The 190,875-nt window shown below is 59.0% G+C and carries 151 protein-coding genes; 122 read left to right on the forward strand and 29 right to left on the reverse strand.

The annotated features are described in order from the left end of the window. Positions 1 to 209: 209 nt before the first annotated feature. The 6 genes from L6R21_18415 to L6R21_18440 form a co-directional block, all read right to left on the reverse strand. Positions 210 to 617, reverse strand: coding sequence for an ImmA/IrrE family metallo-endopeptidase (locus tag L6R21_18415; GenBank protein MCK6561172.1), 408 nt, complete (start codon positions 615 to 617; stop codon positions 210 to 212). Then, positions 614 to 2,527, reverse strand: coding sequence for a hypothetical protein (locus L6R21_18420; protein MCK6561173.1), 1,914 nt, complete (start codon positions 2,525 to 2,527; stop codon positions 614 to 616). The genes L6R21_18415 and L6R21_18420 overlap by 4 nt, the downstream gene beginning before the upstream one ends. A gap of 237 nt (positions 2,528 to 2,764) precedes the next feature. Then, positions 2,765 to 3,820, reverse strand: coding sequence for a threonine/serine dehydratase (locus L6R21_18425; protein ID MCK6561174.1), 1,056 nt, complete (start codon positions 3,818 to 3,820; stop codon positions 2,765 to 2,767). A 156-nt stretch (positions 3,821 to 3,976) separates the two neighbouring features. Beyond that, the gene (locus tag L6R21_18430) at positions 3,977 to 5,713 is read right to left on the reverse strand and encodes a S8 family serine peptidase (protein ID MCK6561175.1); all 1,737 of its coding nucleotides are present in this window, start codon (positions 5,711 to 5,713) and stop codon (positions 3,977 to 3,979) included. A 189-nt stretch (positions 5,714 to 5,902) separates the two neighbouring features. Further along, positions 5,903 to 6,820, reverse strand: a complete 918-nt coding sequence (locus L6R21_18435; GenBank protein MCK6561176.1) for a fumarylacetoacetate hydrolase family protein — start codon at positions 6,818 to 6,820, stop codon at positions 5,903 to 5,905. 508 nt (positions 6,821 to 7,328) lie between these two features. Continuing rightward, entirely contained in the window at positions 7,329 to 7,763 is a 435-nt protein-coding gene (locus L6R21_18440; protein ID MCK6561177.1) for a hypothetical protein, read from the reverse strand. A gap of 121 nt (positions 7,764 to 7,884) precedes the next feature. On the opposite strand from L6R21_18440, the gene L6R21_18445 reads away from it, so the two are divergent. The 24 genes from L6R21_18445 (at position 7,885) to L6R21_18560 (ending at position 35,922) form a co-directional block, all read left to right on the forward strand. Then, positions 7,885 to 8,433 (forward strand): hypothetical protein, encoded by a 549-nt coding sequence (locus L6R21_18445; GenBank protein ID MCK6561178.1) that lies wholly within the window; start codon positions 7,885 to 7,887, stop codon positions 8,431 to 8,433. Between the two features lie 233 nt (positions 8,434 to 8,666). Next, positions 8,667 to 11,063, forward strand: coding sequence for a polysaccharide biosynthesis tyrosine autokinase (locus L6R21_18450; protein MCK6561179.1), 2,397 nt, complete (start codon positions 8,667 to 8,669; stop codon positions 11,061 to 11,063). 139 nt (positions 11,064 to 11,202) lie between these two features. Continuing rightward, positions 11,203 to 11,796, forward strand: coding sequence for a UpxY family transcription antiterminator (locus tag L6R21_18455; protein MCK6561180.1), 594 nt, complete (start codon positions 11,203 to 11,205; stop codon positions 11,794 to 11,796). After that, entirely contained in the window at positions 11,781 to 12,080 is a 300-nt protein-coding gene (locus tag L6R21_18460) for a lasso peptide biosynthesis PqqD family chaperone (GenBank protein ID MCK6561181.1), read from the forward strand. Before L6R21_18455 ends, L6R21_18460 begins: the two co-directional genes overlap by 16 nt. Beyond that, a complete protein-coding gene (locus tag L6R21_18465) occupies positions 12,064 to 12,495 on the forward strand; it encodes a lasso peptide biosynthesis B2 protein (GenBank protein MCK6561182.1) in 432 nt (143 codons plus the stop codon). Before L6R21_18460 ends, L6R21_18465 begins: the two co-directional genes overlap by 17 nt. Beyond that, positions 12,492 to 14,318, forward strand: a complete 1,827-nt coding sequence (locus L6R21_18470; protein MCK6561183.1) for an asparagine synthase-related protein — start codon at positions 12,492 to 12,494, stop codon at positions 14,316 to 14,318. The genes L6R21_18465 and L6R21_18470 overlap by 4 nt, the downstream gene beginning before the upstream one ends. A 58-nt stretch (positions 14,319 to 14,376) precedes the next feature. Beyond that, the gene (locus tag L6R21_18475) at positions 14,377 to 14,544 is read left to right on the forward strand and encodes a hypothetical protein (GenBank protein MCK6561184.1); all 168 of its coding nucleotides are present in this window, start codon (positions 14,377 to 14,379) and stop codon (positions 14,542 to 14,544) included. A 123-nt stretch (positions 14,545 to 14,667) separates the two neighbouring features. Further along, complete coding sequence (locus tag L6R21_18480) at positions 14,668 to 15,681, forward strand: hypothetical protein (GenBank protein MCK6561185.1); 1,014 nt, start codon at positions 14,668 to 14,670, stop codon at positions 15,679 to 15,681. Further along, complete coding sequence (locus L6R21_18485) at positions 15,674 to 16,822, forward strand: 50S ribosomal protein L11 methyltransferase (protein MCK6561186.1); 1,149 nt, start codon at positions 15,674 to 15,676, stop codon at positions 16,820 to 16,822. The genes L6R21_18480 and L6R21_18485 overlap by 8 nt, the downstream gene beginning before the upstream one ends. Before the next feature lie 127 nt (positions 16,823 to 16,949). After that, entirely contained in the window at positions 16,950 to 18,782 is a 1,833-nt protein-coding gene (locus L6R21_18490) for an ABC transporter ATP-binding protein/permease (protein MCK6561187.1), read from the forward strand. Beyond that, the gene (locus L6R21_18495) at positions 18,779 to 19,981 is read left to right on the forward strand and encodes a nucleotidyltransferase family protein (protein ID MCK6561188.1); all 1,203 of its coding nucleotides are present in this window, start codon (positions 18,779 to 18,781) and stop codon (positions 19,979 to 19,981) included. The genes L6R21_18490 and L6R21_18495 overlap by 4 nt, the downstream gene beginning before the upstream one ends. Positions 19,982 to 20,064: 83 nt before the next feature. After that, entirely contained in the window at positions 20,065 to 21,009 is a 945-nt protein-coding gene (locus L6R21_18500) for a glycosyltransferase family 2 protein (protein ID MCK6561189.1), read from the forward strand. 16 nt (positions 21,010 to 21,025) lie between these two features. Beyond that, positions 21,026 to 21,958 carry a methionyl-tRNA formyltransferase-like protein gene (locus L6R21_18505; protein MCK6561190.1) on the forward strand — a complete coding sequence of 311 codons (933 nt, stop codon included), beginning with the start codon at positions 21,026 to 21,028 and terminating at the stop codon, positions 21,956 to 21,958. A 57-nt stretch (positions 21,959 to 22,015) separates the two neighbouring features. Beyond that, positions 22,016 to 23,230 (forward strand): dTDP-4-amino-4,6-dideoxygalactose transaminase, encoded by a 1,215-nt coding sequence (gene rffA, locus L6R21_18510; GenBank protein MCK6561191.1) that lies wholly within the window; start codon positions 22,016 to 22,018, stop codon positions 23,228 to 23,230. 36 nt (positions 23,231 to 23,266) lie between these two features. Then, positions 23,267 to 24,466 carry a hypothetical protein gene (locus L6R21_18515; GenBank protein MCK6561192.1) on the forward strand — a complete coding sequence of 400 codons (1,200 nt, stop codon included), beginning with the start codon at positions 23,267 to 23,269 and terminating at the stop codon, positions 24,464 to 24,466. Between the two features lie 901 nt (positions 24,467 to 25,367). Next, complete coding sequence (locus tag L6R21_18520) at positions 25,368 to 26,813, forward strand: glycosyltransferase family 39 protein (GenBank protein ID MCK6561193.1); 1,446 nt, start codon at positions 25,368 to 25,370, stop codon at positions 26,811 to 26,813. A 133-nt stretch (positions 26,814 to 26,946) separates the two neighbouring features. Then, positions 26,947 to 27,651 carry a class I SAM-dependent methyltransferase gene (locus tag L6R21_18525; protein MCK6561194.1) on the forward strand — a complete coding sequence of 235 codons (705 nt, stop codon included), beginning with the start codon at positions 26,947 to 26,949 and terminating at the stop codon, positions 27,649 to 27,651. Positions 27,652 to 27,701: 50 nt separating this feature from the next. Then, positions 27,702 to 29,219, forward strand: coding sequence for a flippase (locus tag L6R21_18530; protein ID MCK6561195.1), 1,518 nt, complete (start codon positions 27,702 to 27,704; stop codon positions 29,217 to 29,219). Next, complete coding sequence (locus L6R21_18535) at positions 29,216 to 30,334, forward strand: GNAT family N-acetyltransferase (protein MCK6561196.1); 1,119 nt, start codon at positions 29,216 to 29,218, stop codon at positions 30,332 to 30,334. The genes L6R21_18530 and L6R21_18535 overlap by 4 nt, the downstream gene beginning before the upstream one ends. A gap of 83 nt (positions 30,335 to 30,417) precedes the next feature. Further along, positions 30,418 to 31,338 (forward strand): hypothetical protein, encoded by a 921-nt coding sequence (locus L6R21_18540; GenBank protein MCK6561197.1) that lies wholly within the window; start codon positions 30,418 to 30,420, stop codon positions 31,336 to 31,338. A gap of 10 nt (positions 31,339 to 31,348) precedes the next feature. Next, complete coding sequence (locus tag L6R21_18545; GenBank protein MCK6561198.1) at positions 31,349 to 32,698, forward strand: glycosyltransferase family 4 protein; 1,350 nt, start codon at positions 31,349 to 31,351, stop codon at positions 32,696 to 32,698. A gap of 62 nt (positions 32,699 to 32,760) precedes the next feature. After that, on the forward strand, positions 32,761 to 33,984 hold the full coding sequence (locus L6R21_18550; protein MCK6561199.1) for a glycosyltransferase family 4 protein: 1,224 nt from the start codon (positions 32,761 to 32,763) through the stop codon (positions 33,982 to 33,984). Next, on the forward strand, positions 33,981 to 35,186 hold the full coding sequence (locus L6R21_18555; GenBank protein ID MCK6561200.1) for a glycosyltransferase family 4 protein: 1,206 nt from the start codon (positions 33,981 to 33,983) through the stop codon (positions 35,184 to 35,186). The genes L6R21_18550 and L6R21_18555 overlap by 4 nt, the downstream gene beginning before the upstream one ends. After that, complete coding sequence (locus L6R21_18560; protein MCK6561201.1) at positions 35,176 to 35,922, forward strand: class I SAM-dependent methyltransferase; 747 nt, start codon at positions 35,176 to 35,178, stop codon at positions 35,920 to 35,922. The genes L6R21_18555 and L6R21_18560 overlap by 11 nt, the downstream gene beginning before the upstream one ends. A 412-nt stretch (positions 35,923 to 36,334) precedes the next feature. Here the strand turns inward: L6R21_18560 and L6R21_18565 are convergent, their stop codons facing one another. Both L6R21_18565 and L6R21_18570 read right to left on the reverse strand, forming a co-directional pair. Next, on the reverse strand, positions 36,335 to 36,550 hold the full coding sequence (locus tag L6R21_18565; GenBank protein MCK6561202.1) for a hypothetical protein: 216 nt from the start codon (positions 36,548 to 36,550) through the stop codon (positions 36,335 to 36,337). A 12-nt stretch (positions 36,551 to 36,562) separates the two neighbouring features. Continuing rightward, a complete protein-coding gene (locus L6R21_18570) occupies positions 36,563 to 36,994 on the reverse strand; it encodes a hypothetical protein (GenBank protein ID MCK6561203.1) in 432 nt (143 codons plus the stop codon). Positions 36,995 to 37,140: 146 nt separating this feature from the next. Between L6R21_18570 and asnB (L6R21_18575) the strand changes: the two genes are divergently transcribed. The 6 genes from asnB (L6R21_18575) (at position 37,141) to asnB (L6R21_18600) (ending at position 46,531) form a co-directional block, all read left to right on the forward strand. Further along, positions 37,141 to 38,979 (forward strand): asparagine synthase (glutamine-hydrolyzing), encoded by a 1,839-nt coding sequence (gene asnB, locus L6R21_18575; protein ID MCK6561204.1) that lies wholly within the window; start codon positions 37,141 to 37,143, stop codon positions 38,977 to 38,979. A 3-nt stretch (positions 38,980 to 38,982) separates the two neighbouring features. Then, the gene (locus L6R21_18580; protein MCK6561205.1) at positions 38,983 to 39,819 is read left to right on the forward strand and encodes a class I SAM-dependent methyltransferase; all 837 of its coding nucleotides are present in this window, start codon (positions 38,983 to 38,985) and stop codon (positions 39,817 to 39,819) included. After that, positions 39,767 to 40,897 (forward strand): glycosyltransferase family 4 protein, encoded by a 1,131-nt coding sequence (locus L6R21_18585; GenBank protein ID MCK6561206.1) that lies wholly within the window; start codon positions 39,767 to 39,769, stop codon positions 40,895 to 40,897. Before L6R21_18580 ends, L6R21_18585 begins: the two co-directional genes overlap by 53 nt. A gap of 195 nt (positions 40,898 to 41,092) precedes the next feature. Then, a complete protein-coding gene (locus tag L6R21_18590; protein ID MCK6561207.1) occupies positions 41,093 to 42,268 on the forward strand; it encodes a glycosyltransferase family 4 protein in 1,176 nt (391 codons plus the stop codon). Positions 42,269 to 42,456: 188 nt separating this feature from the next. Continuing rightward, positions 42,457 to 43,905, forward strand: a complete 1,449-nt coding sequence (locus tag L6R21_18595) for a hypothetical protein (GenBank protein MCK6561208.1) — start codon at positions 42,457 to 42,459, stop codon at positions 43,903 to 43,905. Positions 43,906 to 44,614: 709 nt separating this feature from the next. After that, the gene (gene asnB / locus L6R21_18600; GenBank protein ID MCK6561209.1) at positions 44,615 to 46,531 is read left to right on the forward strand and encodes an asparagine synthase (glutamine-hydrolyzing); all 1,917 of its coding nucleotides are present in this window, start codon (positions 44,615 to 44,617) and stop codon (positions 46,529 to 46,531) included. A 67-nt stretch (positions 46,532 to 46,598) separates the two neighbouring features. On the opposite strand, the gene L6R21_18605 is transcribed toward asnB (L6R21_18600), so the two are convergent. Next, positions 46,599 to 47,015 (reverse strand): PIN domain-containing protein, encoded by a 417-nt coding sequence (locus L6R21_18605; GenBank protein ID MCK6561210.1) that lies wholly within the window; start codon positions 47,013 to 47,015, stop codon positions 46,599 to 46,601. Beyond that, positions 46,999 to 47,262, reverse strand: a complete 264-nt coding sequence (locus L6R21_18610; GenBank protein ID MCK6561211.1) for a hypothetical protein — start codon at positions 47,260 to 47,262, stop codon at positions 46,999 to 47,001. Before L6R21_18610 ends, L6R21_18605 begins: the two co-directional genes overlap by 17 nt. A 276-nt stretch (positions 47,263 to 47,538) precedes the next feature. Here L6R21_18610 and L6R21_18615 point away from each other — a divergent pair, with 276 nt between their 5' ends. The 7 genes from L6R21_18615 (at position 47,539) to L6R21_18645 (ending at position 57,123) form a co-directional block, all read left to right on the forward strand. After that, entirely contained in the window at positions 47,539 to 49,713 is a 2,175-nt protein-coding gene (locus L6R21_18615) for a bi-domain-containing oxidoreductase (protein ID MCK6561212.1), read from the forward strand. After that, positions 49,695 to 50,900 (forward strand): hypothetical protein, encoded by a 1,206-nt coding sequence (locus tag L6R21_18620; protein MCK6561213.1) that lies wholly within the window; start codon positions 49,695 to 49,697, stop codon positions 50,898 to 50,900. The genes L6R21_18615 and L6R21_18620 overlap by 19 nt, the downstream gene beginning before the upstream one ends. A 532-nt stretch (positions 50,901 to 51,432) precedes the next feature. Continuing rightward, positions 51,433 to 52,470 carry a DUF354 domain-containing protein gene (locus L6R21_18625; GenBank protein MCK6561214.1) on the forward strand — a complete coding sequence of 346 codons (1,038 nt, stop codon included), beginning with the start codon at positions 51,433 to 51,435 and terminating at the stop codon, positions 52,468 to 52,470. A gap of 10 nt (positions 52,471 to 52,480) precedes the next feature. Beyond that, on the forward strand, positions 52,481 to 53,941 hold the full coding sequence (locus L6R21_18630) for a sugar transferase (protein MCK6561215.1): 1,461 nt from the start codon (positions 52,481 to 52,483) through the stop codon (positions 53,939 to 53,941). A gap of 19 nt (positions 53,942 to 53,960) precedes the next feature. Continuing rightward, the gene (locus tag L6R21_18635) at positions 53,961 to 55,052 is read left to right on the forward strand and encodes a Gfo/Idh/MocA family oxidoreductase (GenBank protein MCK6561216.1); all 1,092 of its coding nucleotides are present in this window, start codon (positions 53,961 to 53,963) and stop codon (positions 55,050 to 55,052) included. Continuing rightward, the gene (locus L6R21_18640; GenBank protein ID MCK6561217.1) at positions 54,983 to 55,456 is read left to right on the forward strand and encodes an N-acetyltransferase; all 474 of its coding nucleotides are present in this window, start codon (positions 54,983 to 54,985) and stop codon (positions 55,454 to 55,456) included. Before L6R21_18635 ends, L6R21_18640 begins: the two co-directional genes overlap by 70 nt. Positions 55,457 to 55,545: 89 nt before the next feature. Continuing rightward, positions 55,546 to 57,123 carry a capsule assembly Wzi family protein gene (locus L6R21_18645; protein MCK6561218.1) on the forward strand — a complete coding sequence of 526 codons (1,578 nt, stop codon included), beginning with the start codon at positions 55,546 to 55,548 and terminating at the stop codon, positions 57,121 to 57,123. On the opposite strand, the gene L6R21_18650 is transcribed toward L6R21_18645, so the two are convergent. The 7 genes from L6R21_18650 to selB form a co-directional block, all read right to left on the reverse strand. Then, positions 57,101 to 57,544: a hypothetical protein gene (locus L6R21_18650; GenBank protein ID MCK6561219.1), complete on the reverse strand. Its 444-nt coding sequence runs from the start codon at positions 57,542 to 57,544 to the stop codon at positions 57,101 to 57,103. The two genes, L6R21_18645 and L6R21_18650, sit on opposite strands and share 23 nt — an antisense overlap. Positions 57,545 to 57,650: 106 nt before the next feature. Beyond that, positions 57,651 to 58,394, reverse strand: a complete 744-nt coding sequence (locus L6R21_18655) for an NYN domain-containing protein (protein MCK6561220.1) — start codon at positions 58,392 to 58,394, stop codon at positions 57,651 to 57,653. A gap of 58 nt (positions 58,395 to 58,452) precedes the next feature. Beyond that, on the reverse strand, positions 58,453 to 58,710 hold the full coding sequence (locus L6R21_18660; GenBank protein ID MCK6561221.1) for a hypothetical protein: 258 nt from the start codon (positions 58,708 to 58,710) through the stop codon (positions 58,453 to 58,455). A 172-nt stretch (positions 58,711 to 58,882) separates the two neighbouring features. Beyond that, the gene (locus L6R21_18665; protein ID MCK6561222.1) at positions 58,883 to 59,293 is read right to left on the reverse strand and encodes a nucleotidyltransferase domain-containing protein; all 411 of its coding nucleotides are present in this window, start codon (positions 59,291 to 59,293) and stop codon (positions 58,883 to 58,885) included. 57 nt (positions 59,294 to 59,350) lie between these two features. Continuing rightward, a complete protein-coding gene (locus L6R21_18670; protein ID MCK6561223.1) occupies positions 59,351 to 60,700 on the reverse strand; it encodes an MFS transporter in 1,350 nt (449 codons plus the stop codon). Between the two features lie 237 nt (positions 60,701 to 60,937). Further along, the gene (locus L6R21_18675; GenBank protein ID MCK6561224.1) at positions 60,938 to 62,686 is read right to left on the reverse strand and encodes an aldehyde dehydrogenase family protein; all 1,749 of its coding nucleotides are present in this window, start codon (positions 62,684 to 62,686) and stop codon (positions 60,938 to 60,940) included. Between the two features lie 601 nt (positions 62,687 to 63,287). Continuing rightward, positions 63,288 to 65,210 carry a selenocysteine-specific translation elongation factor gene (gene selB / locus L6R21_18680; protein MCK6561225.1) on the reverse strand — a complete coding sequence of 641 codons (1,923 nt, stop codon included), beginning with the start codon at positions 65,208 to 65,210 and terminating at the stop codon, positions 63,288 to 63,290. A 292-nt stretch (positions 65,211 to 65,502) separates the two neighbouring features. On the opposite strand from selB, the gene L6R21_18685 reads away from it, so the two are divergent. The 4 genes from L6R21_18685 to L6R21_18700 all read left to right on the forward strand — a co-directional run bounded on the left by L6R21_18685 (position 65,503) and on the right by L6R21_18700 (position 68,124). Continuing rightward, positions 65,503 to 66,477 carry a TonB family protein gene (locus L6R21_18685; protein MCK6561226.1) on the forward strand — a complete coding sequence of 325 codons (975 nt, stop codon included), beginning with the start codon at positions 65,503 to 65,505 and terminating at the stop codon, positions 66,475 to 66,477. Between the two features lie 21 nt (positions 66,478 to 66,498). Further along, positions 66,499 to 67,215, forward strand: coding sequence for a MotA/TolQ/ExbB proton channel family protein (locus tag L6R21_18690; protein MCK6561227.1), 717 nt, complete (start codon positions 66,499 to 66,501; stop codon positions 67,213 to 67,215). Between the two features lie 92 nt (positions 67,216 to 67,307). Beyond that, on the forward strand, positions 67,308 to 67,715 hold the full coding sequence (locus L6R21_18695) for a biopolymer transporter ExbD (protein MCK6561228.1): 408 nt from the start codon (positions 67,308 to 67,310) through the stop codon (positions 67,713 to 67,715). 1 nt (position 67,716) lies between these two features. Beyond that, positions 67,717 to 68,124 carry a biopolymer transporter ExbD gene (locus tag L6R21_18700; GenBank protein MCK6561229.1) on the forward strand — a complete coding sequence of 136 codons (408 nt, stop codon included), beginning with the start codon at positions 67,717 to 67,719 and terminating at the stop codon, positions 68,122 to 68,124. 602 nt (positions 68,125 to 68,726) lie between these two features. Here the strand turns inward: L6R21_18700 and L6R21_18705 are convergent. Together L6R21_18705 and L6R21_18710 are read right to left on the reverse strand one after the other, a co-directional pair. After that, the gene (locus L6R21_18705; protein MCK6561230.1) at positions 68,727 to 69,422 is read right to left on the reverse strand and encodes an NAD(P)H-binding protein; all 696 of its coding nucleotides are present in this window, start codon (positions 69,420 to 69,422) and stop codon (positions 68,727 to 68,729) included. Between the two features lie 27 nt (positions 69,423 to 69,449). Then, positions 69,450 to 71,732 carry a GWxTD domain-containing protein gene (locus tag L6R21_18710; GenBank protein ID MCK6561231.1) on the reverse strand — a complete coding sequence of 761 codons (2,283 nt, stop codon included), beginning with the start codon at positions 71,730 to 71,732 and terminating at the stop codon, positions 69,450 to 69,452. A 246-nt stretch (positions 71,733 to 71,978) separates the two neighbouring features. Between L6R21_18710 and rsgA the strand changes: the two genes are divergently transcribed. The 15 genes from rsgA to L6R21_18785 all read left to right on the forward strand — a co-directional run bounded on the left by rsgA (position 71,979) and on the right by L6R21_18785 (position 101,252). Then, positions 71,979 to 73,124, forward strand: a complete 1,146-nt coding sequence (rsgA, locus tag L6R21_18715; protein ID MCK6561232.1) for a ribosome small subunit-dependent GTPase A — start codon at positions 71,979 to 71,981, stop codon at positions 73,122 to 73,124. A 79-nt stretch (positions 73,125 to 73,203) separates the two neighbouring features. Further along, a complete protein-coding gene (locus L6R21_18720) occupies positions 73,204 to 74,433 on the forward strand; it encodes a SpoIIE family protein phosphatase (GenBank protein ID MCK6561233.1) in 1,230 nt (409 codons plus the stop codon). Positions 74,434 to 74,616: 183 nt separating this feature from the next. Then, positions 74,617 to 75,396 (forward strand): SDR family oxidoreductase, encoded by a 780-nt coding sequence (locus L6R21_18725; GenBank protein ID MCK6561234.1) that lies wholly within the window; start codon positions 74,617 to 74,619, stop codon positions 75,394 to 75,396. A gap of 285 nt (positions 75,397 to 75,681) precedes the next feature. Continuing rightward, on the forward strand, positions 75,682 to 76,260 hold the full coding sequence (locus L6R21_18730) for an HD domain-containing protein (GenBank protein MCK6561235.1): 579 nt from the start codon (positions 75,682 to 75,684) through the stop codon (positions 76,258 to 76,260). Positions 76,261 to 76,694: 434 nt separating this feature from the next. Next, on the forward strand, positions 76,695 to 78,107 hold the full coding sequence (locus tag L6R21_18735; GenBank protein MCK6561236.1) for a Glu/Leu/Phe/Val dehydrogenase: 1,413 nt from the start codon (positions 76,695 to 76,697) through the stop codon (positions 78,105 to 78,107). A 293-nt stretch (positions 78,108 to 78,400) separates the two neighbouring features. After that, positions 78,401 to 81,979 (forward strand): CHAT domain-containing protein, encoded by a 3,579-nt coding sequence (locus L6R21_18740; protein ID MCK6561237.1) that lies wholly within the window; start codon positions 78,401 to 78,403, stop codon positions 81,977 to 81,979. Between the two features lie 233 nt (positions 81,980 to 82,212). Beyond that, positions 82,213 to 83,517 carry an alpha-glucosidase/alpha-galactosidase gene (locus tag L6R21_18745; GenBank protein ID MCK6561238.1) on the forward strand — a complete coding sequence of 435 codons (1,305 nt, stop codon included), beginning with the start codon at positions 82,213 to 82,215 and terminating at the stop codon, positions 83,515 to 83,517. A gap of 1,158 nt (positions 83,518 to 84,675) precedes the next feature. After that, positions 84,676 to 85,755: a LacI family transcriptional regulator gene (locus L6R21_18750; protein MCK6561239.1), complete on the forward strand. Its 1,080-nt coding sequence runs from the start codon at positions 84,676 to 84,678 to the stop codon at positions 85,753 to 85,755. A gap of 46 nt (positions 85,756 to 85,801) precedes the next feature. Then, complete coding sequence (locus L6R21_18755; protein MCK6561240.1) at positions 85,802 to 89,200, forward strand: T9SS type A sorting domain-containing protein; 3,399 nt, start codon at positions 85,802 to 85,804, stop codon at positions 89,198 to 89,200. A gap of 1,106 nt (positions 89,201 to 90,306) precedes the next feature. After that, positions 90,307 to 92,925 (forward strand): TonB-dependent receptor, encoded by a 2,619-nt coding sequence (locus L6R21_18760; GenBank protein MCK6561241.1) that lies wholly within the window; start codon positions 90,307 to 90,309, stop codon positions 92,923 to 92,925. Positions 92,926 to 92,987: 62 nt separating this feature from the next. Beyond that, complete coding sequence (locus tag L6R21_18765) at positions 92,988 to 96,242, forward strand: hypothetical protein (protein ID MCK6561242.1); 3,255 nt, start codon at positions 92,988 to 92,990, stop codon at positions 96,240 to 96,242. A gap of 174 nt (positions 96,243 to 96,416) precedes the next feature. Further along, entirely contained in the window at positions 96,417 to 97,211 is a 795-nt protein-coding gene (locus L6R21_18770) for a GxxExxY protein (GenBank protein ID MCK6561243.1), read from the forward strand. A 147-nt stretch (positions 97,212 to 97,358) separates the two neighbouring features. Then, positions 97,359 to 98,363 (forward strand): PorV/PorQ family protein, encoded by a 1,005-nt coding sequence (locus tag L6R21_18775; protein ID MCK6561244.1) that lies wholly within the window; start codon positions 97,359 to 97,361, stop codon positions 98,361 to 98,363. Positions 98,364 to 98,549: 186 nt separating this feature from the next. Next, the gene (locus L6R21_18780) at positions 98,550 to 99,020 is read left to right on the forward strand and encodes a CopD family protein (protein MCK6561245.1); all 471 of its coding nucleotides are present in this window, start codon (positions 98,550 to 98,552) and stop codon (positions 99,018 to 99,020) included. Positions 99,021 to 99,041: 21 nt separating this feature from the next. After that, positions 99,042 to 101,252, forward strand: a complete 2,211-nt coding sequence (locus L6R21_18785; protein MCK6561246.1) for a hypothetical protein — start codon at positions 99,042 to 99,044, stop codon at positions 101,250 to 101,252. A gap of 246 nt (positions 101,253 to 101,498) precedes the next feature. Here L6R21_18785 and L6R21_18790 read toward each other — a convergent pair whose 3' ends face one another. Together L6R21_18790 and L6R21_18795 are read right to left on the reverse strand one after the other, a co-directional pair. Continuing rightward, positions 101,499 to 101,654, reverse strand: coding sequence for a hypothetical protein (locus L6R21_18790; GenBank protein MCK6561247.1), 156 nt, complete (start codon positions 101,652 to 101,654; stop codon positions 101,499 to 101,501). 5 nt (positions 101,655 to 101,659) lie between these two features. After that, complete coding sequence (locus L6R21_18795) at positions 101,660 to 101,929, reverse strand: hypothetical protein (protein ID MCK6561248.1); 270 nt, start codon at positions 101,927 to 101,929, stop codon at positions 101,660 to 101,662. A gap of 235 nt (positions 101,930 to 102,164) precedes the next feature. Between L6R21_18795 and L6R21_18800 the strand changes: the two genes are divergently transcribed. From L6R21_18800 to L6R21_19045, 50 genes are all read left to right on the forward strand, one after another. Continuing rightward, positions 102,165 to 103,358, forward strand: a complete 1,194-nt coding sequence (locus L6R21_18800) for a hypothetical protein (protein ID MCK6561249.1) — start codon at positions 102,165 to 102,167, stop codon at positions 103,356 to 103,358. Between the two features lie 142 nt (positions 103,359 to 103,500). Beyond that, the gene (locus L6R21_18805) at positions 103,501 to 103,971 is read left to right on the forward strand and encodes a hypothetical protein (protein ID MCK6561250.1); all 471 of its coding nucleotides are present in this window, start codon (positions 103,501 to 103,503) and stop codon (positions 103,969 to 103,971) included. Between the two features lie 157 nt (positions 103,972 to 104,128). Then, entirely contained in the window at positions 104,129 to 105,865 is a 1,737-nt protein-coding gene (sulP, locus tag L6R21_18810; GenBank protein MCK6561251.1) for a sulfate permease, read from the forward strand. Between the two features lie 140 nt (positions 105,866 to 106,005). Beyond that, positions 106,006 to 108,429 carry a glycosyl transferase family 36 gene (locus tag L6R21_18815; protein ID MCK6561252.1) on the forward strand — a complete coding sequence of 808 codons (2,424 nt, stop codon included), beginning with the start codon at positions 106,006 to 106,008 and terminating at the stop codon, positions 108,427 to 108,429. A gap of 155 nt (positions 108,430 to 108,584) precedes the next feature. Continuing rightward, positions 108,585 to 110,777: a GDSL-type esterase/lipase family protein gene (locus L6R21_18820; protein MCK6561253.1), complete on the forward strand. Its 2,193-nt coding sequence runs from the start codon at positions 108,585 to 108,587 to the stop codon at positions 110,775 to 110,777. A gap of 60 nt (positions 110,778 to 110,837) precedes the next feature. Further along, on the forward strand, positions 110,838 to 112,247 hold the full coding sequence (locus L6R21_18825; GenBank protein ID MCK6561254.1) for a Tat pathway signal protein: 1,410 nt from the start codon (positions 110,838 to 110,840) through the stop codon (positions 112,245 to 112,247). 76 nt (positions 112,248 to 112,323) lie between these two features. Further along, on the forward strand, positions 112,324 to 112,893 hold the full coding sequence (locus L6R21_18830) for a hypothetical protein (GenBank protein ID MCK6561255.1): 570 nt from the start codon (positions 112,324 to 112,326) through the stop codon (positions 112,891 to 112,893). A gap of 114 nt (positions 112,894 to 113,007) precedes the next feature. Further along, on the forward strand, positions 113,008 to 113,514 hold the full coding sequence (locus tag L6R21_18835; GenBank protein ID MCK6561256.1) for an RDD family protein: 507 nt from the start codon (positions 113,008 to 113,010) through the stop codon (positions 113,512 to 113,514). Between the two features lie 9 nt (positions 113,515 to 113,523). Continuing rightward, positions 113,524 to 116,694 (forward strand): discoidin domain-containing protein, encoded by a 3,171-nt coding sequence (locus L6R21_18840; GenBank protein MCK6561257.1) that lies wholly within the window; start codon positions 113,524 to 113,526, stop codon positions 116,692 to 116,694. A 36-nt stretch (positions 116,695 to 116,730) separates the two neighbouring features. Beyond that, positions 116,731 to 118,959 carry a glycoside hydrolase family 3 C-terminal domain-containing protein gene (locus L6R21_18845; protein MCK6561258.1) on the forward strand — a complete coding sequence of 743 codons (2,229 nt, stop codon included), beginning with the start codon at positions 116,731 to 116,733 and terminating at the stop codon, positions 118,957 to 118,959. Positions 118,960 to 119,116: 157 nt separating this feature from the next. Then, positions 119,117 to 120,370 carry a sugar ABC transporter substrate-binding protein gene (locus L6R21_18850; protein MCK6561259.1) on the forward strand — a complete coding sequence of 418 codons (1,254 nt, stop codon included), beginning with the start codon at positions 119,117 to 119,119 and terminating at the stop codon, positions 120,368 to 120,370. Positions 120,371 to 120,401: 31 nt separating this feature from the next. After that, positions 120,402 to 121,280, forward strand: a complete 879-nt coding sequence (locus L6R21_18855; protein MCK6561260.1) for a sugar ABC transporter permease — start codon at positions 120,402 to 120,404, stop codon at positions 121,278 to 121,280. Further along, positions 121,280 to 122,098: a carbohydrate ABC transporter permease gene (locus tag L6R21_18860; protein ID MCK6561261.1), complete on the forward strand. Its 819-nt coding sequence runs from the start codon at positions 121,280 to 121,282 to the stop codon at positions 122,096 to 122,098. Before L6R21_18855 ends, L6R21_18860 begins: the two co-directional genes overlap by 1 nt. Positions 122,099 to 122,198: 100 nt before the next feature. Then, positions 122,199 to 123,677, forward strand: coding sequence for a PAS domain S-box protein (locus L6R21_18865; GenBank protein MCK6561262.1), 1,479 nt, complete (start codon positions 122,199 to 122,201; stop codon positions 123,675 to 123,677). 10 nt (positions 123,678 to 123,687) lie between these two features. After that, a complete protein-coding gene (locus tag L6R21_18870) occupies positions 123,688 to 125,046 on the forward strand; it encodes a sigma-54 dependent transcriptional regulator (protein ID MCK6561263.1) in 1,359 nt (452 codons plus the stop codon). Between the two features lie 279 nt (positions 125,047 to 125,325). Beyond that, positions 125,326 to 126,660 (forward strand): universal stress protein, encoded by a 1,335-nt coding sequence (locus L6R21_18875; GenBank protein MCK6561264.1) that lies wholly within the window; start codon positions 125,326 to 125,328, stop codon positions 126,658 to 126,660. 35 nt (positions 126,661 to 126,695) lie between these two features. Continuing rightward, on the forward strand, positions 126,696 to 127,244 hold the full coding sequence (locus tag L6R21_18880; GenBank protein MCK6561265.1) for a hypothetical protein: 549 nt from the start codon (positions 126,696 to 126,698) through the stop codon (positions 127,242 to 127,244). A gap of 96 nt (positions 127,245 to 127,340) precedes the next feature. Further along, positions 127,341 to 128,450, forward strand: a complete 1,110-nt coding sequence (locus L6R21_18885; GenBank protein ID MCK6561266.1) for a 4Fe-4S dicluster domain-containing protein — start codon at positions 127,341 to 127,343, stop codon at positions 128,448 to 128,450. Positions 128,451 to 128,560: 110 nt separating this feature from the next. Further along, positions 128,561 to 129,016 carry a cyclic nucleotide-binding domain-containing protein gene (locus L6R21_18890; protein MCK6561267.1) on the forward strand — a complete coding sequence of 152 codons (456 nt, stop codon included), beginning with the start codon at positions 128,561 to 128,563 and terminating at the stop codon, positions 129,014 to 129,016. 119 nt (positions 129,017 to 129,135) lie between these two features. Continuing rightward, positions 129,136 to 129,975, forward strand: coding sequence for an FAD/NAD(P)-binding protein (locus L6R21_18895; GenBank protein ID MCK6561268.1), 840 nt, complete (start codon positions 129,136 to 129,138; stop codon positions 129,973 to 129,975). A 1-nt stretch (position 129,976) separates the two neighbouring features. Beyond that, the gene (locus tag L6R21_18900) at positions 129,977 to 130,801 is read left to right on the forward strand and encodes an oxidoreductase (GenBank protein MCK6561269.1); all 825 of its coding nucleotides are present in this window, start codon (positions 129,977 to 129,979) and stop codon (positions 130,799 to 130,801) included. 75 nt (positions 130,802 to 130,876) lie between these two features. Beyond that, complete coding sequence (locus L6R21_18905; GenBank protein ID MCK6561270.1) at positions 130,877 to 132,166, forward strand: Ni/Fe hydrogenase subunit alpha; 1,290 nt, start codon at positions 130,877 to 130,879, stop codon at positions 132,164 to 132,166. A gap of 403 nt (positions 132,167 to 132,569) precedes the next feature. Then, on the forward strand, positions 132,570 to 133,076 hold the full coding sequence (gene hoxE / locus L6R21_18910; GenBank protein MCK6561271.1) for a bidirectional hydrogenase complex protein HoxE: 507 nt from the start codon (positions 132,570 to 132,572) through the stop codon (positions 133,074 to 133,076). Continuing rightward, positions 133,066 to 134,697, forward strand: a complete 1,632-nt coding sequence (locus L6R21_18915) for an SLBB domain-containing protein (GenBank protein MCK6561272.1) — start codon at positions 133,066 to 133,068, stop codon at positions 134,695 to 134,697. The genes hoxE and L6R21_18915 overlap by 11 nt, the downstream gene beginning before the upstream one ends. An 11-nt stretch (positions 134,698 to 134,708) precedes the next feature. Then, on the forward strand, positions 134,709 to 135,428 hold the full coding sequence (gene hoxU, locus L6R21_18920; GenBank protein ID MCK6561273.1) for a bidirectional hydrogenase complex protein HoxU: 720 nt from the start codon (positions 134,709 to 134,711) through the stop codon (positions 135,426 to 135,428). Then, a complete protein-coding gene (locus L6R21_18925; protein ID MCK6561274.1) occupies positions 135,425 to 135,958 on the forward strand; it encodes an NADP oxidoreductase in 534 nt (177 codons plus the stop codon). Before hoxU ends, L6R21_18925 begins: the two co-directional genes overlap by 4 nt. 103 nt (positions 135,959 to 136,061) lie before the next feature. Continuing rightward, positions 136,062 to 137,486, forward strand: a complete 1,425-nt coding sequence (locus L6R21_18930; protein MCK6561275.1) for a Ni/Fe hydrogenase subunit alpha — start codon at positions 136,062 to 136,064, stop codon at positions 137,484 to 137,486. A gap of 162 nt (positions 137,487 to 137,648) precedes the next feature. Then, the gene (locus L6R21_18935) at positions 137,649 to 138,092 is read left to right on the forward strand and encodes a hydrogenase maturation protease (GenBank protein MCK6561276.1); all 444 of its coding nucleotides are present in this window, start codon (positions 137,649 to 137,651) and stop codon (positions 138,090 to 138,092) included. A gap of 245 nt (positions 138,093 to 138,337) precedes the next feature. Next, complete coding sequence (locus L6R21_18940) at positions 138,338 to 138,826, forward strand: hydrogenase maturation protease (protein MCK6561277.1); 489 nt, start codon at positions 138,338 to 138,340, stop codon at positions 138,824 to 138,826. Between the two features lie 97 nt (positions 138,827 to 138,923). Continuing rightward, positions 138,924 to 141,671, forward strand: a complete 2,748-nt coding sequence (locus tag L6R21_18945) for a bifunctional acetate--CoA ligase family protein/GNAT family N-acetyltransferase (protein MCK6561278.1) — start codon at positions 138,924 to 138,926, stop codon at positions 141,669 to 141,671. A 671-nt stretch (positions 141,672 to 142,342) separates the two neighbouring features. Next, complete coding sequence (locus L6R21_18950) at positions 142,343 to 142,609, forward strand: 4Fe-4S dicluster domain-containing protein (protein MCK6561279.1); 267 nt, start codon at positions 142,343 to 142,345, stop codon at positions 142,607 to 142,609. A gap of 78 nt (positions 142,610 to 142,687) precedes the next feature. Beyond that, positions 142,688 to 143,749 (forward strand): 3-methyl-2-oxobutanoate dehydrogenase subunit VorB, encoded by a 1,062-nt coding sequence (locus tag L6R21_18955; protein ID MCK6561280.1) that lies wholly within the window; start codon positions 142,688 to 142,690, stop codon positions 143,747 to 143,749. 178 nt (positions 143,750 to 143,927) lie between these two features. After that, positions 143,928 to 144,116 (forward strand): hypothetical protein, encoded by a 189-nt coding sequence (locus L6R21_18960; GenBank protein ID MCK6561281.1) that lies wholly within the window; start codon positions 143,928 to 143,930, stop codon positions 144,114 to 144,116. Between the two features lie 75 nt (positions 144,117 to 144,191). Next, a complete protein-coding gene (locus tag L6R21_18965) occupies positions 144,192 to 145,643 on the forward strand; it encodes a 2-oxoacid:acceptor oxidoreductase family protein (protein MCK6561282.1) in 1,452 nt (483 codons plus the stop codon). Between the two features lie 62 nt (positions 145,644 to 145,705). Next, positions 145,706 to 145,900, forward strand: coding sequence for a hypothetical protein (locus L6R21_18970; GenBank protein MCK6561283.1), 195 nt, complete (start codon positions 145,706 to 145,708; stop codon positions 145,898 to 145,900). Between the two features lie 151 nt (positions 145,901 to 146,051). After that, the gene (locus tag L6R21_18975; GenBank protein MCK6561284.1) at positions 146,052 to 147,182 is read left to right on the forward strand and encodes an alanine dehydrogenase; all 1,131 of its coding nucleotides are present in this window, start codon (positions 146,052 to 146,054) and stop codon (positions 147,180 to 147,182) included. Positions 147,183 to 147,263: 81 nt separating this feature from the next. Continuing rightward, positions 147,264 to 148,559, forward strand: coding sequence for a 4-hydroxybutyrate CoA-transferase (locus L6R21_18980; GenBank protein ID MCK6561285.1), 1,296 nt, complete (start codon positions 147,264 to 147,266; stop codon positions 148,557 to 148,559). 104 nt (positions 148,560 to 148,663) lie between these two features. Further along, entirely contained in the window at positions 148,664 to 150,928 is a 2,265-nt protein-coding gene (locus L6R21_18985) for an NADP-dependent malic enzyme (GenBank protein MCK6561286.1), read from the forward strand. Positions 150,929 to 151,233: 305 nt separating this feature from the next. Beyond that, positions 151,234 to 152,265: a radical SAM protein gene (locus L6R21_18990; protein ID MCK6561287.1), complete on the forward strand. Its 1,032-nt coding sequence runs from the start codon at positions 151,234 to 151,236 to the stop codon at positions 152,263 to 152,265. A gap of 21 nt (positions 152,266 to 152,286) precedes the next feature. Further along, positions 152,287 to 153,660: a tryptophanase gene (locus L6R21_18995; GenBank protein MCK6561288.1), complete on the forward strand. Its 1,374-nt coding sequence runs from the start codon at positions 152,287 to 152,289 to the stop codon at positions 153,658 to 153,660. 346 nt (positions 153,661 to 154,006) lie between these two features. Beyond that, the gene (locus L6R21_19000) at positions 154,007 to 154,768 is read left to right on the forward strand and encodes a 4Fe-4S dicluster domain-containing protein (GenBank protein MCK6561289.1); all 762 of its coding nucleotides are present in this window, start codon (positions 154,007 to 154,009) and stop codon (positions 154,766 to 154,768) included. A 194-nt stretch (positions 154,769 to 154,962) separates the two neighbouring features. Continuing rightward, positions 154,963 to 156,126, forward strand: coding sequence for a Ni/Fe-hydrogenase cytochrome b subunit (gene hybB / locus L6R21_19005; GenBank protein MCK6561290.1), 1,164 nt, complete (start codon positions 154,963 to 154,965; stop codon positions 156,124 to 156,126). 28 nt (positions 156,127 to 156,154) lie between these two features. Then, a complete protein-coding gene (locus L6R21_19010; GenBank protein MCK6561291.1) occupies positions 156,155 to 156,502 on the forward strand; it encodes a 4Fe-4S dicluster domain-containing protein in 348 nt (115 codons plus the stop codon). A gap of 210 nt (positions 156,503 to 156,712) precedes the next feature. After that, a complete protein-coding gene (locus L6R21_19015; GenBank protein MCK6561292.1) occupies positions 156,713 to 157,084 on the forward strand; it encodes a hypothetical protein in 372 nt (123 codons plus the stop codon). A gap of 12 nt (positions 157,085 to 157,096) precedes the next feature. Next, positions 157,097 to 158,662: an ATP-binding protein gene (locus tag L6R21_19020; GenBank protein MCK6561293.1), complete on the forward strand. Its 1,566-nt coding sequence runs from the start codon at positions 157,097 to 157,099 to the stop codon at positions 158,660 to 158,662. A gap of 46 nt (positions 158,663 to 158,708) precedes the next feature. Beyond that, the gene (locus tag L6R21_19025; GenBank protein MCK6561294.1) at positions 158,709 to 159,860 is read left to right on the forward strand and encodes a response regulator; all 1,152 of its coding nucleotides are present in this window, start codon (positions 158,709 to 158,711) and stop codon (positions 159,858 to 159,860) included. A 59-nt stretch (positions 159,861 to 159,919) separates the two neighbouring features. Beyond that, positions 159,920 to 160,390 (forward strand): hypothetical protein, encoded by a 471-nt coding sequence (locus L6R21_19030; GenBank protein MCK6561295.1) that lies wholly within the window; start codon positions 159,920 to 159,922, stop codon positions 160,388 to 160,390. A gap of 8 nt (positions 160,391 to 160,398) precedes the next feature. Next, a complete protein-coding gene (locus tag L6R21_19035) occupies positions 160,399 to 160,725 on the forward strand; it encodes a cupin domain-containing protein (protein MCK6561296.1) in 327 nt (108 codons plus the stop codon). 122 nt (positions 160,726 to 160,847) lie between these two features. Next, the gene (locus L6R21_19040; protein MCK6561297.1) at positions 160,848 to 163,280 is read left to right on the forward strand and encodes an AAA family ATPase; all 2,433 of its coding nucleotides are present in this window, start codon (positions 160,848 to 160,850) and stop codon (positions 163,278 to 163,280) included. A gap of 22 nt (positions 163,281 to 163,302) precedes the next feature. Beyond that, complete coding sequence (locus L6R21_19045; GenBank protein MCK6561298.1) at positions 163,303 to 163,755, forward strand: CoA-binding protein; 453 nt, start codon at positions 163,303 to 163,305, stop codon at positions 163,753 to 163,755. A gap of 307 nt (positions 163,756 to 164,062) precedes the next feature. Here the strand turns inward: L6R21_19045 and L6R21_19050 are convergent, their stop codons facing one another. Together L6R21_19050 and rnk are read right to left on the reverse strand one after the other, a co-directional pair. Continuing rightward, entirely contained in the window at positions 164,063 to 164,434 is a 372-nt protein-coding gene (locus tag L6R21_19050; protein MCK6561299.1) for a response regulator, read from the reverse strand. A gap of 55 nt (positions 164,435 to 164,489) precedes the next feature. Continuing rightward, on the reverse strand, positions 164,490 to 164,900 hold the full coding sequence (rnk, locus tag L6R21_19055) for a nucleoside diphosphate kinase regulator (GenBank protein MCK6561300.1): 411 nt from the start codon (positions 164,898 to 164,900) through the stop codon (positions 164,490 to 164,492). A gap of 336 nt (positions 164,901 to 165,236) precedes the next feature. Here rnk and L6R21_19060 point away from each other — a divergent pair, with 336 nt between their 5' ends. Continuing rightward, complete coding sequence (locus L6R21_19060) at positions 165,237 to 165,413, forward strand: hypothetical protein (protein MCK6561301.1); 177 nt, start codon at positions 165,237 to 165,239, stop codon at positions 165,411 to 165,413. 32 nt (positions 165,414 to 165,445) lie between these two features. On the opposite strand, the gene L6R21_19065 is transcribed toward L6R21_19060, so the two are convergent. The 6 genes from L6R21_19065 to L6R21_19090 form a co-directional block, all read right to left on the reverse strand. After that, a complete protein-coding gene (locus tag L6R21_19065) occupies positions 165,446 to 165,949 on the reverse strand; it encodes a lamin tail domain-containing protein (protein ID MCK6561302.1) in 504 nt (167 codons plus the stop codon). Between the two features lie 49 nt (positions 165,950 to 165,998). Then, on the reverse strand, positions 165,999 to 166,139 hold the full coding sequence (locus L6R21_19070) for a hypothetical protein (protein ID MCK6561303.1): 141 nt from the start codon (positions 166,137 to 166,139) through the stop codon (positions 165,999 to 166,001). A 100-nt stretch (positions 166,140 to 166,239) separates the two neighbouring features. Then, positions 166,240 to 167,553 carry a Glu/Leu/Phe/Val dehydrogenase gene (locus tag L6R21_19075; GenBank protein ID MCK6561304.1) on the reverse strand — a complete coding sequence of 438 codons (1,314 nt, stop codon included), beginning with the start codon at positions 167,551 to 167,553 and terminating at the stop codon, positions 166,240 to 166,242. An 11-nt stretch (positions 167,554 to 167,564) separates the two neighbouring features. Continuing rightward, complete coding sequence (locus L6R21_19080) at positions 167,565 to 167,801, reverse strand: hypothetical protein (GenBank protein MCK6561305.1); 237 nt, start codon at positions 167,799 to 167,801, stop codon at positions 167,565 to 167,567. Between the two features lie 536 nt (positions 167,802 to 168,337). Then, positions 168,338 to 169,669, reverse strand: coding sequence for a sigma-54 dependent transcriptional regulator (locus L6R21_19085; protein MCK6561306.1), 1,332 nt, complete (start codon positions 169,667 to 169,669; stop codon positions 168,338 to 168,340). A gap of 27 nt (positions 169,670 to 169,696) precedes the next feature. Continuing rightward, entirely contained in the window at positions 169,697 to 171,400 is a 1,704-nt protein-coding gene (locus L6R21_19090; protein ID MCK6561307.1) for an ATP-binding protein, read from the reverse strand. 594 nt (positions 171,401 to 171,994) lie between these two features. On the opposite strand from L6R21_19090, the gene L6R21_19095 reads away from it, so the two are divergent. The 15 genes from L6R21_19095 (at position 171,995) to L6R21_19165 (ending at position 190,816) form a co-directional block, all read left to right on the forward strand. Continuing rightward, on the forward strand, positions 171,995 to 172,735 hold the full coding sequence (locus tag L6R21_19095) for a hypothetical protein (protein MCK6561308.1): 741 nt from the start codon (positions 171,995 to 171,997) through the stop codon (positions 172,733 to 172,735). Positions 172,736 to 172,873: 138 nt separating this feature from the next. Further along, positions 172,874 to 174,292 carry a type I glutamate--ammonia ligase gene (gene glnA / locus L6R21_19100; protein ID MCK6561309.1) on the forward strand — a complete coding sequence of 473 codons (1,419 nt, stop codon included), beginning with the start codon at positions 172,874 to 172,876 and terminating at the stop codon, positions 174,290 to 174,292. Between the two features lie 283 nt (positions 174,293 to 174,575). Then, positions 174,576 to 175,589, forward strand: a complete 1,014-nt coding sequence (locus tag L6R21_19105) for an efflux RND transporter periplasmic adaptor subunit (protein MCK6561310.1) — start codon at positions 174,576 to 174,578, stop codon at positions 175,587 to 175,589. Positions 175,590 to 175,616: 27 nt separating this feature from the next. Beyond that, positions 175,617 to 175,880, forward strand: a complete 264-nt coding sequence (locus L6R21_19110; GenBank protein MCK6561311.1) for a hypothetical protein — start codon at positions 175,617 to 175,619, stop codon at positions 175,878 to 175,880. A 400-nt stretch (positions 175,881 to 176,280) separates the two neighbouring features. Beyond that, positions 176,281 to 179,385 (forward strand): efflux RND transporter permease subunit, encoded by a 3,105-nt coding sequence (locus tag L6R21_19115; GenBank protein MCK6561312.1) that lies wholly within the window; start codon positions 176,281 to 176,283, stop codon positions 179,383 to 179,385. A 118-nt stretch (positions 179,386 to 179,503) separates the two neighbouring features. After that, positions 179,504 to 180,553 carry an efflux RND transporter periplasmic adaptor subunit gene (locus tag L6R21_19120; GenBank protein MCK6561313.1) on the forward strand — a complete coding sequence of 350 codons (1,050 nt, stop codon included), beginning with the start codon at positions 179,504 to 179,506 and terminating at the stop codon, positions 180,551 to 180,553. A 150-nt stretch (positions 180,554 to 180,703) separates the two neighbouring features. Continuing rightward, positions 180,704 to 183,943 (forward strand): efflux RND transporter permease subunit, encoded by a 3,240-nt coding sequence (locus tag L6R21_19125; protein ID MCK6561314.1) that lies wholly within the window; start codon positions 180,704 to 180,706, stop codon positions 183,941 to 183,943. A gap of 48 nt (positions 183,944 to 183,991) precedes the next feature. Further along, positions 183,992 to 185,113, forward strand: a complete 1,122-nt coding sequence (locus L6R21_19130; GenBank protein MCK6561315.1) for a serine/threonine-protein phosphatase — start codon at positions 183,992 to 183,994, stop codon at positions 185,111 to 185,113. 159 nt (positions 185,114 to 185,272) lie between these two features. Next, positions 185,273 to 186,055 (forward strand): flavodoxin family protein, encoded by a 783-nt coding sequence (locus L6R21_19135; GenBank protein ID MCK6561316.1) that lies wholly within the window; start codon positions 185,273 to 185,275, stop codon positions 186,053 to 186,055. Further along, positions 186,052 to 186,738, forward strand: a complete 687-nt coding sequence (locus L6R21_19140; protein MCK6561317.1) for a DUF1295 domain-containing protein — start codon at positions 186,052 to 186,054, stop codon at positions 186,736 to 186,738. Before L6R21_19135 ends, L6R21_19140 begins: the two co-directional genes overlap by 4 nt. A 132-nt stretch (positions 186,739 to 186,870) precedes the next feature. After that, positions 186,871 to 187,599, forward strand: coding sequence for an isoprenylcysteine carboxylmethyltransferase family protein (locus tag L6R21_19145; protein MCK6561318.1), 729 nt, complete (start codon positions 186,871 to 186,873; stop codon positions 187,597 to 187,599). A gap of 46 nt (positions 187,600 to 187,645) precedes the next feature. Then, positions 187,646 to 188,194 carry an isoprenylcysteine carboxylmethyltransferase family protein gene (locus tag L6R21_19150; GenBank protein MCK6561319.1) on the forward strand — a complete coding sequence of 183 codons (549 nt, stop codon included), beginning with the start codon at positions 187,646 to 187,648 and terminating at the stop codon, positions 188,192 to 188,194. Between the two features lie 2 nt (positions 188,195 to 188,196). Further along, positions 188,197 to 189,330 (forward strand): saccharopine dehydrogenase NADP-binding domain-containing protein, encoded by a 1,134-nt coding sequence (locus tag L6R21_19155; protein MCK6561320.1) that lies wholly within the window; start codon positions 188,197 to 188,199, stop codon positions 189,328 to 189,330. 114 nt (positions 189,331 to 189,444) lie between these two features. Then, on the forward strand, positions 189,445 to 190,230 hold the full coding sequence (locus L6R21_19160) for a GNAT family N-acetyltransferase (GenBank protein ID MCK6561321.1): 786 nt from the start codon (positions 189,445 to 189,447) through the stop codon (positions 190,228 to 190,230). 226 nt (positions 190,231 to 190,456) lie between these two features. Beyond that, positions 190,457 to 190,816: a hypothetical protein gene (locus tag L6R21_19165; GenBank protein MCK6561322.1), complete on the forward strand. Its 360-nt coding sequence runs from the start codon at positions 190,457 to 190,459 to the stop codon at positions 190,814 to 190,816. Positions 190,817 to 190,875: the final 59 nt, after the last annotated feature.

The following is a 190,875-nucleotide window of genomic DNA, read 5'->3' on the forward strand; positions in this document are numbered from 1 at the left end:
TTCTGTTGCATCACCTGGGCCTTCATCTGCCCGCGCGCCTGACCCAAAACGCAGAGTTGTAGTGAAGACTTTTTGACACCTTCTATTGAAAATACTAAATTTAGATCCAGCAACTGCGGAAGTTGGGCTAGTCAAGTTGATCCCGTCAATCCTCTCAAAGAAATCTCGCCGGAACATCGGCGTCGGTTCCTGGGCGCGGCGATAGCAAGTCAGGCAAACATCAAGGCGCGGGCAAACGCCTCGGCCGCTTGTTCCTGCTCGCGCAGATTCAACGCGGGCGCGGGCGGCGTGTCCAAGCCTCCGGCGCAGGCATACAAACCGTGAAAGATTTCATGGCAGCAGGTGAACCGCACGCCAAAATCCTCCTGCAAGAATTGCCGGCGCACCGGTTGCATAAACAGGCGAATCGTCCGCGTGTCCCCTTCCCAAACCGCCAGCCGCGCCGTGGGAAAGTGCGGCGCATCTTCCGCCTCGCAGACCACACGCCACCCCATATCCGCCGCCAGGCGAAACGGGTTGTTGCCGAATCGTCTGATTGCCCACGCGGCCAACCGCCGTCCGCAGCTTACCGCTTCTGCCCGGCCCTCCCCTTGCTGTGGTCGTCGTGTCGGTATCATCCCGTCGTGCGCTCCAGATGGACGTCGGAGGAAGTCGAATCCGGGCCCCGGCCTTTGGCCGTGCCGGCGGCGGAGGCATTGATGGATTTGAGGTGTTTGCGTACGGTGCTGAATAACCAGGCCGTGAACAGCAGCCAGATCACCATGGCGGTGCTGTACAACAGCGTCCGCTGCAGCCCGCCCCAGGGCGTCAGATGAGTCAGGATGGTCGCGAGCATCAGCCAGGGCAGCGCGAGCATCAAGCCCTGTAGAATCGGCGTGCTGCGCAAAAGCGTTCCCGGCCCGACGTTTTGCGCCGCAATGTCGGAGCTGCCGCCCGTAGTCTGCACCGGCGCCGTCTGGTAGGAAAAGCCGCGGTTGAAAATGGCCGCGAAAATGATGCGCAGAACTTCGACGTGCTCGAAATAGGCCGAGTGGCTCTTCATCGGATCCGGAAATTGATAACTGGCGACCTGGCAGTTGTCCACGCGCAAATGCGGCAGCAGCTTGTTGCAGGGCGTTTCGAGTGAGCTGCTCACCAGATCGGCGCGATCCCAGAAGTTGATCCAATGAATGTGAGGCTTGTGCTCCACGGCAAACGGCACTTCGCCGAGATCACCGCGCAGTTCTTCGACCACGCGATTGTAGCGGTGCAGCTCGCTCTTTTGACTTTCAAAGAAGTAGTGCACTTTGTCAACCGGGCTGCCGAGCGTGATGAAATGCTCGATCTTGCCCAGCGGCAACGGTGCATTCAGCGCCGCGCGCGGGTCCCGGTGATGGGCGCGATTGTTGCGCCCCAACTCGAGCAGTGCGTCATGCGCGATGGTGGTGCCGAGGCTGTGACTGAGGATGGCAACGCGCCTGCAATCCTTGTCGCTCAACACGTGCTGCAACATCTCCACCGCCACCCGCAGCACCTCCTTCCGCTTGCGGTATTTCTGATTCGTTTCTTCATACGTCGTCCAGAGCTGTACATCACCGACATAATCGCGCAGAAAGCCGCGAATACGGTATAAGCCGTAGAGAGTGACCAGCGTCAGCACGGCGGCCACGAACAAATGCAAGCCGCTGAACTGCTCGATTTGCTGCCAGCGCAGAGCGTTCTGCAGCAGCAGCACCATCTCGTTGATGCCGGCGGTTTTGAACAAGATTGCCACGCCGATCAGCGCCACCGCCGCGAGCGCGGCGAATGCCAAAAATCCGATGAGCAGGACGACCAGAAAAGTCGCCAGCATCGCCAGAGTAAAGCCTTCCGCGCGGTTGTGGCTGCCGCGCCATTGCTTTGCCAGCGCCACGACCGCCGCCAGCCGGTCGGCCGCAATGTGTGGCGAACGGCGCAAATGGTCGAGGAATTCTTTGAACGTGCCCTTGCGGTACGTGTCGCGCGCCTCCGCACCTTCGAATTGGTCGTAGGCTTGCAGCAGGGCTTTGAGATCGGATTCCGGCACCGGCTGGCCGCGCCGCATTTCCAAATCCGCCCACAGGCGGTACAAGGCAGCGCGTTTCACCCGCGGCCGCAGCCGCCAGGGCGTTCTGCCCATGCGGGCCGGCGTGGCCAAACGGCCGAGCAGCCAGGTCGTCACCTCGCGCGTCGAGACTGCCCCCGCCATCAGCGGCGCCCAGTAGACTTCATAGAAACGAAATTCCGAATTGTGGCTGCCGTTTTGATGAGTGACGTGCAAATAGGCAACCGGCTCTTTGCGTTCGCCGCGCCCCGGTTCGAGCCTCGCCTTGATCTTCCCCAACAATCCCACCTTCTCGGTCTTCTCGACATTCCGTGCAAAGCGGTCCAGGCTGTCAACCACCCGGCTGACTTCCTCGTACCGGCGCTGGCTGCCCATGCCGTGAAAATAGACTACCGCGGTATATTCCGAGGAAGCTGTTTCCGGCTGGCCGGGCGCGGCGGCCGGCGTTTCTGAAATGGATGACATGTTCGTGGCCTTTGGCTGACAGAGGAGGAACAGATCCGCGAGAGTATTAACATCGCCCTCACGGAAGGAAAAGCATCAGGACTCCCTTCCTGACGCTGCTGAATCAGGATGGCACAAGTCCTGCGCAGCACGAGGGGCGCGCAGGTGAACCACCTCAAAACAAATGGGCGCAGCCGGCGCACGCGCGGTGTTTGCTAGCGGCCGGCGAGAGCGCCGCGCGTCGATCTCCGGGTGCTTTCAAGCAGCATACTGCCCGCTGGCGGCTTCACCGCGGCGGAGATATTCTGCAAAAGCAGAAGCCGCGAGATTGGCGCCGCAAACGATCAAGCCAACCTGCTTGCCGGCCAGCCGCGCGCGCAGCGGCCCGAGCAGCGCCGCGGTGGCAGCAGCGCCGGCCGGCTCCACCGCCAGCTTCATTTCGTGAAACAGCACATACAGCGCCGCGCACAACGCCTCATCGTCGACGCGGACGAGTTCATCCACGAACCGGCGGCAGAGGGCAAAACTGTAGGGCGCGGCATGCGGCGCGCCCAAGCTGTCGGCAATGGTGTTCACTTTCGCGATCGATTCCGGCTGGCCTGAGGCAAAGCTGCGAAACATCGTATCAGCGCCAAAAGGCTCGACGCCAATGATGCGGCACTGCGGATGGCGTTGCTTCATGGCCGCGGCCACCCCGCCGCACAAGCCGCCGCCCCCGATCGGCACAATGACCGCGTCGAGCGCCGGGCATTGCTCGTCAAGCTCGAGGCCGAGCGTGGCCGTGCCCAATGCAATCTCCGGACCTTCAAACGGGTGAATGAAGGTGCGTTTCTCTTCCGCTTCGATTTTGACCGCGGCAGCAAAGGCGGCGTGCACATTCTCAACGAGAACGACTTCGGCGCCAAAAGACCGGCACAGCGCCACGCGGGCCGGATCCGAAGTCTGCGGCATCACGACTTTCGCGGTGGTGTTGAACACTGCTGCGGCATAACCGACGGCCGCCGCGTGATTGCCGGCGCTGACCGCGGTCACGCCCCGCGCCAATTGTTCCGGCGTAAGAGCGAACATGCGCGTGAGCGCGCCGCGTGGCTTGAAGCTGCCGGTGTATTGCAGCAATTCGAGCTTCAGATAGACTTCAGTCCCTTCACTGAAGCGGCGGCTGCGCCACTGCCAAACCGGCGTGACGCGGATGAGATCGCCCAACGTCTGCCGGGCGGAACGAATGGCAGCAAGGGTGGGAGCAGGATCACTCAACACGGGATCGATCGGCGGATAGGAGAGGCCAGCACGAAACTCACGGACAATGCCGGGCAAGCGGGGTTGGCGATTGCCCGGGAGCATTCGTGCAAGAATGACAAAGCAAACCAGCCGGACACGCGATGCAATTATGCTGCAGGACAGGATTGGCAGGATTGAAAGAGAGCAAGCGTAATGATCTCTCCAGCAATCCTGCCAATCCTGATGATCCTGTCAACGCTTGCGGCGGCGTAACAGCCACAACGGAATCAAAAAGAAGGCGAGATTCAGCGGCGTGCCCAGCGCGAATTTCGTGGTGGCACTGGCGCCGTTGAGCGCCACGGCCTGCTGGCCGCAACAGCCGCCGCCATCACCCGGATCCGGCTCGCTCGAAATCTTGAAGCTGTAAGTCGGGCCAAGCGTGCGATTGCCCTGATTATCCGTGGCGAGCACCATGTAGTTGATCTCGGTGTTCAGCGGTTGGCCGGGAATGCTGGCCGAATACATGTCGGCGGTGCCGGTGGGCGGCATATTGAGCGTGTCCGCCGCGCCGCCGTTGAGCATATAGATCAGGCGCACTTGCGCCACACTGCCGTCATCCACCACGCCGGTTTGCACGGGATAAGGCCCGGCGGTATTGGTGGTATTGCGCCAGTCCGTGGTCAGGGCGATTAGCGGATTGGTGGAAAGGGCATTGGCCGCGTTCAAACGGCCGCCGGAGGCCATGCGGTCGATAAAGGCGGATTTGCGATCAACGCTGCCCAGCACCCGAATGATCGCCTGCTGCACCGTGAGCTGCGGATACTTTGCCCACACCAGCGCGAACACGCCGGAAACATGCGGGGTCGCCATGCTGGTGCCGCTCAGCAGTTGATAGCGGCTCAGCGGCCGGCAGCTCAGAATGCTGGAGCCGGGCGCCGCCAGGTCAACGGTGGACCGGCCATAGTTCGAGAAGCTGGAGAGATTGTCGTTGCGATCGGAACTGGCCACCGCGACCACGTTGGCCACGCCATAATTGGAGGGGTAGTTCGCGGTATTGTCGTTGTTGAGGCCGTCATTGCCCGCGGCCGCCACGAAAACCACGCCGCGTTGATTGGCATACTTGATGGCGTCTTCGAGCGTCTGCGAGGCCTCGCCTCCCCCCCAACTGTTGCTCAGCACTTTGGCGCCGTTGTTCACCGCATAAATGATGGCCTCGGCCGCCGCCGCCGTGGTGCCGGAACCATCCTGCCCCAAAAACTTCAGCGGCATGAGCTTCACCTGCCAGTTGACGCCAACCACGCCCTTGCTGTTGTTGCCGATCGCGCCCACGGTGCCGGCGCAGTGCGTGCCGTGATCGTTGTCGTCGTAGGGATCGTTGTTGTTGGAGACGAAATTCCAGCCGCGGAAATCATCGACGTAGCCGTTGCCGTCATCGTCGATGCGGTTGTTGGCCTTGGCCCCGCTTTCTCCCGGATTGTTCCAGAGGTTGGCCTTCAAATCCTCGTGGTCATAGTCGATGCCGGTGTCGATGATGCCGACGATGAGATTGGGATCGCCGGTGGTGAGGCCCCAGGCTTCCGGCGCATCGATGTCGTTGTCGTTGGATTGGTGCATGCCGTAGAGATCGTTGAAGCGCTCATCGTTCGGAAAAACCGGTGGCGTTGCCGGCGCGCCATAGATGTAAAGCTTGTAGTTGGGCTCGGCATACTCCACTTCCGGCCGGGCGCGGAACGTTTGCAGCACGGCTTCGAGATTCCGCCCTGCCATCACGCGGCCCAGCATGAACTGCTGATTGCCGAACGCTTTGACCTGCGCCAGGCCGGCGCTGGCCATGGCGCTGGCATCGACCGGCCCCGTGGTTTTGTATTTCACGATGATTTCGCCGGGAACGATTTGTGGCTTGTTACGAAACGAGGGCTGGGCAAAAGCCGGTGCAGCCAGGCCGCACACCGCCGCGATCGTCAGCAAACGTCTACCGATTTCCTTCATGAGGTTGTCTCCTTGCTCTTGTGAATGTAACGCTGATCCAACTCCTGCCCGCCTTTGCCGTTGGCAAACGCGGTCAAGCAAGACCTGAAATCACTCCTTGAGACACTAAAGCGCCGATGCGATTCCTACAATTTCTTCAGGGAGAAAGATGGGATGTTTTTGAACTCAATTTGACGATGCGGGGCCGGTCTAGACAATCGGATTGATCAACTCGCCCAGTCCCGCAATGCTGGTCACCATCACTTCGCCGGGATGCAACGGGCCCACGCCCTCGGGCGTGCCGGTGGCGATGAGGTCGCCGGGCTGCAACGTGCAAAAGCGTGAAACGTAGCTCACCAGCTCGGCCACCGGAAACACCATGTCTGCCGTGCTGCCGCTTTGCCGGGTTTCGCCGTTGATCGTGAGCGTGATGGTGAGCGCCTGCGGGTCGGAGACGCAGCCGCGCGGAATGAGATAGGGCCCCACCGGGCAGAACGTGTCGAAGCTCTTGGCGCGAAACCAGGGCAGCCCCGCGGCCGTGTCTTTCTTTTGCAGCTCGCGCGCGGTGACGTCGTTCAGGATCGTGTAGCCCGCCACATAGTCCAGCGCCGCGCGGCTGGCGAGGTTCGCTCCGGTCTTGCCGATCACCACGGCCAACTCGGCTTCGTGGTGAATGGCGCCGACATTGGCGGGCAGGCGCACGGCTTCTTGATGGGCAAGCAAAGCCGAGGGCGACTTGCAGAAAAAGATCGGTTCGGTGGGCAGCGGATTTTTCAGCTCGCGGGCGTGCTCGCGATAGTTGCGGCCGATGCCGATGATCTTTTGCGGCCGCGCCACCGGCACCTGGAAGGCATGCGGTTCGCTGAGAATCAAATCCCTCAACGGCCGGAACTCCTGCAACGTCAGAAAAACCTCATCGAAGGTCTCGCTGTGAAAGACGTCGATTTCCAGCATCACTTGCAGGAAGTTGAGCTGCGGCGCCTTGTTTTTGAGCTTGATCTGCTTGAACAAATCCCAGGCGCGGGAGAAGTTGTAAGCGGTGGCGCGTTTGCCCGAGCCGGGCTCGCTCCACTCCACGCCGATCATGGGAAGATTGTTCTTGTCCAGGTAGGCAAATGCGCGGGTCACGTGCGGTCCTTTTCGCTGGGATGCCTGCCGCCGTCCTGCCAGCCTCGCGGTCTCGCGGCACAACAGCGGCGCAACGAGGGGTGAATCAAACCAGCGGCGTTCGCGAGAATCGTTTCTCCGCCGCAAAATCGACGGCTATGGTAGCAACAAATGCCTCCAAAGGCAAGCCCAAATTTGGCCGGAGGGCAACGTCGTTCTGCCGGAAATCTTCCCAGGCTTCACGGCAGCGCTCGTGCTGGGGAAGGTGATTGCAACATGACATCGGAAGACGGAGAGAAATCATGGCAGAAAGTGAATGCCGGCCGCCGGCAGGCGCAATTGCGCGCGGGCAATTTTTGCCGGGAAAAAGCCCGAGGCCAGCCTACTTTTCCGGCCGGCAGTCCGAGGTCACCGTGCTGTGGGAACAACCAGTGCGCGGTTGTCTCAAAAAGCATTTCCGTCACCACTGTCATCCCGTAAGGATCCTGTGAAGATTGCGGCACACTGCCGTGTCATTCGCCTCAAAGGCTCACAGCCGCGACGCAGAGCCGCAAAGGTTCCGCGAAGAAATGCGTGAGGCTTCCTTGCGGCGGGCGTGAGTTTTCTTGCGGTTCCGGCTCATCCGGATCGAGAGGATGGAATTCGTATCCGGTGGATTCCGCAATTCCTGTCCGCAAAACTGTTGCAATCGCTTGACCCGGCGACCGGCTGCAACGCGCAGCAACCCCGGCACGCCTTCAAACGCCCGACTCTTGGTCACGGTACTGTCAAACCTGTGACCAAGTTGTAACCCTTCGTGTTGTGCCCCTGCAACTTTTCTCCCCGTTTTCAGCATTTTCAGTTCTGCGGCGGTATATATCCTGCAAAGTTTCATTCTGGCAGCACGCCCAGTTCTTTTCATTCCTGATAAATGCCGGTTGTGCCCGTGGCCGTGTTCACCCGTTGCGCGGCCGGGCGGTGCCATGCCAGGTTCACGCTTTTCGAGACTTTCAGCCCTGAGGCGATAAGACAGCGGCTCGCAATGGTGCGGCAAGGGATTGCCCGCGCGATTGCAAGACCACCGAGGTTATGCAGGGAGCAGACGATTGAATTCAGCTCAGCAAGGATTGCTCAGCGTTATGCGCGTACCGATGGGCACGGCCGCCGGCCAGCCGTTGCCTTTGTCTTGCGCCGGCCGGCCGATTTGCCAGGCGCCGGTACACTTTCCTCGGCAAATGTGGCATTGTCACCGCGGTCAGGAAGAGTCCGGGGAATGCCTCACGCCCACTCAACTCATTCAATCCTTTTTTGTCTCCCTGCCCTCCGATCCAATTCAGGCATGCTTCCATTTCTGCGCGATGCGGGTTGCGGCATTGTCCGCTGCCGCCGCTTCCTTTTGCCGGAGCATCGTTCATGCTGGTCAGGCAAGCTGCGGTTCTGCCGGTGTGTTTGCCGCCGGGAAAATGCCCAAGGCAATGACCCTGGCAGCAAGAGTCCGGCATGCCGGTTTTGCATTTACGCCGCGCCGAGGTGACTGCTTGCCGGGCATTGCCGTTTCTTTGAGAAAATATTTAACAGAAACTGTGCAATTCCTTCTCAGAAAATCGATATGCGGATCGGCGCCAGTCCGGGTGTTTCGCGGCGAGACATCATGATGTCGAAATTTTGGGCGGAGCGATGGGGCGGAGGGCAAGGCGGCTGACCCTGGCACTGGCTTTGCGTTGCGGCGGAGGAAGAGCTGTGAGGCGCAGTAGCCGGATGGAAATTGGGGCGGTGGTTGTGAGGTCCATTACACGGAATGTGACTGACATGGCGGAGCTGTGTCTGGACGTGCCGGTCCGCGGTGCTTGCACTTCCGTTTGGCCGTTCCCCTCGCATGAGCGCTGCAATGAAAGAAAAAATCATACGCCAGACCACACCGGTCACCGACTACCTGCGCATCCTGTATCGCAGCCGGTGGGTCATCGCCGCCTGCTTTCTGCTGGTGCTGGCGGTCACGTTCTATTTGAATTTCACCGCCGTGCCGCTCTATCAGGCGAACGCCAAAGTCATGGTCAAAGTGGAGTCCAACCTCGGGCTGCCCATGTTCGACGCCAGTGCCTATTGGCAGATGGAAACCATGATCAGCAACCAGATCGAGATCATCCGCGGCCGCGCGATCGCCAAATCCGTCGCACAAAAACTCCTGGAATCGCCCCAGGCCGCCGAGCTGCCGATGCTGCAATCGCACAGCGATGCCAAGAGCCGGTGGCAGCGGCTGGCGGAGGCGGTGGGCGCCATGCTGGGCCGCAGCGCGGAGGACGATGCCAGCCGGCGGCAGCAGGAAAACATGCGGCGCGACGTCGAAGAGCTGGCGCGCACCCTGCCGGGTTATCTCACGATCGCGCCCATCCGCAACACCGACATGATCATGATCAGCGCCACCTCCGAAGATCCGCGCGAGGCCATGCTGGTGGCCAATGCCTATGTCGAGGCGTTCAGCGATCTGAACCGCGCCATGAGCCAGGCGGAGGTGCGCCAGGTGAAGAACTTTCTGGAAAACCAACTGAGCGTGATTCAGCAGCAGTTGGCGGAATCCGAGATTGCCCTGAAGGAGTTCACCGAAGCGCAGGGAACCATGACGCTGCCGGATGAAGCCAACAGCCTGGTGGAAAAACTGGTGGAATTCGAATCGCTCTACAAGGAATCCCTGGCCGAACTGGAATCCTCGCGCCAGCGCCTGCGCTTCATCGACCAGCAACTTGGCCGCAAGCTCGAAATCGAAGTGACGGCCGCCACTTCCTATCTGGAGGAATTGCAGCGCGAGATGGCGGCGCTGCAGCAGGAGCGCGCCTCGCAAGTGGCTTATCTCGTCAACAACGGCAATTACGAGGAAAAGAATCCGCGCCTGCAGCAACTCGACGGGCAGATTCACGCCTTGACGCAGAAATTCAAAGAAGAGTTTGCCCAGCACGCCGCGGAAGATCTCGTCGGCCCGCAGGCCCTGCACGACGAGTTGTACCTGCGCAAATTCGAAGTCGAAGCCTCGCTGCAGGCGCTGCAGCCCAAGGTGGCCTCGCTGCAGGAAATCGTCGCGGACTACACCCGCAAGCTCGAAAGCCTGCCGGAGAAGAGGCTGGTGCTGGCGCGGCTGCAGCGTTCGGCGCAGGTGGAGGAAAAGATTTACCTGATGATGAAGCAGAAATACGAAGAGCTGCGCATCACCGAGGTGGGCCAGCTCGGCGACGTGCGCATCATCGAGCCCGCGGAGATTCCGGAGGAGCCGCTCGGCCCCAACAAGCGGCTCAATCTCATCCTGGGCATGCTGTTCGGATTGAGTCTGGGCGTGGGCCTGGCCTTCCTGATCGACATGCTCGACAACTCGGTGCGCACCGTCGAAGATCTGGAACGCATGGGCCAGCCCGTGCTCGGCTCGATTCCCTTCATCAAAGAGGCCGAGGCGCTGCAACGCCTGAAAACTTCGCTCAACGGCTCGACCAACGGCGTGCACAACGGCGCGACCAACGGCAGCGCGCACGCGCCGGCCAACGGCGAAGGCTGGCGCATGGCGGCGCGTTTGATCAGCCATTTTGCGCCCAAATCACCGATTGCCGAAGCCTATCGCACGCTGCGCACCAACATTCAATACACTCATGTCGACAAGCCGTTGCGCACTTTGCTGGTCACCAGTCCCGGACCCGGCGACGGCAAGTCGACCTCCGTGGCCAATCTCGCCATCGTGATGGCGCAAATGGGCACTCGCGTGTTGCTCATTGATGCGGATCTGCGGCGGCCGGTGCTGCATTCGGTGTTCAAGCTCGACCGCCGCATTGGCTTGTCGAATGTGCTGGCGGGCCGCGCCGAATTTGGCGAGGCCATCGCGCCGACGGACATCGACAATCTTCATGTCATGACCTGCGGCACGCTGCCGCCCAATCCCTCCGAGCTGCTCGGCAGCAGCACGATGCAGCGCACCATCGAGGCGCTCAAGTCCGAGTATGAAGTCGTGCTGTTCGACAGCCCGCCTGCCATCGCGGTCACCGACGCCGCGGTGCTGGCGCGCCTGGTGGATGGTGTCTTTCTGGTGGTGAAGGCCGGGCACACGAGCAAGGAAGCCACTTTTCGGGCGCATACCCTGCTGCAGCAAGTCAAGGCGCGTGTCCTGGGCACGCTGCTCAATTCCGTCAAGATGGAAAGCATGTACGGCAGCTATTACTACTATTACCACTACCACTACTACACCCACAACACCAACGGCAAGCTGCCGAAGCAACAGCGCAAGCTGCTGGCGTGGCCGTGGGCCTAGGCTGGTCATAGGTCGAAGATCGTAGGTCGTAGGTAGCGGATCGTAGGTCGAAAGTTGGAGACCAGCTCAAATCATTGACAAGCAGGCAATCGCGACCCATCACCAACCACCTACAGACTGCAGACTATTTCCGATAACCATGCAAACATCGACTCTACAAAACCTGACACGACACTGGTACGCGCTCTATACCCGGCCGAATTTTGAGAAGCGCGTGGACCGTGAACTGCGGCGCATGGGCTTGCACGCGTATCTGCCGCTGCGGCCGGTGTTGCGGCAGTGGAGTGACCGCAAGAAGTGGATCGAGTCGCCGCTGTTCTCCTGCTACGTCTTCGTGCAAGCCGATGCCAAAGAACGGCTGCTCTCGCTCACGCCGGAAGGGGTGGTGCGCATGCTCGGCCAGCACGGCCAGCCCTCGATCATTCCCGAATATGAAATTGCCACGGTGCGCAAGATGCTGGCAAATGATCTCGATCCCGAGCCGATTCCGCATCTCGTGCCAGGCGATGTGCTGGAAATCACCACCGGCCCGCTCGCCGGTTTGCGCGGGGTTTTGCGCTCGCTGCAGGGTCAGCAGCGCTTCATCATCGCCTTCGAGTCCATAGGCCAGTCGCTGGCCATCAACATCGATCCGCGCCAACTGCGCAAGCTCACGGCCGGCCAGGCACAGTGGGCGGGGCAGGGCCGGGCAGGGCAATCCGCCGGACACGTGCGCGAATGGAACGCACGCTGACCGCATCCACGCGCGTGGTCGCCGCCCCCGAGCAGATCTTCTCCGATCTCGGTGGCGAGATCGTGATCCTGAACGTGGCCTCCGGCGTCTATCATGGCTTGGATGAGGTCGGCGCCCGCATTTGGCACCTGCTGCAGCAGCCCATCACCGTCGCTGAACTGCACGCCACCATTCTGGCGGAATTTGAGGTCGAAGCTGAGCAGTGCCGCCAGGATATTCTGCAATTGTTGCATGAGTTGCTCGATGCCGGTCTGATCAATCTCGTCGATGCTCCCTCTGCCTAAATTCCTGCGCGGGCCGCGGGCAAAACGAATTCTCTGGCTGCAGACTTTCGCGCTGCTCTGCGCGGTGCGCGTGGGATTGTGGCTGCTGCCCTTTGCAACGTTGCGGCGGTTGCTGACCCAACTCAGCCGGCGCCGCAGAACCGCCAACCTGCCTCTGCCCGCGCTGCTCCACGCGCTCACCGTGCTCAGCCGGTTCGTGCCGGCCGCCACTTGTCTGGTGCAGGCGCTGACCGCGCACACGCTGCTTGTGCGCCATGGCCACGCTGTCGAATTGCACATTGGCGTGGCCAAGGCCGGCGCAGCCAGGTTGCATGCGCATGCCTGGGTGGAATTGCACGGCCGGGTTTTGATCGGCGCCGTCGCGGATTTGGCGCGCTACACGCCCTTACCTCTCTCGGTGGCGCTGCGTTCATGAGCGGTATCGTTGGCATTCTCCAACTCGACGGCGCGCCGGTGGAAGGCCGGCTCTTGCAGAACTTGACTGAGGCCATGGCCTTCCGCGGACCGCAGGCGCAAGCGATTTGGGTCCAGGGGAGAGTGGGATTGGGCCATGCGCTGCTGCCCACGACGTTGGAATCACAGCGGGAACAGCAGCCCTGCAGCCTGGACGGCGAGGTGTGGATCACCGCCGACGCCCGTCTCGATGATCGCGCCGGCCTGCAGCAGCGCCTGGCCCCGCGGGGCGGTCATCTCGCTGCTGCCACCGACGCGGAGCTGATCCTGCATGCCTATCGAGCCTGGGGCGAAGCGTGCGTGCAGCATCTGCTCGGCGATTTTTGCTTCGCCCTTTGGGATGGCCGCCAGCAGCGCCTGTTTTGCGCCCGCGATCATTTCGGCGTGAAGCTGTTCTACTTCGCCCAAGCCGGCAACACCCTGGTGTTCAGCAACACGCTCAATGTGATTCGCCAGCACCCGGCCGTCTCCCGCCGGCTGCACGAACCTGCCATCGGCGACTTTCTGTTGTTCGGATACAACGTCGACGCTGCCACCACGACTTTTGCAGATATTCGCCGCTTGATGCCGGCGCAGATCTTGACTGCCAGCGGGACACAGGTTCACGCACGCCGCTATTGGCAGTTGCCCATCACCGAGCCGTTGCGTTTCACCCGGCCGGCGGACTGCGTTGATCGCTTCAAAGAACTGCTGCAACAGGCGGTGACTGACCGGCTGCGCACCGATGGCCTCACGGTGTGGATGAGCGGCGGCCTCGATTCCACCAGCGTGGCGGCATTGGCAGCCGCCCGCCAGGTCGAATCCGGCCGGCCTGCCACGCTGACCGCCATGTCGGTCTACTACGACGACTTGATTCCCGATGACGAACGCGAGTATGCCGAGTTGGCCGGCCGCGCGCTGAATCTGCCGATTCACTTCTTGCCGGGCGACCGCTACCCGCTGTTCGAGGGCGGCAGCGCAACTGCCCCACATTACCCCGAGCCGGTGGAAGAACCCATGACCGCGCTGCTCACCGACCAATTGCAGACCAGTCTCGCCAACGGCAACGTGGTGTTGACCGGCGACGGCGGCGATGAGCTGCTGTTTCCCTCCGGTCTGGCGCAGATGGCGCGCAGCCTGCCGCTGCCGCAGGTGTGGCACGACGCGTGTGCTTATGTCCGCAGCCACAAGGAGCTGCCGCCGTTGGGATTGGGTCTGCGCGCCAAGCTGCGCGCGTGGCGGCAACGAGCGCCGGTGGCGGACGACTATCCCAACTGGCTCAATCAAAGCTTCGCGCAGCGCTGCGGCTTGCCGGAACGTTGGCGTGCGGTGACACGGCCCAAAGCCGAGGTCAGGCATCCGCTGCGGCCCGGCGCGTACTACCGCCTCACCATGCCCTATTGGCAGAGCGTGCTTGAATTCAATGACCCGGGCGTGACCGGCGCGCCGCTGGAGTTTCGCCTGCCCTATCTCGATCTGCGATTGGTGAATTTCACGCTGGCGCTGCCGCCGCTGCCGTGGTTCGTGGATAAGGAATTGTTGCGCCGTGCCACCGCCGGCCTGCTGCCGGAGAAAGTGCGGCGCCGTCCCAAAACCGCGCTGCGGGAAGACTCGGTGGTGAATCTGCTGCAGCGGGAAGAAATGCCATGGCTGGATGATTTCACGCCCGTGCCAGCGCTGGCGGAATTCGTGACGCGCGCCGCCGTGCCCAAAGTCACGGGCCGCCCGCTGAACGACGGTTCGGATCCCTACGTGCATCTGCGGCCGTTTGTGCTGAATCGCTGGCTGCAGCACATGCAAGCCTGAGGGAACAGCTCATTTGGAGTGACATTGTGTTGATCAAACTCTTGGAATGGTGATGACGATGAGCAGCAATGACAAAAACACCCCGAAGAAAGCCTATCAGCGGCCACGGTTGGTGACCTATGGCGCGATTCGCGAAATCACCCAGGCGGTGGGCATTTATATGCGCCGTGACGGCGGCACCGCCAACATGATGAAACGCAGCCAGGCCACGAATCCCTTCGGTTAAACCAATGATGCCCACCGCCTCTTTTCACCCGTGCGGCGTGTGGTGAGCGTGCCCGCCGCAATCGCATTCAGGGACGGCGCGAGCCACCCGCCACTTTCAGATCTTGACTCGACTCCGGTCACCATGTGGCAATATCTGCTGTACGGCTTGGCGCTGCAATCCAATCAACCCATTCCCGGATTGGTGAATGAAGCAACGGCAACACCGGCAGCGATCGGGGTGCGCATTTGGTTTGCCGAAATGCCGCCGGCGCTGACCGCGGCTGCTGCGCAAACCGGGCGAGTCTGGCAGGAAAACGCCGGCTGGAATGATCACGGCCATCCTGCCGCCCGCCACCGCGACGAAGCGCAGCAGAGGTATTTCCGCATGGTCTTCAGCGACGGCGTGGAGTTTATCATCAACCGCAACGGCCGCGAGCTGGGCGTGACCTGGCCAGCGCAGTCTTCCGTGGAAGATGCCGCCACCTATCTCGTCGGCCCGATCATGGCCGTGATCCTGGCCCTGCAGCAGATCACTTGTTTGCATGCCAGTGCCGTGGCCATCGGCGAAGGCGCCGTGGCCCTGCTCGGCCCGTCCGGATCCGGCAAGTCCACCACCGCCGCTGTGTTTGCCCGTCTCGGCTATCCCGTGCTTGCTGATGATCTCGTGCCGTTGCGCCAGCGCCAGCACCGCTTTTGGGCGCAATCCGGTTATCCGGGTTTGCGCCTCTGGTCCGATACGGTTTCCGCATTGTTCGGCTCTGCCGAGGCCCTGCCGTTGCTGACGCCGACGTGGGACAAACGCTATCTTGCTCTCACCGCGCCGGCCTACAAGTTTCACCGGGAAGAATTGCCGCTCACGGCCATCTACTTTCTCGATGAACGCAATCCCGGCGCCACTGCCGCCGTTCAGCCGCTCGCGCCGCGTGCCGGACTGCTGGCCCTGCTCGCCAACAGCTACGTCACCCAGGATCTTGATCCGCAGCAGCGGCCGCGGGAATTCGAGCTGCTCAGTCGCGTGGCCTGGCACGTGCCGCTGCGCCGGGTGCAACCGCCGGATGATCCCGCCCACTTGCCGGAACTGTGCGCGGCCATCGTGCGCGACGCCGGCGCTTGCCGCGCGCACGCCACACCAGCACCTCTGCCTTCGCATGTATAACCTGTTCGACTACGGCGACATGATCGCCGATCGCGTGCGCTTCGAGGCTTATGGCAAGGCCCTGCGCCAGGCCCTGCGGCCCGGCGCGGTCGTGCTCGATCTCGGCACCGGCGCCGGCATCTTTGCGCTGCTCGCCTGCAAGCTGGGCGCGGCCCGCGTCTATGCCCTCGAAACCAATGATGCCATTGCCGTGGCGGCCGAGTTGGCCCTGGCCAACGGCTGCGCCGATCGCATCACTTTCATTCAGGAACTCTCCACCGCGGTGCATCTGCCCGAGCGCGTGGACGTCATCATCTCGGATTTGCGCGGGGTGCTGCCGCTGCTCGAACAGCATCTGCCTTCCCTGGTGGATGCGCGCGACCGGCTGCTGGCGGAGGGCGGCACACTCCTGCCGCGCCGCGATACGCTGTGGGCCGGCTTGCTGGCCGCGCCCGAGTTGCACCAACGCCACTTCCGGCCCTGGCAGGAAGATCTTTTCGGATTGGATACGCGGCCGTGCCAGCGCCTGCTCAGCAACCTCTGGCTGCGCGTGCAAGTCGAAGCCGGCAAGCTGCTCACCGAGCCGCAATGCTGGGGCACTCTGGATTACCGCACCCTCCTCGATCCCAACGTCAGCGCAGAACTGCATTGGCGCATGACGCAGCCGGGCACGGCGCACGGCCTTTGCCTGTGGTTCGATGCCGAGTTGGCGGAAAACGTTCGTTTCTCCAACGCGCCGGGCCAGCCCAAAACCATCTACGGCCAGGCCTTTTTTCCCTGGCCGCAACCGGTGGCACTGGCCGCCGGCGATGAAGTCGAAGTGACGCTGCAAGCCACGCTGGTCAACGATGATTATGTGTGGCAATGGCAAACCCGGGTGTTCGATTCCAGCCAAAGCGGCGCCGCCCAAGTGGAATTCAAACAGTCCTCGTTCTGGGGCGCGCCGCTTTCGCCGCAGCAACTGCGCAAACGCGCTGAGACTTTCGTGCCGAGCCTGAATGAAGACGGCCGGATCGCGCAGATGCTCTTGAACCGCATGAACGAGAATCTCGCTTTGGGAGAAATCGCCCGCCAACTCAGCCGGCAATTTCCGCAACGCTTTCCAAGTTGGCAGGCGGCGCTTACCCGCGTGGGAGAGGCGGCGAGGGTTTACAGCGAGTAGGTGAGGCGAGGGGGAAAGGGGCAAGGGGATGGGGGATAGGGGCAAGGGGCGAGGGGCGAGGGGCGAGGTTTGGCCCTTTGGGGCATATTTGGTCGTTGATTGTTGCTATCCTTTTGCCCTCTGTATTTTGCCTCTTGTTTCGCATCATACGCTGCGCCATGCCGTGCGGATCGATCGCGGGTTGCGGTTGGTTTGGCAATGCAGCCGCGGCTGGACGGTCGCCAGTCTCGCTCTGGTGTTGGCGCAAAGCGGCTTGCCGCTGCTCGGCCTGTATTTCACCAAACAGATCATCGATGCCGTGACGCTGGCGCTCAACGCCGGCGCAGGCGGGGCAGCGCTGCAGCCGATTCTCTTCTGGGTTGGTTTGGCGGCCGGCGCCGCGCTGCTCACCGAGATCTTGCGCTCAGTCGGCAATTTCGTCGGTCAAGTCCAGGCGCAGGTGGTTGCCGATCACGTGCATCATCGCCTGCACCTCAAATCCATCGGCCTCGAGCTCGCCTACTATGACAATGCCCGCTATTTCGATGCCTTGCATCGCGCCCAGGAAGACGCGCCCTTCCGGCCGCTCAGTCTGGTCAACGGTCTGCTGCAGGCCGGACAAAGCGGGTTGTCGCTGCTTGCCATTGCCGGTCTCTTGTTCGCCTTCAGCCCGCTGCTCGTCATGATCTTGTTTGCCGCCACGCTGCCCGGCTTGTTCGTGCGCCTGAAATATGCCGGTGCCGTCTATCGCTGGCAGCGCCGCTGGACCGGCAACGAGCGCCGCGCGCACTACTATCACTGGCTGCTCACCGGCGGTGAATTCGCCAGGGAGATCCGGCTGTTCGATCTCGGCCCGCTGTTCATCCAGCGCTTCCGCGCGCTGCGTGAACGCATTCGGCGCGAGCGTTTCCGCATCGCGCTCAAGAGCACCGCGGCGGAGTTGGCCCCGCAGGCCCTGGCCACGCTGGCGATTTTCGGCGTCGCCGCATTGTTGGCACAGCAAACCCTCGCCGGCGCTCTCACGCTCGGCGCGATGGTGATGTATTGGCAGGCTTTCCAACGCGGCCAGGGCAACTTCCGCGATTTGCTGCAGGCCGCCGCCAATCTCTATCAGGACAATCTCTTTCTGGCGAATCTCTACGAGTTTCTCGATCTCAAGCCCAGGCTTGCCGCGCCGTCGCGCCCGCGGCCACTGCCCCGGCCGGTGACTGCCGGTTTGGAGCTGCATCACGTCAGCTTTCGGTATCCCGGCGCGGCCCAGGAGGCGCTGCACGACCTCAACCTGTGCCTGCGCCCCGGTGAAACCATTGCGCTGGTGGGCGAGAATGGCTCGGGCAAATCCACTCTGCTCAAGCTGCTCTGCCGTTTGTATGATCCCACTGCCGGCCGGCTCACGCTCGATGGCGTCGATTTGCGGGAATATGATCCGGCGGAATGGCGGCGCGAAATCGGCATCATTTTTCAAGATCACGTGCACTACAATTTGACCGCGCAGGAAAACATCTGGCTGGGCGAGATCACGCTTGCCGCCGATCACCCTCGCATCGTGACCGCGGCGCAGCAAACCGGCGCCGACCGCGTGATTGCAAAACTGCCGGACGGCTATGCCTCGCTGTTGGGAAAATGGTTCGAAGACGGGGAGGAGCTCAGCATCGGCGAGTGGCAGAAGATCGGTCTCAGCCGCGCCTGCCTGCGCCAAAAGCAGTTTCTCTTTCTGGATGAACCCACCAGCAGCCTCGACGCGGGCGCGGAAGCCGAGTTCTTCGCGCGCTTGCGCACCTTCGCCGCCGGCCGCACCACGGTGTTGATCAGTCACCGGCTCTCGACCGCGCGGCTCGCCGATCGCATCTACGTGCTCGCTGCCGGCCGCATTGTGGCGAGCGGCACGCATGCGCAGTTACTGGCGCAAGCCGGCCGCTATGCGGAACTCTTCGAAACCCAGGCGCGGCCCTATCGCGCCGGCGCCGCGGTGACCGCATGACGGCTTGGCCTGATCCGCGCCGCCACGAAAACGCGCTGCTGCTGTGCTGCAGCCGCGTGCACCTGGATGCCGTGCACGCCGGGCGCCTGGCCTTTCTGCTCACGCAAAAACTGGATTGGGAATATGTGCTATGGCAGGCCTCCTGGCATCGCGTGACCGCGTTGTTGTCGCGCCAGCTTCAATTGCATGCCGCCGTTGTGCCGCCGGCCGTGTTGGCGCGTTTGCGCCGGGAGGCGCAGGCGCTCGCGCAGCAAAGCCTGCTGCAAATCGCGGAGCTGCTACAATTGCTGCAGGCGCTGGCGGAACGCGGTGTGACGGCAGTGCCCTTCAAGGGACCCGCGCTCGCGGCCGCGGTCTACGGTGATCCCGCCCTGCGCCAATCCGAAGACTTGGACGTGCTGGTGGCGCCGCCGGATTTTGCCGCGGCCAGAGCAGTGTTGGCCGCGCTCGGCTATCGGCCGTGGCAAACCCTCAGCCCGCCGCAGGAAGCCGGCTATCTGCGCTATGAGTGCGGCAGCACGCTGGTGCAGCAATCCACCGGCCTGATCGTGGATTTGCATTGGGCTTTCAATCGCAAATATTTGGCAGTGCCCTTGACCTTCGCCGATATTCTGCCACGCCTGCGGCCGCAGGTTTTGGCCGGAAAAACCCTCCACCAACTCGCGCCGGAAGATTTGCTGCTCGTGTTGTGTGTGCACGGCGGCAAGCATCAATGGCTGAGTTTGAATTGGATCATCGATGTCGCGGAGCTGCTGCGCACGCAACCCGGCCTCGCCTGGCAATACCTCCTGCGTCGCGCCCGCGCCACCGGCTGCCGGCGCCTGCTTGCTCTGGGACTCAGCCTGGCGCAACGCCTGCTCGCGGCGCCGCTGCCCGCAGAAATCCGGCAGCAGATTGCCGCTGACCGGATCTTGCCGCGGTTGGCCGATCATGCGCGGCGCCGCTTGTTTCCCGTGGCCGAGTGGGACCCGGGCGTGGCCGAGAGGATTTTCTTCCTGCTGCGCGCGCGCGAGCGCCGGCGCGATCAAGTGCGCTTTTTGATGCGGCGCCTCACCATGCCGACGCTGAGTGATCTGTCTTACCTGCGCCTGCCGGCCCTGCTGGCGCCGTGTTATGTCCTGCTGCGGCCCGTGCGCCTGTTGCACGCTGCCGCGCGCCGTTGTTTGAAATCGCTCCGACCTTCTCCGGTGGGAACATGAATCCGATCATCCCAAGCAGTCTCTCGCAAGCACCCGCGCTGCGCAACGGCAAAGCGGTTGCGCAAGCAGCAGCAAGTGGGGCAGTGCCCGACTCCGCGGCAGCACGGCCCAGCCTGTCGGTGGTGATTCCGGTTTACAACAGCGCTGAGATTCTGCCGGCTCTGCTGCCGCGGCTGCAGGCGGCGCTTGCCGCGCTCACGGCACGCTATGAAATCATTTTGGTGAATGACGGCAGCCGCGATCACAGTTGGGAGGTGGCTGCGACCTGGGCGCAACAGTACCGGGAGATCGTGGCGATCGACCTCATGCGCAACTATGGCCAGCACAATGCGCTGCTCTGCGGCATTCGTGCGGCGCAGTACGAGGTGATCATCACCATGGATGATGACCTACAACACCCGCCGGAGGAAATTCCCAAACTGCTCGCCAAGCTCGCGGAAGGGTATGATGTGGTTTATGGCACGCCGCAGCAGGAACAGCACGGCCTGTGGCGTGATCTGGCGTCGGTGGCCGTGAAGATGGTCTTGCAGGGCACGATGGGCGCCGAAATCGCGCGCAAAGTCAGTGCCTTTCGGGCTTTTCATGCGACAGTGCGAGATGCCTTTACTCAATATCACGGCAATTTTGTCTCTATTGACGTTCTGCTTACTTGGGCAACTATGCGCTTTGCCGCTGTTGGGGTGAGTCACCAACCACGGTATCTCGGCAAGTCAAACTACGATTTTCTTAAACTGGTCAGACATGCCTTCAACATGATGACGGGCTTTAGCACGATGCCCCTGCAGCTTGCAAGCTGGATAGGTTTTGGCTTTACGCTCTTTGGCTTCGGTGTTCTAATCTACGTCCTCGGCAGATACCTGTTGATGGGGACCAGCGTGCAAGGATTTCCTTTTCTCGCCTCAATTATAGCCATCTTTTCGGGCGCTCAACTGTTCGCGTTGGGTATTTTCGGTGAATACCTGGCGCGAATGTATTCCATGACTATGCGACGGCCAAGCTACGCAGTCCGCGATACCATTAACGCTTAGGTTGAAAACTGTTTCCATGCCCGGACAAATTGCACTCTTTGCGGCCACGAAACGCGGTTGTCTCTTCCTGAAGAAATTGAAACGGCTGGTGCCTGATTACCACATCACTGTCTTCTCCTTTCGTGAGGAGCCGTGGGAACCACCTTTCTTTGAGGAGATACGTGAACTCACCGCTGAAGCAGGTGGGAGTTTCTTCGAAGCCAAGCACGTCGGAGATCAGCAATTCCAGGAATTCTGGCAGAACCAGAAAGTCGAACTCATCTTCTGCGTAAGTTGGCGGTACATGGTCCCTTCACTGGTTTATCAAAAGGCGACAAAAGGAACATATGTCTTTCATGATTCAATGTTACCCCGCTATCGCGGATTTTCACCCACTGTTTGGGCCGTGATTAACGGCGAGCAACAAACAGGCGTGACGCTGTTTGAAATGGCGGACGAAGTTGATGCTGGTGACATTATCGATCAAGAAGAAGTAAGCATCGGTACTGATGAGACAATTCAGCCCGTCATCGACAGAGTTACGCAGACCTATCTTGCGTTACTCGAGAGAAATCTCTTCCCGTTATTGGGAGGTACGGCCAGGAAAACGCCACAGGACCATGCCCATGCTACCTTTGTATGCAAACGGCTTCCGGAAGACAACCGTATCGATTGGACGGCGCCGGCTAGATCAAGCTATAACCTGATTCGTGCAGTAACAGCACCATATCCAGGTGCATACACGACGCTAAATGATAGGACCTTGCGAGTTTGGTCAGCGAAGCTGCTCGACAGCGTGTCACGTTATGAAGGTGTCATTCCTGGGCGAGTTGTCAGATTTCAGCAGGGTGAGGGTGCAACAGTATTGACCGGAAAAGGAGCTTTGCTGTTGCAAGAAGTTCAGTTTGACGGCGAAGAACGAGTCTGCGCTTCACGAATCTTGAATCGCCTTTCCTGCACTTTAAGATAGCCGCCTTCGACACGAAGGCCAATTGGGGACTCATCGCTGATAAGGAGATCTGGGGCTGTGTACGAAAACGTAAGCATACCGTTCAATCGCCCCTGCTTCGAGGGCAACGAGCAGGCCTACATCGCGCAGGCGATTGCCAACGGCCATATTTCGGGCGATGGCGCTTTCAGCAAGAAGTGCCATGCCTTTCTCGAACATGAACTGGGTGTGGCCAGAGCCTTGCTGACGACTTCCTGCACCCATGCGCTGGAAATGGCGGCGCATTTGCTCGACATTCAACCCGGGGACGAGGTGATCGTGCCCTCGTTCACCTTTGTTTCGACCGTGAATGCGTTTGTGCTGCGTGGCGCCCGGCCCGTTTTCATCGACATTCGCCCCGATACCCTCAATCTGGATGAGGCGCAGCTTGAACAACTTATTTCCCCGCGCACGCGCGCGATCGTGCCTGTGCACTACGCCGGCGTCGGCTGTGAAATGGACGCCCTCATGGCAATTGCCCGGCGCCACAATATTCCGGTGGTCGAAGACAATGCCCATGGTTTGTTCGGCAAGTATCGTGGCAAATACCTGGGCACCTTTGGCGCGCTGGCCACGCAGAGTTTTCATGAGACCAAAAACTTCACCTGCGGCGAGGGCGGCGCGCTGTTGATCAATGATCCGCGCTATGTCGAACGCGCTGAAATCCTGCGCGAAAAGGGCACCAACCGCAGCCGTTTCTTCCGCGGCCAGGTGGACAAATACACCTGGGTCGATATCGGCTCGAGCTATTTGCCTTCGGACTTGCTCGCGGCGTTTCTGCTCGCGCAATTTGAACAGCGCGCGAACATTCAGAGCAAGCGCCAGGCCTTGTGGCAGCTCTATCGCTCGTTGCTGGCGGAGTGGGCGGAGAAAAACCATGTGCGCCTGCCGGTCGTGCCGCCGCATTGTGAGCAGGCCTATCACATGTTCTATCTGCTCATGCCCGACCTGGCGACGCGCACGCGTTTGCTTGCGCATCTGAAGGAACGCGGCATTTTGGCGGTTTTTCATTATCTGCCGCTGCACCAGTCGCCCATGGCAGAGCAGTGGCAAGACCGGCGCTGCGCCTGCCCGGTGACCGAAGAGATCAGTGATCGGCTGGTGCGCCTGCCTTTCTTCAACAGCATCACGCCGGAAGAAATTCTTCGGGTGGTGATGGCAATTCGGGAATTTGTGGTGAAGCAGCAGAACCCTGCCAGAAACCCGAATCGCAACCGGAGCGCGCGATCTGAGATTGTGGCGCTCTTGACTTAAGATATGTTGATCAACTTGATAACCTGAATATCACTCATGAAGATTGATTGTAGTAATCTCTCAGCTTTGGATGTGGGACGGCTGCTTGATATTGTGGCGTTGGTCTTCAGTGGATCTGTTTTTTTGCTCATAGTATCTTTCTCTATAACGACCGATCTACAAGCGCATGCTGGTATAGCCACCATTATGATTGCAGAGGGAATTCCACCAGGCAATTTCCTCTATTATCTCCTCATTTCACTGCTCTCTGGTTTTTCCACTGATCTTCAAATACTCTACTATAGCTCATGCGTTGTGTTAGCTCTTTCCGTTCTACTTAAGTGTCTTATAACTAGAAAGATTGTTCTCGTTGAACTTTTCAAGAGCGGGATAGATGGACAGCAGGGTTGCCAAAAAAGGAATATGATTTTTCTGCTTGTCGCGCTACTTTGCATGTCTCTATTAGCTCACAACTACCCTATCTGCTCTATCAAATTGTACCTTGGCCAATTTCCTCCAAATTTGTGGCACAACTCTACAACGATTTTCCTAATGCCATTTGCACTCATGCTTTTTTACAAGTCATATGTCTATCTCAGGGACGGTGAGCTCAAGATACTGTCACAGGTTTTGATATTGTCCCTCGCAAATATTCTCATTAAACCGAGTTATTGCTTTGTCTTTGTAGTCATCTTTCCAATTTTTGCTGCTTTTCGCTTTGGTATTTCAAACAAGTCATTGGCAGCTATTTCAATTGCCATACTCGTTGCTGCGCTCATCGGGCTACAATACTTCTACATATACAAATACGCAACTATCTTTGATCTTTCAGCATCGACAGGCAGGAGTGACATAAAAATTGCTTTTCTAAGAGTCTGGAGGCATTTCTCCGATAATATGGTACACTCTTTGTTGTCTTCTTTGGTCTTTCCGCTTGTTTCTCTTGCCTTCTATTTCAGGAAATTGATCTCAAGTCTATTCTATAGATACGCGGTTGCTTCCTTTTCAATGGGGCTCTTGATTTTCATGTTCGTTGCTGAGTCTGGCGGCAGGGAATTTCATGGGAACTTCGTCTGGCAGGTGATCATCTGTAACTACCTATTGTTTATGGCTACCTTGACTCAAGTTGCCGAACCTATACTTGTATCCAACACCTTCAGCACGCGTGCAAAACTAGTTGTCCTTTCATTGGCGGGGCACTGCGGCTTCGGGTTGGCATATCTCGCAAAAATCATGATTCTAAGAAACTACTATTGATTTCCGAATGTATGCCAATAAGCAACCCAGCGTTTCGTATCATTATTGCGTTTCCTCAATTCATCCATGTGTTGATCTACTCTACGCTTGGGACTTTAGATTTCTGGCCTAGTTATTTGTTACTGGAGCTCTGCTCAAGGCCGCTATGCGCCTATCCCCAAACCTATCAGGTACTCATTGTAATATCAACGCAAAAGAGATGGGAAATGACCCCATGTTTTTTATCTTTGCCCATCTGGCGGATAAGAATACAACGAAGGCGATTTCATTAGTCATGTTCTGTTCCGCCATCTAGCAGTGAAAGCGATAACTTGGGTTTCTTTGATACTCAGAAGACCTATTATCTTGATCATCCAAGATTCACCACGGAGACGCAGAGTCTGTTGAGAATTCAGGCTATCTTGCCTGCGAACTCCGCAACCCTACGGCAATTCTTGAAATGTGACATTGTGAAGTTATGTCCCGTTCTGGTTTAAGCTGTGTAGCACGTTGCTGCGACGATCCGAGCTTCGGCGATGTAGGTTTAGCCCTTGTCCAAACACAAATGCCGTTACTATCTTTGTAAGTACAATTACCAAGCGAAAATAATCTGTTCGCGAACACACGATGTTTCATCGAAATCACTGAGATATTTGCTCGCAAGTACTGCTGTCAGCGGATGACGTGCCTTTCGGTTATTAGACCTTGGCCAGTAGCCTCATCGCCACGGTTCGTGGAAATCGGCTTAGAGTATCTGCAGCTCAACGGCACTTTGATGATCGCGCTAATGATGAATTGCTACTTCCAGCCCTGGCCGATTATGTGATTACGGTTGCGTAGAATCAAACATTGCAGACGTTTAATTCTGAGAATACGGTTCGGTTCTGGGAGTTTTTCCAATCTGCAAAGGAACACTGCATTGATGGAAAACCATTTCAAACATGAGTGCCTTGACTCTCTATTTGTTCTTACTATGGCGGTCGTCATACGCCTAGCTCTGAACGGTTTTTACTTCCAAGACTATACCCAAAGTGATGGTGTTGATTATCACAATATCGCCGTAAACATCGTGCAAGGGCACGGCTATTCGAAGGATACGAGGGAGCCGTATCGGCCTTTCTTCTTTCGAGAGCCGGCCTATCCGCTCTTTCTCGCTGGAGTCTATGCACTAGTTGACTTCGCAGGATTTACGCCTGCGTATTTGTTGACAGCCGAGTATGACCTTACTGCACACCCCGAGATCTATTGGGCCAGGATCGCCCAGTGTATGCTTGGCGCCTTAACTTGCTTGATTCTTTATTTGACTTTGCGCTTGGTCCTGCAGCCACGTGTTGCCTTTGTGATCGCACTGCTGTTTAGCGCCTATCTACCGCTGGCTGTCTATACCACAATGCTCATGCGCGAGACTTTGCAGACATTTGCCGTCGTGTGCATGAACTACTTTTTCGCAAAATTTCTACTGACTCGCAAAATGATTAATTTAGTTTTCTTTGCCCTGGCGTGGGCATTGTCGAACATGACATTGCAGGTCACCGTTTTGATTGGCATTCTGTCTTTCGTCTTCCTACTCTATCGGACACGCAGTCTGCGTTCCAGCGTCGCATACATAGCGCTGGCTGCCGCCCTCATGTTTGTTGTCATTTCGCCGTGGCTCGTGCGCAGCTATTCCTTCTATCCTGATGTCAGAATAGTGCAAAGCTTGGGTGTGAGCATTACACCACAGGCAGCCCAATATTCGGGATACCTGGGAAAATTGCACGAGCGAGGAGTGCTGCCTGCGGACTCAGTGACAGCACTGCGGCGCAAATGGTATGCTTTGTCAGAATGGGAGAAGTTTGAGTGGTCTTTTGCTGGCCGATTTGATTCATTGCGCGCGGAATTGCCAAAAGTCTCTTTTGATTTGTATGACGAGTGTGCGCACTATCTGGACTATTTTCGCAGGGGCTGGATCGAAAGCTTATGGTTCATCGATGTGCAGGGGGGAGGCTCGCGCATGAACTTGCGGCCCCATTCGAAATACTTGCGCGCCGGTGAGTACGCCCTCTTCGGTCTGAGCCTGGCCGGGTTTATGTTTGGTTATTTGGCTATCCCTGGAGTGTTTCTCTATGCCCGACGCCTCTGGCCGATTCTACTCATGTTCTTCTATTTTGTGCCACTTTCCATTTTCATCGCAGATGAAACCAGGCGCATGCTGCCGGTTCATGGCTACGTCTTCATGTTCTCGTGTCTTGCCTGTTGGGAAATCTATCAAAGGCGCAAAAAGAGAAAGATGGATGTTAGCGTTGACGTTGGTTTGATCTCAGGAGAAGCCGGAAAGAACTCTGACCCGCTTCGCCATTCTTATTCGGCCTTTTGGGTACGTAAATGAATTCTATTGCATTTCGGCTTTTAAGACTTCGTAAGAGAATGGGTGCGCAAGTATGCAAAAGGATGTAGACTTTGAGCGCTATGCCATAACACATCGCATGTATGGTTGTATACCATCGTCTCGCAAGTATGTTATGGACACTTATGTCAGACCTGGAATGAAGGTGCTTGATGTCGGCTGTGGTGATGGGCAACACTTAGAATACTTGGCTACATCCCTTCCTAAATGTGACCTGTTTGGAACGGAGATCAGCCAAATTCGTGTCGACCGAGTGAACAAGAAAGGGTTCGCCTGCGCAAAGGTTGATGGCCCACGGCTGCCTTTTCATGATCGGTCATTTGATGCGATTGTTTTTTTTGAGGTAATCGAACACATACCGGAAGCGGACGTTGACTTGCTGCTGCGTGAAATTACACGCGTACTCAAGCGCAATGGCGTTGTTGTTGGTTCAACTCCGAACTATCCCATCAAGCGGTACTATGATTTCTCCCACCGCATTCTGAGTCTGCTCCGACGGATACCGGCATTTGGGGGAAGCGACGCAAAGCCACCTCAAAGTGCTTCGGAGACCTACCCAAACGAGTCAACGACCTCTTTGCCGAAAGAAGCAAGAAGGCGTCAACCTTGGTTAATTCATAAGATTGACCGGCTGTTCGCAGACGATCCGACGCATCAATTTTTTTGCAGTTTCAATCGCATTTATCGCCTTGGCAAGAGTCACTTTCAGGACGTAGAATTGTTCACAACTTTTGAAGCAACTGCCAAGACTGTCGCTATTTCGAGTCCGACAAAGTTCTTTTCACATAAAATCGTGTTTGTCTTTAAGAGTTGCAATTGAATTCTGATTCAGCAAGCGTAAGTATAATGGCAACTGCGGCGACCGAGACCTTGGTTAGCACCGGTACTGCTGGTTACCTGAAAAAAATTGCCAAAAACGCGGGCATCACTGCCGGCGGGCAATTGCTCAGCCAGGTTCTTGGGCCAATAACCGGCATCATTACCACGCGCGCTCTTGGAGCCGAGCTGTACGGCATCTACACGCTCACCACGTATTGGACCAGCATGCTGGCGGACTTTTCCACGCTGGGTTTTGCCGGCATGCTCACGCGTTTTTCCGCCAGCTACAAGGGCGAAGGCAGGCTTGACAAGGCCAAGGGCGCGATTCTGCTATCACTCAAGATTGCGCTCCTCGTGGGCGGTCTTTTAGCGCTGAGTCTGGCGCTGTTCGCAGAACCATTCTGCCGCTACATTATAAAACAGCCCGGCTATGCCCACGCCTTTCGTTTCGTCAGCGTCGCCGTTCTGCTCACCGCCGCCTATAGTATTTTCCTGGCAGCGTTGAATGGCCTGCAGCAGCAGGGCTATGCTGTCCTGGCCAATTCCGTCGCCTCAAACTTGATGAAGCTGGTCAGCCTGGTGGTCTTGCTCGCCTGTGGTCTGCAGCTCTATGCGGCGCTAGCGTCGAGTCTGCTGCAGGATCTCATCATTCTCGTTTTGGCGGGGTTTTTTCTCGTCAAGGTTTTCCCCGGGCTGCGCGATCACAACCTGCCGGCAACGATTGAAAAGAAAAAATTGTGGAAATTCTCCGGCACCCTGTTCGCCACCAGCCTGTTCAACAAGCACACGTTTCAACTGGACGTCCTATTCTTGGGTTTGTTTTGCCAGCCGGTGGAAGTGGGCCTGTATGCCGTGGCGTTGCGGCTGCAGCCGTTGATCTACATGCCGCATGTCGCCATCATGCAAATCTTTGGACCCATTGTTGCGGAATTGCACGCCCGCCGGCAACACAATGAAATGGCAAAACTCTACAAAACCGTAACGAAATGGACAACAGCTTTTAGTCTCCCCATTTTCTTGACAATCGTGCTGTTCTATGAGCCGATCTTGAGCATTTTTGGCAAAGAATTTCACGGCGCGGTGGTGGCTCTGCTTATCCTCGGTGTTGGGAATTTTTTCGCTGATATGTTCGGTATGAGTGGTCAGATCCTGACCATGATCGGCAAGCCCGGCGTCAATCTCGCCAACGCCGTTGTGATCACGGTGTTTAGTGTAACACTCTATCTTCTTTTGATCCCTCACAAAGGTATCGTTGGCGCTGCGGTAGCATATGCTGTCACGCATGGCGTCATCAACGTGGTGCGCTTGTTTGAGGTCCGTCATTTTCTCAACATTCACCCCTTCAAAGCGAGCTTGTGGAAAGTGCCTTTTGCCGCCGGACTTGCTTTGCTAGGTGTGCTCGGATTGCGGAGCGATTGGTTTTTCATGGCGCCGCCGCTTTGGTTTCTGCAGCTTGTCGCTTTCTGGTGCGTTTATGCTGCAACGGTGTATATGCTTCGCCTTGACGCCGATGATTTGGTGGTTGTGCGTGCCCTCCACCGAAAGTTCTTTCGCGGCAGGATCCGATGATGCATATCGAACGCATTGACACGCTTGCCGAGTTTGCGAGCCTGCGCGAGGAATGGAATGACCTGCTCTCCGCTTCCGGTTCTGAAAACATTCACATGCAGCACGAGTGGCTCTGGACTTGGATAAGTTCTCTTGGGAAAGGATGTGATTTTCTTGTTTTACGCATCCGATCTGGAGGTGAAACGATTGGTTTTGCACCACTGAAGTTTCGCACAGTAAAATTGCACGGCTTCTTACCCTATCGGCAAATAGTTTTTCTCGGGCATCCGGAGATTGATTTTGGCGATTTTATCATAACAAGGAACCGTGCAGAAGTGTTCGAAGGCATTTTCTCTTATCTTCGGCAGAAATGCTTTTGGGGCGAAATTCTGCTGCACAATATTCCTTCCATATCGCCCAACCTTCCGGCACTTCAAAGCGTCCTGCCGTCTACCTTCCCGGCTTATGAGCTGGCGCCCCAGAAGCCCTGCTATTTCATTGCCTTGGAGAACCGATTGTGGAGCGAGTTTTATCGCCAAACAAGCAAGAAGTTTGTGCAACGTGACTTGAATCGGTTGAATAATCATTATGCTCGTCTCTCGTGGCGCGTTGAGGATTGGAGCTCAGAACATGTAACAAAGGTGTTGCCAATTTTGGGAAAGTTGCACCAAGCGAGCCAGATGAGAAAGGGACGATCTTCGCGGTATAACGAACAAAATTATCTTGAATTCATGAATCGTGTGTTGACAGAATTATCTCAGAAAAAGTGGATGCGGATATATGTGCTTACAATTGCTGAGCAGCCAGCGGCATTTATGCTGGGTTTCGATTATAGAAAAATTTTTTATTGGTGGAACACGGGCTTTGACCCATCATTTGATAAGCTTTCCCCGACAAAGTTTTTGCTTTTTCAAGTCCTGCAAGAAGGTTTTAGCAGCCAACGATGGCGTGAATTCAACTTTATGCAAGGTGGCACAGCTTATAAGCAGCGCTGGACTTCAACTTTCTATCCGCTTCTTCAGTTACGCCTGTTGAATTCTCGCGGGCCATATGGCGTCCTCAACAATTTTCGTCGACGAAAGAAGAACCTCCTTCTCGGGCAAGCTGATCCAATAGCTGGTGATGATAGAATCTAGTGAATGCGCCTGCCCGAATTGTTCTTACAATCACCATCGACACCGAATGCGACAAAGGGTTGCGCTGGCGCGTGCAAAAGCCGATGCGATTCGAGGCCGTCAACCGTGGCATTCCTGAACGGCTGCAGCCTTTGTTCGAGCGTTACGGCATCAAGGCCACCTACCTGCTCAGCCCCGAAGTAATTGCCGACGCCGATTCGGTGGCCACGCTTCAGCGCCTGGGTGGAAAAGTGGAATTGGGGACGCACCTTCATGGCGAATACATCGAGCCCCAGGCTGATTGGGAGGCGGAGGCGACGGCCGCCTTTCAATCACAGTATTCCCCGGAGATTGAGCGGCAAAAACTGGAAAATCTCACGCTGGCCTTCACGCGCGCGTTTGGTTACGCACCCACCTCTTTTCGCGCCGGTCGCTTTGGCATCGGCCGGCAATCCCTACCAACGCTGCAGGAGTTGGGTTATCGCGTCGATTCCAGTGTAACGCCGTTTATGGCCTGGCATGCAGACGCCTCGCATGGGGTCAATTTTCTCGGTGCGCCACAACAACCTTACTATCCGTCTGATATTGACTTTCGCAAAGCCGGTTCACTTCGGATTCTCGAAGTGCCTGTGACGGTGCACAACTACTTTTGGCACCGCATTCCCGGCTTTGTGCTGCGTTGTTTGAATCCACTCAACCGCTATCAGAGCTTCTTGATGGGCAAGATTCTGAAAGTGCAGAAGAAAACCACATGGTTTCGGCCGACCTATGCCAGCGGTGAGCAGATGATTGATCTGGTGCGCAACCTGATCGGCCTAAAGCATGCAGGCCAACCCTGCGTACTGAATATGATGTTCCACAATGTCGAGTTTTGGCCCGGCGCGAGTCCCTATGCCGCCACGGAAAAGGAAGTCAACGAATTGCTTTCCCGCATTGAGCGAGTTCTGGCCTGTCTGCGGACAGAGTATGAGGTCAAGAGCCTTGGCTTGAGTGAGTTGTATGGTGCATATTCGTCGCGGAACTGAGGAGAGAAGAATGCCCAAGCGTATCCGGCCTTTGCCGATGCCGATCAAGGTTCTCAACATAACTCCCAACGGCAGCATTGGCGGCCGCGAACGCCAGTTGTTTTTACTCTCGAAGGAATTCCAGCGATATGGCGACGTGGTTTTTGACACGCTTTTTCTTCAGCCGGAAGGCCCGTTTTATGAGAAAACAGTGCAGCATCAGATCAAGGCCCACATCTTGCGGTTTCATCGTTCGGATCCACGTCGTGTTTTGAGATTGTGGCAGATATTCCGGCAGTATGACATCTTGAACTTCTGGGGTGTGAACAACTTGTGTTTTGCGGTTGCACTTCTGACCAGAAAAAACATCGTTTTCTGCCTGCAAGGAACACGGGCAATTCTGGGCAAGAGTATTCGAAGCCTGGTGGGGCATTTCTTCAATGAGTACTTTGGCCGTCTCGGTAAATCAGTGACGGATGATGCTCCATCCAAAATAGCCGCAAACGAAACCGCACCACGTAACGACGCGATTTCTGGAATCTTTCCTACTGCACTAAAATGGTCAGGCGCAAAGAGACTGATCAATCGAGAGATTCTTCGTGCTTTCCTGCACCGTTGCAGTAGAGTCATCGTTCCTTCCAGATACCTTTTGGAGTTCTGCCAAAACTACTTTGGCCTAGCAACTCAGAATATCGCCATCATTCACAACGCCTTTGACCCGAATGAAATTGTATTGAACAAATCCAGGTCAGTGGTTCGCGCTGAACTTGGGTTGCGCCAAGAATGTTTTGTGGTTGGGACGGCAGCCAGATTTGACCCTAGAAAAAGGCTGGACCGCCTGGTGAAAACCATGAGCCTGCTGCCCGCGGAAATAGACGTGAAAGCGGTGATTTTTGGTGACGGCGAACCGGCCATGGCGCAGAGCCTGGTACGTCAAATGGAAGAGCTGGGGGTGCGTTCACGCATTCTGCTGCCGGGATTTAGGACTGATATTTTTGGCTATCTGAATGCCATTGATTTCTTTGTGCTACCCTCGGATAGCGAGGGAATGGGGCTGGCGATCGTGGAATCCCTTTTCCTAAAGCTGCCAACAGCGGTTTTTGCTGATGGCGGCGGCGTCCACGAAGTGATCAAGGACGGCGAAACTGGTTTTGTGGTGAAAGATGAAAAAGCGCTTGCGAGCCTCATTCAAAATCTCTATTCGGACAGGCTCGCCAGCCAGACGATAGTTGCCCGCGGCTTACGCCATGTCCTTGATCATTTCACAGTAGCCAAAACTGCCCTCGAGTATCGGCGCACCTTCACGGCATTGATGGAGGCTCAGCACCCATCATTGGTCCATGGCAAGGTAGCCCGAGTTGCCTCAGCGCCTGTTGCCTAACCTCATGAAGTTCATGCCCAGTTTGCGCCCGCTTCCCCAAAGCATCGCCTGCACGATTTCCAATGATTGCCGAATCGCGTCAAAATTCCATAGCAGCCGGGACTGATTCCCACATTTGCTTCCTGCAAGACAGTCTCTACTCGCCGGCTTTGAAAGGCTGGACCGGCACGCATTTGCAAAATTTCCTCCTCGCCAAGCATTTCAAAGCTGCTGGTATGAGAGTGTGCTTTGTTGTTGCTTCTGCCAGCCCTGAGATCAAGCCATCGAATCCTTATGAAGGCATGCCGGTCCATTTTCTGAAGGTTCCGGAGATTGCGCCTTTTGCGGCCGCTTGGAGGAAAACGATGAGATTGCTTCAGAGTGTTTCGCCGGATTTTGTTTATGTTAAAGGCCGCTCATGGCTCGCGGGCGTGGCGCGAGCCTATGCCGGCGCAACTGGGGCAAAGTTCATGTGGGCTTCAAACAATGAAGATGGATGTGGGCCGTGGAAATATTCCCGGAAGACCTTAACATCTTCAAAAAGCCTGTTTCGCAAGGCAGCCAAGCTTTTCGCGAGTGCGACAGAAGACTTGATCTATGCCCGCGCTATTGCAGGAGCAGATTTCTGCATCAATCAGACGCATCGCCAACAACTCCAGCTTGCAAAGGCCTTTCAAAAAAAGGGGATCGTCATTCCTTCGGTTCAAGACGTTCCGGTAGGCCCATTTCAAAAAGACACTGAGCCGTTTTTGCTTTGGGTCGGCTACTTTGCTCGTGAAAAGGGGCCGGAGTGCTTTTTGAAACTGGCTCATGCGTTTCGGGATGCTTCATTCAGATTCTGCATGGTTGGCGCGCCCTCGCCCAACCTGCCATTGACCGAAGCGCTATTACTTGCACAACAGAATGGCAAATTTGAATATTTGGGGCAATTGCCCCATGCTGAAGTTCTCAAGCTCATGGAGCGTGCGTGGCTATTGGTGAGTACGAGTGGCTCGAATGGCGATGGCATTCCGAACGTAATGGTTGAAGCCTGGCTGCGCGAAGTGCCAACCTTGTCACTGCAACTTGACCCAGAAGGTATCATTCAAAAACATGGCCTGGGTGTCGTGGCACAGAACTTTGAAGAGTTGCGCGTGGCTTTGCCCAGGCTTTTGACTAGGTCTGATCAGTTACACGAGATGGGAAAGCAAGCACGGCGCAAGGCCGAGGAACTGTTCAGCGCCAAAACTAATGTTGCTCGCTATCTTGAGATAATGTTTCCGGAAAAGCTGACGTCAGTCAATTCGCTGGATTTGAGCGTACGATGAGAATCTGCTTCGCCATGGACTTTCACTACAGCGAGCGCATCGGCGGAGCCGAGGTGCAGGCCTGGCTGCTGGCCAGAGAACTGGCACGGCGCGGGCATGAAGTCCACTATCTCGCGCAATCGCTGCAGGGCAAGGCGAATGAAATGGAAGTCCGTGAGGGCGTTCAGCTGCACTGGCTCAAGTATCGCGGTTATTTCCTCTGGCGCAATGGCCTGGAGTATTATCGCACGCTGCGACGCCTCGCTCCCGACATGATCATCCAGCGCATGACTTCTTTCAATACCGGCGTCACCGGACTTTATGCTCGCCGGCATCACAAGCCGTTTGCCTGGATTTGCACCGACAATGGCATTCCTGAGCGCTGGCTGTTCACGCGCAAGGAGTGGCATGCTGCGCGGCAAAAAGGGTTGAGCGGCAAGCTGAAAAGCCCAATTCTATTGCTCAATGCCGTTATCAACGATCTCGCCCGCGACTGGGGCATGAGGCAGGCTACCCACGTTTTTACCCAGAATGAAGAACAATTCGACAAGCTGCTCAGCAACTATGGGCTAACCTCGCTGCACATGCCCTCTGGACACGAACTGCCGCGGGCCGGGATTGCGCCACCCGCGCGTTTTCACCACAAGATCATTCTATGGGTGGGAAATCTGGGCGCGAACAAGCGGCCGGAGAAGTTCATCCAACTCGCGAAACTCGTACAAAAGCGGGAATGGAAATTCGTGATAGTTGGAGGTAAAGAGGGCGTGAGCAGTTTTGAAGAATCTTTTGGTGAGACCCGCCTTGACAATTTGCACTGGCTCGGAAAACTTACTTTTAATGAGACGTTGTTGTGGTTTGATCAAGCAACGATATTTGTGAATACTTCAAAGATTGAAGGAGAAGGTTTTCCCAATACCTTTATCCAATCCTGGCTGCGCGGTGTGCCGGTGGTGACCTTGGGCGTCGATCCGAATCAGTTCATCACAAAGAATGATTTGGGCCGGGTCGGCAAGGATGTGCAAACCATGGTAGATGCCCTGCATGAATTGCTCGGCGATGAAGCCGATTACTGCCGAATGTCCGAACGCATTGCGGCATTTGCGGCGCGCCAGTTTACCATCGCGACTGTTGCCGATCAATTTCTACAGGCCATTCACGCCAGCAAAACTGCCGTGCAATCCCGTTTGGCTGATACGCATTCGCAACTGGCATGTGCTTCATAAAGTGGCTCGCAGTATTCGAAATCTAGGGGCCATTATTGTAGACGAGTTGCGTTTTGAGTTTTTGCAGCATGCTTTGCAACAAATCGGTAAGCGCCCATCCCTGCTCGATCTCGGCTGCGGTCAAAAGCCTTACCGTGAACTCTATGCGGCATACACGCAAAAATCCTTCGGTCTCGACGTGCCGACCACGCAACACGGCATGCAAGCCATCGATGTGCAGGGCCGGGGCACAGAATTACCCTTCATTGATCAGACATTCGATCTGGTTTTTTGCACTGAAGTGATGGAGCATGTGGCAGAGCCCAAACGCATGCTGCAGGAGATACATCGCGTGCTCAAACCTGGTGGCTACTTGATTCTGACGACGCCTTTCTTGGTGCCAGTGCATGAAGCGCCATATGACTTTTATCGCTATACGCCTTATGGCCTGCAACACCTGCTGGAGCAGGCTTCTTTTTGCATTGTCTCACACGAGACGTTTGCCGAGGCTTTTGGCGTGCTGATCTCGCTGGTGGTGCAACTGCAGCTCAAATTTTGGAGTGCGCTGGCCCAGCTTCTGCATTTCCCCCGGCTTTATAGTCTGCTCAATCCCATCATTTTTTTTCTGGTCTATTTGCCACAACGCACTTACGTGGCCTTGCTCAGAGCTGTCCGTCGAGTCAAAGGGGGCGAGCGCGTTATCCGGCAATTGAGTTACACCGCAAAGGGCTACGGCATGCTTGCGGTGAAATCATAGATTCATGATGAACGTTTTGGAGCAACACGAAAAAGTTTCGCAAAGCTCGAAGCCGCGCAATGCACGCGTTGTCACTCGCTGCCGCGTTTTGCATGTGGTGCCACACAGCACGCGCGGCGGTATTTTTCGTGTTGCCGTTGATTTGTTCCGTTCGTTTGCTCAAGACGATGCCTTTGCCCTGGCAGCGGCTGTGCCTGCGAGCCGTGGAAAGGAGGAGAGCTTCCCTTTTGCCGGCAAGTATGTGATACTCGAAGGCCCACGTGTTCAGCAATTTTTGGCGCTGAAGCGCATTGCGCAGCAATGTGAGGTGATTCATTTGCACGGCTTCACGCCCTGGCAAGCATTTGCTTGCTGGCTGGCGCGCAAGAGAATTGTGTATACGAATCATGGCCTGTTGGGAACCGGGCGAAAATTACGGCCGCATGAACGCCTCAAACTGGTGTTGCTGAAGTTGTTCTTGCGCCATGCTGTGCATCGCATCGCCCACGTTTCGCGTTTCATGCAAGCGCGCATGATCTCGGAGTACGCTGTGCCGGCGCAAAAATGCCGCGTCGTACACAATTCCACGCCCTGGCAAGCGCAGCCGCCTCATTTCAATCCCACCGCTAAGTTGCGCATTGGTTTTCATGGCCGGTTTGTTTCATTCAAGCGCATTGATCGTTTGCTGAGAGTTGCTGCGCTTGTGGCGCAGCATCGTGCCGTTGACGTGGTGTTGGTGGGTGAAGGGCCGCTGCAGAATGAGATCACAGCGCAAGCAGCTTCTCTGCATGTGCCGCTTCGTTTGGAAAGTTACACCTTGCAGGTCGATGCGCTTGTTTCCGCATTTGATGTCGAGATTATCGCCTCTCAGGATGAGCCGTTTGGCTTGTCCGTGCTCGAATCCATTCAAACCGGCCATCCCACTTTCGTCTTTGCCGATGGCGGCGGGTGCACTGAAATTTTTGCGGCTGAGACAAGTTGGTTCGTGTGCCGCAGCGAGACAGAAATGGCGGAAAAGATATTGTCTTTGCAGGATCAAGGCCAGCGTCAACATGTTCTGAGTTTGCTGGAGAAGTTGCAGCAGCGCCTCCACAGAGAGTTTTCCAGAGTGAAATTTCGTGACGGGTATAGAGCCGTTTATCAAGAGTTGCTGGCGCAGAAATAACGCAATACGATTGTCTGAATATTTCCATGTGCGGTATCATTGGAGTTTATAACAGCCGGAATGCAACAATCGGCATGCAAGCGCAGCTTGAAAGCGCCCGCGATTTGTTACAACATCGCGGACCGGATGATCGCGGGCTTTGGGTCGATCCACAAGGCGCGTGTATGCTCGGCCATCGCCGGTTGAGTATTATTGATCTCTCTGCTGCCGGACATCAACCGATGTGCAACGAAGATGAAACCATCTGGTTGGTGTACAACGGTGAAGTCTACAACTTTCCCGAATTGTGCGCCGAATTGCAGGCGCTGGGACATCACTTCCGCTCGCAGACGGATACCGAAGTCATCGTGCACGGCTATGAAGAGTATGGCGTCGATATTATTTCCCGTTTGCGCGGCATGTTTGCGTTCGCCCTCTATGATTGCCGGCGGCAGCAGCTTTTGCTCGCGCGCGATCGTGTCGGTATCAAGCCGCTATATTACACGGCCGGCGGCGATGCCTTTTTGTTTGCTTCGGAAATCAAATCGCTCTTGGCGATGCCGGGGGTTGAAAAACAGCTTGATGAACAGGCTTTGCATGAGTATTTAGCTTTTGGCAAGGTCTACGCGCCCAGAACCATGTTTCGCGGCATCATTAAATTACCGGCTGCGCATTATATGTTGATCAAGCGCTCCGGGGAAACCGCGATGCAGCGTTATTGGTCGCCTTATCAGCGGCGTTTCCCGCTGGCGCCGGCGTCAAATGAGAATGAATATCGCGAGGCTCTGTTTGGCCTGCTGCAGGAATCGGTGCGGCTGCGCATGCGCAGCGATGTTCCGGTGGGCGTGTTTTTGAGCGGCGGAGTTGATTCCACGGCCAATGTTGCATTAATGTCGCGTGTGCACGGAAGCAAGGTGCACACGTTTACTGCCGGGTTTCAAGGGCAGGAAGCCTATGACGAACGCAGCCATGCCCGGGCGGCAGCGCAGCATTTCAAAACCGAGCATCATGAAGTCGAGATTACCCCGCGCCATCTTTTGGAGGTGCTGCCGGAGCTGGCATTTTATCTCGATGAGCCGGTCGCAGATGCCACCACCATTCCGATTTACTTTGTTTCGCAACTGGCGCGGCGCAACGGCGCGATTGTGATTCTCAATGGCGACGGCAGCGATGAGCTGTTTTGTGGTTACGACAAATACATGCAATACCTGCGGCTGCAACCCTATTGGCGCGGATTCAACAGTCTGCCGCGTTTCATCAAAACAGCGGTAGCGCAGGCGAGTCAACGAATGGGAGTGAATGGCGCTGCCGGCGAGATACTGGCACGCGCCTCCCATGAGATCGAGCTTTACGTCGGCGCGACCGGCGCGCTCAAAGGCACGCCGGCATTCCAAGAATTCGTGAACGGCAAAGCAGAGGTTTATCGCGCCGTAGCAGAAGGCCGCCAACAGTTTGAGGCCGAACGCCGCAGCACGGATTATTGCGAATGGCTGTCGTATTGGGGCCTGCGCTCGGAAGTCGAACACGTTTTTTTGTATCGCGCCGACCGCATGGGCATGGCGAATTCCATCGAGATTCGCGTGCCGTTTCTCGATCACCATCTGGTGGAATTCGCCTTGCAAATGCCGCAGCCGCTCAAATACAAAAACGGCGAAAAAAAGTACATTCTCAAACAAGCACTCAGCGGGCTGGTGCCGGATGAATTTCTCTATCGCAAGAAGCAGGGTTTTTGCGTGCCGCTGCGGGAATGGGCCGGTAGCATGATGCACGACAAAATTTTTGAGGTATTGCCGCGCCTGCAATCCGATTGGGGCGGACTGAGTACTGAGTTTCTGGAGGCAGTCCACGCGCGCCTGCGTGCGACCGAAGAAGAGGGGTTTTTGAGTTGGAATTTGTATACGCTGGCAACGTGGTATGAACGCTGGTTTGATTGAGGCATGACATACGTTTTGATATTGGCGCTCAAATATTTGCGCCGAGCGGCTTCACAGTTGCTGAAAGCAGAAATCCGAGAGGCCGGGCGCGCTCTGTTGAATTTCTTTCTTGTGCTGCCTCATCTGGTTTTGTTGCTGCGTCCGGCGCGCAAGCGTTGTCCGCTCTGCGGCTGGCGCGGCGCGCATTTTCTTCCCAAGCTGGGAACGGATTGGAGGATCACCTTGGGCCACACGTGTCCGAAATGTTCGAGCGACAAGCGCTACCGCACTTATGCTGCAGCCTTGCGACGCTGGCTGCCGGCCTCCGACAAGCCCCTGCGCATCCTGGAAGTGGCCGGTACCGAGTATTCCGAACGACTTTTCGCGCACCTGCCCAATCGTTTCTATGTAGCAGCAGATCTTGCGTATCGCACGGCCAAAGTCAAAACCGATGTGACACGGCTGGCCTTTGCCGATCAGTCTTTTGATTTTGTCCTGTGCTCGCACGTGCTGGAACACGTCAAGGAAGACGTGCAGGCCATGCGCGAGTTGCATCGCGTGTTATGCAGCAATGGCCAGGCATTGCTGCAGGTTCCCATGGACAACGAGTTAGGGCAAACGATTGAGTACGAGGCTCCTAATCCCGCCGAAAGCGATCATGTCCGCTGCTACGGCAGGGATTACCGTGAGCGTCTGCAAGCGGCGGGTTTCACAGTGAAGTCAGCAAATCTGTGGAAGAACGCAGAGGAGCTGAACCGTTGCGGTGGTAACGACGAAGAGCTCTATTTTTGCATTAAATCTACCTCCAATGGTCGCCATTCTCACGAATATTCCGACGCCGTATCGCATCCCTCTGTTTAACTGCATCGCGGATCAGCTTGCTCAGCGCCATTTCCCTCTGCAAGTCTTGTTCGCCATGCCGACCTACCATCGCCGGCAGTGGCAGAGCGTGCTGGCTGAAGCACGATTTGAGTATCAGCTTCTGGATTTGCCACGCGTGCCATGGGGCGAGGAGTATGTGTTGGCCATTCCCCACCGTCTCTCCCAAGCTTTACGCGCTCTGCACGCCTCTTGTCTGGTTTTGGGTGGTTTCAATCTGCTGGCGCTCTCTGGCGCCAGCTTCGCACAGCGTCATCGGATTCCGTACATTATTTGGTCCGGAGAGACGATCGCCGAGGCGCAACAGCGGCGCGGCAAGTCCGTACGCCGCTTTCTACGCCACCGGTTGACCCGGCGGGCTACAGCCTGCATCGCCTATGGCACGCGGGCACAAGAGTATTTGCAGGCCTTGGGGGTGACGAACGAAAGGATCAGGGTCGCGGTCAATTGCGTCGATACAGATTTTTTTCGTGATCAAGTGTCTGCCCGGCGCTCGTTAGTGACTGCGCCCTCTCATACCGTCGGAGCGCGCCTGCTGTTCGTCGGTCATTTGCAGCGCCGCAAGGGCCTGGATTCCGTCCTGCATGCGCTGAAACTGTGTGAGCACCTGCCGGTGAAATTGGATGTCGTCGGTGACGGTCCGGCTCGCGCCCATTACGAGCACCTGGCGGCAGAGTTGAGTTTGCATAACGTCATCTTTCACGGCTTTCGGCAGAAAGCAGAGCTTCCCGACTTCTATGCGGCAGCGGATTTTTTCGTTTTTCCCTCACTGCAGGAAATCTTCGGCTTGGTGCTGGTTGAGGCCGCGGCCGCGGGTTTGCCCATCATTGCCTCGAAATTCGCCGGCGGCACGGTGGACGTGGTGCAGGAGGGAAGGAACGGCTTTGTGGTGGATCCCACCGATATTTCGGCATTGGCTCAGCGTATCAAAGAGCTTTGTCTGAATCCGGCGATGCGCGCGGCAATGGGCCGGCAATCGCTGCAGATTGTTGCCGAATCGGTCAATATCCAACGCAGTGCCGAGGGGTTCGTGCAAGCCGTGTTGAGTTGTGTGCCGTGAGCGCAGTCAGCGCGGGTGTCTCTCAAAACGAAGAGACTGCTCGGGCGATGGCCACTTGTGGCATGCCGTGAACATTGGTGAAATGCTCGACGGTGTGTCTGCGTCTTGACAAGATCCATTCTGGACGACAAGCCGGTGCGGAGTCGAGCGTAATTCCTCAAACAATCTAACTCCATCCCTCTTCAGACTAGCCCTTTGAAGCCACTCCCTAAACCGCACATCTTGATCTACGCGCCCACGCCGCCGCCCTATGCCGGGCCGGAGGTGGCCACCGGCCTGCTGCTCGAGGCCGTAAAGGGTGAGAAGATCAAACTCACCCATGTGCGCAGCAACGTGCGTCAGGAAAACGGCAAAAAGGGCGTGTTCGATATTGAAGGTATTTTCAGTTTCATCAGGGTCTACCGCGATTTCTGGCGGGCATTGCTGCAGACCCGGCCGGATAAGGTCTACTTTCTGCTGTCCTCCGGGCCGGTCGGCCTGCTGCGCGATATTGTCATCATCTTCACGGCCAAGTTGACGGGCCGGGCCGCGATTGCACATTACCGCGGCGGCAGTTTCCGCAGCTTGTATGAAGAGTATCATCCGCTGCTGCGCTGGCTCATCCGCCGCGCCCTCCAACGCATCGATTGCCTGATCGTGCAGGCGGAAGTACTCAAGCCACTATTCGCGGGACTGGTGGCCGAGGAGAAGCTGCGGGTATTGTATAACGGCATGAAGCTGAACGGCTATCATCCCGAGCCGCAGCGGCTGCAGGCCAAGCCATTTACCATCTTGTTCATGGGGCACGTGGCGTTTTCCAAAGGATTCTATGAATTGGTGCAAGCCTATCTGCAGTTGCGGCAGAAGCACGCGGTGCGGCTGCTGTTTGCCGGCGAACAGCGTTTTGCCGGCGACCGGCGCAAATCAATATCCGCCTTCCTTTCCGGACCGGCGCGGGACTTCTTCAATCGCGCAGCCGATCATATCGAACAAGTGATTACCGGGTTCGTGAGCGAGGCCGAACGCCATGAGGCGCATTATCTCGGCGTGATTGCCGGTGAGGCCAAGGTCCGGGCCTTCATTGCCGCGGACGTGTTCGTGCTGCCCTCTTACACCGAGGGCTTTTCCATGTCCGTGCTGGAGGCCATGGCGCATGGCCTGCCGGTGGTGGTGACGCCGGTGGGCGCCCTGCCGGAGGTGGTGCGCGAGGGCGTCAATGGTGTTTTTACGGAAGTGGGCAACAGCCGGGATTTGGCTGACAAGTTGGAAAGTTTGATTTGCCGGCGCGCGCGCGCCCGCGCCATGGGCGAATACAATGCCCGCTATGTGGCGGAGCGCTTTGGCATCGAGCAGGTGGCCGCTGAGTTCGAGGAAATCCTCGCCAACGCCTAGCAGCAACCCAGCGAACACCAGGAAGCCGCAAAGTCAACACCGCAACCGCAGAGTCGCGGAGAACGCAGAGAAAGGCTTTCTTGCTGTTATAACTCAGCGCTCTCCGCGTCTCCGTGGTTCAGATGTTTGCCTTGCGACGGAAAGCCTGCTAGAGTTTTATTCTGAGCAAAGCGCCGAAAACCCAGAATATGTCACAACGCCTCATAATCGGCTTCTTCGCTTTCTTTCTGGTAAGCCGTTTCTTTTCGGAAGTGGCCGGCATTCTGCCCAAGTGGGTTGACATTCTCGATTTGCCGTTCATCGCGCTCCTGGGCGTGGCCGCCTCGCTGCGCTATGTGCATCCTGAAGTCGATCTCACCACCCACCGCTTTCTGGTGCGCAGCATGTTTGTCTTTGTCCTGATCGCGATCGGCTCCGCTTTTGTCAATGCTGATGATTTGCTGGCGCCGGCAGCGCTGCTGTTTGTCATCGGCTTCCTGCAGGGTCCGTTGCTCTTCGTGGCACTCAACAAGATTGTCGAGAATGCCGACAGCCTGGCGCAGCAACTGCGGCGCCTCTTTCTGGCGCTGTTGATGGTCAATATTCTCGTCGTCGTCTTCATCAACTTGCCCATGTTTTTCGCTTCGCAGAATCCGGATGTGATTTCCGGTACCTATGGCTTGAACGCCTATCAGTTTTCAGTGCTGTTGGTAATTTGCGGCGGGCTATTGCTGGGAGATGATGAATTTCAGCAACGCCAGAGATGGCGCTTGATTGGCGGCCAGGCCGCGGTGCTGGTCGTCTTCTATTTGCTGCAGTATCGCGCGGCCATACCCTTTTTCATCCTGGCCTGGATGATCATGATCATCGCCCTTTATGGCCGGCGCACTCCCAAGGCTCTCATTGCCGGCTCCTTTGTTCTGTTGCTGGCTTCGAACATGGTTTCTTATGTGATGGATCAGGTCCAAGGTGAAGCCAATTTGAAGTACTCGGACTGGTCGAAGATCTTGTCGGATCCGCTCTCCTACACTCAGTATGGCAAGTTTCAAGCCTACCTTCAAACCGCACGGCTATTCGAAGAGCAGCCGCTTGCGGCACTGGCCGGTGTCGGTCCGGGCAATTTCGTGAGCCGGGCTTATTACACGTTCAGCTATGAAATGGCGAGCAGCGGCAGCAAAGGCGTGGGTGAGCTGGTCGAAAACTTGTTCGGAATTACGGGCGCACGCTTCACCAAAGTGAGCGACCACTACCTGGGGCAATATCGCGGTCAGGCCGTATTGGGCAGTTACCAGCTTTCCAACCCCCACTCCAGTTTCCTTGCGCCGATTGCGGAGATCGGGCTGCTCGGCGGCGCCATTATCATTGGCATGTATGTGTTTCTGGTGATCAAGTCGTTCAGGCTGCTGCAGCAGGCCAAGGAGTCTGCCCGGGAGTATTTACCGCTGGCGACGGCGCTGGTTGCCGGTTCAGTGTATTTGTTCGGCCTGGCGTTTCTCGACAATTACTGGGAGACTTCGCGCGCGACCTTGCCGGTTTGGCTGCTGTTTTGGGCCACCAGTGCCGGCGTGCAGGTGAAGCGCCATGAACAGGAAGCTGGCGAGCTGGCAGCAGTCACGGCTCCGTCTACATTAACCCATATCCAAGAAGCTGCGAGTTGAGCGCAACGCTGCAAAGCACACAAAGCTGGCGGCATCCTCAGCTTCGCGCACTTGGGGTCTTGGCGGTGCGCTAGCGCGTGTCTGTCCGAAAATGTTTCACCCTCGGCTGGGCCGAGGTTTCCAAAGCCTCGAATGTCGTGGAACTCTGAGAATTCCAGTGCAACGGCCAAGCCATTGCAAGAACATTTTCTCAAACGCTAGCAATTTCGGACGGAGATGAACAGTAGGCAACGCCCTGGAAGAGCGGCAATCATAAGAGAGCGCCAAGCCGCGGTGAGGCGCAACAAAAATGCGTGAGGGATTCCGCCCCTCCAGGGCTATAGGCGATGGATCTTGCCGGTTCCCAGGGCGCTGCCCGTGGGCTATTCCATGCGACTCCGTTGGAGTCGAACTCTCCAGGGCTATAAGCGATGAATCTTGCCGATTCCCAGGGCGCTGCCCGTGGGCTATTCCATGTGACTCCGTTGGAGTCCAATCGGCCTGCCGAGCAGAACGAAAAAGCGGCAATCATAAGAGAGCGCCAAGCCCCAGCGAGGCGCAACAAAACCGCGTGAGGGATTCCGCCCCTGCAGGGCTATAGGCGATGAATCCTGCCGATTCCCAGGGCGCTGCCCGTGGGCTATTCCATTCGACTCCGTTGGAGTCCAATCGGCCTGCGGAGCAGAACAGTCTGTACTTCACGTTATAACTCTATCTCCCATATCAAACCATGTGCGGCATTGCCGGAATAGTCGGCCGGGCTGATCAGGCGCTCATCAACGCGATGACGGAAGCGCTCGCCCATCGCGGGCCGGATGACAGCGGTACGCTCATGCTCGAGCACGACCAGGTCGCGTTGGGCCACCGCCGCTTGAGCATCATCGATCGCAGCCCTGCCGGCCACCAGCCCATGACCAGTGCCAGCGGCCGCTTCACTCTGGTTTACAACGGCGAGTTGTACAATTATCGTGAGCTGCGGCAGGAGCTGGAGCAGAGCGGCCATGCCTTTCGCTCGCGCTCCGACACCGAAGTGCTGCTCACCGCTTATGAAGCCTGGGGCAGCGCTTGTTTGCAGCGCTTCACCGGCATGTTCGCCTTTGCGATTTGGGATCACCGCGAGAAAAAGCTGTTTGCCGCACGCGACCAACTCGGCGTCAAGCCGTTTTATTATACTCTCACCGGCCAGCGCCTGGCTTTTGCCTCGGAGCTGAAGGCGCTGCTGCCTCTGCCGGGACTGCAGCGCGAAGTCGATCTCGACGCGCTGCACAGCATTCTGCTCTTCCTGTGGATCCCGGATCCCAAAACCATCTTTCGCAATATTTTCAAACTGGCGGCCGGTCATTTTCTCGAGTACTGCGATGGCAGGCTGAAAATCGACCGCTACTGGGAGATTCCCACCGCGCATCCTGATTCCCGCCCGGAAAGCTACTATGTCGAAGGTCTGCGCGAACGACTGCAGCAGGCGGTGCAGCGACAAATGGTGAGCGAGGTGCCGGTGGGGGCGTTTCTCAGCGGCGGACTGGATTCCAGTGCGATCGTGGCCCTGGCGCGCAGCCGGAGCAACGCGGATTTTTCCACCTACACCATCAAGTTCAGCGCGCAGGACAGCCGCATGGAGGCCATGCCGGATGACGCCCGTTATGCCCGGATCATCGCGCGGCAGTTCGAGACCGACCACCATGAGATCGAGATCGCGCCCAATTTGGTGGAGCTGCTGCCGAAAATTCTGTGGCATCTCGACGAGCCGATCGCGGATCCGGCCGCCATCAACACCTATCTCATCGCGCAAGCGGCGAAGGCCTCCGGCACCACGGTTTTGCTCAACGGCATGGGCGGGGATGAGATTTTCGCGGGCTATCGCAAACATTTGGCGGCCATGCTGGCGATGAACTATCGCCGCATCCCCCAGTGGCTGCGGTCGGCCACGGTGGAGGGGTTGGTGCGCTACGCGCCGGTGGCCTTTGCGCAGCGTGGTTGGCGCCTGGCACGCTGGGCCAAGCGTTTTGTCAAGAGCGCGAGCTTCGATCCCATCAACAGTTTCATCGGCATTTATTCGTACTATGATGACGAGGAATTCCGCGAGTTGCTGGCGCCGGCGTTTCATGTGCCGCGCGAGGACACCTACGCCTTGCGCCGCCACTTCGACTATTTCGCGCAGGTGCCCGAGCTGGAATACCTCAATCAAATGTGTTTCGTGGACAGCAAGTTGTTCCTGCCGGGCTTGAATTTGATGTATTCCGACAAGGCCACCATGGCCGCGGGAGTGGAAGGCCGGCCGCCGCTGGTCGATCACCAGGTGGTGGAATTCGCCTTCAGTATTCCGGCGAAATACAAGATTCACGGCTGGCAGGCGAAATACATTTTGAAAAAGGCGATGGCGCCGCTGCTGCCGCCCGAGGTGATCTATCGCCCCAAAGCGGCATTCGGCGCGCCGTTGCGCGCCTGGGTGAAACATGGCCTGGGCCGGTTAATCGATGACTTGTTGAGCGAGGAACGGATTAGGCGGCGTGGTTATCTCAATCCCGCGTATGTGCGCCAAATTATCGCGGAGGATCGCGCCGGCCGGCAGGACAACGCCCATCGCATTTGGGCGCTGTTGACGCTGGAGCTGTGGTTTGAGATTTTTGTGGATGGGGTCAGGGGATGAGAGTCAGAGCGTTTGAGGCCAGCCCATTCCGAAGCAAAGGGGGGGTGCCAATTTTCCGGCGGCCACTTCATGGGACCCGCTCAAAAAAGCCTGTCTTTGCAGGACGATAGATGGTGAAGTGAGAGTCGAAAGCAAACGCCCTCGTGATTTCGAGGCGTTCCATGATCGCAAAACTGGCGCAATCGACCAAGCTGAAATCTTGGTCGCCATACTGCTCACTGATAGTCCAAGCCAGCTCCAAATCTTGCGCCGAGATTTCAAGCACGGCCACAACATTACTTCTGATACTTTTCCAGAATTCTCGTGAGGCGGTCGCTCCAAGTCTATGATGGATCAGCAACCAGCTTTCGACGAAGACGAGATTGGAAGTGACAAAATCGCTGGATCCGAAGTTCGACAAAAAATACGCCTTGGCTGTGGTGTGATATCTATCACGGCGATTCGCCATGGCATAAAACGCCCCCGTGTCAACGAAGGTGCTCATTAGCTATGATCTCCCCCAGGTAGGCATCATGCTTCTCGGAGACTTCCTCCACCTCATCTTCACCGAGTCCGATGAGAGACATGGGATCGGCTTGCCGTTTCTTTTGCCGCAATAGATAGTCATCGAGCGAACGACTGAGAATTCTGGATAATATCTCGTCGATCGAAACCTTTCGGCGCTGAGATTCCTCGGTCAGAGCCTGCAGTTGATCTGGATCCAGAGCTATTTGAGCGGTAATCAGCTCCATATTGCACCTCCCGTTGAGCAACCTCTGGAAAATCTTGCAGAGGATCATAACGATTTTTGGGAAAAATGGCAACGAAAAAGTGCCCGGTCCAGGGCCGTTGCGGCATTCCTGACTTGGTTCTGTGTCGCCCTGTTGGGGCTTGGTGATATCTCATGATTACCGATTTTCCAGGGCGTTGCTCTTGGCTTCTACATTTCGCCATGGGGCTGTTTGTCTGTGCAATAGAATTCGACTTGACCTTGTAATATTAGTCCTCCTCGTATTCCACTCATCTTCATGAAACAAATCCTCCAAAACTTCCAAACCGGTGAATTGCGAGTTGCCGACCTGCCCGCGCCGCTGGTGCGGCCGGGCATGGTGCTGGTGCGCAACCGTTTCTCCTTGATCAGCGCCGGCACGGAGCGCGCCACGGTGGAAGTGGCACAGAGCAGTCTTTTGGGCAAGGCGCAAAAACGGCCGGATTTGGTGCGGCAGGCGCTGGACAACGTGCGGCGCGAAGGCATGCTCGCCACCTATGCCAAGGTCAGGAGCCGGCTGCGCACGCTGAAGACGCTGGGTTATTCCAGCGCCGGTGAAGTGGTGGAGAGCGGCTGTCCGGAGCTGTTTCAGGCCGGTGACCGCGTCGCGTGCGCCGGCGGAGAATACGCGCACCATGCCGAATATGTGCTGGTGCCGAAGCATCTGTGCACGCGGCTGCCCGACAATGTCAGCGCAGAAGAGGGCGCTTACACCACACTGGGCGCGATTGCGCTGCAGGGCGTGCGCCAGGCAGAACCGCGGTTGGGCGAATGGGTGGCGGTGATCGGCCTGGGGTTACTCGGCCAGCTCACGATTCAAATGCTCGAGGCCAATGGCTGCAACGTGGTGGGCCTCGATCTCAGCGCGGAGAATGTGGCGCGCGCGCAGCAAGCGGGCGTGGCGGCTTATCTGCGGCAGACGCCGCACTTGGAGGAAACCCTGCGCGACCTCACCGGCGGCCACGGCTTTGATGCGTGTTTGATTACCGCCGCGACCAAAAGCAACGACCCGCTCGAGCTGAGCGGCAAGCTGGCGCGCCAGAAGGGCCGGATCGTGATCGTCGGTTTGGTGCGCGCCGATCTGCCGCGCAGCCCGTTCTACGAGAAAGAACTCGACGTGCGGATGTCGTGCAGCTATGGCCCGGGCCGCTATGACCAGCGTTATGAAGCGGAAGGACAAGACTATCCCTTTGCCTATGTGCGCTGGACCGAGCAGCGCAATCTCGCCGCGTTCGTGCAATTGCTCGCCAAGGGCCGAGTGAAGGTGAAGGACTTGACCACCCACCGCATTCCGCTCGAGCGCGCGGTGGAAGCTTATCAGCTCATTCTCGGCAAGACCCAGGAAAAGTATCTCGGCGTGCTGCTGGAATATCCCGAAGGCAACGGCCAGCTCGTGCGCAAGCTCATGAACGGGCAAGCGCCAGCGGTGCGCGTGCGGCCGGCTGGCCGGCGCATTGGTTTCATCGGCGCGGGCAATTTTGCGCAGGGCTACTTGCTGCCGGCGTTGCAGCGGCAGCCGGGTGTGCAGCTCACCGGCGTGGCCAACTCGCATGGCCCGAGCGCGAAAAGCGTGTGCGAGAAGTTCGGTTTTTCCTATTGCACCACGGACTATCGCGACCTTCTCGCGGATAACAGCATTGACAGCGTGTTCATCGCCACGCGCCACGAAGCCCATGCCGCCCTGGCGATTGCCGCCTTGCAGGCCGGCAAGAGCGTCTATGTGGAAAAACCGCCCGCACTCAATCTCACTGAGTTGCGTGATTTGCACCGCGCTTATGCCGCAGCACAGGCGCAGCGTGCCGCGGCGGCGCCGCTGCTGGCGGTGGGTTACAATCGCCGGCATGCGCCGCTGGCACAGCAGCTCAAACGGAGATTTGCCGGCGTGGCTGCGCCACTGGTGGTCAATTACCGCGTGCATGCCGGCTTTCTGGAAAGCGGGCATTGGTTGCATCATCCGCAATTCGGCGGCGGCCGCATCATCGGCGAGGCGTGCCATTTTGTGGATTTGGCGCAGTATTTCATCGGCGCGGCGCCGGAGTCGGTTTACGCCGAAGGTTTCGCGGCGCCCGGCAGCGGGGCGGTGCCGGCCGACAATGTCGTGGCCACGATTCGTTTCCAAAACGGCGGACTGGCAACCGTGTCTTATCTCGCCAACGGCAGCACGCGCATGCCGAAAGAGAATCTCGAGATTTTCGGCGGCGGCCTGTGCGCCAGTCTCGACAACTTCACCAGCGCGATCTTCTATGCCGCTGCCGGCCGGGAAAAGCTCAAGCTGCCGGGCAAGGGCTATGCGGAAGAGGTCGCGGCCTTTCTGCGTGGCGAGTCCGTCTCTGAGACCCAGGAATTGTTCTATCCCTCGCTGGTCACTTTTGCCATCAGTGAATCATTGCGCACCCGCCAGCCGCAAGCCATCGCATGGCCGGATCTCACCTGACCGCCGATCCGCTGCCAATGCAGCCGCGTGCGTTGCCGGCCCGCTCATTTTCTCTGCAACAGATCTTGTTCCGCCACGAGCGCTGGCTGCGGGCGCGGGATTATTGCGGCTATGATCCCCACGACGGCCTCAACAGTCCGTTGCTGGCGGCGCTCACCGGCCGCTCGCGCGTGTTGGGCATGGCCGCGCTGCAAGTGGTCAAACGCGCGCCGGTGAATCTGCGGCCGTTGCTGGGCATTCGGCCGGAACACAATGCCAAGGGCATGGGACTTTTCTTGTCCGCTTATTCGCGGCTTTCTCTCGCCACCGGCAAGCCGCAGTATCGCGAGCGCGCGACTTGGTTCGCGCACTGGCTGGAGAAGAATGCGATTGCGGGTTATGCCGGCGCCGCGTGGGGCTATGAATTTCCCTGGGCCAACCGGCATTTCTACGCGCCGCGCTTCACGCCCAATGTGGTCACCACTGCCTTCGTGGGACAAGCGCTGCTGGAGTTTCACGCGCTGACCGGCGAGCGCAGGTGGCTGCAGCTCGCGCAATCGGCGTGTGAGTTCATCGCCGGCAGCCTCAATCGCATTGCCGCGGGCAGCAGCTTTGCCTTCAGCTATACGCCGCTCGACCGGTTTTGCATTCACAACGCCAACATGCTGGCGGCGGCGCTGCTGGCGCGGGTCGGCGCGCTGACGGAGGATGCCGCTTATGCAGACTTGGCCGAGCGCAGCATGCGCTATTCGCTGGCGCGGCAGCAAGCGGACGGTTCCTGGCTCTATGGTGAGGAATGGTACAACCGCTGGATCGACAGCTTTCACACTGGCTACAGTTTGCTGGCGCTGCAGCAATTCCTGAGAGCGAGACCAGACAACCCCGGTCGCGCGGCCCTGCAGCGCGGTTGTGCCTTCTACCGGCGCCAGTTTTTCACCGGTGACGGCCGCGTGCGATACTATCCCAACAAAGACTATCCGCTGGACAGCCATGCCTTCGCGCACGCATTGATTGCACTACAAGAGCTGGGCGACGAGATTCCCGATGCGGCAGAGCTGGTGGAGAAAGTTGTGCCGCATGCGCTGGCGTTGTTTTGGTCGCCGGAGGGGTACTTCTACTATCGCCGCAACCGTTTTCTGGTGGACAAGCGGCCGTTCATGCGCTGGGTGCAGGCGTGGATGTTTCTCGCGCTCGCGCGGCTGTGCTGAGGCAAGGGGCAAGGAGCAAGGGGCAAGGAGCAAGGAGCAAGGAGCAAGGGGCAAGGGGCAAGGGGCAAGGGGCAAGGAGCAAGGAGCAAGGAGCAAGGAGCAAGGGGCAAGGAGCAAGGAGCAAGGAGCAAGGAGCAAGGGGCAAGGGGCAAGGGGCAAGGAGCAAGGAGCAAGGAGCAAGGGGCAAGGAGCAAGGAGCAAGGGGCAAGGAGCAAGGGGCAAGGAGCAAGGGGCAAGGAGCAAGGGGCAAGGGGCAAGGAGCAAGGGGGATGTGTGAGGTTTCAGCAAAAATTGGAGACCATCCAGCATCCAGTATCCAGCATCAAGCATCAAGTATCAAGCATCAAGTATCAAGCATCCAGCATCAAGCATCAAGTATCAAGTAGCAAGCATCAAGCATCAAGCATCGAGCATCCAGCATCGAGCATCGAGCATCGAGCATCGAGCATCAAGCATCGAGCATCAAGCATCCAGCATCAAGTATCCAGCATCCAGCATCCAGCATCCAGCATCAAGCATCAAGCATCCAGGCATGATCTGGTTTGATCTCGACAACTCTCCACATGTGCCCTTGTTTCGGCCGATTTTTGCGGAGTTGAGCCGGCGGCGGCAGGAGCATTTCATCACGGCGCGCGATTTTGCGCAGACGAAAGATCTGTTAACGCTTTGGCACATTCCGCACACGCTGCTGGGCCGGCATGGCGGCAAAGGCAGGCTCGGCAAGCTCGTGAATCTGCTGCAGCGGGGCCGCGAATTGGCGCGTTTGGTGCGCGGCCGGGCAGTCACATTGGCGGTGAGCCACGGCTCGCGCACCCAGCTTGTTGCCGCCGCGCGTCTCGGCATTCCGGCCCTTTTGATGCTAGATTATGAATACACTGAAGCGAGAATCTTCAATACGCTCGCCACGCATTTGCTCATGCCGGCGGCCATTCCCGACCAGCGCCTGGCGCAGGCGGGATTCAAGCTCAGCAAGGTTATTCGCTACGCCGGTTTCAAGGAGGAAATTTACTTGCGCGATTTCACGCCGGATCCGGCCTTTCGCCCGGCCCTGGGACTCGCGCCGCAGGAAATTCTCGTCACCCTGCGGCCGCCGAGCATGGTGGGGAACTATCACGACGACAAGAGCGAAGCCCTGTTTCGCGCCTGCCTGGAATTCTTTTCCGCTCAGCAGAATGTGCAGTGTTTGATCGTCAATCGCACCGCGGCGGAGCGCCGGCTGTTGACCGCGGCGTTGCGCCGGCGTTCGAACCTGCGCGTGCTCGAACGCGCGGTGGACGGCCTGCAACTGTTGTGGGCCTCGGATGTGGTGGTGAGCGGCGGCGGCACGATGAATCGTGAGGCCGCGCTGCTGGGCGTGCCGACCTACAGCATCTTCACCGGCCGGCGGCCTTATCTCGACGAGCATTTGCAGGAGGCGGGCCGCATGACCTTCATCGAGCAGGCCCGGCAAATCGATAACATTCCGCTGCAACGCCGCAACGGCAGCGCTGCCTTCACGCCGGGCAATCCCGACCTGCCCGCCCAAATCACCGAAGTGATCCTGAGCTTGCGCCGAAGCGGAGTGGCCTGAGGCGACTGCCATGGTACGCGCCATCAAAAGAGCACCGCACAAATATCTGCTCGGCCTGTTGGATTGGGTCAGCATCAACACCGCCTTCATGCTGGCACTGGCGTATGGCGCGGAGCCGCAGTTGTCTTCCCTGGCCGCCGTGCTGGAGGCGCATCAGCCCGAGATTCTGTTCGGCGCGATCTACGGCGCCATTGTGGTGTTGATCTTCCAGCATTACCAGATGTACCAGATCAACGTGTTTCTCTCGCTCGCCGATCACGTCGTGCGCATCGGCAACGGCATCTTTGCGGCGGTGCTGGGCCTCACGCTGTTCTCCTTCATCAAAAACGCGCAGGTCATCATTGCCAGCCGCTTCGCGCCCTTCAGCTTCATTCTCATCAGTTTTGCGCTGCTGGTGTTCACGCGCATCGTGCTGTTTCGCAGCCTGTTTCTCTTTCTCGCGAAGCACGACTTGTATCGGCGTGCGGTGCTGATTTTGGGCGGCCGCGCCACCGGCCGCATGATGGCAGCCACCGTGCGCCTGAAGAATCCTTACGGCCTGCGCGTCGCCGGCTTCCTGGATGACGAGCTGCCGGTGGGCACGCGCGTGTTCGAGCAGCTCCGCGTGCTGGGGCGCATGGACGAGGTGCAGCGCATGGTGCACCGCCACGGCATCGAGGAGATCCTGGTTTGTCTCGATGACGTCTCGCCGCAGCGTCTGCTCGACGTTTTGGAGTTGTGCGGCCAGACCGGCGCGGCGGTGAAGATCGCCTCGCCGCTGTATGAAGTCGTGCCGGAGCGCATGTCCACCGAGCGCTACGGCAACATTCCGGTGGTGGGCTTCAGCGCGGCCCGGCCCTCCTGGCTGCAGAAACTGCTCAAGCGCGCGCTGGATGTGACCCTGGCGGCTGCCGGCTTGATTTTGCTGGCGCCGGTGCTGGCGGTGATCGCGGTTGCCATCAAGCTCGACTCGCCCGGGCCGGTGTTCTTCCGGCAAATCCGCATGGGCAAACACGGCCGGCCGTTTCACTTCTACAAGTTTCGTTCGATGGTCGCCGGCAGCGATGACGATGACGCCCGCAAGCGCAGCATGCTGCGCTTCATGCGCGGCGAAGCGCACGCGGCCGGCCGCAACGGCACGACCAAGATCGTCAACGAGGCGCGCATCACGCGCGTCGGCCGCTTCATCCGCAAAACCAGTTTGGATGAGTTGCCTCAGCTTTTCAACGTGATCAAGGGCGACATGAGCCTGGTGGGGCCGCGGCCCTGCCTGCCCTATGAATGGGAAAACTATGAAGACTGGCACAAAAAAAGATTGAGTGTGACCCCGGGCTGTACGGGAGTGTGGCAAGTGAGCGGGCGCAGTCTGGTCGGTTTTGACGACATGGTCATTCTCGACCTCTACTACATTCAAAATGCTTCATTCCTGTTGGATCTGCCGCTCATTCTGAAAACCATCCCGGTGATGCTTCTCGGAAAAGGCGCAAAATAACGTTGTCGAGGACATGCTTATGAAAATCGGCGTCGTTGGCCTGGGCTATTGGGGTCCGAACCTGGTACGCAATTTCTTTGCGACCGAGGGGGTGGAGGGCGTAATCTGTTGTGACGTGGAAGAACAGCGTCTCCACAAGGTCAAGAAGATGTTCACCAATGCCGAAGTGACGACCTCTTTTGACAGCCTGCTGCAGCGGCCGGAAGTGGCCGCCGTGGCGATCGCCACGCCGGTCTCGACCCATCATCCGCTGGCGCTGCGGGCATTGCGCGCCGGCAAACACGTGCTGCTGGAAAAGCCGATGACCACCAAAGTCGAGCATGCCCGCGAGCTGATTGCCTTTGCCCGCGAGCAGGGACTGATCTTGATGGTCGATCACACCTTCGTCTACACCGGCGCGGTGCGCAAAGTGAAAGACATGATCCACAGCGGTGAAATCGGCGATATTCTCTATTTCGATTCCGTGCGCGTCAACCTCGGTTTGTTTCAGCACGACACCAATGTGATTTGGGATCTGGCCCCGCACGACGTGTCGATCATGGATCATCTCATCGACCGCGAGCCGGTGTCGGTCTCCGCAGTCGGGGTGAGCCATTACAACTGTCTGGAAGACGTGGCGTATCTCACCGTGCACTTTGCCGACAAGCTGATCGCGCATTTTCATGTGAACTGGCTGTCGCCGGTGAAGGTGCGGCGCATCCTGCTGGGCGGCAGCAAGCACATGGTGGTCTACGACGACATGGAGCCCAGCGAAAAGGTGAAGGTTTACAACCGCGGCGTCGAGATCACCGAGAAGGAATCGGTGTACCAGACGCTGGTGCAGTATCGCATGGGCGACATGTACGCCCCCAAGATCGATCAGACCGAGGCGCTCAGCCTGCTGGCCGCGGAGTTCGTGGAGTGCATCCGTAGCGGCCGCCGGCCGCTCACCGACGGCACGGCCGGTTACAACGTCGTGCGCATCCTGGAAGCGGCGGATCAATCGCTGCGCGCCGGCGGACGCGCCGTGCCGCTCGCCACCCATTCGCGCAAGGAGTTTTCGTGGAAAACTATCAAAGAATATCAGCAGATGTCAAGCTCGGCCAGAACGTTCGAATCTTCGCTTTCGTAAATCTCTATGGCTGTGAGATCGGCGATGATGCCAAAATCGGCGCGTTCGTCGAGATTCAGAAGAATGCCCGGCTCGGCCGCGCGGTCAAAGTTTCCAGTCACACCTTCATTTGCGAGGGCGTGACCATCGAGGACGAGGTGTTCATCGGCCACAACGTTTCGTTCATCAATGACCGCTATCCCCGCGCCACCAACGGCGACGGCCGCCTGCAAACCGAAAGCGATTGGCAAGTGGTGCCGACGGTGGTGAAAAAAGGCGCGAGCATCGGCAGCGGCGCGACGATTCTCTGCGGCGTCACCATTGGTGAATACGCACTGGTCGGCGCCGGCAGCGTGGTCACCAAAGATGTGCCGGCGAATGCGGTGGTTGCGGGCGTACCGGCCCGCGTGATTCGAGTTCGGTAATGTTCAGCCACAGCTTGGCCGTGGCTTGTGATTGTAAACGTTACGATGAGCCTTGGCCTGGCCAAGGCTTTTATGTTGAATAGGCCCACATGGTTCGTCATCACCTCCTCAAAATAATCCTGACAATTTTGCTGGCCAGCCCCGTGTTCGTCAGAGCGCAAGTCCCCAGGTGGACACAACCAACCTGGCATTGGCAGAACGACTATCTCGATCAACTCAGTTTGCGCTACCCCGAGCTGGCATTGTCGCAAATGTCTTCACCATTACGCGGTAATCTTAAGTTGGATGGGCCTTTCTCACCGACCAAAGATCAACCGGCAAACAGCTTTTGGCTTAACCAGCTCTCACCACCAGCGGTTTTTCAGGATTCCTCTCGCTCGTCATTTGTGCTGGCGCAACTTGGCTTTTCCGGACGTTCACAAACGTTGCCGCCGGAGCTCGGCCATGAGCGCAACTTCATCGCGGCGCATTCGCAAGTTGGCGTGCGCAGCTTTCTCGGCATCTTTCCCTCAGCCGCTTTTTCGTTCGTTAACGTGATGCGCGTGGATCGCGGTGTTTCTGATGAACCGGAATACCTCGGCAAGCGCTGGCGCGACATTACCGGGTTGACGGAGCAAGCCTATGCTCGTTTTGACAAGGGCAAATATAGTGTGAAGCTGGGGCGGGATTATGTGAAGTGGGGGAGAGGGTTTGACGCTTCGTTAGTGCTCTCCGACTACAGCCGCGCGCTCGATCATTTGCATTTTCAATTCGATTTGCCGCGGCTGCGTTTCGTGTATCTGGCTGCCCAGCTCGATCCCTGGCACCTGCCGGACTCGCTGGCGCAGAGTCTGCGCACCGAGTTTGCTTCCCGCTCTCTCGCCGCCGGCCGTCTGGAAGCGGAAATTCTGCCGCAGCGGTTGCGCCTGGCATTCTCGCAAATGGCGTTGTATGGCGGTCCGCACCGCCGTTTCGAATGGCTCATGCTCAATCCGCTGTTGCTGTATCACGGCGAGCAGCTCAACGGCGATCTCAACGCCAATACCGCCATCGCCGTTGATGCGCTGTTCATGCCCAAGGCCGGCGTCGAGATTTACGGCCAATGGCTGATCGATGATTTTCAAATCGAAAACGTCGACAGCACGGATCTGGAGCCGAATGAATGGGGGATGTTAATCGGCGGGCGAGTTGCTGAACCGTTCGGTCTCAGTGGAACAACCATCGGTTTGGAATACACCCGTGTCGCCAATCGAACTTACAAAACCAAGCGCGATTGGGAGAAGTTTTTGCATCGCGGGCAGCCGCTCGCGCATTTTCTCGGCAATGATTTTGATCGCTGGCTGGCGCATGCCAGCGCCTATGCCGGCCGGCAAGTTTGGACGCAATTCGTTTTTGAGTACCGCCGTCGCGGCGAAGGCCGCATTGCCACGGCTTTCGATCAGCCCTGGCTAGCTGTTCCCGCTGGACAATCCTACCACGAGAATTTTCCCACCGGAACCGTCGCGCGCAGCTTGCATTTACGCTGGCAGGCGCGCTGGCATCCCACCGCAAATCTCGCTGTTTCCTTCCTCACCATGTTTTCACATTATAACAACCATCAAAACCAGTCGTCCGTCGAGCAAAATGACAAATACTTTGTCATGAGTTTGTTTTGGGAGAATGCTTTCAGTCGCGTATTTGAATTTTGATTGAATCGGGCAGGCGTTCTTCAAGCTGCGGATAGGCTTCCACCAATCGGAGAATATCGGCCAGGTCTTTTTGGCGTTTGCTCTTTCGTCTTTCGCTATCCGCATATGCCCAAATCTTGCCTAGCAAGATATCCTCCAAAGCTGCAACCTTCATCAGATATCCCATGACATTTTTTAGGGACGCGTTTTTGATGAATGCCTGATAACGCGCATCGGTTTGAAGTTGAATGCGCAGCTCGGATTGGGCGCTTTTCAAGTTCAGGCTGGGCGGAAATTTTTTGATCGTAAAGTGCTTGCCGGCGGCCTTGACGAGACGATCAATGGCCTCAACGGTAACGGCCAGGTCCAAATCCAGGCTCACCACCGGCTCGACATAAGCGTTCACCGCCAAGCCGCCAATGACGCAATAATCAATCTTCAAGTCATTCAAGAGATCGAGAAATTGCTGCACGACGTCGGCCTGCCCGTTGGCAAGCCTGGTCATGAAGATTTTTGCTGTCATGATGCTAACCCTTGCCCGGGATATTTCACTTCGAGCCGTACCCGGTCACAATATAGGTGCCGCTCTTGGAATGGCGGTCGAGCTTGAGGATGCCGTTGGCCTGCGCATCTTCCAACAGCTCGGAGAAGGAATCGTAGCCGAATTCTCCTTCATCGAAGAAAGGCCGCTTGCGCTTGATGGTCTGCTTGATGGTGGAGGCCAGCAGCACTTCTTTGTTCTCGCGCATCAAGGCTTGGATGGCGTCGATCAGCCAATACATCACCTGCGCCTTCTTGCGCGGCAGGCCTTTGATCTTGGGCGGCTCGCCGACGGGGCGGAGCAAATCTTCATAAAAAATGAACTCGTCGCAGTTGCTGATCAGCAATTCCGAGGAAGCCTGCTTGCGGCCCACGCCGATCACGGTTTTGCCGTTCTCCTTGAGCTTTGAAACCAGCGGGCTGAAATCCGAGTCGCCGGAGACGATGACGAAGATGGTGATATGCTCCTTCGAGAAACACATGTCGAGCGCATCGACCACCAGGCGAATGTCCGCCGAGTTTTTGCCGGTCATGCCGCGGTGCGGAATTTCGATGAGATCGATGGCCGCGCCATGCAGCGCCAGCTTTTCTTTGGGATATTTCTCCCAATCGCAATATGCCCGTTTGGCGACGATTTTGCCTTTTTCCAGCAAGCGCCCGAGAATTTTTTGAATGTTGAATCCGATGATCGGCTGCTTGTCGCCCAACACCAGATTCTCGAGATCGATAAAGACGGCGATTTTGTCTTCCATTTATTCCTTTTTCAAAGTTATGTTCGTGAGAGGCTTCCGTGTTGCCACAATGCAAAGATCAATTTTCGCTTGTTTGATCATCGGTTTCCAATTCCTGCGCGAGCACTGTCATGGTGGAGAGAAATTGGGCCAATTCGTGCTGGAATTGGCTAAAAACTGCCTGGAGCCCCTCGAACATCGCGCGCATCCGTTCGCGATCCAATTCAAGTCCATAGGAGCCGCGAAACACACGGCGAAAGCGTAAATATTGCTCAAGCGTTTGCCGCAAGTCGTCTGTGATGACGGCCGGCCGTACTTGCTGAATATCGAGCGCCATATCATCGAGCAGATCTTTGCGCCAGATACGGCTTTGCGGAATATCGCCTTCGAGTTCGGTTGCAATTTTGTAGAAAATTCTCTCAACGCCAGTCTAGAAATCATGCAGGATGGAGCCGATAATGCGCGGATGGGCTGTGTCGAATGACAATGACGCGTGCTCTGCAACCAACTCACTCAACTTCTCCAGCTCTTTTTTTAGGGCAGCATTGAGCCGGTGCAACGCTTTGCTCTCGATTGCATTCATATAGGATCTGGCCTTTTTCAAGGATCTCCGCTTGATATTTGTATGTTTCGAACGGAATCAGGTCAACGTCGAAGTCCCGGGCAAATCGGGCGATGGCCGCGGATGCCTTGAAGAATTTTTCCGGCGCCAGCCCCTCCACAGCGAGGTCAATGTCCGAAGTCAGGCGAAAACGGCCTTCCGCCAATGAACCGCACAAGTAAACCCGTGTTGCACCGAATTCGTCCGCAAGCTTCTGAGCGCAGCCCAGGGCCAGTTCGCGCGCCAGTTCCGCACGTTGCCGCCTGGACACGCGCGCTCCCCGAATACGGCGGCGATAGGCTTCAATGTAGGGACGCATTTCTAACATGGCCGAAATATAGCTTGTGCCGCTGCGAGATGCAAGACAGGTTTCGGTTCAGCGGCGCGCGGCGTCCTGTTCTGGCAAATTCGCCAGGCTCCGCCGGTACGGCTTCAATCCCAACCAGAACAGCAGCGCGGCCAGCAACAGGGCAATAGTACCGACAACGATCAGCGAATAGCGAACGCTGTTTTCATCGCCGAAAACAAAATCCGTGGTCAACGCCACGGCCGTGGGGCCAAAGCCCAACCCAATGAGATTGAGGACGAACAGATAGAGCGCCGAAACTTGCGCGCGCATTTGATTGGGCGCCACCTCTTGAATCGCGGCGGTGGCGGCGCCGAAGGCAAAACTCGCCAGGATATTCACCGGAATCAAAGCCAGCAGTGCCGCCTCACCGTTCGGCATGAGCGGATAGAGAATGATGGTGGGCGTGAGGCCGAGTGCCGCAAGCAAGCCCGTGCGCAGCTTGGCATCGGCATGGCCGCGCCGCGCCAACCAATCCGTGAGATAGCCTCCCAGCAAAATGCCAATCGTGCCGAAGACGACGATGATCGGACCGTAGACCATGCCGACTTTGGCAGCCTCCCAGCCGTAGGTGCGCATGAAGAATGGCGGAATCCAGGCGTTCGCCGCATAGTTGTGCAACGCAAACAGTGCAAACCCGAGATTGTGACAGAAGAACGTCATTTTGTTAGCGCGCATGTAGGCGAAGACTGCGCGCATGGGATATTGCGCCGGCCCTGCGCCCGCTGAGGCGGCCAGGCCGCCGCGCCGCGCCGGCTCTTTCACGGTAAACATCAAGGCAGCGATGAGCAAGCCCGGCAAACCAATCACAAAGAAAATTTTTTGCCAGGGGAAGACGGCGCCAATGAACGGCAATTCCAGCATCGTCTGTTGTGAGGTCATTCCCACGACAAGGCCGTTGATGAACATGGCCAAACCTGAGCCGATGAAAATGCCCATGCCGAACACGCTCATGGCCATGGCCAGGCGCTGTTTGGGAAAATAGTCGGCAATCATCGAATAGGCCGCCGGAAAGAGGGCGGCCTCGCCCACTCCCACGCCCACGCGCGCCAGGAAAAGATGCCCGTAGTTTTTGGCAATGCCACTGAGCGCGGTCATTAAACTCCACAGCGTGATGCCGATGATGATGATTCTCTTGCGGCTGTGGGAATCGGCCCAGCGGCCGAGGGGCAACCCGAGCACGGTGTAAAACAAAGCAAAGCTGAAACCCATGAGCAGGCTCAGCTCGGTGTCGCTGAGAATGAAATCGCGTTTGATGGGCGTGACCAGCAGGCTGAGGATCAGGCGATCGATATAAGCCGAAATCGCCGCGAGCGTGAGCACGGCAACAACGTACCAGGCATAGGCCGGACGGGGGAAAGAGGCGTGGTCTGAAGGCATTGCGCACCGAATATTGTTGCTCGGGAAAACAGATCGTGTCCGCCGAAATCGCCAATTTTTGAAAAATGATCCTGCAACGGCTTGGCCGTTGCATCAAATCCCCGGGAGTTTCCAAGACATTCGAGGTTTCAGAAACCGCGGCTCAGCCGAGGTTGAACATTTTCGGACGGACACGAAAGAGGGGCTGGCCGGCTTTGCCTGTTGGCGATCAAGCTGCGATGGCCGCGGCGGCCGCGCTCATCCTCGCAGCGCGGTCGCGGCGAGTCCTGGAATTTTCCACCAGGCAGGCACCGCTTCGAAGCGCGCGGCCTGGGGCGCCAGCCGATCCAGCACTTGGTTGGTGGCAAACCACAACGGCGTTGGCCATGCGCGAAACGAGCCCGCCACCACGGATTTCTGCGGCTGGGAGAACATGAAGGCATTGTGCACCACGCCGGTGCCGGATTGTATGTCGTAAATGTCGTGGCCGGGAAAGGCGCCCCAGGTCGTGGAAATCAAGCCATAGCCCACGCCGGACCAGTGGTTGACGATGACCGTGCCATAGCGCAAGTCAGCGATGGCGGTCTCCACCGCGGCATTGATTTCGGGATCGCGCAGCGAGGCGGGATGCACCAGAATCGTCGCGCTCAACGTGCCCCACAATCTGTCGTTGGCAAAAGCCACGGCGCGCTCGAGATACTCAGTAATGCTGGCGGCCGCGATGCTGGTTTCCGCTGCCGTGCTGCAGAAGGACTCGGTGGTGAAGCAGATTTCGGAGGAAGCGTTGGGATCGAGATCGCTGATGAGCAGCCACGGCAGTTTGCCCTCGCCAATCGTGCCGATCGGCTGGGCTTGGCGGTGAGCGGCCTGGAATTTTTCGTAGCGCTCGGCCGCACCGGGATAGTAGGCCAGCCGCGGTGGAATGCGACCGAGCGTCGCGCGCAGCGCCGCCAGCAGTTGCGGCCGCTGCGGCCAGCCGTCGTGCTGCACGATGACGCGCATGGCCACACAGTTGAAGCCGGCGTTGTTGGTCAGCATGGTCGCCAGATTGGCGGCTTGAAACTCAATCTCGGCGTCACTCCAGGGGCCGGGCACGATGATCACCGGACTGACGTTGCCGAGCTCGCTGGTAAACGGTTTGGTGAGCAGCGGCCGGCGCTCGGCTTTGCGCTGCGCGGCCTCCGGGCCGCGGCCGAAGACGATTGCCTCGAAGGTCTTGTCGGAACCGGTCATGTGAATCGCTTCCACGCCGGGATGGTGGCAGAGATACGCCCCTTCCTCACTGCCGCCATAAACCACTTGCAGAAAATTCCCTTCGATCAGCGCCCGAAATGCCTGTTCGAGGAACGGCCCCAGGTAGGCATTCACGGGATTCATTTTCAACAAAACGACGTGATTCTCGACAAAGAGCTGGTAGAGCGCGTCCATCGGGCCGATGGAGGCGACATTGCCGGCGCCCAGCACCAGGACTACCTTGCCGCCGCGCGCCAGCGTGTGATAGGAAACCGCCTGCGTCGCCGCCAGGTCCGGCAGACGTACGCCGGGCTGCATCCACACTTCTGCGGAGATGCCGCTGTACAACACGCGCTCATAGGGATCCTGCGGCATCACCGGCGCCACCACTTGTCCGTTGGGCCGCATTCTCGCCGTGCCGGGGAACAGCGGACGGCCGTGCTTCTGAATATCGCGCAGAGCCTGGCGCAAGAGGCGTAAATTGCGGTGAATGCACAGTGGGCCGCCGAGCCATTCTTCGCCGGCCGTGCGGCTGCGCGGGTCGATGCCCTTCGCGGCATTGGCCGCCGCCACCCACGGCTCGGCGAGCGCCAGGCAATCGAACAACAGCCGGTCAAGGAGCGCGAGGCGGGCGCGAACGTCGAGGGTCGCCCATTTCTGCTTGTGGGCCTGTAAACGGTCAACCGCCTGGTCGAGCGCGGCCGGTGAAGAGGGAGGGACCGCCGGCAGGCCTTCGGGAATGGTGGCGGTGCCGTGCGGGGAGGTGATGATCATGAGGTGCTCCGACGAGTTCTACTCAATCCCGTATCGTCAAGTCTATGACTCCGATGTTGTCCTTCTGCCAGAATCTGCCCCTGCTCCCGGCCCACGAGCCGTTGTCTGATGCGTGCCCAGTTTGGGGGAAGACCCGCACAGCGTGACATGATTGGCAGGTGTTGAATCCAACTTGACGTTGTAGCATTAGTCGCATTTGAAATCGTACCCGCAAAACCCACGAAGAACGCGAAAGGCTTTTGTTGTGTTTCGCGTGTTCGGCGGGCCGCGCCCGGCAATCTGACTGATGGAACCAGTGTCTTGTTGCCTTGATTTGTACAAGTGATTCCGAGAGTCATTCAGAAGGAATCCTGTGAGGTACTTGGCGCCGTGCTCGAATCTTCACAGAATCCTTGCAGGAAGACATTAGTGGTGGCCATACTTTTTAGGTTAACAGACCACCAGAGCGGCTGCAGTGGGGTCAGGTTGTGGAGCAGGCTTTGTTCCCTCTGCAACTGTTCGCCCACCGTCCAGCGCATGAGAGGCAAATTGCCTCTCCTGTGGCAGTGTGGTCTCCTTTTCGCCAGCCAGCGGTTGGCATTTGGCTTCCAGTAGGAGGGCCTCAAGGCGTTTTGCTTGCGCTTCCCGCAACGCCCAACACCCGAACTTCGCCCTGGCGCTGGGTCACGCCGCCGGCGTCGAAGTATTGCAGCAGCGGCATGGCGAATTTGCGGCTGGTGTTGTCCACCAGCTCTTTGAATTGGCTGACGGTAATTTCGCCATGGCGGCGCAGATAGTCAATCACTCTTTTGCGCGCTTCCTCCAGATGGCTGCGGTGCAGCCAGATGCCCTCCTCCAGGCGCACGACTTCCTGTCGCAGAACGAGCACTTCCAGCACTTCAGCGATTTGCGCCGGCGTGGCGTTGAGCGTTGCCGCCAGCTCCGCCGGACTTGCGGGCGTGTATCCTCCGGCATGCAGGCGCGCGAGAATTTGCTGCCGCAGCATTTCCTGCTCTGCATTCAGGCGAATCTCATGCTCCGCCAGCGCCAGATGCGCCTCGATTTCCTTCAATTTGTTCTCGGCCTTGCTGATCTTGACGAGAAAATTCAACAGACCGGCCTCGGCCAGCGCGGGGATGCGGCTGCTGACTTCGGCTTTGCGCAATCCCAATTTGGTGGGATGCTGTTGATGATACTCAGCCAGCGCCGCGGCCAGGCGATGCCACAAGGCCTCCAGCCGCAGGCGATGAATGAAGGCGCGTTTACTGATTGCCACGACGCTGCCCTGTTGCACCAGCCGTTCGAGACGGGCGCCGACTTCCTCTTTGGAATGGCTGGTCTCGCTGGCAATTTGATCGAGCGTGACGGCATAACGCTCGGGCAGAAGCAATTGCGCAATCAACTGATCCTCCGGCTCGTGTTGTTCGAGCGCCTGCAATCGCACCAACAGTGCCGGATTGCGGCGGCGCAGCGGAGCGGCTTCGGCTTCGAGCACAACGCCGCCGCCGATGGTGTGCGGCGGAGAATATTGGCGAATCACCAGGGGATCGCGCGGCCGCGCCGCCACCGGTTTTTCACAGCGCAATTGCACGAAGCTGCTGTCGCCGGGTTGCAGTTGGTTGGCAGCCAGCGGAATCACCCGCGCCATGATCTCCGCGGTGCCGAGATGCACGCGCACGCGGCTGCGCAACGGCAGCGGCGCGGGAGCCTGCGCCAGCAAGCGCAGGCGGCAGTTGAGGCGTGTGGCCGGGCCGAAGTAGCCGGGCGCCGCCAGCACCTGGCCGCGCGCCACCTGGCTGGTGGTGATTCCGTGCAGATTGATGGCGGCACGATCGCCGGTTTGCACCAGCGTCGTGCTTTGGCCGTGGCGTTGCAAGCCGCGCACGCGCACGCGCAGCCGCTCGGGCAGGATCTCCACCTCGTCGCCCACGGCAAGCTGACCGGACAGCACCGAGCCGGTGACCACGGTGCCGAATCCTTTCATTACAAACGTGCGATCCACCGGCAGCCAAAACACGCCGCGATCCTGCCGCGGCGGCAAATCCGCAATGCGCTTCGCCAGTTCGCGTTTCAACTCGGGAATGCCGGCGCCGGTGAGGGTGGAAACCGGCAGGATCGGCGCCGGGGCCAGAAAAGTGCCGTGCACCAGCCGGCGAATGTCTTCCTGCACGAGCGCCAGCCAGTCGGCCTCGACCAAATCGATTTTGGTGAGGACAATGAGGCCGCGCGGGATTTGCAGCAACGAGCAGATGTCCAAATGCTCGCGCGTCTGCGGCATCACGCCGTCATCGGCCGCAATGACGAACAAGACCAGGTCGATGGTGCTCACGCCCGCCACCATGTTCTTGACGAATTTTTCATGGCCGGGAACGTCGATGAGGGTGGCGAACTCATCGAGATGGGCAAAGCCGAGATCGATGGTCATGCCGCGCGCTTTTTCCTCCGGCAGGCGATCGGTATCCACGCCGGTGAGCGCTTTGACTAACGAAGTTTTGCCGTGGTCGATGTGGCCGGCAGTGCCGAGAATGACGTGACGTGCGGGCATGGAATCTGCTGATGAAAAGAATCGTGGGAACGGCGCAGGCGATGGGTGTGTCAGCCTGCTCTAACGAATCGGGCGCAATATAGGCAATCACCGCAAAATGATCAAGGCGGCCGGCTGCCTGCGTCCGCGCCCACCGCCGGCGGCTGGTATATTATGCCGCATAGATTCACCTCTCGACTCGAATACTCGTCTCTCTCTTTCTCATTAGGATGATCCTGCTTGCATGAGGATAGCGCAGGCTAAAATTTCCAGAGATGGTGCTTCTGCTCGCCCGCGTCCAAGCTCCTCCACCTTGGATGCCATTGCCGCCCACCCGCCTCAACGCTTCAGCATCGCCATCAGCGGCTCTCTGTTCGTGCATGCCTTGATCTTTGCGGCGTGGCTGTCCTCTTCGTTGATGAGCAAGCCCGAGATTCTCGAGATCCGCGAGATCAGTTACATTGACGAAACCGAGCAGCCGCCGGAGGAAAATGCGCCGGAGCAGGAAGTGGAGCCCGGCGAGACGGATGCGTTCAACAACGGTGAAGTCGTTGCGGGCCGCGACACCGGCCGGCGCAGCACCGCCAACGCCAGCGATTTCGGCAGCCCGTTCGCCAACGGCATTCCCGCCGGCGGCGGCGAGCCCGGGCCGCCGGCGCCCAACGTGGAAGACTTTGGCGTGCTCAAGGTGATGGACGGCGTTGCGGACGTCGCCGGCGTATCGAGCGAACCGGTGTTGCACATTGCGGGCGCAGGCAAATTTCTCACCAACGGCCACGGCAGCAAGAACGGCGCGGACCTCAGCGCCAGTGTGATGGAAGGCTTTGCCACCGGCAATGGCGACGGCAGAGGATACGGCAACGGCGTGGACGGTGTCTTCGAAGGTTTGAAAGGCGAGATTGGCGGCACCGGCGTCAAGCTCGGCAAGGTCGGCCGCGTCACCATCGAGCGCATCGGCCGCATCACCGGCAGCAAGGAGGCCACCAGCGGCGGCGGCGGCCGTTCCGAGGAGTCCCTGCGCCAGGTCATGATGGAGAACATGGGGCGGCTGCAGTACATTTACACCAAGTATTTGAAGAGCGGCCTGGAAGCGCGCGGCAAAGTTGAGGTGGAAGTGACAATCGGCGCGGACGGCAAAGTCACCGAGGTGCAGATTCTCTCCTCGCAAATTCCGATTGCGGCCTTGCAAGAGGAATTGCGCGACGCCATCCGGCGCTGGAAGTATCAACCCATCGCGCGCGGTTACATGAAAGTCGTCTATCCGATGATCTTCATCAAGATGAACTAATGGACTTGTTCGGAGCCTGAAATGGAAGTTAATTTCTGGGAAACGGTGCGGGAAAGCCCGACCTTCATCGTTCTCTTCGGCTGTTCCCTGCTGGTGGTGACGTTCATCATCGAGCGCTGGCTGTATTTCCGCCGCACGACTCTCGATGCCAACGCCTTCGTCAGCGCCATCTACAAAAACATGCAGAGCGGCGGACCGCGCGCCTGCCTGCATTATTGCCAAACCCTGCACAAGCCGCTGGCGCTGGTGGTGCGCGCGGGGTTGGAGAATCTGGCGCTGGGCGAGAAGCGGGTGAAGGAGATGATGGAAGCGACCGCGCTCGAAGAGAAGATCAAGCTGGAACGCTTTCTCAGCATTCTGGGAACGATGGGCAACATTGCACCCTTCATCGGTTTGTTGGGAACAGTCATCGGCATCATTCGTGCCTTTCATGATCTCGCCGTCTCCGGCTCGGGCGGGCCGTCGGTGGTGGCAGCGGGCATTTCCGAAGCGTTGATTGCGACGGCTGCCGGGTTGTTTGTGGCGATTCCCTCCGCGATTGCCTACAACTTTTTCCTGCGCCGCGTGGGAACGATCATGGCGGAAATCGAGGCGGCCACGCGCAAAGTGCGGGTGATCATCGGCATTGGGCAGATGCACGAGCAGGCGCCGGCGGAAGAGGCGCACGAGGAAGCGGCCGGCACGCGCCATAAGCGCACCTCGCGTATCTCGTCCGTCCGCAAAGCCACGAGTGTTTGAAGCCGGCACAGCGAGGAAGGCACGCACGGCTCCAGCCGGCGTTGTTTACAACGGATCTGGCAATTTCCGGTGCCATTCAGGAAATCACATCTATGCAAATTGATCAGCAGGAAAGCGGCCTGACGGAAATCAATCTGACTTCTTTGATCGACGTGGCGCTGGTGTTGGTAGTGATCTTCATGGTGATGACGCCGATGATCATGCAGTCGCAGATCATGGTGTCGGCGCCGAAAGTGGGCTCGGCCAGCAGCGGGGAGAAGCAGATCAACGTCCGTACGGAAATCCATCTCACCAAGGCCGGTGCGATCTTGTTGAACGATGAGCCGGTGGCGCCGCAGGCATTTCACGAAAGCCTGCGCCGGCAATTGAGCCAGAGCAAGAACAAGCTGGTGGTGGTGAGCGCCGACGAGCAGGTGGTGCATGATCGCGTCGTGGCCCTGCTCGATGCCGCGCGGCAGGCGGGCGCCAAAGAACTTTCCATTGTCAAACGCAAACTCTGATATGGATTCCGGCAAGCCCTCGGGCGACATTATCAGCAATTTGAATCTCGCGCCGCTGGTGGATATTGCGCTGGTGCTGGTGATCATTTTCATGGTCACCGCGCCGCTGCTGGATGTGCCCTCCAATCTCGAAGTCGAATTGCCCAAAGCCGCCACCATCGAGGCGAAATCGCAGGATAACATCACCATTTCGCTGGCCGCCACCGGTGAGACTGCGCTCAACGACAAGATGCTGGCGCCGCCCCAGCTCGCGCCGGCATTAAAGAAGATGGTGACGGATCATCCCGGCCGGTTGGTGGTGATTCGCGCCGATAAGAACGTGAGCCACCGGCAGATTCTCGATTTGCTCGGCCTGGCCAAGAAGAACGGCGCGCAACGGATTGCGATTGCGACAGTGCAGAGGCGGTGAGATGCAAGCTGCGATTCAAATCGCAGCCTGTTAGCGGAAGTCGGCTGAAGCCGACTGGAGGGCTTCGATGCGCGGAGGATTTTTTCTCAAATCCTGGCCCGTTAACTCAAGCGATTCAAATCGCAGCCTGTTGGCGGAAGTCGGCTGAAGCCGACTGCGGCTGGGCAGCGAGTTTCAGCCCATGAAAGTGTTTTCAACTCCTGCCGAAATCAGATACCCCCGAGAATTCCTTACCAGCCGTTTTCCCCCAAACTTGTGATCCGGTAGTCCCCCGCGTGATTACCGCGCCCCGCCATTTGCCCATCGCCCTTTCCCCGCCGCGATTCAACGCGATTCAAATCGCAGCCTGTTGGCGGAAGTCGGCTGAAGCCGACTGGAGGGCTTCGATGCGCGGAGGATTTTTTCTCAAATCCTGGCCCGTTAACTCAAGCTGCGATTCAAATCGCAGCCTGTTAGCGGAAGTCGGCTGAAGCCGACTGCGGCTGGGCAGCGAGTTTCAGCCCATGAAAGTGTTTTCAACTCCTGCCGAAATCAGATACTCCCGAGAATTCCTTACCAGCCGTTTTCCCCCCAAACTTGTGATCCGGTAGTCCCCCGCGTGATTACCACGCCCCGCCATTTGCCCATCGCCCTTTCCCCGCCGCGATTGCCTGCAGTTGTTCTGATTCATAAACGTTGACGCCAGTGCGCCCGCTTTGTGCGATTGCAATCATGGCGGCGGCCACGTCGGCTGCCGCAATGCCGCGATAGCGGCGCAGCGGGCCAATGAATGCGAAAGACAGCAGGCCAAACACCGCGCTGCCGAGGCGTTCGCCCAGCCGGAATTCCGCACGTTGGCCGAGCAACAACGAGGGCCGCAGAATCTGCAGGCTGGGCAAGCCCAATTGCTGCAGCGCCTGCTCGACCTCGCCCTTGATGCGGCTGTAGAAAATGGTTGAGCGCGGATTCGCCCCCATCGAGGTCACGATCAAGAATTGTGGCACGCCCTGTTGCACCGCCAGCCGGGCAATTTCGACGGGATAGGTGAAATCCACCCGGCGAAAAGCGGCCTGCGAGCCGGCTTGCTTGATGGTGGTTCCCAAACAACAGAAAATCTCATCCACCTCGCGCAGCGCGGCGGCACCGGCCGGCAACTCGTCGAAAGCAATGATCTGCTGCTGCAGCTTGGGATGCTGGCGCGGCAGCGGCCGGCGCAGCCAGGTGATCACGCGCTGGTAGTTGTCATTCGCCAGCAGGAGTTGCAGGCAGTGGCTGCCCACCAACCCGCTGGCACCCAACAACAACGCAGTTTTCGCCATGCCTACTCTTTTCTGTGTTTGCGCCCTTCAATCCAGCCGCATCATGCTCTTCGCTTCGGCGCTCGCGCCGCTGGTCCGATCGGTGACTTTCACGGTCAGCTCGTATTCGCCGGGCTTGGCTGCGCTCAAATCCAGGCCGGTTTGCTCGAAGGTGTCGCGGCTATTCGCTTCCCGCTCGAAGGTGAGCGAGATTTTCGTCTTGTCGCCGCCGCCGAACAAGCCGGCAAAGCCGCCGGATTTTCCCTTGAGCGCCTGCACGGTGTATTCCAACAGAAACTGCGCCCGGCCCTCCGGATTCAAGGTCAAATTGTAAATCTCAAAATAGAGCTGCACCGCCTGGCTGAGGCTGAATTGCTTGTAAGGATTGGGCAGCAGCGCCAAGCCGTTGCGAACGAACGGACCTGCGCTGGTGGCGGGCGCGACCGCGAACGCCAGCAGCAAATCGCTCAACACCAGCCCGCCGCTGTTGTAATCCGGCAGCGCCAATTCAAAAGAAAAACCGCCGACGCGAACGGGCGTGGCCTTTGCCAGGCGCGCATGAAAGGCGATGCGATAGGAATCCGGCGCGGCCGAGAAGTGATGGGCATCGATAAACAAGCCGCGCGCAAACTGGCGTGGGGATTCCGGATGCAGCGCGATTTGCTTGTCCACGCGCTCGAGCTCATGCCAGCCCATGTCATGCAGCACCGCGCCTTTTTCCAGCAGAATCGGGCCGGCTTCCGCGGCGTGCTCCTTGGTGATTTGATTCGCGGGAATGGCGTAGTAGAGCGCCAACTCATCGCGACCGGCGGTGCCCTTGAAAGCCGCCGTGTAAAACGCCATGGCCAGTGGTTCGATCTTCTCATGCCAGGTGTGACGGTCCGTATCCAATCCGGCGCGCACGGATTTCACGCTTTGATCCGCCATCTCGTTTTCGTAGGTCAGGCGTTCGCTCTCGGTGGCGTTGAGCAGCCGCAGGTAGACCGGTCCCCAGTGCAACCGTTCTGAGAGCATGTCGGGATCCGTGATGATCGGCGTGAGGCGCCAGTTGTTGCCCACAGCATTGTCGGCGATGACGAAATGAAAAGTCAATTCGCCGCGCTCCGGCGTTTTGTAGTAGCGCCAGGATTCATTGGGATTCGCCCGCTGGCTGACGGAAAGGGCGGTGTCATCCGGCGGTCCCTGGCGGAGATAGACCAGACCCTTGTCGTTGAATTCGTGATTGAGAAAATAGACCTTGGTGTATTTCAGATATTGTGAGCGGTCGGGACTGTTGAACCAGGTGCGGAAGCCGTCAAAGGCGTAGTTCTTTTCGGCGAAACGCAGCCGGCGGTAATGTTCGGCCAGGCGCAGATTGACCTGCGCGGCGGGCAGCGGATCGCGGCTCACCCACATCTTTTGAAAAAAGACGCGGAATTCCTCCGGCGTTTGCAGTGTGAGGTAGGTGTCATACTCGGCATCACTGACGATGTATTTCATGTCTTCGAAAATGAAACCGGCATCGAGTTGCGATCGGATTGAATCCACCGCCTGCCAGAAGAAACTCTGCGCGATGAGGGACTGCTCGGTGCGGTAGAACACGCGCGCCCGCGACAAGCGCACGGGCTGCAGATTGAGGGCCGCGGGCCGCTCGAGCAACTCGCGGAAAATCGAATCGGCCTCCGTCTCCTGATCGTGCAGGCGGTAGCATTCGCCGGTGGCATAGCGGGCATAGTCATTCTGCCATTGTGCCAGCCAGCGCAACGCCTCGTCTGCGCCGCGATGATCGAGAAGAAAGCGGTACAGCCGAAACAAGCCCATTTGCGGACCGGCCAGATCCGGCCGCAGCCGCACGGCCAGATGGCCGAGGCGGATCGCCTCTTCATAATCCTCGCGATAGCGTTTGACCAGCGCGAGCTGATAGACCGTGTCCTGAAAGAGGGAATCCTGCGCCAGCACTGTGCGGAAATGTTTTTCGGCCTTGTCGAAATCGATCTTCTTGAGCAGGAGCGCCTTGGTGGTGGCCATTTCGCGATGGCAGAGGCCGCGGTAGTAGTGGGCGGTGAGATCGTTGGGATTGCGCTTGAGAATTTCATCGAAGCGATCGTCGGCCTTGCCCCATTTGCCCCAGGCCACTTCGATTTCACCGAGATGAGTGAGAGCGTCGCGGTTTTTGGGCGCCAGGCGCAGCGCGCGCTCGAACGCCTTGTGTGCCTGCTCGAGCTGATTTTGCGCCAGCAACTCGCGGCCCCGGGCCAGCCAGGTGCCGGCCTCGTCCGGTGCGCCGGCGCTGAGTTGCAGCGGCACGAGCAGCAGGAGCACAGCGAGAAAGGGGGGAATGAAGTTTTTCATGTGAGGTAAGGGAAGAGTCAGATCGGCGGCGCATGGGCGGCACAGTGGATTTTGACGGGTGATTTGCCACGCCGGCAGCAAGCTATTGAAACGGCGCTGCAATCGCAAGCACAAAAACGCGACCTGTGCGCCGCTGGCATTCGGCATCGTCCATAATCCAATTGACTATGTTGGCGGGAGTTGATATTTTGCGGCACCCAACTCGGCGAGCGTGAGTTGGGATTTGGCCCGCGCCGCGGGTGGAAGATGCGCAAAGCTCAGCCGCGTAGCGCGTTGGCGCAGGTGATCGCGACGGTGATTGGTTTCGCAGAGAAAGGCTCACAAGTGCTCGCCACATTCGGCTGGAATGATTTTTTCGAGGCGCAGTTCGCGCCCTATCGCGAGAAGGGCTTTGCCGCCGGACGCGTTGCGGTCGAGCATCGCCGCGCCTACCGCCTCTACACCGCGCAGGGTGAAATGCCGGCCGAGGCCGCCGGCAAGCTGTTCTATGAAGCGCAGGGCAGCGGGGATTTACCGGCGGTCGGCGATTGGGTGGTCGTGCGGCAGTTGCCGGGCGAACACAAGGCTGTCATCCATGCCGTGTTGCCGCGGCGCAGCAAGTTCTCGCGCAAAGCCGCCGGCCTGCACACCGAAGAGCAGATTGTCGCCGCCAATGTCGATACCGTGTTCCTGGTCAGCTCGCTGAATCAGGATTTCAATCTGCGCCGCATCGAACGCTACCTGACGCTGGCGTGGGAAAGCGGCGCGGTGCCGGTGGTGGTGCTCAACAAGGCCGATCTCTGTGCTCAGGTGGAAGAACGGCTTGCCGAGGTTGCGGCTGTTGCACTCGGCGTGGACCTGCGCGTGGTGAGTGCGGTTACCGGCCAGGGTCTCGCCGAGTTGACAGAATACTTGCGCGATCACAAGACCGTCGCGTTTCTGGGCTCCTCCGGCGTCGGCAAGTCATCCTTGATCAACAAACTCCTGGGCGAGGAGCGCCTCAAAACCCGCGAGATTCGGGAGGCGGACGATCACGGCCGCCACGCGACGTCGCAGCGCGAGCTGATTCTGGTGCCGGGCGGGGGACTGGTGATCGACACGCCCGGCATGCGCGAGCTGCAGCTTTGGGAGGCCGGCGCAGGCCTGGAGGAAGTCTTCGAAGAAATCGAAGCCTGCGCCGCCGGCTGCCGGTTCAACGATTGCCAGCACGAAAACGAGCCTGACTGCGCCGTGCAAGCGGCGCTGGCGCGCGGGGAGATCGATCCCGGCCGCTTTGCCAATTTCAAGAAGATGCAAAAAGAGTTGAAGTTCCTGCAGCGCAAGCAGGATTACCGCGCCCAGGCCGAGGAAAAGCGGCGTTGGAAGATCTTGCACAAGGGCTTCCGCACGCATATGAAACAGAAGTATCGCTAGCGCATCCCGGCCTTTGAGCGCGATGCAGCGATCAGAAGTGGAATAACACTCATCCTTTCAACCCAGCCGGGTATTCCCCGTGGCACAGCAATCGCAGATCGATGATTTCCTGCTGCTCCAGCGTGTGGCGCAACGCATCAGTTCCATTCTCGACCTGGACGCGCTGCTCGAGCAAATCGTCGATGACGTGGCACAGACGTTCGGCTATACGCGCTCGGCGATTCTGCTGCTGGCGCCGGGCGGCCGCGAGGTCGTGATCGCGGCGGTGCGCGGGTGGACCTCGCACTATCACGTCAAAGGCGAACGCTTCCCGGCCAGCGCGGGCATGATCGGCCACGTCGTGCAAACCGGCAAAACCTGCTATGCGCCGGATGTCTCCCGCAATCCCTACTACATGGTGAGCGAAGCTTCGACGCGCTCGGAGGTGGATATTCCCATCACCGCGCGCGGCCAGCTCATCGGCGTGTTCAACGCGCAGCACCCCAATCTGGATGCCTTCCCGCCCCCTCGCTTGCAACTGCTCGAAGCCCTGGCCGGACACCTGGGCGTGGCCATCGCCAACGCGCGCTTGTTCGAGCGCGAACGCAAGGAGAAGGAACGCATGCTGCAGGAACTGGCGGAAGCGCGTGCGATTCAATCCCGTCTCTTTCCCAAACAGCCGCCGCAGGTGCCGCGCTTCCGGATTTCCGGCCTCTCGCAACCGTGCCTCGCGGTGGGCGGCGATTGGTATGATTACATTCAATTGCCGGGCGGCCGCGTGGCAGTGGTGGTGGGCGATGTTGCCGGCAAGGGCACCGGTGCGGCGCTGTTGATGGCCTCGACCCGCAGCATTCTGCGCCTGCACGCGGAACACGGCGGATCACCCAGCGCCGTGCTCACCGCAGTCAATCGCGTCTTGCTCGCTGATCTGCCCACGGCCAAATTCATCACGATGATCTATGCGGTGCTCGATCCGGAGCGCGGCACCCTCACTTTTGCCAATGCCGGTCATCTTCCTCCCATTTTGGTGGATGCCAGCGGCAGCCGGCCGCTTATCGCCAAGCCGGAGTTGCCGCTGGGCGTGCGCGCGGGCACCTATTCCGACCAGGAGCTGACGCTGATGCCGGCCAGCCGTCTGTTCCTGTATTCCGACGGCGTGATCGAAGCCAGAAACGCTGCACTTGAAGAATATGGCGAGCTTCGCCTGCTGCAGCACCTGGCGACGCCGCTGGCTTCAGTGGAGAGCCTGCTGCAAGACGTGCTGGCACACGCGCAGGGCGAGCCGGTGCGGGATGACATTACCATTGTCGCCGTGGAGGCGCTGGTGTGACGTGAGTTGGCCGGACAAGGGCAGTGGGGGTGACGGTATGAGGCATTTCATGATTTGACTTTTCCGAATTCAGCGCAGAAACGCAGAGTCGCTGAGAATCCAGGCCGTATCTCACTTCGCGCCCTTCGCGACGCGGCAGTGAATTCTGGAACGCGACCTCGTCAAGCCAAGAAAGGAGAACAGGTGACAGCTCTTATTGTCGGCGCGAGCGGCGCCACTGGCCGGCTGTTGGTGCAGCAGCTTCTTGCTCGCGGCGTCGATGTCAAGGTCGTTGTGCGATCACCCGACCGGCTCCCCGCCGAAATTCGGCATCAGGCCGGCTTGACCGTGATCCAGGCCAGTGTGCTGGAACTCAGCGACGCTGAGATGGCGCGGCAGGTCAAGGGTTGTGCGGCGGTGGCTTCCTGTCTGGGACACAACTTGACTTTCAAAGGCATATTCGGCCACCCGCGCCTGCTGGTCACCGAGGCCACGCGCCGCTTGTGTGAGGCCATCAAGGTCAACCAGGCGGAACAGCCCGTGCGCTTCGTGCTGATGAACACCACGGGCAACCGCAATCGCGATCTCGCCGAGCCAATCTCTTTCGCACAAAAGTGCGTGCTGGGACTGCTGCGCGCGTTGCTGCCGCCGCACTTGGACAACGAGCGGGCTGCCGATTATCTGCGCACGCAGATCGGCCAGCATGACAGCGCTATCGAGTGGGTGGCGGTTCGTCCGGACGGCCTGCTGGATGAAAACCAAGTCACCGCATATGAGGTGTACCCTTCCCCGATTCGCAGCGCCCTCTTTGACCCGGGCGTGACCAGCCGGATCAATGTCGGCCATTTCATGGCGGAGCTGATGACCGGCGGCGATCTCTGGGCGCGATGGAAGGGACAAATGCCGGTGATCTACAACAAGATTTCGCCGCCAACCAAACCGGCGGCAAAATCGAGAGCGAAATCCGGCCGCGCCGAGGCGTGACGATCGCCTCCACGCGCAGGCGCAGCCCAAGCCTCGGGTGACAGGATTCGCAGGATTGACAGGATTACTGCGATTTTGCCTGCGTGACGCAGCCTCATTTTTTCTGGCAATGTCGCGGTTGGCATTGGCTTGCCGGCGTGCCGACCGACGGGCGGACTGAACGGACAACGACGCTTTGCCGCAAAAAACACTGGAAACTCGAATCCCGTCAAACCTGTTTCATCCTGTCCAAACGATGAATCGCAATTCCGGCGTCAGGCCAGCAGCGCCGCGAGGACTTTCTCCATGACCAGCAACTCTTTCAATCCGCTGACGATCATTCAAAAATACTTTGATCCGGCCGGCCCGGCGTATCGCGTGCTGGTGGTGCACAGCGTGCTGGTGGCGGCCAAGGCCCTGGCGCTGGCGCGCGCTTATCAGCGCCGCCATCCGGAAGCCGCGCTCGATTTGACGTTCATCGAGCAGGCCGCCTGGCTGCATGACATCGGCATCTTGCGCTGCCATGCGCCCAAGATTCACTGCCACGGCAGCGAGCCTTACATTCGCCACACCATCATCGGCCGGGAGATTCTGGAGCAGGAGGGACTGCCGGCGCATGCCCTGGTGTGCGAGCGCCACACCGGCGCGGGTTTGACGGCCGCGGAAGTGATGCAGCAGAAGCTGCCGCTGCCGGTACGTGACTATCTTCCCCTGAGTCTCGAGGAAAAAATCATCTGTCTGGCCGACCGCTTTTACGTCAAGCCGGAGGCAATGCTGTATCAAGAATTGACGCCGGCGGAGATCAAGGAAAAACTCGCGAAGCACGGGCCGGCGGTGCTCGCGCGCTGGCAGGAGTTGTGCGATTTGTTTTTGCCGGAGGCGTGAGCAGGCTTGTTTCTGCGACGGCTTGGCCGTTGCATCAAGCGCCTCGGAGTTGCCACGAAGCTCGCAGTTTTGGAAACCCCCGGCTCAGCCGGGGGTGGAGGGTTTTCGGACGGGCACGAACCACAACGTTGAGTCGAATTCTACTGCACAGACAAATAGCCACAAAAAGGCGAAAGGTGGAGGCGAAGGGCAACGCCCTGGGAAAGCTGTGACCAAGAGAAATCACCAAGCCCCAGCAGGGCGCCATAGAACCGTTAGGAATACCGTCCCTTCAGGGCTAAATGCGACAAATCCTATCAGTTCCCAGGGCGCTGCCCGTGGGCTATCACATGCGACCCCATTGGCGTCAACCCGGCCTTCTGAACGAGGAGAGTGTATGCTTAACGTTTTAGCACCAACCGGCTTTTCACCCAGCGGAGAGGAAAGGACTTACCATGTCAACCATCAAATTCTTTGACCAGGTCAATCGCAATTTTGACAAGGCCGCGGCGTTTCTGAAATATCCCCAGGGTCTGCTCGATCAGATCAAAATCTGCAACAGCGTCTATCACATCACCTTTCCCTTGAAGAAGGATGATGGCGCGATCGCGACGATTCACGCCTGGCGCGCGGAGCACAGCCATCACAAGTTGCCGGCAAAGGGCGGCATCCGCTACAGTCCGATGGCCAATGAAGATGAAGTCATGGCGCTGGCCGCATTGATGACCTACAAATGCGCGATTGTTGACGTGCCGTTTGGCGGGGCCAAGGGCGCGATCAGAATCGACAAGCGCAACTATTCGCAGGCCGAGCTGGAGCGCCTGACGCGGCGCTACACCTATGAGCTGGTCAAGAAAAACTTCATCGGGCCGGGCGTCGATGTCCCCGCGCCGGATTACGGCACCGGCCCGGCCGAGATGTCGTGGATCGCGGACACCTACAACGCCCTGACGCCCGCGGGCCTGGATACCATGGCCTGCGTCACCGGCAAACCCGTGACCCAGGGCGGCGTGCGCGGCCGCACCGAAGCCACCGGCCGCGGCGTGTATTTCGGCATTCGCGAAGCCTGCAATGACGCCGCGGACATGCGCAAGCTCGGCCTGACTCCCGGCTTGTCCGGCAAAACCGCGATGGTGCAGGGCTTGGGCAACGTCGGCTATCACGCGGCAAAATTTCTGCAAGAGGGCGGCGCCACCCTTGTTGGCTTGATCGAATACGAAGGCGCGATCTACAACGCCAAAGGGCTGGATCTGGAGAAAGTGATGCAGCATCGCCGCGAAACGAAGTCGCTGCTCGGTTTTCCCGGCGCCACCAGCACGCCCAAGAACGCCGAGGGGCTGGAGTGGGAATGCGACATTCTGGTGCCGGCCGCGCTGGAGAATCAAATCACCGCGGAAAACGTCGGCCGCCTCAAGACCAAGATCGTGGCCGAAGGCGCCAACGGCCCGGTGACCGCGGATGCCAACGAAGCTTTGCTGCAAAAGGGCGTGCACATCATTCCCGACATGTATCTCAACGCCGGCGGGGTGACGGTTTCCTATTTCGAGTGGCTGAAGAATCTCTCGCACGTGCGCTTCGGCCGCATGGGCAAGCGTTTCGAAGAGAGCATGAACAAGCGGATGCTGCAAGCGGTCGAGGAGCTGACCGGCAGCAAATTTCCTCAAAACATCTTTGACCAAATCGCGCACGGCGCCGACGAGGAGGATTTGGTGAACTCCGGCCTGGAGGAGACCATGATCTCGGCCTATAACCAGATCAACGAAATTCGCAAGCAACACGGCGGCAAGATCGACCTGCGCACCGCCGCGTTCATCAGTGCCATCGACAAAGTCGCGCGCTCGTACATGGAGTTGGGCATTTTCCCGTGAGAGGATTCTCAATGCAGTGAAGTTTATCCTCGCATGATCAAGGATTAGGATTGTTGCCGGCAGGGAGCCTGTCCACAGCGGCCACAAGCCCAGCGCAGGAGAGGATGCTCACAGCATGACAGCCAGGGGGGATGGTCAAACGCGCCGGCGTTGTTGCGCGCGGCGTCATCCTGCAAAGGAACTTCACCGCCAGGATGCCGGGAATGCCAAGGCAAATCTGACCTTCAACTTTGCGAGCCTGGCATCTGCGCGGTGAATAAAGGTGATTCCGGCTTGCCCGGTTGGGAGAACGCATGGATTTCGTCGTTCCGATTTTTCTGAAGACCCTCTTCGAGTCCGCCAAAAAAGCGGGCTTGCTCGATCTCGCGCAGAAAACCGGCGAGGCGCTTTACGATCAGCTCGTGCAGGAAAAACTCGGCCCGCTTTTCAAAACCAAGTTGGGCCGGTTGATCGAATCCGCAGTGGCGGCCGTGGCCGAGCAGTATGCCGTGCGCCAATCGCAGTTCATGCTGGCTGTGTTGACCGACCCGACGATCGCGGCGGCCATGGATAATCTCGGCACGGGCGAGCTGCCCACGCGCAGCCTGTTGGTGCCGGTGTTTCAGGGCCTGCTCCCCGGCGCCGATGCCGCCGTAGCCGCTGACCGCTTTGTGCAAAAACTCTACGACGGCCTCAGCCGCGATCAGGAGCTGGTCAACCACGCGCTGCTGCTGCTTTCGGAAAGAGAGGCCGAACGCCACCAAACCTTGGTGCGCATGCTGCAGGCTCTCTCGCAGCAATTGCAGCAACCGCAAACCGCGCCACCTCCGCCGCTGCCGGCCATTCCCACCACTCGCCTTGCCCTGGTTCTCGCGCGCGCGGCCGACGGCCAATTCTCCGTCGCCCTGCAGCGCGGCGAGGAAATTCTGGTTCCGCCGCAACCCGCGGTTTTGCCGCGCGATTTTCCATTGACCTACGAAGATCATCTCAAAGCGCTCGCCAGTGGCGTCACCCGCGGCTGGGCCACGCCCGTGGCCTCGCGCGATCAGTTGCTCGACCGCCTCGGCCGGCAGCTCGCCGCGTTTTTTCTCCCCGGCGAAATCGGCAACAAAGTGCATGAGGCCATTGCAGAAGCACAGCAACGCAACGAGCGGGTTGAAATCACCTTCCGCGCCGGCGACCCACAACTGCTCTCTTTGCCCATCGAAGCCACGCACGATCCGGCGATCAACCTGCCGCTCGTGCTTTATCCGCATGTGGCCGTGAGCCGCGCGCTCGCGGGCACCGCCAGCCGGCCGGCCACCGGCATCCCCGGCCCGCTGCGTTTGCTCGTGCTCATCGGCAGCCCGGAGGAAGGGAAAACCAAGGAACCGCTGCTCGATCTCGAAGCTGAGCTGCGCACGATCTTGGACGCGGTTGACCACGCCCGCCACGGCAGCAACTGCATCGTCGAAATTCTCGAAGAAGGCAGTCTCGAGAATCTCAGCGCCAAATTGGAGGCTGAGCCGTTTCACGTGCTTCATATTTCCTGCCACGGCAAGCCCGGCGCGTTGATTTTGGAAGATCGCGACGGCAATCCGGTGGAAGTGTCGCCGCAAAAATTGGCCGACACCATTGCCGCCACCGGCCATCCGCACGTGCCGCTGATCGTGCTGGCTTCGTGTTTGTCCGGCGTGGCCGCAGCGCCAGGGGACGGGTCTGACCTCGGCAGTTTTGCCACGCAATTGGTGCAGCGCGGTTTTCCCGCGGTGGTGGCAATGCAGCATCCGGTGAGCGACGCTTACGCCACCAGCCTCGCCGGTTATCTCTACAAGCATCTCGCTGACGACGAAGTGCCCTCACCGCTGTGGGCCTTCTCCAAAGCCCGGCGACAGGTTGAATTGGATCGCAGGCAAGGGGCAAATGGCAAGGGGCAAGGAGGCAAGGAGCCAAGTGGGCAAGGAGGCAATGAGACAAGGGGAGAAGAGCCGGAATATGCGACGCCGGCGCTTTATCTGGGCGGGGAGGAGGTGCCGTTGTTCGATCGGCGCCAGCCGTTCGAGCGCGTGCGGCCGCAGCCCCAGCCTGCTGCCGTGCACGGGCTGTGTCTGCGCCGGGTCGGCGATTTCATCGGCCGCCGCCGGCAGCAGCGCCAGATTCGGCGCGCCTTGGCCGAGCAGGGAAAAAGCGGTGCCCTCATCACCGGCATGGGCGGAGTCGGCAAAAGCGCGCTCGCCGGCCATGTCATTGAAAACCTCGTTAAGGAAGACTGGCTGCCGGTCACGCTCGTGGGCCGGGTGAATGAGACCGATATCTGCCGTGCGGTGGGCGATCAACTTTGGAGCTTCGCCGAGCAAATGCAATTGCCGAATGACCACGCCCTGCGCCGCCTCGCCACGCCGCTGCGCGCGGTTTATGGGATCACCGACGAGCAGCGCCGGCTGGCGCTGGTGACGGTCTTGCAGAATTTGCCCGTGCTCTTGCTGCTCGACAATTTTGAAGACAATCTCGCCGAGGATCGCCAAACTTTCCGTGATCCGGAATTAGCAGGCTTTCTGCAAAGCCTGACCGATATGCGCCTGGCCGCCAGATTGCTCCTCACCTGCCGCCACCCGGTGCCCAGTCTGCGCCATGGCCTCAGTGAGATTCCGCTCGGCCCGCTGTCGGTGCAGGAAATGCGCAAGCTGCTGCTGCGGCTGCCCAACCTGAAAGACTTGGCCCCGGCGCAGCGGCTGGCGGTTTACCAAAAAGTGGGCGGCCACCCGCGCCTGCTGGAGTTTCTCGATGCCATTCTCGGCGGCGGCAAAGCGCGTTTTGCCGATGTGAGCCGGAAATTGGAGGACAAGCTGCATGAGCTGAACCTCTCGTCCGAGGCCCTGCCGGAAAATTTGGAGGAGGCGCTGCAAACCGCGGTGGCTGCCGGCTGCCGCGACATTCTGCTCGAGGAGCTGATCGCGCTGGCGCAGCAACACCCTGGTGATTGGGACCTGCTGCTCGGCGCCGCGGTTTACGAGCTGCCGGTGGATTTGACCGGCCTGGCGTTTCAGCGCTTTGGCCGGCCGGCGGTGCCAGGCGAGGCAAAGCCTTTGGCCCTGAGCGCCCGGCGCCTGGCCAGTCTCTCTCTGCTGTCAGCGGGGGAGGCGGAGCACTATTTCGTGCACCGCTGGACTGCCGGGCCATTGCTGCAAAAGGCAGAGCCGGCGCAACAGCGCCATTGGCACCAGGCTGCCGCGGACTATTGGCAGTGGCGGGTGAGAAACCAAAGCCACGATATGCAGGAGGCGGCTTTGGCGGTGCGCCATTTATTGCAGGCCGAAAACCTCGACGAGGCCGATAATTTGGGCTGGGGCATACTCGAGCAATTGATGAACTGGGGACACTTCAGCCAAGCCGCGAGTCTCAATCGGGAGATGCTGGCGTATTTTCCGGTGACTCATTCAGCTTATCCTCGCTTGTCGGTCAACCTGGGGGATTTGTTGATCAGCCTGGGCGAGGGCGAGGCGGCGCGGCAGTATTATGAGAAATCTTTGGAGATTCGGGCGAAACTGGCGCAAGCGGAGCCCAATCGGGCGGACTACGCCCGCGACCTGTCGGTGAGTTATGAACGGATGGGGGATTTGTTGCGAAGCCTGGGCGAGGGCGAGGCGGCGCGGCAGTATTATGAGAAATCTTTGGAGATTCGGGCGAAACTGGCGCAAGCGGAGCCTGACCTGCTCGAACGCCGGCTCGATCTCGTCGTCAGTTTCTACAAAATTTCCTCCCTGCACCAGGGTAAAGTAAAACGTGAATACCTCCAGCGCGCCCTTCAAATTCTACTTGAACTGCAGCGCGCCGGCAAGCTCCCTCCGGCCAACGCCGGCTGGATCGCCGCCATTCAACAAGAACTGGCAAAGGGAGTTATCAGTGATCAGTGAGCAGTGATCAGTGAGCAGTGAGCAGTGAGCCTTCGTGGGGCACTGTTGCGATGGCGAATTCGCCGGCGTTGACACCAGCTCAAAAAAGTCCGGGACTACAAGAATCCTGATCACGGTGCACGAACACTTGATCTGATCCTCAACCTTCCACCCATGCCCCACAGCCCACAACCAATAACCTATAACCTACGCCCTACGCCCTACAACCTACAACCCACAACCTACAACCCACAATCCACATGCCCCCCAAAATCACCTTCCTCGGCGCGGGCAGCACGGTTTTCACCTACGCGCTGTTGTGCGATATACTCAGTCACCCGGGGCTGCAACAAGCTACCTTGGCCTTGATGGACATCGATGCCGAGCGGCTGGCCACCTCCGAGCTGGTAGCGCGCAAAGTCAGCCACACGCTGGGCGCGCGGCCGCGCATTATCGCAACGCTCGACCGCCGCGCCGCGCTGGCCGAGGCCGATTACGTCATCACCATGCTGCAAGTCGGCGGTTACCGTCCCAGCACGGTGATCGACTTCGAGATTCCCAAAAAATACGGCCTGCGCCAAACCATCGGCGACACGCTCGGCCTCGGCGGCATCATGCGGGCACTGCGCACGATTCCGGTGCTGCTCGAAATCGCGCGCGACATGGAACAGCTTTGTCCGCACGCGCTGCTGTTGCAATACGTCAACCCCATGGCCATGAACTGCTGGGCACTGAGTGCGGCCACCCGCATTCGCACGGTCGGACTGTGCCACAGCGTGCAGGGCACCGCCAAACAGTTGGCGCACGATTTGGGCATTTCCTACGAGGAAATCAACTATCTCTGCGCCGGCATCAATCACATGGCGTTTTATCTGCGCTTCGAGCGCCGGGGCGAAGACTTGTATCCGCGGCTGCGCCAAATCGCGGCCGAGGGCCGCATGCCGGAGTGGAACCGCGTGCGCTACGAGATGCTGCGGCGGCTGGGCTACTTCGTCACCGAATCCAGCGAGCATTTCGCGGAATATGTGCCCTATTTCATCCGCCGCGACCGGCCGGATTTGATCACGCGCTTCAACATTCCGCTGGATGAATATCCGCGGCGCTGCGAAGAGCAAATCAGCGACTGGGAAAAGCGCCGCCGCGAATTCGAGCAGGCGGAGACCGTGCCGGTGCAGCGCAGTCACGAGTATGCCGCTGACATTTTGCACAGCCTGGAAACCGGCGCGCCGAGTGTGATCTACGGCAATGTGCCCAACCGCGGATTGATCGACAACCTGCCCGCGGACTGCTGCGTGGAAGTGCCGTGCCTGGTGGACGGCGCGGGCGTGCAGCCGACCGCCATCGGCAGCCTGCCGCCGCAGCTCGCCGGACTGATGCGCACGAATATCAATGTGCAGGAACTGGCGGTGCGTGCCGCGCTGGGACAGCGGCGCGAGTATGTTTATCATGCCGCCATGCTCGATCCGCACACTGCCGCGGAATTGACGCTGGATGAAATCTGGGCGCTGGTGGATGATCTGCTTGCCGCGCACGGGGATTGGATTCCGCCGCTGCATTGAGGTGAAGAAGGCGGACAGGATCTTCAGGATTTACAGGATTGATTCTGATCGTTGGCCCCGGCGCCTGCTTTCCAAACAGCTTTGCAATCATTCTGTCCCCAATGATCTTGCCTTCCAAAGCATCCAAAGCGCGCTTGTGATTCTCGCGTGTGTGCCGAGATTCTCACAGGATCCTTTCTGGATGACAGGAGGGAGGAGTCTTGCGAAGCGGGGCTTGACAGGATTAACCGGATTTACAGGATTGATTTTTTTCGGTGGACCCGGCGCACACCTCCCAGACAGCTTTGCAATCATTCTGCCCCCAATGATTCTGCCTCTTAAAGCCTTTCAATCGCGCCTGTGATTCTCGCGCGCGTGCCGTGATTTTCACAGGATCCTTTCTGGATGACAGGAGGGAGGAGTCTTGCGAAGCGGGTTTGACAGGATCAACTGGATTCACAGGATCGATTCTTATCGTTGGACCCGGCGCCTGCCTCCCAAACAGCTTTTCAATCATTCTGCCCTCAATGATTTTGCCTTTTAAAGCCTTTCAATCGCGCTTGTGATTCTCGCGGGCGTGCCGAGATTTTCACAGGATCCTTTCTGGATGACATGAGGGAGGAGTCTTGCGAAGCGGGTTTGACAGGATCAACTGGATTCACAGGATCGATTCTTATCGTTGGCCCCGGCGACTGCTTTCCAGACAGCTCTGCAATCGTTCTGTCCCCAATGATTCTGCCTTCTAAAGCCTTTCAATCGCGCTTGTGATTCTCGCGGGCGTGCCGAGATTTTCACAGGATCCTTTCTGGATGACAGGAGGGGATTGACTCGCAGGGAGCGCGAGTTGATTGGTGTGAACCCATCAATCCCATTTGACTGCAGGCAATCCGGTAAATCCTATCATTTATGTCAATTCTCCCGCTTAACTGCCTGTTCCTGCGGGTGTTTTCCTGCCGGGGATGGGCTGCCGGATTCACCGCCGCGAGCGCGGCGAATATTTTTCCGGTGCCCGCAGTTTCCGCTTGACATTTTCATTTTTCGGGTTATCATGTAACCGTTTACATTTCAGCGCGACTTGCTCCCGTTCCGGGGGGCGGAAAAATGTAAACGTTTACAGCAAAATTGTTGTCCGGCATTCCCGCGGCTGTTTCCGGCTGTACCGAAAGGAAAATCGCCGTCATGAGCGTGACCATCCGAGAGGTAGCCAAGAAAGCGGGAGTTTCCACCGCCACGGTTTCGCGCGTGTTCAACAACGCGCCGGCGGTGGACGCGGACACGCGCCGCCACGTGCAGGCGGTGGCGCGCAAGCTGCACTATGCCCCGCACGCCGCCGGCCGCAGCCTGAGCATGAAGCGCACCGATGCCATCGGCCTGCTGCTGCCCGACGTTTACGGCGAGTTTTTCTCCGAAGTCATCCGCGGCGCCGACCAGGCGGCGCAACAGAACCACTACCATCTGCTCGTCTCCAGCTCGCACACCACGCGCGAGGCCCTGGCCGGCGCGCTGCAAGTGATGCGCGGCCGCGTCGACGGCCTGGTCATCATGTCGCCCCACATCGACGGCCACACGCTCAAGACCAACCTGTCCAAAACCCTGCCCGTGGTTCTGCTCAACTGCCACGTCGCGGACGCGAGTTTCGACTCCTTCAATATCGACAATTTCCACGGCGCCTATGAGATGGTGCGCCACTTGCTCGGCCATGGCTTTCAGCGCATCGCCATCATCAAGGGCACCGAAAAGAACCTGGATGCCGAAGAGCGCTTGCGCGGCTATCGCCAGGCGCTCAGCGATGGCGGCGCGGCCTGCGCCGCGGAGCTGGAGGCGCCGGGCAATTTCTCCGAGGCCTCCGGCTACGAGGCGGCGCGGCAAATCATGACGCTCTCCCCGCGGCCCGCCGCGATTTTCGCCTCGAATGATTCCATGGCGCTCGGCGCGCTCAGTGCCTTGCGCGAAATGGGGGTGGCGGTGCCGGCTGATATCGCGCTCGCCGGCTTCGACGACATTCCGCTGGCACGCTATCTGTCGCCCGCCCTGACCTCCGTGCATGTCCCGATCAGCGAACTGGGCGCGCAGGCGATCCGCCGGTTGTTTCAAGTCTTGCAGAAGAAGAACCGCCAACAAAAGCAGCACGCCGCCGTGCCCACGCGGCTGGTGCTGCGGGAGTCGTGCGGGTGCCCGAAACATTCCAACCATGAGCAGATACAAAGAACAATGAATCAAGGAGGTGAACGGCATGGCATGATTGAAACGGTCGGTTAAACAGTTCAGCGCGGACTATTCACTCTCAACCTGCGAAGGGAATTCCATGAGAACAAGATTTTCCAACGTGCTGGCCGCCGGCTTCTTGCTGGCGTTTGCGTTTGCCGCCTTCGGCCAAACTGCGCGCACTGACGCAATCTGGGCGCGCCGGGTGGTCGAGGGCTCGATCACGCTGGACGGCAAATTGGATGAGCCGGCGTGGAATAACGCGGAGAGCGTTTTGATCAAATACGGCCAAAACGCCGGCGATCCCGGCAGTGGCTGGCGCAATGAAGGCGGGGCCGTACCCACCGACCCGCTGGATGCGACCCTGAAATTCCTGGTGGTGGGCAATCAATTGTATTTGGGGCTGGCGGTGAAGGACAGCTCCGTGGGCGGCGGCTTGTTCAACCGCTTTGATGGCGTGTTGATGAACCTTCGCCGCAAGGAATCTCCTGATCGTCCGGCGCCGCCGTTTGAATATTTCTACGGCTGGGTGACGGAACCGTGGGCAGATCCGGCCACCGGAAACATCGGCGCCTTGCCGAGCTTTTTTGGCGCTGCGGGCGGCCCGCGCACGCCCGAGAATTTAGAAATTTGGGATGCCGTGACCACGGTGCAAGGCATCAGCAATTCCGATACCCTGCCCGATGTTGGTTACACGATGGAATTCCGGCTGAACCTGACCCCGCGCGGCTATGACGTGACGCGGCCCCAGGGCGACATCGTCAGCTTCAACATTTCGATTTATGACACGGACTGGCAATGGCCGGTGATTCCGGGCAAGCTGAGCGGCAACCGCACGTGGTTCCAGGGTCCGTTCAGCGCGCCGCTGAGCAACACCGTTCGCATTCATGCGCGGCCGGACGTGACCGTCAGCTCCGGCGAGGTTCCGGAAGTGGAGCCTGAGCTGATCGTCCCCAACGCCGAGCACTACAACGCGCCGGAAATCGACGGCATTCTGGATGAGGCGGTTTGGGCGAAGGCTCCGAGTTTCGACGTGCGCTTCGGCGATACCGCGCTGCGCGAGACTTATCCCAGCATCGGCCCGCTTGCCAGCGGCCAGTTCCAGCCGGAAGTCGGCGGCGGCCGCGCCGCGGTGCTGGATCCGGGCGACGCGACGTTCAAATACTTTTTCAAGGGCGACTGGTTGTATGTTGGCGTGGATGTGCGCGACGGCGCGGTGATTGCCGTGGACACCGACGCACAGTGGGACGGCATCCGCTTCATGATCAATGATCGCGTGGCGCGCGATCCGGAGAATCACGATCTCATCGGCCGCGAATTTATTGTGCGGTTCGATGCCACGGGAAAACCGGTGACTGGCGGCTATTTGACTGACCTGCTGCCCCTGGGCGGCGCCGCGGTAGGCGTCACCATGAAGCCCAATACCACCATCAACAATCCTGCTGATGTGGATGAAGGCTTCTTCATCGAGTTGGCTATCGATCTGACCAAGCTCGGCTATCCCGGCGGCCGCGGCGATGGCGTGGCCTGGCTGGGCGCGTTGTTGTTTGACGGCGATACGCGTCCCAACCCGACGGATGATTACGGCAACTGGACCTGGTGGTTCAAGGAGCGCGGCAATAACGCCTCGCCGGTGTGGGCGTACATGGATCCGAATACGTTCGTTCCCGGCGGCGAGCCCGGTGCTCGCGAACGCGCGGACGCGGTCTGGGCGCGCACCGTGGTGGATGGCACGATCACGCTCGACGGCAAACTGGACGAACCCGCCTGGTCCAAGGCGGAACCGGTCCGGCTGCAATATGGCAAAGATGCCGGCATCCCCGGCAGCGGCTGGCGCAATGAAGGCGGGGCCGTGCCCACCGACCCGCTGGATGCGACCTTGAAGTTTTTGGTGGTGGGCAATCAATTGTATTTGGGCGTGGCAGTGAAAGACAGCTCCGTGGGCGGCGGCCTGTTCAACCGCTTCGACGGCGTGTTGATGAACATTCGGCGGAAGGAATCTCCGGATCGTCCGGCGCCGTCGTTTGAATATTTCTATGGCTGGGTAACGGAACCGTGGGCCGATCCGGCAACGGGAAACATCGGCGCATTGCCGAGCTTTTTCGGCGCTGCCGGCGGCCCGCGCACGCCGGAGAATTTGGAGATTTGGGATGCCGTGACCACGGTGGCAGGCATTACCAATTCCGATACGGTGCCGGATGCGGGCTACACCATGGAATTCCGGCTGAACCTGACCCCGCGCGGCTATGACGTGACGCGGCCCGAAGGCGATATCGTCAGTTTCAACATTTCGATCTATGACACCGACTGGCAATGGCCGGTGATTCCGGGCAAGCTGAGCGGCAACCGCACCTGGTTCCAGGGTCCGTTCAGCGCGCCGCTGAGCAACACCGTGCGCATTCATGCGCGGCCGGATGTGACCGTCAACACTCAGACGCTGCCGGAGCTGGGCCCGGAGTTGATCATTCCCAACGCGGTGAATTATGCCACGCCCGCGATCGACGGCCAGTTGAACGAGCCGGTGTGGGCCAAGGCGCCGAGTTTTGACGTGCGCTTCGGCGATACCGCGCTGCGGGCGACCTATCCCAGCATTGGCCCGCTTGCCAGCGGCCAGTTCCAGCCGGAAGTCGGCGGCGGGCGCGCCGCGGTTCTGGATCCCGGCGACGCCACGTTCAAATATTTCTTCAAAGATGATATGCTGTACCTCGGCGTGGATGCGCGCGACGGCGCCGTGATTGCGGTGGACACCGATGCGCAATGGGACGGCATCCGCTTCATGATCAACGATCGCGTCGTGCGCGAGCCGGACAATCATGATCTCTTGGGACGCGAAGTCATCGTGCGTTTCGACCCGGCCGGCCAAACCGTTCTCGGAGGCTCGTTGGTTACGGAGGTAGCCGATGCGGTCACCGCGGCAGTTACCATGAAGCCCAATACCACGATCAACAACCCCGCGGATGTGGATGAAGGCTTTTTCATTGAGTTGGCCATCGATCTGACCAAGGTCGGTTATCCCGCCGGCCGCGGCGATGGCGTGATTTTCCTGGGTGCCTTGTTGTTCGATGGCGACACCCGCCCGAATCCCACCGATGACTACGGCAACTGGACGTGGTGGTTCAAAGAGCGCGGCAATAACGCCTCGCCGGTGTGGGCTTATATGGATCCCAACACCATCGTCACTGGCGTGCAAGACCGCGCCGGCGCGGAAGGCCTCCCGCAGGTTTTCACCCTCTACGGCAACTATCCCAATCCGTTCAATCCCTCCACGACGATCAGCTTCGGCATGCCCGAGGCCGGCTTGGTGACGCTCAAGGTGTACGACATCCTCGGGCGCAGCGTGCTGGTCAAGGAACTGGGCATGAAAGCGGCCGGCCGGCATGAAGCCGTATTCGAAGCCAAAGACTTCACCTCCGGCGCGTATTTCTATCGTTTGCAGATGACTGCCCCGAGCGGAAAGAAGCAATCGACCCTCTACGGCAGAATGATGGTAATCAAATAAGGCCATGCGGCCTCAATGAGCCTTCCGGAGTGCAAGCTCCGGAAGGCTCACTTGCTGTGCAGTTGTCGCATTCATGAGAATTCGTGTCAGCGGTGCAGCTCACACGACCACGCAAAGTCGAATTCCATGGCACAGGCCAATAGCCCAAGGGGCAAAATGTAGCAGCGAAGGGCAACGCCCTGGGAAATCGGTAATCATGAGGTATCACCAAGCCCCGACCGGGGCGCCCTCGAACCACGTCAGGAATGCCGCCCCGTCAGGGCGATATGCAATGAATTTTCCCGGTTCCCAGGGCGCCGCCCAGGGGCCGTTACATGGGGTCAAGTTGGCCTTTTATCACGATGAGAGTATGCCATGGGGCGCGGCAAGTTAGAATAACATTATGAAAGATTCTTGCCCACAAAGCAACCGTTTGCACCGCGGAGCCGCGGAGAGCGCGGAGTTTCAAAATCAAGAGAGTCCTTCTTCGCGATCTTCGCGATCTTCGCGTCTTCGCGGTGAGCCTTTGAAGTGAATGACACGGCAGTGTGCCTCGATCTTCACAGGATCCTTGCTGGATGACAGTTGGATGACAGTGGTGGTGGATACTTCGTGCGAGACAACAGTGTATGAATCGGGCTTATTGCTGCCCGCGGGTTTTAGATTTCAGCTTGTCTAAAATCTGGCGTAGAACGTAAAGTCGATTCTTTTCGCACAGATCAACAGCCTGAAGGGGGCGAAATGTAGCAGCGCAGGGCAACGCCCCGGAAAAGCCGCAATCGGGAGAAATCACCAAGCCCCAAAGGGGCGCCATAAAGCCAGGTCAGGAAGGCCGCCTCTGCAGGGCTAGGCGCGATAGATTTTATCGGTCCCAGGGCGCTGCCCAGGGGCCGTTACATGCGGCCGCGTTGGGGGCAAACCGGTCTTCTAAAGAAGAAAGTGTATGGTTAACGCTGTAGAACGAAATGACCGCTAGAAATCAAAACTAACTCAGAAATAATTCTGCGATTTGTTTTCTTCGAAACCCTCTAAAGTCCCACGTTCATTTTGGCAGAGAGGCGAGTATGTTCCTTCCAATGCTTCCAGTCCGCAGTCCTTTCCATCGCCGGCCGGGATGGCAAAGGCAAATGCCCACGATGATTTTGGCTTTTCTGCTCATGATTGGTTCGGTTGCCCATGCCGGCACCACCGGCAAGCTCTCGGGCCGTGTCTTGGACACGCAGAAGCAGCCGCTGCCCGGCGCGAGCGTCGTGTTGGCGGGAACCGCGCTGGGCGCCGCCGCCGATGCCGAAGGCTACTACAACATTCTCAACATCCCGCCCGGAACGTATCGCGTGCAGTACAGCATCATCGGCTACCAAACGATGGTGATCCAAAACATTTTGATTACCAGCGACAAGACCACGGTACAGAACGTCGAGTTGAGCGAGGAGACGCTCGCCGGTGAGGAAGTGGTGGTGACGGCGCAGCGCCCCGTCGTCGAGACGAATTTGACCAGTTCCGTGGCCACGGTCACCAGTGAGAATATTGCCACGCTGCCGGTGCAGGAGCTGAATGACGTGGTGAATCTGCAGGCGGGCGTGGTGGACGGCCACTTTCGCGGCGGCCGCCTGGGCGAGGTGCAATACCAGATCAACGGCGTCACGGTCAACAATCCCTACGACAATAACTCGACCCTGCGCATCGATCGTTCGCTGTTGCAGGAGGTGCAGGTCATCAGCGGCACGTTCGATGCGGAATACGGCCAGGCGATGAGCGGCGTGGTCAATGCCGTGCTCAAGACCGGCGCGGATTTTTTCAAGTGGAATGCCGAAGCGTTTGCGAGCGACTATGTGTTTACCAGCGGCGATCGCCGTAGAGTGAATGATGAATTCCGGCCGCTGGCCCGGCAGAATTATCAGCTCAGCGTGAGCGGGCCGGTGGGTTTGCCCAAAACCTATTTTATTGTCAGCGGGCGGCGCTACGTGGATGACGGTTACATCTATGGCGTTCGGGCCTTCAATCCCACGGACCGCGCGGATTTTCAAAGCCGGGTGTTCACGCCCACCGGCGACAGCGCCGAGGTGCCGCTGGCCTACTCGCGGGAGTGGTCGGGCCTGGTGAAAATCACGAATCGCGCGTGGAACAACCTCGAACTGTCCTATCAAGCCCTGGGCAACTGGATTGACAACAAGCGCTACAATTTCAGCTTTTTCTTTAACCCTGACGGCGCTTCCAAGCAACGCACCTATTCGCTCGTTCATGGCTTCGATGTGACGCATACGGTTTCCAAGAACACGTTTTACAATTTGAGCTTCCGGCAGAATCTGTTCGACTATCATGACTTCGTGTATGAGGATTTTGATGATCCGCGCTATGACGCGGCCGGCCCGGCGCAAGGCGATGCCAACTACAACCTGGGAGTGAGCGTGCAAGGTGTCGATCTCAATCGCTTCAAACAACGCACCAACAGCTTCGTTTTCAAAGGCAGCCTGACCAGCCAGGTGAAGCGTGATCATTTGCTCAAACTCGGCGCCGAATTCCAATCCTCGGATTTGAGCTTCGGCGTGCCGGGGCTGATTTACAGCCCGGGCGGCACCTTGATCGAGCGCCGTCTGTTCAGCACGCCGCTGTATTCGTTTCAAGAGCTGGAAACCTACAATCCCATTACGTTCGCGGCTTATGCGCAGGATCAAATCGAATGGCAGGATTTGATCGTGCGCGCGGGCGCGCGCTGGGAATACTTCGACGCGCGCGCGACGCTGCCCAGCGATTTGCAGAATCCCGCGAACGCGATTCAAGGCGCGCCGCAATCCGTGCCGCGCTCGACCACGGCGAAATCCTCGCTGGCGCCGCGCATCGGCGTGTCGTATCCCATCTCCACCACGGCGGCGCTGTTCTTTGCGTATGGCCATTTCTATCAATATCCCGGCCTCGGCCAGCTCTTCAATAATTCCGATTACTCGCTGTTGAGCGAGCTGCAAGCGGGCGCGAGCAACTACAGCGTGTTCGGCAATCCCGACATCAAGCCCGAGCGCACGGTGCAATACGAGTTCGGCTACAAGCACGCGCTTACGGATTTCCTCGGCCTGGATTTCAGCATCTTCTACAAAGACATTCGCGACTTGCTGGGCGTGGAATTCATTTCAACCTATGCGGCCGCGGAGTATGCGCGCTTGACCAACGTCGATTTCGGCAACGTGCTCGGTTTCACCATCGCGCTCGATCAGCGCCGCCTCGGCCTGATCAGCACCATGCTCGATTACACCTGGCAGCGCGCGCAGGGCAACTCCAGCGATCCGCGCGAAACCGCGACGCGCGCCTCGGCCGGCGAAGACCCGCGGCCGCGGCAAGTGCCGCTCAACTGGGACCAGCGCCATACACTCAACGCAACGATCACCCTCGACCAGCCCGGTGATTTTGCCATCAGCACCATCCTCCGCTACGGCGGCGGCCAGCCCTATACGCCGGAAATCGGGTCCGGCTTCGGCGCCGATTTGGAAGCCAACTCCGGCCGCAAGCCCGCGTTCGTGCTGGTGGACGTGCGCGCGGAGAAATTCTTCCAACTTGCCGGCTTTGACATGAGCGCGTTCCTGCGCGGCTTCAACGTGTTGGATGGCCGTTACTCCAACGGCTTCATCTTCAGCAGCACCGGCAGCCCGGACTATTCTTTGAATCCTGAAACCGATCGCACGACGCTCGCCGATCCGAACCGCTACTATCCGCCGCGCCGCCTCGAAGTGGGATTGACGGTGAGCGCCCGCTAGGCCTGTTGGCCGCGACACGCAGCGCTGCTTTGGCCTTTCGTTCAGTCAAGGAGACTCAAGTTATGAAATGCAGACTCATGTTGTGTATCTCGTGGTTGGCGCTAGTTGCCGCCGCTCATGCCCAGCTCCAGCCGGTGGTGCCGCCGGAAAAACGCGGGCGTGTCGATGCCGAGCGCCAGGGCACGCACGATGCCGCCAGCATCCGCACCTTTTTCTATAATTATGGCATGGTCGGCGATTATCCGCCCGATCCCATCGGCGTCGATCTCAGCGTGTTTCATTCCGCCGAAGTGCCCAAAGGCAGCGGCTTGAACTATACCGACGGCATTACGCCGTTCGTGCTGGCGCGCATTCAGGAAAACAACGGCAAAACCTCACACCTCATGGAAACCGGCTTTCGCGAGCGGCAACAAGCCAGTCCCTATCGCAATCGCATCATGCGTTTCGAGCCGCGCCCGGGATTTTTCCAACCCGATCCCGGGATCAACAAGGGCCGCTCGCCCGCGATCAGCAACGATCCGCGCACCTGGCCTGATCTCTGGCCGGACAAGGAGAATGATCCCGATGATCCCGGATGGACCGGCAGTTGGAACGGCTACTTCGGCAAGCGGCCCAATGCCGATCAGGAAAGCTACACCGTGATGGACGACGACTTCTATGATGCCTGGGATTTCTATCCCGACAAGCGTGATTCCACGCGCCGCGGCTTGGGCCTGCGCATCGAGGTGCGCGGCTTTCAGTGGGCCAATCCGCAATCCTCCAATGTGATCTTCTGGCACTATGACATCACCAATGAAGGCACCACCGACTACAACGAGAATATCATCTTCGGCTTGTACATGGATTCCGGCGTGGGCGGCTCTTCGATTTCATGCGACGGCATCGCAGAATCGGATGATGACAACGCCTTCTACACCAAGCGCGGCAATCTCAATCTCGTTTACACCTGGGACAAAGGCGGCCACGGCGATGCCCTGGGCACCAATTGCTATCCCACCGGCTATTTGGGCTATGGTTATTTGGAAACGCCGGGCAAACCGTTCGACGGCAGCGACAACGACTATGACGGCATCATCGATGAAAAACGCGACGGCGGACCGGGACAACTCATCACCGGGCAGGACAACATCAAAGCCTATTTCCTGGCGAATTACAATCAGGCGGATTTCGAGCGCGAACACGGCACCGTCGAAAGCCGTTCGGCTTATCGCGCCGGCCGCTGGTGGACCGGGGATGAAGATTTTGACTGGGTGGCGGAGTTGCATGACACCGGCGCCGACGGCGTGTTTGGCACCAATGACACCGGCGAGGGCGACGGCATTCCCACCAACGGTGAAACGAATTTTGACCGCACCGATCTGCACGAGTCGGATCAAATCGGCCTGACGGGTTTCAAATTCAATCGTATTCGCGCGGGCGCCGGCAACCCCAGCCAGGAAGTCGACGGGATCGTGTTTTTTGACGACGGCAAGAACTGGCCCAAGCGTTTGTATGATCAATTCACTGACCCCGATCCGGCGAAGCGTTTCGATCCGCCGCTCGCTTTGAACTACAACATCGGTTTTGTGTTTGCCTCCGGCCCGTTCACGCTGCGGGCCGGGAAGACGGAGCGCTTCAGCCTGGCGCTGGCCTTCGGCGCGGATTTGGAAGAGCTGGAGAATACCGTCAAAATCGTGCAGCTCATCTACAACGCCAATTATCAATTCGCGGTGCCACCGCCCATGCCCACGGTCACCGCAGAGGCCGGCGATGGTTATGTGCGGCTTGCTTGGGATGATCAAGCCGAGCGCGGCATCGATCCGGTCACGCTCGAAAATGACTTCGAAGGTTACCGCGTTTACCGCGCCACGGATCCGGAATTTCGCGACGTCAAGGTCATCAGCACCGGCCGCGGCACCGGGCCGCTGGGCAACGGCAAGCCGCTGGCGCAGTTCGATTTGGTCAATGACAAAAAAGGCTTCTCCTCGCAAGTGGTGGAGGGGGTGGCGTATTATTTGGGCAACAACACCGGCCTGGCGCACACCTTTATCGACACCACCGTGACGAACGGCCAGCTTTACTACTATGCGGTCACGGCCTACGATTTTGGCTCGGATTCCCTGGGCTTTTATCCCTCGGAAAATGCCATTGCGGTCTCGCGCACGCCGCGCGGCGGTACGATCTTGCCGAAGAATGTCGTCGCGGTGCGGCCGAATCCGCGGGTGCGGGGTTTCACGCGTGCCGAGGCCTCGAATACCACTCGTGTGGCGGGCCGCGGCACCGGCAGTGTTGCGGTGCAGGTGGTGAACTCCGCGCTGGTGCCGGACAATCACACCTATGAGCTGAGATTCAGAAGCCTGTTCGCGGACAGCATCCGCGCCAATGTTTTTGATTTGGTGGACATGACCGGCAACGACACGCTTTTCACCAACGGCTACGATTTGGAAGGCGCCGGCAGCGGCCTGGTCGGCAAGGGCCTGCTCCCGATCGTGAGCACTCCCAAGACCGTCATGGTTGATTCCGCCAGCGGTTTTACGCCGGCGAGCCTCACCAACGGACGCCTGCAAGTGACATATCGCAATCCGTTGCCCATCAATCTGAAGCGCCCCGGCTTCCCGGAAGACATGACCATCACCTTCAGCAATGTGCCGATCGATACCTCGCTGCGGGGCTTTGGCTTGCTGCGCTCGCGGCCGACCAAGTTCCGCATTCATGCGCACACCGCCGCCGGCGACCTGCGCATGAAGTTCTATTTCCTGGACAAGGATAACGACGGCACGCTGAGTTTGCCCTTCCCGGATGAATTCATCGATGTTGTCACCTATCTTCCCAACCGGCCAACCGCCTACGAAACTTGGCGTGTGGAATTGGACACCACCGGGCAGGCGCAACGCGGCTCTCTCCAAGTGCCCACCTTGGGCGATGTTTATGAAATGAAGTTGATCTATCCCTTCGAACATGGTGAGGTATATTCGTTTTCCACCACCGGTGAGTTCATCAACCCGGCGGCCGCGCAGAGCCTGGCACAGCAAGAGCCATATGTCGTGCCGAATCCCTACGTCGGCTTGGCGAGTTTTGAAGCGGAGCGTTTCGCCATCTCCGGCCGCGGCGAGCGGCGAATGGAATTTCGCAACCTGCCGCAAAACTGCACGATTCGCATTTTCACGGTGCGCGGCGAGTTGGTGCAAACGCTGCATCATGACGGCTCCGATTTTGGCATGGTGCCGTGGGATTTGCGTTCGAAAGACAATCTCGAAATCGCGCCGGGGTTGTACCTCTATCATGTGGATGCCGGCCCGCTGGGCAAGCATATCGGAAAGTTTGCGATAATAAAGTGAGATTTTCAAAAGCGTGTCCCCAGCGGATAGATTAAGTCCAACGGATGAAGCCTTTTTGATATAAAGCAGTTTGAAGCGGTTTCGCTGGAAAGGTTATTGGCTTTTTATCTTTGGCTTTCATCTATCCGCTGGTGGCGAAGGCTTCAAAATCTCTCACTCGAAGGGAGGCGAGGTATGCCGCTCCTGCACCAAGAATTGACCTACGAGTTGCGCATGTGCATGATGGAGGTACACAACGAAATCGGAGTCGGCTTCGATGAGGAAACTTACCATCAAGGTGTGATTCGGAGGTTCATGAAAGCAGGAATCCCCTTCGTTTCGAAGCCGCAGCGGCACATTTTGCATCGCGGCGCGCCGGTCAAAACCATCGAATTAGACTTCCTTGCAGACGAGAAGGTCATTATCGAGTTGAAGTGCTTGCGCTGCGGTTTTCTGCGGGCGAATTACATTCAGATTCTTTCGCACCTCAAACTCTGGCAAAAGAAATTGGGGTTGTTGGTCAATTGGGGTTTTCCTCGGCTTCAGTTCAAGCGAATTCCATTCACAGAAAAACCCAAGAAGGTTGCGGAAGAATACGGCTATATCAAAGGTGCTTTGACTGAATCAGAGCGACTAGCTTTAGCTAGATTGCGTGAAGCCATTTTGTTTGTGTTGGAAACCCATGGTCTTGGGTATGGCAAATCTACGTATCAAGCGTTGGTGCAATCCGAGTTGAAATACCGGCAAATCGGATTTGAGAAAGGCAAAATTGTCGAGGTCGTCTATGGGAACGAAATCATCCGTTCATACCCAATGCGCTTTTGGCTCATCGAAAACCAAATGCTCTGTGACATCGCGGCTTTACAAGAGCGCATACTGCCGGAGCACGTCGTGCGCATGCAAACGTTTCTCAAAAAGCTTGAATTATCCGCCGGCCTGATCGTGAACTTTGGAAAGAGCCAACTGGAGCTTCGTGGCGTGCGTTGTTAGCAGATGTGAAAGAACGACCGAGGCTTAAAAATATCGTCAACGGAGGGATGAAGCCCAACCGATGAAAAGTGAAAAGCTTTATCCGCTGGTCTTAATCTATCCGTTGGGGCAAGTCTTAAAAGCAATACCCGTTTAAGGAGTCTGAATATGAAATCGAAACTTGTTCTCTTCGCCATTCTGTTGTTCAGCGCGTCCGTGTATCCGCAAAGCAAAACCGGCACCACCGTTGCGCAGTTTTTGTTGATTGAGCCGAGCGCGCGTTTGGCGGCCATGGGCAACGCCGGGGTTGCCATGTATGACGAGGTGGCGGCGGCCTACTACAATGCCGGCGCGATCGGGCTGCAAAGCGGCTACAGCGCACAGTTTTCGCACAGCACCTGGCTCGCGGATATTTCGTACAACTACGCGGCCGCCGCGCTGCAAGCCGGAGAATTGGGCAACATCTTTCTCAGCGTCACCTCGCTCAGTTCCGGCGAAATCGACGTGCGCACGGTCGAACAACCGCTGGGCACCGGTGAACGCTACACGGTTTCGAATCTTGCGCTCGGCCTCGGCTTCGGCCGGCAGATCTCCGATCGTTTTTCCGCCGGCGTGCAGGTGCATTACATTCAAGAGCGGATCTGGCACAGCACGCTCTCGACGTTTGCCCTCAACGTCGGCACGGTTTATCGCCTCTCGGAAAATGGCTTGCGTTTGGGCGCCAGTATTTCGAATTTTGGCCTGCCCGCAAGCTATGATGGCCGCGATTTGCGCTTCGTTTTCGATCGTGACCCGGACAAATACGGCGACAACAGCGCGCTCCCCGGCTTGGTCTTTACGGAGGATTATCCGCTGCCGGTGCTCTTTCGTGTGGGCGTGACCTATCCCATGCGCCTCAATCCGAGCAACGTCGTACACCTTGCGGTGAATGCTTTTCATCCCAGCGATAACACGGAGAGCATGAGTGTGGGCGCGGAATGGCTGCTGTTCAAAATGCTCGCGTTGCGCGGCGGCTATCAGAATCTCTTTTTGAAGGATTCCGAAGTCGGTGTCACGCTCGGGGCGGGCATGAACCTCGAGGTCGATGGCTATGCCTTCCGCCTGGATTATGCCTGGGCCGATCACGGCCGGTTGGAATCAGCGCAGCGCTTCAGTTTGGGCGTTACCTTCTGAGGCAAGAGAACCGCCGGCGGCAGGTGTTTTCCGCCGGCCATTTGGCACCATCGGCGCCATTTGCCGGCGGCCGCCCGCCTGCGCCGCTGAGCGCTCGCTGGTTATGCCCCGCCCGTGTGAGACGCGGGTGGCGCTGACGCAGCGCGGCTCGCACATGTATTCTGTTAGTAATGAGGAGGAATCGACATGGTCGATTACATTGTCAATGCGTTGCACTTGCTGGCCACGGTGATTTGGATCGGCGGCATGGCCTACACCGCGGTAGTGCTCATGCCGGCGGCTCAGGCCCTGGATCCGGGCCCGCGCGGCCAGCTCATGGGTGCCGTGGCCAAGCGCTTCAGCATCGTGGCCTGGAGCAGCATCCTGCTGCTGCTGATTACCGGATTGATCAAAACTCCGGCGGAAATGCTGCTCGATACGGCTTCGACCTATGGGGTGGTGCTGACCGTCAAGCATGCGTTGGTGTTGATCATGATCATCATCGGCAGTGTGATCACCTTCAGCGTTGTGCCGAAGACGCGATCGCTGGCGCCGGCGCCCGGCGAGCGGCCCTCGCCGGCCTTCGTCAAGGCGCAGCAGCAGCTCAAAATGCTCGCCACCACCAATTTGATCCTGGGCATCATTGTGCTGTTGTGCGTGGTGCAGCTTGAAAGCTGAGGCCCAAACAAGGAACGCGAGATGAATCAGCCGCCCGTCCGCAGCGTCTGCGGTCTTCTCATTCTTCTTGGCTTCGGAACTGCGTTGAGCCAGTCGCGTTACGATCAACACGTCTTCTTTGCCAACAGTCTCACGGCCGAATCCTACTCCTACAGCACCGGCACCTGCATGCCGCCGAGTGAGCTGGCCCTGGTTGATGGCAAGATTCCGGTGGCGGCCGAGCGCTATCACAACCCGCCCAATGCTTTGCGGTTGCAGTGGCGCTCGGCGTTTGGCGGGGAGTGGGAGATGGCGGTGCACTACAGCAAATGGCGCAATCAGGAAATCCTGTTCCGCGGGGACACGCTTTCATTCTGGTGCTTCACCCCGGAGGAAATCCCCGCAGAAGAATTGCCGCTGATTTACTTGCAGGACGTGCAGGGCATGGGCACCCCGCCGGTGGCGTGGGGCAAGCTCGCCGGCGGTTTGCCGGCACAGCAATGGCGGCAGGTGAAGTTCGCGCTGGCCCGCCTGCTCAACCCGCATGAAGTTGTCGCCTCCACGAAGGAGGAAAACCTCAGCAGGATCAAAACCATTTGCTTCGCGCAGGCAGCGCACGACGGCAAGCCGCACACGATCTATCTGGATGAAATCAAAATCTTCGACAGCAATCCTGCCGACAAGGAACCACCGGCCCGGCCGCTGGAACTGACGGCCAGGGCCTACGATCGTCACATCGACTTGCGCTGGCAGCCCAGCCCCGAGCCGGACGTGCTGTCCTACCAAATCTATCGCTCCCTCGACGGTAAAGACTTTCAGCCGGTCGGCATTCAGAAGGTGGATTTCAGCCGCTATGCCGATTTCCTCGGTGCGCCCGAACGAAAAGCCTTCTACCAAGTCAGCGCGATCGATCTGAACGGCAACGAATCGCCGCGGTCGGCTGCCGTCACGGCCACCACCCGCCGGCTTTCGGATGAGGAGTTGCTCACCATGGTGCAGGAGGCCTGCTTTCGTTACTATTGGGAATCCGCGCATCCGGTTTCCGGGCTGGCGCTGGAAAACATTCCCGGTGACAATGAAATGGTGGCGATCGGGGCTTCCGGCTTCGGCATCATGGCGCTGGTGGTGGCGGCGGAGCGCGGCTTTGTCCCACGGTCGCAGGCCGCCGCGCATCTGTTGAAGATCGTCGAATTTCTGCAGCAGACCGACCGTTTTCACGGCGCGTGGCCACACTTCATGTATGGCAGCACCGGCAAAGTCTTGCCGCTGTTCGGCAAGTACGACAACGGCGGCGACCTGGTCGAGACTGCTTTTCTGATGCAAGGGCTGCTGGCGGCGCGGCAGTACTTCAACGGCAAGGATGCGGTGGAACGCAAAATCGTCGCCGGCATCACCGCGCTGTGGGAAACGGTGGAATGGGACTGGTATCGCAAGGAGCCTGACAGCGATTTTCTCTATTGGCATTGGTCGCCGGATCACGCCTGGCACATCAATCATCCGTTGATCGGGTTCAACGAAACCATGATCGTGTATCTGCTGGCTATCGCGTCGCCGACGCATGCCGTGCCGGCGAGCCTGTATCACAGCGGCTGGGCGGGGCAGTCGGAGCGCGCGCGACGTTACCGCGAGGAATGGGGCCGTACCACGCATGGCAATCAGTATGTCAACGGCAACACCTACTATGGTTTCAAATTGGACGTCGGCGTCGGCCGCGGCGGCCCGCTGTTCTTCACGCACTATTCTTTCCTGGGATTCGATCCGCGCGGCAAAAAGGATCACTACACGAACTATTTCAAGAACAACCGCAACCTGGCGCTGATCAATCATGCCTATTGCGTCGAGAATCCGCGCGGCCATCGCGGCTACAGCGCGGTGAGTTGGGGCTTGACCGCGAGCGATGATCCCTGGGGTTATCGCGCGCATGAAGCGGTGCCGCGGCAGGACAACGGCACCCTTACACCCACCGGCGCACTTGCCTCGTTTCCCTACACGCCCGCGGAGTCCATGGCGGCGCTCAAACATTTCTACCATGAATTGGGCGCGCAGCTTTGGGGCATTTACGGTTTTCGCGATGCGTTCAATCCCGGCCAAAACTGGGTGGCGGATATTTTCATGGGCTTGGATCAGGCGCCGATCACCGTGATGATCGAGAACTATCGCAGCGGTTTGTTGTGGCGGCTGTTCATGTCCAATCCCGAGATTGCGCCGGCGCTGCAGGCAGTCGGGTTCGTGCCGGAGGAGTCCGGCGAATGAGCTTCTGGCGGGCCTGCGTGGTTGAATGAGATCATGCCGTGGCAAGCGGAATGTCCAGCGATCGATTGTCTTGGTTTGTGGCAGTGATCACGCAGTATGTCTTTCAGACGAATCTTGTGGAATGCCCGGCATTGCGCCCCAATCTTCACAAGCTCCTGCGAAGATTTGAGCGCGGCGCCGAGTACTTCCCTGGATTCCTTCTGAATGACACCTGCAATGGCTTTGACCAATCAAGGGAACGCAGCCTCAGGCCAGCAGGTCACGCACAACTTCTGCGATGATGAAGGCGAGGTTGGGCTGGTGAAATGAGAGTTCCGGGGCGGGAATACGATGATGCTTGATTTTGCGGGGGAAATTAACGCAGTTTTTGTAGCTCTCGACACTGGCAAGTGGATTTGCCATGGTTCTCAGGCTTGCTGCAAAGACGGCTTTTCACTGCGAGGTAGGTTTTGCAGAGCTTCATGAATCATGCTTTGATAAGCCTGTTCCCGATCCAATTTGATTTCGTACAGGCTGGCCCAATCAATGAAGTCCCAACGTTCTTCCAGTTTCCCCTGTTTGTAAAGCTGGTAGAAATCGGGAGTACGGACCTTGTACTTCTGTTCGTAATTCAGTAGCAGCGGTTCCACCGCCACCAGGTCTTCCATGATGTCGTCAAGTGTGAGTTGAGCGTTCATTTCTTTCTCCATCTTTGCTTTTCTGAGACGATTATAGCGATCTTCCGCTAAAAAGTCAACTCATGAGACCGGGGAGGCGGAGCCGGGACTCTGCAACGATGACCTCGCACTTGCGACACGATAGTCCGCGGTTATACCAGGAACCCTTGCAGCAGGCTGCGGCCTCGCAGGAATTGGCATGACGCAACGCCGATGAAGCTGTATGAGATGGTTGCGTGAAAGGGTTTGATAATCCATGAAGAAGACCTGCTTTGTGGCCATGCCGTTTGGTATGGGTGCGGAGTATGGCGGCAAACGGCGCGAATCAGATTTCATTTTCAATGAAATCATCAAACCGGCAGTCGAAGCCGCCTTTGCAAGGTTCAACCAACAGCGAGAGGCGCAGGGCCGGTATGAGCCGCAAGTGTTGCGTGAGCTGGATGAAGGGTCACCGGGTGACATCACCATCTCCATCATCGAGCACATTGCGAAGTCTTATATCACCATTGTGGATTTGACGGGCCGCAATCCCAATGTCTTTTTTGAGCTGGGCGTGCGCCATGCCCTGCGCCGCAACGGCACAATTCTGATTGTGCAGGACAAGGAACAGTTGCCGTTTGACATCCGGAACTTTCGTATCGTGGAATACGATCCGCTTTTTGATGGGATCAATCGTTCCAGAGTCTCGCTGGAAAAGGCCATCTTGAGGACACTGGAGATTTTGGAGGAGCCTTCGGCGTCGATTACGGACAGTCTGGTGTTTCAGGCGCTTGCCGATCTGCAAGTATCCGGCCCTGGATTTTTTGAAGGCGTCTCGGCGTCCGAAGGTGTGACGTGGGATGAGTACTGGAATCGCGCCATGCAGATCAACAACATCTTGAGCCAATTGCTGGCCGCCGGCTTGTACGAGCCGCATATCATCATGGGCATTTCCAACGGCGGGCTTTTCATTGCCGACACGATTCTGCGGCTGGTCTATGCCAGCCGTATTCCGCTGATCTGCTTGTGGGCCTATCGTTCCATGGAGAATTATTTCGACAATGCCGTGAACAACGCCATCGTCACACGGGAGAATCTCGAGGAGATCATCAGGATTAAACGAAACGACCGCAAAGAACATGAGGCCCGCCTGCTGATTATGGATGATGTCGTCGGCACCCAACGTACCTTTCGGCAGTTGATTTCCTATCTGCAGGGACGATTGGGTGAGTTCTACCACGAACTCGACCTCCGCTTTGTCTTTCTTTTCTGTACGCGTACGGACGTGCAGGAGGATCTGCGGCCCTTTTTGTTGTCCAGTTATCCCAAGAGCCGGGCCTTTTTTCATCGCTACGAACTCAACCCCATCACCCACAAAAGTGCGTTGCCCTACTGGAAGAACATTCATTCTGGTGAAGTCTGGAAAAAGCTGCATGCCGACGAGAACATCAATCCTGCTGAGTCGCTGTGAATAGACACAAGGGTGTTTCAAATGCGGCCGGTGAGTGTTCTGCGCGCGGCCTTCGCTGGAGGCGAGAGCCGGTGCAGGCTCGTGGCCTGCTTGACTCGAGGTGGCAAACAGACAAGCACTCCACAAACTCCGAGGAAATCCCATGACCATCATTCCGCCCAAGCGCCGCAAGCACAGTTTTACGCAATCGCTGATCGCGCCGCCGGCTGCCGTGTTTCCTTTGCTGTGTCCGGTGCGCGAGGTCGATTGGCAACGAGACTGGGAGCCGCGGCTCGTGATCTCGCAATCCGGCTATGCCGAGACGGACTGTCTGTTCATCGCGCCGGCAGAGCTGCACGAGGCGGTTTGGGTGATCACCCACTACGATCCGAAGGCTTTTGAGGTGGTGATGTACAAAATCACGCCCGGTCACACCGTGGGCAAGCTGGAGATCGCCCTGGCCGACAATGGCGCGGGCGGCACCACCGCAGAGGTTTCCTACGAGTACACTGCGTTGACGCCGGCGGGCGAGACCTTTCTGCAGCAATTCACCGCGGAACGCTACGCGGGTTTTATGAAAGATTGGGAGAAGGAAATGAATCACTACCTCAAGACGGGCAGCACGCTTGCATGAGGTGAGTGAGATCAAACGGGGCGGGAGCGAGGCGCGCTTTTTGAATTGCCGGCATGTTGCTCTGCCACAGGCAGGCGCAGTTTTCTCCTCACGCAAATGATGTGGCCAGCATGGCCGCGAGCAACCAGAAGGATAGCGATCCCAAAGGACCATTTTGATGCACAGGATTCTTGAACCCAAACTCATTGCCATTTTTCGTGAAGGCTATACCAAGAAGCAATTCTCAGCGGACGTGGTTGCCGGCGTCATCGTCGGCATTGTGGCTTTGCCACTGGCGATTGCCTTCGCCATCGCCTCCGGCGTAAAACCGGAGCAGGGCCTCTACACCGCGGTGGTGGCGGGCTTCATCATTGCCGCCTTGGGCGGCAGCCGCGCGCAGGTCAGCGGCCCCACCGGCGCGTTCGTTGTGATCGTTTATGGCATCGTGCACGAGCATGGCTACGCAGGCTTGGCGGTTGCCACCATGCTCGCCGGCCTCTTTCTGATCATCATGGGCGCGATGCGGATGGGCGTGCTGCTCAAGTTCATTCCGTATCCCGTGACGGTCGGTTTCACCAGCGGCATCGCGTTGATCATTTTCTCCTCGCAGACCCGCGATTTCCTAGGCTTGCAGATCGCCAGCGTGCCGGCTGATTTCGTCGAGAAGTGGGCCGCCTACTTCGCCAACCTGCACACGTTCAGCCCGCACGCGCTCGGCGTGGGCCTGCTGGCGCTGGCGCTCATCGTCTTGTGGCCGCGGGTGACGCATCGCATTCCCGGTTCGTTTGTCGCCCTGCTCGTGATGACGGCCATCGTTCATCTTTTTGACGTGCCGGTGGAGACCATCGGCAGCCGGTTCGGCGAGGTGCCCAACAATCTGCCGGCCCCGCGCATGCCGGACATTAGTTGGAAGATGATTACCGAGGTGTTTTCACCGGCGGTCACCATTGCGCTGCTGGCCGCGATCGAATCCCTGCTGTCCGCGGTGGTGGCCGACGGCATGCTGGGCACGCGCCACCGCTCGAACATGGAATTGATTGCACAGGGCGTCGGCAATTTTCTTTCGCCGGTCTTCGGCGGCATTCCCGCGACCGGCGCGATCGCGCGCACGGCGACGAACATCAAGAACGGCGGCCGCACGCCGGTGGCGGGCCTGGTGCACGCGCTGGTCTTGCTGCTCATCATGCTGTTCTTCGCGCAGTATGCCGCGCTGATTCCCATGCCCGTGCTGGCAGCGATTCTGATCTACGTCGCCTACAACATGAGCGAATGGCACATGTTCGTCAAGCTCATGCGCAGCCCGCGCAGCGATGTCGTCGTCCTGTTCGCCACGTTTCTGCTGACGGTTTTAATCGATTTGACGGTCGCCATTCAAGTGGGCGTCGTGCTGGCGGCCTTTCTGTTCCTGAATCGCATGGCGAACGTCACGCAAGCCAATCTCATCACCAAGGAGCTGCAAAACGATGTTGACGAATTGGAAGACGACCCGAATGCGATTTCGCGCCGGCAGGTGCCGCCGGGCGTCGAGGTGTTTGAGATTCACGGCCCCTTGTTCTTTGGCGCCATCGATCAATTCAAAGACACCATTCGCCTGCTGGAAAAGTCTCCCCGCGTGCTCATTCTGCGCATCCGCAATGTTCTGGCCGTTGATGCGACTGCGTTGCGCGCCCTGGAAGTGGAGGTCGAGAATGCCAGGAAGCACGGCAATGTGATCATTCTTTCGGGTGTGCACGCGCAGCCCTTGCATGCCATGCGGCAAGCGGGACTGCTGGAAAAACTCGGCGAGGAAAACGTTTGCGCCAATATTGATGATGCACTGAATCGCGCGCGCGGCATACTCGGCTTGCCGCCCGTGCCGCGGCCCGGGCCTTTTGTCGCGACGGTGGCGCGGGAGAAACATCTGGAGCCAGAGTGAGCAAGGCCGGCTTGTTCGTCGGGTTTTGGCTCAAACCAAAAGGGGTGAGGCGCAAACTTGCGCACCGGCGGGCGCGAATTGACCAAAACAGCCTGGCGGCAAGTCCGGCTTCACCGATTGATGAGAAGAGGAAGGAACCCTTGAAAAGTTTCAAAACCAAGTACGGCCATTTTTCCAAAGATGGCAAAGAATACGTGATCACCACCCCGCGCACGCCGCGGCCGTGGATCAATGTGATCAGTAACGGCGACTACGGCCTCACCATTTCACAAACCGGCAGCGGCTACAGTTGGCGCACGCACGCCCAGCTCAATCGCCTGACGCGCTGGGAGCAGGATCTCATCAAAGACGAATGGGGCAAGTACCTTTATCTCCGCGATGAAAAAGGCAACGTGTGGTCCGCCGGCTGGAAACCGGTTTGCCACGAGCCGGAGCGCTACCTCTGCCGTCACGGCCTGGGCTACAGTGTGATTGAATCGTTGAATTTCGGCATTGCCTCCACGTTACTGGTGTTCGTGCCGAACGAGGAACCGCTGGAGCTGTGGCAACTCACGCTGCGCAACACCTCGCGCCGGCCCAGGCAGCTCAACGTGTTTTCATTCTTTGAATGGTGCTTGGGCCAGGCACCGGATTGGCACCGCGAGTTTCACAAGTCCTTCATTGAAACCGCCTATGATGCCTCGACCAACGCCATCTTTGCCACCAAGCGGCTGTGGGAAATTCCCACCGCGCGCGGCCACTGGAATGCCGACTGGGGTTATGTCGCGTTCCATGCCGCCAGCGTGAAGCCCGTCGCCTTTGACACGGACAAGGAGACCTTTCTCGGCCGCTACGGCCAGCAGCGCCTGCCCGAGGCGGTGCAGACCGGCAAGCTCAAAAAGCGGAGCGGCAACTGGCTCGATCCGATTGCCAGCCTGCAACTCAAGCTCACGTTGCAGCCGGGCGAGCAAAAGACCGTGTGCTTCACGCTCGGCGCCACGCCGACCGTGGAGGCCGCCGTCGATCTGATCGACAAGTATCGCGCACCCGGCCAGGTCGCCTCCGCGCTGACGGCAGTGCAGGAACGCTGGCACACGCTGCTGAACACGGTGGCCTGCGACACGCCGGACGCGGCGATGAATCTCATGCTCAACACCTGGTTGAAGTATCAAGCCATCTCCGGACGCTTGTGGGGCCGCACGGCTTACTACCAAACCGGCGGCGCTTTCGGCTTTCGCGATCAACTGCAGGACAGCCACATTTTCCTGCCGATCGCCGCGGCGCGCACCGCCCGGCAGATTCTGCTGCATGCGCGACATCAATTCCAAGACGGCACGGTGTATCATTGGTGGCATCCCATTTCCGAGATTGGCTTGCACAACCAAATCTCCGACAACCTGCTGTGGTTGCCGTTCGTGGTCAACAGCTATTTGCAGGAAACCGGTGATTTCGCGCTGCTGCAGACTCCCGAACCGTTTGTCGACGATCCCCAGCCGGTGTCGCTCTTCGAGCATTGCGTGCGCGCCATCGACAAGGCGCTCGCGCGTTCGAGCGAGCGCGGGCTGCCGTTGATCGGCGCCGGCGATTGGAATGACGGCTTGAGCGCGGTCGGCCTGGAGGGCAAAGGCGAATCAGTCTGGCTGGGGCATTTTCTGCATCTCATTCTCCGGGATTTTGCGGCAATTGCGGAACGCGTTGGAGAGACGCAGCGGGCGCAGAGCTATCGCGAACGCGCGCAGCGTTTGCGCGCAGTCCTGAATGCGCAGGCCTGGGACGGCGAGTGGTACTATCGCGCCACCAAAGACAACGGTGAGAAGATCGGCAGCCGCGAAAATACGCAGGGCCGCATTTATCTCAATGCGCAAACCTGGGCGGTGATCGCCGGCGTCGCCGATCGCGGCCGCGCCGAACAAGTCATGAACATGGTCGAGCAGCACCTGGAATACAAGGCCGGGCCGCTGTTGCTTTATCCCGGTTATGACGCGCCGGACCAGTTCATCGGTTATCTTTCACGCTACGCTGCCGGCATGCGCGAGAACGGCGGCGTGTACACCCATGCCGCCACCTGGGCGGTGATTGCCGAAGCTCTGCTCGGCCGCGGCGAGCACGCCTTTCGCATGTTCGCGAAGCTCAACCCGATCAACCGCGGCAGTCAGCCGGAGGAATACTTTGCCGAGCCGTTTGTCACGCCCGGCAACATTGAAGGGCCTGATTCCAAATTCTACGGCCGCGGCGGCTGGACTTGGTACACCGGCTCCGCAGCCTGGCTCTTCAAAGTTGGTTGGGAATGGATTCTCGGCGTGCGGCCGACGCTCGACGGACTGCTGCTCGACCCCTGCATTCCCGCCGGCTGGCAAAGCTTCACAGTTGTGCGCCAGTACCGTGATGCCGTTTATGATATCGAAGTGCGCAACCCCGAGCGGTTGAACGGCGGCGTCAAGCAAGTATTGATCGACAGCGAAAGCTATCCCGGCGGTAGAACTGCCACCGGCGTGTTGTTGCCCGTGTTTGCGCCTGGAACGACGCACAAAATCATCGTCACCCTCGGGGCACACGCGGAGGCGGGATTAGTCACATCAGAGTGAGATCGTATTTCTGACGGCAAAGAATGCATCCAGTGGATAGAAACAACCCGCAAGCAAACGAGCTGTCTCATCTGCCGGTTGGTTTCTATTCTTTGGCGATTTTCCTTAAATCGCTGTTGGTTCGCGCTGGCTTCTTACTTCGAGTGATCGCCCTCATGAGAAAATTCTCTGTGCTGCTCTGCGGCTGGTTGCTGCTCGCGCCGTTGCTGGCGGCCGGCCAAACGAATCCTTCGCCGCGGCACATTGTCGTGCTCGGCTCTTCCACCGCCGAAGGTGTCGGTCCGAAGGACCGAAACAATGCCTGGGTAAATCGTTATCGGGCCTATTTGCAGACGCTGAATACGAGCCACCAGGTTTCGAATCTTGCCCGGGGCGGGTATACCACTTATCACATCCTGCCGGATGGTTTGACGCCGCCGGCGGGCCGGCCGGCGCCCGATCGTGAGCGTAACATCACCAAGGCCTTGTCCCTCAAGCCCGATGGTATCATCATCAATTTGCCGAGCAATGACGCCACCAGCGGTTACAGTGTGACCGAGCAACTGGCGAACTATGACGCCGTGCTGGCGCGCGCCAAAAGTCAGGGCGTGCCGGTGTGGATCACCACCACGCAGCCGCGCAATCTCAGCGCCTCGCAGCGGCAGAATCTCATGACGATGCGCGATTCCACCCTGGCCCGGTACGGCCGCCGCGCCCTCGATTTTTGGAACGTGATTGCCACTGCCGACGGCACCATCAACTCGCTTTATGACAGCGGCGACGGCATCCACTTGAATGATGCGGCGCACCAGATTTTGTTTGACCGCGTGGTGGCGGCGCGCGTGCATCAACTGGCCCTGAGCGACAGTGCCTTCCTCGAGATGGTGCAGCGCGCCTCGTTCGAATTCTTCTGGCAGGAAGCCAATCCCAGCAACGGCTTGATCAAGGATCGCAGCGCCACCGGCGCGGCCTGCAGCATTGCCTCGGTCGGCTTCGGACTGACGGCCATTGCCATTGCGATTGACCACGGCTGGATTACGCGGGCCGCGGGCCGCGAGCGCGTGCTGGCGGCGCTCAAGACGTTTTGGGAGAAGCCGCAGGGCCGTGAAGCCCAGGGCAAGATCGGCTACAAGGGCTTCTTCTATCACTTCCTCGATATGAACACCGCGCTGCGCGCGTGGAATTCCGAGCTGTCTTCGATCGATACCGCGCTGCTGCTCGCCGGCATTCTTGACATGAAGCAGTATTTCACCACCGCTGATCCGGCTGAAACACAAATCCGCAGCCTGGCGGATTCGATCTACCACCGCGTCGATTGGAATTGGATGCGCAACTTCCAGCCCAATGTCCTGGGCGGCTGGTTTCCTGAAACCGGGTTCATCAACTGGTGGTGGGGCGGCTACAATGAAGCCATGATCATGAACATTCTCGGCCTGGGCTCGCCGACGCATCCGCTGCCCACCACAATCTGGCCGGCGTGGACCAGTGGCTACAAGTGGCAGACACACTATGGCTATACTTATGTGAATTTCCCGCCGCTGTTTGGCCATCAATACTCGCATTGTTGGATCGATTTCCGCAACATTCAGGATGCCTACATGCGCGGCAGGGGCATTACTTATTTCGAAAATTCACGGCGGGCCACCCTGGCGGCGCGCGCCTACGCCATCGCCAATCCCGGCAACTGGCGCGGTTACGGCGAGAATGTTTGGGGCTTGACCGCCTGCGACGGCCCCAACGGATATCGCGCGCGCGGCGCGCCGCCGGCCGAAAATGATGACGGCACCATCGCGCCTACTGCCGCCGGTGGTTCCATGCCCTTTGCGCCGGAAGTCTGCCTGCCGGCACTGCGCTACATGTACGAGACCTATGGCGCGAGCCTGTGGACGCGCTACGGTTTTCGCGACGCCTTCAATCTCACCCAGAACTGGTGGGGCCCGGACGTGATCGGCATCGACGAAGGCCCGATTGTGTTGATGATCGAGAATTACCGCAACGGCAGCGTCTGGCAGCGCTTCATGCAAAACGCCGATGTGCAACGCGGTTTGCAGCGCGCCGGCTTCCTGCCGGTGACCGCCGTGGAAGGAAAAAACCACGGCGCGCCCGCCCGCTTCGAGCTTGCGCAAAACTTTCCCAATCCCTTCAACCCCTCGACGCTGATTCGATTCTCCCTGCCGCAACCCAGCCGGGTGCAGTTGAGAGTTTTCGATCTTGCCGGCCGGGTGGTGGCCACGTTGGTGCAGGGCACATTGGCAGGCGGGCCTCATGAGTTCGTGTTCGACGGGAGAAATTTGGCGAGCGGGGTTTATTGGTACGCCCTGGAGGCAGGAGAATTCAAACAAATGCGCAAGGCGGTTTTGGTAAAATAGTCCCCGGCGGAGTGAGCGTTCCGCCTTGACTGGAGCCCCTAACCTGGCAGCAATTCAAACATGATGAAGAAATCACTGACGCCGCTCGGCATGATCTTGCTCGCTGTTGTTGTCACCGCCACGATCGGGTGTGAAACGCCTGCGCCGAGAAAGTTGCCTGCTGTCGGTGCCGCCTGGGATCCCTTCCTGGACACGCTGCAGGTGCAGACGTTGCAGTTCTTCCTCGAAACCACCGAGGTGCAAACCGGCCTGTGTTGGGATCGCTGGCCCTCGCCCAGTCCGGCCAGCATCGCGGCCATTGGCTTTGGTTTGACTTGCTACCCCATTGCCGCCGAGCGCCAGCTCATCTCGCGCGCCGAAGCCGCGCAACGCACCAACAACACCCTGCGCTTCTTGATTCAACTTCCCCAAAACGACCGGCCGGACAGCACCAGCGGCTACCAAGGCTTCTTCTACCATTTTTTGAAAGTGCCCAGCGGCTTGCGCGAGTGGAACTGTGAGTTGTCAACCATCGACACAGCCTTACTGCTGGCCGGCGCCCTGTTTTGCCAATCGTACTTTGATCAACCCGATCCCGTTGAAGAGTCCATTCGCAGTCTCGCGGATTCGCTTTATCTGCGCGTTGACTGGAACTGGTTCATGGCGGACACCACCGGCCTGAAGACTGCCTGGCATCCAGAGCACGGCTTCGGGCCTCATATCTGGGATGGTTACGATGAAGCGATGATTCTCTACATTCTCGCCCTGGGTTCGCCCACGCATGCGCTGCCGGAGAGTGTTTGGCAAACTTGGACGAAGCCCTACGTGTGGGCGGAGTACTATGGCCTGGAGTTCGTCAGCTTCGGCCCGCTGTTCGGCCATCAGTACTCGCATTGCTGGATCGACTTTCGCGGCCTCCAAGACGAGTACATGCGCGCCAAGGGCATCGACTATTTCGAAAACTCGCGGCGCGCGACCTACACGCAGCAGGCTTACGCCCAAGAGAATCCGCAACGCTACCGCGATTACGCCGAGAACATTTGGGGCTTCACCGCGTGTGACGGTCCGCAAGACACGACCTTCGTGGTAGAAGGCCGCCGTCGCGAATTCTGGTCGTATCGTGCGCGCGGCGTTTCATTCGATTGGGTTGAAGATGACGGCACCATCGCGCCCACTGCCGCCGGCGGCTCGGTCGCTTTCGCGCCGGAGATTTGCATTCCCGCCTTGAAAACGATGCGGACAAAATATGCCGCTGCCTTGTGGACGGACTACGGCTTTCGCGATTCTTGCAATCCTTCCTATATCACGCCGAAAACACCCAACGGCTGGTTCGACAAGGATCATCTCGGCATTGATCAGGGCCCGATCGCGATCATGATCGAGAATCTGCGCAATGAATTCGTGTGGAAGGTCATGCAGAAGAACAAGTACATCGTGACCGGTTTGCAGCGCGCCGGCTTTGCCGGCGGCTGGCTGCCGCAGGCCAAGTAATTCGGGCTGGCGACCAACTCCCGCATGCCGCAAGGCAGCGGCCCATTCTTCACTCACATCAACCGGAGGAGATGTTATGACCGAAGTAACCGAACTAACCGCGCTCTGGCTTCCCATCCTGCTGTCAGCCGTGCTCATCTTCGTCGTGAGTTCCATCATCCACATGGCGTTGCCGTGGCACAAGAATGATTACCGCAAGGTACCGAACGAGGCCAAGGTGATGGAGACGCTGCGTCCATTCGCCCTGCCCCCGGGTGATTACATGATGCCACGCGCCACGAGCACAAATGAAATGCGCACCCCCGAGTTTACCGACAAACTGAAGAAAGGCCCGGTAATGGTGTTCACCGTCCTGCCGAGCGGCCAGATGGCGATGGGAGCGAGTCTCGTGCAGTGGTTTGTCTACTCCCTCATCGTCAGCTTGCTGGCGGCCTATGTCGCAGGGCGCGCGCTGCCTGCCGGCACGGATTACCTGCAGGTCTTCCGTTTCGTCGGCACCACTGCCTTCATCGGCTACGCCGTGGCGCTCTGGCAGATGTCGATTTGGTACAGGCGCTCCTGGGCCACAACGTTCAAGGCAACAGTGGACGGATTGCTCTACGCGCTGTTGACGGCCGGCGTGTTTGGCTGGTTGTGGCCGCACTAAGCCCACGGCCGAACAACCACCGCGCCTCAACGACGCGTTGCGAACAGCCGCGGCTTCACCTCGGGCCGTTTTTCGCCGCAGCAATGAACTGACGGTCAAATCCAGCGGACAACCATGCCGACCTTCGCGCCCTCGCACACCGCCCGGCTTGCTCACCTCAAAGGAATGCCCCTGGCTTCCTTCACTGCCCGGGCCGCGGCTTTTGTGATTGATTTTCTCCTCGCATTTCTGCTGTTTCTCGCGGTGCTGATTTACGGCAGCAAGCTGCTGATCCTGCTTGGCCTGTTTCATCCGCAGTCGGACATCAATCTCAAGTTCGATCTGCAGCACTGGTACAGCATTTTCTTTGTGGTTTTGTACTTTGGCCTGTGCACCTACTGGGGGCACGGCCAAACGCCGGGCAAATGGCTGCTGCGCATCCGGGTCGTCTCGCTGACGCATGCGCACCTTTCGCTGTGGCATGCCCTCGAGCGCGCCCTGGGCTATGGCGCTTCGGCGCTCGAACTGGGCTTTGGGTTTCTGCAGTATTTCATTCACCCCAACAAGCAGACGGTGCACGACCGCATTGCGGAAACCATCGTGGTCAGCGAGGCGCGGCAGCAACGCAATGTGAAAAGGTGAGACAAGCATATGAAGCGGCAGATTGGCGTACTCATGCTCGCGGTTCTGATGATGGGGGAACACAGCCAGGCCCAGCCCCGGCTCCTGGATGATTTCGAAAATCTGGCGGGCTGGCAAGTGATCGTTTCCGACGGCGTCGCCGGCAAGATCGCCAGCGTGCCGGGCCACACCGGCAAGGCCCTGGCGTTGGAATTCGAGTTTCAGGCCGGGTCCGGCTATGCCATTGCGCAGAAGCGCATGCCGCTCACCCTGCCGGAGAATTACAAATTCAGCTTCTATTTGCGCGGCGAAACGCCGGTCAACAATTTCGAATTCAAGCTGCTCGATTCATTGGACAACGTCTATTGGATCAAGCAGCTCAATCTCGACTATCCGCGCGAGTGGAAAAAGCGCACGATCAAAAAACGTCACATTACTTTTGCGTGGGGGCCTGCCGGCGGCGGCCTGCCGAAGCGAATCGACCGCGTCGAGTTCGTGATTTCAGCCGGCGCCGGTGGCAAGGGCCGGATTTGTGTCGATGATTTCAAATTCGAGCCGATTGATGACGCCGCCCAACCCGCCGGCCCGCCGCTCGTGCGTGCCTCCTCCTCCATCTCTACCAGTCCGCCGCAGATTTCTGCCGACGGCAACCTCATCCACGATTGGATCAGCGCGGGCGTACGCGAGCACGAGCAGCTCACGGTCGATTTTCAAAAAGTGCGGGAAATCGGCGGCCTGGTGATCTACTGGGATTCCTCCAAGTTCGCCACGGCCTACGACGTCGAATTGTCCGATGACGGGAAAGAATGGACCACGGCCTATGCCGTGCGCAACGGCACGGGAAAGAAGGACCATCTCTATCTGCCCGAAGCCGAGGCCAGGTTCTTGCGGCTGCAACTCAAGAAGAGTAATGAAGGCCGCGGCTATGGCCTGCTCCGGCTGGAGGTCAAAGGCGCGGAATTCTCCGCCTCGCCGAACGCCTTTTTCACGGCGATTGCCACGGCGCCGGATATGCGGCGCGGCTATTTCCCCAGAATCTTTCTGCAGGAACAAACTTACTGGACCGTCGTCGGCGCCAGCGGTGATACCAAAGAAGCGCTGCTCAGTGAAACCGGCAGCCTCGAGGTTGATAAGGCCGGCTTCTCGCTCGAACCGTTTTTGTATGTCGATGGCCGCCTGCACACATGGAACGAGATGACGCGCAGCCAGACGCTCGAGCAGAATTATTTGCCCATTCCCTCGGTGCACTGGGAGGGGGAGAAGCTGCAGCTCACGATCACGGCCTTGGCTGCCGGCGAGGCGGGCGCTGCGCTGCTGGTGGCACGCTATCAACTCCACAACAAAAGCAGCGCAGCAGTGCCGGGCAAACTGTTCATTGCGCTGCGGCCGTTTCAAGTGCTGCCGCCCTGGCAGGAGTTGAATCTCGTCGGCGGCGTCGCGCGCCTCGACAGTCTGCGCTATGCCGGCGGCATCGTTCACGTCCAGCCGCGCAAGCGGGTGTTTCCGCTGCCGCCGCCCACCGGTTTTGGCGCTGCCGAGTTCGACCAGGGCGACATCACCGAGTATTTGCAGAACGGAGTTTTGCCGGCAAGCTCGGCGATCGGGGATCACACCGGTTTTGCCTCCGGCGCGCTGCAATATGATTTCACTCTCGCGCCGGGCGAGGTGAAAGAGGTCGCCCTGGTGGTGCCGTTCCATGAGGGCGTGGCTTCTGAAGATTGGAAAATCGAGGAGCTGCTGCAGCAGACCAGAGAATTCTGGCAAGCCAAGCTCGATAACCTCACGATTAGATTGCCGGGCGCGGTGCAGGAGCTCGTCAACACGTTCAAATCGCAAATCGCCTACATTCTGATCAATCGCGACGGCCCCGCGATTCAACCCGGCTCGCGCACTTATGAGCGCGCCTGGATTCGCGACGGCTCGCTCACTTCGACGGCGCTGCTGCAAACCGGCCATGCCGCCGAAGTGCGGGAATATCTCGATTGGTATGCGCCGCATCAATATCCCTCCGGCAAAGTGCCGTGCGTGGTCGACAGCCGCGGCGCCGATCCCGTGCCCGAGCACGACAGCCACGGCCAATTGATCTACGCGGTGATGGAATACTATCGCTTCACGCACGATCGCGAGTGGCTGCGCGGCAAATTTCCGCACGTGATCAAGGCGGTGCGTTACATTCAGGAACTGCGCCGCGAGCGCATGACCGAGCCTTATCGCACCGGCACCCCGGAACAGCGCGCCTGTTTCGGACTGGTGCCGGAATCGATCAGTCACGAAGGCTATTCCGCCAAACCCATGCATTCCTATTGGGATGATTTCTTCGTGCTGCGCGGCTTGAAGGACGCAGCCGCCATGGCTACGGTGCTCGGGGAACAGGAACTGGCGCGGGAATTTGCCGCCGAGCGTGACGATTTCCGCACATGTCTCTACAATTCGATGCGGCTGGCCATGGCGAACAAGAACATCGACTATATTCCCGGCTGCGTCGAGCTGGGCGATTTCGACGCCACCTCGACGACAGTCGGCGTGTCGCCGGTGAACGAGCTGGGCAACATTCCCGAGCCGCAATTGCGCCAGACGTTCGACAAATATTTCCAGTTCTTCGAACAGCGGCGCCGCAACGAAATCGATTGGAGCAATTACACGCCCTACGAGCACCGGCTGACCGGCACGTTCATTCACTTGTATGAGCGCGAGCGGGCGCACGCCCTGCTCGATTTTTTCATGGCCGACCGCCGGCCGCCGGGCTGGAATCATTGGGCGGAAGTCGTGTGGCGCGATCCGGACACGCCCAAAATGATCGGCGACATGCCGCACACCTGGGTCGGCTCGGATTTCATGCGTTCGCTGCGCAGCCTGTTTGTTTTCGAGCGCGAGCAGGATGAAGCGCTGGTGATTGGCGAGGGCATTCGCGAGGAATGGGTGCGCGATCCCGCCGGTGTGGCGGTGGAAAACTTGCCGACGCACTACGGCCCGCTGAATTGCCGGATGCAGATGCAGGACGGCCGGGTGATCGTCGATTTGACCGGCGATCTGCGCCTGCCGCCGGGCAAGCTGGTGGTGCGCTCGCCGCTGGCGGCCGAGCTCAAAGGTGTGCAGGTCAACGGCAAGAAGCTCGAGTCCTTCACTTCCAAGCGGATCTTCCTGCACACCTTTCCGGCGCGGTTGATATTGCGTTATGCCAAAGGCAAGTCTGGTTCATAGTCTTCGTTTCTCAACCGTTATGCATAGGGATCGTTCATGTCGAATTCAATCCGGTTCCGCTGGTTGATTGCAGCCCTCGTGCTCGTCCTGAGTTTCAGCGGCCGGGCTTGGGCGCAGCAGATTGTACCGCCCGCCGCCGATGGCCGAATCGAATCGTTGTTGGCGACCATGACCCTCGAGGAAAAGCTCGGACAACTGAATCAACTCTCCGGCCCGTGGCGCAACGAGCTGACCGCCGAACAGAAGGCGATGATCAAGAAAGGTGAACTCGGCTCGTTGTTGAATGTCGTCGGCGCGGAGGCGACGCGCCGGGCGCAGGAGATCGCCACGAAAGAATCGCGGCTGCGTATTCCGCTCATCTTCGGTTTGGATGTCATTCACGGCTTTCGCACCACTTTTCCGATTCCGCTCGCGGAAGCCAGCACCTGGGACGTGGCGGCGGTCGAGCGCGCTGCCCGCCTCAGCGCGCTCGAAGCCACGGCCGCCGGCATTCATTGGACTTTCGCGCCCATGGTTGACATCGCGCGTGACCCGCGCTGGGGCCGCATCGCCGAAGGTTCCGGCGAAGATCCTCATCTCGGCGCGGCCATGGCAGTGGCGCGTGTACGCGGCTTTCAGGGTCCGGACTTGAAAGCGCCGGACGCGCTGCTGGCCTGCGCCAAGCATTTTGCCGCTTATGGCGGCGCCGAAGGCGGGCGCGATTACAACACGGTCGACCTGTCCGAGCGCACGCTGCGCGAAGTCTATCTGCGGCCGTTTCAAGCCGCGGTGGCTGCCGGCGCCGGCACGCTGATGTCTTCCTTCAATGAAATTGGCGGCGTGCCCAGCACGGCCAATCACTGGCTGCTCACCCAAGTCCTGCGCCAGGAATGGAACTTCAACGGCTTTGTCGTGAGTGATTGGAATTCGATCGGCGAGTTGCAGCCGCACGGTGTCGCCGCCAATCGCGCTGCGGCGGGTGCACTGGCCCTGCAGGCCGGGGTGGACATGGACATGGAAAGCCGCATCTACTTGCAGGACCTGGCGCCGCTGGTGCGGCAAAAGCAAATCCCGGAAGAACTCGTCAATCAAGCCGTTCGCCGCGTGCTACAGGCCAAGCAGAGGCTGGGATTGTTCGACGATCCTTTCCGCCGCACCGACAAAGAGCGTGAGCAAGCCACGCTGCTGCATCCCCAGCACCTTGCGTTTGCCCGCGAGCTCGCGCAACAAGCCATCGTGCTGCTGAAAAATGAAAAGAATCTCCTGCCGTTGCGCAAGGAGGTGGGCACGCTGGCGGTGTTGGGACCGCTGGCCGACAATCGCTCCGCTCCGCTGGGGCCCTGGCATTGCGACGGCAAACCGGAAGACGTGGTCACGGTTTTGCAGGGGATCAAAGCCTCTGTTGCGCCGGGCACCAAAGTGCTGCATGCGCGCGGCTGCCCGGTGGACAGCAACGACACCACCGGCTTTGCCGAAGCCCGCCGCCTGGCGCTGCAAGCCGAGGCCGTGATTCTCGTGGTCGGTGAAAATGAACACATGAGCGGTGAGGCTGCCAGCCGCGCGTATCTGGGACTGCCGGGCGTGCAGGAGGACTTTGTGCGGACGATTCACGCCACCGGCAAGCCGGTAATCGTCGTGTTGATGAACGGCCGGCCGTTGGCATTGCCGTGGATCGCGGAACATGTTCCCGCGCTGGTGGAATCTTGGTTCCTCGGCATTCAACACGGCCATGCCGTAGCGGATGTGCTGTTCGGCGCGGTCAATCCCAGCGGCAAACTGCCGGTCACGTTTCCGCGCAGCGAGGGACAGATCGCGCTGTACTACAATTTCAAACAAACCGGACGGCCGGCCGCGCAGGACAAATTCACTTCGAAGTATCTCGACCTCGCCGGCACGCCGCTCTTCCCCTTCGGCTTCGGTTTGAGCTATACCACTTTCAGCTACAGCAACCTGCGCTTGAGCGCGGGCAGGATCCGCATGCAGGATTCCCTGCGCGTGTCGGTCGAGGTCAAGAACACCGGCAGCCGCAGCGGCGCAGAGATCGTGCAGCTCTACGTGCGCGACGAGTTCGGCAGCGTGACCCGGCCGGTGAAAGAGCTCAAAGATTTCCGCCGCCTCGCGCTGGCCGCCGGCGAGAGCAAGACCGTGGAATTCGTGTTGCATCCCGCGCAACTGGCTTTCTACAAGCTCGACATGAAATGGGCGCCGGAGCCGGGAACGTTCAAGGTCTTCGCCGGCAAGAACTCCGTCGAAGTATTGGAGGCGCGTTTTGAGTTGGTGGAATAAGACAGGCTCGGCAGCGCGACAAGAGCCGCGGCGTGCGGCCGCGCGAGTTTGCCCGGGTAATTTTGCCAAGTGGCGGAATGCAACGCCGAAGCCGCGCCCAGCGCCCGGATGCTGCTCAGCGCGCGCGCGAGACACAAGCCGGCGGAAGAGTGCAGTCGTGCTGTTTTGCATTCTCGCGTTCGTTGCCTGCCAATCCGGCCGCGAAGAGCGAACCGTCATCAAGTTCTGGGCCATGGGCGCGGAAGGCGAGTACGTGCAAAGGCTCATGCCGGAATTCCACCGCCGCCACCCCGAGATCGAAGTCAAGATTCAAGGCATCCCGTGGACGGCCGCGCATGAGAAACTGCTCACCGCCTATGCCGGCAATTCCTTGCCCGACATGTGCCAGCTCGGCAACACTTGGATTCCCGAGTTCGCGCTGCTCGAGGCGCTGGAGAATCTGAGCGCCTGGATCGACAGCTCGACGGCCGTCAAGCCGGAGCATTACTTCCCCGGCATCTGGGACACTAACGTGCTGGAGGGCGCGGCTTTCGGCATTCCCTGGTATGTCGATACGCGCTTGTTGTTCTATCGCAAAGACATTCTGCAGCGGGCCGGCTATGCCCACGCGCCGCGCACCTGGCAGGAATGGCTCGAGGTCTCACGCCGCATCAAACAACTCCCGGGCGCGGAAAACAACTACGCCATCCTGCTGCCGACCAATGAATGGGCGCCGTTCGTCATCACCGGACTGCAAGCCGGCTCGAGCTTGCTGCGCGACGGCAATCGCTATGGTGATTTCAGCGGCGCAGCCTTCACCCGCGCCTTCGAATTTCTCATGCAGTTCTATCGCGACAAGCTGGCGCCGGTGGGCATCACGCAGGTTACCAACATCTATCAGGGCATGGCCGAGGGCTTTTTCGCGATGTACCTCACCGGGCCGTGGAACATCGGTGAGTTTCGCAAGCGCATGCCCGCGGACTTGCAGGATGACTGGATGACGGCGCCGCTGCCCGGCCCGGATGAACACACGCCCGGTGTGTCGCTCGCCGGCGGTTCGAGTCTGGTGATGTTCAAAAGCTCACGGCACAAGCCGCACGTCTGGAAGCTGATTGCCTATCTCTCCGAAGCGAGGCAACAGCTCGAATTCTACAAGATCACCGGCGATTTGCCCGCGGTGCGTGCGGCCTGGCAGGACACTTCGTTTACCAACAATCTCTACGTGCAAGCGTTCTATCGCCAGCTCGAATACGTAGTGCCCACGCCGAAAATTCCCGAGTGGGAGCAGATTGCGATGAAGGTGCAGCAATACGCTGAAATGGCTTCCTTGCAGCGCCGGCCGGTGGCGGAGGTGTTGGCGGCGCTCGACCGGGAAATCGATTTGATTCTGGAAAAACGACGGTGGCTGCTGGAGTTGAAATCCCATGACTGATGCCCGCCGGCCGCGCACGCTGCAGGTGGAGATGAAGAGCCTGCGGCGCGCGGCCTACTTCTTTCTCGCGCCCGCGCTGCTTCCGATTTTTCTATTCTTCTTCGTGCCGGCGCTCGCCGCGTTCGTGCTGAGCTTCACCGATTTTGATATCTATGCGCTCGGCAATTTTCAGTACGTGCGCTTCGTGGGCTTGAAAAACTATTTCCAGCTTCTGCAGGACCCGCTGTTTTGGAAGGCCACGGCCAACACGTTCTATTATGTGTTGATCGGCGGGCCGCTCGCCATTGCCGCTTCCTTGGGAACCGCGCTGCTGCTCCATGCCAAGGTCATCCGCTTCAAGGGCTTTTTCCGCACGGTTTATTTTGCGCCGGTGGTCACCACGCTGGTGGCGGTGGCCGTGGTGTGGCGGTTTCTCTATCATCCCCGTTTTGGTTTGTTGAATTACGTGCTCGGCTTTTTCGGGATCGACCCGATCGACTGGCTCGGCGATCCGAACTGGGCCATGCCCGCGATCATTCTCATGTCGATGTGGAAGAACTTCGGCTACAACATGATCATCTTCATCGCCGGACTGCAAAGCATTCCCGAGCAGCTCTACGAAGCCGCGCGCATGGACGGCGCCAATGCCCGGCAGCAGTTCACCAGCATCACCCTGCCGATGCTGATGCCCACGACTGTCTTCGTGAGCATCATCGCGATGATCGGCAACTTCCAGTTGTTCACCGAGCCCTACGTGATGACGCAGGGCGGACCGGTCAACAGCACGCTGAGCCTGGTCTTGTTGATGTACCAGCAGGGCTTTCGCTGGTGGAATCTGGGATATTCCGCGGCGATCGCCTTTGTGTTGTTCGGCATCATTCTCGCCGGTTCGTTGTTGCAAACGTGGCTGCAGAAACGCAGGGAGGCCTGATGCAACGCCTCGGCAAAATTCTGATTCTCACCCTGGCCATTGTGGTGGCGCTGGCCACGCTGGCACCGGCATTGTGGATGGTCTCGGCCTCCTGCATGGCACCGGGCGAGGCCAGCACTTTTCCGCCGCGGCTTTTGCCCGGCGATCCGACCCTCGAGCATTATGTCACCCTGTTTACCCGGCTGCGGCTGCTGCGCTATTTCGGCAACAGCCTGATTCTGAGCGTGAGCATCACGCTGATTTCGCTGTTTTTCAATTCCATGGCCGGTTATGCGTTTGCGAAATACCGTTTTCCCGGCCGCGACCGCTTGTTCCGCTTTTTGGTGGCGGAGATGGTGATCCCGGCGCAGGTGACCACCCTGCCGCTGTTTCTCATGTTGAACAAAATGGGGCTGATCAACACCTACTTCGGCGTGATGGTGGCGGGCATGGCCACCATCTACGGCATCTTCCTGATCCGTCAGTTCGCGCTTGCCATCCCCGACAGTTTCATCGAAGCCGCGCGCATGGACGGCTCGAGCGATTTTCGCATTTATTGGTCCGTCATCCTGCCTCTCTGCAAACCCATTCTCATTACCCTCGCGATTTTCACCTTTATGGGAACCTGGAACGACTTCCTCTGGCCGCTCATTGTCTTGACGGACGACGCAATGTACACGCTGCCGGTGGCGCTTGCCAACCTCACCGGCGAACACGTGCAGGACACCGAATTGATGATGGCAGGCGCGGTGATCACCGTGCTGCCGGTCATGCTCGTTTTCATTGCATTGCAGAAATACTACATCAGCGGCATCATGGCGGCCGGCCTGAAAGAGTGACTGCAGAAATATCTCTTGAGATTTGCCTTCGTGGTTATTAATCTTACGGCAACTTTGTTTCGAGAGAGTGCCATCACTTTTCGCAAGTTCCTGTGTATTTATGCGGGTTATCAGCAAAGACAAATCGAGCCTCGAGCGCCGCTTCAATCTCTTCCTGAATGCCTTTCAGTATTCCACTGATGCCATCATCCTCACGGATTTGCAGGGCAACATCATCGAGGCCAATCAGGCGTTCACAAATCTCTTCGGCTGGACGCGCGAAGAGGCGGTGGGTCAGAACACCCGCATCCTGCGCGCTCCGGCAACGGGCGATGATTTCTACCGGCACATGTGGCAGTCGGTCATGGCCAGGGGCAGTTGGGTGGGCGAGATCGTCAATCGTCACAAGGATGGCCATGAGATTCCGGTGCTGCTTTCGATTACTCCGATTTTTCAGGATGGCGAAAAGATCGGCTATATGGGCGTGGAGATCGATCTCACCGAAAGAAAGCAGATCGAGACGCAGCTTCAGCGTGAGCGGGAATTCTCCGGATCCGTCATCGAGACCGCCAATTGCTTGATTGTCTGCCTCAATCTCGCCGGTGAGATCACTTTGTTCAACCGCAAATCCGAAGAGGTCACCGGCTACTCCCGTTACGAAGTGCTGGGCAAGAACTGGTTCGAGATCTTTCTGCTCGAGCATTTGCGGCCGGATGTTTCCGAGGTGTTCGAAGCCGTGGTGCGAGGGGAGCTGCCTTCGCAATATGAGAATTACATCATGACCCGGCGCGGGGACGAGCGCCTGATTTCCTGGTCCAACACCGTCATCCGCGATGAACGCCATGCCGTGTCCGGCGTGCTGGCGATCGGTATCGACATTACCGATCAGAAGCGGCTGGAGAAGCAGGTGTTGCAGACCGAGCGGCTGGCGACCATCGGCAAGATGGCGGCAAAGGTGGCGCATGAGATCCGCAACCCGCTTTCCTCGATCAGCTTGAATGCCGAGATGCTGCAGGATGAAATCAGCGGCTACGAGTCGATGGACGTTGAGGAGGCGCGTGCGCTGCTGCGCGCCATCATCTCGGAGATCGACCGCATGACCGCGCTGACCGAGGAATACCTGCAGTTTTCACGGCTGCCGGAGTCGCGGCTGGCGCGCGGCAATCTCGTGCGCATGATCGAAGAGACGGTGGAGTTTCTGCGGCATGAGCTGCGGCAGAAGCGGGTGGAGGTGGAATTGCATTTGCAGGAGGAGGTGGGGGAAGTGCAGTTTGACCGCGTGCAGATGCGGCGCGCGCTGTTGAATCTCATTCGCAACGCGGCGGAAGCCATGCCCCGCGGCGGCAAGCTCCGCATGCGGGTGGAACAGCGGGGCGAAAGCGTCATTATTCACATCGAAGACACCGGCATTGGCATTCCCCAGGAAGTGATCGGCAAGATTTTCGAGCCGTTTTTCACCACCAAGGAAGTCGGCACCGGCCTGGGCCTGGCGATCGTACAGCAGATTATCAATGACCATGGCGGCCAGATTCTCTGTACCAGCAAGGTCGGCCACGGCACCTCGTTTTCCATCATCCTTCCATTGGACGAAACCGAGTGAGGGCGACAACGTGCAGGAAAAATCCATTCTCATTGTGGACGACGAAGAAAGCGTGAGGGACTCGCTCGAGCGGGTGCTGCGCAAGGCGGGCTACTTCACGCGCAGCGCCGGCTCCGGCGAGGAGGCGCTGACGCTCATGGCTGCCGCCGCCGCCGACCTCGTCCTGACCGATTTGCGCATGCCGGACGGTGACGGCATCAGCCTGCTCAAGAGCCTCAGGAAGAAATTCCCGGACGTCGAAGTCATCGTGCTGACCGGCTACGGCACCATCGAGACCGCGGTGGAGGCGATCAAGGAAGGAGCCTATGATTTCATCACCAAGCCGCCGAAAAAAGCGGTGATCCTGAGCACGGTGGAGCGCGCCATCGAGCGCCAGAATCTCGCCCAGGAAAACAAGTATCTCAAGGCGCAACTGGGCCGCGGCGAATTCTTCGAGGAAATCATCGGCAAGAGCCAGCCTTTCAACCTGGTCATGCAGATGGTCGAACGCGTCGCGCCGTTGATTTCCACGGTGTTGATCACCGGGGAAAGCGGCACCGGCAAGGAGCTAATTGCACGCGCCATTCACCGCAAAAGCCCGCGTGCCAAGAACCGCTTCATTCCGGTCAACAGCGCGGCCATCCCCGAAAACCTGATCGAAAGCGAGCTCTTCGGCCACGTCAAGGGCGCGTTCACCGGCGCGATGCGCGACAAGCAGGGCCTGTTCAAAGTGGCGGACGGCGGCACGCTTTTTCTCGACGAGATTTCGAGCGTGCCGCTCAACCTGCAGGTCAAGCTGCTGCGCGCCATCGAGCAGAAAGAAATCCTCGCCGTGGGCAGCACGCGGCCGGAGATCATCGACGTTCGCATCATTGCCGCCACCAACAAGGACCTGGTGGAGGAGGTGACGCTGGGCAACTTCCGCGAGGATTTGTACTACCGCCTAAACGTCGTTGGTATCAACATCCCGCCCTTGCGCGAACGGCTGGACGACATCCCCGAGCTGGTCAATCACTTCATCAAAGTCTACAATGCGCAATTGAGCAAACAGATTCGTGGCGCCGACGAGGCGGTGTTGAATGCCTTCAAAACCTATGAGTGGAAGGGCAACGTCCGCGAGCTGGAAAACGTCGTCGAACGCGCCATGATCATGTGCGACAGTGACCTGCTGCAGCTTTCCCACTTTCCGCCGATGTTTCTGATCAAAACCCCCTCCGAGGAGGTCGAAGGCGGTTTGAAAGGCTCGGTACGGAAATTCGAGCGCGATGCCATTTTCAAGGCGCTGCAGGCGGCCGGGCAGGACAAGAGCAAGGCCGCCGGTCTGCTGGGCATGAGCCTTTCCACGCTTTATCGCAAGATGGCGGAACTGGGTATTCCCAGCAAAGAATGAGGTTGCCGGCGCGCCTCCGGATCTTTCCGCAAGAATACAATCACTTAACATTGCGTCATTCCACGCTTGTCCCTTCTCAAAAATGGGAATCCGCTGAACTTATTTTACCGACCCTAAGAAAAACGCGGACTTTGCCGGTCTGAACTGCGGCCGTGCACAAATCCTTCATCGCTTTCTTTTACAGCCGTTTGTGCCATTACAAACGGCTTTTTTTTTTGTGTGGCACGGGCGGTATGCTTTTTGAAATTAAGGAAGGCGGACAGAGTTCAGGAGACCCGCGTGCCAGCCAGCGAACAGCAACGCATCTTGATCATAGACGATGATCGTGAGTTCCGGCGGTCGCTGACCAAGATCTTCCAAAAGGAAGGCTTCTTGGTGAGTACGGCCTCCACCGGCAGCCAGGCCGGCGCCCTGCTCACCAAGCACAATTATCCGGTCATCGTGCTGGATCTCAAGCTGCCGGAACGCTCCGGACTCGATTTGTTGCGCGACATTCGCCAGGCAAGCCCGGAATCCAAAGTGATCGTGGTCACCGCCTGCAGCGACGCCATCACCTACCGCGATGCCCTCGCCGCCGGCGCCTTCGATTACCTCACCAAACCGGTGAAGCGCAATGCCATGTTCGCTTCGGCGCGGCGGGCCCTGGAATTCCGCGAACGCGGGAGGAACCTCAAGGGAAGGAGGCAAGCCATGCTGGCGATCAAACGGATCTTGTTCCCCACGGATTTTTCGCGCTGTGCCGATCAGGCGCTCAATCACGCCCTGTATCTTGCCCGGCAATATGGCGCCGAACTGCACTTGCTGCATACCATCGTGCCGCTGGAGTACGATGCCAACAACCCCAGCCATCACTTTCCCGATATGGCGGCGCTGGCGGCGCGGCTGCAGCAAATCGCCTCCGACCGCATGAGTGCTGCGCTGGCGGCGCGGGCGGTGGACGGCCTGCAGATCACGGCGGCGCAACGCCAGGGCATCTCCATTGCCCCGACGATTTTGGAGTATGTCGAGGAGCAGGACGTCGATCTCATCGTCATGGGCACGCACGGCCGGCGCGGGTTGGGCCATCTCTTTCTGGGCAGCGTCGCCGAAGAAATCGTGCGCGAAGCGCCCTGCCCGGTGCTCACCATTCGGGAGCGCAAGGAGCCCCGGCCGGTGGAAGCTATCCGTCAAATCCTCGTACCGATCGATTTCTCCGAACATGCACGGGACGCGCTGCTCTACGCCCTGCAGTTTGCCGATTCCTATGGCGCGCACCTGCATTTGCTGCATGTGATCGAGACCAACGCGGTGCCCCCCTTCTATATCGGCCTCAACATCTCCGGCTACGATTCCACTCCCGACCTCAAGGCGCGGGTGGAAAAGGCGCTGCAACAGCTTAGCGAGGAGTTGCCGGCGGCGCAGGTGCCGGTGACCACCCATCTGCTGGAGGGGTATGCCGCGCATGATATCGTGCACTTTGCGGAGCAGCAGGCCATCGATCTCATCGTGATTGCGACCCACGGTCTGACCGGGTTCAAACACCTGTTGCTCGGCAGCGTCACCGAAAAAGTCGTGCGGCGTGCGCCCTGCCCGGTGTTTACCGTCAAGGCGTTCGGGAAATCGCTGATTCGGTAATTTCTGTTTCACCTCTTGGGAGAAAGGAGTCTGTCATGCGGTTGCTCAAGCTGGCTTTGCCGCTGGGTTGGATGGCGTTGGTGTTGCTGGGGGCGGGCTGCAAGCGGGATCCCGTGCCGCTGCCGGCGAATCTCGTGCAGCAAATAGCGCTCGGTGAAAAGATCTATGCGCGCGAGGACTGTGGCGACTGCCACCGGTTGGGGCACGGCAGTGAAGAGTTTCAGGGCGGTGAGCTGTCCGTTCTGATGCTGGCCATGGACACCTTGTACGTCAAGAAGCACTTGCAGAGCCTGGAAGATTCCACCCGCATGCCGCCCATTCCCCTGGCGCCGGAGGAGATCAGCGCGGTGACCCAGTACATCGCCTCGCTGCACGGCAAGGTCAACACGCCGGTCAATCTCGAAAGCCTGGACGGCGTTTGCCCGATTTGCGGCGCCCCGCTCAACACCGCGGTGGCTTTCCGCAACAACCTGTGGGCGCAGCACGGCGACAAGACCTACTACTTCGAATGCCCGGATTGCAAGAAGGCGTTCTTGCGGGATCCCAAGCGTCATTCCAAAAGCGGCTATTTGCGCCTGCAGTGAACCCGCGCTCATTTCCGCTTGCAGGCGCTGCGGCCCGCCGCAGCCCTCGGCCGGGAACAGCGCCGGGTGAGATGGTTGTTGAGAATGAGAGACGGTATGAAAACGATTGAGCGAAGCGGCATTGACCATTTGATCGCGGCCTTGCGGCGCCACGGCTTTGACGACATCCTCGGGCCGCGTGTGCGTGACGGCGCGATCGTGTATGACCAACTCCAGACTGCCGCCGATCTGCCCGCCGGCCTCACCGACGAGCAGGAGGGAGGCACCTACCGGCTGAAATCGCGCACCGACCAGGCGCTCTTCGGCTACACGGTCGGCCCGCATTCCTTGAAGAAATTCCTCTACCCGTCGGCGCTGAAACTGTGGCAGACGCGGCGCAGCGCTGACAGCTTCCTCGTCGAAGCCGGCCCCGCCGAGGTGCCGCGCCTGGCCTTCCTGGGCGTGCGCGCTTGTGAGCTGCAGGCCCTGGCGATTCAGGATCGGGTATTTCTGCAGGGCGTCTATGTCGACCCCGACTACCGGGAGCGGCGCGGGAAGCTGTTCATCGTGGCCGTCAATTGCGGCCAGGCCGGCGGCACCTGCTTCTGCGCCTCGATGCACACCGGCCCCAAAGCCACTGCGGGGTTCGATTTGGCGCTTACGGAAGTGATCGACGGCGAGCGCCATTATTTTGTCGTCGAAACCGGCACCGCCGCCGGCGTGGAAGTGCTCAATGAAATTCCCCATCAGGAGGCGAGCGACGAAGAACGGCGCCTCGCCGATGCACAGGTGGCGCGCGCCGGCCGGCAAATGGGGCGGCAGCTCGAAACCGAGGGCCTCAAAGAGCTGCTCTATCGCAACACGGAAAACCCGCGGTGGGAGGTTGTTGCCAACCGCTGCCTGACCTGCGCCAACTGCACGATGGTCTGTCCCACCTGTTTCTGCACCACGATGGAAGACGTGACTGACTTGCAGGGCGAACACGCTGAGCGCTGGCGCAAATGGGATTCTTGCTTCACGCTGGATTTTTCCTATATCCACGGCGGCAGCGTGCGGCCCTCCACCAAGGCGCGCTATCGCCAATGGCTGACTCACAAACTGGGCAGTTGGATCGACCAGTTCGGCACCTCCGGCTGCGTCGGCTGCGGCCGTTGCATCACCTGGTGCCCGGTGGGTATCGATCTCACCGCCGAGGCGCAGGCGATCCGCGAAAGTGAGACGGCCTGAGTGAACCGGCAGGGCCTCGTACTGGCACCGCCGCCGGAAACGGCGCAGGGCGAGGTTCGATCGGCAACCAATCCTGCGGGCATGGATTAACGATACGACGAGGGAGAACCATGGAAACACTCGAACCGATTCTCGCGGAACATCCCTTCTTGAAGGGCATGACCCCGGAGCAACTGCAATTGCTGGTCGGCTGCGCCTCCAATGTGCGCTTTGATCCGGGCAAGTACATCTTCCGGGAGGGCGAAGAGGCCAATCAGTTCTACATCGTGCGCCAGGGCAAAGTGGCGCTGGAGATCGTGACCCCGCAGCGCGGCTCGATTATCATCGACACCCTGGCCGATGATGAAGTGCTGGGGTGGTCGTGGTTGCTGCCGCCGTATCATTGGCATTTCAACGCGCGCGCGCTCGAACTGACGCGCGCGATCGCACTGGACGGCAAGTGCCTGCGCACCAAATGCGAGAGCGACCACGATTTGGGCTATGAATTGTTGAAGCGCTTCGCGAACCTCATCGAGCAGCGGCTGCAGGCCACGCGTTTGCAGCTTTTGGATCTCTACGGCAGTTGACGCGGCTGCCAGTCCGGGCCTTGCCGTGGCTGGCTCCGGCCGCTTTGGAGGCGGGACAGCGGTATGGCCGCCGCCCATGAGTGCGCTGGCGCGCGCGGCGTGTCAGAGTGAGGAATTCTATGTCTGAGGCTATGTCCAATCCCATGCTGTCGCATCCTTATTCGATTCGACAGGTACGCAAAGAAACGCCCGATACCTTCACGCTCGAGCTCGATCCCGGCAACGGCTACCATAGCCAGGCCTTCGCGCCCGGGCAATTCAACATGCTTTACATCTTCGGCGTGGGTGAGATTCCGATCTCGATCAGCGGGGATCCGACCCAGCCCCTGCCGCTGGTACACACCACCCGCGCGGTCGGCGTCGTGACCAACGCCATGCGCGAGCTTAAGCGCGGCCAGGCGCTGGGCGTGCGCGGCCCGTTCGGCACGCACTGGCCGGTGGAAGTGGCGGAGGGGCAGGATGTCGTGATCGTGGCCGGCGGCATCGGCTTGGCGCCCTTGCGGCCGGCGATGTACCGCATTCTCGCCCAGCGTGAGAAATTCGGCAAAGTCGTGCTGCTCTACGGCGCGCGCACCCCCAGTGACATTCTGTTCCGCCGCCAGCTCGAGCAGTGGCGGGCGCAGTTCGATTTGGAAGTGTACGTCAGCGTCGATCGCGCCACCGGCACCTGGCGCGGCAACGTCGGCGTGGTCACCAAGCTGATTCCTAAAGCGCCGTTTGACCCCCGCAACACCGTGGCTTTCGTCTGCGGCCCGGAAGTGATGATGCGCTTCACCGTCACCGAGCTGGAGAAACGCGGCGTGCTCTCCCAGCAGATCTTCGTGTCGATGGAGCGCAACATGAAATGTGGCATCGGCTTGTGCGGCCACTGTCAGTTTGGCCCGAGCTTCGTCTGCAAAGACGGCCCGGTGTTCCCCTACACCGAGGTGAAGGATTTGATGACCAAGTGGGAGATTTGAAATGGCGGATGCAATCACCAAAAAACAAGCCTCCGTCGCCCGGAGCAAACCCAAACTCGCCGTGTGGAAATTCTCCTCCTGTGACGGCTGCCAGTTGAGCCTGTTGGACTGCGAGGAAGAGTTGCTGGCGGTGGCCGGCGCAGTCGAAATTGCCAATTTTCCTGAAGCTTCGCGCACGGTGGTGAAGGGGCCTTATGATCTGTCGCTGGTGGAAGGCTCGATCACCACGCCGCATGATGCCGAGCGGATTCATCAAGTTCGTCGCGTTTCCAAACATCTCGTCACCATCGGCGCGTGCGCCACCGCCGGCGGCATTCAGGCTTTGCGCAATTTCAAGGACGTGCGCGAATTCATCGCGGTGGTCTATGCCACCCCGAGCTACATCGAGACGCTCAACAAGTCCACGCCCATTGCCGATCATGTGTTCGTTGATTTCGAATTGCGCGGCTGCCCGATCAACAAGCTGCAACTGGTCGAGGTGATCAGCGCCATTCTCAATCACCGCAAGCCCAACGTGCCACGCTACAGCGTATGCCTGGAATGCAAGCGCCGCGCCACGGTTTGTGTGATGGTGGCGCAGGGCGTTCCCTGCTTGGGGCCGGTTACCCAGGCGGGTTGCGGCGCGCTCTGCCCGGCATACGATCGCGGCTGCTATGCCTGCTTCGGCCCCAAGGAAACGCCGAACACCGAGTCGTTGAGCACGAGATGGGCGCAGATGGGCGTTTCGCAAACCGGGCTGGTGCGCGCGTTTCGCGGATTCAATGCCTATGCCGAAGCTTTTCGCAAGGAGAGCGAGGCGCACGAGGGCCGGTTGGCCGGCGCGTGAGGCCGCCGCTGCCGCTTCACGATGCCATGAGATGAACGTGCAGAAGTATATGACCAGAGTGGAATTGCCATGGCGATGAAGACGAAAACGATCAAAGTTGACTACCTCGCACGGGTGGAGGGCGAGGGCGCGCTGTTTGTGAAGATCAAGGATAATGCCGTCTCCGAAGTGAAGTTTAGAATCTTCGAGCCGCCGCGCTTTTTTGAAGCCTTTCTGCGCGGCCGGCATTATTCGGAAGCGCCGGACATCACCGCGCGCATTTGCGGCATTTGCCCGATCGCCTATCAAATGAGCTCGGTGCACGCGATGGAAGACGCCTTCGGCGTGACGTTGAATGGCGGCTTGCGCGCGCTGCGCCGGCTGTTGTATTGCGGTGAATGGATCGAAAGCCACGTGCTGCACGTCTACCTGCTGCATGCGCCGGATTTTCTCGGCTATGAAGATGCGATTCAGATGGCGAAAGACCATCCCGCCGCGGTGCAGCGCGGCTTGCAGTTGAAAAAAATCGGCAACGATCTCGTCACCTTGCTCGGCGGCCGCGAGATTCATCCCATCAATGTGCGCGTCGGCGGCTTCTACAAGGCGCCGGAACGCGCGGAGCTGGAGAAGCTCGCCGAGAAGCTGAAGTGGGCCCGCGATGCCGCACTGGCCACCATCGAATGGTCCGCGACGCTGGACTATCCCGACTTCGAGCAGGACTATGAGTTTGTGGCCCTGCGCCATCCCGAGGAATATCCCTTCAACGAAGGCCGGCTGGTTTCCAACAAAGGCCTGGATATCGCGGTGCGCGATTACGAAAACCACTTTGTCGAAGAACACATGCAGCATTCCAATGCGCTGCATTCTCTCTTGCGCGCGCGCGGCGCCTATTTTGTCGGGCCGCTGGCGCGTTACAATCTCAATTTCGACCGCCTCACCCCGCTTGCCCAGGAAGCGGCGTTGAGCGCCGGCCTCGGCCGGGAGTGCCGTAATCCCTTCAAGAGCATCATCGTGCGCAGCGTGGAAACGCTGTATGCTTGCGAAGAAGCCCTGCGCCTGATTGCGGCGTACGAAAAGCCCGCCAGCCCCGCGGTGAGTCTGCATGCCCGCGCCGGCATCGGCTACGGCTGCACCGAAGCGCCGCGCGGCATTCTGTATCATCGCTATCGCCTCGACGATCGCGGCATGATTCATGACGCCAAGATCGTCCCGCCGACTTCGCAAAATCAAAAGACGATTGAAAGCGACCTCCGGCGGTTCGTGGCAGGCCACTTGGACCTGTCGCACGAGCAATTGACCTGGCAATGTGAACAAGCCATTCGCAATTACGACCCGTGTATCTCGTGCGCCACGCATTTCCTGAAATTGGAGGTGGTGCGCGAGTAGCTTCCCAGCCGGATCGCGGCCGGCCCCCATTCGATCTCACCGCTCTCGGTCGCGCAGCAAGCCTGCCCTTTCATTCCAAGAGGAAATTGCAGCGGTCCGCGGGCCGGCGTTTGCCGGCAGGCGGCGACCTGCGCCCACAGGCTGGCGTGCGCGCACGAGTGCGCGGCACTGGTGGCTGTTTGAAACCATGAGCTTTTGAGAAGATGCTTCTGCAGCGACGTGGCCGTAGCCTCAAAATTCTCGGCGCTTCCACGCCGCGTAGAGCTTTGGCAACCGCTGCTGAGCCGCGGTTGGAATGTTTGTGGACACGTAATACTCTTGTCTATCCGAAAACATCACCGCCCGGGCGGTTTCTTGATGTCTGGACAGGCAACAACTATACTCGGAACAACCAGGACCGGCTATGTATCTGGAATTCGGCAAGATTTCTCCTCCCTCGGATGACAAGCGCTGGCGCATCGTGGAGGCCGCCATGCGGCGCCACGGCAACAATCGCCGCGCGCTGATTGAAACCCTGCACTCGCTGCAAGAGGCCTTTGGCTTTTTGGATGAAGAAGCGCTGCAATTCATTGCGCGCTCGCTGCGGGTGCCCATGAGTCAGGTGTATGGCGTTTCGACGTTTTATCACTTTTTTACGCTCAAGCCGCAGGGCCGTCACACGTGCGTGGTGTGCACCGGCACCGCCTGCTACATCAAGGGCGCGCCCCACATTCTCACGGCTCTCGAACAAAACTACAACGTGAAGCCGGGCGAAACCACTGGCGATGGCGAGCTTTCGCTGTTGACCGCGCGCTGCCTCGGCTCATGCGGTTTGGCGCCGGCTGCGGTTTTTGACGGCTCGGTCGCCGGCAAACTCACTCCCGCGGAATCGCTCGACCGGATACGGAGGTGCATGGATCATGCTGCTTGAAGAACTCAAAGAAACCGCGGCAGCAGAACAGGAAGCGCAGCAGCAGTACCAGCATCGCCTGCAGGTATGCGTGGCCGCCGGCTGTGTTTCCTGCCAGAGCGATGCGCTGCTGGCGTCCTTGCAAGCGGAAGTCAAACAGCGCGGTTTGCAGCAAACTTGCCAGGTGAAAGGCGTGGGCTGCATGGGGCTGTGTTCCGCCGGCCCGCTCGTTTCGGTGGAGCCGGCCGGCTGGCTCTATCGCGGTGTGCAGACGGAAGACGCGCCCGCCATTGTGCAATCCCTGGCAGACGGCCCGATGACACGGCTGATTTGCCCCACGGACCAACCGTTCTTCCAGCGCCAGCTCAAAGTGGTGTTGGAAAACTCCGGCCGCATCGATCCTGAACATCTAGAGGATTATTTGGCGGTGGGAGGGTATGAGGCCCTGTTCAACGCCCTTACGGAAATGACGCCGGCAAACGTGATCGAGCAAGTGAGCCGCAGCGGCCTGCGTGGCCGCGGCGGCGCCGGTTATCCCACCGGTTTGAAGTGGACCACAGTGGCCAAGGCCACTGCCGGCAGCAAGTTTGTCATCTGCAACGCCGATGAAGGCGACCCCGGCGCTTTCATGGATCGCAGCGTGCTGGAAAGCGACCCGCACCGGGTGCTGGAAGGCATGGCGCTGGCCGGCTATGCCGTGGGCGCGAGCCAGGGTTACATCTACGTGCGTGCCGAATATCCGCTCGCCATCAAGCGGCTGCGCACCGCCATTCGCCAAGCCGAACGCTTGGGCGTGCTGGGCAACAATCTGTGCGGCACCCGCTTCAGCTTTCACATCGATTTGCGCCTCGGCGCCGGCGCGTTTGTATGCGGTGAAGAAACCGCACTCATTGCCTCGATCGAAGGCAAGCGCGGCTCCCCACGGCCACGGCCGCCCTATCCGGCGGAATCCGGCCTGTGGGAGGCGCCCACGTTGATCAACAACGTCGAGACGCTGGCGAGTGTACCGGCCATTTTGCGCAAAGGCGCGGACTGGTACAGTGCCATCGGCACGGCCAAGAGCAAGGGCACGAAGGTGTTTGCTCTCGCGGGCCGCGTCAACAACACCGGCCTGATCGAGATTCCCATGGGCATGACCCTGCGCGAAATCGTGTACGAAATCGGCGGCGGCATCCCCGAGGGCAAGCTGTTCAAGGCCGTGCAGACCGGCGGGCCTTCCGGCGGCTGCGTGCCGGCGCAATACCTCGAGATGCCGGTGGACTACGAGTCGCTGGCGCAATTGGGTTCGATCATGGGGTCGGGCGGCATGATCGTGATGGACGAGACCTCGTGCATGGTGGACGTCGCCAAATATTTCATGGAATTTTGCATGACGGAATCGTGCGGCAAATGCGTGCCCTGCCGCGTCGGCACCGTGCACATGCACAATCTGCTCAACCGCATTACCGCCGGCACGGCCGGCAACGACGATCTCGCGCTGCTGGAGGAGTTGTGTGATCTGGTCAAGAGCACGAGCCTGTGCGGCTTGGGCCAGACCGCGCCCAATCCCGTGATCAGCACGCTGCACTATTTTCGGGAGGAATACCTGAGTCACATTCACGACCAGGCCTGCGCCGCCGGCGTTTGCCGGATGAAAACGTGAAAGGAACGAGCATGAGCACAACGGTTCGCATTAAAACCCTCAAAATAGACGGCCACGACATCGGCGCCCGCGAAGACGAAACCATCATGGCGGTGGCGCGCCAGAACGGCATCGTCATTCCCGCCCTCTGCCATGTGGAAGGCTTGGCGGCGGTGGGCGCCTGCCGGATGTGCCTGGTGGAAATGAAGAACAGCCCCCGCCTGCTGCCGGCTTGCATCACGCGCGTGGAAGAAGGCATGGACTTGACCACCAACTCCGAGCGTTTGATCAAATACCGCCGCCGCATTTTGGAGCTGCTGTTCTCCGAGCGCAACCACGTCTGTGCGGTGTGCGTTTCCAACGGCCACTGCGAGTTGCAGAATATGGCGCAAAGCCTGGGCATGACCCACGTCAACGTCCCCTATCTTTACCCGCGCCTGCCGGTCGATGCCTCGCATGATCGTTTTGTGGTCGATCACAATCGCTGCATTCTGTGCACGCGCTGCGTGCGCGTTTGTGATGAAATCGAAGGGGCGCACACTTGGGACTTGATGGGGCGCGGCATTGGCGTGCGTGTCATCACCGATCTCAATCAGCCCTGGGGTGAATCCGAATCCTGCACCGGCTGCGGCAAATGTGTGAATGTCTGCCCGACCGGCGCACTGGTGGAGAAGGGCAAATCCGTCGCCGAGATGATGAAGCAGCGGCAGTTCCTGCCCTATCTCACCTTGATGCGGGAGGAACAACGATGAGCAAACCCTGTTTGGCTACGGTCTGGCTGGATGGTTGCTCCGGTTGCCACATGTCGTTTTTGGACATGGACGAGCGGTTGATCGACCTGGCGGAAAAAGTCGAGGTCGTCTACAGCCCGCTGGTGGACGGCAAAGACTTCCCCGAGATGGCGGACATCACCCTGGTGGAAGGCGCGGTCAGCAGCGCAGAGGATTTGGAGAAGATCAAACACATTCGCCAGCACACCCGGATTTTGGTCTCGCTCGGCGATTGTGCCGTAACGGCCAATGTGCCCTCCATGCGCAATGTGCTGGAAGTCGACAAGATGCTGCGTGAGGTTTATCTCGAGCAAGTCGCCGGTCAGCCCCAGATCCCCAACCAGGTGGTGCCGGCGTTGCTGCCGCAGGCGCGGCCGGTGCATGAAGTGGTGAAGGTGGACGTCTTCGTGCCGGGCTGCCCGCCGCCGGCCGACGCGATTTATTTTCTGCTCACCGAGTTGTTGGAAGGCCGGCAACCGGATTTGAGCGCGTTGACCCGTTTCGGCAAATGAAGCCTCTGAAAGGCCCATTGCGTCGCGCAGTCTGCCAGGCTGCAAACAAACCAAGCTGGAAGAAAACTTTGCGGTCGCGCTAATCTTTCCCGAGTGATTCGATATGACCAAGCAAATCGTCATTGATCCGATCTCACGCATCGAAGGCCATGCCAAAATCACCATTCATTTGGATGAACAGGGCGTGGTGCACAATGCCTACTTTCACGTGACCCAGTTTCGCGGTTTCGAGAAGCTGTGTGTCGGCCGGCCGTTCTACGAAATGCCTTCGCTGATGGCGCGCATCTGCGGCATTTGCCCGGTGAGCCATCTCATCGCCTCGGCCAAGGCCTGCGATGCGCTGCTCGCCGTCCGCATTCCGCAAACGGCGGACAAGCTGCGCCGCATTCTGAACCTCGCCCAGATCATCCAATCGCACGCGCTCAGCTTCTTTCACCTGTCCTCGCCGGATTTTCTGCTCGGTATGGACAGCGAGCCCGCCAAGCGCAATCTCTTTGGCGTGATGCGGGCCAAGCCCGAGTTGGCGCGCGACGGCATTCGCCTGCGGCAATTCGGCCAGCAGGTCATCGAACTGCTGGGCGGCAAGCGCATTCATCCCGCCTGGGTGGTGCCGGGCGGCGTGAGCGAGCCGCTCTCCGTCGCGCACCGCGATCAAATTCTCGCCGGCCTGCCGGAGTGCATCAGCATTGGCGAGCGCACGCTGCACTGGTTCAAAAGCCTGCTCGACAAGTATCGCGACGAGATCAAAAGCTTTGGCAACTTCCCCAGCTTGTTCCTGGGCTTGGTGAAACCGGACGGTCGCATTGCTTTCTATGAGGGCAAATTGCGCGTGGTGGATGCCGCCGGCAACATCGTTGCCGACCAACTGGAGGCGGCCGCTTATCAGGCGCATATCGCCGAGGCGGTGGAGCCGTGGACTTATCTCAAGTTTCCCTACTACAAGCCGCTGGGTTACCACGAGGGCATGTATCGCGTCGGCCCGCTGGCACGCCTGAACATTTCCGACCGCTGCGGCACCGCGCGCGCCGATCAGGAGCTGGCGGAATTTCATGAGCTGCAACGCACCGCGGTGCTCAGCTCCTTCTATTTTCATTATGCCCGCCTGATCGAAATCTTGTTTGCCGTCGAGCGGCTGGAGCAAATCCTGACCGATCCCGAAATTCTCGACCGTCACGTGCGCGCCTTTGCCCGGCCCAACAGCAACGAAGGCGTGGGTGTGGCCGAAGCGCCGCGCGGCACACTGATTCATCATTATCGCGTCGATGAAAACGGTTTGATCACCTGGGTCAACCTGGTGATCGCCACCGGCCACAACAATCTCGCGATGAACCGCGCGGTCCTGCAGGTCGCCAAACGTTACGTCAACGGCCAGCGCTTGTCGGAGGGCATGCTCAACCGCGTCGAAGCGGTGATTCGCGCTTACGACCCGTGCCTGAGCTGTTCCACGCACGCCGCCGGGCAGATGCCGCTGCAGATTCAACTGGTCAGCCCGGAGGGCAAAGTGGTTGACGAAATCCGGAGAGGTTAGCGCGCTGCTGCCATGAAACTGTCTGGCCAAAAACTCCCGACCGTCCTGCCCCGCAACGCCACGGGCTCGTATTGCCTGCGTGCAACCCCGCCTGCTGCCGAGAGACCGGAGCACGCGTGGGACGCAATGCGCTCCCGGCCGCGGCATTGTCCCGAGCCGTGTGTGTTGATCATTGCTTATGGGAATCCCCTGCGCGGTGATGATGGCGTCGCTTGGCATATTGCGGAGCAACTTGCGGCTGCCCAAGGCCAGTCCCCTCTGAAAATCCTGACCCGCCACCAATTGACGCCCGAGTTGGCGGAAGCGATCAGCCAGGCGAATCTCGTCATATTTGTGGATGCCAGCGTGGGCCAGCCACCCGGCACCATCTCGTGTGTGCCGGTCGGACCGGAGATGGCGGATCAGTCCTCGCATCAATTCGACCCGGCGAGTCTGATGTTTTGCGCGCGCGAGATTTACGGCTCTGCTCCGAAAGCTCTCTTGTGCACCATTGCCGGCGAGGACTTCGGATATGAAGAGAGATTGTCTCCCACCATTTTGGCAGCAATGCCAAAGCTGCTGCAGCGCATTCGCGCCTTGATCGCCGCGCATGAGGAATCAAACTGAAAGCCGGCTTCTTTGGACTGGATTGGCAGGATTGATGGTGCCTGACTTCAGCCGGTCAGTTGTTGCCATGCTCGTCTGCGATTGCAATCGCAGTCTCAAAGCAATAATTTCCTCCAGCGGATGTTTTTTGTCCGCTGGGTTGTTTCAATCCATTGGAGAAATTTCTTGCCTTCAAGGCAACGAGTTCACTTTGAAGAAACGATTGATCCGGTTAATTTTTCACAACGCTGTGAGTGAAACGAGAGATGGCAAACGAGTCTCAAGCCGACAAGCGCGCCTTGGTGCTCGGCGTGGGCAATGAGTATCGCGGCGATGACGCCGTGGGCATTCTTCTCTGCCGGCGCCTGGCGGAACAGGCGCCGCCGCACCTTGCAGTTGCTGAGCACAATGGCGAAGGCGCGGCCCTGCTCGAAGCGTGGCTGGGTGCGGAGCTGGTGATCGTGATCGATGCCGTGCAATCCGGCGCGCCGGCCGGCAAGATCTTTCGCTTCGACGCCGCGGTGCAGGCCATTCCCTCGCAGTTCTTTCACTATTCCACGCACGCCTTCAGCCTGGCCGAGGCTATTGAGCTTGGGCGCACTTTGCATCGCCTGCCGCGCCACTTGATCGTCTACGGCATCGAAGGTGAAAATTTCACCGCCGGCGCGCCGCTCTCCGCTGCCGTTGCCCAGGCGATGCCTGAAGTGCTGGCACAGGTCATGCGCGACCTGCGCATGTTTGCGCCGGTCGAGTAGCAGGAAATGCCCGTGCCGCTGGCATTGACTTTTTACCCGCAGACTTTACCTTGGGCTTGTGACCAAAAGGTTATCCCAAGTAGATGAGCCTTGCGCCATGGACAATCCGACTGACGCCGCCCGCGACACCACGCACGACATTCTGCGCTATCAACGCCAGTCGCTGGAGGCGATTTTCCAGCCCAAATCCCTCGCCGTGATCGGCGCCACCGAACGCCCCGGCAGCGTGGGCCGCGCTGTGATGTCGAACTTGCTGGGCGGCAAATTCGGCGGCGCCCTCTTTCCCATCAATCTCCATCGCAAAACGGTGCTGGGTCTGCCGGCCCATCCCCACGTGACTGCCCTTCCGAGTCCGGTTGATCTCGCCATCCTGGCCACGCCGGCGGAGACCGTGCCGGATCTGGTGGCAGAATGTGCGGAAGCCGGCGTGCACGCCGCCATCATTCTGGCGGCAGGCTTTCGCGAGCGCGGCGTGGCGGGCGCGGCTTTGGAACAACGCGTGCAAGCTCAGGCCGGCGGCCGGTTGCGTATCCTGGGGCCTAATTCGTTTGGCGTGATGCAGCCACATCTCAAGCTCAACGCGACCTTTGCGCGCGCGATGGCGCGGCCCGGCCACGTGGCCTTCATCAGCCAGAGTGGCGCGCTGGGCGCGGCGATTCTGGATTGGAGCCTGCAGGCCAATGCCGGCCTCAGCGCGTTCATCTCCGTCGGCAGCATGCTGGACATCGGTTGGGGCGATTTGATCGATTATCTCGGCGATGACCCGCGCACCAAGAGCATCATCATCTACATGGAAACGATCGGAGACGCGCGCGCATTCTTGTCCGCCGCGCGTGAAGTGGCTTTCACCAAGCCGATCATCGTGCTCAAGGCCGGCCACACGAGTGCTGCCGCGCGGGCCGCCACTTCGCACACCGGCAGTTTGGCGGGCAGCGATCGTATTGTGGAGGCAGCTTTCCGGCGCTGCGGCGTGCTGCGCGTCAACACCATTGCCGAGTTGTTTTACATGGCGGAGGTGTTGGACAAGCAACCGCGGCCGCGCGGACCGCGGCTGACCATTCTCACCAACGCCGGCGGCCCGGGTGTACTCGCGGCGGATGCGCTGCTCGCCAGCGGCGGCCGCCTTGCACCGCTGGCGCCGGAAACGATCGGCCAGCTCGATCAACTGCTGCCGGCGCATTGGAGCCACGGCAATCCCATCGACATTTTGAGTGATGCCGACGCCGAACGCTATGCCCAAGCCATCACCCTGGCGGCGCAAGATGCCACCAGCGAGGGCCTGTTGGTCATTTTGACGCCGCAGGCCATGGCTGATCCCACCGCCACCGCGGAGTTGATCACGGCCCGCGCGGCCGCCTTTGGCACGCCGATTCTCGCCAGTTGGATGGGCGGCGCCGAGGTGGTCGAAGGAGAGGCGATTCTCAATCGTGCCGGCATTCCGGTTTTTCCCTTTCCAGATACGGCCGCCCGCATGTTTGCCTACATGTGGCAATACACTGAAAGCTTGCGCGGCTTGTATGAAACGCCAATGCTGCCGGCGCACGCGGACAACGGCACCATTCAGCGCCAGCACGTCCTGGAGATCATCGGGAACGCGCGGCAAAGCGGCCGGACTCTGCTCGACGAAGTGGAATCCAAGAGCATTCTTGCTGCCTATGGCATACCGGTGGTGGCCACCCATGCCGCGCGCAGCGAAGAGGCGGCAGTTGGTTTGGCGGAGCAGCTCGGTTACCCGGTGGTGCTCAAGCTGCTTTCCAGCGCGGTGACGCACAAAACCGCCAGCGGTGGCGTGCGGCTGCATCTGCACGATGCGGCGGCAGTGCGCCAGGCGTTTCGTGAGATTGCGACGGCCCAGCAAGCCGGCGGCCGCGCGTTTCAAGGCGTAACCGTGCAGCCCATGATTCCGCCGCCGGGCATCGAATTGATCCTGGGCAGCACCGTTGACCCGCAATTCGGCCCGGTGCTGCTTTTCGGCGCCGGCGGTTTGCTGGCGGAAGCATTGCAGGACTACAGCCTGGCGTTGCCGCCGCTCACCACCACGCTGGCGCGCCGCATGATGGAACGCACGCGCATCTTTCATGCTTTGCTGCAGGCGGTGGAGCAGCACTCGCTCGATCTGGAAATCCTGACGCAAATGCCGGTGCGCTTGAGCTGGTTGGTGGTGGAGCATCCCGAGATCAAGGAGATCGACCTCAATCCTCTCTTTGTTTCCGCTGGGCGGCTGCTCGCGCTGGATGCGCGCGTGCTGCTGCATGACGCTACGCTGCGGCCGGAACAATTGCCCACGCCGGCCATTCGGCCGTATCCGCGGCAATACCAGAGTCCCTGGCAGTTGAAGAACGGCACACCGGTGTTGATTCGGCCCATCCGGCCGGAAGACGAACCCTTGATGGTGGCGTTTCACCAGAAGCTCTCCGAGCGCACGGTCTATTTGCGTTACTTTCATTTGATCACGCTGACGCAGCGCATTGCGCATGAGCGCTTGACGCGCATTTGTTTCATCGACTATGATCGCGAGATGGCGCTGGTGGTCGAGCGCCGCACCGCGGACGGCGAGGGCCGCGAGATCATTGGCGTGGGGCGGCTGAGCCGATCCCACCGCGCCAGCGAGGCGGAGTTTGCCGTGCTGGTGAGTGACGAGTATCAGGGCCAGGGCTTGGGCTCCGAGTTGCTGCGCCGACTGCTGCAGATTGCGGCCGCGGAGAAGATTCGCCGTGTCTCCGCCGACATTCTGCCGGATAATGATGACATGCAGCGCGTTTGCAAGAAACTCGGCATGCAAGTGCGTTTCGATCATGAGGAGCACGTGATCAAGACCTGGATCGACTTGCCGGCAGAGAAATGATGACTCGTGTCCGTTTCAAATTGCGGACTCTTGAGTAAACGTTCCTGCCACGGCTTGGCCGTTGCATTGCAATCCTCAGAGCTTCCCCGACTCATGAAGTTTTGGAACCCTCGGCTCAGCCGAGGGTGGAACATTCTCTGACAGTCACGCAAGGGAGTGTTCCTGCCACGGCTTGGCCGTTGCATTGCAATCCTCTGAGTTTCCCCAACACTTGCAGCTTTGAAAACCACTTGCTCACCGCGATTCGAGATTTGACAGCCGCCAGAATCCCCACGATTGCCTTCCATTCGTTTCCCCACCATTGACGAAAGCCTCGCTGCCGTCGTGAGTCAGCGCCGGCGAGAGCGCAGGATCTACCCCGCCGCCGCTCCCTTGCCCGGCTTTGACACACTGCGCCAACTTTCGAATTATCAAGTAACAATTCCCAATTGTGAGAATGGGAATAACTGGCTTTTGCAGGGTTGGGAATCGGGCGAGAAATCGCGTCAAAATCGCAGCTTAGCCCGGCAGAGCATCTCTCACAAATCAAATCAGTTAGGGCAGGAAGTCCGGGCCGGGTGTGGCGAGTTTTTTTCGGCATGGCGTTTGAAAGAAAGCAAGTGGGAACGTGGCACCTGCGAAATCCGCAGGAGGGGACTGCTCAGCAACCATCAACCAAAAAAGAGCTCACCATGGCAGAGATTCGCAAAGAAGGTCGCACGCGCGGCATGGTTGTCATCAACGCGGAAGAATGCAAGGGCTGCGGCTTGTGCGTGGAAGTGTGCCCGCCCTCCGTGCTGAAAATCTCCGAAGCCCTGAATCGCATGGGCTATCATCCCGCCGAATACAGCGGCGTGGAATGCACCGGCTGCGGCGTTTGCTTCTATGTCTGTCCGGAGCCGGGTGCAATTACCGTCTACAAACGGGTGAGTGCCAAAGCGCCCGTCGCCGAAGAATGACTCCACGCATCCCCGCGTGGGCAAGTTCACACTTCGGATTAGCAGGCCAGAACCAGAATCGTGAAATCAGGATCGTGTATGCAACTCATCAAAGGCAATGAGGCGGTGGTCAAGGCGGCGTTGCTCGCCGGGTGCCGCGCCTACTTCGGCTACCCCATCACGCCGGCGAGCGAGATCGCGGAAACTGCCGCGCAATACTTTCCCAAAGCCGGCGGGGTCTTCTTGCAGGCGGAGAGCGAAGTGGCCTCGATCAATATGCTCTTCGGCGCCGCCTCCACCGGTGTGCGCGCCATGACCGCCTCTTCCAGTCCCGGTATTTCATTGATGCAGGAGGGCATCTCCTACGCCGCCGGCGCAGAGCTGCCCATGGTCATTGTGGACATTATGCGCGGCGGTCCGGGCTTGGGCAACATCGCGCCTGAGCAGGCGGACTATTTTCAAGTCGTCAAGGGCGGCGGCCACGGCAGTTACCGCGTGATCGTGCTGGCGCCCAACAGCGCGCAGGAAATGTGCGATCTCACCATGCTGGCCTTCGAGTTGGCGGACCGCTATCGCAATCCGGTGGTGGTGCTGGCAGACGGCTTCATTGGCCAGATGATGGAGCCGGTGAATTTTCCCATGCCGGTGACGCAGTTGCCGGAAAAGCCCTGGGCCGTGGCGGGCGCGGCGGCGACGCGCGACAATCTCGTCACCTCCATCGAACTGGTGCCGGAGGAATTGGAAGCCCACGTGCGCCATCTGCACGAGAAGTATGAGACCGTTACCCGCGCCGAAGCGCGCTATGAAGCCTATCGCCTGGAAAACGCCGAGATCGTGACCGTGGGCTACGGCATCATGGCGCGATTGCTGCGCACGGCGGTGGACCTGGCGCGCAGCCGCGGTATCCCCGTCGGCTTGCTGCGGCCGATCACGCTTTGGCCCTTTCCCAAAAACAAGATCGACGAACTGACCGATCACACTTACGGCTTTTTGGTGTGTGAATTGAGCATGGGCCAAATGGTGGAAGATGTCCGGCTGGCGGTGAATGGCTGGGTGCCGGTGCAGTTTTACGGGCGCTCCGGCGGCATGGTGCCGACGGCCGAGGAGCTGCTGCAACAAATCGAGCGCTTCTGGAAAGAGCTGGACCTGGGAGACGGTTGAGACCGGCGCGCCATCAGCCGTTTTTGGTAAGAAAAAGCAAAACGCGAGGAGGATCTGTCATGAGGCCGGGACGATATGAAACACGCGGAATTTGATGCCAAAGCCCGGCAGGCCCGGCCGATGGTCGCACGAACACGAAGCTGACAGATGCTCCTTATTCTTTCATGAGGAAAATGCCATGATCACAGACGAAAAAGAACTGCAGCCCGGTTATGAATGGGAACTGGATTTCCACTGTGAGCGCTGCGGCGCCACCCACGATCTGATTTTCGACAAAGCGACGGAAAAGATGTACTGTGCGCGTTGCCTGCGGTTCGTGCATGGCGGCGGCCAGGCCCAGCCGGATCCCGCGGACTTCCAGGAATGAGTTTTCGCGGCAGCTTGCTGCCGGCGTTCTGAAAGCAACGATTGAATCTGCAAAAACCTATTTGGAGAGAGAATCATGGAAGCCACCGTTTTGCGCCGGCCGGAATCATTCTACGAGGTTTTCGACCGGAAGCCCGGCGCCGACAAAACCTCCACCCACTATTGCCCCGGTTGCGGCCACGGCACGATCCACAAACTGATCGCGGAAGCAATGGATGATTTCGGCATTGCGGACCGCACCGTGTTCATCTCTCCGGTGGGCTGTTCGGTGTTCGCCTACTACTACATGAAATGCGGCAACATCCAGGTGGCGCACGGCCGCGCGCCGGCCGCGGCGACCGGCGTCCGGCGGTCGTTGCCCAACAGCATCGTCATCAGCTATCAAGGCGACGGCGACCTGGCGGCCATTGGCGGCAACGAAATCCTGCACGCGGCCAACCGCGGCGAGAACATCACCGTGATCTTTGTGAACAACGCCATTTACGGCATGACCGGCGGCCAAATGGCGCCCACCACGCTGCTCGGCATGAAAACCACCACCACGCCCTATGGCCGTTCGGTCGGCAACGAGGGTTTTCCGCTGCGGGTATGCGAGCTGCTCGCCTCGTTGGAAGCGCCCGCCTATCTCGAACGCGTGGCGGTCACCGATGCCAAAAATGTGATGTCAGCGCGGCGCGCCATTCGCAAGGCAATTCAGTATCAAATCGAGGGCCGCGGTTTCTCGCTCGTCGAGTTGCTCGCCACCTGTCCCACCGGCTGGAACGTGACGCCCACGGCTGCGAAAAAGTGGCTGGTGGAAAACATGCTGCCGGTCTTTCCGCTCGGCGTGTTTCGCGACAAGAAAGAAAAGCCGGCATCGCTGCCGCCCACCAACGGCGAAGTCAAGGCAGCCGCGGATCTTCGCCGCGAGCTCGATATTCCCGCAGAGAGCGACACCACTTGGCAGGCGCCGCCCGCGGCCGGCCAGGAGTTGAGTCCCCGCATGAAAATTGCGGGGTTTGGCGGACAGGGCATTTTGTTCATGGGCGTGATGCTCGCCGACGCCGGCATGCGCACTGGCCGCCATGTGAGCTGGTTGCCGAGTTACGGCCCGGAGATGCGCGGCGGCACGGCCAACTGCCACGTCATCATCGCCAAAGAGAGGATCGGCTCCCCGCTGGTCTCGGAAACAGACGTGCTGATCGCGATGAACCGGCCTTCGCTGGAGAAATTTCAAGCGGACGTCCGGCCGGGCGGGCTGGTGCTGTACAATCGCTCGCTGATCTCCGGTGTTTCTCTGCGTGATGATCTGCAGGTCGCGGCGATTCCCGCAACCGAAATTGCGGATGAGATCGGCAATACCAAAGTCGCCAACGTGGTGATGCTGGGCGCTTACCTCGAGTTGTCGAAGCTGTTGCCCGAGGAGGTGGTCTTGACCGTGCTCAACCAGAAAGCCAAGTCCCGGCCGGGGCTGGCGGAGTTGAACGCCAAGGCTCTGGCCGCGGGTCAGAGTTTTGTTCGCAAGAGCGTCTTGCAGCGCGAGGCCTAGCCGGAGAGACCGGCGCCGCGCGTGCTGGCGCAACGACACACGCATTTCGGCGGAGGTGCGCCATGAAACTCGAGATGTCCGTGAGTGAGTTGGAGCTGCTGCAGCGCATCGTGCGGCAGTACTACATGAACTTGCGCGGAGAGATTTATCACACCGATTCCTCGCTTTTCAAGGATGATTTGAAATTGGAGAAGGCGGAGATCGAAGCGCTGCTGGGTAGAATCGAAGCGGCCGCGCGCGCGGCTGCCACCGCCTGAGCCGGCCGCACGCGCGGCCTGCTGTCCGGGGTGCGTCGTTAAAGAAGAGAGGTGTTGCTGCAGTGCGCCAAGTCGAGCGCATGAAAGACCGGCAGACTGCGCTCGGGCAATCAACCAACGACCAAGGACCAACGACCAAGAGAGGGCTGTCATGATCATCGGTATTCCCAAAGAAAGCTGGCGCGACGAACACCGCGTGGCGTTGGTTCCCGCTGGCGTCTATGCGCTCGTCAAGGCCGGACACAAGGTCGTGGTGGAGACCGGCGCCGGATTGGGCTGCGGCTTTACCGATCAGACCTATGATGAGGCCGGCGCCCATCTGGCGTTCAGCGCCGGCGAGGTATTTGGCCGGGCCGATATGGTCGTCAAGATCATGCCGCCTGCGTTGGAAGAGGTGTCCGCGCTGGCGCCGGAAAAGACGCTGATGAGCTTCTTCAATTTCAGTGTGATGAACCCCAAGCTCATGGCGATTCTGAGCGACACGCGCTGCACCGCCATCGGCTACAATTTGATCGAAGACCGCAACCACAATCTGCCGGTGTTGACGACTATGAGCGAAATCGCCGGCATGCTGCTGCCGCAGATTGCCGGGCAATTTCTCACCACCCCGGCGGGCGGTCGCGGCATTTTGTTGGGCGGCGTGGCGGGCATTCCCGCCGCGAATGTGCTCATCATCGGCGCGGGCGTGGTGGGCAGCACTGCCGCCGAGGCCTTTGTGGGCGCCGGCGCCAATATCATGGTGCTGGACAGTGACGTCGAGCGCTTGCGCCAGCTCGAGCGCCTCACCCGCCATCAACTCAACACGGCGATCGCGACGCCCTACAACATCGAACGCAACTTGAGCACGGTGGATGTGCTGGTGGGCGCGGTGATGATTCACGGCCAGCAATCGCCGCATGTGGTGACGCAAGCCATGGTCAAGCGCATGCGCCAGGGCAGCGTGATCATGGATATTTCTATCGATCAGGGCGGCTGTGTGGAAACCAGCCGGCCGACGACGCATTCTGATCCCACGTTCATCCGCGACGGTGTGATTCACTACGCCGTGCCGAACATTCCGGCGCTGGTGGCGCGTTCGGCGGCGCATGCACTCAACAACACCATCCTGCCCCTCGTACTGCGGCTGGCGGAGCACGGGCCGGCGGCGATTGCGGAGTCCCGCCTGCTGCAACGCGGCGTGTATCTGTTTCAGGGGCAATGCACGCAGCCGGAAGTGGCGCGCATGCTGGGCTGGCCGCATGCACCGATCACCGACATGCTGCCGCCCTCGGCACTGGCCTGAGGCGGGTGCGCGCGCCGCGGCCGTGCCGGCGCGCCGGAGCAGGCCGCGCCCCGGCAGCCGCCTCAATCCGGAACGAATCGTATGACCTGGTTGGAAAGATATCGGGCCAAATGCTGCTCTGCCGATGCCGCGCTGCAACGCGTGCGGGACGGCGACACGGTTTACATCCACCCGGGCTGTGCGGCGCCGGTACAATTGGTGCGCGCGCTGGTTCGGCGCGGGCCGCAGTTGCGGGAGGTGAATGTTATTCACCTGCTCACTGCCGGCGAGGCCGGGTATACCGCGCCGGAGATGGCCGGCCATTTTCGCCACATCGCTTTTTTCGCCGGCGCCAATGTGCGCCGCGCGCTCAATGAGGGCCGCGCGGATTTCATTCCGATTTTTCTGGGGGAAATCGAAGCCTTGTTTGCCAGCGGCGACATGCCGGTGAATGTCGCGCTCATTCACGTTTCGCGGCCGGATGAGCACGGCTTCTGCAGCTTCGGCGTGGGCATCGACACCACCAAGACCGCCGCGGCGCATGCCGATTGCGTCATTGCGCAGGTGAATGCCAGGATGCCGCGCGCGCTGGGCGACTCTTTCATTCACGTCAACGACATCGACCACGTGGTGGAGGTCGAAGACGAAATTCTCGAACACCCGCAAGGCCGCATTTCCGACCTCGCCGACCGCATCGGCAGCAACATCGCGGATTTGATTGCCGACGGCGCGACGCTGCAGCTCGGCATCGGTGAAATTCCCGACGCCGTGTTGCACTATCTCGGCAACAAGAAGGATCTCGGCATTCACACCGAGATGGTGAGCGACGGCGTGGTGGGATTGATCGAGCAGGGCGTGATCAATAATGAGAAGAAGACGCTGCATCCCGGCAAGGTGATTCTCGGCTTCGTGCTCGGCACGCGCCGGCTGTATGATTTCATCGACAACAACCCGGTGTTCGAGTTTCACCCGAGCAGCTACACCAACGATCCGTTCATCATCAGCCGCAACGACAAGCAGGTGGCCATCAATTCCGCGCTCGAGGTCGATCTCACCGGCCAGGTGTGCGCCGATTCCATCGGCTACAATTTCTACAGTGGCATCGGCGGCCAGGTGGATTTCATCCGCGGCGCTGCGCGCAGCAAGGGCGGCAAACCCATCATTGCCCTGCCCTCGACTGCCAAGGACGGCAGCCTCAGCCGCATCGTGCCGCACTTGCAGGAGGGCGCGGGCGTGGTGACTTCGCGGGGAGACGTGCACTACGTGGTGACCGAGTACGGCGTGGCTTATTTGCACGGCAAAACCGTGCGCGAGCGCTGCCGCGCCCTGATCAATGTGGCGCACCCGAAATTTCGCGAGCAACTGCTGGCTTTTGTCAAAACGAGAAGATGGTTGTAGGCATTATCGGTTGATCAACTCTTAATAGGCACACGGTGGCGGCGGCCGACTGCCGGCATACGCCGGCGCACCATCCACTTCCGCCGTGGTCGAGGGATGCAAAAATGGTTACCAAAGAATCAGCCCTTCGCTATCACAGCGAAGGCCGCAAGGGCAAGATCGAGGTGGTCTCGACCAAGCCGTGCGTCACGCAAAATGATTTGTCGCTGGCCTACACGCCGGGTGTTGCCGAACCCTGCCGCGAAATCCACCGGGACGGCGAAAAAGTTTGGGAATACACCTCGCGCGGCAACCTGGTCGCCGTGGTTTCCAACGGCACGGCCGTGCTCGGCCTCGGTGATATCGGCGCCGCCGCCGGCAAGCCGGTCATGGAAGGCAAGGGCGTGCTGTTCAAGCGCTTCGCGGATGTCGACGTCTTTGACATCGAGCTGGACACGCATGATCCGCAGGAGATCATCAAGGCGGTCAAGCTCATGGAGCCAACCTTTGGCGGCATCAATCTCGAAGACATCAAGGCGCCGGAGTGTTTTCTCATCGAGGAAACCCTGAAGCAGACCATGAAGATCCCGGTGTTCCATGATGACCAGCACGGCACCGCCATCATCTCGGGCGCGGCGCTGCTCAACGCGCTGGAGCTGGTGGGCAAGGACATCAGCAAGGTGAAGGTGGTGTTCAACGGCGCCGGCGCTTCCGGCATTGCCTGCGCGAACTACTATCTCAGCCTGGGCGTGGCGCGGCAAAATCTGATCCTGTGCGACACCAAGGGCGTGGTCTACGCCGGCCGCAAGGAGAACATGAATCCCTACAAGGCCAAATTGGCGGCGGAGACCAAGGCCCGCACGCTCGCCGAAGCGATGGCAGGCGCCGATGTTTTTGTCGGCCTCTCCGGCCCCAACATGGTCACCCAGGAGATGGTGAAGGCGATGGCAAAAGATGCGGTGATTTTCGCCATGGCCAATCCGGATCCGGAGATCACCTACGAAGACGCCACCGCGGTGCGCAGCGATCTCATCATGGCCACCGGCCGGTCGGACTTTCCCAATCAAGTCAATAACGTGCTGGGATTCCCGTTCATCTTTCGCGGCGCGCTGGACGTGCGTGCCACCGCCATCAACGAAGAGATGAAGCATGCCGCCACCCGCGCCCTCGCCGAGCTGGCGAAAGAACCGGTGCCCTACGCGGTGATCAAAGCCTATCGCCTGCAGAATCTCAAGTTCGGCCGCGATTACATCATCCCCAAGCCCTTTGATCCACGCGTGCTCCTTTGGGTGGCGCCCGCGGTGGCGCAGGCGGCCATGGCGAGCGGCGTGGCGCAAAAGCAGATCGATCTGGAGAAATACCGCGAAGAGCTGGAAGCCCGGCTGGGTTTCTCGCGCAAGTTCATGCGGGTGATGATCAACAAGGCCAAGTCCGCGCCCAAACGCATCGTCTATCCCGAAGGCGATTTTCCCGCGATTTTGAAGGCCTGCGAAATCATTCTCGACGAGGGCATGGCTCATCCCATCCTGCTCGGCGATGAGCAGGTGATTCAGAACCGCATCGAGGAGATGCACCTGCATCTGCACGGCGGCGTTGAAATCGTCAACCCGCTCACTTCCCCCAAGCTGGTGCCCTATGTGGATCGCTTCTATGAGCTGCGCAAACGCAAGGGCGTTACGCGGCGCGAGGCCGAAGTGCTGATGCGGGAGCGCAGCTATTTTGGCCCGATGATGGTGCATCTCGGCGAGGCCGACGGCCTGGTCGCCGGCATCACCAAGCACTATCCGGAAACCCTGCGGCCGGCGCTGCAAATCATCAAGCTGCGCGACGGCGTTACCAAAGTCGCGGGCTTGTATGCCATGGTCTTCAAGGAAGGCGTCTATTTCATCGCGGACGCCACCGTGAACATCGATCCCAGTGCCGAAGATCTGGCGGAGATCGCCATGCTGGCGGCCAAGGAAGTGCGGCGGTTCAACATCGAGCCGCGCGTGGCCTTGCTCTCGTTCTCCAATTTCGGCAGCGTGCAGCATCCGCTTGCGCAAAAAGTGCAGAACGCGTTGGCCATTCTGCGCCACCGTGCGGTGGATTTCGTGGTGGACGGCGAAATGCAGGCGGACACCGCCGTGGTGCCGGAGATCGTCGAAGATTTCTATCCCTTCTGCCGCATCAAGGGCGGCGCCAATGTGCTCATCTTCCCGGACTTGATCAGCGGCAACGTGGCCTATAAGCTGTTGCAGCGCCTCGGCCACGCCGAAGCCATCGGCCCGGTGCTCATGGGCATGAAGAAACCCGTGCACGTTCTGCAAATCGGCAGCATGAGCGAGATGGATGTGGTGAATATGACCGCCATCGCGGTGGTGGACGCCCAGATGCTCGGCAAAGAAGGCTGAGACGGACGCGGCAGGTGAGTCGCCCCCGGCACCTGCCGGGGTTTCCGGCAGGCGCAGGCACTTGCCTGCGCCTGGTCAACCCAGGAGAGGCCGGCCGGTTTACCGGTCGCGTCTCGCCGCCGACTCCTGTCTCATGAGTTTGACCAAGGCGTTTTCGCTTCTCCTTGCGTGATCCGCGGGCGTTGCAGGCGGGAGGGCAGTGGCGGCTGGCTGGAGGGTGGACTGATCAATATCAAACTGCGATCCTCTGCCCTGTCGGGCAGCGGCCCGTGCGGTGCGCATTGCGCCTTGCTCAGGAGCGAGTCATGACATTCCAGCAAAAATACCGCTATCTTTTCGGCCCGGTGCGCTCCCGGCGCCTGGGCCTCTCGCTAGGCATCGATACCGTGCCGAACAAGACTTGTACGTTCAATTGCGTTTACTGCCAGCTCGGACGCACCACCTATCAGACCATCTTGCGGGAAGAATATGTGCCGGCCAATGATGTTATGACCGAGCTGGCGGATTTCCTGGAATATGACGGCCGCGCCGATTATGTGACTTTTTCCGGTTCGGGCGAGCCGACCCTGCACCGCAAGCTCGGCGAGATGATCGTGCGCGCCAAACGTCTGACCAACATCCCGGTGGCGGTGCTCACTTGCAGCGCTTTGATGTACGACGCGCAGGTGCGGCACGAGCTGGCGCAGGCGGACATGATTTTGCCCTCGCTCGACGCCGCCTCACCCCGCACGTTTTATGCCGTCAATCGGCCGCACGGCCGTTTGTATCTCGCCGAAATCATCAACGGCCTCCGCCAATTTCGGGCGGAATTCTCCGGCAAAATCTGGCTGGAGATCATGCTGGTGAAGGGCGTCAATGATGATGAAGAGGAGATTGCGCTCTTGCGCCGCGCGATCGCCGAGATCCAGCCGGACAAGGTTCATCTCAACACGGTGGTGCGGCCGCCCGCCGAAGACGAAGCCCAGGCGCTTTCTGACGATGAATTGCGGGCCGTGCAAGCCAAGCTCGGCCCGCCCGCGGAGGTGATCGCGGAGCGCTGGACCGCACCGCGCCTGTCGCTCGACAGCCGGCTGATCTCCGAGGCCGTCAATCTCATCGCCCGCCATCCGATGACGCTCGAGGAGATTTCCCACTACATGAATTGCAAGCCGGAGATCATCGCGCTGATGCTGAAGGGCTTGACCGATTCCGGCGAGGTGGAGGCGCGTACGCATCGCGGCCAGGTTTTTTATGTTGCACTCGCCGAGGAGAATGCCGGCGCGGCCGCGGGAGTGGCCGCGGCCTGGCCGGCGTCCAGCGCTGTGGCAAAACTCGCCGATGAAGATCTCGAGCCCTAACCCAGCAAGAGTGACCCGCCCATGCGAACGATCATTGAGCCTTTTCGCATCAAAATGACCGAGCCCATTCACCTGCTTTCGCACGAGCAGCGCGTGCAGAAGCTGGCGGAGGCGCATCATAACGTGTTTCTGTTGGACGCAGCCGATTGCCCCATCGATTTGTTGACCGACAGCGGCACCGGCGCGATGTCCACGGAGCAGTGGGCGGCTTTGATGCTGGGGGACGAGAGCTATGCCGGCAGCAAATCCTGGAAACGGTTCGAAGCCACGGTCAGGCAGATCACCGGCATGGAGCACGTCTTTCCCACGCATCAGGGCCGTGCCGCGGAAGGCATTCTCGCACAAACCCGCCTCCAACCCGGCGACATTATTCCCAACAACAGTCATTTCGACACCACCCGCGCGAACATCGAATTCGTGCACGCGCAGGCAGTGGATTTGTTGTGCCCGGAAGGACTCAACACGACGCTCGAGGCGCCGTTCAAGGGCGATATGGACCTGGCCAGGTTGGAGCGCTGCCTGGACGAGCACGGCCGGGAGAAGATTCCTTTTTGCATGATTACCGTGACGAACAACACCGGCGGCGGCCAGCCGGTGTCGCTCGCCAACGTTCGTGCGGTGAAACGGCTGCTGCAAAAGTACGGCGTGCCGTTGGTAATCGATGCCTGCCGCTTCGCGGAGAATGCTTATTTCGTTCACGAACGCGAGCCGGGCTATCGCAGCAAAACCCTGCTGGAAATCGCGCAGGAGATGTTTTCCTATGCGGATGCCGCGACCATGAGCGCCAAAAAAGACGGCCTCGCCAACATCGGCGGCTTTCTGGTTTGCAATGATGAACAGTGGGCCGAGGATTTTCGCAATGCCCTCATTTTGCGCGAGGGCTTTCCGACCTATGGCGGCTTGGCCGGCCGTGATTTGGAAGTGATCGCGGTGGGCTTGATGGAAGCACTCGATTATGACTATCAAGTCTATCGTCACGCCACCGTCGAATACATGGGCCAGCGGTTGCAGAAGATCGGCATTCCGCACGTGCGGCCGGTGGGCGGCCATGCCGTTTTCCTCGATGCCAAAGCCATGCTGCCGCATGTGCCGCCGCTGCAATATCCCGGCATCGGCCTGGTAAATGAATTGTATCTCGACGGCGGGGTGCGTGGGGTTGAGATTGGCAGTGTGATGTTTGGCCGCTTCGACAAGTCCGGTCGCGAACTGCCGGCGCCGCTGGAGCTGGTGCGCCTCGCCTTTCCGCGCCGCGTTTACACGCAAAGCCATTTTGACTACGTCATCGAAGTGTTGGAAGCGGTGTGGCGGCAGCGCGACAAGATTCCGGGCTATCGCATTTGCTATCAACCGAGATTCCTTCGCCATTTTACCTGCCATTTTGAGCCACTTGCTTAGAGCGCTTTGCCTTGGGCAAGCCGGCCCCACTGTTTTGCATTCCTGCCTCAGCGCGGCCCTGGCCAGGCCCGCGATGACGCACTGCGCTCAGCGAAGCCGGATAACCTGCGGGGTTCTCTCGAATTTGCAACATTGCAAAAGCCCGGCTTTTGATTCCCAATTTCGGAAATCGAGGTTTTGTGCTTGCAGCTTAAGTGCAAATAAAACAGTAAATGAAAACCAGTGCCGCAGGGCATAGTCCTTGCCTAAGGTGAGGCAGAAGTTGCATCATTGATTGGAATTGAACCATATCCGTGATAGATCCATCATGACAATCCCTGGTCACTCATTTGTGTGAGGAGAGAATATGGCGCGCAAGGCAATGTTGATTGATATTACTCTGTGTGTCGGTTGCGGGCTGTGCCGCGATGCCTGCAAGGAACAAAACGGGCTGCCCGCCGGCGAAGAAACCAAGCTCAACGCTAATGCCTATACCGTGGTGCAGGATCATGGCAATGATGTGTTTGTGCGGCGCGTGTGCATGCACTGTGAGGTGCCGACCTGCGCCTCGGTCTGCCCGGTGGGTGCTTTCACCAAAACCGCGGACGGCCCGGTGCTGTACGAGGAGTCCAAGTGCATCGGCTGCCGCTACTGCATGCAAGCGTGCCCTTATCAAGTGCCCACCTACACCTGGGATCAAGTCGCGCCGCGCGTGCGCAAGTGCATTTTCTGCCACACGCGCCTGGCGGAGGGCTTGCCGACTGCTTGCGCCGAAGCCTGCCCCACGGGCGCCACCATCTTCGGTGATCGGGAGGAGTTGATCGCGGAAGCGCAACGCCGCCTGCGCGAGGAGCCGGAGAAATACGTCAATCACATCTATGGCCTCAACGAGGCCGGCGGCAGCTCGGTTTTCTTCCTCTCGGCCATACCGTTCGAGCAATTGGGTTTCCCCAACAATCTGCCCGATCATCCGTTGCCGATGCTGACCTGGAACGCGCTCTCGAAGATTCCGAACATCGTGGCAGTGGGCGGCACCGCGCTGTATGGCTTGTGGTGGATCATCAATCGCCGCGATGAGGTGGGCAAGCTGCAGGCGAAGCTGAAGGAGATGGAGGATAGAAAAGAATAGCCGCTTTTGCGCTCCTTGCCGAAGAATCCATTCTCCGGCAAGCTTGAAGGAGGAAGTGCCGGTTCGAGAGATGTTCCGCCTCGGTTGTGTCGAGGCCTTTGCAGGATTCTTCTGAAACCAAATCCAACATTCGAATATTTCACGGCATGGCCCGTGATTCCGCATTTTGACCGATCGAAGGAAGTGAGCTCGTTATGAAAAAGCTGCTTGGACTTTTGACCTTCTGGCGCGCCGTGCTCGTCATCCTGCTCGGCCTCGGGCTGTATGCCACCTATGTGCGCTTCACCCAGGGGCTGGGCGCAGCCACCAATCTCAGCGACCAGTTTCCCTGGGGCTTGTGGATCGGCTTCGACATCCTCTGCGGCGTGGGCTTGGCGGCGGGCGGTTTCACCCTGTGCGCCATCGTTTACATCTTCAACATCAAAACCTTCAAGCCCGTCATTCGCCCCGCGGTGTTGACCGCGTTTCTGGGCTACCTGCTGGTGATCTTCGCCCTGCTCTACGATCTCGGCCGGCCCGACCGTATCTGGCACGCCATTGTCATGTGGAATCCGAGCTCAGTGATGTTCGAAGTCGCCTGGTGCGTGATGCTCTACACCACGGTGCTGGCGCTGGAGTTCAGCCCGATCCTCTTCGAGAAGCTGGGCTGGGAGCGGCCCCTGCGTTTCGTGCGCGCCATCACCATACCGCTGGTCATCGTCGGCGTGCTGCTTTCTACTTTGCACCAATCTTCGCTGGGTTCACTCTATTTGATCGTGCCGGAGAAACTGCACCCACTGTGGTATTCCTCGCTGCTGCCGGTGTTTTTCTTCGTCTCGGCCATCGGCGTGGGTTGCGCGATGGTGATCTTTGAATCGTTCATGAGCAGCCGCGCTTTCAAACGCGAGATCGAGATGCCGCTGCTTTCGCAGCTCGGCCGGGTGTTGGTGGTCATTCTGATGATCTACACCATCATGAAGCTCCAGGATTTGGCCGATCGCCGCGCCTGGGCTTACGTCGTCACCCCCAATCTGGAGTCGATGCTGTACTGGGCGGAGATGGGACTGGGCGTGTTGTTGCCGATGATCCTGCTGGCGATTCCCAAAGTGCGGTTGCATGCCACCGGTTTGTTCAGCTCGGCGCTGCTGGTGGTTTTGGGATTCGTGTTGAATCGCATGAATGTGAGCATCACCGGCATGGAAGGCTGGGCCCAAGCCGGCTATTTTCCCTCCTGGATGGAGATTTCTGTTACGACGATGATCGTGGCCCTGGGCATCACGGGTTTTGCCCTGGCGGCGCGCTATTTACCGGTGTTTCCACCGGCGGAACATGAAGCCAAAACGATGGAAGAAAGCCCACACATGGCGTGGGCGGAATAACACTTTGCATCCCGAAAGGAGAAGTCTCATGGCATTGATCATCACTGCCGAATGCATCAACTGCGGCGCCTGCGAGCCGGAATGTCCGAACAATGCGATTTATGCGGGTGGCACGCCCTGGTCGTTTGCCGAGGGCACGGCGGTCACCGGGCAAATCGAATACAAAGGCGGGATGGTGGAGGCCACGCGCAAATTCGATCCGTTGTCGGATGATCTCTATTTCATCGTGCCGGAAAAATGCACCGAATGCGAGGGTTTTCACGACGATCCGCAATGCGCCTCGGTGTGCCCGGTGGATTGCTGCGTCAAAGATCCGGATCATGAAGAGTCGCAAGAGGTGTTGCTCGACCGCAAGCTGAAATTGCATCTCAACTGATTTTGATCTGTTCCAGGTCGCCCGCACCGCCCGCCGCCGGTTGCGGACAGCCATTCATGCGGTGATGCGCGGCCTCCCCGGCGGCGCGGCTTGCGCCGCTGGCCCGCGGCAGCCTCTGCGACAGCGTGAGAGAATCTGCCCCGGCAGCCGGCTGCGGTAAGCAGGCCTGGGGAGGCGCGGCATTGCCGAGCGAACCCCAGCGAGGTGTCTATGGCCGAGCTTCTGCAAGAATACGCGGACGCCATCCGCAGCCGGGTGTGCAGTGTGTGCCTGGATGCGGTGATGCAGCGTGACCTTTTTGTGCGCTGTGGGCTGCCCGCCGGCCGCCGCTGCCCGGTGGATCTCTATCTGCCCCGCGTGATCGAGGTGGTCGAATCCGTCGATAGCTGGCTGTTGGAAGATTACGTTCACGCTTTGCGCGAGCGCGTGTGTGCTGTTTGCGCCAACGCCGAGGGCGGAACCTGTGTGCTGCGGCTGCAAGCCGATTGCGCCCTGGATCGCTACTTCATGCTGGTGATCGAGGCGATCGACGAAGTCAAATCCCGCCGGCAGGCGCAAAACGAAACTGCCGGCATTCCTTGATGGAAAACCGTCATGATTACACGCGTCAGCAACAAACTGATCCTGGCGGTGGCTGGTGTGGCCATCGCCATCATCGGCATTTTTGCGTTTCTGCTGCTGCAGGCGCATCAGCGCCAGCTCATTGCCGAGCTCGAGCGCAGCGCGCACCAGCTCAGCGAAACAGTGAAAAGCAGCACGCGCTACGACATGCTGTTGAACCAGCGCGAATCCGTGCATCGCATCATCAACACCATCGGGCAGCAGGAGGGTATCGAGAAGGTCCGCATCTTCAACAAGGAAGGCGTGATCATCTATTCGACTGATTCCCTGGACGCCGGCCGGATGGTCGACAAGAAAACCGAGGCCTGCTACGGCTGCCATGTCGCGGATCAGCCGCTCGAACGCCTGCCGATTTCCGAGCGCACGCGGGTGTTCTCCTCCGCCGACAAGGGCGGGACGCTGGGCATCATCAATCCGATTTACAACGAGCCGAGCTGCTGGCAGGCGGACTGTCATGCGCACAGCGAGCAGCAGAAAGTGCTGGGCGTGCTCGACATCACCATGTCGCTGGCCGAAGTCGAAGCCGGCCTGCAGGCCAGCAAAATGCGCCTGCTGCTTTTTGCCGTCGTCGCGATTGCCTCGGTGAGCTTAATCATCTATCTACTGGTGAATCGCATCGTGCTCAAGCCGGTCAGCCAAATTGTGGCCGCCACCAAACATGTGGCTGCGGGTGACCTGAATTACATAATTGCGTTCGACAAGCCGGATGAAATCGGCACGCTCGCCAAATCCTTCAATGACATGACGCGCCGGCTGGCGGAGACCCAGCGCCAGCTTTATCAATCCGACAAGCTGGCATCGGTGGGCCGCCTGGCGGCGGGCGTCGCGCATGAAATCAACAACCCGCTTACCGGCGTGCTGACGTACAGCAGCTATTTGCTCAAGCGCGCCGATGCCCATCCCGAAATGAAGGAAGATCTCGAGGTAATCGTGCGGGAGACTATGCGCTGCCGTGAGATCGTCAAGGGGCTGCTGGACTTTGCGCGCCAGTCCCGCCCGGAGAAGCGCCAGAGTGACATCAATGAAGTGGTGAAACGGTCGGTGCGGATTCTGCAAAACCAGTTCACGCGCCATCACGTCAAGGTCGAACAGAATCTCGACGCCAGCCTGCCGTTGGTGTCGATGGATGTGGATCAAATCCAGCAGGTGCTGGTGAACCTGCTGCTCAATGCCAACGATGCCATGGCGGAAAAAGGCGGCACGCTCACCGTCGCCACGGCCCGCGCCGCCTTTGACGGCCGGCCGGAAGCGCCGGCGCAACATGAGTACGTGCAAATTCAGGTGAGCGACACCGGTTGTGGCATTGCGCCGGAACATCTGCAGAAAATCTTCGAGCCGTTTTTCTCCACCAAAGGGCAGAAGGGCAACGGCCTGGGGCTGGCCATCGTGTGGGGCATTGTGGAAAAACACAACGGCCAGATCGCGGTGGAGAGTGAAATCGGCAAAGGAACGTCGTTCAAAATTCTCTTGCCGTTGCATGACAAAGCGAGTGTAAAACCCGAGCATCACATGGCGCCGCAGGCAGCGCGCGTGGCGTAAATTGAATCAAATGCGCCCGGCCGGCAGCGCGAGAAAGGAGGCATAAATGGTTGCCATTTTGGTCGTGTCGATGATCCTTGCGTTCATCGTCATTGACGTCGCTGTTCGCGTGATTACCCGTCGCATGCAGGAGGCGAAAGCCCGCAAAGAGCGGCTCGCCGCCTTGGATATCGGCCTCAATCTCGACTTTACGCATGAGGCCAAGTCCCTCCGGCGCGTGGATGTCCCCCACCCGTTGGCCCGCATTCTGGCGGTGGATGATGAAGCGGTGGTGCTGGACAGCTTCCGCAAGATTCTGGTGGTGGCCGGCTACGCCGTCGATACGGTGGAGAGCGGGCGCGAGGCGCTCGGCCTGGTGCAGAAGAACAAATACGACTTCGTCTTCACCGATTTGAAGATGCCGGAGATGGACGGCCTGGACGTGGTGAAAGGCGTGAAGCACTTCAGCCCGGAAACCGACGTGGTGATGATCACCGGCTATGCCACCATCGAATCCGCGGTGGATGCCATGAAGTTCGGCGCCATGGACTATGTGCAGAAGCCGTTCACCGAAGATGAGCTGGTCGAGTTCACCAAGAAATGCCTGATTCGCCGGCAGGATCGCCTGGAAAAGCAAATCAAGCCGGTGGTGCGGGTGGTGACCACCGAGCGGCCGCACGAGCACGAGTTTCTGCTGCCTGGCGGCGTGTTCATCTCCGAAGGCCATGTGTGGGCCAATGTCACCATGCCCGGCCTGGTGCGCGTGGGCATGGACGACTTTGCGCGCAAAATGATCGGCCGCATCGATGCCCTCGAGTTTCCCGCCAAAGGCCAGCAGGTCAAGAAGGGCGAGCCGCTGTTTTACATCCATCAGGGCGAGCGCAAGGCGGCGTTCAAAGCGCCGATTTCCGGCAAGGTGCATTTGCTCAACAATGAGCTGGCGCAAAACCTGACTTGGCTCGAGAAGCAACCCTATGAAAAAGGCTGGATCTGCTCGATCAAGCCCGACCAGCTTTCCGTTGAAATCGAGCAATTGCGCATCGGCGACAAGGCCGCGGCCTGGTATCAACAGGAAATCAAACGGGTGCGCGAGCTGCTCACGCCCGCCGGCGGTAACGGCCATCCCCTCGAGGTGCCGGAAATGGCACGGCTGGTCGAAGGCCAGCTCGAAGAAACCGATGACAGCACCTGGAAAAAGTTCGCGGAGTCGTTTCTGTAGGGAGCCCGCGCCGGGGCGCAGGGTGAGAACGCAACGAATGCCGGGAGGAATGAAATCACATGACCGACGCACATCTGACGGTCGCACATTTTCTGCAGAGCCAGGCTGAGGCCATCCTAACGGAATCCCGGGAGGCCATTGGCCGCGCGCATCTGGCCAACTACGAAAGAATCGGCCACGAACAGACTTGGCAGCGCTTGCAGTCGCTGTTTGATCTCGTGCGGCAGTGCATTCATGACCGGAATCTCACGCCCATGCGGTCGCAGGCCAGGATGATTGCCGGCGAACGCTTTGCGGCGGGTTTTGATCTGGGCGAAGTGCAAACCGCGTTCAACGTGCTGGAAGAGGCGATCTGGACGCGCCTGATCAAGGAGATGCCGCCGGCGCAGCTCGCCGAAGCGCTGGCTCTGGTGAGCACAGTGTTGGGCGCCGGCAAAGATATGCTTGCGCGCACCTACGTGAACCTGGCCAGCCGGGCGCATCTGCCGTCACTCAACGTGCCGGAGTTGTTTGCCGGCACGGAAGGATGAGAAGAAAAATGGAACAGCCGGTCGCGCAAGCCGCGCGCTTGACCGAGCTGGTGGGTTACCAGCCGGGCGCGGTGGTCAGTCGCACGATCATGTCCGGCAAGGCCGGCACCGTGACTTTGTTCGCGTTTGAGGAGGGCCAGGGCCTGAGCGAACACACCGCGCCCTATGACGCGTTGGTTCAGGTTTTGGAAGGCGAAGCGGAGGTCACGATCAGCGGTGCGACCCTGCGCCTGCACGCCGGTGAGGTGGTCATTATGCCGGCGCGCCAGCCGCACGCGCTGCAAGCTGCCACGCGCTTTAAAATGATGCTGACGATGATTCGTGATCTCGTCTGAGCCGCTGGCTGCTGCCTGGTTTGCGTGCTGCGGTTTTGCCTCACCGGCAGCGGTGCCTTGGCATTTCCGGCCGGAGCGAGGTCATGCAGTGTATTGCGAAAAGGACGACTGCGAGCGGAATCATGCAAAAATTATCGCCCCGACAATTGCGCCGTACGTTTGAGCCAAGTGCACTGGGCGTGGAGACCACCGTCGCGCTCAAGACGCTGGAGAGCATTATCGGCCAGCAGCGGGCGGTTTCGGCGCTGCAGTTCGGGCTGGAGATCCATGAGAGCGGCTTCAACATCTATGTCGCCGGACCGCCGGGCATGGGCAAAATGACGGCGGTGCAATCCTTCTTGATGGAGCTGGCACGCCGCAAGGACACACCCGCGGATTGGTGTTATCTCAACAACTTCGAAGATTCCCACCAGCCCAAGAGCTGCCGGCTGCCGGCAGGCCGGGGCCACGAATTGCAGCAGGATTTGAAGTCGCTCGTCGAACACCTGCGCCGCGAGATTCCCCGGGCCTTCGAAAGCGAAGAATACAGCAACCGCCGTGACGAGATTGTCAAATCGCTGGAACAGCGGCGGGCGCAGGCCATGGAGAAACTCAATCAGGAGGCTGGGCAGGCCGGCTTCATGTTGCAGGCCACGCCCTTTGGCATTGCCACCATCCCCACCCAAGAAGGCCAGCCGCTCAGCGATGCCGATTTTCAGGCGCTGCCGGCGCCGAAGCGCGAGGAGTTTCAGCAACGTCACGAGGTATTGAAAGAAGAGCTGAAGGCCACCATGAAGCGTCTGCGCGATCTCGAACGCGCGGTGCAGGAGCGGCTGCAGACGCTCGACCGGCAGGTGGCGCTGTACGTCATCGGCGGGATGATGGAAGAGTTGCACGAAAAATACCGCGACCTGCCCGCCGTGCTCGAGCATTTCCAGGCCATGCAGAAAGACATGCTCGACAATCTCGAGACCTTCAAAACCGGCGTGGCGCCCAACCCGGGCACCGATCCCGCCGCGGCCAGTTCGCCCTGGTTGCGCGAGTTGCCTTTCCGCAAGTATCAAGTCAACGTGCTGGTGGACAATCGCGAGCAAAAAGGCGCGCCGGTGGTGCTCGAGCTCAACCCGAGCTACAACAACCTGTTTGGCCGCGTCGAAAAAGAAGTGCAGTACGGCGCGCTCTACACCGATTTCACCATGATCAGGCCCGGCTCGTTTCACCGCGCCAACGGCGGTTATCTGGTGATGCCGGTCGAGGATTTGTTGCAGAATCTGCTGAGCTGGGACGGCACCAAGCGGACGTTGCGCAGCGGTGAGATCGAAATCGAGGAAATCAGCGAGCGCCTGGGGTATGTCGCCACCAAAAGTCTGCGGCCGCAACCGATTCCCATCAACATCAAAGTCGTGCTGGTGGGCCGGCCGCTGCTTTACTATCTGCTGCACGCCCACGATGAGGAGTTTCCCGAGCTGTTCAAAGTGAAGGCGGATTTTGACACGCGCATGGCCAACAATGCGGAGAACATCCGCGACTTTCTGGCGTTTCTGCCGACGTTCTGCAACAAGGAAAAGCTCAAACATCTCGATGCCACGGCGGTGGCGAAGCTGCTGGAGCACAGCGCCCGTTTGGCCGAAGATCAGGAAAAGCTTTCGACGCATTTCGGTGCGCTGGCGGACATCATTCGTGAAGCCAACTTCTGGGCGCTGCAGGCGGGCGCGGCGCAGATCAGCGCGGCCCACGTGCAGCAGGCACTGGAGGCCAAAATCTTTCGCTCCAACCTGGTGGAGGAACGCCTGCAGGAAATGATCAACGCCGGCACGTTGCTCATTGCTACCGAGGGTGAGCGCGCCGGGCAGGTGAATGGGCTCTCGGTGCTCAGTGTCGGCGACTATCAGTTTGGCCGGCCCAGCCGCATCACCGCCAGTGTGGGGCCGGGCCGCGACGGCCTCATCGATATCGAGCGTGAAGTCAATCTGGGCGGCCCGCTGCACAGCAAAGGCGTGTTGATTCTGAGCGGTTATCTCACCCACCAGTTCGCGCAAAACGCGCCGCTCACGCTCACCGCCCGGCTGGTGTTCGAGCAAAGCTACGAAGGTGTGGAGGGCGACAGCGCCTCCTCGACCGAGCTTTATGCTCTGCTCTCCGCGCTCTCCGAAATCCCCATCAAGCAGGGGATCGCGGTCACCGGCTCGGTGAACCAATACGGCGAAGTGCAGGCGATCGGCGGGGTCAATCAGAAAATCGAAGGATTCTTTGAAGTGTGCCAGGCCAACGGTCTGACCGGCAAGCAGGGCGTGATCATTCCGCAGAGCAATGTGCGCCATCTGATGTTGCGCGAGGAAGTGGTGCAGGCGGTGGCCGCGAAGAAGTTCTCGATCTGGTCGGTGGCCACCGTGGCGGAAGGCATCGAAATTCTCACCGGTGTGCCGGCCGGCGTGCGCGGGCGGAATGGCAAATTTCCCCAGGGTACCGTCAACCACCAGGTGGAAAAACGCTTGCAGGAATTTGCCGAGCGGTTGCGCGAGCTGGGCAAGGAGAAGAAGGGCCGCCAGAAGACTGGCGGGCGCAAAGCGCGCTGACTTGAATGAGGGAGGTGGAGAAATGACGAGTAAGGCGGCAGTTGAAGATTTTATGGCGCAGCGGTCGCTGGCGATTGTCGGCGTGTCACGCAGCGGCAGGAAATTCGGCAACATGGCGCTGAAAACGCTGCGCGAGAAAGGCTATCAAGTCTGGCCCATTCATCGGCACGCGGAGACCCTCGAAGGCGAACGTTGTTTCCCTGATTTGAAATCGTTGCCGCAACCGGTGCAGGGCGTGGTGATTTCCGTGCCGCCCGCTGAAACCGAGCAGGTGGTGCGGGAAGCGGCGGCCGCCGGCATTCGCCGCGTGTGGATGCAACAGGGCGCGGAATCGGAAGCAGCGCTTCGCTTCTGCCAGGAAAACGGCCTGAGCGCCGTGCACGGCGAATGTATTTTGATGTTTGCCCAGCCGGTGCACTCGGTGCATCGTTTTCATCACTGGCTGTGGCGGGTGTTGGGCAAATTGCCGCAATGATGGAAGTTTGGTCAAAGGCGCCTCGTGCCCCCAATCCAACAGGTACGTTGCGTGCCGCGGACTTCAAATTTCGACTGGTCTGAAAGCTGGCGTAGTGCTTTTCGTTTCGTCTGGATTGGGATTTGAGAAGGCAGGCGCGCAAGCGCGCAGATGCTCCAAATTGAAATCCCACGATAGAAGCCAAAACTTCTGTCGTGGGATTTCGTCTTTCAGCCGGGAACGCTATGCCGCCCTCCGGCGCGCCAAGCCAACTGCTGCGAGCGCGTGCAGCGGCATGACCGCGGGCGGCCTGCAGCCCTGCCGGGCGCTATTCGGCCGGAAGCGTCGCGGGCTGCAGCAGATCAGCAATCGCTTCTTTGAGTTGCGAGAGGTCCGCTGAAGTCGGCACGAAGCGATCAGCCAGCCAGAAGTTGAAATCGTGTGAGATGCTGGCATTTGCCGTGTTGAGCACGAGTTTGAGGTCCCGCTGGTGGGCAAGCAATCGTTGCATGCATTCCACGCTGTCGCCGTCAGCGAGAACCGTATCCAACACGGCGAGATCAACGAGATGGCGGCCGGCGAGACGCAGGGCTTGGCGCATGCCATTGGCCGCCAGAACTTCGTAGCCTGCCTTGCGCAGCTCGCCCTGATACCTGCCGCGTCGTTCCTTTTCCCCTTCAATGATGAGAATCGTGGCCATGGTATGACTCCTCTGGCGTACTCGCCGGACGCCCCACCCACTGCTGTCGGTCCGGCTACAGATGATAATCTCCCGCAGCCTCCGGCTGATAGAGAATGGCAACGACTTTGAACCGGCGCACGCCGGCCGGCACCTGCCAGGCGATCTCATCTCCCGCTTTGAAGCCCAACATGGCGGTACCGATGGGTGCGAGCACGGAAATGCGGCCCGCCTCCGGATCGGCATCTTCGGGAAAGACCAGGGTGTAGATCATCTCTTCACCCGTTTGCAGATCGAGCAGCCGCACGCGTGAGTTCATCGTGATGACGTCCCGGGGTATTTCCCGCGAGTTGACGACAACGGCGCGATTCAACTCGCCCGCCAGTTTTTTCAAATCCGCGCTGCCGTAGTACTGTGATCGCTTGGCGGCTTCGAGCAGTTCCCGCAGTCGTTTCGCATCGAAATCCGTGATGTGAATGGCTTGCATTGCTCCTGGCTCCCGGGGCTGATGATGAGATGGGTAAAATGAGTGATCGTCCGCAACCGCCGGCTTTCGATGAGAGTGTTCCTGCAACGGCTGGGCCGGTGCCTCAAAAACCGCAGCGCCGCGACGATTCGCGAAGCTTTGAAACCCTCGGCTCAGCCGAGGGTGGAACATTCTCCGACGAATACTCGACGAGCGTGTTCGTGCAACGGCTGGGCCGTTGCTTCAAAAACCGCAGCGCCGCGACGATTCTAGAAGCCTTGAAACCCTCGGCTCAGCCGAGGGTGGAACATTCTCCGACGAATACTCGACGAGCGTGTTCGTGCAACGGCTGTGCCGTTGCTTCAAGAATCTCAGCGCCGCGACGATTCGCGCAGCTTTGAAGACTTCGGCTTAGCCGAGGGTGGAATATTCTCCGACGAATACTCGACGAGCGTGTTCGTGCAACGGCTGGGCCGTTGCTTCAAGAATCTCAGCGCCGCGACGATTCGCGCAGCTTTGAAGACTTCGGCTTAGCCGAGGGTGGAATATTCTCAGACGGAGACGAGTCAGCGTGCGGCATTTCGGGCGGCGGCTTGCCGAAAGAATGGCTTGGCCTTGCGGCCGGGTTCCTCCACCATTTGCCACGTCTCGCCGGCGCGGATGAGTCGCTTGCGGCGCGAGGTTTCGCGGCGCAACAGGCGATGGTGGGAATAGGAAAAGCGGTTGACTTCATTGCCTTCAGGATCGAACAGCAGCGCCATGTCGCTGCGATTGCTCCACATTTGCTCGTCCGTCCAAAACAAACCGGGTGGTGTGTATGCGCGGGCGTCCTGGCCGCTGTGAATGGTGAGCGTCATGCCGGGACGAAGGATCGTATCATCCTGGAAAAAATAAAGCCGGTTGCCGCGCAGCGCCGCCAACGCCCAGCCTCCCAGCGGCTGAGGCACCGTGCCCGAGTTGGCAATGACGACGTGCTCGGACATACCGCGATTGTGAACCGCCACTATCTTGACGCGCGCGCCCGCCAACTGGCCGGCGCGCGTGGGTTGAGCCGTGCGTTTGTGCCGCATTCTTCACCTCGCGAGCTGGTAAAACAAATCAGTAACCACGCGGGCTTGTTCATGACTCGTCTTCCGTGCGCTGCCGTTGGTGGCGACCGGCGTCCTGCCGGTGCGCCATGGCCTGCTGATGCTGCGCCAGGCAGGCTTCGCAAAGAAAACTGTCGTCTTCGGGGAAAAACTGGCCCTCGCCCCTGGCCATCCGTCTTTCGCAGACTGCACAGGTTGCTGCCATCATGCCCTCCTTGGTTGGTGGTTGATTGTGCTCAGCGTGCGCGGCGGCCCTGCGGCGATGGCCGGCTTCATGGGAAAATGCCGCGTTCCTTGTATACCGTTGCCAGGCGCATGAGCGCCACAATGTAGGCCGCGGTCCGCCAATCGGTTTCGAAATCCCGCGCCATGCTTTTGACTTGTTCATACGCATTGAGGAGGCGCTTGCGCAATTTCAAGTCGACCTCTTCGAGTTCCCAGCATTCGCTGCGCTTGTTTTGCAGCCATTCGAAATAGCTCACGATCACCCCGCCGGAATTGCAGAGAATGTCGGGCAGCACTTCGATGCCGCGGCGCCGCAGGATCACGTCCGCGTCCGGATCGGTGGGGCCGTTGGCGCCCTCCGCCACCAGCCTCACGTTTAGCCACGGCGCGGTCTCGGCGGTGATTTGATTCTCCATGGCCGCGGGGATGAAAATGTCTGCGCGCGTCCGCAGAAACGATTCGTGATCAATGGCCGTGGCCTCGGCAAAACTGTGGAGATTGCCCACGGCCCGGACGTGGCTGGCGAGCTGATCCGGATCGATGCCCGGAGCATTGAAAATCGCACCGGTCACGTCTTCCACCGCGATGAGTTTGGCGCCGTGCGCTTTGAGCAGCCGCGCTGCCCACGAGCCGACATTGCCAAAGCCTTGCACGATGTAGGTGGCGCCGTTCAGGTTCAGGCCGTGATCTTTGGCCCACCGCTCCAACGTAAAGACGATGCCCTGGCCCGTGGCTTTTTCGCGGCCCAGACTGCCGCCGGATTCCACCGGTTTGCCGGTGACGACGTGGGTGCACCGGTTGCGCTCGTCCGGCGGCATCATGGAGAGATAGGTGTCCAGAATCCACGCCATGATTTGCGAATTGGTGTTCACGTCCGGTGCCGGGATGTCATACTCCGGCCCGATGTTGTTGCCCAGGGCAAAGGTGAATCGGCGCGTGATACGCTCGACTTCCTGCAGCGAGAACTGCGACGGATCAAATTGAATGCCGCCTTTGGCGCCGCCCAGCGGAATGCCGGTGATGGCGGTCTTCCAGGTCATCCAGGTCGCCAGCGCCCGCACTTCGTCAATATCGACCGCCGGATGGTAGCGCAGCCCGCCTTTGAACGGGCCGAGCACGTTGTTGTGCTGCACGCGGTAGCCGGTGAAGGTTTCAATGCGGCCGTCATCCATGCGCACGGGAAAGTGAACCACGATTTCGTTCATCGTGGTCGCGAGTATCTTGCGGATGTCCGGCTCCAACTCCATCAAGTCGGCGGCTTTGTCGAATTGCCGCATGACGTTTTCATACAACGAGGGTTTTTTCGCCGGTGCCTTGGCCGGCTTGCTCACTTGTGGTGCTTCTCTCAATGCGATGCTCATACTCGATGTCCTCACTCATATTCCTCACAATGCCAGACGCCGCCCTCGGGCTTGGGGTAAATGCACGTCTCGATCTTCTGGCAACTGGCACACAGCCCGGTGAACTTGCGCGTGTCGCTGCTGCGAGGCAGGCGGCCATTGCCCGCATTCCTCAGCACCGGCTCGCTTTTTTGCACGGCATACCCTTCGAATAAATCACAGGACAACACCGGCCGCGGCAGTTCTTTCATGTAGATGCAAGTCGCCATGTGTTTGCATGAAGTGCAAATACCCTGCACGGGCGCGGCCTGCTGTTGCGGCACGGCTCTGCGGGCGAGTGTTCTCGCTTCTCGCCCCGGAACGATCTCACTTCTTTTAAACTTTGGCTCGGCGGTACTCATGGCAGTCTCCTCTGGTTGCAAATGTGCGCTGTGGGCTGGATGTGAGAGGCTTAGGCCATTTGCATGCCATCAGCCGCTGCGCGCAGAGCAGCAACGTGCACAGCAAATGCGCGTGGCGTAAGGGTTGAAGAATCAAACGGTAGGAGCAGGGAGGAGTGGGGCGAACAGAGGCCGTCTCATGAAGTCAAAACCCGGATGAGGCAGCGCGAAGCCGGGGAGATGCGTCCCACTGGGGAGAAATTCCCCATTTTCTCCGGCGGCTTCATTTGATCTGACTCGGAGTTGATCGCCCGTTTTGTGCTGTTTGTGTTTGGGGGGAATGGTAGGATTCGTTCGAAACGGCAGGCTGGCAGGCATGAGATCACGGTGATGCACTGCCGGGATTCACCTGCGGTTTCAGCCTCTCAAGATTCGACCGCGTGGGTTTTCAACTTCTCGCGCAGGGTTTTGCGATCGATGCCGAGAATCTGCGCGGCCTGCGTCTTGTTGCCGGTCACGTTGGCCAGCACCAGCCGGATGTGCTCCGCCTCCACTTCCGCGAGGGTGCGGTGCAGACCGGCGCTGCGCTGCGCCGTGAAGCGCATGAACGCCGGCAAGTCGGGAACGTCGATGTGATCGCCTTCCGCCAGCACGACCAGCCGCTGCACGACGTTCTGCAATTCTCTCACATTACCGGGCCAGTCATAGCTGGTGAATACCTGCAGCACGTCATCGGAGAATTGTGGCACCGGCCGGCCGGCCTCCTGGGCGAATTTGTGGGCGAAGTGCTGCAACAGCAGCAATACGTCATTGTCGCGGTCGCGCAACGGCGGCAGCTCGATGAGAATCACGTTCAGGCGATAGAAGAGATCATCGCGAAACGCGCCCTGTTTGACCAGTGCCAGCAAATCCTTGTTGCTGGCCGCCAGGATGCGGATGTCGATTTTCTGGGCGCGGCTGGAGCCGACCATGTGAATCTCGCGGTCTTGCAGCACGCGCAGCAGCTTCACCTGCATCGCCAGGCTCATTTCGCTGACTTCATCAAGAAAAATCGTGCCGCCTTGCGCGGTTTGAAAAAAGCCGGCGCGCGTCTGCACTGCGCCGGTGAACGCGCCCTTCATGTGGCCGAACAGCTCGCTCTCCAACAGTGCCTCGGGAATGCCGCCGCAGTTGATCGGCACGAAGGGCGCGGCGGCGCGGTCGCTGCCGTAATGAATGGCACGCGCCACCAGTTCCTTGCCGGTGCCGCTTTCGCCGGTGATGAGCACGGTTGCGGAAGTGGCACTGGCTTTGGCAATGGTGCGGAACACGGTACGCATGCGCGGTGATTCGCCCAGCAGACCCGGCGGCGCAGCGGGCGCCGGTTGGGCCTGGCCCTGCGCCACGCGGCGCACTTGCAGCTTCTCCAGCGTGCGCCGCACGGCCGCAAACAACTCATCATCGGTGAAGGGCTTGGGCAGATACTCCTCCGCGCCGGTCTTGACCGCAGTCACCGCGCTTTCGATGGAAGGATAGCCGGTGATCATCATTACTGCGGTGTCCTTCAAATTCTCCCGCACGTGCCGCACCAAATCCAGCCCGCTGACCTCCGGCATTTTCAAATCCGTGATCACCAGATCCACGGTCATGTCATGCAAAAGGGTGAGCGCCTGCGCCACGCTCGCGGCGGTGAAGACTTGATAGCCCTTCGCGCTGAGATTGCGCTGCAGCACCTCCAGCGTGTCCTCGGCGTCGTCGACAATGAGCAGACTTTCCATTTTCTCCGGAGAAGGCATGGCTCGTTTTCAATCTGTTTTGTGTTCCGGCAGTTTGGGCGTGGGCAGTTCCACTTCGAAGCGCGAGCCCTGGCCGGCCTGGCTCGCCACCTTGATTGTGCCGCCGTGAGCGGTGACGATGCCGTGCACCACCGAGAGGCCCAGGCCGGTTCCCTGGCCAACCTCCTTGGTGGTGAAAAAAGGCACGAACACCTGTTGCAGCACCTCTTCACTCATGCCGATGCCGGTGTCTTCAACAATCAAACGCACGGCGTGCGCGACGGCCTGCGTTTCCACGGTGAGCACTCCGCCCTCGGGCATGGCCTGCATGGCATTGACCACCAGATTGATCAACACCTGCGCCACTTGCGAGGGATCCGCGACGACTTCCGGCAGGTTTGGCGCCAGGCGCTGCACCACCGTGATCTTGCCCTTGGCCAGCCGCGCCTCGAGAAACGACATGCCGTTGCCCACCACCTGATTCAAATTGATGTACGTCTTTTGTTGCGGCATTTGCCGGGCAAAGATCATCAGCTTGCGAATGATTTCACGCGCATGCAGCGAGGCATTCACGATTTTCTGCAAATCCTGGTCTGCTTGGGCCGGCAGCCCCGGGCACTTTTGCGCAAGCTGGGCGAATCCCAGAATATTGCCCAGCGGCTCGTTCAACTCGTGCGCCACGCCGGCGGAAAGCTGGCCGATGGTCGCCAGCCGGTCGGCGTGGCGGAGCTGCTCTTCGAGCTTGGCGCGTTCCTGCGCCGCCTGGCCGCGCTCGATGATGATTTCCAGTTCGCCGGCCACCGCCTCGATCAGATCACGCTCCTCTTTGAGGAAGGGACCTTCGTCAAGCTCCGACCGCGGCTCGGCATAAACCACTTCCACTGCGCCGCGCCGCACACCGTGCACGTGAATATCCGCGCTCTGCTTCAGCGGCGTGTCGCGAAATCCGGGCGTGGCATAAATCTGCTCATCGATGATGATGCGCGCCATTGCGATTTCGGGATAAAGCCACGCCGGCGGCAGCAGCGCCACCACCGCCTGCAGGATCTGATTCAGCGGCTCTTCGGTACGCTCTGCCACCTGCGCGATGCGATACAAGCAGGTCAACTCTTTCACCCGTTCACGCACCTCCACCTGCGCGCGGCGATGCGCGGTGGCCACGCCCAGCATCTGCGCGATGCTTTCGTAGAACTCGATGTCTTCCGCGCTGAAAAAATCGGGCTGGCGGCTGCCCAGCTCCAGCAAGCCGATGCGTTCGTGACCATTGACCACGAGCGGGAAAAGGGCGAGGCCGCGGTATTCGCCGCCCAGGTTGAGGCTGCGGCTGCCGGCCTCGCGGCTGAGGCGGAGCACTACCGGCGCTGCGGTATCGTTCGTCCAGAAACTGCCGGCCGCTGTGAATGGCGGCTTGCCAAGCTCGATATGGCCGCGCAAAATCTCGCGTCGCAGCCAATGCCGGTCGGCCTCTGCGGGGACGGGAGATTTCGGCGAATGGGCGTCGAATTGGTCGAGCGGCTCGATGTCGAACACGGCTTCCGGCGAGACCCCGTCGGTGCGCAGACGGCAGCGATAGTATTTGCGGCGCTCGATGAGATGCAGTTCCACCGCGTCACAGGCGGAATACTCTCGTATAACCTGCGCGACTTCGCGCATGAAGTCGAGGCGCAGGTCGCCGAGATTGGCGCGCTGCAGAATCTGATGGGAAAGCGCGCAAAACTCTTGTAGGCGAGGCATCGAGCGGTCCCACGGTGAGAGTTGGTGAATCGGCAAGGACGGGACGGCTGAAATTCGCTTCCCTACCCGCCGTTTGCTGGCTTTGATGTAGCGATTCGAACGCAAATTTACAAGGGGAAATCTACGCCGGCAATTCAGCGGGCGCGTCTGCCCTCAAGCTGCGCCGGGGAATTATGTCAAAAACGCGAACCGCAGCCGCTTTTGCCCAAAACTGAGAAATTCTGCCGCCTTCTTCTCAAAATTGAAAAAAAGCGTAACTCCGGCCGATTTTGTATATGCCTCAAACCCATGATAATTCAAGAGCTGATTTAAAGGCACTGCGGCCTAAGGCTTGCATATTCACTGCAGGTCAGAAAGGAGTAGGTTGTCATGACTCAAGCCCTTCCTGCGATTGCCTCGCCATTATCGACTTCATTTTCACCAGCAGCGACCGCAAGACACTCGAACCGATGAGGGTGACGTCTTCACGATTTGATGAAATCGTGAAAATGCGCCGTGATGATGCGGATGAGATTGGCGGAAGGTGCGGATCCGCGGGCCGGGCAGGGTAATTGGGCTGTGGAAATGCGTCACGAACTGCAGGAGAAGGTACGAATGAAACACATGTCAACCAGGCACGGACTTTCCGTTTTGGCGATCATCATGGCGCTGGCCGCCACGGCATGGGCGCAGGATCAGGATGCCGCCACGATTGCCGAGACCAAAGCCGAAGTCCCGGCATTGACCAAATTCCATGCGGTCATTTACCAGCTCTGGCATAATGCCTGGCCCAAGAAAGACTACGAGACGCTTGCCAAGTTGCTCCCGGACATCAAGAAGCACAACGCGGAAATTGCCGCGGCGAAGCTGCCCGGCATTCTGCGCGAAAAGCAAAAGGCTTGGGAGGAAAACGTGCAGGCGCTGCAGCAGGTCGTGCAGGAATATGAAGCCGCTGTCGCGAAAAAAGACAATCCCCGATTGCTCGAGGCTGCCGAGAAACTGCACACGCAATACGAGCGGCTGGTCCGCGTCATCCGGCCGGCGCTGCGGGAAATCGATGACTTCCATGCCGTGCTGTATCTGCTTTATCACTATTACGCGCCCGCCAATGATCTCGCAAAAATCAAAGCGGCCACCGGTGAATTGCAGATCAAGATGGCGGCCCTGGGCAACGCGGTATTGCCGGAGCGCTTGAAGAAAAGAGAAGAGGCCTTCTCGGCAGCGCGTGACAAGCTGGCTGCTTCCGTCGCTGCGCTGGCGGCAACCCTGCCGTCCAACGATGAGAAAAAGATCAAAGCGGCGATAGCAACGATGCACAGCGACTACGAAGCGCTGCAAGGCGTGTTTGAGCAATAATCGTCCCCCACGGGTGCAGACAGCCTCGCGATCTTGAGCGCCGATGATCGCGGCCAGCGGCACAAGTTCTTCCCACGGCGAAGACTTTTCGGCTGCGCCCGCCGGGTGGCCGGTTGCTCGCTTTGAAAGGAAGTGTCAATGTTCAATCAAATCGCCGAAGCCCAGGCCTATCTGCGCGAGCAGCAATTCAAGATGGTGGATTTCAAATTCAGCGATCTGGCCGGCCGCTGGCATCATCTCACCATTCCCGCCAGCCAGTTCAACGAACAGTTGATGCGCGACGGCATCGGCTTCGACGCCTCCGCGATCGGGCTCAAGCCGCTCAAAGCCGGGGACATGGTGCTGCTGCCCGATTTGGCCACGGCATTTCGCGATCCGTTTTGGGAAATGCCCACGCTGAGTTTCATCTGCTCGGCCTACGAAGCCGACACCAAGCGTCCCTTCTCGCGTGACCCGCGCAACATCGCCCGCCGCGCCGAAGAGTACATGAAAGAGCTGGGCGTGGCGGATGAGAGCCGCTGGGGCCCGGAGTATGAGTTCTACATCTTCGATAGTGTGGCCTATGAGAATGCCGTTCACACCGCCTCGTACCGCGTGGACAGCCTGGAGGCGGATTGGCAAAGCGCCAACGGCGGGCACGGCCATTTGATTCCCCTGCACGGCGGCTATCACGTCATTCCGCCCAAGGACCAGCTTTACAACGTGCGCAGTGAAATCGCGCTGGCGCTGGAAGAGATACGCATCGAAGTGAAGTATCATCATCACGAGGTGGGCGGCCCCGGCCAGTGTGAGATCGAAACGCCGCTGATGGGCTTGTTGCGCAGCGGCGATGTCACCCAGATCGTCAAGTACGTCACCAAAATGGTCGCCCAACGCCACCGGCAGACGGCGACGTTCATGCCCAAGCCCTTGTTCGGCGAGGCCGGCAATGGCATGCACTTTCATCAGCAGCTTTTTGACAAGCGCCGCAACGTCTTCTACGACGCTGCCGGCTACGGCAAGCTCAGTCCAACCGCGCTGCATTACATCGGCGGCTTGTTGCATCACGGCGGTGCGGTGCTCGCCTTCACCAACCCCTCGACCAATTCGTACCGCCGGCTGGTGCCGGGTTTCGAAGCGCCGGTGAACGCCTTCTTCAGCTTGGGCAATCGCAGCGCGGCGATTCGCGTGCCGCTGTATGCCGATCAACCGGACACCGCCCGCTTCGAATTTCGCCCGCCGGATGCGACCTGCAACATCTACCTGGCACTGGCGGTGCAACTGCTGGCGGGCCTGGACGGCATCAAGCAGCAGATGGATCCGACCGCCATGGGCTATGGCCCCATCGATCAGAACATCTTCACCTGGAGCGACGAGCAGCGCAAGGCCATCAAGCCGCTGCCGGCCTCGTTGCGCGAGGCGCTCGAGGCCTTGGAACGCGATCACGATTTCCTGCTGCAAGGCGGCGTGTTCGATGCCGGCCAGATTGCGGAGTGGATCAAGTTCAAAAGCCAGGAATACTACGCCGTGCGCAATCGCCCGCATCCGTATGAGATGGCGCTGTATTTTGATGTGTAAAGCGGGTTCAGGCGGAAAAAATGTGATCGTTGGAGGTCTTCAGATTTGAATGATTGCCCGCGAATCACACAAAAAACGCGCCGGGCCATTTCGTGTATTTCGCGTGTTTAGTGGGTCGCCCCATGGAATGTGACGAAGTAGAAATAGCGGTATCCCAAGGAGCAGCACGATGAAACGAGCCATTTGTTTTTGCGCTGCCATCGCGTGTCTGAGCATGTTGATCGGGGGTTGCACTCAAGGCGACCCTCAAACCACCGTCGAAGCCAGGATCCCCGTCGAAACCATGACCGTTCGTTTGGGCAGTCTGGCGCAGACAATCAGTTATTACGGCGACATCAAAGCAGAGTATGAAGTCAAGGTCTTCTCGAAAATTCCTGATCGTATCGAGAGATTCTTTGTCGATGCCGGCGACCAAGTTGCCAAGGGCACGCCGCTCGCGCGCATCGCGGCCACAACCATCGAACAAGCCGTGCGGCAGGCGGAAGCGGCGCTGACCGCGGCGAAGGCGCAGGCAGCGAATTTGCGTTCCGAGTATGATCGTTTTGCGTTGCTGTATCGCGATCTCTCCGTGAGCAAGCAGCAATTCGACGCCGTTGCCACCCAGTATGAGGCGGCACAAGCGCAGGTGGAGCAAGCCGAGGCCGCGCTGGCCAGCGCCAAAAGCCAATGGCAAGACGCGACCATCACCGCGCCCATCGCCGGCATCATCGGCAAACGCTATTGCGAAGCCGGCGACATGGCCACGCCCGCGCTGCCCCTGGTCAGCGTCTGCCAGATGGAGCGGGTGAAAATGACTTTCGAGGCGACCGAAAAGGACTTGGCCAAGCTGAATCTCGGGCAGCAAACCGTCGTGCAGGTCAGCACCTATCCCGATCGGGTTTTTGCAGGAAAGGTCGTGCAGATCAGCCCGGTGCTTGATCCCTTGTCGCGCATGGCGGAAGTCGAGGTGGTGCTGGATAATCCCGGCTATCTGCTCAAGCCCGGCATGTATGCCCGCGCCGAAGTTACCACCGGCGTGATCGAAAACGTTATCCTCGTGCCGCGTCACGCCGTGATTGAGAACACCTCGCTGGAGCGCAGCCGCGGTGAGGATCAAGTGGTGAAGCATTACTTCGTCTTTGTGGTGGAGGGTGAGAAGGCGGTGCAGCGCCGGCTCGAGGTGATCGATTTGAACCACGAACATCTGGCGATTGCTTCCGGCTTGCAGATCGGTGAGCAGTTGGTGACGGTGGGACAAAACAATTTGCGGGAAGGGGCGCCGGTGGCGGTGGTGAGAAAGGATGCCGATCAATCGTGAGGAGAACCCAGGCTGTCATCAATCGGGATGAAAGAGCGGCGGGCGGCGACGCCCATCAACGATGGCATGGATGGCGATGTGCTCGCCTTCAATCTCATAGAAAATCTGGTAGACACCAACAAGAATGCGACGGAATTCACCCTCGACGCGAGGTATTTCTATGCGCTGCCATCGTTGTGGCGAATGCTCCAGCTTTTCGATTTCATCGAAGATTTTTTCCTCGAATTGCCGCGCGTGTTCTTCCGACTGGTTTTCTGCCAGGTATTGGCATCCCCTTTAGCTGGGAGATGAACTTCGGAGAGATCGTGAAGTGAACCACGAGTCGAGTTCCTTTCGCGCCTGTTCGAGTGACAAGCCCTGGCCGGCCGCCATTTGCTGACGGCTTTCGATTACACTGGCTCGAATGTAAAGCTCGAGCATAATATCTTCCAAAGTGCAATTGTCCGGCAGTTCATCAACCAGGTCACGCACAAGGTCTTTGGCACTATAGCCGGCTTTGCTTGCCGGGGCGGTTAGAACGGAATCTGCCATTGTTTTTCCTCTCGAAATTGTTGGTCGCAACATAATCTGGAAATGTCACAACCACAAGAGGCTCGTGTAAAAACAATACTGCATAAGCCATGATTGCTGCACGGAATGATTTGCGCGCTGCTGCAACGTTCGCCATTGCTCGCGAGGAGGTGCATGCTTCATGAAGATGACTGAAACCGCCATCCGGCGCGGCATCACTTTCTTCATGATTTATCTCATTGCCGCCGGTTTTGGCCTTTTTTCGCTGGCCCGCCTCGATATCGATCTCTATCCCAAGCTCGAATTCCCGATGATCGCGCTGATCTCGCAGTACACCGGCGTCGGGCCCTTCGACATGGAAACCGTGGTGACGCGCCCCATCGAAGAAGTGGTGGCGTCGGTGGAAAACATCGAAAAGATCACTTCCACCTCGGCGCAGGGCTTGTCGCTGGTGCTGCTGGAATTCGATTGGGGCACGGACATGAATCAAGCCGAGATCGACGTCCGCAACAATCTCGAATTCATTCAGGATGTTTTGCCGCAAGAAGTGGACGGCCCTTTGGTGTTTGCGTTTGATCCCTCGCAGCAGCCGGTTTTCTATCTTGCCCTCAGCTCCGAAACGCACGGCATGGCGGAATTGCGACGGATTGCCGAGCGCGATCTCGAACCTCGGCTGGAGCGCATCCCCGGCGTGGCCTCGGCGTTCACCATGGGCGGCATGCGCCGCGAGATCAAAGTGCTGGTCGATCCGGCGCGGCTGCGCGCTCACAATATTCCCATCGAACAGGTCTCGGCGGCGCTGCAATTGGGCAACCTGCAACTGCCTGCAGGCAAAATTGAAAACGCCATGCAGGAATTCACCGTTCAGACTGCCGGCGAATACGGCAATCTCGGCCAGATCGAAAACACCAGCGTGAGGGTGATGAACGGCTCGGTCATTCGCGTCAAAGACGTGGCCACCGTGGTCGATGGGTTTGTCGAGCAGCAACAAAAAGTGTGGAACAACGGCCAGTCCGCGGTGATGGTGGTGATTCAAAAACAATCCGACGCCAACACCGTGCAAGTCTGCGAGCAAGTGCGCAACCGCTTTGCGCAAATCGAAGCCGAGCTGCCCAAAGGCGTGCGCCTGAAAACCGTCGTCGATTTTTCGGAATTCATCAACCGTTCGATGTCGAATTTGGGCAACACCGCGATACAAGCCGTGGGCCTGACGGTACTGGTGCTGTTCTTCTTTCTGAGGAATCTGCGCAGCTCGCTCATCGTCGCGGTGTCGATTCCGGTATCGATGATCGTGACCTTTGCAGTGATGGATCAGGCCGGCCTGACGCTGAACATCATTTCAATGGCGGGACTGGCGCTGGCGGTCGGCATGCTGGTGGACAACTCCATTGTCGTGCTCGAAAACATCTTCCGCCACCGCGAGCTGGGCGAGGATTTGCGTGCCGCCTCGCACAACGGCGCCGCCGAGGTCTCGATGGCCATTACCGCTTCGACGCTGACCACACTGGCAGTGTTCGTGCCGGTCCTGTTCGTGCCCGGCCTGGCCGGCGAGCTCTTCAATGACATGGTGGTCACCATCTGCTTTTCGTTGACCGTTTCTCTGCTCGTTGCATTGACCCTCATACCGCTGCTGACTTCGCGGCTGCTGCATTTGCGCGACCAGCAGCACAAGCACGCCTGGTTGGCGAAAGCCGGTGACACGGTAGGCGGCTGGCTGGAACGTTTGCAGCACATCTATGCCGCCGGCTTGAAATGGTCACTGGAACACCGGAAGACCGTTGCCTTTTCCGCGTTGAGCCTGTTCCTGCTGTCCCTCATAATTCTCGCCAGTCTCGGCGGTGAATTCCTGCCACAGAGTGATTCCGGCTTCGTGGCGATTGCCGTCGACCGCGCTCCTGGCACCAGCCTGGAAGCGATGGAAACGAGTATGGCCGAAATCGACGGCATCATTCGCGCAAACGTACCGGAAGCGAAGAACACCTACATCAATTTCGGCCAGGGCGAGGGCATCATGGCGTTTTTCTCCACCCGCACCTCCAGCGAAGGCGATGTCACGCTCGGCCTCACCAATCTCTCCGAGCGCCGGCGCACGCAATTCGACATTCAGGATGACTTGCGCGGGCGTCTGAAAACCATACCCGGTGTGGAGGCGCGTTTCGCGGACCGCGGGCAGGAAGCCATGTTCGGCGGCGGCAGCGACATTACGGTGGAGATTTTTGGCCACGATTTGTCCCGCGCCGAAGCGCTGGCCCATGCCGTTGCCGACCAGGTGAAAGGCATCAAAGGCGTTGCGCAAGTGGAATCCAGCCTGCGCGAATCAGCGCCCGAGCTGCGCGTCAACTTCGATCGCCAGCGGCTGGCGGATTTGGGATTGAGCACCGCGCACCTCAGCCGGCTGGTCAGTACCAGCGTGCTGGGTTCGGTCGTCACGCGCTATCGCGAGCAGGGCGACGAGTATGACGTGCGCGTGCAACTCGTCAAAGACGCGCGCCGGAACAAGGAGGATATCGAAAACATTTTGATTGTGACGCCGGCCGGCAAGCAGATCCCGCTGCGCGCCGTCGCGGCGGTGGAATACAGCAGAGCGCCCATCGAAATCACGCGTGAGGGCCAGGAAAGAATGGTGAGCGTCAACATTGACATCGCCGGCCGCGACTTGCGCAGCGTCACCAACGACGTGCAAGCAGCGCTCCGGCAGGTAAGTGTGCCGAATGATTTCCGTATCGAGATCGGCGGCATTGCGGAGGAACAGCAGGAATCGTTCATCTATCTTGGCCTGGCGATGCTGGCGGCACTGTTGCTGGTTTACATGGTCATGGCTTCACAATTCGAATCGCTGTTGGATCCGTTCATCATCATCTTCACCATTCCGCTTTCATCCATTGGCGTGGCGCTGACGCTGCTGCTCACCGGCTCCAATCTCAACGTAATGGCGCTGATCGGCATCATCATGCTGGTCGGCATCGTCGTCAACAATGGCATCGTGTTGGTGGATTTTATCAATCAACTGCGCGCGCGCGGCCGGGGCCTGTTCGAAGCGATCATGGAAGCCGGCCGGGCGCGTCTGCGGCCCGTGCTCATGACCGCGCTCACTACCATTTTGGGAATGCTGCCGCTCGCGCTTGGCCTGGGCGAGAGCGGCGAAAACTGGGCGCCGATGGCGCGTGCGGTCATGGGCGGACTGGCCACCGCGACGGTGTTGACGCTGGTGGTGGTGCCGGTGATCTATGCCATCGTGGAAATTAAAGTGGAAAAGATCCGGCAGAAACGCGCCGCCCGCGCCTGAACCACCCGGCGACCATAACAATGCATGCTCGCTTGATCAAGCTGTCGTGTGCGCGTGATCGGCGGCGCTTGCCTGCGAATGCAAGCAATGCAGCACAACCTGTTGTGAGATGACACTTATGCGAAGACTGATCTATTTCCTGAATCTGTTGTTGTTGTTTCCTCTTCCGGCCTGTCGCAACAACGGCGGGCAGCAGACCCAAGCCAGCAATCATCGCAGCGAGATGGAGCCGGTGCCTGTGCGCGTGCAAGAGCTCAAGCCTGCGCACTTTGACGCCACCCTGCAAGTGGCCGGCGTCGTCAAGGCGTTTGAAGACGTCTATCTCAGTCCCGAAGAGGGCGGTGTGATACGAGAATGGCGGGCGCAGAAGGGCGAGTACGTCAAAAGGGGCGAACTCATTGCTGTGCTCAAAGACGAAGTTTTGCTCGCCAGTTATGCCGCGGCAGACGCGCAGTACAAGCTGGCAGAATTGAATTATGAAAAGCAAGAAAAGATCTTCACCGAGCAATCAATCAGTGAAATCCAGTACAAAAGCGCGGAATACAATCGCGATGCCGCGAAAGCGCAGGCCGAGTTGATGAAAGCGCGCTGGGAGCGCACGCAAATCCGCAGTCCCATCAACGGCGTGCTGGACGATCGCATGGTAGATGCGGGCGAGTTCGCGCCGGCAGCGACGCCCATGGCGCATCTCGTCAACACCAGCGTGGTCCAAATTCTGGCCGAGCTTCCGGAGATGCACGCCGGCAGCGCCGCGCCCGGCACGCCCGTCTCCGTCACCCTCGATGCCGTGCCCGGCGATACACTTGCCGGCAAGATTTCCTTCGTGGGCAAGACCGTGTCACCCACGAATCGGACGCTGCCGGTGGAAATCTATCTCGACAATCGCGCCGGCAAGCTCAAACCCGAAATGGTGGCCAAAGTGCGTGTCATTCTCGCATCGAAAGACAATGCGCTGTTACTGAGCGAGAACACCGTGCTGCAAGTGGATCGCGACAAGCTCGTCGTCTATGTGGAGAACGGCGGCACGGCGCAGGAACGTCACGTGAAGCTGGGCGGCCGGCAGGGTAACCTGGTTGAGATCGTTTCTGGACTCTCGCCCGGCGAGCGCGTGATTGTTTCGGGCTTTCAACGACTGGTGAATGGCAGCCCGGTGATTCTGAGTGAATAAACAGAACGCAAACACGCTCACATGATTACGCCTCCCACCTGTCGGGTTGTCGACGTCAGGAGCCTTGCACCTCTTCGCCTGCGTTATCAATCGCGGGCGGAAATGGCAAGAGCCAACGTGCAGATTCAAGTTGAATAAAGTGAGACTTCTATGTGGTTATCCAATACCGCCGTCAAGAACCGCGTCGCGGTTTATGTGTTGATGGCGATCATCATCCTGCTCGGCTGGAATTCTTATACCTCATTACCGCGTGAAGCGGCGCCGGACATCACCATTCCGTTGGTAATCGTTTCGGTGCCGTACATCGGCGTTTCACCGACGGATGTGGAAGGACTGGTCACGCAGCCGCTGGAACGCAATCTCAAATCGCTCAAGGACGTCAAAGAGATCACCTCGGCTTCGAAAGAAGGGCTCTCCACCATCCGCGTCGAATTCAACACCGGCATTGATATCGACGATGCGTTGCGCCGCGTGCGCGATGAAGTCAATTCCACCCGGCCCGAGCTGCCCGATGACATTCTCGATCCGATTGTTTCGGAAATCAACATCAGTGAATTTCCGATCATGTATGTGAACGTCGGCGGCGGCCTGGGTTTGGTGCGGCTCAAGAAAATTGCCGAGGATTTGCAGGACAAGATCGAAGCCATTCCCGGCGTGTTGCGCGCGGATATCAACGGCGGTCTGGAACCGGAGGTGCAGGTCAACTGCGATATCTATCGTCTCGCCGCGTATGAAATCAGTTTCGACGACGTCGCCAATGCTGTGCGCGCGGAGAACATTTCTCTGCCCGGCGGCTCGATCGACACGAAAGAAAAGAATTTCACCGTGCGCGTGCCCGGCGAATTCAAGGACGTGCGGCCGCTGGAAGACATCGTCGTCAAGGTGCGCCAGGGCAAGGCCATCTACCTGCGCGATGTCGCCACCGTGGATTATTCTTTTGAAGATCGTCTCACCTATTCGCGTCTCAACGGCACCGAGGTGGTAACGCTGGGCGTGCGCAAGCGCGCCGGCGAAAATCTCATCCGCATTGCCGATCAAGTGAAGGAAATTCTTGCGGCGGAGCAGGCGCATCTGCCGGCGGGCGTCAAACTTGAAATTTCGAACGATCAATCCCGTAATATCAGAACTTTGGTGAGTGAGCTGGAAAACAGCATCTTCACCGGCATGTTTCTCGTGGTTATCACACTCTTCATGTTTTTCGGCTTCAAGAACTCCCTGCTGATCTCCACCGCCATTCCGTTTTCGATGTTGATCGGCTTCACCGTGCTGGCGGCATTCAACATCACGCTGAATTTTGTGGTGCTGTTCACCCTGGTGCTGGTATTGGGCATTCTCGTCGATGATGCCATCGTGGTGATCGAAAACATCTATCGCCATCAACAGGAATACCATCAGAGTCCGGTGGAAGCTGCGCAAGCCGCAACCTCGGAAGTGGCGCTGCCGGTGATCACCTCAACGGTGACCACCGTGTCGGGCTTCATTCCGTTGTTGTTTTGGCCCGGCGTGGTGGGCGATTTCATGTGGTATTTGCCGATCACGCTCATCGTCACGCTCGGCGCTTCGCTGCTGGTGGCCTTCATCATCAGTCCGGTGCAAGGCGCGCAGTGGATCGACTACAAAAAGGAAATTCGCAAGGCGCGTGAGAATCTCGAACATCCGCATTGGTACAAAAAGTACAACCCGTTCACGATTCTCTATCACAAAGTGGATGAAAAATTCTTCCCTTACATGCAGCGGCAATACGTGCAGGCCTTGCATTGGACGCTGCAACGCAAGGGCCTTACGATTGGGGCTTCCGTGGTTTTTCTGATTTTGGTGTTCCTGCTGTTCGGTGTGTTCAACACCGGCGTCGAGTTTTTCCCGAACGTCGAGCCTTCTCTCGTGCGCGTCGTGGTGGAAAGTCCCTCCGGCACCTCGCTGGATGTGACCAACGGCATCGCGGAATCTCTTGAGGAACGGCTGGCGCAGATTCCCGGCAGGAAGGACATCGAGTTTGTGGTGGCGAGCGCCGGCACTTCGGAAGATCCGTTTGATTTCGGCGGCCAGGGCACGCCGAACAAGGCGCAGATCGCGATCAACTTTTATGAAAAATTACAGCGCCGCCAAAGCAGTTTTGTCACGCTCGAGGAAATCCGGCGCGGCACCACGGGCCTCGCCGGCGCGGAAGTGCGCGTGAACCGACAGGAGATGGGACCGCCGGTGGGCGCTCCGGTGAGTGTGGAAATTTCGGGCGAGGATTATGCCCAACTCGCCGAGCTGAGCAGTCGCATCAAAGAAAAAATCAAATCCGTGCCGAATCTGGTGGATTTGAAAGATGACTACGACATCGGCAAACCGGAGGTCGTCGTCATTGTCGATCGCGAGAAAGCCGGACGGCTGTGGTCGAACACGCGTCAAGTCGCGGCCACCGTGCGCGCGGCGGTCAACGGCATCGAGGCGTCCAAATATCGCGTCGGCGAAGACGAATACAAGATTCGCGTGCGCGCGCTCGAAGCGCAGCGCCGCAACGTCGAGGACTTGGAAAATGTCCATATCACTTTCATGAACATGGAAGGCCGGCGCTATTCCTTCCCTTTGACCTCCGTTGCCGAGATTTGCCGCACGTCTTCCATCACCGACATTCGCCGCAAGGACATGAAGCGCGTGATCACCATTAGCGGTGAAGTCGAAGGCCGCCTCGCCTCCGAAGTGCTCAACGACGTGAAGGCCCGGCTCGCGAACTTCGAGCTGCCCGCGGGTTATGAGATCAAATTCACCGGCAAGGATGAAGAACAAAAGAAGGCCGAGGCTTTTCTGAAAGATGCCTTTGTCATCACCCTGCTGTTGGTGTTTTTGATTTTGGTTTCGGAATTCAATTCCATTCGGGTGCCGTTTGTGATCATGCTGTCGGTGCTGCTGTCATTGATCGGCGTGATGATCGGCCTGATGGTGACACGCCTGCCCTTCAGCGTGATCATGACCGGCGTGGGGGTGATCGCGCTCGCCGGCATCGTGGTGCGCAACGGCATTGTGCTGCTCGATTTTGCCAAACAGAAGCTGCAACAAGGCATGCCACTGGAGGAAGCGCTGGTCGAAGCCGGCCGCGTGCGTCTGCGGCCGGTATTGCTCACCGCCGCCGCCACCGTGCTGGGCGTGCTGCCGCTGGCCACTGGTTTCGATTTCAATTGGCGCGAGCTGCATTTCGTCATCGGCGCCGAAAGCGCAGATTTCTGGGGCCCGCTCGGCGTGGCGATTATCTTCGGTTTGACCATCGCGACTTTCCTCACCCTGGTGATCGTGCCGACTTTTTATGCGCTGCTCGAAAGCTGGTCACAAGGTCTCGTTTCGTTCTCGCGCCGGCTCTTTGCCAATCGCAATAATTCCGGTGAACCGGAGAAAAGCACACGGTGATATTCGCCTTTGCTGGCGCCAGGCTTCTCATCAAGATGCAGAATTGATATGGCAACGCAGGACACCGCCGCCGAACCCAAGCTGGGCAGACTTCTGCTTGCTGACGTTCGCCACGGCGATTTCAAGCGCACATTGCGCCGCGATTGGAGCGAGCTCAAGGAATTCTATCTCGATCAAGAGCGCAAAACCCGCCTGCAAGGTATGGGGAAGTTCAAGCGTTTCTTTGTCATGGCATGGTGGCTGATCAAGAGCTTGTTCTTGAAGCTGACGCCGGTGCGGCGCGTGCTGGTCGTGATCAGTTGCGTTCTCGTCATCCAATCCGGCACGATCGGCTTTGCAGGAAGCAATGTGAATGTCACCAGTGACACGGGCAAGGCCGGCTTCATAATTCTGCTCTTCGTGCTCATGCTCGAATTGAAAGACAAGATGACCGCGCAAAGCGAGCTGGCTGCCGGCCGCGTGGTGCAGCGCGCGCTCATGCCCAAGCGCAATCCGGTGGTGGCCGGCTGGGAAATCTGGATGATTGCGCAGCCGGCAAATGAAGTCAGCGGGGACTTTGTGGATTATCTGGCCCTGGATGGCGAGCGCTTGGGCTTGGCGTTGGGCGATGTGGCGGGCAAAGGCTTGAAGGCTGCGCTGCTCATGGTGAAACTGCAAGCCACGTTGCGCGCGTTGGCAGCGGAATTCGACTCGCTCGCGGAGCTGGGCGCCAAGTTGAACGCGATTCTTCGGCGTGATGGCTTGCCGGACAGTTTTGCTTCGCTGGTGTACCTGGAATTGCAGCCCGACTCCGGCAGCGTGCGCTTGCTCAATGCCGGCCACATGCCGCCGCTCCGCCTCAGCGATTTCAAGCTGGAAGAAATTGCACAACACGCCACGGCCTTGGGCCTCACACCTGAAGCGACATTTGTGGAGCAGAGAGTTGAATTGCAGAGGGGAGAAACTCTCTTGATCTATTCCGATGGTTTGACCGAGGCACGCAACGAGGCCGGTGACTTTTTCGGTGAAGAGCGCTTGTTTGCCCTGCTGCGTTCGTTGGCGGGATTGCAGGCTGCCGAAATGGGCGCAAGGATCATCGCCGCAATCGCCGCGTTCGTTGGGGAGGCCCCCGCGCATGACGATCTTTCGATGTTGGTGCTGCAACGCACCGCTGCCGGACCGCACCAGTAATCTGCACGCACGGCACCTCGCTTCTGCCCCACCGGACGCCGGTCCCAGCCCACCGCAGGACGCAATTCTCATCAGCCGCAGTCTCTTTGGCGGTATGCAAGGTGAGGCCGTGAAGACCTTGCCAACTTTTTCCGCGTGCGAATCCACGGAGGTCAGCACATGAAAAGAGTGACCGCTTTCGTTGGAAGTGCCCGCAAACAGCACACCTACTCGGCCGTCCGCCAGTTCCTGGACAACCTGCGATCGTTGGGGGAGGTCGAAAATGAGATCATCGCCCTGAGCGACTATCGCCTCAACACTTGTCGAGGCTGCAAGCTGTGCTTCGCGAAGGGTGAGGAGTTTTGCCCGTTCAAGGATGACCGCGATCTGCTCATTGAGAAGATGAGGTCTGCAGACGGAGTTATCTTTGCCTCCCCGAACTACTCGTTCCAAGTCTCCGCCCTGATGAAGATCTTCCTCGACAGACTCGGCTTTGTCTTTCATCGTCCGTGCTTTTTTGGGAAGACCTTCACCAGTATCGTTGCCCAGGGCATCTATGGCGGCGACCACATCGTGAGCTACCTCGATTTCGTCGGCAATGGCTTGGGCTTCAACACCGTCAAAGGCACGTGCTTCACTGCTCTTGAACCGATGACGGAGAAGGAAAAGCAGAAGATGGACAAGGCTCTCGCGCAGCAGAGCAAGCAGTTCTACGAAAGACTGCTTGAGCCGGAATATCCAGTGCCGACGTTGTTCAAGCTCATGGGCTTTCGGATGGGCCGCACGAGCATAAGGCTGGAGCTCGATGACAACAGTCGCGACTACCGATACTACAGGGACCAAGGCTGGTTCGAGTCTGACTACTTCTACCCCGTTCGCTTGGGCGTGTTGAAGAAGTTGACTGGTGGTCTCTTCGACTCAATCCAAGCGCGAATGACGAGAAATAGGAGAGGTGGATCTTGAGCCACATAAAGAGAAAGCTTCAATTTCAGGGTGAGAAGTCCCCTTCGTTCGCTCCGAAGTCTGCGATCATCTCCTGGTACCTTATTTGCGTTGTGGGCGCCACCTGGCTGGCATTCTCTGCGCCGAACGAAGCCGATCGTTCGGTAAACTTCGGCCGGCAGGTGGCGCTGCTCGCCGGCGTATTCATTTACATGGCGAGGGCCGCCATCACGCTCTTTGTTTTCGTAAAGCGGAAAATCCCCTGGTGGGAGGCAGCCTCGGGAGGGGGGCTGATCGGTTTCGTGCTTTTCATGTTTCTGCGTGACGGCCTCCAGACGCCCCAGCCGCTCGGCTTGGTGGATGTGGCAGGGGCACTGCTCTACTTCATAGGATCTTATCTCGGAACTGCATCTGAGTATTCACGGCATATCTGGAAAGCCCTTCCCGGGAACAAAGGACACCTCTACACGGGAGGCTTATTCAAGTACTGCCGGCATATCAATTATTTCGGCGATCTGCTTCTCTTCAGTGGCTTGGCCGTCCTCACTCGGCAACTGTGGGCGGGCATCGTGCCTGTGGCCATGGGCTTGAACTTCGCTTTCGTTCTGATCCCGGCTCATGACGCCTATCTCGCGATGCGATACGGCGGTGCGTTCGAGGACTATGCACGGCGGACGAAGAAGCTGGTGCCACTTCTCTATTGAGGCACGACGAAGTGCCCGTGCCCTCAACAGGGAATACTCGCAGCAAATTCGGCATCGGGGTTCCGAACCCTCGGTTTGAACTCTTTGAGCGATTGGAGTACTTCCGTGATCTCCATCTGAAGGATTTTGCTGATGAACACCAAAGTGGAAAACCCTTCTGCCGACAACCAGCCCAACCTCCAGGCGGGCATTGCCGCGCGGTTTGCACAAGTGGCGGGCATGTTCCTCTTGCAGGCAGTTATTCTTTTTCTCTCTGCCGGCCGCCTCGACTGGCTTTGGGCGTGGGTCTATTTGGCGATCTGCCTCGTGAGTGTAGCAATCAACGGCACGATCATGCTTCGTGCCAGTCCCGAGACCATCGCTGAGCGCGGCCGCCCAAGCAAGCAAACAAAGGATTGGGACAAGGTCGTGGCCGGCCTCTGGAGTTTGATCCTATTTCTTGCGGTTCCGCTGGTCGCGGGCCTGGATATGCGTTTCGGTTGGACGCGCGAGCTTAGCGCGAGTTGGAACTTCGCGGGCGCCGTCCTGCTGGCGGGTGGATTGGCCCTTGCCGGCTGGGCGATGCTCGCCAATGCGTTTTTTTCAACCGCTGTGCGCATTCAAAGCGACCGCGGCCAGACCGTGTGCCGCAGCGGGCCCTATAGGTTTGTGAGGCACCCCGGCTATGCGGGATTCATTCTCCAATCACTCGGCACTCCGCTCGTGTTCGGTTCGCGGTGGGCGCTAATTCCCGGCCTGGTGGCCGCGGTGCTTATGATTCTCCGGACGGCTTTGGAGGATCGCATGCTTCAAGCCGAATTGGGTGGCTACCGGGATTTTGTTCACGAAGTCCGTTACCGCCTCGTTCCCGGTATTTGGTGAGGAGGTTGACTCATCGCTTTCCTGAATACTGCAGGAGAATCAGCGCATGCGTGAGACGTTAGCATTTTCTCTCGGCACGCTTTGCTTGGTGCTATTCTCATGGCGCACGTTCCGCCATCCCGGCTCGCATGGCTTCTACCGATTCTTTGCAGCAGAGGCGATGCTGGCGTTGATCATCACGAATGCTGCGGTGTGGTTTCATGATCCGCTCAGGCCGCGGCAACTCGTCTCCTGGCTCCTGCTTTTCGCCGCGCTCGTGCTGGCGGTGCACGGCTTCGTGTTGCTGCATCGCCGTGGCAAGCCAAATGCAGACCAAGAAAACAATGCGGATTTTGTATTTGAAAAGACGACCACCTTGATTCGCAGCGGTGCCTACAAGTATATCCGCCACCCGCTTTACACGTCGCTACTGTTACTGACTTGGGGCGCGCTTCTGAAGCATGTCACTCTCGTGGCATTGTCGCTCGCGGCATGTGCCACCGCGTTTCTGGTTGCTACTGCGCTTGCGGAAGAGCAGGAGAATCTCGCCCGGTTTGGTGAAGCATACGCCACCTACTCAAGGACGACAAAGCGGTTCATTCCATTTTTGGTATGAAGATGAGCAACAAGAGAATCGTCATTCTTGGCGGCTACGGTAACACCGGCAGCCTCATTGCCAGGTATCTGCTGCAGGAAGCCACTTGCGAGTTGGTCCTCGCGGGCAGGAACAGAAGCAGAGCTGAGCAGCTCGCGCTTGAGCTGAACCGTCAATCTCAAGGCCGGCGCGTCTCCGGCGCGTTTGCCAATGCCGCGGAAGAGGTGAGTCTCACCCGCGTTTTCGCGGGCGCGGATTTGGTCGTCGTTGCTTCGAGTACAACCCCATTCACCCAGCCCATCGCCGCGGCAGCGCTGGCGTCGCGGTGCGACTACTTTGACATTCAGTTTTCCCATGCCAAGATTGACTACTTGAAATTTATCGAGAATGACATTCGATCGGCCGGGCTTTGCTTCATCACCGACGGCGGTTTTCATCCCGGCCTGCCGGCGGTCATGATTCGCCATATCGCTGAAGAATTCGACCGGCTTCAAATAGCGCGTGTCGGCAGCGTTATCAAAATCAACTGGCGGGATTTGTCACTGGGCGATGATACGTTCGCGGAGTTGATCGAATTCATGAATGATTTCTCCGGCGCGGTTTTCCAAAAGGGCAAATGGCAAAAGGTGCGCTGGCTCGGCATGTTTGACACGATTTGGATGGATTTTGATGCGCCGTTTGGAAAGAGTTACTGTGTGCCGATGCCGATTGAAGAGATCACCAGCTTGCCCGCAATGTACCCCGGCCTGCAAGACACCGGCTTTTATGTTGGCGGTTTCAACTGGTTTGTTGATTGGCTCGTCTTTCCGTTCATTTGGCCGTTGTACAAGTTGTTGGGCAAGCGCAGCGTCAAACCGCTCGGCAAGGTTTTGGGTTGGGGCTTGCGAAATTTTTCCCAGCCTCCCTTTGGCACTCGGCTGAAAGTGGAAGCTGCCGGCCTGAAAGACGGCAGGAAAAAATCGCACAGCCTGCTGCTATCGCATGCCGACGGCTACGCTTTCACCGCGATTCCGGTGGTCGCGACCCTGCTGCAATACCTGGGTGAAGCAGGCCGCAAACCCGGCTTGTGGACGCAGGCGCATTTCGTGGAGCCAAAGCAGATGATCAAGGACATGCAGAGAATGGGCATTGTGCTCACTGAATCCGGTTTGGAATAGGCCAATGGTTTTGCCCCAAATCGTTTTGCCTTTTTGAAAAGTTAGCCGCATTGGGCGGCATGCCTGCTTGGTTTGCAGGCTGGAAGTCCGCGCTACGATTTCGGAGATCATCGCATGTCTACCAAACCTCGTGCAAAACTGATCGATGTAACCGTCGAAAACGTCGCCGAGAAGGGTTTCTTCTGCTACATGAGCAAGCCCAAAGCCGAAGGCTATCAGCGAAAATTGAACTGGCTCAAAGCGCGCTTCGCGGAAGGCATGCGCATCAAAATGTACGAGCTGCCGCAACGCGGCTTCATCGAATACATTCCCGGCGATTACGCCTGGCGCACTGTCGAGGCCAAAGGCTACATGTTCATTCACTGCCTCTGGGTGGTGGGCAGGAGCAAAGACCAGGGCCTCGGCGGGCGTTTGCTCAAGGCATGCATCAAAGATGCCCGCGAAGCCGGCATGCACGGCGTGGCCATGCTCACCAGCGAAGGCAATTGGCTGGCCGGCAAAGAACTGCTGCTCCAATATGGCTTCAAATCAGTTGCGCAAGCCCCGCCGGTATTTGACTTGATGGTGATGAAATTTGATCATGCGCCAGTGCCGACTCTTTTGGACGATTGGGGCAAAAAAGCGGAGCAATATGCGCACGAGCTTACCGTATTTCGCTCGGATCAATGTCCTTATATCGATGATGCCGCTAAAACCGTCCTGAACGCGGCAAAAAAACTTGGCCTTGAAAGCCGCGTTGTGGAATTGAAAACCTGTGATGAGGTCAGAAATTTATCGCCTTCGCCTTACGGGGTGTTTAGCATCGTGTACAATGGCAGATTGCTGTCATCTTACTATCTGTTGGAAAAAGAATTGTTGAAACGGTTGGAAGAATTTAAAAGGAGTCACTATGAAAGGTAAAACCGCAAGTTTTGTGTTCTTGGGAGTCTGTGTCATTCTCGCTGCTCTGTTGCTTACCAAGACGATCACTCCCATTCAGAGCGGAACGGTTTTCGCCATAGCTCTCGTTCTGCTGGGCGCAATCTCTGGTGGGTTTCGAAAGAAGTAAGCGTAGGCTGTTCGCTTGATCCCATTAGAAGCTGACTCCGCCAAATTCAAAACGGAATAATGCTCGCGAGAAAAACGTATGGAATCAACACAGAACAATGGCCGCAAGCTTCTCCTGATTCGACTAGTCCACACGCTGATTTGGGCATTCTTTGTGTTCGTCATCGGCTACATTCTGTATGCGGGAGTTTTTGATAAGATTGGGGTTTTGGTTTGGAGTGCCATTGGCTTGATCATTTTGGAGGGCATTGTTTTGCAGCTCAACAACGGGAGTTTCCCGTTGACTCCCATCGCTGCGCGATACACCAGCACGAGAGATGATAACTTTGATATTTTTTTGCCAAAATGGTTGGCCAAGAACAATAAGATCATATTCAGTTCGATTTGGCTCCTGGGTGTAGCCATCGTCATATACCGAGTGTTATTGAGTTTTGCATAAGTAATAGGAAATTGACAGTTTTTTGATTATATTAAGAGGCATGAGACCTTATGGAGCTG

It is taken from the genome of bacterium, assembly GCA_023150945.1.
In the GTDB taxonomy this organism is placed as follows: domain Bacteria; phylum Zhuqueibacterota; class Zhuqueibacteria; order Zhuqueibacterales; family Zhuqueibacteraceae; genus Coneutiohabitans.

Excerpts from the sequence above, each read along its gene's own strand:
- L6R21_18415 (MCK6561172.1), bottom strand. The coding sequence starts at position 617 with ATGATACCGACACGACGACCACAGCAAGGGGAGGGCCGGGCAGAAGCG.
- L6R21_18420 (MCK6561173.1), bottom strand. The coding sequence starts at position 2,527 with ATGTCATCCATTTCAGAAACGCCGGCCGCCGCGCCCGGCCAGCCGGAA.
- L6R21_18430 (MCK6561175.1), bottom strand. The coding sequence starts at position 5,713 with ATGAAGGAAATCGGTAGACGTTTGCTGACGATCGCGGCGGTGTGCGGC.
- L6R21_18440 (MCK6561177.1), bottom strand. The coding sequence starts at position 7,763 with ATGGCACCGCCCGGCCGCGCAACGGGTGAACACGGCCACGGGCACAAC.
- L6R21_18450 (MCK6561179.1), top strand. The coding sequence starts at position 8,667 with ATGAAAGAAAAAATCATACGCCAGACCACACCGGTCACCGACTACCTG.
- L6R21_18455 (MCK6561180.1), top strand. The coding sequence starts at position 11,203 with ATGCAAACATCGACTCTACAAAACCTGACACGACACTGGTACGCGCTC.
- L6R21_18460 (MCK6561181.1), top strand. The coding sequence starts at position 11,781 with ATGGAACGCACGCTGACCGCATCCACGCGCGTGGTCGCCGCCCCCGAG.
- L6R21_18465 (MCK6561182.1), top strand. The coding sequence starts at position 12,064 with ATGCTCCCTCTGCCTAAATTCCTGCGCGGGCCGCGGGCAAAACGAATT.
- L6R21_18470 (MCK6561183.1), top strand. The coding sequence starts at position 12,492 with ATGAGCGGTATCGTTGGCATTCTCCAACTCGACGGCGCGCCGGTGGAA.
- L6R21_18475 (MCK6561184.1), top strand. The coding sequence starts at position 14,377 with ATGAGCAGCAATGACAAAAACACCCCGAAGAAAGCCTATCAGCGGCCA.
- L6R21_18480 (MCK6561185.1), top strand. The coding sequence starts at position 14,668 with ATGTGGCAATATCTGCTGTACGGCTTGGCGCTGCAATCCAATCAACCC.
- L6R21_18485 (MCK6561186.1), top strand. The coding sequence starts at position 15,674 with ATGTATAACCTGTTCGACTACGGCGACATGATCGCCGATCGCGTGCGC.
- L6R21_18495 (MCK6561188.1), top strand. The coding sequence starts at position 18,779 with ATGACGGCTTGGCCTGATCCGCGCCGCCACGAAAACGCGCTGCTGCTG.
- L6R21_18505 (MCK6561190.1), top strand. The coding sequence starts at position 21,026 with ATGCCCGGACAAATTGCACTCTTTGCGGCCACGAAACGCGGTTGTCTC.
- L6R21_18515 (MCK6561192.1), top strand. The coding sequence starts at position 23,267 with ATGAAGATTGATTGTAGTAATCTCTCAGCTTTGGATGTGGGACGGCTG.
- L6R21_18520 (MCK6561193.1), top strand. The coding sequence starts at position 25,368 with ATGGAAAACCATTTCAAACATGAGTGCCTTGACTCTCTATTTGTTCTT.
- L6R21_18525 (MCK6561194.1), top strand. The coding sequence starts at position 26,947 with ATGGACACTTATGTCAGACCTGGAATGAAGGTGCTTGATGTCGGCTGT.
- L6R21_18535 (MCK6561196.1), top strand. The coding sequence starts at position 29,216 with ATGATGCATATCGAACGCATTGACACGCTTGCCGAGTTTGCGAGCCTG.
- L6R21_18540 (MCK6561197.1), top strand. The coding sequence starts at position 30,418 with ATGCGATTCGAGGCCGTCAACCGTGGCATTCCTGAACGGCTGCAGCCT.
- L6R21_18545 (MCK6561198.1), top strand. The coding sequence starts at position 31,349 with ATGCCCAAGCGTATCCGGCCTTTGCCGATGCCGATCAAGGTTCTCAAC.
- L6R21_18550 (MCK6561199.1), top strand. The coding sequence starts at position 32,761 with ATGATTGCCGAATCGCGTCAAAATTCCATAGCAGCCGGGACTGATTCC.
- L6R21_18555 (MCK6561200.1), top strand. The coding sequence starts at position 33,981 with ATGAGAATCTGCTTCGCCATGGACTTTCACTACAGCGAGCGCATCGGC.
- L6R21_18565 (MCK6561202.1), bottom strand. The coding sequence starts at position 36,550 with ATGAAAACCAATGCGCAACTTAGCGGTGGGATTGAAATGAGGCGGCTG.
- asnB (MCK6561204.1), top strand. The coding sequence starts at position 37,141 with ATGCAAGCGCAGCTTGAAAGCGCCCGCGATTTGTTACAACATCGCGGA.
- L6R21_18580 (MCK6561205.1), top strand. The coding sequence starts at position 38,983 with ATGACATACGTTTTGATATTGGCGCTCAAATATTTGCGCCGAGCGGCT.
- L6R21_18585 (MCK6561206.1), top strand. The coding sequence starts at position 39,767 with ATGGTCGCCATTCTCACGAATATTCCGACGCCGTATCGCATCCCTCTG.
- L6R21_18595 (MCK6561208.1), top strand. The coding sequence starts at position 42,457 with ATGTCACAACGCCTCATAATCGGCTTCTTCGCTTTCTTTCTGGTAAGC.
- asnB (MCK6561209.1), top strand. The coding sequence starts at position 44,615 with ATGTGCGGCATTGCCGGAATAGTCGGCCGGGCTGATCAGGCGCTCATC.
- L6R21_18605 (MCK6561210.1), bottom strand. The coding sequence starts at position 47,015 with ATGAGCACCTTCGTTGACACGGGGGCGTTTTATGCCATGGCGAATCGC.
- L6R21_18610 (MCK6561211.1), bottom strand. The coding sequence starts at position 47,262 with ATGGAGCTGATTACCGCTCAAATAGCTCTGGATCCAGATCAACTGCAG.
- L6R21_18615 (MCK6561212.1), top strand. The coding sequence starts at position 47,539 with ATGAAACAAATCCTCCAAAACTTCCAAACCGGTGAATTGCGAGTTGCC.
- L6R21_18620 (MCK6561213.1), top strand. The coding sequence starts at position 49,695 with ATGGCCGGATCTCACCTGACCGCCGATCCGCTGCCAATGCAGCCGCGT.
- L6R21_18625 (MCK6561214.1), top strand. The coding sequence starts at position 51,433 with ATGATCTGGTTTGATCTCGACAACTCTCCACATGTGCCCTTGTTTCGG.
- L6R21_18630 (MCK6561215.1), top strand. The coding sequence starts at position 52,481 with ATGGTACGCGCCATCAAAAGAGCACCGCACAAATATCTGCTCGGCCTG.
- L6R21_18635 (MCK6561216.1), top strand. The coding sequence starts at position 53,961 with ATGAAAATCGGCGTCGTTGGCCTGGGCTATTGGGGTCCGAACCTGGTA.
- L6R21_18645 (MCK6561218.1), top strand. The coding sequence starts at position 55,546 with ATGGTTCGTCATCACCTCCTCAAAATAATCCTGACAATTTTGCTGGCC.
- L6R21_18655 (MCK6561220.1), bottom strand. The coding sequence starts at position 58,394 with ATGGAAGACAAAATCGCCGTCTTTATCGATCTCGAGAATCTGGTGTTG.
- L6R21_18660 (MCK6561221.1), bottom strand. The coding sequence starts at position 58,710 with ATGGCGCTCGATATTCAGCAAGTACGGCCGGCCGTCATCACAGACGAC.
- L6R21_18665 (MCK6561222.1), bottom strand. The coding sequence starts at position 59,293 with ATGCGTCCCTACATTGAAGCCTATCGCCGCCGTATTCGGGGAGCGCGC.
- L6R21_18670 (MCK6561223.1), bottom strand. The coding sequence starts at position 60,700 with ATGCCTTCAGACCACGCCTCTTTCCCCCGTCCGGCCTATGCCTGGTAC.
- L6R21_18675 (MCK6561224.1), bottom strand. The coding sequence starts at position 62,686 with ATGATCATCACCTCCCCGCACGGCACCGCCACCATTCCCGAAGGCCTG.
- selB (MCK6561225.1), bottom strand. The coding sequence starts at position 65,210 with ATGCCCGCACGTCACGTCATTCTCGGCACTGCCGGCCACATCGACCAC.
- L6R21_18690 (MCK6561227.1), top strand. The coding sequence starts at position 66,499 with ATGGAAGTTAATTTCTGGGAAACGGTGCGGGAAAGCCCGACCTTCATC.
- L6R21_18695 (MCK6561228.1), top strand. The coding sequence starts at position 67,308 with ATGCAAATTGATCAGCAGGAAAGCGGCCTGACGGAAATCAATCTGACT.
- L6R21_18700 (MCK6561229.1), top strand. The coding sequence starts at position 67,717 with ATGGATTCCGGCAAGCCCTCGGGCGACATTATCAGCAATTTGAATCTC.
- L6R21_18705 (MCK6561230.1), bottom strand. The coding sequence starts at position 69,422 with ATGGCGAAAACTGCGTTGTTGTTGGGTGCCAGCGGGTTGGTGGGCAGC.
- L6R21_18710 (MCK6561231.1), bottom strand. The coding sequence starts at position 71,732 with ATGAAAAACTTCATTCCCCCCTTTCTCGCTGTGCTCCTGCTGCTCGTG.
- rsgA (MCK6561232.1), top strand. The coding sequence starts at position 71,979 with ATGCGCAAAGCTCAGCCGCGTAGCGCGTTGGCGCAGGTGATCGCGACG.
- L6R21_18730 (MCK6561235.1), top strand. The coding sequence starts at position 75,682 with ATGACCAGCAACTCTTTCAATCCGCTGACGATCATTCAAAAATACTTT.
- L6R21_18735 (MCK6561236.1), top strand. The coding sequence starts at position 76,695 with ATGTCAACCATCAAATTCTTTGACCAGGTCAATCGCAATTTTGACAAG.
- L6R21_18740 (MCK6561237.1), top strand. The coding sequence starts at position 78,401 with ATGGATTTCGTCGTTCCGATTTTTCTGAAGACCCTCTTCGAGTCCGCC.
- L6R21_18750 (MCK6561239.1), top strand. The coding sequence starts at position 84,676 with ATGAGCGTGACCATCCGAGAGGTAGCCAAGAAAGCGGGAGTTTCCACC.
- L6R21_18755 (MCK6561240.1), top strand. The coding sequence starts at position 85,802 with ATGAGAACAAGATTTTCCAACGTGCTGGCCGCCGGCTTCTTGCTGGCG.
- L6R21_18760 (MCK6561241.1), top strand. The coding sequence starts at position 90,307 with ATGCCCACGATGATTTTGGCTTTTCTGCTCATGATTGGTTCGGTTGCC.
- L6R21_18765 (MCK6561242.1), top strand. The coding sequence starts at position 92,988 with ATGAAATGCAGACTCATGTTGTGTATCTCGTGGTTGGCGCTAGTTGCC.
- L6R21_18770 (MCK6561243.1), top strand. The coding sequence starts at position 96,417 with ATGCCGCTCCTGCACCAAGAATTGACCTACGAGTTGCGCATGTGCATG.
- L6R21_18775 (MCK6561244.1), top strand. The coding sequence starts at position 97,359 with ATGAAATCGAAACTTGTTCTCTTCGCCATTCTGTTGTTCAGCGCGTCC.
- L6R21_18780 (MCK6561245.1), top strand. The coding sequence starts at position 98,550 with ATGGTCGATTACATTGTCAATGCGTTGCACTTGCTGGCCACGGTGATT.
- L6R21_18785 (MCK6561246.1), top strand. The coding sequence starts at position 99,042 with ATGAATCAGCCGCCCGTCCGCAGCGTCTGCGGTCTTCTCATTCTTCTT.
- L6R21_18790 (MCK6561247.1), bottom strand. The coding sequence starts at position 101,654 with ATGGCAAATCCACTTGCCAGTGTCGAGAGCTACAAAAACTGCGTTAAT.
- L6R21_18795 (MCK6561248.1), bottom strand. The coding sequence starts at position 101,929 with ATGAACGCTCAACTCACACTTGACGACATCATGGAAGACCTGGTGGCG.
- L6R21_18800 (MCK6561249.1), top strand. The coding sequence starts at position 102,165 with ATGAAGAAGACCTGCTTTGTGGCCATGCCGTTTGGTATGGGTGCGGAG.
- L6R21_18805 (MCK6561250.1), top strand. The coding sequence starts at position 103,501 with ATGACCATCATTCCGCCCAAGCGCCGCAAGCACAGTTTTACGCAATCG.
- sulP (MCK6561251.1), top strand. The coding sequence starts at position 104,129 with ATGCACAGGATTCTTGAACCCAAACTCATTGCCATTTTTCGTGAAGGC.
- L6R21_18820 (MCK6561253.1), top strand. The coding sequence starts at position 108,585 with ATGAGAAAATTCTCTGTGCTGCTCTGCGGCTGGTTGCTGCTCGCGCCG.
- L6R21_18825 (MCK6561254.1), top strand. The coding sequence starts at position 110,838 with ATGATGAAGAAATCACTGACGCCGCTCGGCATGATCTTGCTCGCTGTT.
- L6R21_18830 (MCK6561255.1), top strand. The coding sequence starts at position 112,324 with ATGACCGAAGTAACCGAACTAACCGCGCTCTGGCTTCCCATCCTGCTG.
- L6R21_18835 (MCK6561256.1), top strand. The coding sequence starts at position 113,008 with ATGCCGACCTTCGCGCCCTCGCACACCGCCCGGCTTGCTCACCTCAAA.
- L6R21_18840 (MCK6561257.1), top strand. The coding sequence starts at position 113,524 with ATGAAGCGGCAGATTGGCGTACTCATGCTCGCGGTTCTGATGATGGGG.
- L6R21_18845 (MCK6561258.1), top strand. The coding sequence starts at position 116,731 with ATGTCGAATTCAATCCGGTTCCGCTGGTTGATTGCAGCCCTCGTGCTC.
- L6R21_18855 (MCK6561260.1), top strand. The coding sequence starts at position 120,402 with ATGAAGAGCCTGCGGCGCGCGGCCTACTTCTTTCTCGCGCCCGCGCTG.
- L6R21_18860 (MCK6561261.1), top strand. The coding sequence starts at position 121,280 with ATGCAACGCCTCGGCAAAATTCTGATTCTCACCCTGGCCATTGTGGTG.
- L6R21_18865 (MCK6561262.1), top strand. The coding sequence starts at position 122,199 with ATGCGGGTTATCAGCAAAGACAAATCGAGCCTCGAGCGCCGCTTCAAT.
- L6R21_18880 (MCK6561265.1), top strand. The coding sequence starts at position 126,696 with ATGCGGTTGCTCAAGCTGGCTTTGCCGCTGGGTTGGATGGCGTTGGTG.
- L6R21_18885 (MCK6561266.1), top strand. The coding sequence starts at position 127,341 with ATGAAAACGATTGAGCGAAGCGGCATTGACCATTTGATCGCGGCCTTG.
- L6R21_18890 (MCK6561267.1), top strand. The coding sequence starts at position 128,561 with ATGGAAACACTCGAACCGATTCTCGCGGAACATCCCTTCTTGAAGGGC.
- L6R21_18895 (MCK6561268.1), top strand. The coding sequence starts at position 129,136 with ATGTCTGAGGCTATGTCCAATCCCATGCTGTCGCATCCTTATTCGATT.
- L6R21_18900 (MCK6561269.1), top strand. The coding sequence starts at position 129,977 with ATGGCGGATGCAATCACCAAAAAACAAGCCTCCGTCGCCCGGAGCAAA.
- L6R21_18905 (MCK6561270.1), top strand. The coding sequence starts at position 130,877 with ATGAAGACGAAAACGATCAAAGTTGACTACCTCGCACGGGTGGAGGGC.
- hoxE (MCK6561271.1), top strand. The coding sequence starts at position 132,570 with ATGTATCTGGAATTCGGCAAGATTTCTCCTCCCTCGGATGACAAGCGC.
- L6R21_18915 (MCK6561272.1), top strand. The coding sequence starts at position 133,066 with ATGCTGCTTGAAGAACTCAAAGAAACCGCGGCAGCAGAACAGGAAGCG.
- hoxU (MCK6561273.1), top strand. The coding sequence starts at position 134,709 with ATGAGCACAACGGTTCGCATTAAAACCCTCAAAATAGACGGCCACGAC.
- L6R21_18925 (MCK6561274.1), top strand. The coding sequence starts at position 135,425 with ATGAGCAAACCCTGTTTGGCTACGGTCTGGCTGGATGGTTGCTCCGGT.
- L6R21_18930 (MCK6561275.1), top strand. The coding sequence starts at position 136,062 with ATGACCAAGCAAATCGTCATTGATCCGATCTCACGCATCGAAGGCCAT.
- L6R21_18940 (MCK6561277.1), top strand. The coding sequence starts at position 138,338 with ATGGCAAACGAGTCTCAAGCCGACAAGCGCGCCTTGGTGCTCGGCGTG.
- L6R21_18945 (MCK6561278.1), top strand. The coding sequence starts at position 138,924 with ATGGACAATCCGACTGACGCCGCCCGCGACACCACGCACGACATTCTG.
- L6R21_18950 (MCK6561279.1), top strand. The coding sequence starts at position 142,343 with ATGGCAGAGATTCGCAAAGAAGGTCGCACGCGCGGCATGGTTGTCATC.
- L6R21_18955 (MCK6561280.1), top strand. The coding sequence starts at position 142,688 with ATGCAACTCATCAAAGGCAATGAGGCGGTGGTCAAGGCGGCGTTGCTC.
- L6R21_18960 (MCK6561281.1), top strand. The coding sequence starts at position 143,928 with ATGATCACAGACGAAAAAGAACTGCAGCCCGGTTATGAATGGGAACTG.
- L6R21_18965 (MCK6561282.1), top strand. The coding sequence starts at position 144,192 with ATGGAAGCCACCGTTTTGCGCCGGCCGGAATCATTCTACGAGGTTTTC.
- L6R21_18970 (MCK6561283.1), top strand. The coding sequence starts at position 145,706 with ATGAAACTCGAGATGTCCGTGAGTGAGTTGGAGCTGCTGCAGCGCATC.
- L6R21_18975 (MCK6561284.1), top strand. The coding sequence starts at position 146,052 with ATGATCATCGGTATTCCCAAAGAAAGCTGGCGCGACGAACACCGCGTG.
- L6R21_18980 (MCK6561285.1), top strand. The coding sequence starts at position 147,264 with ATGACCTGGTTGGAAAGATATCGGGCCAAATGCTGCTCTGCCGATGCC.
- L6R21_18985 (MCK6561286.1), top strand. The coding sequence starts at position 148,664 with ATGGTTACCAAAGAATCAGCCCTTCGCTATCACAGCGAAGGCCGCAAG.
- L6R21_18990 (MCK6561287.1), top strand. The coding sequence starts at position 151,234 with ATGACATTCCAGCAAAAATACCGCTATCTTTTCGGCCCGGTGCGCTCC.
- L6R21_18995 (MCK6561288.1), top strand. The coding sequence starts at position 152,287 with ATGCGAACGATCATTGAGCCTTTTCGCATCAAAATGACCGAGCCCATT.
- L6R21_19000 (MCK6561289.1), top strand. The coding sequence starts at position 154,007 with ATGGCGCGCAAGGCAATGTTGATTGATATTACTCTGTGTGTCGGTTGC.
- hybB (MCK6561290.1), top strand. The coding sequence starts at position 154,963 with ATGAAAAAGCTGCTTGGACTTTTGACCTTCTGGCGCGCCGTGCTCGTC.
- L6R21_19010 (MCK6561291.1), top strand. The coding sequence starts at position 156,155 with ATGGCATTGATCATCACTGCCGAATGCATCAACTGCGGCGCCTGCGAG.
- L6R21_19015 (MCK6561292.1), top strand. The coding sequence starts at position 156,713 with ATGGCCGAGCTTCTGCAAGAATACGCGGACGCCATCCGCAGCCGGGTG.
- L6R21_19020 (MCK6561293.1), top strand. The coding sequence starts at position 157,097 with ATGATTACACGCGTCAGCAACAAACTGATCCTGGCGGTGGCTGGTGTG.
- L6R21_19025 (MCK6561294.1), top strand. The coding sequence starts at position 158,709 with ATGGTTGCCATTTTGGTCGTGTCGATGATCCTTGCGTTCATCGTCATT.
- L6R21_19030 (MCK6561295.1), top strand. The coding sequence starts at position 159,920 with ATGACCGACGCACATCTGACGGTCGCACATTTTCTGCAGAGCCAGGCT.
- L6R21_19035 (MCK6561296.1), top strand. The coding sequence starts at position 160,399 with ATGGAACAGCCGGTCGCGCAAGCCGCGCGCTTGACCGAGCTGGTGGGT.
- L6R21_19040 (MCK6561297.1), top strand. The coding sequence starts at position 160,848 with ATGCAAAAATTATCGCCCCGACAATTGCGCCGTACGTTTGAGCCAAGT.
- L6R21_19045 (MCK6561298.1), top strand. The coding sequence starts at position 163,303 with ATGACGAGTAAGGCGGCAGTTGAAGATTTTATGGCGCAGCGGTCGCTG.
- L6R21_19050 (MCK6561299.1), bottom strand. The coding sequence starts at position 164,434 with ATGGCCACGATTCTCATCATTGAAGGGGAAAAGGAACGACGCGGCAGG.
- rnk (MCK6561300.1), bottom strand. The coding sequence starts at position 164,900 with ATGCAAGCCATTCACATCACGGATTTCGATGCGAAACGACTGCGGGAA.
- L6R21_19065 (MCK6561302.1), bottom strand. The coding sequence starts at position 165,949 with ATGCGGCACAAACGCACGGCTCAACCCACGCGCGCCGGCCAGTTGGCG.
- L6R21_19070 (MCK6561303.1), bottom strand. The coding sequence starts at position 166,139 with ATGGCCAGGGGCGAGGGCCAGTTTTTCCCCGAAGACGACAGTTTTCTT.
- L6R21_19075 (MCK6561304.1), bottom strand. The coding sequence starts at position 167,553 with ATGAGCATCGCATTGAGAGAAGCACCACAAGTGAGCAAGCCGGCCAAG.
- L6R21_19080 (MCK6561305.1), bottom strand. The coding sequence starts at position 167,801 with ATGGCGACTTGCATCTACATGAAAGAACTGCCGCGGCCGGTGTTGTCC.
- L6R21_19085 (MCK6561306.1), bottom strand. The coding sequence starts at position 169,669 with ATGGAAAGTCTGCTCATTGTCGACGACGCCGAGGACACGCTGGAGGTG.
- L6R21_19090 (MCK6561307.1), bottom strand. The coding sequence starts at position 171,400 with ATGCCTCGCCTACAAGAGTTTTGCGCGCTTTCCCATCAGATTCTGCAG.
- L6R21_19095 (MCK6561308.1), top strand. The coding sequence starts at position 171,995 with ATGAAACACATGTCAACCAGGCACGGACTTTCCGTTTTGGCGATCATC.
- glnA (MCK6561309.1), top strand. The coding sequence starts at position 172,874 with ATGTTCAATCAAATCGCCGAAGCCCAGGCCTATCTGCGCGAGCAGCAA.
- L6R21_19105 (MCK6561310.1), top strand. The coding sequence starts at position 174,576 with ATGACCGTTCGTTTGGGCAGTCTGGCGCAGACAATCAGTTATTACGGC.
- L6R21_19110 (MCK6561311.1), top strand. The coding sequence starts at position 175,617 with ATGAAAGAGCGGCGGGCGGCGACGCCCATCAACGATGGCATGGATGGC.
- L6R21_19115 (MCK6561312.1), top strand. The coding sequence starts at position 176,281 with ATGAAGATGACTGAAACCGCCATCCGGCGCGGCATCACTTTCTTCATG.
- L6R21_19120 (MCK6561313.1), top strand. The coding sequence starts at position 179,504 with ATGCGAAGACTGATCTATTTCCTGAATCTGTTGTTGTTGTTTCCTCTT.
- L6R21_19125 (MCK6561314.1), top strand. The coding sequence starts at position 180,704 with ATGTGGTTATCCAATACCGCCGTCAAGAACCGCGTCGCGGTTTATGTG.
- L6R21_19130 (MCK6561315.1), top strand. The coding sequence starts at position 183,992 with ATGGCAACGCAGGACACCGCCGCCGAACCCAAGCTGGGCAGACTTCTG.
- L6R21_19135 (MCK6561316.1), top strand. The coding sequence starts at position 185,273 with ATGAAAAGAGTGACCGCTTTCGTTGGAAGTGCCCGCAAACAGCACACC.
- L6R21_19145 (MCK6561318.1), top strand. The coding sequence starts at position 186,871 with ATGAACACCAAAGTGGAAAACCCTTCTGCCGACAACCAGCCCAACCTC.
- L6R21_19150 (MCK6561319.1), top strand. The coding sequence starts at position 187,646 with ATGCGTGAGACGTTAGCATTTTCTCTCGGCACGCTTTGCTTGGTGCTA.
- L6R21_19155 (MCK6561320.1), top strand. The coding sequence starts at position 188,197 with ATGAGCAACAAGAGAATCGTCATTCTTGGCGGCTACGGTAACACCGGC.
- L6R21_19160 (MCK6561321.1), top strand. The coding sequence starts at position 189,445 with ATGTCTACCAAACCTCGTGCAAAACTGATCGATGTAACCGTCGAAAAC.
- L6R21_19165 (MCK6561322.1), top strand. The coding sequence starts at position 190,457 with ATGGAATCAACACAGAACAATGGCCGCAAGCTTCTCCTGATTCGACTA.